This is a genomic window from Aeromonas dhakensis (assembly GCF_002285935.1).
Lineage (GTDB): Bacteria > Pseudomonadota > Gammaproteobacteria > Enterobacterales > Aeromonadaceae > Aeromonas > Aeromonas dhakensis.
In genome coordinates this window covers 1,902,616-2,133,301 of the sequence record NZ_CP023141.1, presented here as the reverse complement: position 1 = coordinate 2,133,301, position 230,686 = coordinate 1,902,616, and the positions used below count along the sequence as shown (strand labels likewise).

The 230,686-nt window shown below is 62.6% G+C and carries 203 protein-coding genes, 11 tRNA genes and 1 pseudogene (2 of these 215 running past the window's edge); 122 read left to right on the top strand and 93 right to left on the bottom strand.

The window, feature by feature from the left end; all coding sequences use genetic code 11:
- A protein-coding gene (locus CK627_RS10410; RefSeq protein WP_095592278.1) for a sensor histidine kinase crosses the window boundary here: on the bottom strand, window positions 1-277 show its beginning. The gene continues 1,817 nt to the left of window position 1, outside the view; only the first 277 of its 2,094 coding nucleotides appear in the window; it begins with the start codon at window positions 275-277; its stop codon lies off the left edge, out of view.
- Window positions 278-308: 31 nt separating this feature from the next.
- Window positions 309-1,664, bottom strand: a complete 1,356-nt coding sequence (locus tag CK627_RS10405; protein ID WP_017785189.1) for a sigma-54-dependent transcriptional regulator — start codon at window positions 1,662-1,664, stop codon at window positions 309-311.
- A 248-nt stretch (window positions 1,665-1,912) separates the two neighbouring features.
- On the opposite strand from CK627_RS10405, the gene CK627_RS10400 reads away from it, so the two are divergent.
- The 6 genes from CK627_RS10400 (at window position 1,913) to CK627_RS10375 (ending at window position 7,719) form a co-directional block, all read left to right on the top strand.
- Complete coding sequence (locus CK627_RS10400) at window positions 1,913-2,755, top strand: ABC transporter substrate-binding protein (RefSeq protein ID WP_095592277.1); 843 nt, start codon at window positions 1,913-1,915, stop codon at window positions 2,753-2,755.
- A gap of 58 nt (window positions 2,756-2,813) precedes the next feature.
- Entirely contained in the window at window positions 2,814-3,515 is a 702-nt protein-coding gene (locus CK627_RS10395; RefSeq protein ID WP_016351543.1) for an ABC transporter permease, read from the top strand.
- Between the two features lie 34 nt (window positions 3,516-3,549).
- Window positions 3,550-4,245, top strand: coding sequence for an energy-coupling factor ABC transporter ATP-binding protein (locus CK627_RS10390; protein ID WP_017786399.1), 696 nt, complete (start codon window positions 3,550-3,552; stop codon window positions 4,243-4,245).
- Window positions 4,217-4,855: a molybdenum cofactor guanylyltransferase MobA gene (gene mobA / locus CK627_RS10385; RefSeq protein ID WP_095592276.1), complete on the top strand. Its 639-nt coding sequence runs from the start codon at window positions 4,217-4,219 to the stop codon at window positions 4,853-4,855. Before CK627_RS10390 ends, mobA begins: the two co-directional genes overlap by 29 nt.
- A complete protein-coding gene (locus CK627_RS10380) occupies window positions 4,852-6,597 on the top strand; it encodes a bifunctional molybdopterin-guanine dinucleotide biosynthesis adaptor protein MobB/molybdopterin molybdotransferase MoeA (RefSeq protein ID WP_095592275.1) in 1,746 nt (581 codons plus the stop codon). Before mobA ends, CK627_RS10380 begins: the two co-directional genes overlap by 4 nt.
- Before the next feature lie 63 nt (window positions 6,598-6,660).
- On the top strand, window positions 6,661-7,719 hold the full coding sequence (locus CK627_RS10375; protein WP_095592274.1) for an FUSC family protein: 1,059 nt from the start codon (window positions 6,661-6,663) through the stop codon (window positions 7,717-7,719).
- A gap of 75 nt (window positions 7,720-7,794) precedes the next feature.
- On the opposite strand, the gene CK627_RS10370 is transcribed toward CK627_RS10375, so the two are convergent.
- From CK627_RS10370 to CK627_RS10320, 11 genes are all read right to left on the bottom strand, one after another.
- Complete coding sequence (locus CK627_RS10370) at window positions 7,795-9,168, bottom strand: HD-GYP domain-containing protein (RefSeq protein ID WP_095592273.1); 1,374 nt, start codon at window positions 9,166-9,168, stop codon at window positions 7,795-7,797.
- Window positions 9,169-9,255: 87 nt separating this feature from the next.
- On the bottom strand, window positions 9,256-9,876 hold the full coding sequence (locus CK627_RS10365) for a DUF3332 domain-containing protein (protein WP_095592272.1): 621 nt from the start codon (window positions 9,874-9,876) through the stop codon (window positions 9,256-9,258).
- 120 nt (window positions 9,877-9,996) lie between these two features.
- A complete protein-coding gene (locus tag CK627_RS10360) occupies window positions 9,997-11,292 on the bottom strand; it encodes a methyl-accepting chemotaxis protein (protein WP_017781952.1) in 1,296 nt (431 codons plus the stop codon).
- 209 nt (window positions 11,293-11,501) lie between these two features.
- The gene (locus CK627_RS10355; RefSeq protein ID WP_017781951.1) at window positions 11,502-11,963 is read right to left on the bottom strand and encodes a GNAT family N-acetyltransferase; all 462 of its coding nucleotides are present in this window, start codon (window positions 11,961-11,963) and stop codon (window positions 11,502-11,504) included.
- 72 nt (window positions 11,964-12,035) lie between these two features.
- On the bottom strand, window positions 12,036-12,479 hold the full coding sequence (locus CK627_RS10350; RefSeq protein WP_017781950.1) for a DoxX family protein: 444 nt from the start codon (window positions 12,477-12,479) through the stop codon (window positions 12,036-12,038).
- Window positions 12,480-12,484: 5 nt separating this feature from the next.
- Window positions 12,485-13,240, bottom strand: coding sequence for an HvfC/BufC N-terminal domain-containing protein (locus CK627_RS10345; protein WP_095592271.1), 756 nt, complete (start codon window positions 13,238-13,240; stop codon window positions 12,485-12,487).
- A complete protein-coding gene (gene bufB, locus CK627_RS10340) occupies window positions 13,233-14,081 on the bottom strand; it encodes an MNIO family bufferin maturase (protein ID WP_095592270.1) in 849 nt (282 codons plus the stop codon). The genes CK627_RS10345 and bufB overlap by 8 nt, the downstream gene beginning before the upstream one ends.
- 63 nt (window positions 14,082-14,144) lie before the next feature.
- On the bottom strand, window positions 14,145-14,408 hold the full coding sequence (locus CK627_RS10335) for a BufA1 family periplasmic bufferin-type metallophore (protein WP_005303242.1): 264 nt from the start codon (window positions 14,406-14,408) through the stop codon (window positions 14,145-14,147).
- Between the two features lie 342 nt (window positions 14,409-14,750).
- Entirely contained in the window at window positions 14,751-15,566 is an 816-nt protein-coding gene (locus tag CK627_RS10330) for a helix-turn-helix domain-containing protein (RefSeq protein ID WP_095592269.1), read from the bottom strand.
- A gap of 18 nt (window positions 15,567-15,584) precedes the next feature.
- The gene (locus tag CK627_RS10325) at window positions 15,585-15,917 is read right to left on the bottom strand and encodes a DUF6506 family protein (RefSeq protein WP_043171796.1); all 333 of its coding nucleotides are present in this window, start codon (window positions 15,915-15,917) and stop codon (window positions 15,585-15,587) included.
- A 219-nt stretch (window positions 15,918-16,136) separates the two neighbouring features.
- Entirely contained in the window at window positions 16,137-16,337 is a 201-nt protein-coding gene (locus CK627_RS10320) for a YbfA family protein (RefSeq protein WP_005303249.1), read from the bottom strand.
- A gap of 214 nt (window positions 16,338-16,551) precedes the next feature.
- Between CK627_RS10320 and CK627_RS10315 the strand changes: the two genes are divergently transcribed.
- On the top strand, window positions 16,552-16,845 hold the full coding sequence (locus tag CK627_RS10315; RefSeq protein WP_010633270.1) for a hypothetical protein: 294 nt from the start codon (window positions 16,552-16,554) through the stop codon (window positions 16,843-16,845).
- Between the two features lie 56 nt (window positions 16,846-16,901).
- Here the strand turns inward: CK627_RS10315 and CK627_RS10310 are convergent.
- Both CK627_RS10310 and CK627_RS10305 read right to left on the bottom strand, forming a co-directional pair.
- Window positions 16,902-16,975, bottom strand: a tRNA-Cys gene (locus CK627_RS10310).
- Window positions 16,976-17,031: 56 nt separating this feature from the next.
- Window positions 17,032-17,107, bottom strand: a tRNA-Gly gene (locus CK627_RS10305).
- A 249-nt stretch (window positions 17,108-17,356) separates the two neighbouring features.
- Between CK627_RS10305 and CK627_RS10300 the strand changes: the two genes are divergently transcribed.
- The 11 genes from CK627_RS10300 (at window position 17,357) to CK627_RS10250 (ending at window position 33,936) form a co-directional block, all read left to right on the top strand.
- Window positions 17,357-20,794 (top strand): ATP-binding protein, encoded by a 3,438-nt coding sequence (locus tag CK627_RS10300; protein WP_167385313.1) that lies wholly within the window; start codon window positions 17,357-17,359, stop codon window positions 20,792-20,794.
- Window positions 20,795-21,210: 416 nt separating this feature from the next.
- Window positions 21,211-22,896 carry an ABC transporter substrate-binding protein gene (locus CK627_RS10295; protein ID WP_095592267.1) on the top strand — a complete coding sequence of 562 codons (1,686 nt, stop codon included), beginning with the start codon at window positions 21,211-21,213 and terminating at the stop codon, window positions 22,894-22,896.
- 119 nt (window positions 22,897-23,015) lie between these two features.
- The gene (locus tag CK627_RS10290; RefSeq protein WP_095592266.1) at window positions 23,016-23,999 is read left to right on the top strand and encodes an ABC transporter permease; all 984 of its coding nucleotides are present in this window, start codon (window positions 23,016-23,018) and stop codon (window positions 23,997-23,999) included.
- Window position 24,000: 1 nt separating this feature from the next.
- The gene (locus CK627_RS10285) at window positions 24,001-24,921 is read left to right on the top strand and encodes an ABC transporter permease (protein WP_095592265.1); all 921 of its coding nucleotides are present in this window, start codon (window positions 24,001-24,003) and stop codon (window positions 24,919-24,921) included.
- Complete coding sequence (locus CK627_RS10280) at window positions 24,918-25,940, top strand: ABC transporter ATP-binding protein (RefSeq protein ID WP_095592264.1); 1,023 nt, start codon at window positions 24,918-24,920, stop codon at window positions 25,938-25,940. The genes CK627_RS10285 and CK627_RS10280 overlap by 4 nt, the downstream gene beginning before the upstream one ends.
- An 11-nt stretch (window positions 25,941-25,951) precedes the next feature.
- Window positions 25,952-26,944 (top strand): ABC transporter ATP-binding protein, encoded by a 993-nt coding sequence (locus tag CK627_RS10275; RefSeq protein ID WP_010633266.1) that lies wholly within the window; start codon window positions 25,952-25,954, stop codon window positions 26,942-26,944.
- 114 nt (window positions 26,945-27,058) lie between these two features.
- Window positions 27,059-28,774 (top strand): glycoside hydrolase family 9 protein, encoded by a 1,716-nt coding sequence (locus CK627_RS10270; RefSeq protein ID WP_095592263.1) that lies wholly within the window; start codon window positions 27,059-27,061, stop codon window positions 28,772-28,774.
- A 122-nt stretch (window positions 28,775-28,896) separates the two neighbouring features.
- Window positions 28,897-29,769, top strand: coding sequence for a glucosamine kinase nucleotide-binding domain-containing protein (locus CK627_RS10265; protein WP_095592262.1), 873 nt, complete (start codon window positions 28,897-28,899; stop codon window positions 29,767-29,769).
- Between the two features lie 103 nt (window positions 29,770-29,872).
- A complete protein-coding gene (locus CK627_RS10260) occupies window positions 29,873-31,741 on the top strand; it encodes a beta-N-acetylhexosaminidase (RefSeq protein ID WP_095592261.1) in 1,869 nt (622 codons plus the stop codon).
- 217 nt (window positions 31,742-31,958) lie between these two features.
- On the top strand, window positions 31,959-33,512 hold the full coding sequence (locus CK627_RS10255; RefSeq protein ID WP_095592260.1) for a methyl-accepting chemotaxis protein: 1,554 nt from the start codon (window positions 31,959-31,961) through the stop codon (window positions 33,510-33,512).
- 67 nt (window positions 33,513-33,579) lie between these two features.
- On the top strand, window positions 33,580-33,936 hold the full coding sequence (locus CK627_RS10250; RefSeq protein WP_005303274.1) for an MGMT family protein: 357 nt from the start codon (window positions 33,580-33,582) through the stop codon (window positions 33,934-33,936).
- Window positions 33,937-33,951: 15 nt separating this feature from the next.
- Here CK627_RS10250 and CK627_RS22830 read toward each other — a convergent pair whose 3' ends face one another.
- The gene (locus CK627_RS22830) at window positions 33,952-34,119 is read right to left on the bottom strand and encodes a hypothetical protein (protein WP_005303277.1); all 168 of its coding nucleotides are present in this window, start codon (window positions 34,117-34,119) and stop codon (window positions 33,952-33,954) included.
- A 114-nt stretch (window positions 34,120-34,233) separates the two neighbouring features.
- On the bottom strand, window positions 34,234-36,855 hold the full coding sequence (gene topA / locus CK627_RS10240) for a type I DNA topoisomerase (protein WP_010633259.1): 2,622 nt from the start codon (window positions 36,853-36,855) through the stop codon (window positions 34,234-34,236).
- A gap of 361 nt (window positions 36,856-37,216) precedes the next feature.
- On the opposite strand from topA, the gene astB reads away from it, so the two are divergent.
- Window positions 37,217-38,554, top strand: a complete 1,338-nt coding sequence (astB, locus tag CK627_RS10235) for an N-succinylarginine dihydrolase (RefSeq protein ID WP_017765058.1) — start codon at window positions 37,217-37,219, stop codon at window positions 38,552-38,554.
- Window positions 38,555-38,638: 84 nt separating this feature from the next.
- On the opposite strand, the gene sohB is transcribed toward astB, so the two are convergent.
- Entirely contained in the window at window positions 38,639-39,646 is a 1,008-nt protein-coding gene (sohB, locus tag CK627_RS10230) for a protease SohB (protein WP_043171803.1), read from the bottom strand.
- 233 nt (window positions 39,647-39,879) lie between these two features.
- Between sohB and CK627_RS10225 the strand changes: the two genes are divergently transcribed.
- Together CK627_RS10225 and CK627_RS10220 are read left to right on the top strand one after the other, a co-directional pair.
- Window positions 39,880-40,635, top strand: coding sequence for a YciK family oxidoreductase (locus CK627_RS10225; protein WP_010633256.1), 756 nt, complete (start codon window positions 39,880-39,882; stop codon window positions 40,633-40,635).
- A gap of 117 nt (window positions 40,636-40,752) precedes the next feature.
- Window positions 40,753-41,637 (top strand): LysR family transcriptional regulator, encoded by an 885-nt coding sequence (locus CK627_RS10220; protein WP_017765055.1) that lies wholly within the window; start codon window positions 40,753-40,755, stop codon window positions 41,635-41,637.
- Window positions 41,638-41,696: 59 nt separating this feature from the next.
- Here the strand turns inward: CK627_RS10220 and CK627_RS10215 are convergent, their stop codons facing one another.
- Entirely contained in the window at window positions 41,697-42,869 is a 1,173-nt protein-coding gene (locus tag CK627_RS10215; protein ID WP_010633254.1) for an MFS transporter, read from the bottom strand.
- Window positions 42,870-43,030: 161 nt separating this feature from the next.
- Here CK627_RS10215 and CK627_RS10210 point away from each other — a divergent pair, with 161 nt between their 5' ends.
- Complete coding sequence (locus tag CK627_RS10210; RefSeq protein WP_010633253.1) at window positions 43,031-44,170, top strand: MalY/PatB family protein; 1,140 nt, start codon at window positions 43,031-43,033, stop codon at window positions 44,168-44,170.
- Between the two features lie 221 nt (window positions 44,171-44,391).
- On the top strand, window positions 44,392-45,774 hold the full coding sequence (locus tag CK627_RS10205; protein ID WP_095592259.1) for a TAXI family TRAP transporter solute-binding subunit: 1,383 nt from the start codon (window positions 44,392-44,394) through the stop codon (window positions 45,772-45,774).
- 69 nt (window positions 45,775-45,843) lie between these two features.
- Here the strand turns inward: CK627_RS10205 and CK627_RS10200 are convergent, their stop codons facing one another.
- Entirely contained in the window at window positions 45,844-46,752 is a 909-nt protein-coding gene (locus CK627_RS10200; protein ID WP_095592258.1) for a LysR family transcriptional regulator, read from the bottom strand.
- Between the two features lie 187 nt (window positions 46,753-46,939).
- Between CK627_RS10200 and CK627_RS10195 the strand changes: the two genes are divergently transcribed.
- From CK627_RS10195 to ygjK, 4 genes are all read left to right on the top strand, one after another.
- Window positions 46,940-48,196: an adenylosuccinate synthetase gene (locus tag CK627_RS10195; protein WP_005303296.1), complete on the top strand. Its 1,257-nt coding sequence runs from the start codon at window positions 46,940-46,942 to the stop codon at window positions 48,194-48,196.
- 214 nt (window positions 48,197-48,410) lie between these two features.
- Window positions 48,411-48,947, top strand: a complete 537-nt coding sequence (locus CK627_RS10190; protein ID WP_095592257.1) for a YbhB/YbcL family Raf kinase inhibitor-like protein — start codon at window positions 48,411-48,413, stop codon at window positions 48,945-48,947.
- Between the two features lie 11 nt (window positions 48,948-48,958).
- Window positions 48,959-49,771, top strand: coding sequence for a helix-turn-helix transcriptional regulator (locus CK627_RS10185; protein WP_095592256.1), 813 nt, complete (start codon window positions 48,959-48,961; stop codon window positions 49,769-49,771).
- A gap of 184 nt (window positions 49,772-49,955) precedes the next feature.
- Window positions 49,956-52,436 carry an alpha-glucosidase gene (gene ygjK, locus CK627_RS10180; protein ID WP_095592255.1) on the top strand — a complete coding sequence of 827 codons (2,481 nt, stop codon included), beginning with the start codon at window positions 49,956-49,958 and terminating at the stop codon, window positions 52,434-52,436.
- 78 nt (window positions 52,437-52,514) lie between these two features.
- Here the strand turns inward: ygjK and tyrS are convergent, their stop codons facing one another.
- Window positions 52,515-53,714, bottom strand: a complete 1,200-nt coding sequence (gene tyrS / locus CK627_RS10175; protein WP_005303305.1) for a tyrosine--tRNA ligase — start codon at window positions 53,712-53,714, stop codon at window positions 52,515-52,517.
- Between the two features lie 114 nt (window positions 53,715-53,828).
- Here tyrS and CK627_RS10170 point away from each other — a divergent pair, with 114 nt between their 5' ends.
- Together CK627_RS10170 and CK627_RS10165 are read left to right on the top strand one after the other, a co-directional pair.
- Complete coding sequence (locus CK627_RS10170; RefSeq protein ID WP_095592254.1) at window positions 53,829-55,139, top strand: peptidoglycan DD-metalloendopeptidase family protein; 1,311 nt, start codon at window positions 53,829-53,831, stop codon at window positions 55,137-55,139.
- 140 nt (window positions 55,140-55,279) lie between these two features.
- The gene (locus tag CK627_RS10165; protein ID WP_095592253.1) at window positions 55,280-56,383 is read left to right on the top strand and encodes an anhydro-N-acetylmuramic acid kinase; all 1,104 of its coding nucleotides are present in this window, start codon (window positions 55,280-55,282) and stop codon (window positions 56,381-56,383) included.
- Window positions 56,384-56,473: 90 nt separating this feature from the next.
- Here the strand turns inward: CK627_RS10165 and hchA are convergent, their stop codons facing one another.
- Window positions 56,474-57,337 (bottom strand): glyoxalase III HchA, encoded by an 864-nt coding sequence (gene hchA / locus CK627_RS10160; RefSeq protein ID WP_095592252.1) that lies wholly within the window; start codon window positions 57,335-57,337, stop codon window positions 56,474-56,476.
- An 834-nt stretch (window positions 57,338-58,171) separates the two neighbouring features.
- Here hchA and CK627_RS10155 point away from each other — a divergent pair.
- Complete coding sequence (locus CK627_RS10155) at window positions 58,172-59,437, top strand: RidA family protein (protein ID WP_095592251.1); 1,266 nt, start codon at window positions 58,172-58,174, stop codon at window positions 59,435-59,437.
- A gap of 144 nt (window positions 59,438-59,581) precedes the next feature.
- On the opposite strand, the gene CK627_RS10150 is transcribed toward CK627_RS10155, so the two are convergent.
- The gene (locus CK627_RS10150) at window positions 59,582-59,980 is read right to left on the bottom strand and encodes a hypothetical protein (RefSeq protein WP_017778453.1); all 399 of its coding nucleotides are present in this window, start codon (window positions 59,978-59,980) and stop codon (window positions 59,582-59,584) included.
- Window positions 59,981-60,386: 406 nt separating this feature from the next.
- Window positions 60,387-62,378, bottom strand: coding sequence for a transketolase (tkt, locus tag CK627_RS10145; protein WP_054544334.1), 1,992 nt, complete (start codon window positions 62,376-62,378; stop codon window positions 60,387-60,389).
- Between the two features lie 342 nt (window positions 62,379-62,720).
- Here tkt and metK point away from each other — a divergent pair, with 342 nt between their 5' ends.
- From metK to gshB, 5 genes are all read left to right on the top strand, one after another.
- Window positions 62,721-63,872, top strand: coding sequence for a methionine adenosyltransferase (gene metK, locus CK627_RS10140; protein ID WP_005303314.1), 1,152 nt, complete (start codon window positions 62,721-62,723; stop codon window positions 63,870-63,872).
- Window positions 63,873-63,941: 69 nt separating this feature from the next.
- A complete protein-coding gene (locus tag CK627_RS10135; protein WP_095592250.1) occupies window positions 63,942-64,475 on the top strand; it encodes a SprT family zinc-dependent metalloprotease in 534 nt (177 codons plus the stop codon).
- Window positions 64,476-64,548: 73 nt separating this feature from the next.
- Complete coding sequence (locus tag CK627_RS10130) at window positions 64,549-65,250, top strand: endonuclease (protein WP_010633240.1); 702 nt, start codon at window positions 64,549-64,551, stop codon at window positions 65,248-65,250.
- Between the two features lie 130 nt (window positions 65,251-65,380).
- Complete coding sequence (rsmE, locus tag CK627_RS10125; RefSeq protein ID WP_010633239.1) at window positions 65,381-66,112, top strand: 16S rRNA (uracil(1498)-N(3))-methyltransferase; 732 nt, start codon at window positions 65,381-65,383, stop codon at window positions 66,110-66,112.
- A 46-nt stretch (window positions 66,113-66,158) separates the two neighbouring features.
- Entirely contained in the window at window positions 66,159-67,112 is a 954-nt protein-coding gene (gshB, locus tag CK627_RS10120; RefSeq protein ID WP_005303321.1) for a glutathione synthase, read from the top strand.
- A 93-nt stretch (window positions 67,113-67,205) separates the two neighbouring features.
- Here gshB and CK627_RS10115 read toward each other — a convergent pair whose 3' ends face one another.
- Complete coding sequence (locus tag CK627_RS10115; protein ID WP_095592249.1) at window positions 67,206-68,831, bottom strand: methyl-accepting chemotaxis protein; 1,626 nt, start codon at window positions 68,829-68,831, stop codon at window positions 67,206-67,208.
- 118 nt (window positions 68,832-68,949) lie between these two features.
- Here CK627_RS10115 and CK627_RS10110 point away from each other — a divergent pair, with 118 nt between their 5' ends.
- Window positions 68,950-69,504 carry a YqgE/AlgH family protein gene (locus CK627_RS10110; protein WP_005303325.1) on the top strand — a complete coding sequence of 185 codons (555 nt, stop codon included), beginning with the start codon at window positions 68,950-68,952 and terminating at the stop codon, window positions 69,502-69,504.
- Window positions 69,505-69,550: 46 nt separating this feature from the next.
- Window positions 69,551-69,973, top strand: a complete 423-nt coding sequence (gene ruvX / locus CK627_RS10105) for a Holliday junction resolvase RuvX (RefSeq protein ID WP_005303327.1) — start codon at window positions 69,551-69,553, stop codon at window positions 69,971-69,973.
- A 45-nt stretch (window positions 69,974-70,018) separates the two neighbouring features.
- Here the strand turns inward: ruvX and dtpB are convergent, their stop codons facing one another.
- The gene (dtpB, locus tag CK627_RS10100; protein ID WP_005303329.1) at window positions 70,019-71,521 is read right to left on the bottom strand and encodes a dipeptide/tripeptide permease DtpB; all 1,503 of its coding nucleotides are present in this window, start codon (window positions 71,519-71,521) and stop codon (window positions 70,019-70,021) included.
- A gap of 554 nt (window positions 71,522-72,075) precedes the next feature.
- Entirely contained in the window at window positions 72,076-73,218 is a 1,143-nt protein-coding gene (gene blaAQU / locus CK627_RS10095; protein WP_095592248.1) for an AQU family class C beta-lactamase, read from the bottom strand.
- A gap of 192 nt (window positions 73,219-73,410) precedes the next feature.
- Between blaAQU and CK627_RS10090 the strand changes: the two genes are divergently transcribed.
- From CK627_RS10090 to CK627_RS10080, 3 genes are read left to right on the top strand one after another with little or no spacing between them, the layout of a single operon-like run.
- Entirely contained in the window at window positions 73,411-74,331 is a 921-nt protein-coding gene (locus CK627_RS10090; protein WP_095592247.1) for an AAA family ATPase, read from the top strand.
- Window positions 74,331-75,317 carry a DUF58 domain-containing protein gene (locus tag CK627_RS10085; RefSeq protein ID WP_095592246.1) on the top strand — a complete coding sequence of 329 codons (987 nt, stop codon included), beginning with the start codon at window positions 74,331-74,333 and terminating at the stop codon, window positions 75,315-75,317. Before CK627_RS10090 ends, CK627_RS10085 begins: the two co-directional genes overlap by 1 nt.
- The gene (locus tag CK627_RS10080; protein ID WP_095592245.1) at window positions 75,304-77,271 is read left to right on the top strand and encodes a transglutaminase TgpA family protein; all 1,968 of its coding nucleotides are present in this window, start codon (window positions 75,304-75,306) and stop codon (window positions 77,269-77,271) included. The genes CK627_RS10085 and CK627_RS10080 overlap by 14 nt, the downstream gene beginning before the upstream one ends.
- A gap of 247 nt (window positions 77,272-77,518) precedes the next feature.
- Here the strand turns inward: CK627_RS10080 and CK627_RS10075 are convergent, their stop codons facing one another.
- Window positions 77,519-78,961, bottom strand: a complete 1,443-nt coding sequence (locus CK627_RS10075) for an alanine/glycine:cation symporter family protein (RefSeq protein WP_005298492.1) — start codon at window positions 78,959-78,961, stop codon at window positions 77,519-77,521.
- 742 nt (window positions 78,962-79,703) lie between these two features.
- Between CK627_RS10075 and tal the strand changes: the two genes are divergently transcribed.
- Together tal and CK627_RS10065 are read left to right on the top strand one after the other, a co-directional pair.
- Entirely contained in the window at window positions 79,704-80,654 is a 951-nt protein-coding gene (gene tal / locus CK627_RS10070) for a transaldolase (protein WP_010633233.1), read from the top strand.
- A gap of 160 nt (window positions 80,655-80,814) precedes the next feature.
- Window positions 80,815-80,997: a DUF3545 family protein gene (locus tag CK627_RS10065; RefSeq protein ID WP_005298488.1), complete on the top strand. Its 183-nt coding sequence runs from the start codon at window positions 80,815-80,817 to the stop codon at window positions 80,995-80,997.
- Between the two features lie 51 nt (window positions 80,998-81,048).
- Here CK627_RS10065 and CK627_RS10060 read toward each other — a convergent pair whose 3' ends face one another.
- Window positions 81,049-81,597: a hemerythrin domain-containing protein gene (locus CK627_RS10060; protein WP_042049975.1), complete on the bottom strand. Its 549-nt coding sequence runs from the start codon at window positions 81,595-81,597 to the stop codon at window positions 81,049-81,051.
- A 159-nt stretch (window positions 81,598-81,756) separates the two neighbouring features.
- Window positions 81,757-82,425, bottom strand: a complete 669-nt coding sequence (gene ung / locus CK627_RS10055; RefSeq protein WP_017765029.1) for a uracil-DNA glycosylase — start codon at window positions 82,423-82,425, stop codon at window positions 81,757-81,759.
- Window positions 82,426-83,291: 866 nt separating this feature from the next.
- Between ung and grcA the strand changes: the two genes are divergently transcribed.
- On the top strand, window positions 83,292-83,672 hold the full coding sequence (gene grcA, locus CK627_RS10050) for an autonomous glycyl radical cofactor GrcA (RefSeq protein ID WP_005298483.1): 381 nt from the start codon (window positions 83,292-83,294) through the stop codon (window positions 83,670-83,672).
- A gap of 130 nt (window positions 83,673-83,802) precedes the next feature.
- Here the strand turns inward: grcA and CK627_RS10045 are convergent, their stop codons facing one another.
- From CK627_RS10045 to hemA, 7 genes are all read right to left on the bottom strand, one after another.
- A complete protein-coding gene (locus CK627_RS10045; RefSeq protein ID WP_017787920.1) occupies window positions 83,803-85,083 on the bottom strand; it encodes a dicarboxylate/amino acid:cation symporter in 1,281 nt (426 codons plus the stop codon).
- 308 nt (window positions 85,084-85,391) lie between these two features.
- Window positions 85,392-86,246 (bottom strand): 3-deoxy-8-phosphooctulonate synthase, encoded by an 855-nt coding sequence (gene kdsA / locus CK627_RS10040; RefSeq protein WP_005298479.1) that lies wholly within the window; start codon window positions 86,244-86,246, stop codon window positions 85,392-85,394.
- Window positions 86,247-86,416: 170 nt separating this feature from the next.
- Window positions 86,417-87,217: a SirB1 family protein gene (locus CK627_RS10035; protein WP_005298477.1), complete on the bottom strand. Its 801-nt coding sequence runs from the start codon at window positions 87,215-87,217 to the stop codon at window positions 86,417-86,419.
- Between the two features lie 11 nt (window positions 87,218-87,228).
- Window positions 87,229-87,612 carry a SirB2 family protein gene (locus tag CK627_RS10030; protein WP_010633227.1) on the bottom strand — a complete coding sequence of 128 codons (384 nt, stop codon included), beginning with the start codon at window positions 87,610-87,612 and terminating at the stop codon, window positions 87,229-87,231.
- A 43-nt stretch (window positions 87,613-87,655) separates the two neighbouring features.
- Window positions 87,656-88,504 (bottom strand): peptide chain release factor N(5)-glutamine methyltransferase, encoded by an 849-nt coding sequence (gene prmC / locus CK627_RS10025; RefSeq protein WP_095592244.1) that lies wholly within the window; start codon window positions 88,502-88,504, stop codon window positions 87,656-87,658.
- Window positions 88,504-89,592 (bottom strand): peptide chain release factor 1, encoded by a 1,089-nt coding sequence (gene prfA / locus CK627_RS10020; protein ID WP_010633225.1) that lies wholly within the window; start codon window positions 89,590-89,592, stop codon window positions 88,504-88,506. Before prfA ends, prmC begins: the two co-directional genes overlap by 1 nt.
- 51 nt (window positions 89,593-89,643) lie before the next feature.
- Window positions 89,644-90,903, bottom strand: a complete 1,260-nt coding sequence (hemA, locus tag CK627_RS10015; RefSeq protein ID WP_017765025.1) for a glutamyl-tRNA reductase — start codon at window positions 90,901-90,903, stop codon at window positions 89,644-89,646.
- 121 nt (window positions 90,904-91,024) lie between these two features.
- Here hemA and lolB point away from each other — a divergent pair, with 121 nt between their 5' ends.
- The 15 genes from lolB (at window position 91,025) to CK627_RS09940 (ending at window position 99,055) form a co-directional block, all read left to right on the top strand.
- On the top strand, window positions 91,025-91,609 hold the full coding sequence (lolB, locus tag CK627_RS10010) for a lipoprotein insertase outer membrane protein LolB (protein WP_095592243.1): 585 nt from the start codon (window positions 91,025-91,027) through the stop codon (window positions 91,607-91,609).
- A 26-nt stretch (window positions 91,610-91,635) separates the two neighbouring features.
- On the top strand, window positions 91,636-92,505 hold the full coding sequence (gene ispE / locus CK627_RS10005) for a 4-(cytidine 5'-diphospho)-2-C-methyl-D-erythritol kinase (RefSeq protein ID WP_082038453.1): 870 nt from the start codon (window positions 91,636-91,638) through the stop codon (window positions 92,503-92,505).
- A tRNA-Gln gene (locus CK627_RS10000) sits at window positions 92,485-92,559 on the top strand. The genes ispE and CK627_RS10000 overlap by 21 nt, the downstream gene beginning before the upstream one ends.
- A 308-nt stretch (window positions 92,560-92,867) precedes the next feature.
- Entirely contained in the window at window positions 92,868-93,815 is a 948-nt protein-coding gene (locus tag CK627_RS09995; protein ID WP_005298464.1) for a ribose-phosphate pyrophosphokinase, read from the top strand.
- A gap of 102 nt (window positions 93,816-93,917) precedes the next feature.
- Entirely contained in the window at window positions 93,918-95,909 is a 1,992-nt protein-coding gene (locus CK627_RS09990; RefSeq protein ID WP_095592242.1) for a bifunctional metallophosphatase/5'-nucleotidase, read from the top strand.
- 194 nt (window positions 95,910-96,103) lie between these two features.
- On the top strand, window positions 96,104-96,700 hold the full coding sequence (pth, locus tag CK627_RS09985; protein WP_017765021.1) for an aminoacyl-tRNA hydrolase: 597 nt from the start codon (window positions 96,104-96,106) through the stop codon (window positions 96,698-96,700).
- 92 nt (window positions 96,701-96,792) lie between these two features.
- Window positions 96,793-97,884, top strand: a complete 1,092-nt coding sequence (ychF, locus tag CK627_RS09980) for a redox-regulated ATPase YchF (RefSeq protein ID WP_005298458.1) — start codon at window positions 96,793-96,795, stop codon at window positions 97,882-97,884.
- A gap of 235 nt (window positions 97,885-98,119) precedes the next feature.
- Window positions 98,120-98,196, top strand: a tRNA-Met gene (locus CK627_RS09975).
- 8 nt (window positions 98,197-98,204) lie between these two features.
- Window positions 98,205-98,279: transfer RNA gene (locus tag CK627_RS09970), tRNA-Gln, on the top strand.
- A gap of 146 nt (window positions 98,280-98,425) precedes the next feature.
- Window positions 98,426-98,500 (top strand) — tRNA-Gln (locus CK627_RS09965).
- Between the two features lie 42 nt (window positions 98,501-98,542).
- A tRNA-Gln gene (locus CK627_RS09960) sits at window positions 98,543-98,617 on the top strand.
- Between the two features lie 36 nt (window positions 98,618-98,653).
- Window positions 98,654-98,730: transfer RNA gene (locus CK627_RS09955), tRNA-Met, on the top strand.
- A 45-nt stretch (window positions 98,731-98,775) separates the two neighbouring features.
- Window positions 98,776-98,850, top strand: a tRNA-Gln gene (locus CK627_RS09950).
- A gap of 36 nt (window positions 98,851-98,886) precedes the next feature.
- Window positions 98,887-98,963, top strand: a tRNA-Met gene (locus CK627_RS09945).
- 8 nt (window positions 98,964-98,971) lie between these two features.
- A tRNA-Leu gene (locus CK627_RS09940) sits at window positions 98,972-99,055 on the top strand.
- A 241-nt stretch (window positions 99,056-99,296) separates the two neighbouring features.
- Here CK627_RS09940 and CK627_RS09935 read toward each other — a convergent pair.
- Window positions 99,297-101,129, bottom strand: a complete 1,833-nt coding sequence (locus CK627_RS09935) for an SLC13 family permease (RefSeq protein ID WP_095592241.1) — start codon at window positions 101,127-101,129, stop codon at window positions 99,297-99,299.
- A gap of 264 nt (window positions 101,130-101,393) precedes the next feature.
- On the opposite strand from CK627_RS09935, the gene pnuC reads away from it, so the two are divergent.
- The 9 genes from pnuC to CK627_RS09885 all read left to right on the top strand — a co-directional run bounded on the left by pnuC (window position 101,394) and on the right by CK627_RS09885 (window position 111,573).
- Window positions 101,394-102,116, top strand: a complete 723-nt coding sequence (gene pnuC, locus CK627_RS09930) for a nicotinamide riboside transporter PnuC (protein ID WP_010633219.1) — start codon at window positions 101,394-101,396, stop codon at window positions 102,114-102,116.
- Window positions 102,113-102,838, top strand: coding sequence for a nucleoside phosphorylase (locus CK627_RS09925; RefSeq protein ID WP_095592240.1), 726 nt, complete (start codon window positions 102,113-102,115; stop codon window positions 102,836-102,838). Before pnuC ends, CK627_RS09925 begins: the two co-directional genes overlap by 4 nt.
- A 127-nt stretch (window positions 102,839-102,965) precedes the next feature.
- On the top strand, window positions 102,966-103,637 hold the full coding sequence (locus tag CK627_RS09920) for a Crp/Fnr family transcriptional regulator (protein WP_167385312.1): 672 nt from the start codon (window positions 102,966-102,968) through the stop codon (window positions 103,635-103,637).
- A gap of 39 nt (window positions 103,638-103,676) precedes the next feature.
- Window positions 103,677-104,000 carry a N(4)-acetylcytidine aminohydrolase gene (gene yqfB, locus CK627_RS09915; protein WP_095592238.1) on the top strand — a complete coding sequence of 108 codons (324 nt, stop codon included), beginning with the start codon at window positions 103,677-103,679 and terminating at the stop codon, window positions 103,998-104,000.
- Between the two features lie 67 nt (window positions 104,001-104,067).
- Window positions 104,068-104,469: a DUF1622 domain-containing protein gene (locus CK627_RS09910; RefSeq protein ID WP_025201315.1), complete on the top strand. Its 402-nt coding sequence runs from the start codon at window positions 104,068-104,070 to the stop codon at window positions 104,467-104,469.
- 198 nt (window positions 104,470-104,667) lie between these two features.
- The gene (locus CK627_RS09905; protein WP_095592237.1) at window positions 104,668-106,308 is read left to right on the top strand and encodes an alpha-glucosidase; all 1,641 of its coding nucleotides are present in this window, start codon (window positions 104,668-104,670) and stop codon (window positions 106,306-106,308) included.
- A 418-nt stretch (window positions 106,309-106,726) separates the two neighbouring features.
- The gene (locus CK627_RS09900) at window positions 106,727-108,517 is read left to right on the top strand and encodes a hypothetical protein (RefSeq protein ID WP_095592236.1); all 1,791 of its coding nucleotides are present in this window, start codon (window positions 106,727-106,729) and stop codon (window positions 108,515-108,517) included.
- Between the two features lie 356 nt (window positions 108,518-108,873).
- The gene (locus tag CK627_RS09890) at window positions 108,874-110,421 is read left to right on the top strand and encodes an ABC-F family ATP-binding cassette domain-containing protein (RefSeq protein ID WP_095592235.1); all 1,548 of its coding nucleotides are present in this window, start codon (window positions 108,874-108,876) and stop codon (window positions 110,419-110,421) included.
- A 12-nt stretch (window positions 110,422-110,433) separates the two neighbouring features.
- On the top strand, window positions 110,434-111,573 hold the full coding sequence (locus tag CK627_RS09885) for an MFS transporter (protein WP_017787937.1): 1,140 nt from the start codon (window positions 110,434-110,436) through the stop codon (window positions 111,571-111,573).
- 127 nt (window positions 111,574-111,700) lie between these two features.
- Here the strand turns inward: CK627_RS09885 and pdxR are convergent, their stop codons facing one another.
- Complete coding sequence (gene pdxR, locus CK627_RS09880; RefSeq protein WP_095592234.1) at window positions 111,701-113,110, bottom strand: MocR-like pyridoxine biosynthesis transcription factor PdxR; 1,410 nt, start codon at window positions 113,108-113,110, stop codon at window positions 111,701-111,703.
- A 170-nt stretch (window positions 113,111-113,280) separates the two neighbouring features.
- The gene (locus CK627_RS09875) at window positions 113,281-113,607 is read right to left on the bottom strand and encodes a hypothetical protein (protein WP_017781621.1); all 327 of its coding nucleotides are present in this window, start codon (window positions 113,605-113,607) and stop codon (window positions 113,281-113,283) included.
- A gap of 509 nt (window positions 113,608-114,116) precedes the next feature.
- On the opposite strand from CK627_RS09875, the gene CK627_RS09870 reads away from it, so the two are divergent.
- The 3 genes from CK627_RS09870 (at window position 114,117) to nifJ (ending at window position 120,012) form a co-directional block, all read left to right on the top strand.
- Window positions 114,117-115,142: a hypothetical protein gene (locus tag CK627_RS09870; RefSeq protein WP_095592233.1), complete on the top strand. Its 1,026-nt coding sequence runs from the start codon at window positions 114,117-114,119 to the stop codon at window positions 115,140-115,142.
- A 152-nt stretch (window positions 115,143-115,294) separates the two neighbouring features.
- A complete protein-coding gene (locus tag CK627_RS09865) occupies window positions 115,295-116,065 on the top strand; it encodes a substrate-binding domain-containing protein (RefSeq protein WP_095592232.1) in 771 nt (256 codons plus the stop codon).
- A gap of 413 nt (window positions 116,066-116,478) precedes the next feature.
- Window positions 116,479-120,012: a pyruvate:ferredoxin (flavodoxin) oxidoreductase gene (gene nifJ / locus CK627_RS09860; RefSeq protein WP_095593475.1), complete on the top strand. Its 3,534-nt coding sequence runs from the start codon at window positions 116,479-116,481 to the stop codon at window positions 120,010-120,012.
- Between the two features lie 66 nt (window positions 120,013-120,078).
- Here the strand turns inward: nifJ and CK627_RS09855 are convergent, their stop codons facing one another.
- The gene (locus CK627_RS09855; RefSeq protein WP_005298417.1) at window positions 120,079-121,443 is read right to left on the bottom strand and encodes an MDR family MFS transporter; all 1,365 of its coding nucleotides are present in this window, start codon (window positions 121,441-121,443) and stop codon (window positions 120,079-120,081) included.
- Window positions 121,444-121,621: 178 nt separating this feature from the next.
- Here CK627_RS09855 and CK627_RS09850 point away from each other — a divergent pair, with 178 nt between their 5' ends.
- Entirely contained in the window at window positions 121,622-122,218 is a 597-nt protein-coding gene (locus tag CK627_RS09850; protein ID WP_095592231.1) for an HAD family hydrolase, read from the top strand.
- Window positions 122,219-122,306: 88 nt separating this feature from the next.
- Here the strand turns inward: CK627_RS09850 and CK627_RS09845 are convergent, their stop codons facing one another.
- The 18 genes from CK627_RS09845 to tapM all read right to left on the bottom strand — a co-directional run bounded on the left by CK627_RS09845 (window position 122,307) and on the right by tapM (window position 140,203).
- Window positions 122,307-123,104, bottom strand: a complete 798-nt coding sequence (locus CK627_RS09845) for a DUF1338 domain-containing protein (RefSeq protein WP_095592230.1) — start codon at window positions 123,102-123,104, stop codon at window positions 122,307-122,309.
- Window positions 123,105-123,167: 63 nt separating this feature from the next.
- Window positions 123,168-124,637: a succinylglutamate-semialdehyde dehydrogenase gene (gene astD / locus CK627_RS09840; RefSeq protein ID WP_095592229.1), complete on the bottom strand. Its 1,470-nt coding sequence runs from the start codon at window positions 124,635-124,637 to the stop codon at window positions 123,168-123,170.
- A gap of 70 nt (window positions 124,638-124,707) precedes the next feature.
- Window positions 124,708-125,727 carry an arginine N-succinyltransferase gene (gene astA, locus CK627_RS09835; RefSeq protein WP_005298408.1) on the bottom strand — a complete coding sequence of 340 codons (1,020 nt, stop codon included), beginning with the start codon at window positions 125,725-125,727 and terminating at the stop codon, window positions 124,708-124,710.
- A 75-nt stretch (window positions 125,728-125,802) separates the two neighbouring features.
- Window positions 125,803-127,020: an aspartate aminotransferase family protein gene (locus tag CK627_RS09830; protein ID WP_095592228.1), complete on the bottom strand. Its 1,218-nt coding sequence runs from the start codon at window positions 127,018-127,020 to the stop codon at window positions 125,803-125,805.
- A gap of 277 nt (window positions 127,021-127,297) precedes the next feature.
- Complete coding sequence (locus tag CK627_RS09825) at window positions 127,298-127,879, bottom strand: aminodeoxychorismate synthase component II (RefSeq protein WP_017785076.1); 582 nt, start codon at window positions 127,877-127,879, stop codon at window positions 127,298-127,300.
- A gap of 20 nt (window positions 127,880-127,899) precedes the next feature.
- Window positions 127,900-128,115 (bottom strand): hypothetical protein, encoded by a 216-nt coding sequence (locus CK627_RS09820; protein WP_005298403.1) that lies wholly within the window; start codon window positions 128,113-128,115, stop codon window positions 127,900-127,902.
- A 124-nt stretch (window positions 128,116-128,239) separates the two neighbouring features.
- Window positions 128,240-129,244 carry a tryptophan--tRNA ligase gene (gene trpS, locus CK627_RS09815; RefSeq protein ID WP_005298400.1) on the bottom strand — a complete coding sequence of 335 codons (1,005 nt, stop codon included), beginning with the start codon at window positions 129,242-129,244 and terminating at the stop codon, window positions 128,240-128,242.
- Between the two features lie 39 nt (window positions 129,245-129,283).
- Complete coding sequence (locus CK627_RS09810; protein ID WP_005298398.1) at window positions 129,284-129,952, bottom strand: phosphoglycolate phosphatase; 669 nt, start codon at window positions 129,950-129,952, stop codon at window positions 129,284-129,286.
- Complete coding sequence (gene rpe / locus CK627_RS09805; protein ID WP_010633199.1) at window positions 129,939-130,613, bottom strand: ribulose-phosphate 3-epimerase; 675 nt, start codon at window positions 130,611-130,613, stop codon at window positions 129,939-129,941. Before rpe ends, CK627_RS09810 begins: the two co-directional genes overlap by 14 nt.
- Before the next feature lie 274 nt (window positions 130,614-130,887).
- The gene (locus tag CK627_RS09800) at window positions 130,888-131,760 is read right to left on the bottom strand and encodes a Dam family site-specific DNA-(adenine-N6)-methyltransferase (protein WP_017765003.1); all 873 of its coding nucleotides are present in this window, start codon (window positions 131,758-131,760) and stop codon (window positions 130,888-130,890) included.
- Between the two features lie 70 nt (window positions 131,761-131,830).
- The gene (locus CK627_RS09795; protein WP_095592226.1) at window positions 131,831-133,429 is read right to left on the bottom strand and encodes an SPOR domain-containing protein; all 1,599 of its coding nucleotides are present in this window, start codon (window positions 133,427-133,429) and stop codon (window positions 131,831-131,833) included.
- A complete protein-coding gene (aroB, locus tag CK627_RS09790; RefSeq protein WP_095592225.1) occupies window positions 133,419-134,501 on the bottom strand; it encodes a 3-dehydroquinate synthase in 1,083 nt (360 codons plus the stop codon). The genes CK627_RS09795 and aroB overlap by 11 nt, the downstream gene beginning before the upstream one ends.
- 14 nt (window positions 134,502-134,515) lie before the next feature.
- Window positions 134,516-135,034, bottom strand: a complete 519-nt coding sequence (gene aroK / locus CK627_RS09785; protein ID WP_005298388.1) for a shikimate kinase AroK — start codon at window positions 135,032-135,034, stop codon at window positions 134,516-134,518.
- Window positions 135,035-135,225: 191 nt separating this feature from the next.
- The gene (locus tag CK627_RS09780; RefSeq protein WP_095592224.1) at window positions 135,226-137,427 is read right to left on the bottom strand and encodes a type IV pilus secretin PilQ; all 2,202 of its coding nucleotides are present in this window, start codon (window positions 137,425-137,427) and stop codon (window positions 135,226-135,228) included.
- Window positions 137,428-137,443: 16 nt separating this feature from the next.
- Window positions 137,444-137,974: a pilus assembly protein PilP gene (locus CK627_RS09775; protein ID WP_005298376.1), complete on the bottom strand. Its 531-nt coding sequence runs from the start codon at window positions 137,972-137,974 to the stop codon at window positions 137,444-137,446.
- A complete protein-coding gene (gene tapO / locus CK627_RS09770; RefSeq protein WP_005298374.1) occupies window positions 137,971-138,570 on the bottom strand; it encodes a PilO family type IV pilus biogenesis protein TapO in 600 nt (199 codons plus the stop codon). The genes CK627_RS09775 and tapO overlap by 4 nt, the downstream gene beginning before the upstream one ends.
- The gene (gene tapN, locus CK627_RS09765) at window positions 138,567-139,145 is read right to left on the bottom strand and encodes a PilN family type IV pilus biogenesis protein TapN (protein ID WP_017781609.1); all 579 of its coding nucleotides are present in this window, start codon (window positions 139,143-139,145) and stop codon (window positions 138,567-138,569) included. The genes tapO and tapN overlap by 4 nt, the downstream gene beginning before the upstream one ends.
- Entirely contained in the window at window positions 139,133-140,203 is a 1,071-nt protein-coding gene (tapM, locus tag CK627_RS09760; protein ID WP_017787953.1) for a PilM family type IVa pilus assembly protein TapM, read from the bottom strand. The genes tapN and tapM overlap by 13 nt, the downstream gene beginning before the upstream one ends.
- A gap of 287 nt (window positions 140,204-140,490) precedes the next feature.
- Here tapM and CK627_RS09755 point away from each other — a divergent pair, with 287 nt between their 5' ends.
- Window positions 140,491-142,980: a penicillin-binding protein 1A gene (locus CK627_RS09755; RefSeq protein ID WP_010633193.1), complete on the top strand. Its 2,490-nt coding sequence runs from the start codon at window positions 140,491-140,493 to the stop codon at window positions 142,978-142,980.
- A 69-nt stretch (window positions 142,981-143,049) separates the two neighbouring features.
- Here the strand turns inward: CK627_RS09755 and oxyR are convergent, their stop codons facing one another.
- The 4 genes from oxyR to CK627_RS09735 form a co-directional block, all read right to left on the bottom strand.
- The gene (gene oxyR / locus CK627_RS09750; protein WP_010633192.1) at window positions 143,050-143,946 is read right to left on the bottom strand and encodes a DNA-binding transcriptional regulator OxyR; all 897 of its coding nucleotides are present in this window, start codon (window positions 143,944-143,946) and stop codon (window positions 143,050-143,052) included.
- A gap of 152 nt (window positions 143,947-144,098) precedes the next feature.
- Window positions 144,099-145,739 carry a methyl-accepting chemotaxis protein gene (locus CK627_RS09745; RefSeq protein ID WP_017764994.1) on the bottom strand — a complete coding sequence of 547 codons (1,641 nt, stop codon included), beginning with the start codon at window positions 145,737-145,739 and terminating at the stop codon, window positions 144,099-144,101.
- Window positions 145,740-145,957: 218 nt separating this feature from the next.
- A complete protein-coding gene (locus tag CK627_RS09740; RefSeq protein WP_095592223.1) occupies window positions 145,958-146,593 on the bottom strand; it encodes a DsbA family protein in 636 nt (211 codons plus the stop codon).
- Between the two features lie 79 nt (window positions 146,594-146,672).
- Entirely contained in the window at window positions 146,673-147,533 is an 861-nt protein-coding gene (locus tag CK627_RS09735) for a Vmh family MBL fold metallo-hydrolase (protein WP_095592222.1), read from the bottom strand.
- Between the two features lie 127 nt (window positions 147,534-147,660).
- Here CK627_RS09735 and CK627_RS09730 point away from each other — a divergent pair, with 127 nt between their 5' ends.
- The gene (locus tag CK627_RS09730) at window positions 147,661-148,560 is read left to right on the top strand and encodes a LysR family transcriptional regulator (RefSeq protein WP_095592221.1); all 900 of its coding nucleotides are present in this window, start codon (window positions 147,661-147,663) and stop codon (window positions 148,558-148,560) included.
- A 63-nt stretch (window positions 148,561-148,623) separates the two neighbouring features.
- Here CK627_RS09730 and CK627_RS09725 read toward each other — a convergent pair whose 3' ends face one another.
- Window positions 148,624-149,400: a BPSS1780 family membrane protein gene (locus CK627_RS09725; RefSeq protein WP_095592220.1), complete on the bottom strand. Its 777-nt coding sequence runs from the start codon at window positions 149,398-149,400 to the stop codon at window positions 148,624-148,626.
- A 176-nt stretch (window positions 149,401-149,576) separates the two neighbouring features.
- On the opposite strand from CK627_RS09725, the gene CK627_RS09720 reads away from it, so the two are divergent.
- Window positions 149,577-150,428: a hypothetical protein gene (locus CK627_RS09720; RefSeq protein WP_010633186.1), complete on the top strand. Its 852-nt coding sequence runs from the start codon at window positions 149,577-149,579 to the stop codon at window positions 150,426-150,428.
- 43 nt (window positions 150,429-150,471) lie between these two features.
- Window positions 150,472-151,296: a M23 family metallopeptidase gene (locus CK627_RS09715; protein WP_095592219.1), complete on the top strand. Its 825-nt coding sequence runs from the start codon at window positions 150,472-150,474 to the stop codon at window positions 151,294-151,296.
- A gap of 87 nt (window positions 151,297-151,383) precedes the next feature.
- On the opposite strand, the gene CK627_RS09710 is transcribed toward CK627_RS09715, so the two are convergent.
- On the bottom strand, window positions 151,384-152,718 hold the full coding sequence (locus CK627_RS09710; protein WP_041203103.1) for an MATE family efflux transporter: 1,335 nt from the start codon (window positions 152,716-152,718) through the stop codon (window positions 151,384-151,386).
- A gap of 155 nt (window positions 152,719-152,873) precedes the next feature.
- Between CK627_RS09710 and mscM the strand changes: the two genes are divergently transcribed.
- The 7 genes from mscM to frdD all read left to right on the top strand — a co-directional run bounded on the left by mscM (window position 152,874) and on the right by frdD (window position 162,808).
- On the top strand, window positions 152,874-156,152 hold the full coding sequence (mscM, locus tag CK627_RS09705; RefSeq protein ID WP_095592217.1) for a miniconductance mechanosensitive channel MscM: 3,279 nt from the start codon (window positions 152,874-152,876) through the stop codon (window positions 156,150-156,152).
- 22 nt (window positions 156,153-156,174) lie between these two features.
- Window positions 156,175-156,885 (top strand): glycerophosphodiester phosphodiesterase, encoded by a 711-nt coding sequence (locus CK627_RS09700; RefSeq protein ID WP_095592216.1) that lies wholly within the window; start codon window positions 156,175-156,177, stop codon window positions 156,883-156,885.
- Between the two features lie 132 nt (window positions 156,886-157,017).
- Window positions 157,018-158,895, top strand: a complete 1,878-nt coding sequence (locus CK627_RS09695; protein WP_017764984.1) for a methyl-accepting chemotaxis protein — start codon at window positions 157,018-157,020, stop codon at window positions 158,893-158,895.
- A gap of 517 nt (window positions 158,896-159,412) precedes the next feature.
- Window positions 159,413-161,197 carry a fumarate reductase (quinol) flavoprotein subunit gene (gene frdA, locus CK627_RS09685; protein WP_005298339.1) on the top strand — a complete coding sequence of 595 codons (1,785 nt, stop codon included), beginning with the start codon at window positions 159,413-159,415 and terminating at the stop codon, window positions 161,195-161,197.
- Window positions 161,190-161,924 (top strand): succinate dehydrogenase/fumarate reductase iron-sulfur subunit, encoded by a 735-nt coding sequence (locus tag CK627_RS09680; protein WP_005298338.1) that lies wholly within the window; start codon window positions 161,190-161,192, stop codon window positions 161,922-161,924. The genes frdA and CK627_RS09680 overlap by 8 nt, the downstream gene beginning before the upstream one ends.
- A gap of 16 nt (window positions 161,925-161,940) precedes the next feature.
- Window positions 161,941-162,339: a fumarate reductase subunit C gene (locus tag CK627_RS09675; protein WP_005298336.1), complete on the top strand. Its 399-nt coding sequence runs from the start codon at window positions 161,941-161,943 to the stop codon at window positions 162,337-162,339.
- Between the two features lie 112 nt (window positions 162,340-162,451).
- Window positions 162,452-162,808: a fumarate reductase subunit FrdD gene (gene frdD / locus CK627_RS09670; RefSeq protein WP_005298330.1), complete on the top strand. Its 357-nt coding sequence runs from the start codon at window positions 162,452-162,454 to the stop codon at window positions 162,806-162,808.
- Window positions 162,809-162,917: 109 nt separating this feature from the next.
- On the opposite strand, the gene CK627_RS09665 is transcribed toward frdD, so the two are convergent.
- Complete coding sequence (locus CK627_RS09665) at window positions 162,918-163,616, bottom strand: DAPG hydrolase family protein (protein WP_095592214.1); 699 nt, start codon at window positions 163,614-163,616, stop codon at window positions 162,918-162,920.
- Window positions 163,617-163,710: 94 nt separating this feature from the next.
- On the opposite strand from CK627_RS09665, the gene CK627_RS09660 reads away from it, so the two are divergent.
- The gene (locus CK627_RS09660) at window positions 163,711-164,352 is read left to right on the top strand and encodes a TetR/AcrR family transcriptional regulator (RefSeq protein ID WP_095592213.1); all 642 of its coding nucleotides are present in this window, start codon (window positions 163,711-163,713) and stop codon (window positions 164,350-164,352) included.
- Window positions 164,353-164,491: 139 nt separating this feature from the next.
- Here CK627_RS09660 and CK627_RS09655 read toward each other — a convergent pair whose 3' ends face one another.
- The 3 genes from CK627_RS09655 to CK627_RS09645 form a co-directional block, all read right to left on the bottom strand.
- Window positions 164,492-165,268 (bottom strand): substrate-binding periplasmic protein, encoded by a 777-nt coding sequence (locus CK627_RS09655; RefSeq protein ID WP_017787967.1) that lies wholly within the window; start codon window positions 165,266-165,268, stop codon window positions 164,492-164,494.
- 56 nt (window positions 165,269-165,324) lie between these two features.
- Window positions 165,325-166,545: a winged helix-turn-helix domain-containing protein gene (locus tag CK627_RS09650; protein ID WP_095592212.1), complete on the bottom strand. Its 1,221-nt coding sequence runs from the start codon at window positions 166,543-166,545 to the stop codon at window positions 165,325-165,327.
- A 74-nt stretch (window positions 166,546-166,619) separates the two neighbouring features.
- Window positions 166,620-167,258, bottom strand: a complete 639-nt coding sequence (locus CK627_RS09645) for a class I SAM-dependent methyltransferase (RefSeq protein ID WP_095592211.1) — start codon at window positions 167,256-167,258, stop codon at window positions 166,620-166,622.
- A gap of 217 nt (window positions 167,259-167,475) precedes the next feature.
- On the opposite strand from CK627_RS09645, the gene CK627_RS09640 reads away from it, so the two are divergent.
- From CK627_RS09640 to CK627_RS09610, 7 genes are all read left to right on the top strand, one after another.
- Complete coding sequence (locus CK627_RS09640; RefSeq protein WP_095592210.1) at window positions 167,476-168,120, top strand: thermostable hemolysin; 645 nt, start codon at window positions 167,476-167,478, stop codon at window positions 168,118-168,120.
- Window positions 168,117-169,583 (top strand): AMP-dependent synthetase/ligase, encoded by a 1,467-nt coding sequence (locus tag CK627_RS09635; RefSeq protein WP_095592209.1) that lies wholly within the window; start codon window positions 168,117-168,119, stop codon window positions 169,581-169,583. Before CK627_RS09640 ends, CK627_RS09635 begins: the two co-directional genes overlap by 4 nt.
- Window positions 169,580-170,239 (top strand): iron-containing redox enzyme family protein, encoded by a 660-nt coding sequence (locus CK627_RS09630; RefSeq protein WP_017764976.1) that lies wholly within the window; start codon window positions 169,580-169,582, stop codon window positions 170,237-170,239. The genes CK627_RS09635 and CK627_RS09630 overlap by 4 nt, the downstream gene beginning before the upstream one ends.
- Window positions 170,236-171,081, top strand: a complete 846-nt coding sequence (locus CK627_RS09625) for an SDR family oxidoreductase (protein ID WP_005298312.1) — start codon at window positions 170,236-170,238, stop codon at window positions 171,079-171,081. Before CK627_RS09630 ends, CK627_RS09625 begins: the two co-directional genes overlap by 4 nt.
- Window position 171,082: 1 nt before the next feature.
- The gene (locus tag CK627_RS09620) at window positions 171,083-171,721 is read left to right on the top strand and encodes a tetratricopeptide repeat protein (protein WP_017787972.1); all 639 of its coding nucleotides are present in this window, start codon (window positions 171,083-171,085) and stop codon (window positions 171,719-171,721) included.
- Between the two features lie 82 nt (window positions 171,722-171,803).
- Window positions 171,804-172,493, top strand: a complete 690-nt coding sequence (locus tag CK627_RS09615; protein ID WP_005298307.1) for a response regulator — start codon at window positions 171,804-171,806, stop codon at window positions 172,491-172,493.
- A complete protein-coding gene (locus CK627_RS09610) occupies window positions 172,490-173,941 on the top strand; it encodes an ATP-binding protein (protein WP_095592208.1) in 1,452 nt (483 codons plus the stop codon). The genes CK627_RS09615 and CK627_RS09610 overlap by 4 nt, the downstream gene beginning before the upstream one ends.
- A gap of 42 nt (window positions 173,942-173,983) precedes the next feature.
- Here CK627_RS09610 and rloA3 read toward each other — a convergent pair whose 3' ends face one another.
- On the bottom strand, window positions 173,984-174,481 hold the full coding sequence (gene rloA3 / locus CK627_RS09605) for a retropepsin-like aspartic peptidase RloA3 (RefSeq protein WP_095592207.1): 498 nt from the start codon (window positions 174,479-174,481) through the stop codon (window positions 173,984-173,986).
- Window positions 174,482-174,887: 406 nt separating this feature from the next.
- On the opposite strand from rloA3, the gene CK627_RS09600 reads away from it, so the two are divergent.
- From CK627_RS09600 to CK627_RS09575, 6 genes are all read left to right on the top strand, one after another.
- Window positions 174,888-175,931, top strand: coding sequence for a GMP reductase (locus CK627_RS09600; protein ID WP_095592206.1), 1,044 nt, complete (start codon window positions 174,888-174,890; stop codon window positions 175,929-175,931).
- A 94-nt stretch (window positions 175,932-176,025) separates the two neighbouring features.
- Window positions 176,026-177,237 (top strand): elongation factor P maturation arginine rhamnosyltransferase EarP, encoded by a 1,212-nt coding sequence (earP, locus tag CK627_RS09595; protein ID WP_095592205.1) that lies wholly within the window; start codon window positions 176,026-176,028, stop codon window positions 177,235-177,237.
- Window positions 177,238-177,282: 45 nt separating this feature from the next.
- Window positions 177,283-177,849 (top strand): elongation factor P, encoded by a 567-nt coding sequence (efp, locus tag CK627_RS09590; protein ID WP_005298294.1) that lies wholly within the window; start codon window positions 177,283-177,285, stop codon window positions 177,847-177,849.
- Window positions 177,850-177,989: 140 nt separating this feature from the next.
- Window positions 177,990-178,616 (top strand): DUF2238 domain-containing protein, encoded by a 627-nt coding sequence (locus CK627_RS09585; protein ID WP_095592204.1) that lies wholly within the window; start codon window positions 177,990-177,992, stop codon window positions 178,614-178,616.
- A 67-nt stretch (window positions 178,617-178,683) separates the two neighbouring features.
- Window positions 178,684-179,436 carry a DUF3530 family protein gene (locus tag CK627_RS09580; protein WP_019839552.1) on the top strand — a complete coding sequence of 251 codons (753 nt, stop codon included), beginning with the start codon at window positions 178,684-178,686 and terminating at the stop codon, window positions 179,434-179,436.
- A gap of 117 nt (window positions 179,437-179,553) precedes the next feature.
- A complete protein-coding gene (locus CK627_RS09575; protein WP_017780553.1) occupies window positions 179,554-180,510 on the top strand; it encodes a D-2-hydroxyacid dehydrogenase in 957 nt (318 codons plus the stop codon).
- 62 nt (window positions 180,511-180,572) lie between these two features.
- On the opposite strand, the gene CK627_RS09570 is transcribed toward CK627_RS09575, so the two are convergent.
- Both CK627_RS09570 and CK627_RS09565 read right to left on the bottom strand, forming a co-directional pair.
- On the bottom strand, window positions 180,573-181,040 hold the full coding sequence (locus tag CK627_RS09570; protein WP_005298287.1) for a YMGG-like glycine zipper-containing protein: 468 nt from the start codon (window positions 181,038-181,040) through the stop codon (window positions 180,573-180,575).
- Window positions 181,041-181,249: 209 nt separating this feature from the next.
- Window positions 181,250-182,809 carry a diguanylate cyclase domain-containing protein gene (locus tag CK627_RS09565; RefSeq protein WP_095593474.1) on the bottom strand — a complete coding sequence of 520 codons (1,560 nt, stop codon included), beginning with the start codon at window positions 182,807-182,809 and terminating at the stop codon, window positions 181,250-181,252.
- 288 nt (window positions 182,810-183,097) lie between these two features.
- Here CK627_RS09565 and CK627_RS09560 point away from each other — a divergent pair, with 288 nt between their 5' ends.
- Window positions 183,098-183,700: a nitroreductase family protein gene (locus CK627_RS09560; RefSeq protein ID WP_017780555.1), complete on the top strand. Its 603-nt coding sequence runs from the start codon at window positions 183,098-183,100 to the stop codon at window positions 183,698-183,700.
- A 46-nt stretch (window positions 183,701-183,746) separates the two neighbouring features.
- On the opposite strand, the gene CK627_RS09555 is transcribed toward CK627_RS09560, so the two are convergent.
- Both CK627_RS09555 and CK627_RS09550 read right to left on the bottom strand, forming a co-directional pair.
- On the bottom strand, window positions 183,747-184,397 hold the full coding sequence (locus tag CK627_RS09555; protein WP_095592203.1) for an HAD-IA family hydrolase: 651 nt from the start codon (window positions 184,395-184,397) through the stop codon (window positions 183,747-183,749).
- Window positions 184,394-184,639, bottom strand: a complete 246-nt coding sequence (locus CK627_RS09550; protein WP_095592202.1) for a hypothetical protein — start codon at window positions 184,637-184,639, stop codon at window positions 184,394-184,396. The genes CK627_RS09555 and CK627_RS09550 overlap by 4 nt, the downstream gene beginning before the upstream one ends.
- A gap of 116 nt (window positions 184,640-184,755) precedes the next feature.
- Between CK627_RS09550 and CK627_RS09545 the strand changes: the two genes are divergently transcribed.
- Window positions 184,756-185,664: a LysR family transcriptional regulator gene (locus CK627_RS09545; protein ID WP_005298273.1), complete on the top strand. Its 909-nt coding sequence runs from the start codon at window positions 184,756-184,758 to the stop codon at window positions 185,662-185,664.
- Between the two features lie 57 nt (window positions 185,665-185,721).
- On the opposite strand, the gene CK627_RS09540 is transcribed toward CK627_RS09545, so the two are convergent.
- The 4 genes from CK627_RS09540 to CK627_RS09525 all read right to left on the bottom strand — a co-directional run bounded on the left by CK627_RS09540 (window position 185,722) and on the right by CK627_RS09525 (window position 189,383).
- The gene (locus CK627_RS09540; RefSeq protein WP_010633159.1) at window positions 185,722-186,678 is read right to left on the bottom strand and encodes a sensor domain-containing diguanylate cyclase; all 957 of its coding nucleotides are present in this window, start codon (window positions 186,676-186,678) and stop codon (window positions 185,722-185,724) included.
- Between the two features lie 162 nt (window positions 186,679-186,840).
- Window positions 186,841-187,503: an excalibur calcium-binding domain-containing protein gene (locus CK627_RS09535; protein ID WP_095592201.1), complete on the bottom strand. Its 663-nt coding sequence runs from the start codon at window positions 187,501-187,503 to the stop codon at window positions 186,841-186,843.
- A 116-nt stretch (window positions 187,504-187,619) separates the two neighbouring features.
- Window positions 187,620-188,186 (bottom strand): cysteine hydrolase family protein, encoded by a 567-nt coding sequence (locus CK627_RS09530; RefSeq protein WP_095592200.1) that lies wholly within the window; start codon window positions 188,184-188,186, stop codon window positions 187,620-187,622.
- A 33-nt stretch (window positions 188,187-188,219) separates the two neighbouring features.
- The gene (locus CK627_RS09525) at window positions 188,220-189,383 is read right to left on the bottom strand and encodes an FAD-dependent monooxygenase (protein ID WP_095592199.1); all 1,164 of its coding nucleotides are present in this window, start codon (window positions 189,381-189,383) and stop codon (window positions 188,220-188,222) included.
- A gap of 267 nt (window positions 189,384-189,650) precedes the next feature.
- Between CK627_RS09525 and miaB the strand changes: the two genes are divergently transcribed.
- The 5 genes from miaB (at window position 189,651) to lnt (ending at window position 195,377) form a co-directional block, all read left to right on the top strand.
- Window positions 189,651-191,084, top strand: a complete 1,434-nt coding sequence (gene miaB, locus CK627_RS09520; RefSeq protein WP_005298264.1) for a tRNA (N6-isopentenyl adenosine(37)-C2)-methylthiotransferase MiaB — start codon at window positions 189,651-189,653, stop codon at window positions 191,082-191,084.
- A 55-nt stretch (window positions 191,085-191,139) separates the two neighbouring features.
- Complete coding sequence (locus tag CK627_RS09515; protein ID WP_010633155.1) at window positions 191,140-192,183, top strand: PhoH family protein; 1,044 nt, start codon at window positions 191,140-191,142, stop codon at window positions 192,181-192,183.
- The gene (gene ybeY, locus CK627_RS09510) at window positions 192,180-192,644 is read left to right on the top strand and encodes an rRNA maturation RNase YbeY (protein WP_005298260.1); all 465 of its coding nucleotides are present in this window, start codon (window positions 192,180-192,182) and stop codon (window positions 192,642-192,644) included. Before CK627_RS09515 ends, ybeY begins: the two co-directional genes overlap by 4 nt.
- Window positions 192,645-192,739: 95 nt before the next feature.
- Window positions 192,740-193,624 (top strand): CNNM family magnesium/cobalt transport protein CorC, encoded by an 885-nt coding sequence (gene corC / locus CK627_RS09505; protein WP_005298259.1) that lies wholly within the window; start codon window positions 192,740-192,742, stop codon window positions 193,622-193,624.
- A 256-nt stretch (window positions 193,625-193,880) separates the two neighbouring features.
- Entirely contained in the window at window positions 193,881-195,377 is a 1,497-nt protein-coding gene (gene lnt, locus CK627_RS09500; protein WP_437339685.1) for an apolipoprotein N-acyltransferase, read from the top strand.
- 87 nt (window positions 195,378-195,464) lie between these two features.
- On the opposite strand, the gene CK627_RS09495 is transcribed toward lnt, so the two are convergent.
- Window positions 195,465-195,953, bottom strand: a complete 489-nt coding sequence (locus CK627_RS09495; RefSeq protein WP_095592197.1) for a zinc ribbon-containing protein — start codon at window positions 195,951-195,953, stop codon at window positions 195,465-195,467.
- 145 nt (window positions 195,954-196,098) lie between these two features.
- On the opposite strand from CK627_RS09495, the gene leuS reads away from it, so the two are divergent.
- The 16 genes from leuS to CK627_RS09420 all read left to right on the top strand — a co-directional run bounded on the left by leuS (window position 196,099) and on the right by CK627_RS09420 (window position 214,882).
- Complete coding sequence (gene leuS, locus CK627_RS09490; RefSeq protein WP_095592196.1) at window positions 196,099-198,678, top strand: leucine--tRNA ligase; 2,580 nt, start codon at window positions 196,099-196,101, stop codon at window positions 198,676-198,678.
- 148 nt (window positions 198,679-198,826) lie between these two features.
- Window positions 198,827-199,309 carry an LPS-assembly lipoprotein LptE gene (locus CK627_RS09485; RefSeq protein WP_005298250.1) on the top strand — a complete coding sequence of 161 codons (483 nt, stop codon included), beginning with the start codon at window positions 198,827-198,829 and terminating at the stop codon, window positions 199,307-199,309.
- Between the two features lie 27 nt (window positions 199,310-199,336).
- Window positions 199,337-200,368, top strand: coding sequence for a DNA polymerase III subunit delta (gene holA / locus CK627_RS09480; protein WP_095592195.1), 1,032 nt, complete (start codon window positions 199,337-199,339; stop codon window positions 200,366-200,368).
- Between the two features lie 41 nt (window positions 200,369-200,409).
- Window positions 200,410-201,054 (top strand): nicotinate-nucleotide adenylyltransferase, encoded by a 645-nt coding sequence (gene nadD, locus CK627_RS09475; protein WP_095593473.1) that lies wholly within the window; start codon window positions 200,410-200,412, stop codon window positions 201,052-201,054.
- Window positions 201,055-201,238: 184 nt separating this feature from the next.
- Complete coding sequence (gene rsfS / locus CK627_RS09470; RefSeq protein ID WP_005298244.1) at window positions 201,239-201,580, top strand: ribosome silencing factor; 342 nt, start codon at window positions 201,239-201,241, stop codon at window positions 201,578-201,580.
- Between the two features lie 22 nt (window positions 201,581-201,602).
- Complete coding sequence (gene rlmH / locus CK627_RS09465; protein WP_005298242.1) at window positions 201,603-202,070, top strand: 23S rRNA (pseudouridine(1915)-N(3))-methyltransferase RlmH; 468 nt, start codon at window positions 201,603-201,605, stop codon at window positions 202,068-202,070.
- Between the two features lie 156 nt (window positions 202,071-202,226).
- Window positions 202,227-204,143 carry a penicillin-binding protein 2 gene (mrdA, locus tag CK627_RS09460; RefSeq protein WP_095592194.1) on the top strand — a complete coding sequence of 639 codons (1,917 nt, stop codon included), beginning with the start codon at window positions 202,227-202,229 and terminating at the stop codon, window positions 204,141-204,143.
- The gene (gene rodA / locus CK627_RS09455; protein WP_005298235.1) at window positions 204,136-205,239 is read left to right on the top strand and encodes a rod shape-determining protein RodA; all 1,104 of its coding nucleotides are present in this window, start codon (window positions 204,136-204,138) and stop codon (window positions 205,237-205,239) included. The genes mrdA and rodA overlap by 8 nt, the downstream gene beginning before the upstream one ends.
- A complete protein-coding gene (gene mltB / locus CK627_RS09450) occupies window positions 205,239-206,237 on the top strand; it encodes a lytic murein transglycosylase B (RefSeq protein WP_095592192.1) in 999 nt (332 codons plus the stop codon). Before rodA ends, mltB begins: the two co-directional genes overlap by 1 nt.
- Window positions 206,179-207,144, top strand: a complete 966-nt coding sequence (locus CK627_RS09445; protein WP_095592191.1) for a septal ring lytic transglycosylase RlpA family protein — start codon at window positions 206,179-206,181, stop codon at window positions 207,142-207,144. Before mltB ends, CK627_RS09445 begins: the two co-directional genes overlap by 59 nt.
- Before the next feature lie 194 nt (window positions 207,145-207,338).
- On the top strand, window positions 207,339-208,535 hold the full coding sequence (locus tag CK627_RS09440) for a D-alanyl-D-alanine carboxypeptidase family protein (RefSeq protein WP_005298230.1): 1,197 nt from the start codon (window positions 207,339-207,341) through the stop codon (window positions 208,533-208,535).
- 294 nt (window positions 208,536-208,829) lie between these two features.
- On the top strand, window positions 208,830-209,093 hold the full coding sequence (ybeD, locus tag CK627_RS09435; RefSeq protein WP_005298227.1) for a DUF493 family protein YbeD: 264 nt from the start codon (window positions 208,830-208,832) through the stop codon (window positions 209,091-209,093).
- Between the two features lie 95 nt (window positions 209,094-209,188).
- Window positions 209,189-209,881 carry a lipoyl(octanoyl) transferase LipB gene (gene lipB, locus CK627_RS09430; RefSeq protein ID WP_095592190.1) on the top strand — a complete coding sequence of 231 codons (693 nt, stop codon included), beginning with the start codon at window positions 209,189-209,191 and terminating at the stop codon, window positions 209,879-209,881.
- A complete protein-coding gene (lipA, locus tag CK627_RS09425) occupies window positions 209,878-210,864 on the top strand; it encodes a lipoyl synthase (protein WP_095592189.1) in 987 nt (328 codons plus the stop codon). The genes lipB and lipA overlap by 4 nt, the downstream gene beginning before the upstream one ends.
- Before the next feature lie 264 nt (window positions 210,865-211,128).
- Window positions 211,129-212,667 carry a hypothetical protein gene (locus CK627_RS22540; protein ID WP_157737166.1) on the top strand — a complete coding sequence of 513 codons (1,539 nt, stop codon included), beginning with the start codon at window positions 211,129-211,131 and terminating at the stop codon, window positions 212,665-212,667.
- Window positions 212,668-212,779: 112 nt separating this feature from the next.
- On the top strand, window positions 212,780-214,882 hold the full coding sequence (locus CK627_RS09420; protein WP_157737165.1) for an ATP-binding protein: 2,103 nt from the start codon (window positions 212,780-212,782) through the stop codon (window positions 214,880-214,882).
- Window positions 214,883-214,922: 40 nt separating this feature from the next.
- On the opposite strand, the gene CK627_RS09415 is transcribed toward CK627_RS09420, so the two are convergent.
- The 7 genes and pseudogenes from CK627_RS09415 to CK627_RS09390 form a co-directional block, all read right to left on the bottom strand.
- Window positions 214,923-215,906 (bottom strand): DNA cytosine methyltransferase, encoded by a 984-nt coding sequence (locus CK627_RS09415; RefSeq protein WP_095592187.1) that lies wholly within the window; start codon window positions 215,904-215,906, stop codon window positions 214,923-214,925.
- A complete protein-coding gene (locus tag CK627_RS22535) occupies window positions 215,903-216,295 on the bottom strand; it encodes a hypothetical protein (protein WP_157737164.1) in 393 nt (130 codons plus the stop codon). Before CK627_RS22535 ends, CK627_RS09415 begins: the two co-directional genes overlap by 4 nt.
- 68 nt (window positions 216,296-216,363) lie before the next feature.
- Window positions 216,364-216,786: a very short patch repair endonuclease gene (locus CK627_RS09410; RefSeq protein ID WP_302476481.1), complete on the bottom strand. Its 423-nt coding sequence runs from the start codon at window positions 216,784-216,786 to the stop codon at window positions 216,364-216,366.
- Between the two features lie 118 nt (window positions 216,787-216,904).
- Window positions 216,905-217,786 (bottom strand): TniQ family protein, encoded by an 882-nt coding sequence (locus CK627_RS09405; RefSeq protein ID WP_095592186.1) that lies wholly within the window; start codon window positions 217,784-217,786, stop codon window positions 216,905-216,907.
- A gap of 1 nt (window position 217,787) precedes the next feature.
- Window positions 217,788-218,664: pseudogene (locus tag CK627_RS09400) on the bottom strand (TniB family NTP-binding protein).
- The gene (locus CK627_RS09395; RefSeq protein WP_095592185.1) at window positions 218,661-220,520 is read right to left on the bottom strand and encodes a TnsB C-terminal domain-containing protein; all 1,860 of its coding nucleotides are present in this window, start codon (window positions 220,518-220,520) and stop codon (window positions 218,661-218,663) included. The pseudogene CK627_RS09400 and the gene CK627_RS09395 overlap by 4 nt, the downstream one beginning before the upstream one ends.
- Complete coding sequence (locus tag CK627_RS09390) at window positions 220,517-221,167, bottom strand: TnsA endonuclease N-terminal domain-containing protein (protein ID WP_095592184.1); 651 nt, start codon at window positions 221,165-221,167, stop codon at window positions 220,517-220,519. Before CK627_RS09390 ends, CK627_RS09395 begins: the two co-directional genes overlap by 4 nt.
- Before the next feature lie 437 nt (window positions 221,168-221,604).
- Between CK627_RS09390 and CK627_RS09385 the strand changes: the two genes are divergently transcribed.
- Window positions 221,605-222,174: an RBBP9/YdeN family alpha/beta hydrolase gene (locus tag CK627_RS09385; RefSeq protein ID WP_095592183.1), complete on the top strand. Its 570-nt coding sequence runs from the start codon at window positions 221,605-221,607 to the stop codon at window positions 222,172-222,174.
- Between the two features lie 48 nt (window positions 222,175-222,222).
- On the opposite strand, the gene nqrE is transcribed toward CK627_RS09385, so the two are convergent.
- From nqrE to CK627_RS09355, 6 genes are all read right to left on the bottom strand, one after another.
- Window positions 222,223-222,822 (bottom strand): NADH:ubiquinone reductase (Na(+)-transporting) subunit E, encoded by a 600-nt coding sequence (gene nqrE / locus CK627_RS09380; RefSeq protein ID WP_010633144.1) that lies wholly within the window; start codon window positions 222,820-222,822, stop codon window positions 222,223-222,225.
- 160 nt (window positions 222,823-222,982) lie between these two features.
- Window positions 222,983-223,276: a hypothetical protein gene (locus CK627_RS09375; protein WP_095592182.1), complete on the bottom strand. Its 294-nt coding sequence runs from the start codon at window positions 223,274-223,276 to the stop codon at window positions 222,983-222,985.
- 318 nt (window positions 223,277-223,594) lie between these two features.
- Window positions 223,595-224,098, bottom strand: a complete 504-nt coding sequence (locus CK627_RS09370) for a GNAT family N-acetyltransferase (RefSeq protein WP_017788440.1) — start codon at window positions 224,096-224,098, stop codon at window positions 223,595-223,597.
- Between the two features lie 40 nt (window positions 224,099-224,138).
- Window positions 224,139-225,320, bottom strand: coding sequence for a MerR family transcriptional regulator (locus tag CK627_RS09365; RefSeq protein WP_095592181.1), 1,182 nt, complete (start codon window positions 225,318-225,320; stop codon window positions 224,139-224,141).
- 149 nt (window positions 225,321-225,469) lie between these two features.
- A complete protein-coding gene (recJ, locus tag CK627_RS09360) occupies window positions 225,470-227,200 on the bottom strand; it encodes a single-stranded-DNA-specific exonuclease RecJ (RefSeq protein ID WP_042006918.1) in 1,731 nt (576 codons plus the stop codon).
- Window positions 227,163-227,882 (bottom strand): disulfide isomerase DsbC N-terminal domain-containing protein, encoded by a 720-nt coding sequence (locus tag CK627_RS09355; RefSeq protein WP_095592180.1) that lies wholly within the window; start codon window positions 227,880-227,882, stop codon window positions 227,163-227,165. The genes recJ and CK627_RS09355 overlap by 38 nt, the downstream gene beginning before the upstream one ends.
- A gap of 257 nt (window positions 227,883-228,139) precedes the next feature.
- Between CK627_RS09355 and mscL the strand changes: the two genes are divergently transcribed.
- Window positions 228,140-228,550: a large-conductance mechanosensitive channel protein MscL gene (gene mscL, locus CK627_RS09350; protein WP_005298202.1), complete on the top strand. Its 411-nt coding sequence runs from the start codon at window positions 228,140-228,142 to the stop codon at window positions 228,548-228,550.
- A gap of 167 nt (window positions 228,551-228,717) precedes the next feature.
- Window positions 228,718-230,256: a sensor domain-containing diguanylate cyclase gene (locus tag CK627_RS09345; protein ID WP_167385311.1), complete on the top strand. Its 1,539-nt coding sequence runs from the start codon at window positions 228,718-228,720 to the stop codon at window positions 230,254-230,256.
- On the opposite strand, the gene xerD is transcribed toward CK627_RS09345, so the two are convergent.
- On the bottom strand, window positions 230,253-230,686 hold the 3' end of the coding sequence (gene xerD / locus CK627_RS09340) for a site-specific tyrosine recombinase XerD (protein ID WP_017780681.1). The gene runs 466 nt beyond the window's last position; 434 of the gene's 900 nt are visible here — the last part of the coding sequence; its start codon lies off the right edge, out of view; its stop codon occupies window positions 230,253-230,255. The two genes, CK627_RS09345 and xerD, sit on opposite strands and share 4 nt — an antisense overlap.

The following is a 230,686-nucleotide window of genomic DNA, read 5'->3' as shown; positions in this document are numbered from 1 at the left end:
CGGGGGATTCGCGCAGCTGCAGCTGGAAGGCCCAGGCATCGCGCAGGTGCTCTAGGTGTTCGGCCTGGCGCTGCTGCTGCACGCTCACCGCGTGGTGGGCCACGCCAAGGTCGCTGCGCACCGTGGTGAGCAGGTTCTGCCAGCTGTAGGTGAGGGTCCAGTAGAGGGTGAGCCCTATCATGCCGGCCAGGGTCAGCATGATGGGCACCGAGGTGAGCAGCAGCAGACGCCAGCGTACCTTGGTTCTGAGCAACCCCGGGATCTGCGTCAGCCTCACGGCTCACTCCGGCGACAACGGGCGAGCCGGCTCATTCGATGGCCCACTCCTTGAACTTGCGCTCCAGGGTCTTGCGCGCCACCCCGAGCACCCGGGAGGCGGCCGACTTGTTGCCGTCAAAGCTCGCCACTACCTGCAGGATGTGAGCCTTCTCCACCTCGGCCAGCGCCCACTCCAGCGGATAGCCCTCCTCCCCCCGCGCCGACTCGGCCGGCTTGGCGCTCTGCCAATATTCGGCGGGCGGCTTGCCCAGCAGCAGGCAGCGCTCGATGAGGTTGCGCAGCTCGCGCACGTTGCCAGGCCAGGGGTAAGCCTGCATGGCAACTACGTCTTCATGGGTCCAGTGCAGGGCGCCCATACCCATCTCGGCGGTGAGCTGGCGGGTAAAGTGGTGCACCAGAGCGGGGATGTCGTCGATGCGCTCGCGCAGGGGAGCCACCGGCAGCGCCACCACGTTGAGGCGATAGAAGAGGTCTTCGCGAAACCGGCCCGCCTCCACCTCCGCCTTCAGGTTGCGGTTGGTGGCGGCGACGATGCGCACATCCACCGAAAGCTCCCGCTCGGCCCCCACCGGGCGGATGGCCTTTTGCTCCAGCGCCCGCAACAGGGAGGCCTGCATGGCAAGCGGCATCTCGCCGATCTCGTCCAGAAACAGGGTGCCCTGATGGGCGACCCGGAACAGGCCGTCGCGCCCCTTGCGGGCCCCGGTAAAGGCCCCCTGCACGTGGCCAAACAGCTCGCTTTCGAGCAGCTCGGGGGCGATGGAGGCGCAGTTGAGCGGCACGAAGGCCCCCATCCGGCCGGAGAGCTGGTGCAGGGCACGGGCCACCAGCTCCTTGCCGGTGCCGGACTCCCCTTCCACCAGCACGGCGGCGTTGGAGGGGGCGACCCGGGCGATCAGCGTCTTGAGCTCGCGGGTCCTGGCGCTGTCGCCGATCAGGGTGGGCGGGAACAGCTTGCTCACCTCCCGGCGCAGCAGCAGGTTTTCCCGCTCCATCTGGCGGCGCTCGATGACCCGGTCCACCGCCTGCACCATCTGATCCAGGTTGAAGGGCTTGAGAATGAAGTCGCTGGCGCCGAGCCGCAGCGCCTTGAGGGCGGTCTCCATGTCGCCGAAACCTGTCATGAAGATGATGTCGCTGCGCCGGGTGGCGGGATCGATGGCCTCGTGCCACTCGATGCCGGAGCGCCCCGGCAGGCGGATGTCGGCGATGATGAGATCAAAATGCAGACGGCAGCGCAGGGCTTCGGCCTCCTCCACGCTGGCGGCGGTTTCTATCTGGGCGAAGCGGCGGGCCAGCGCCTTGGCGAGAAAGCTGCGCATGCCGGGTTCGTCGTCGACGATGAGCAAGGAGAGGGCGGACCAGCGGCTGGCGGGTGCAGTCATGAAAAAAGTACCTCAGATTCGACAAGGTTCCGGGATTGTCCCACCGACCTTATAAACTGTGGGACATTTTGTCGCTAACCGGCCCCAAGTGCCAACTCCGTTTATTAAAAGCGACGCCGCCATCACGCAATTAGGATGCTTAACCGACTGTTTTCACATTAAAAACCGGGTCGAACAGGGCATGTGGCCAGCTTGGCACCCTGCTTGCTTAGTCCTGCCCTCTCTCCATCACCGGGTACCCTGACATCATGATCACAGCCACAGTGCGCAAACGCCTCGCTCTTGCCCTCTCCTCCGCCCTGCTGCTCAGCCTGCCGCTCTGGAGCGCCGCCAGCCATGCCGAGACCAGGGCGCCCATCCGCCTCGCCACCACCACCAGCACCGAACAGTCCGGCCTGCTGGGCTGGCTGCTGCCCCAGTTCACCAAGGAGACCGGTTATCCGGTGCAGGTGATGGCGGCCGGTACCGGCCAGAGCCTGAAGATGGGCGAGAACGGCGACGCGGATCTGGTGATGACCCACGCCCCCTCTGCCGAGAAGGCCTTCGTCGAGGCGGGCTTTGGCATCGAGCCTGAGCACCTGATGTACAACGACTTCGTCATCGTCGGCCCGGCGAAAGACCCGGCCGGTCTTGGCAAGCTGCACGACGCCGCCAAGGCGCTGGAGACCATCAAGGACAAGGGGCAGACCTTCATCTCCCGCGGGGACGAGTCCGGCACCCACATCAAGGAGAAGACCCTGTGGCAGGCGGCCGACGTCAAGCCCGAGTTCGCCGGCTACAAGTCCATCGGCCAGGGCATGGGGCCGACCCTGACCATGGCCTCGGAGCTGGGTGCCTACACCCTGACCGACCGTGGCACCTGGCTTGCCTACCAGAGCAAGCTGGATCTCGCCGTGCTGCTGGAGGGGGACAAGCGGTTGTTCAACCCCTATCAGGTGATCCTGGTCAACCCCAAGCGCTACCCGGATCTCAACACCGAAGGGGCCCGCACCCTGAAGAACTGGCTGGTCTCAAAGCACGGCCAGCAGCTTATCGGTGACTTCAAGGTGGCCGGCCAGCCGCTGTTCGTGGCCGACGCCAAGCCGCAGTGATGCCACGGCCGAGACTGCTCGAGATGCCCCTCGCCACCTTGGTTGACGGAGGCGCCCGGTGCCGACCCTGATCGAGACCACACTGGCGGCCCTGGCGCTGCTGTTCAGCGGTGACGCCGAACTGTGGCAGGTGGTGGGGGTCTCCTTCTCGGTATCGGGCCTCGCGCTCGGGCTGGTGCTGCTGCCGGCCCTGCTGCTCGGCTTCGCGCTGGCCTATCTGCCGATCCCGGCGCGCTGGCTCTGGCTCTCCTGCATCAATACCCTGCAATCGGTACCGACCGTGGTGATTGGCCTGTTGCTCTACATGCTGCTGTCGCGGGCCGGCCCCTTCGGCGACTGGAAGATGCTGTTCACCCAGCAGGCCATGGTGGTGGGGCAGATGCTGATCGCCTTTCCGGTGATCGCCACCATGGCCCACGCCGCGTTCGTGCAGAGCGACCGGCGCGCCTGGGAGACCGCCCGCACCCTGGGGCTCTCCTGGCCCAGGGCGCTGCTCGGGCTGATGCGCGAGTGCCGCTTCGGCCTGCTGGCGGCGGTGATCGGCGCCTTCAGCCGCATCGTCACCGAGGTGGGCTGCTCCATGATGGTGGGGGGCAACATTTTGCACTTCACCCGCAACATCCCCACCGCCATCGCGCTGGAGACCCAGAAAGGGGCCTTCACCCAGGGGGTGGCGCTCGGCATAGTGCTGCTCGCCCTGGCCCTGCTGCTCAACCTGTTGCTGACCGCATGCCGTGGTCACAGCTATCTGAAGAACTGACCATGCCCCCACCGTCCCTCCACCGGAGTACGCCATGGCCCTGACCGCCCACCAGCTGATGATGCGCTTTGGCGAGCGCGACCTGTTCCAGATTGAGCAGCTCTCCATCGCGGCCGGCGACGCCATCTGGCTGCGCGGCGCGAACGGGGTGGGCAAGACCACATTGCTCAAGATCCTGGCCGGCCTGCTCACCCCGACCCGGGGCCACACCAACCTCCCCTCTGGCTGGCGCGGCAAGCTCGGCCAGTGGCTCAAGCGCGATCCGGGGCCGGGCCGGGTCACCTACCTGCACCAGACCCCCTACCTGTTTGATCGCAGCGTGCACGACAACGTGGCTTGGGCCCTCGGCCATCGCGCCGCCGACGAGGTGCGGGTGTTCGAGGCGCTGCGCCGGGTCGAACTGGAGAGCCTGGCGCGCGAGCACATCAGCATTTTGTCTGGCGGCGAGCGCCAGCGGCTGGCCATGGCCCGCGCCTGGGCGCTGCAGCCCGCCTTTCTGCTGATGGACGAACCCACCGCCAATCTGGATGCACATTCGGTTGCCCTGATGGCCGCCATGGCGCAAGATCTGCGGGAACAGGGCAGCGGCCTGGTCATCATCAGCCACCAGAGCAACGATCTGACCGACCTGTGCGAGCGGCAATGGACCCTCGCCCGGGGCCGGCTGCACGAACCCACTCCTTTGAAAATCATCGAGCGACATGACCTCACACAGCGAACCTCGTACTGACCGTTTTCCCGTCTCCGCCGTGGTGCTGGCCGGCGGCCGCGCCACCCGCATGGGAGGCGCCGACAAGGGCTGGGTCGAGTTGGCGGGCCGCCCGCTCATCGACCACGTGCTTGACCGACTGAGGCCCCAGGTGGACGAGATCCTTATCAACGCCAACCGCAGCCAGGCCCGCTACCAGGCACTGGCCCCGGTCATCGGCGACGACAACCCCGACTATCTCGGCCCGCTGGCGGGCATGCAGGCGGGCCTTGCCGCCGCCCGCCACGACTGGGTGCTGTTCGTGCCCTGCGACGGCCCCGCCCTGCCCCGCGATCTGATGGCGCGCTTTCGCGCCGCCCTCACCCCGCAGACCGAGCTGGTGGTGGCCCACGACGGCGACTGGCTGCAACCCGTGGTGGCTCTGCTGCACAAGTCCCTGCTCCCCTCCCTCTGCGCCGCGCTGGCCGGGGGGGAGCGCAAAATCGATATCTGGTTTGCCCGCCACAATATGGCGGTGGTGAGCTTTGCCGACCAACCGGATGCCTTCATCAATCTCAACAGCCCGGACGAGCTGGCCGCCTACGAGGCGCGCCTGCCAGACGCCTCGACCGGACAAGGAGCCACCTCATGACCCCGGCCCCCACCCTGCCCCTGCTCGGCTTTGCCGCCTGGAGCGGCACCGGCAAGACCACCCTGCTCGAGCAGCTCATCCCCCTGCTGGTGAGCCGCGGTCTGCGCCTCGGGGTGCTCAAGCACGCCCACCACGACTTTGACATCGACCAGCCGGGCAAAGACAGCCACCGCCTGCGCCAAGCCGGCGCCAGCCAGATGATGGTGGCCTCCCGCCGCCGTCACGCCCGCATCGTTGAGACCGATCTGGGTGAGGCCGATTTTCGCGAGCTGCTGGCCAGCTTCGATCAGCGCAGCCTCGACCTGCTGCTGGTGGAGGGATTCAAGCACGAGCACTTCCCGAAAATCGAGCTGCACCGCGCCGCCATCGGCAAGCCGCTGCTGTTCCCGATTGATCGCGACATCATCGCTCTGGCCAGCGATCAGCCCGCAGAGACCACCCTGCCCCGGCTCGATATCAATGATCTGGAGGCCATCGCCGACTTCGTCTGCGCCTACCTGGCGCAGAGCCGGCAGCAGGAGCAGGCGCCGGGGGCCGGTTTCCTGTCGGTCGAGGGGGCGCGCCAGGCCATTCTTGACGCACTCGTCCCCTCTACCCGCAGCATCGACCTGCCGCTCGCCCGCTGCCACGGCGCCGTGCTGGCGGGGGATCTCGTCAGCCCCATCAATGTGCCGCCCCATGCCAACTCGGCGATGGACGGCATTGGCCTGCGCAGCGACGATCTCGCCGCCGGCCGCTGGCAACTGGTAGGGGAAGTGCTGGCGGGCCAGCCGCGCAGCGAGCCGGTACTGGCCGGACAGGCGGTGCAGATCATGACCGGCGCCCCGCTGCCCCCCGGTGTCGATACCGTGGTGATGCGCGAAGAGACCCGGCTTGACGGTGAATGGGTCAGCGTCAGCGCCCCTGTCAAGGCGGGGCAGAACGTGCGTCAGGCCGGCGAAGATCTGGCGCTGGGCGCAGTCGCCATCCCGGCCGGCACCCGCCTCGGCGCCCCTCAGCTCGGGCTGGCGGCTTCTCTGGGGCAGGCAACCCTGACGGTACGCACGCCACTCAAGGTAGCGCTGTTCAGCACCGGCGACGAGGTGCAGGCACCTGGCGAGACGCTCGCCCCCGGCCACATCTTCGACAGCAACCGCTTCACCCTGATGGCGCTCATCGCCGGGGCCGGCTGCGAGGTGATGGACCTTGGCATCATCCCCGATGATCCCGTCATCCTGCGCCAGCAGCTGGCACAGGCCGCGGCCGACGCCGACCTGGTGCTGAGCTCGGGCGGGGTGTCGGTGGGCAATGCCGACTTCATCAAGCAGGTGCTCGCCGAGCTTGGCCAGATCGCCTTCTGGCGCATCCAGATGCGGCCGGGCCGCCCGCTCGCCTTCGGCAAGCTGGGGCAGACCCCCTTCTTCGGCCTGCCCGGCAACCCGGTGGCCGCCATGATCTGCTTCCTGCAATTCGTCGAGCCCGCCATCGCCCGCCTGCAGGGCCGGGTGTGGCAGCCGCTGCGCCTCTCGGCGCTGGCCGAGCAGCAGATGAAGAGCCGACCCGGGCGTACCGAGTTCCTGCGCGGCATCTTCCATCAGGACGCCAGCGGCGTGCTGCGGGTACGCACCACAGGGCCGCAGGGCTCCGGCATCCTCAGCTCCATGAGCGATGCCAACTGCCTGATTGAAATCGTCCCCGCCCAGCCGGCCATCGCGGTCGGCGAGCGGGTCTGGATCCACCCACTCCAGGGACGAGTGGCCTGATACCGGTCTCCACCCCGCCGGGCGTGGCGGGGTGGCTGCCCCCATGAATCCGAGGCTTGTCCCTTGCGCCTGAATGCCCCCCTCTCCCGACTCGATCTGCTGATCTACGGTCACTACCGCATCGTCCACGGCCTGCGCATCGCGCTCGCCTTCATGCTCACCTTTCTGCTGACCCGCGAGCTGAAACTGCCGGAAAGCACCTGGCCCCTCATCACCCTGGTGGTGGTGATGGGCCCCATCTCGTTCTGGGGCAATGTGCTGTCGCGCGCCCTGCAGCGGGTGGTCGGCACCATCTTCGGCGCCAGCTGTGGGGTGGTGGCGCTCTATCTCGAGCTCTACTCCCTGCCGCTGATGCTGCTGTGGTGCGGCTGCATCATGTTCCTGTGCGGCTATCTGGCGCTCGGCAAGCGTCCCTACGTGGGGCTGCTCATCGGCATCACCCTCGGCGTCACCATGGGGGCCATGCCCGGCGACATCGAGACCGCCCTGTGGCGCAGTGCCGACGTGATCCTGGGCTCATTGCTGGCGCTGCTGTTTTGCAGCATCTATCCCCAGCGCGCCTACAGCCACTGGCGGCTGCAGATGCACGACACCCTGCAGCAGGCCCAGCGGCTCTATCACACCCACCTCTCCCCCAACGTGCTGGAGCGACCGCGCCTCGCCCACAGCCACGCCAGACTGCTCTCCAAGATGGTGAGCCTGCGCCCCCTGCTGACCCCGGCGGTCAAGGAGACCCGCCTTGGCAGCGCCCTGTTCGAGGCGATCCAGACCACCATGCGCAACACCCTCTGCACCCTGGAGATGCTGGCCAACACCTACTGGCGCGATCGCCAGAGCCACTTTCTGATGCAGAGCACCCCTGAGCTGCGCGCCTGCCAGCAGGCGACCGAGGCGCTGATGAGCGAGCTGGCGCTGATGCTCAAAAGCGGCGAGCTGCAGGGCTCGGAGCTGGCCATCGCTCGCCTGCAGGAGGCGGCCGGTAGAGTGCGGATCGACGCCGGCGGCGAGGCCGCCATCAGCGGCTATCTGTGGCTCAACCTGCAGCTCACCGAACAGCTCACCCACCTGCGCCGGCTGCTGGGCCTGGTGATGCACCCGCCCCGCAGCCAGGACCACCCATAGCAAAACGCCCCGCAAAGCGGGGCGTTTTCGCCTCAGGCCAATGACAAATGACTGCAGCCCGATATGGCGTAAATATTAACTGGCGTTGGCCAGCGGTTGCTCGAGCGGGAGATAGAGGGAAAAATCCTGGATCCCCGCCTGCAGAGCGGCAAAGCAATCCGGATCAATGGCCGTCCCCAGATTCTCGGCCATCATCTCCAGCGCCTGGGGCACCGGAATGGCTCCACGATAGGGCCGTTTGGCAGTGATGGCATCAAAAATGTCGGCCGTGGTGATGATGCGGGTTTCCAAGGCTATCTCGTCCCCTTTCAATCCTTTAGGGTAACCCTTGCCATCGAGGCGCTCATGGTGGGCACCCGCCACTTGCGCCAGCTCTTCAAACGCACCTATGCGACTCAGGATCTCCTCGGTATAGGCGGCATGCATCTGCACGGCGGCCCACTCCTGCGCATCAAGTTTGCCCGGTTTGTCGAGAATGGCATTGCTCACCCCCAGCTTGCCCACGTCATGGAGCAGAGCACCGCGCTTGAGCCAGCGTCGTCTCTGCTCAGACAACCCCATCTGAGTGGCAAGAATGTCGGTATAGAGTGCCACTCGGCCGCTATGACCGGCGGTATAGGGACTTTTGGAGTCCACCACCTGACCGAATGCCGCGGCGATCTCGTCCAGATAATCTTCATCAAGAGCGACCTCACCCTGCCCGGCCGGGTGGACGAACACCCACTCAGCCAGCTTGGGATCCGCCAGTCCTTGCCAAAAATCACCATCCGCCAAGGCTTCAAACTCGCTAACCAATTGAGGGTCAAACCAGCTGCCGCTGCGCTCGCGCAGCTCTTTGAGCACCGCATCAGGGCCTGCGGCGGCATGAAACACATCCACCACCTGGCAGAGCAGCGCTATGCGAGAGAAGAGCGGAATCGCGTCACCGACCAGTTGCAACGGCCGACCTTTGCCGTTCCAGTGTTCGTCCAGAGAGAGGATGCCGGCGGCGACCTCTTCACTGAAACGCAGTTGACGAGCGATGTCCGCCCCCCGATGGCAACGGGTCTGGATCAGTTCGTTGGCTATCTGATCGCCGTTGCGAAAGATGTGAAACAGGCTGCGAAAACGCCCAAGCAGATCCGCCTGCAGGCCGGTGTGGCCCAGCACGAAGTTGACCACCTCGGAGAGAGAGCCATCCACCAGCTTGAAGTCGCGTTTGAAGTGAAGATCGTCGGTGAGATAGAGTTCGCAGATACGGGCCGCATTGCTGCTGCACCCCAGATCCTTGAGCAGCAGCATGTAATAGAGGTCATGACGCTGTCGAGCATCCAGCGCCAACCGTTCGGCCAGACGGGAACCTATCCAGCAACAGCGAATACAGTGCCCTCTTGGTTGACCCTCAGTCATATCGAGCGCATGACTGAGGGAACCAATCAACTCTGCCAACCGCAATCCATTCACCGTCATAGCCTGTATCCCTGGTCATCTTGGCGATCTTGCCTGCTGACTAGGTATACCTTATCCAGAGAGGAATAGATCTGGATTCAGATGAATTTATACCTCGGCGCTACCAGTCCGTGCTTTTTCCTCCAGCTGGGCCGGCGTCAGGGTCGACACCAGTCGGCCGTCGAAGTAGATGTCCAGCAGCTCGCCGCGCTTCTCGCCGCGCATCATGCTGCTGCGCCCGTCCAGGTAGTGCACCTCCATCTGGGCGGTGCGCCCGTCCGGGTAGCTCACCTCCACCTCGCGTACCCCTTGTGGCAGCAGGGCCAGCGGCACCTTGTTGAGGGAGGGATCCAGGTGCTGGTTGACCTTGATCAGGGCGTCGAGCTTCTGATCCACCAGCGCCGGCGACTTGCCGGTGATGGGGTTCTTGCCCGACCAGAATTCGATGGTATTGAACACGAAGAGATCCGCGGTGGCCGCCAGACCGTAGACCGGCGAGAGCAGGATGAAGACCCCGGCCCGGCCGTAACGGTTGTCCACCACGCTGAGGTTGCCCTTGGTCACCATGGAGGAGAGCCCCATCTGCCCCATGCAGCCGCTCAGTCCCACGCTTGCCACCACACCTGCCAGCAGCGCCAGCGCCCTGCCCTCTCTTCTCGTTGCCATCGTCTTTATCTGCTCCAGAAATAATGAGGCGGCAAGCCTAAACAGGCTGCCGCCGACGGGCAATTCACAAGCAGGGAGCGATACAGCAGGGGTTCAGATTGGGATTTCGACTGCTCACATTGCGTGCAGGTCGTTGAAATAGTGGTCAAGGCGGCCCGCATCCCAAGAGGGGCCGCCAGCTGACTAGATGGAGAGGCTGGAGACGGTTGCCGAGACGTTGTTGGCCTCCTGCCGGATCTCCACCATCACCTCGTTGACCTTGTCGATCTGCTGCTTGCCGAGCTCGGCGCTGCCGGCCACCCTGGCCATGTCGTCGGTCACCCTGGCGGTCAGCTCGCGGTTCTTCTGCACCACCTTGGCTATCTCGTCGGTGGAGAGCGACGTGCGGGCCGCCAGCTGGCGCACCTCGTCGGCCACCACTGCAAAACCGCGCCCCTGATCGCCGGCGCGGGCCGCCTCGATGGCCGCATTGAGAGCCAGCAGATTGGTCTGATCGGCGATGCTGCTGATGGTGGAGACGATGGCCTCTATGCTTCTGGACTGCTCGTTGAGCTGGTTGATGAGCAGGATGGTCTTGTCCACCTGCTCGCTGATGAGCGACGAGGTCTCCACCACGGAGCGCAGCAACTCTGCCCCCTGTTCGGCACAGCGCAGGGTCTCCTGCGCCGTGGCGTGAGCCACCTGGGTGGCATCGCGCACCGCATGGCTCTTGGTGACACGATCAGTAATGTCGCTGGCAAACTTGATGACCCGGCTCACCTTGCCGCTCTCGTCGCGAATGGGGTTGTAGGTGGCCTCCAGCCAGATCGCATCGCCATGGCTGTTGCGCCGCAGGAAGAGCCCGGACTTGAACTGTCCCTGGGCCAGCTCTTCCCAGAAGCGGGGGTTCTCCTCATAGAAGGCGTCATCGCACAGGATGCGGTGATTGCGCCCCTTGAGCTCGTTCAGGGTGTAACCGACGCAACTCAGGAAGTTGGCGTTGGCCGAGAGGATGTCGCCGCTCGGGGTGAACTCGATCATCGCCAGCGACCGTTCGAGCGCCTTGGAGACCGCCTCCTGGTTAAGCAGCTGCTGATGCTCGGCGGTGACGTCGCTGGCGATCTTGATCACCTGGGTCACCCTGCCCTGCGACTTTACCGGGAAGTAGCTGGCCTCCAGCCAGACCACCTCGCCCCGCTTGTTGCGGCGCGAGAAGATGCCGGACTTGACCCTGCCCTGCTTGAGCTGGGCCCAGAACTGCTGGTACTCGGCGGAGCGAGCCAGCTCCTGGCTGCAAAACATCCGGTGGTGCTGACCCTGCAGCTCCATGGCGCTGTAACCCATCAGGCTCAGAAATGGCTGATTGGCCTCCAGGATCTCGCCATCCGGGGTGAAGATGATGGTCGCGATCCCGGCCTTGACCGCCTCCACGAAGCCCTGTGATTCGGCGAGCTGTGCCTGGCAGGCCTGCAGTTGCGCCTTCAGCTTGTTGTTGAACATGGGTGTCATACCTCTGTAATGACCTGACAAGGTGGGAACGGGCACAAGACTCGGCGTCAAGGTGAACCGGCACGAGCCTGTTGAGGCTGATCATAGTTGAGCATGGTGACTCGATCAGAATTTGGCCGAGATTTTGCCACAGCCAGGGAGAGGTTCGCAGCGCCCGTATCCCGTTGGCAGGCGTGATACGGGCAGGGCGGCAAGCGGGATCACCCGGGTTGCCACTCCAGATAGGCGGGGTTGCTCACAAACCCCATCCGCTCGTAGAGGGGCCGCCCCTCTTCGCTGGCATGGAGCCAGACCCGGCCCAGCTGCTGCCCCCTCGCATAGTCCGCCATCTGGTCCAGCAGGGCACCGGCCAGTCCCTGCCGGCGATGGGCAGGCAGGGTATACATGTTGAGCAGATAGCCCTCCCTCCCCGTCAGATTGCCGGGATAGGGCGGGCGCACGAAGAGCGCCAGGGTTGCGCTCGCCACCACCTCGCCATCCACCTCCGCCACCCAGGAGCGGGCACTCTCCTCGGCCTGCGCCGTGCTGAAATAGGTGGTGGTGGCCTGCCACAGCGGCAGATCGGCCAACGGCTCGCTCAGCTCCCCCACCTCGCAAAACAGCGCCATGCGCAGGGTCACCAGCGCGGGAATGTCTGCCTGCGTTGCCTGCCGGATGATCATCGCCTCTCCTCCTTGTGATGAAATGAACAGGCACCCCGCAGGGTGCCTGATGAGAGTGCCAGTGTGGCGGCTTCATCCCCGCCTGACAAGGCGCCACTGATCCAGGGCCAGCGGCCCCGCCCCCCACACCGCCAGGGTCAGCAGCATCCAGCCCCACAACTGGTGATCGTAAAAGCCGCCGGCCCAGAGGGCGGGATAGGAGAGCACCGCCATGATGTTGAAGGCAAACAGCAGGGCGGCGACCGGTCGGGTGAAGAGCCCAAGCAGCAGCAGCACCGGCAGCAGCAACTCGGTGGCCGTCCCCAGCCAGGCTGCCCACTGCCAGGGCAGCAGGGGCACCCGATACTCGAACTCGAACAGGTAGAGGGTGCTGTCCCAGGCGCTCAGCTTGAGCCAGCCGGAGCGCAAGAAGACCGCCGCCACCCAGCATCTGGCCAGCAGCAAGAGAGCGCCGCTCAGCCACCAGGGGGCGGCCGGTCCCCGTTGCTGCATCAGGGGGAACTTGTGGTTTGTCATCGAATTTACTCCAGCGTTGAGGTCACATCGACCAGCAGGCCCAGGGTGACGAGGCGGGTCAGATACTCTGCAGCCTGCGGATCTTGCGCCAGCAGGGTCGACAGGGCGATGCCCTGGCGGCAGCCATCCAGCAGGCGCCACTCCCCCTCGCTCAGGCGCAGCGGCAATACCCGGCAATCGGGCTGTTTCTTGAGGGCAAGCCAGGCGGGGGCCGCCAGATCGTGCACCGCCTCTCCCTGGTGCAGAGCCATCTGCCAGAGGGCCTCCACCGGGCGAAGGCTGTCGAACAGAAGCAGATCACAGGCCGGGATCAGCACCAGCGTCTGCCAGGCCGCTGGCGGCAGGGCCGCCACCCGCTCGGCCGGCCAGTGGCGCACCTCGGGGGCCAGCAGGCTGGTGCGCTCCAGTGCCCACTCGAAACGGGCAAGCTCCCCCAGCCAGGGCAGTTCGGATGTGGTGGGCAGCCCGGCAAGCCAGTCGCCAAAACCGGCGCCGTAGTGCATCACGCTCCCTTCGCAGAGGGGCTCCGCCAGCACGAAGCCGCGCGCCGCGGCGTCGAAAAACGCCTCCCCCACCATGGCCTTGACCGCCGGGTAGCTCCCCGCCAGCACCTCGCCAAGGCTCAGGATGAAGTGGTTGCGATAGACCTGCAGTACGGCATCGGCCGGGAAGAGGCGGGAATGGACGTGGGGCAGGATGGCCTCGCTCTGGCCAAGCAGCCCCTCGGCAAACTGCTGCTGCCGGTGGGCCAGCTCAGACATGGGCGGCCTCCGACGCAAGATGGGCGGCCATGGCGGCATCCAGCAGGGTGCTCGCACGCTCAGCCTCCGCCAACAGCACGGGGAGCGGCGGTATTTCGAGATCCCACTCGATCAGGGTGGGGATGGCGCGCTGGCGGCAGATCTCGGCATAGAGGGCCCAGACCGGCTCGCTCACCGGCGCGCTGTGGGTATCGATATAGAGGTGCCCATACGGCAGGGACTTGTCGGTAAAACCGGCCAGGTGAATTTCGCCCACGGTGGCGATGTCGATGGCAGCCAGATAGTCACGGCACGCAAAGCCGTGGTTGAAGGCACTGACGTAGAGGTTGTTGAGATCGAGCAGGATGCCGCACTCGCTGCGCCGTTGCAGCTCGGCCAGAAACTCCCACTCCGGCATCTCTCCCGCCAGTTGCAGGTAAGAAGAGGGGTTCTCGATCAGCAGCCGGCAACCGAGTGCATCCTGCACCTGCATGATCTTGTCGCTCATGGTGAGCAGAGCCTCCCGGGTATAGGGGACCGGCAGCAGATCGTTGAAGTGACGCCCCCCGATGCTGCCCCAGCTGAGGTGCTCCGAGATACGCACCGGCTTGATGGCGCCGGCCAGGGCCGAGAGGCTGGCAAGGTGAGCAAGGTCGAGTCCATCGGCCGACCCCAGGGACATGCCGACCCCGTGCAGGCTGACCGGATAGTGCCGGGCCAGCTCGCTCAATACCTGAAAACCCCGGCTGTGCCGTTCGAAGTAATTCTCGCTGTGCACCTCCAGCCAGCCGACGGCCGGCAGGGTACGCATCATCTCGTCGTAATGGGGGGTTCGCAATCCAATACCAATCAAGGGGTTCATCGCAAAGACTCGCGGTTGGCCATCAAAAGAGGGCCACGGTGCACAACACCGTGGCGCCCAGCCTTACTTGGGTTGCAGCGAACCGCCAGCCAGCTTCTCGCACAGCCCCTTGGGCACCACCACGAAGGCGTCGCCCTGGGCATCCATCTTGGCGGTGCCGGCGCAGGAGTTGGTCTTGGTCGCACAGTCGTTCTTGCTCGCCTTCACCACGCCGTAGCACTTCTCCTTCTCGTCGGCAGCCATGGCCGGGGCGGCAATGAACTGGGCGCCGAGGGCCAGCAGACCGGTCATGGCGGAGGCGATGGCAGTGCTCTTTTTAACGTTCATTCTCTGTTCCTTCTGATTGTGTGTGGTGTGCCCGATCATTCGCGACCGGATGCCTTCCATAGAACCGGCGCTGCGACGAAATGATTTCAAAAAAAATGCAAAATCGGCACATCTATAAAAAACACAATTAGTAGAATACTGTTTTAAAAGGAGTTTTTAGGATGCTCTCGGCCCCTGGGCATTGACATCAAGACGGCGACAGAGACGATGGCATGACGGTGACGGGGTAACCGGTTCGCCTCCCCTACCATCCCGACGCGGGTCTGCCGGCACATTTTCACCAGCGCGCACGAGCGGGTCGCAAGACAAGATGCATGGAAAAGCGCCGAGCGGGCGGGGGCGTCAGAGCGATCCGGCCGGCCGGTTTATCTGCGGGCTGTAGTGGTTGAGGCGCCGGTGCTCAGGGGTGAGCAGTTGCCCGGGCGAGCGCCCGGTAAAGAAGTGACAGCTCTTGATGAAATGGGGCTGATCGCAATAGCCCTGTTCCAGCAGGGCATCGAGCGACGGGGCGCCCGACAGCAGCTGGCGCAGCGCCCTTTGAAAGCGGGCGGTACGCAGAAAATAGCGGGCATCTACCCCGAGATGGTTGCGCAATCGCCGCTGAAAGGTGCGTGCGCTCATCCCCAGTTGCGGCTGCAACTCAATCGCCGGCGTGCCGTAATAGAGTCGCTCTATCGCCCGCACCAGCGCAAGATCCCGCGGCGGGCGCCTCGCCACCTGCTGGCGCAACCAGGCCCCCAGCGCCCCTGCCCCCTCCTGCATCAACCACTGCGGGTCGGGGCAGACAATCCCCAGCTCATCGAGGGACAGCACCCGATCGCTCAACTGCTCGAGCGGCACGCCAAACAGATCGAAACAGGCCGAAGAGCGCAGCCGCAGCCCCAGCAGATGAGTCTGGCCATGGGCGGCAAAGCGCAGGCGGGCATGGCGCGGGCAGAGCAACACGGCAACCCCCGTGGCCACGGTGACGGTGCGGTGCAAATCTGCTGACGAGAGGATCGTGATGGTGAGGGAAGCCCCCAGATTGAACAGGATCTCGGCCCCGGTGCCGGGGAAGATCTCAGGCATCGGCTGGGAGTGACAAAGGCGCCACTCCCAACCTTGCGCCAGCCAGGGCGCCAGATCGGGAGCGGGCTGAAATTTACGGCACTGCATCATGATGGGAGGCGATATTGCTCACTGGCTCGGTTCGGAGGCGGACAGGAAGAGGGTATCACCGCTGACATGGTCGAGACAGGGATGGCGATCGAAGCGTACCACGCCTATCTCCATGCGCCCCGCGGCCACCTCCACCATGGCGGCGACCCCCAGGTGACCAAATCCGGCACACAGCTCCACCGCCCGGATCCCCTCCCGATATAGCTCGTCGAGCAGTTCACGGCCTTCCTGGTAGTCGGGCACGGCGATCATCTTCACATGGACTTTCTCCGTCTTGACCCAGCTGGCGTGGCGGGCGGGATCCGCCCCCGGGGCGACGAAGATGAAGGCGGCCTTGAAAATATCGGACATATAAAAAGCTCCTCGGATCAATGAGTCGCCACTCTACCCGGGATCCCGCGGGCCGGATTGTACCGCGGCGCCACCCGCCCTCATCATGCAGGACAAAGCCTGGCGCAAAGGGCGCCATACAGACCTCATTTCTCCCTGTTGAATGCAATTTGCGCGGCCAGGGGCCATAAATGCAAAAGAGACAGCCGAAGCTGTCTCTTTTGTCATCAAGCCGGGACCTCAGTAGAAGATCCGCTCGCCGCGCTCGCTCATCTTGAGCCATACCGGTTTGGTGCTGGTTTTGCTCCAGATCCGGTGCAGATAGCTGTAGAAACGGGCCCGGTCGCTGCGAAACAGCATCACGGGGAAGGCCAGCATACCCACCAGCAGCACATAGAGGCGACGAAGAATTATCTGAGTAAGGGAATAGGGATGAAACACGATAGCACTCCTCACTGGTAAGACCACTGAGCAAAGATTACTCCACAATTTGTAGGATTACTACACCAGGAATCCCATTTTTTTGCAAAAAACGCCCTGAAAAGCCACAAAGTGAAATTGGGTTACATCCATTAACTTACAGGCAACAAAAGCTGGCAAAGCGGCCGTGTTTGACCAGATTTAATGAGTTGGTAGTCAACATGGAGTCAAGGCGATGAAACCCGCAGAAATGGCGATCATAGGGATCCTGGGCCTGCTGATCTGGTCAGAATGGCAGGACTGGCAGCTCAACCGGGACGACAGCATCACCCTGGCCTACAAGGGAGCCCCCACCGTCAGCCTGTGGCAGTGCGGTCAGTTGAAACAGAAGATGATGGATGTGACCGAACACTCGGCCGAAGTGCAGTTTCAGTACCGGGGACAGGACCTGACACAGGTAAACCGCTATCTGGAGCGGGAGTGGCAACAGCAGGGTTGCGAACAGCTGTTGCTGCAGCAGGGATATTAATAAGACAAAGCGCCGCACGAAACGGTCGATATCGGAAAATTCAGACAGGGAGAAGATGGAGGCACGTTCCGGAGTCGAACCGGACTAAACGGATTTGCAATCCGCTGCATAACCGCTTTGCTAACGCGCCATGCTGACAAGGCATTGCCTTGAAAGTGATATCCATGATTGGTGCCATGGAGAAATTGGAGCGGGAAACGAGACTCGAACTCGCGACCCCGACCTTGGCAAGGTCGTGCTCTACCAACTGAGCTATTCCCGCATTACTGCTTGTGTGCCAGTTGCCTGACAACGAGGCGCATTATACGTACCCCGAGCAGAGGCACAACCCTTTTTTCTCACTTTTAGCCCTTTCTCGTGCTGTTTGCTCAGGGTTTAGACGGCTTGCCCAAAAAAAACGCGCCAGGCTGTGACCCAGCAGGCGAATTCAAGATAAAGTCATTGAAATGATTAGCCTTTAATCAGAGACTTGCGGCGGTTAGTAACCGGATTCTCAATTGAAAATCTCCCGATGAAATGGATCTTCAAGCCTCGTGGACTCAGGCCGCAGCTGATGCTGGCATTTTTTATGCTGGCCATGGTGCCCTTCCTGGTTGTCACCCTGTTTTTCCTCTATAGCCACGGCAAGGATCTCACCACCCAGACCTCCAACCATCTGGTTTCCGTTCGCAACATCAAGAAGAGCCAGCTGGAAGATTACTTCGGCAACCTCAAACAGCAGATCATCAACTTTTCCCAGCAGGATTTTGCCGGCAACAGTATCGGTCGCTTCTACGGCTTCACCGGCGCCTTCGAGAAACTCGGCACCACGCCGCAGGAGGCCCGCGCCCGCGCCCAGGCCCGCTATGTGCCGGGCTCCTGGGATCAGCTGCAAAAGCCCGACAACACCCCCGACATCGAACCCTCCATCAGTGCCCTGATCCTGGCGGACGAGATGTATGGCCGGGTGCATCAGCGCTTTCACCGCGGCTACGCCGACATGGTGCGCAAGTCCAACTACAGCGACATCTTCCTGATCGATCTCAACGGCGACGTGGTCTATTCGGTCACCAAGCGTGCCAACTTCGCCACCAACCTGCTCTCCGGCCCCTACCAATCGAGTGGCCTGGGCCAGACCTTCGCCAAGATCAAGCGGCGCCTCGACGGCGGCCAGAAGCCGCAACAGATCTTCGAGTTCACCGATTTTGGCCGCAACGAACTGACCGGCCAGGTGGTCGCCTACATGGCCGCCCCCGTGATGCAGTACGACTATGTGCGCGGCGTGGTGATCTTCGAGCTGCTGCCGGACAAGCTCAACCAGATCATGGCGGAGCGGGAGGGGCTTGGTGCAACCGGCGAGACCATCCTCATCGGCCCGGACAAGCGGATGCGCGCCAACGCCTGGCTGGCGCCCGAGTTCAGCGTGGAGAACAGCTTCAGCCCCAACTTCCGGCCGCTGCAGACGCCGCTGGTGGTCAAGGCGCTCTCCGGCGAGCAGGGGGTCGGGCTGTTTCGCTCCTACCACGAGGACGAGGTGCTGGCCGCCTACACCCAGGTGAAGGTGTTCGACACCGAGTGGGCCTTCATCGCCGAGATCTCCACCAGCGAGGCCTATCGCCCCATCCGCCAGCTGGAAACCCTGGTGATCCTGCTGGGGGCCGGCTCATTGCTGCTGCTGATCCTCTTCTCCCGCTGGCTCTCCCACTCCATCACGGCGCCGCTGCGCTCCCTCACCGCCGCCGCCGAGCAGGTGGCCGACGGCGCCCTGGATCACCCCATCGCCATCGCCCGCACCGATGACGACATCGACCGGCTCGCCCAGGCGTTTCGCCACATGCAGCGCTCGGTGAAGGACAAGATCGAGCTCATCGAGCGGCAGACCCAGGAGCTGCAGCAGCAGGTCAAGCTGACCCACAAGCAGAACCTCAGCCTGCAGCAGGCGGACAAGCTCAAGGATGAGCTGCTGGCCAACACCTCCCACGAGCTGCGCACCCCCATCCACGGCATCAAGGGGATGGCCGAGTCCATGCTCGCCAGCCAGCAGGATCTGACCGAAGGGCAGCAGAAACAGCTCGGGCTCATCATCAAGAGTGCCGACGGCCTGGCGCGGCTGGTGGACGATCTGCTCGACTACCACCAGATGCGCTACGGCCAGCTGGAGATCCACCCCCAGCCTGTCTCCTCCAAGGGGGTCATCCGGCTGGTGCTGGATCTCTGCCAGCACCTGGTGCAGGCCAAACCGCTCACCCTGGTGGACAAAACCCCGGCCGAGCTGCCGCCTGTGCTGGCGGACGAGCAGCGGCTCGAACAGGTGCTCTACAACCTGGTGGGCAACGCCATCAAGTACACGCCACAGGGCAAGGTGGTGCTGAGCGCCCTGGTGGAGGGCAACTTCCTGCACATTCGGGTGACCGACACCGGCATCGGCATCGCCAGGGATCACCTGGAGCACATCTTCGAGCCGCTGGTGCAGATGAGCCCGGAGGTGAGCAAGCAGGGGGCCGGCCTCGGCCTCTCCATCACTCGCCAGCTGGTGCACCTGATGGGGGGCGAGCTGTTCGTGGAGAGCGAGCCGAGCGTCGGCTCCACCTTCGCCTTCACCCTGCCGCTCGCCAGCGGCAAGGCCGGCAGTCTGACCCTAGACAGCCGCCAGATAGAGCATCAGCTGGTGCGCCAGCAGCCGCTCGCCCTGCCGGAGTGGGAGAGCGATGACCTCCCCCCACCGCCCGAGGATGCGCCCCTCATTCTGGTGGTGGACGACGAGCCCATCAATTTGCACATACTGCGCCACCTGCTTCAGCCCTGCGGTTATCGCATCCTGCCCAGCAGCGACGGCCACGACGCGCTGGCCAAGCTGGCCCAGGAGCCGGTCGACCTCATCCTGCTGGACGTCATGATGCCGACCCTCTCCGGCTTCGACGTCTGCCGCCGGCTGCGCCAGCAGCACCCCAAGGAGAAGCTGCCGGTGCTGCTGCTCACCGCCCTCAACCAGCCCAAGGATATCGAGGAGGGTTTCAACGCCGGCGCCAACGACTATCTGGTGAAACCCTTCTGCAAGGAGGAGCTGTTCGCCCGGGTCAGGGCCCTGCTGGAGGCGAGCGCCGGGCGCGCCTCTCTGGTGGAGAACCGCTTGCTCAAACAGGAGATAGAGCACCGGCTGGTGCTGCAGGATCAGCTGCATCAGGATCAGCAGCGGCTGCTGGCCCTGCTCGGCGAGGGGGCCGACCCCATGGTGTTCATCGATAGTCAGGGCACGGTGCTGTTCGCCTCCCGGGTGCTGGCCCGCCTGCTGGGCCAGGAGCCGGAAGCCATGGAGGGGCAGCCGCTGGACGACTGGCTGGCCAGCCCGCTGGCCAGCCAGTGGCCCGGGCTGCAGGCCGGCCAGGAGCAGTCGCTGGCGTTTCTGGTGGCGGGTCAGAGAGACGAGTTCAACGCCCGCGCCCTGCCCATCAGTCTGGGGGGGCAGGCCGCCTATGCGCTGGCCCTCAGCACAGAGTCGCGGCCCGACGAAAACCGGGTGATGGCGCTGGAGAACGCCCTCAAGAGCCTGTCACGCCAGGCCATCATCGAGGATGGCCAGCTGCTGGGCGAGCTGAGCCGGCTGGGCGGGGAGTTCCGCTCGCTCGCCGACGATCTCATCCGCCAGCAGGATGACGAGCCATTGCGCCGCGCCCTGGTGGACACCATGCGGCTCACCCTGGATGCCTGGCAGCAGAGCACCGGCAAGGGCAAGATAGTGCTGGCCGAGAAGAGCAAGCTGTGGCGGGTCTACATGGACCGCTCCAGCCCGCAGACCCGCACCCTCGACAAGTACCTGAGCCTGGACACCCTGCCCAAGTCGCCGCGCTGGAAGACGGTGGTCGCCACCGCCGAATACGTGCTCAACCACAGCCCGCTCAACGAGGCCCAGCGCCAGCAACTGCACCACAGCGCCCAGACCCTGCGCCAGCTCGCCACCCGCAAGAGCTAGCGTATCCCCACCCCGCCCCCATCTCCAATCTGGGCCCTGGCTCACACTTGGCGGGGCGGTTTTTTTTTGTGCAGAATTAAGCCCGCTCACCACGTCAAAACGAGAGCCGATCCAATTCACACAATTGTCATGAGGGGCAGACTGACGGGGACTTATTACGTCAGAGCAATTAACATAACTTCATGATTTAAATTGAGTTAAAAGCCATTTTGACGAAATTGACGTGATGGCGCCGATTTTTACGATATCGACGATCTGAACAGTTGTTGTTTTCCTGTTAACTCTGCTTTGCTAGGGACGTTGGATGACACAACTACAAGGGTGAAAAACCTGACCAACATTGAGGGCCGACCTCCCCAGCATGCGAAGTCGGTGCTCAAATCCAAACAAGGAATATAAATAAGAAAGGAAATAATATGCTTGCCAAAGTATCCAAAATCTCTACTGCTGTAATGCTGGGCACCATGATGCTTGCCGGCGCTGCCGGCAACGCCATGGCGGCGGACAACAAGACGGTGCTGACTCTGGTCGCACAACAGGAAACCGCGTGGGTCAAGAACTTCAACCCCTTCCTGCAGGCGGGCCTGCTGCACACCACCCGTCACTTTATCTATGAACCCCTGGTGATCTTCAACGATATGCAGGGCGGCAAGCCCGTCTATCGTCTGGCCACCCACTTCGAGTTCAGCAAGGACCTCAAGTCCGTCACCTTCGATCTGCGTGACGGAGTGAAGTGGTCGGACGGTCAGCCCTTTACCGCCGATGACGTCCTCTTCTCCTTCAATCTGGTCAAGGCCAACAAGGCGCTGGACGAGCGCTCAATCTGGACCCAGATCAAGAGCGTCGAGAAGCTGGCTCCCAACAAGATCAAGTTCGACCTGACCGACGTCAACACCAACGTGGTGAACGACCTGGTGCTGGTGCCCATCGTGCCTGAGCATCAGTGGAAATCGGTGAAAGACCCGGTCGCCTTCACCAACGACAAGCCGGTCGGCACCGGTCCCTTCACCGAAGTGGACAACTTCTCCGCCCAGCTCTACACCCAGTGCCGCAACCCACACTACTGGGACAACGCCAACCTCTCCATCGACTGCCTGCGCATGCCGCAGATGGCCACCAACGACCAGGTACTGGCCGCGGTGATGAAGGGTGACGTGGACTGGTTCGGATCCTTCGTGCCGGACATCGAGCGCCTCTACGTCGGCAACGATCCGAAGAACAACAAATACTGGTTCCCGGCCTCCGGTACCGTGGCGTTCAACGTCAACTTCCAGGCCAAGAAACCGGGCAACCACGAAGCCTTCAACGACGTCAACTTCCGCCGCGCCTTCTCCATGGCGATGGACCGCCAGTCCATGGTGGACATCGCGGGCTACGGTTACCCGACCGTCAACGAGTACCCGTCAGGTCTGGGCAAGGCGTTCGACTCCTGGAACAACCCGGAAGTGGACAAGAAGTACGGCAAGTACAACAAGTTCGATCTGGAAGGGGCCAAGGCCCTGCTGAAACAGGCCGGCTACAAGGACTGTGACGGCGACAAGTTCCTCGACACCCCCACCTGCCAGAAGATCGAGTTCAAGGTACTGGTACCAAACGGCTGGACCGACTGGGTCAACACCGCCCAGATCGGCGTGGAAGGGCTGCAGGCACTGGGCCTGAACGCCAAGACCGCCACCCCGGAAGCCACCGTCTGGACCGAAAACCTGATCACCGGTGACTTCGACGTCGCCCTGCAGGGTTACTTTGCCGGTGCCAACCCGCACAAGTACTTCGAGACCGCCTTCCACTCCCGCAACATGGGTGAGCGCGGCAACCGCTTCGCGGCGCCCCGCTACAAGGACCCGTCGCTGGACAAGTTGATCGACGACTTCACCCAGACCGCCGATGCCGCCAAGCAGAAGGAGATCATGTTCGAGATCCAGGACAGGGTCGGTGCCAACCAGACCATCATCCCGGTATTCAACAACCCGACCTGGTACGAATACAGCACCAAGCGTTTCCACGGCTGGTTCAGTGCCGACAACCCGGTCGCCAAGCCGCAGGTTCACCCGGACACCCCGGAGCGTCTGCTGCACGTGTTGTCACTCAAGCCGAACAGCTAATCAATCCCGGCCCCCTGCGGGGGGCCCTCTTCCCCGCCCATTCCCCTTATCTCCCGGCTCTGCCGGGGTTGGGGTAACTATGCCCGGCGCGGGGCGGACCAGCAGTAAAAGGTATCATCATGGGATTCATACTGAGACGCTTTTCCTTCTATCTGGTCGCCTTTCTGGTGGCCACCACCATCAACTTCCTGCTGCCCAGAGCCATGCCGGGGGACCCCGTCTCCGTCATGTTTGCCCGGGCCGGCGCCATGATGGAACCCGCCGCGCTGGAGGCCCTCAAGGCCACCTTCGGTTTCGTGGACGGCCCCATCGGCACCCAGTTTCTCACCTATGTGAAGAGCGTCTTCACCTGGGATCTCGGCACCTCGGTGCGCTACTACCCCCAACCGGTCGCCGACGTGCTCGGCCGCGCCATCGGCTGGACCCTGTTCCTGGTGGGCACCTCCACCATTCTGAGCTTCTCCATCGGTTCCATCGTCGGCATCTTCGCCGCCTGGCACCGGGGCGGTCGCCTCGACAGCATCCTCTCCCCGCTCACTCTGGTGATGCAGGCCATTCCGCCTGTGGTCATCTCGCTGCTGGCGCTCTTCCTGTTCGGGGTGAGCCTGGAGTGGCTGCCCATCGGCTACGCCTACAGCCCGGAGATCACCCCCGACTGGGGCTGGGAGCACATCAAGAGCATCCTGACCCACGCCATCATGCCGGTGGGCACCCTGGCCATGGTGCAGGTGGGGGGCTTTCTCATCACCATGCGCAACAACATGATCAACCTGCTGGGCGAGGACTACATCACCATGGCCAAGGCCAAGGGGCTCTCCAGCAACCGGGTGATCTTCAACTACGGCGCCCGCAACGCCATCCTGCCGAGCGTCACCGCCCTCTCCATGGCGCTCGGTTTCGTCATCGGCGGATCCCTCATCACCGAGGTGATCTTCAATTATCCCGGCCTGGGCCTGACCCTCTATCAGGGCATTCTGGCCCGCGACTACCCGCTCATTCAGGGGCAGCTGCTCATCATGACCATCACCATGCTCAGCTTCAACTTCCTGGCCGACGTGCTCTACGTCTTCCTGGATCCCCGTCTGCGTACCGGAGGCAAATAAGATGCGCATGCCGACTATTCTGAAAATCCTGCTGGGCAACAAGAAGGCCGCCTGCGGCCTCTTCATCGTGGTCAGCTTCGTGCTGATGGCCCTGTTCGCCCCCATTCTGGCCGGCAACGAACCGACCAAGCGGGTGGCGCGCCCCCACCAGCCCCCCAGCACCGAGTTCGTGATGGGCACCACCCGCATGGGCCACGACATCTGGGCCCAGTTCACCCACGGCGCCCGCATCTCCCTGATGGTGGGCTTCAGCGCGGGCCTGCTGGTGTGCGCCCTCGCCGTCGCCATCGGCATCACCGCCGGCTACTTCGGCGGCCTGGTGGACGAGTGCCTCACCTTCCTGATGAACGTGGTGCTGGTGATCCCCAACCTCCCTCTATTGCTGGTGCTGGCCAGCTTCATCGGGGAGGCGTCACCGGCGGTCATCGCCCTCATCATAGGCTTTACCTCCTGGGCCTATGGCGCGCGGGTCATCCGCGCCCAGACCCTGGCGCTGCGGGAGAAAGAGTTCGTCATCGCCGCCGAGGTGCTGGGCGAGCCGGCCTGGCGCATCATCCTGGTGGAGATATTGCCGAACCTCATCTCCATCATCGGCGTGAGCTTCATCGGCTCCATCATCTACGCCATCGTCACCGAGGCGACCCTGGAGTTCCTGGGCCTTGGCGACCCCACCGTCGTGAGCTGGGGCATCATGCTCTACAACGCCCAGACCTCGAGCGCCATCCTGGTCGGCGCCTGGTGGGAGATCCTGGCCCCCTGCTTCGCCATCGCAACGCTCGGTGCCGGTCTGGCCCTGCTCAACTTTGCCATCGACGAAATCGCCAACCCGCAGCTGCGCTCCCACAAGGGGCTCAATCGCTGGAAGAAACTCGCCGCCCCCGTCACCACGCCGGTACCGGCCGTACAGGAGAAGACAGCATGAGATCGCAACAACCCCTGCTGTCGATACGCAACCTCTGCGTCGACTACATCACCGAGAACGGCGACGTGCGCGCCGTCAACTCGGTCAGCTTCGACATCGCCCCCGGTGAAGTGTTCGGCCTGGCCGGCGAGTCGGGCTGCGGCAAGTCCACCGTCGCCTTCTCGGTGGCGCGGCTGCACAAGCCGCCCGCCTACATCAGCGGCGGCGAGATCCTGTTCAAGGGGGAGAACATCCTCCACTACGGCGATGAGCGGCTGCGCAGCTACCGCTGGCAGCAGGTGTCGGTGGTGTTCCAGTCCGCCATGAACGCGCTCAACCCCGTGCTGCGCATGGAGGAGCAGTTCTGCGACGTGCTGCTGGCCCACAACCCGGGGCTCACCCGCTATGAGGCGATCAAGCGCGCCCAGGAGCTGCTCGCCATCGTCGACATCCACCCGAGCCGGCTCAAGGATTACCCGCACCAGTTCTCTGGCGGCATGCGCCAGCGGCTGGTGATCGCCATCGCCATGGCGCTCAACCCCGAACTCCTGATCATGGACGAGCCGACCACGGCGCTCGACGTGGTGGTGCAGCGGGAGATCCTGCAGAAGGTCTATGCGCTCAAAGAGAAGTTCAACTTCTCCATCCTCTTCATCACCCACGACCTCTCCTTGATGGTGGAGTTCTGCGATCGCATCGGCATCATGTACGCCGGTGAACTGGTGGAGGTGGCGCCGGCCAAGGCGATCCTGACCGCGCCGCTGCACCCCTATACCAGGGGGCTCGGCAACTCATTCCCGCCTCTGCACGGGCCGAAGAAGGTGCTGGAGGGGATCCCGGGCACCCCGCTCAACCTGCTGGAGGTGCCGGTGGGCTGCCGCTTTCAGGCCCGCTGCAACCGGGTGCACGAGCGCTGCCGCCAGCAGTACACCAAGCTCGCCGAGATCCGCCCCGGCCAACAAACCGCCTGCCACCTCTATGAGGCGCAGGATGAGCAACAAGATCCCCTGATCTATCTGGACAAGGCCGCTGGCTGTTAAGGATGTCTGTCATGCAAATCGCCCAAACCGACGCCCCCATCATCGAAGTCCAGCACCTCTACAAGGACTTCCCCGTCAACTCCAACGCCATCAAGAGCGGCAAGATGCGGGCGCTGTCCGACATCACCTTCAACCTGCACCGGGGCCGCGCCCTGGCGGTGGTGGGGGAGTCCGGCTCCGGCAAGAGCACCATCGCCAAGATCATCGCCAAGATGTACAAGCTCTCTGGTGGTCGCATCCTCTATCGCGGCCGCGACCTGGAGGAGTTCAACAAGGGCACCGCCCTGCTCGACTACCGTCAGAGCGTGCAAATGGTGTGGCAAGATCCGTTCGGTTCGCTGAACCCGACCCACACCATCTACCACCACATCGCCCGCCCCCTGCTGCTGCACAGCAAGGTGATCGACAAGCGTGACCTGCCCGACATGGTCTATGGCCTGCTGGAGAAGGTGGGGCTCACCCCCGCCAAGGCCACCGCGGCCAAGTACCCGCACCAGCTCTCCGGCGGCCAGCGCCAGCGGGTCAACATCGCCCGCAACCTGGCGGTGGAGGCCGAAGTGGTGCTGGCGGACGAGCCCACCTCCATGCTCGACGTCTCCATTCGCATCGGCATCCTCAACCTGATGGAGCAGATGAAGGACGAACTCGGGGTCTCCATGCTCTACATCACCCACGACATCGCCACCGCCCGCTACGTGGCCGAAGATCTGGCGGTGATGTACGTCGGGCACATGGTGGAGTGGGGCGAGGTGGACGAGATCCTGCATCACCCCCAGCACCCCTACACCCAGCTGCTCATCTCGGCGGTGCCCGACCCCGAGAAGAGCATCCACGCCGAACTGGAAGGCGGCCGCAAGGGGGAGATCCCGCTCTGGACACCGGAATCCTGCGGTTGCCCCTTCGCCGGGCGCTGCAATCAGGCGATGCCGCGCTGCAAGGAGACCCTGCCCCCCGTCAGCAAGCTTGCCGACAACCACTTCGTGCGCTGCTACCTCTACGAGTGAGGGTGAGCCTTGAACCGGCCGGACAGCAGTGTCCGGCCATGCCTCGATACGGGGCGGCCATAGCCCCGTGATGTGCCTCACCGTCTGTCGGTGAACCACAGGAGTAATACCTCGATGGAACTCTTGATCAATCAGGTGGGTTACCCGTGCGACGGGGAGAAGATCGCCCTGCTGCAAGCCCCCCCCGCCCATGATCTCGGCGGCTATGTCAGGCTGCAACGCCAGGATGATGGCCAGATCCTGTTTGAAACCCCGCTGCAAGCGGCCGGCAGCGTCCCCGGCTGGCAGGGCCGCGCTTACTGGCGCGCCGACTTCTCGGCATTCCAAGAGCCCGGCCACTATCGGCTGGAGGCGATCACCGCCCAAGGCATTGTCCGCTCTACCCGCTTTGCCATCGGCCCCGATCTGCTGGCCAGACGCTGCCTCTCCGACGTCATCCACTACTTCAAGGGACAGCGCGCCAGCGGCGCCTTCGATCGGGCCGACCGCAGCGCCCGTCTGTTTGGCACCGACCTGCGCCGGGACGTGCACGGCGGCTGGTTCGATGCCAGCGGCGACATGAGCAAATACCTGAGCCACCTATCCTACGCCAACTACCTCAACCCCCAGCAGACCCCCATGGTGGTCTGGGCCCTGCTCAAGTGCCGCGAGCTCTTGGCCCCGCGCCGCGACATCGACGGGGTCAACCTCTGCAAGCGGCTCAACGACGAGGCGCTGCACGGCGCCGATTTTCTCTGCCGGATGCAGGATGAGTCGGGCTTCTTCTACATGACCCTGTTCGACAAGTGGAGCAAGGATCCCAAGCAGCGCGAGCTGTGCGCCTACGCCACCCAGCAGGGGCTCAAGTCCGCCAACTGGCAGGCCGGTTTTCGGCAAGGGGGCGGCATGGCCATCGCCGCCCTGGCCCGCGCCGCCCGCGAGAGCATCGGCGGCGACTTTGATGCCAGCCTCTACGCCGAGGCGGCCCGCCGCGGCTACCTGCACCTGCGTGAGCACAACCTGGCCTATCTGGACGACGGGGTCGAAAACATCATCGACGACTACTGCGCCCTGCTGGCGGCGGTCGAGCTGACCCGCACCCTGGGCCCAGAGTGGCTGGCAGAGGCCAGAGTGCGGGCCGACAAGCTCTGCGCCCGCCAGCGCCCTCACCCTGAGCTCGGCCACTATTGGGCCGCCAACGACGATGGCGCGCGCCCCTACTACCACGCCGCCGAGGCGGGCCTGCCGGTGCTGGCCCTGCTGGAATACGTGGAAATCGAGCCGGACTGGGAGCGCAAGAGCGCGGTGCAGCGGGTGATCGAGCAGGCGCTGGCCGCCGAGCTGACGCTCTGCGCCCGGCCCGGCAACCCGTTTGCCCTCGCCCGCCAGTATGTGAAAGGGGTTGGCGAAGCGCCCCGCGTCAGCTTCTTTATGCCCCATCACAACGAGTCGGGCTACTGGTGGCAGGGGGAGAACGCTCGCCTCGCCTCGCTGGCGGCCATGGCGTTTGCCGCCGCGGCCCAGCTGCCGCACCAGAGCCACTTGCTGCGCACCTTCGGCCAACACCAGCTCGACTGGATCCTGGGGCAAAACCCCTTCAACGCCTGCATGCTGGCGGGTCACGGCAGCAACAATCCCGCCTACACTGCCGGTTATCCCAACGCGCTGGGGGGGATCTGCAACGGCATCACCGCCGGCTTCGATGACGAGGCGGAGATCGCATTCATTCCAGTGGCGTACAAGGATCGGCTGGATCAGAACTGGCGCTGGGGGGAGCAGTGGATCCCGCACGCCGCCTGGTTTGCCCTGGCCATCAGCTGGCAGAGCGCCCTCGGAGGCTCCCATGATTGAAAGAGACTCGAACATCATTGGCAGTGGGGAGAGCCGTGGATCCTCCATACATTCCGCCTGGTTTGCCCCGGCCATCAGCTGGCAAAATGCCCTGAGTGCTCCAAATGACCAGGGAGGCCGTCATGATTGAGTACTGGGTCGGGGTGGATGGCGGCGGCACCCACACCCGTGCCCGCATTCGGGATCGGGCCGGCAAGCTGCTCGGCGAGGGGCGCGCCGCCGGCTCCAATCTGGAGCTCGGCATCGAGATCGCCCACGGCAACGTGCTGGCCGCCATCGAGCAGGCCCGTCTCGAGGCCGGACTGGCTGAGGATGCCCAGCAACGGATGGGGGTCGGGCTGGCGCTCGCCTCCGCCGAGCTGGCCGACTGCTATCACGCCATGCTGACCATGCCCTTCCCCTTTGCGAGCGTGCGGCTCACCTCCGACGCCTTCGGTGCCTGCCTGGGCGCCTTTGGCGGCGAGGAGGGGGCCATCCTCATCGCCGGCACCGGCTCGGCCGGGCTCATCTATCGCCACGGCCAGCTGCACACCTGCTCCGGCCGCGGCTTTCCCATCTCGGATCTGGGCAGCGGCGCCTGGCTGGGGCTGCGCGCCATCCAGCAATCCCTGCTCTGCCACGACGGCATCCTGCCCCCCAGCACCCTGGCCATCCGCTTGCTCGATCACTTCAAGCGGGATCAGGCCGAGGTGGTACGCTGGGCCGCCCGCGCCATCCCCGCCGACTACGGCCGCTTCGCCCCCTGGGTGTTCGATGCCGCCAGCGACGGCGACGAGCTCGCCTGCCAGCTGCTGGAGGAGACCTGCCAGCAGCTGGTCACCCTGCTGGAAGGGATGCGCCAGCTGGGCGCCGACCGGATTGCCCTGCTCGGCGGCATCGGCATGCGCCTCGCCCCCCGTCTGGCGCACCTGCCGCTGGTCAGCCCCGCTGCCGACGCGCTGGAAGGGGCCATCCTGTTTGCCAAGACGGAGGCGCTGCCATGCCTGCACTCCTGAACCGGGCGTACCGGGCCAGCACCGGCACGCCCTCCCCTCAACCATCGCCAGCCGCCTTCACCAGGGCGGCCGGCCCCCTGCTCGTGCAACCGAAGGAGTTTTCATGTCCGCACCCCTGATCCACACCCAGGTCGACCGACGCGATGGTGACGACGTCTGGTTTCGTTTCAGCCTGAGCCAGCTGCCAGATGCCCCCTGGAAGCTCCACTTCTGCCTGGCCCGTCACATCGACCCCGGCTCGGTAGAGGGAGGGGAGCTGGAGCGCCAGAGCGGCAGCTACAAGGTCTTGATCCCGCAAACGGGGGCCAGCGAGCTGCGCTTCTGCTGTCGCAGCACCCCCATCAAGCGCCTCTCCGACATGCCGCGCGGCTTCTTCCTGAGCCTGCCCCGGGCCAGCAGCGGCCCCCAGCTGATGCCGGTGGAGCTGACCGGCGAGGAGCTGGGCCTGCCACAATCCGCCACTGCGGCGCCGGATCTGCCCGAGGTGGAGCCCCTCGCCGGCATCGTGCCCCAGCCGGATCGCTTGTTGCTGCTGGAAGGCAACTTCCGGCTGGCGGAGCGCGCCCACGTCAGCGGCCCGAGCCCCCTGCTCGGCCCGCTGCTGGCCCACTTCAACGAGCTGACCGGGCTCGCGCTGGCGCAGGATCACGACGCCGAGATCCGGCTGGTTGAAAGCGGTCTGGGCCAGGAGGCCTACCGGCTCACCATCACCCCGGAGGAGATAGTGATTGCCGCCGGCGGCGAGGCAGGTTGGCGCCATGGCCTCGTCAGCCTGGCCCAGTGGTATCTGCAGCACGGCGAGAGCCTGCCCTGCATCGAACTCAGCGACGCGCCGCGCTTCGGATTTCGCGGCATCTTTCTCGACTGTGCCCGCCACTTTCACTCCCTCGCCACCCTCAAGCGCCTGCTCAGGCTGATGAGCCTCTACAAGTTCAATCGCTTCCACTGGCACCTGACCGATGACGAGGGGTGGCGGCTCGAGATCAAGGCCTTCCCCCAGCTGACCGAGCTGGCCGCCTGGCGCGGCCACGGCCTGGCCGTCGGGCCCCAGCTGAGCGGCGGCCCGGAGCCCTACGGCGGTTACTACACCCAGAGCGAGGTGCGCGAGCTGGTGGCCTATGCCAGCGGGCTCGGCATCACCATCATTCCGGAAATTGACATTCCCGGTCACTGCCACGCCGCCATCAAGGCGCTGCCCGAACTGCTGGTGGAGGAGGCCGACCGCTCCCGCTACCTGTCGGTGCAATATTTTGACGACAACGTGCTCAACCCGGCGCTGCCCGGCACCTATCAATTCCTGGAAGCCGTGATGGACGAGGTGTGCGAGCTGTTCCCGGGGCCGCTGGTGCACATGGGGGGGGACGAGGTGCCCAGCGGGGTCTGGACCGACAGCCCCGCCTGCCAGCAACTGATGAAGCAGCAGGGCTATCAGGATTGTCGCGAGCTGCAGGGCCACCTGCTGCGCCACTGCCAGCAGTACCTGACCGGCAAGGGCAAGCGGATGCTGGGCTGGGAGGAGATTTTGCACGGTGACAAGGTGAGCCGGGACGCCACCATCTTCGCCTGGACCAGTTTCCAGGCCGGGCTAGACGCGGCCGCTGCGGGTTATCCGGTGGTGATGGCGCCGGCCCAGCACCTCTATCTGGATCTCGCCTGGAGTCAGGACATCCAGGAACCCGGCCTCTACTGGGCGGGCACCCTCAATCTGGCGCAGGTCTACGCGTGCGACCCGGCCCCAGCCGATTTCCATGCCAACGATAACATCCTGGGGGTGCTGAGCCCCTTATGGTCGGAACTGATCACCTCTCGCGATCGTCTCGACTATATGTTGTTCCCGCGCATGCTGGCGACCGCCGAGGTGGCCTGGAGTGCCCCCGCCCGCAAGGGGTGGGAGCACTTCGCCGCCCGTCTGCCGGGCCAGCTGCAGATCCTCGACCAGCTCCAGGTGCGTTACCGGGTACCGCAGAGGTAGTGTTATCTTTTTTCCTTGGCGGCCTGATGGCCGCCTTTTTTTTTACGATTAACCAACAAAACATCAACTTGCCCCTACCATTCATCCGCCATTGTTGGCAAAATTCAGCCCCCTATGAAGCCGGTCTGCCGCCTGCTGGCACGAGCCTGCGGCCATCTCCAGATCTGCCACAATAACAACGACAAAGTTATCAACAAGAACATCGGAGCGTATTCCTATGGCCCGCAGAGACGTCCATACCCTGGACAGCGAAGTGGAGTTTCCTGCCGACGAACAACTGGTCTCCACCACGGATCTGCGCGGGGTGATCACCTACGCCAACCCCGCCTTCTGCCGCATCGCCGGCTACTCGGTCGACGAGCTGGTCGGCCACAACCACAACCTGGTGCGCCACCCAGACATGCCCAAGGCGGCCTTCGCCGATCTCTGGGCCCGCCTCAAGGAGGGCAAGCCCTGGCGTGGCATGGTGAAGAACCGCTGCAAGGATGGCCGCTACTACTGGGTCGACGCCTATGTGACCCCCATCTACGAGGGCAACCGGATCAGCGGCTATCAGTCGGTGCGCTGCAAGCCGGATCCCCAGCTCAAGCGCATCGCCGGCCAGGCCTACCAGGCCCTGCTCAAGGCCGAGCGCGGTACCGGCAGCCGCCTCCCCTCCCTCGCCCGGGTGCGCGCACCGGCCATCGCCCTGCTGCTGCTCGGCCTGGTGGGCTGGGCCGCCAGCAGCCAGGGTCCGACGACAGCCCTGCTGATGCTGTTGCCCCTGCTGCTCATCGGCGGCGCCTACTGGCGCGAGCTCTTCGCCCTGCCGCTCTATCTGCAGCAGCTGGGCCGCGAATACGACAGCCTGACCCGACTGGTCTACTCAGGTGACGGCCCCGGCGCCATCGCCGATTTTCACATCAAGATGCTGCAGGCCCGCATCCGCACCGTGCTGGGCCGGGTCAACGATGCGACCAACCCGCTGCAGGCCCTGGCCAGCAACCTGAAACAGGCCTCCCATCAGGCCTGCCTCGACATCAACGAGCAGGATGCCCAGACCCAGCAGATGGCCGCTGCCATGACCCAGATGGCCAGCACGGCCCACGAGATTGCCCGCAACATCCAGGACTCCAACGGCCAGGTGAGCGAAGCCCGCAGCCGCTGCCAGCACACGGACAAGCAGCTGGCCCAGACCGAGCAGCGCATCGAGCAGCTCGCCAGACAGGCGGAGCTCGCCTTCAACTCGGCGGTGGAGCTCGCCAGCGAGTCGGAGCGGATCGGCAGCGTGATGGGAGAGATCCAGGGCATCGCCGACCAGACCAACCTGCTGGCGCTCAACGCCGCCATCGAGGCGGCCCGGGCTGGCGAGCAGGGGCGCGGCTTTGCGGTGGTGGCGGACGAGGTGCGCACTCTATCGACCCGCACCCACAAGGCGACCGAGCAGATCCAGGGCAGCATCCAGCAGATCCAGCACACCCTGGGCCGCTGGAAGGGGATGATGCAGGAGAACCTGCAGCAGACCCGCGAGTGCGCCGAGATGACCCGTCAGGGCTCCAGCAGCCTGCATACCGTGCTGCAGGAGATCGAGCTGGTGACCGAGTTCTCCACCCAGATCGCCGCCGCCGCCGAGCAGCAGCAGACGGTGGTGGAGGATATCAGCCGCAGCATCCACCAGATCTCCGAGTACTCCCACGCCAACAGCCAGAAGATGCAGGAGGTCGACGACTCCAGTCAGGAGCTGCTGGAGCGGGCCAGGCAGCTCAAGGGGCTCAGCCAGACCTTCGGCTGACACATTTGCCAGTCACCCGACAGAAGCGCCACAATGGCGCTTCTGTTGTTTTTGACGAGTCAACTTCATGAGAACGGAATCGACCCCTGCCCCGCTGAACAAGGTGGCCCGCATCGAGGCGATCCTGGCCCTGATCCCGGCCGGTCGCGTGGTGAGCTATGGCCAGGTGGCGGATCTGGCGGGGCTGCCCGGCCGGGCCAGGCTGGTAGGCAAGGTGCTGCGGGAGACCGACAAGGTGCTGCCCTGGCACAGGGTGCTGGGCGCGGCGGGCACCATATCGCTGCCCAAGGGGTCGGCAGGCTTTGACAGACAGGCGGGATTGCTGCAGGAGGAGGGGGTGCCCGTGATTGGCGGGCGGGTCAGGATGAAGGAGTGGCAGTGGCAGCCCGACCTCGCCGAGCTGCTGTTTCTCCTGCCCTTCTGACGATGGCGGCCCGCCTCACCGGGTGATGGGGGCCAGGATCTCGTCGCTGCGCACCTGCACCGGGATGGTTTCGTACTCCCGTTGCAACAGCACCAGCAGACTCTGCTTGTCCACTTCCAGCACATAGGCGGTTCCTTCCCGGGTCAGACAGGTCATTCCCGGCCGGATCTCGTTAATCTCCATCACAACCTCCGTGTCCAGCGCTGCCATCCTTGCAGCGGTTTCAGTATACCGCCATCTGAAAACAAAAAGGCCCCTGCGAGGGGCCTCTTTCATCAGAGTGTGCGCGCTGCGCAATCACGCCTTCTTCGACTTGGCCAGGCTCTCCTGCCACTTGCCGTTGTCGTAGTGCGCCGTCCAGCCGGTCGCCTTGCCGTTGACCTCGGTCATCACGTACTGCTCCTTGGTCTTGCGACTGAAGCGCACGATGGAGGCGTTACCGTCAGGATCTGACGCCGGGGCATCGGCCAGGTACTGGTGCTTGGGCGACAGGCGCTCCTTGAAGCGCTTGAGCTCTTCCACCAGCGGCGCACGAGTCTCGCGGGATTTGGGGAAGTTGCTGGCAGCCAGGAACAGACCGGCGGCCCCGTCACGCAGCACGAAGTGGGCGTCGGACTGGGTGCATTTCAGCTCCGGCAGCGGTACCGGATCTTCCTTCGGCGGCGCGATATCACCATTTTTCAGGATCTTGCGGGTGTTCTTGCAGGTGTCGTTGGTGCAACCCATGTACTTGCCGAAGCGGCCGTTCTTGAGCTGCATCTCGCTGCCACAGCGGTCACACTCGATGCTCGGCCCTTCGTAGCCCTTGAGCTTGAACTGGCCTTTCTCGATCTCGTAGCCGTCGCAATCCGGGTTGCGACCGCAGACGTGCAGCTTGCGGCTGTCGTCGATGATGTAGGCATCCATGGCGGTACCGCACACGCCGCAGCGGTGCTTGGCGCGCAGCGCCTCGGTTTCGGCCTCGTCACCGTCGGTGGCGGAGACGAACTCGTCGGCGGAGACCAGGTTGATGGTCTTCTTGCAGCGCTCTTTGGGCGGCAAGGCGTAACCGGAGCAGCCGAGGAAGACCCCGGTGGTGGCGGTGCGGATGCCCATCTTGCGGCCGCAATCCGGGCAGTCGATGTCGGTCAGCACCATCTGGTTGGCACGCATGCCCCCCTCTTCCACCGGCAGATCCGCTTTTTCCAGCTCCTGGGTGAACTCGGCGTAGAAGGCGTCCAGCACCTTCTTCCACTCCAGGCTCCCCTCGGCGATGCCGTCGAGCTTGTCTTCCATCTTGGCGGTGAACTCGTAGTTCATCAGCTCGACGAAGTTCTCCACCAGCCGGTCGGTGACGATCTCACCCATCTTCTCGGCGAAGAAACGGCGGCTCTCGACCCGCACATAACCACGGTCGACGATGGTGGAGATGATGGAGGCGTAGGTGGACGGGCGGCCGATGCCGCGCTTTTCCAGCTCGCGCACCAGCGCCGCTTCGGTGAAACGGGCGGGCGGCTTGGTGAAGTGCTGGCGCGGATCCAGTTTGACCAGTTTGAGCACTTCGCCGACGGTCACCGCCGGCAGCTGGCTGTCTTCACCCTTGCGGCCCATCGGCGGCAGCGCCTTGGTCCAACCGGCGAAGCGCAGGGTGCGGCCGCGCGCCTTGAGCTCGAACTCACCCGCCTTGACGGTCAGGGTGGAGGAGTCGTACTGGGCCGGGGTCATCTGACAGGCGACAAACTGACGCCAGATGAGGTCATAGAGCCGCATGGCGTCCGGCTCCATCCCTTCCAGCATCTCGGCCGTCACCAGCACGCTGGAGGGGCGGATCGCCTCGTGGGCCTCCTGGGCATTGGCCTTGGCACCGTACAGGTTCGGATCGCTCGGCAGATAGGCGGCGCCATACTGCTCGCCGATGTATTCCCGCACCGCCTCGACCGCCTCTTTGCTGAGGTTGGTGGAGTCGGTACGCATATAGGTGATGTAACCCGCTTCATAGAGGCGCTGGGCCATCATCATGGTCTTCTTGACCCCGAAGCTCAGCCGGGTGGAGGCCGCCTGCTGCAGGGTGGAGGTGATGAAGGGAGCGGACGGTTTGGAGCCGGTCGGCTTGTCTTCCCGGTTCACCACCTTGTAGTCGACCCCTTCCAGGGCGGCCACGGCGGCGAAGGTCTCGGCCTGGGTCACCGGCTTGAAGTCGGCGCCGTTGCGGCTGACCACCTCCATCCGCAGATCGGCGTTATCACCGGTCAGCAGGTCGGCGTTGAGATCCCAGAACTCCACCGGCACGAACGCCTTGATTTCACGCTCTTTGTCGACGATGAGGCGCACCGCGACGGACTGTACCCGGCCGGCGGAGAGGCCGCGGGCCAGCTTCTTCCACAAGAGCGGGGAGACCATGTAACCCACCACCCGGTCGAGGAAACGACGGGCCTGCTGGGCATTGACGCGGTGAATGTTCAGCTCGGACGGCTGGGCGAACGCCTCCTGGATGGCGGTCTTGGTGATCTCGTTGAACACCACGCGCTTGTAGCGGCTGTCGTCGCCGCCGATGATCTCGCGCAGGTGCCAGGCGATCGCTTCCCCCTCTCTATCCAAGTCGGTTGCGAGATAGATGGTGTCGGCCTTCTCGGCCAGACTCTGCAACTCGCTGACCACTTTTTCCTTGCCGGGCAAAATCTGGTAGTTGGCCTGCCAGCCTGCGGTCGGATTGATCCCCATCCGTGAGAACAGGGCATTGCGCTCCTTGGCAGCCTTTTCTGATTCGCTCAGCTTGATGCCGCGAATGACAGGTTTTTTGGGCTCGTTGCTGGCGCTGCCGCTGGTCGGCAGATCGCGCACGTGACCAACGCTGGATTTCACCACGTAGTCCTTGCCCAAATATTTGTTGATGGTCTTGGCCTTGGCCGGAGACTCCACTATGACCAGTGATTTGCCCATGCTGTAACTATTATCCTCATTGCACCCGACGGGGTTGGTGTGCGGTTTTGTGGGGCTGTATAAGAGATTTGACGGGAAAAAGCAATCTTGTGAGCAAATTTGCCCAGCAGCCCGAACCACCTTGCTTCTTTATTTATTAATGCGAAGCCGAGCCGCGGGAAGCAACCGCTTTTTTATTTTTATGCTATATCCACCCTCTTTTTATATTGGAAACGACATAACCAACCGCTCTTGTAACATAACAAACCAGTTTCGTTATCAGCTTGTTACAAAAGACAAAATCTCCTTATAATGGCTGCATCCCGCAGCATTGTGCGCGGAAGGAACCGCTACCCATATAAAAATCGAAAGGATGTACTCAATGAAGCACTTCGAGGTCAACTTCGACGGCCTGGTCGGCCCGACCCACAACTATGCCGGCTTGTCCTATGGCAACGTCGCCTCCCAGAACAATGCCAAGGAAGCGTCCAATCCGAAGGAGGCCGCCAAGCAGGGTCTGCGCAAGATGAAGGCCTTGACCGACCTCGGCATGGTGCAGGGGGTACTGGCCCCGCAGGAGCGACCGGATCTCGCCACCCTGCGTCGCCTCGGCTTCACCGGCAACGATGCAAGCGTCTTGGCCCAGGCCGCCAAACAGGCGCCCGCCGTGCTGGCCGCCTGCTACTCGGCCTCCAGCATGTGGACCGCCAACGCCGCCACCGTCTCCCCCAGTGCCGATACCCAGGATGGCCGCATCCACTTCACCCCCGCCAACCTGACCAACAAGTTTCACCGCTCCCTCGAGCCCGAGGTGACCGGTCGCATCCTGCGCGCCGTGTTCAACAACGACCGCCACTTCTACCACCATCAGCACCTGCCGGAGAACGACCACTTCGGTGACGAAGGTGCCGCCAACCACACCCGGCTGTGCCGCGCCTATGGCGAGTCCGGGGTCGAACTGTTCGTCTACGGCCGCAGCGCCTTCGACGTCTCCCAGCCCGCCCCCAAACGCTACCCGGCCCGCCAGACCCTGGAAGCGAGCCAGGCCATCGCCCGCCTGCACGGCCTGGGGGACGAGAGCGCAGTCTTCATCCAGCAGAACCCGGACGTGATCGATCAGGGGGTCTTCCACAACGACGTGATCGCGGTGGGCAACCAGAACGTGCTGTTCTTCCACCAGCAGGCGTTCCTCAACACCGCCTCGGCGCTGGCCGAGGTGCGCACCAAGTTCGGTGACGGCGAGCTGCACTTTATCGAGGTGCCCACTGCCGAGGTGTCGGTGCAGGATGCGGTGAAGTCCTATCTGTTCAACACCCAGATCCTGACCCTGCCGTCCGGTGAGATGGCGATCATCGCCCCCACCGAGTGCCGCGACAACCCGGCGGTGTCGGCCTATCTGGCCAGGCTGGTGACCCTGGGGACCCCGATCAAGGGGGTGCACTACATGGACGTGAAGCAGAGCATGAAAAACGGCGGCGGCCCCGCCTGTCTGCGGCTGCGGGTCGCCATGAACGACACCGAGCTCGCCGCGGTCAACCCGGCCTGCCTCATCACCGACAGCCAGTTTGCCCGCCTGGACGCCTGGGTGGATAAACACTACCGCGACAGCCTGGCGCTGGACGATCTGCGCGACCCGGCGCTGGTCATGGAGTCCCGCACCGCGCTGGACGAGCTGACCCAGATCCTGAAACTGGGCTCCGTCTACCCGTTCCAGCGCTGAGACGCGCCATCGGCTTGCAGCGCCGACCCCATGAAAAAGCCGGGCAAGTGCCCGGCTCTCTTTTTTCCGTCCTTGAACTGTACCTCAGCGCCAGGGGCCCTGCTGCCACAGGCGACCCAGACCGGATTCCAGCGCCACGGCAGCCTGCTGGCCGAGCTTCTGGGTCAGGCTTTTCGGCTTGCTGTAGCGAATGCCGACCACCTTGTGCTGGCTGGCCTGGGCCAGCAGATAGTCATCGCTGGTGCAGAGGCTGTCCACCAGCCCGAGCTGCTTGGCCTGGCTCGCCAGCCAGTGCTCGCCTGTGGTGACCTTGTCGATGTCGAGGCTGGGTCTGTGCTCGGCCACGAATGCCTTGAAGCGCTCGTGAATGGCGCCCAGCTCCTCACGAAACTTCTCGCGCCCCAGGTCGTCGTTCTCGCCGAACATGGTGATGGTGCGCTTGTACTGGCCGGCGGTGTGCATCTCGAACTCGATGTCGTGCTTTTTGAGCAGCTTGTTGAAGTTCGGCAGCTGGGCGATCACCCCGATGGAGCCGACGATGGCGAACGGCGCCGCCAGGATCTGATCGGCCACGCAGGCCATCATGTAGCCGCCGCTCGCCGCCACCTTGTCGATGGCCACGGTCAGCTTGATGTCACGATCCCGCAGCCGCTGCAGCTGGGAGGCCGCCAGACCGTAGCCGTGCACCACGCCGCCGCCGGATTCGAGCCGCAGCAGCACTTCGTCGCCCGGCTGGGCCACGCCTATCACGGCGCTCACCTCTTCGCGCAGGGAGGCCACCTCCCTGGCATCCATGCTGCCGTGAAAATCGATGACGAACAGCCGGCTGCGGGCATCTTCGCTCTTGGCTCGCGCCTTCTGCTCGGCCTTGCGCGCCTTCTCCAGCTGCTTGCGCTCCGCCTTGCCGGCCAATGCAGCCTGCAACTGGTGACGCCCCTGCTCCAGCTCGCTGGATAGATCGGTGACCACCAGCTCCCCCTTGCGGGATTTGGGCTGACGGCTGCTCACCACCATCAGGATGACGGCGCCGATGGCGAGCAGTAGGGTAATGGTCTTGGCCAGGAACAGGCCATATTCGGTCAAAAATGCCACTTGATGCTCCACTGGTGTGCCCCCGGGGGGACGATTTTTTCACATTCTAGGGAGTTTGCCCGGTGCGCGCAAAAACTCTGCGTCAACCCGTCAGAAATGCCAATCGACAATCACAACCCCTCTGATTTATTCACATTTTTGCCATCTCATACTGGTCAAACGCCGTGCGGGATCAGTACACTTGCCCCTCTATTGCCGGGCGCATCAGCCACGAATTGTTAACAGGAGTTGTCATGTTCGATTATCAGGCCCCCCAGGATCTGCTCAAGGACAAGGTCATTCTGGTCACGGGTGCCGGTGACGGCATCGGCCGCGAAGCGGCACTCACCTATGCGGCCCACGGCGCCACCGTGATCCTGCTCGGACGCACCAGCGCCAAGCTGGAGGCGGTCTACGACCAGATCGAGGCGGCCGGCCACCCGCTGCCCGCCATCGTGCCGGTGGATCTGAAGGGGGCGACCGCCGCCCACTATCGCGGCATGGCCGAGACCTTCGCCCAGCAGTTCGGCCGCCTCGACGGCGTGCTGTTCAACGCCGGCCTGCTCGGCACCCTGTCACCGTTCGAACACATCCAGGAGCAGGAGTGGGACGAGGTGATGCAGGTCAACGTCAAATCCGAATTCCTGCTGACCCAGGCGCTGCTGCCGCTCATCCGCCAGACCGCCAAGGAGCACGGCGATGCCTCCATCGTCTACACCTCCTCCAGCGTGGGTCGCAAGGGCCGCGCCTACTGGGGCACCTATGCCATCTCCAAGTTCGCCATCGAAGGCATGATGGAGGTGCTGGCGGACGAGCTGGAGAACACCTCGGTGCGGGTCAACACCCTCAACCCGGGCGGTACCCGCACCAAGATGCGGGCCAGCGCCTTCCCGGCCGAAGATCCGCAAACCCTCAAGACCCCGGCCGACCTGATGCCGCTCTATCTCTATCTGATGGGAGTGGACAGCAAGGGCAAAACCGGCCAGACCTTTGTGGCCCAGCCCAAATAAATCAACAAAATAACCCCAACCCTGCGCGGCATGGGGTTAAATTCAATAGGGTGCCATCGGCACCCTGTTGCGAATATGGCAAGGCCCGTTCCATCCAGTCCCTTATCAGGTTGAGATATGTTTCGTCCCAAGAGCACGTTTGAGCAATGGCGGATCTTTCAGGCCGTGGTGGATTGTGGCGGCTACGCCCAGGCCGCCGAGGCGCTGAACAAGAGCCAGTCCTCCCTCAATCATGCGGTAGCCAAACTGCAGCAGAGTCTGGGGGTGGCCCTGCTGGAGGTGAGAGGGCGCAAAGCGGTGCTGACGCCGGCGGGGGAGATCTTCCTCAAGCGTGCCCGTCAGCTCAGCCAGCAGGTGGAAGAGCTGGAGAACCTGGCCAACAACCTGGAGCGGCAGTGGGAGCCGCAGATCAACCTCTATGTGTCGGTGATGCAGCCGCGCGAGCGGCTCTATCGGGCGCTGGCCCACTTCTACCCCCGCAGCCGGGGCTGCCGGGTCAATCTGCACGAACGCATCCACTGCCACTTCAACGCCCTGCAGGTGGGGGATCTGATGCTCTCCGAACACCTGCCCCATGATCGCACCGGTCTGCCGCTGGACGAGGTGTGTCTGCTGCCGCTCTGCGCGGCCGATCACCCGCTCGCCACTCAGGGCGGCGCCATCGCCGCCGAGGCGCTGGCCGGCCACAACCAGATCAGCCTGCACCCCCCCATTCACCGCTCGGTGGACTGGAACGATGCGGACGACACCGGCTGGAAGGCGACCCACTACCACGAGGTGATCGCCATGCTCAGGCTCGGCCTCGGCTACGCCTGGCTGCCCCGCCACCTGGTGCAGGAGGAGCTGGCGAGCGGCGAGCTGGTGGCGCTGGATCTGGCCGGTGGCAACGAGCGCCACCTCTATACCTATCTGCTGACGCCGTCGGCCGACGCCCTGGGCCCGGCCACCGAGCTGCTGCTGCGCTGCCTGCGCAACGAATATCAGGACGACAGCGACCGCTAACCCGCTCCCCCGCCGCCATCAGGCAGTGAGGCGGGGCAGACCCGCCCACCCCTTTGGCTTCAGACGTTCGGCACCCGCCAGCAGGCGGCCAGTGCCAGCAGCGCCAGCCCCATGGCCACCATGAAGACCCCGTGAAAGCTCCAGATCTCCGCCACAGTCCCCGCTATCGCCCCCGCCATGATGGAGCCGGTGCGGATGCTGTTGGCGAACAGGGTGGTCGCCACCCCGGCGCGGCCCGGCATCAGATCCTGGAAGTAGGACATGCCGATACCGGCGACGATGCCGATGAAGATGGCGTTGAGCAGTTGCAGCGCAATGAGGGCATGCTGGCTTGACAGGGTCACCAGCCCCACGTAGAAGCCCACCCCGGCCAACACCGCCAGCAGCATCATGGGGCGCTTGCCAAAACGCTGGGTGTAGTGACCCGCCAGCAGCATGAAGGGGATCTCGAGAGCCGCCGCCGTGCCCATCAGTACCCCGGCCAGCTTCTCCTCCAGCCCCAGCTCGCGAGTGATGTAGAGCGGCATGTTGATGAGGTACATGCTGTTGCAGGTCCACATCAGGGTGGAGGCGATAAAGAGCGCGCGCACCGACGGATCCCGCCAGCTGCTGACCCGTTCCACCTCGCTGTCCATCACCGGCAGCGGCAGCGAGGGCAGCCAGCGCCACACCACGAAGGCGCAGAGCAGATAGGCCAGTGCGGAGGCGAGGTACATCACCTCGAAGCCGTAACCGATGGCCAGCGCGAAGGCGATGGGGGGCCCTATCACCCAGGCCAGCGAGAACTGGGCCCGCAGCACCGAGCTGAACATGTCGGCCCGCTTGTTGCGGCTGTCGGCGTATTCCCGCGCCAGTGCGAACAGCTGGGGGCTGGCGGTAGCGGCCAGGCTTGCCAGCAGCACCCCCAGGCTCACCAGCAGCCAGTATTGACGGTTCCAGGCAAACAGCAGGGAGAGCACCACGCCGGCGAAGCAGCAGCGCAGGATCAGTCGCTTGCGATCCCCCTTGTTGTCGGAGCGATGGCCAAGCCATTGGCTGATGAGGATGCCGATCACCGCGTTGACGGTATAGAAGAGCCCCACTAGGAAGGGGCGCACCTGCACCTCCTCGGCCAGAAACAGGCTCAGGGTGGGCACCTGCAGCGCCACCGCCACCCCGGTCATGAAGGTCACGGCCAGAAAAGAGAGAGAGACGGGATCCGTCCTGTTGCGGGCAGCAGTCAACAAGCGCATAGAATTACCACTGATTGGAGGGAAGAAAACTGGCCAAAATTCGGCAAGTGCATGAAATGGCGCCGCTTATTTTATGTCATTATCAAGAGCCACCTCAAGGCTTGCGACCCCGTCCCCGACCCCGTACAGTGAAAGCCCACTGGCCAGCATAAGGATTTCACATGTTTGATTTTGACCGGGAAATAGATCGCAGCGGCACCATGAGCCTGAAATGGGACAAGTACAAGGGACAGGACGTGCTGCCCATGTGGGTCGCCGACACCGACTTCGTCTCCCCCCCTGCCGTCGTCGAGGCCCTCACGGCACGGGTCGCCCACGGCATCTTCGGCTACTCCCGCCCCTCTCCCCGGCTGATCGAACTCATCATCACGCGGCTGGCCAGCCGCTATGGCTGGACCATCCAGCCCGAGTGGCTCGTCTTCCTGCCCGGGGTGGTACCCGGTCTTAACCTGGCCTGCAAGGCCTGGAGCCAGCACGGCCGTGGCATCATCACCCCCAAGCCGGTCTACTACCCCTTCCTGCAGGCGCCGGGCTTCAACGACCGGCCGCTGCTCACCGTGCCCATGGTGGAAGAGGCCGGCCGCTGGGTGCTGGATATCGAGGAGCTGGAACGCCAGGCGCCGGCGGCGGATCTGCTGCTGCTGTGCAACCCGCAAAACCCGGGCGGCACCGTCTTCACCCGCGAGGAGCTGCTGGCCATCGACGCCATCGCCGAGCGCCACAACCTGGTGATCTGCTCCGATGAAATTCACTGCGACCTGTTGCTGGACAAGGACGCCCGCCACATCCCCTACGGCGCCATCAGCCCGGCGGCGGCCGAGCGTTCGGCGGTGATGATGGCCCCGAGCAAGACCTTCAACATCGCCGGGCTCTGCTGCGCCTTCGCAGTGGTGCCCAATGCCCGTCTGCGCCTCAAGCTGCAGCAGGCGATGCGCGGCATCAGTGCCGACGTCAACCTGCTGGGTTTCGTGGCCGCCGAGGCGGCCTATGAAGGGGGCGAACAGTGGCTCAGCGAACAGCTCGACTACCTGGCCGCCAACCTGGCGCTGATCGAGCAGGCGGTCGCCCGCTGGCCCGGCATCAAGCTGGCGCGCCATCAGGCCACCTACCTCGCCTGGATCGACGTGAGCGCGTTGGGGCTGGACGATCCCATCGCCTTCTTCGAGCAGGCCGGGGTGGGGCTCTCCCCCGGTGCCCAGTTTGGCGACGGCCAGTTCGTGCGGCTCAACTTCGGCTGCACCCGGGCCCGCCTCGTCGAGGCACTGGCCCGCATGGAGAAGGCCATCCTGGCTCGCCGCTGAGCCCCTGCGGGGCGGCGCCGGCCGACCCCGCAATATAATCTGTCCGACCCGATCCGTATCCGCACGCAATAGGGTATATTTTGGCGACGCCCCACCCCGGCCATCCCGGGGCGCCAGGGGCCACCCAACACGGCACCGGCCGCCCTCTTGCGGGCAACGGCCCGATGCCAACCGGGATGGGGCTGACCCATCCTTTTTATCAGCCAATGATCCGGTTCACTATGTTCCAACGCGTCTTGCACCTTCTGCCCATCCGGCTTCGCCGAGCCCTGCCCTGGCTGGCAGCGACCCTGGCCCTGCCCCTGCAGGCCGCCACCTATCTCACCATCGGTACGGGGCCGCTGAACGGCGTCTACTACCCGACCGGCGGCGCCATCTGCCGGCTGCTCAATGAAGAGAGCGGCAGCCACGGCCTGCACTGCTCGGTGCAGAGTACCTCGGGTTCCCTCGCCAACCTGAAGGCACTGGCGCAGGGCAACATCCAGCTGGCGCTGGTGCAGTCGGACGTGCTGCATCACGCCGCTCACGGCACGGGCCCCTTCCAGGGCCAGCCCCCCGCCGATCAGCTGCGCAGCCTCTACCGCCTCCATCAGGAGTCGCTGACCCTGCTTGCCAGCGCCAACAGCAACATCAACACCCTGGCCGACATCGAAGGCAAGCGGGTCGATCTCGGCAACCCGGGCTCCGGGGAACGGGTCACCAGCCAGGCGCTGCTCGACGCCATGGGCTGGCAGGCCAAGAGCTTTGCCCCCCTCATCCCCGCCGCGGCCAACAACCGGCTGGAGGGGCTCTGTGACGGTACCCTGGACGCCGCCTTCGTGGTGGCGGGCCACCCCAATCAGGCCATCGGCGATCTCACCGGCCGCTGCAAGGCGCGCCTCATCCCCATCGAAGGGGAGCAGGTCGACGCGCTGCTCAAACAGCATCCCTACTATCAGCGCGGCCGCATCGGCGCCAACCTCTATCCGGGCCAGACCAGCGGGATCAACACCTTCGCCGTCACCGCCGAGCTGGTGGCGCTGGCCAGCCTGCCGGATAGCGAGGTGCGCACCGTGCGCGACGTGTTGAGCGGCCGGCTCAAGCAGTTCACCCGCCTCCACCCGGCACTGACCCAGCTCACCCTGGAAGGGATGCTGGGTGAGGCGGAAGTGCCGCGCCACGCCGGCATGACGGATGCTCCGCCCACCCTGCTGCCCGAGAGCCTGAGCCCGGCTCCGGCGACCTCGGAGGCCCTGGCTACTTCAGCGGCGCAGCCCACCGAGATGGCACGCCCCGCCGGTGAGGATGCGAAACAAGCCGCCGGCGAGACAGGCGCCCCCTCCCCGGAAGGCACGCCCGCCACTTCATCCGGGCAGACCCCTGGCGCCCTGCTGCCGACCCCCTCTGCAGCCGCGGCCACCGAGCCGAGCGCGAGTAACGTGCTCGAAGGGGCCGCCGTGGAGCAGGGCGGCAAGCTGACCGGCACGGCTGCGCCAAGCCCCTCTGCCGTGGTGAGCGGGACACAACCCGCCTCACCGGCGCCCGCCGAACCGGCATCGACAGCACCGGCACCGGCCGCACCAAGCGGCGCCTCACCAACCGGGGACGGCACGCCTGCCCAGTAAGAACGCCAAACAGCCACAACGAAAGAGGCCACCCAAGGGTGGCCTCTTTTTGTTTCGATATTGGTGGGCTCAAGCCCCAGTGTCCGGCAACGGTACCGGGCGCTGGATCTCCTGCTCCACCCAGTGCAGCAGTTGCTTGATGGCGCGCGACAGCACCTGGTTCTGGCGCACCACGTACCCCAAGCTGGTGCCGGGAAAGTCGGTGAGCCGGGTCACCGGAGCGGTCAGCTTGAGCCGCGGGTGAATGGAGAAGTCCGGCACTATGGCCACCCCGAACCCCGCCTCGGCCCAGTCGAGCTGGGCGTCCACGCTGCCTACTTCCATGATGCGACAGCTGGGCAGACCGAGCAGCGGCAAAGAGGGGTCGATGAGCGCCCGGGTACGGGTGTCGTGGCCCAGCAGGATCAGGGTAGGCTCGTCGAGGGGATCGCTCTCCCCCGCCTTCGCCCGCGCCTGCCAGCGGGCGAGGCCGTGCCCCAGTGCGCACCAGGTCACCTGCTGCAACTCGGTGTAGAAGAGCGGCTCGCTGCGCTTTTGCGCCATCACGAAGCCAAGGTCCGCCTTGCCCGCCTTGACCAGCTCAGCTGCCTGATCCGAGGTGGTGTTGAACAGGGTGAGGTCGATGCCGGGGAACTCCTGCTTGAAGCGCTGAAAGGGCTGAATGAGCAGCAGGCGCGAGATGATGTCGCTGGCGGCGATGGCCAGCGTCCCCTGGCTCAGCTGGTTGAGGGCGTTGAGATCGGACTGGCAGAGCTGCAGCTCGGCGATGGCACGCTCGGCACTTTGCAGCAGCCGCTCGCCCGCCTGGGTCAGCCGAAACGGGCTGCGCTCGATGAGTTTGACCCGGGTGGCCTGCTCCAAATTCTTGAGGTGCAGGCTCACATTCGGCTGGGTCATGTGCAGTTCGGTGGCGGTCTGGCCGAAGTGCTGCAGCCGGGCCAGGGTGACGAAGGTGTGCAGCCAGTGGATGTCCAGCATGAGGGTCCTCGTGTGCCGCCACGGCCGCACGGGCCCCTGAGGGGGACGTCGGCACGGCAGCGGGGCGGTTTGCCGATAAATTCGCCGCAATTATATGACTCTCTTATCGGAATTATAAAGATAATTAATTTTTCTAATCCGCCCCGGCCTCCTAGGATGATCGCCTAACGTCTTAGGAGAAAGAGTCATGTCGTCTATCGTAGTCGTAGGTGCCAACTGGGGTGATGAAGGCAAAGGCCGCATCGTGGATTATCTGGCAGGCCAAGCCGGCGCCAGCATTCGCTTCCAGGGCGGCAACAACGCCGGCCATACCGTCGTCAACGACCTTGGCACCTTCAAGCTGCACCAGGTTCCGAGCGGTGTGTTCAACCCGGATTGCCTGGTCGTGCTGGGCCCGGGCATGGTGATCAGCCCCGAGAAACTGACCGTCGAGCTGGACGAAGTGAAAGCCTCCGGCGTCACTCCCAAGCTGGCCATCTCTGATCGCGCCACCCTCTGCCTGCCGCTGCACGCCATGGAAGACACCCTGGAAGAGCAGCGCCTGGGCGATGGCGCCTACGGCTCCACCCGTCAGGGCATCGCTCCCGCCTATGGCGATCGCGTCATGAAGAAAGCGATCCTGGTGGGCTGGCTGAAGCAGCCGGAAGTGCTGGTCGAGCGCATTCAATTCTTCCTCGACTGGAAACTGCCGCAGCTCAAAGCGCTCTACCCGACCTTCGAATTCAACCAGACCGCCCAGGAGATGGCCGACTGGCTGTTGGAAGTGTCCGCACCCTGGATCGACTCAGTCTGCAACGTCAGCATGCCGCTCAAAGCGCTGCAGGCCGAAGGCAAGACCCTGCTGTTCGAAGCCCAGCTGGGCGCCGGCCGTGACCTGATCTACGGCGAATACCCCTGGGTGACCTCCTCCCACGTTTCCGGCGCCTATGCCGGCATCGGTGGCGGCCTGCCGGGTCTGCGTCCCGAGCGCGTCATCGCCGTCGCCAAGGCGTTCAGCACCTCCGTCGGTACCGGCACCCTGCTGACCGCCATGGAGAACCAGGACGAGTTCCGCAAGATCGCCAACGAGTTCGGCGCCACCACCGGCCGTCCCCGCGACGTCGGCTACTTCGACGCCGTCGCCACCAAGAACGGTGTCGAGCTGCAGGCAGCCAACGAAGTGGCGCTGACCAAGCTGGACTGCCTGACCGGTCTGCCGGATCTGAAGATCTGCGTCGCCTACGAAGGTGCCCACACCGAGAACCCGATCTGGCCGCAAACTGCCGGTCTGAAGCCGGTTTACGAAGTGATGGAAAGCTGGAGCGAAGACATCACCGGCTGTCGTACCTTCGCCGAGCTGCCCAAAGCGGCTCAGCAGTACGTACTGCGCATCGAAGAGCTGCTGGGCGTACCGGTTCCGATGGTCTCCGTCGGCCCGGGCCGTGACGAGATGATCCTGCGCTAAGTCGCGCGACCAGCTGTCAGCACAGTAAAAAACCGGCATCCATGATGCCGGTTTTTTTATGCCCGAGGGCACCACCGCGCTTTCGCAGCGCTCACCAGCAATCAACACAACAACTCATATCATGGCGGCAAGACGACCGCTTTGAGCGGTTTGGTCACTCACCTTCTCCCCCTCTTCGCTAGACTGATCCCATCATCCACCGAGGAGCCTCACCATGAAGATTGCCAAGCGTACCACCCTGCTCTCCCTGCTGTGCGTGGCGGCTCTGCCCGCCAGTGCCATGACCCTAAAGAGCAGCGACATCCACGAAGGCCAGCTGATGGACAAGGCCTTCAGCTTCAACGGCTTTGGCTGCAGCGGCGACAACCGCTCGCCCCAGCTGAGCTGGCAGGACCTGCCCGCCGGCACCAAGAGCGTCGCCATCACCGCCTATGATCCAGATGCCCCCACCGGCAGCGGCTGGTGGCACTGGCTGGTGGTGAATCTGCCGGCCAGTCAGAGCGAGCTGCCGAGCAACGCCTCGGGCAAGCTCAAGCAGGGACTGGAGCTTCAGACCGACTTCGGCAGCCAGGGTTACGGCGGCCCCTGCCCGCCCGCCGGCCACGGCATGCACCGCTACCAGTTCACCGCCTGGGCTCTGCCCCAGCCCCTGGAGGTGAAGGCAGACACCCCGCCCGCCATGGTAGGCTACATGCTCAACAGCATGGCTCTTGGCAAGGCCACCCTGACCGCCACCTTCGTCACCCCCTAGGAGCCAGCCGGATGAGCACGCCGCTGCTGCAACTGCACCACTATCTCGGGATCCGCCAGCAGCCGCTGCACCGGGTGCTCATCTACGCCCCCACCATCATCTGGGTGGATCAGGGTCACAAGCAGTTGTGGTGGCAGGAAAAGCGCCTGGCGTTCGATCAGGCGAGCTGGCTGCTGATCCCGGCCGGTCACCAGCTCACCTTCGTCAACCAGCCGGAGCAGGGCAAGTTTCGCTCCCGCGCGCTGACCCTGCTGACCCCGCCCCCCGTCGAATGGCTTAGCGCCGCCCAGGCCGGCCCGCTCAGGGAGCCGCGCCTCGCGGTCAGTCCGGCGCTGGCTTTCTGTTTCGAGCTGGTCTGCTCCATGGCGGATCGGCGACTCCATGAGGCCACCCAGGCTCAGCTGCTGCAGGGCTTCTACGCCGAGCTGCAGGCCGCCGGCGGGCTCGACCTGCTGTTTCCTGCCCATACCATGACCCTCGGCGAGCGGCTGGCCAGCTACCTCGGGGTGGAGCCGGGCGCCGACCACACTCTGGAGGGGGTGGCACCGCACTTCGCGATGAGTCGCGCCTCCATGGCACGCAAGCTGGCCGCCGAGGGGCGCAGCTTTCGCCAGCTGCTGACCCAGGTGCGCATGAGCCACGCCCTCACCCTGCTGCAGCAGGGGCTGGCACCGCTGGAGACGGCCCTCGCCTGTGGCTACGACTCCCCCAGCCGCTTTGCCGCCCGCTTCAAGCAGGAGTTCGGCCTGACCCCCTATCAATACCTGCGCACCTGCCCCTCCTCTCTCTCGCTGGCTGCCGCCAGACAAGTAAATAGTTACTAAAACATCAAACTATGTAACCTCGTGTAACCGGGTGATCCGGCTCACACCTGCCCCTCCGGCACTGTGACACAGCGCCAATAATCCCCTCAAAATCGCCCTATAATGGCTCTCGCAAACGGTTTCACTAAAACAAGCACTAAAAAACACCTTCCTTAACCTACAAAAACTGTCATTGGAGCGAGAGATGTTTCGTAAAAGTTTACTATCCGTCACCCTGAGCGTCGCCCTGTTCGGCCTCACAGCCTGCAACGGCAATGACTCCAGCAGCCCGGCCGCCCCCAGCGCCACCCTGGCGAACCAGTATCAGAACGTGATCGACCGCAGCGGCACCCCGCTCCAGTTCCGTGACTTTGACAGCTACTCCAACCTCAAATACAACCCGCTGCTCGATCTCGGCGCCTGGCACGGCTTCCTGCTGCCCGCCAGCGACAGCGAATGGGGTGGCTTTACCGGCCCCATGGTCATCGCCGAGGAGTACAGCCTGTTCTTCGCAAGCGAATTGGACAAGCTGACCCTGAGCGACGAGAACGGCCGCGCCTTCCCGCTCACCAGCGCCAGCAAGCAGGCGCTGTACGCCATCCCGGGGGCGCTGGTGCAGCGCTTCGAATTCGAACCCTTCACCCTTGAGCTGGAGCTGCGCTATGGCGATGCCCGCACTGCGCTGGTTCGCACCCGCCTCATCAACCACACTGACGCCCCCCTCCCCCTCAAGCTCAACTGGCAGGGGGAGTTGCTCAACCAGTGGGATGCCAACAAGACGGTCGCCGAGCAGTACCCCGCCTGGACCCGCACCATCAGCCAGACCGAGCGCGGCGTGGCATTCCAGTTCGGCAAGCTGCGCAGCACCTGGAACATCATGCAAAGCGGCAGCGCCAGCTACCGCATCGATCGCACCCTGCCCAGCCGTACCACCCTCGACGAGCAGGGGCTCGGCTACGTGAGCGAGGCCAGCCTCACCCTGGCCGCCAAGGGGCAGCAGGATATCTACACCCTGCAGAGCTATGTGCACTCCAGCGATGAGGCGAGTCGCTTCGAGCAGAGCCGCCAAGCGCTGCTGGCCGACCCCGCCAGCCATTTCGACGACTCCATCCGCCGCTGGGAGGATTACCTGGCGCGCGGCCTCTCCAATCAGGGGATCCCGGAATCGGAGCGGCGCATCGCGGTCAAGGCGATGGAGACCCTCAACGGCAACTGGCGTTCCCCGGCCGGTGCCATCCTGCACGACGGGGTGACCCCCTCCAACACCGCCCGCTGGTTCGACGGGGTCTGGGCCTGGGACAGCTGGAAGCACGCCTATGCCATGGCCCACTTCAACCCCGAGGTAGCCAAGAACAACGTGCGCGCCATGTATGACTACCAGATCCAGGCCGATGACCCGGTCCGGCCACAGGATGCCGGCATGGTGATCGACGCCGTCTTCTACAACAAGCTCGCCGATCGCGGTGGCGACGGCGGCAACTGGAACGAGCGCGACACCAAGCCGCCTCTCTCCGCCTGGGCCATCTGGGAGATCTACAGCGCCACCAAGGACAAGGCCTTCATCGCCGAGATGTATCCGAAGATCCAGGCCTATCACGACTGGTGGTACCGGGCCCGGGACAACAACCGCAACGGCATCATCGAATACGGTGCCACCCGCCACGTCGAGCACAACGACGAGTTTGGCAACATCACCTTCAAGGTGCAGTACCCGACGGGGGCACCGGTCGGGCTGGATCTGTCGAGCTGTACCGATGAGGGAGATGGCTGGTATGGCTGCGCCGGCATGGCACTCTATCAGCAGGTATTGAGCGTTGGCGGCTACGCCGACATGGATATCGGCGCCCAGCACGGCGCGGGCTGGGAGTCCGGCATGGACAACGCCGCCCGCTTCGGCTTTATCGAGCCGGATCAGCTCAAGCGCTATGCCGACAAGACCTATGGCGGCGACCTGGCCAGGGCGCGCCAGGACTGGAACGTCTTCTTCTTCGAAAACCATCAGGATGACGGCGAACTCATCGGCTTCTCCATCGATCAGGAGTCGGTGGAGCTCAACGCCTTCCTCGCCAAGGAGAAGCGCATCCTGGCCGACATGGCCGAGCTGCTCGGCAAGCCGGACGAGGCGAGCCGCTACCGCGAAGGGGCGATCCAGCTGGCGGGCTACATCAACAGCTGCCTGTTCGATGAGGCCTCCGGCTTCTATTACGACCGCCAGATAGCCCAGGGGGATCTGCCCGACGCCAACGGCTGCGTCGGCAAGCTGTTGACCGCCCGCGGCCGCGGCCCGGAAGGGTGGAGTCCGCTCTGGGCCGAGGTGGCGGACAAGGAGAAGGCGGCGCGGGTACGCGAGGTGATGCTCAATGCCCAGGAGTTCAACACCAGGGTGCCGCTCGGCACGGCGGCGCTGACCAACCCGGCCTACGACCCCGACATCTACTGGCGCGGCCGGGTCTGGCTGGACCAGTTCTACTTCGGGGTGAAGGGGCTGGAGAACTACGGCTATCGCAGCGATGCCCAACAGCTCGTCAACAAGCTGTTTGCCAACGCCGAGGGGCTGGCGGGCAGCGGCCCCATCCGCGAGAACTACAACCCGGAGACCGGCGCCATGCAGGGGGCCAGCAACTTTAGCTGGAGCTCGGCCCATCTCTACATGCTCTATCGCAACTTCCTGAAAACAGAGGGCTGATCCCTCTGAGCAGCCATAAGCCAACAAAAAGGCCTCCGCAAGGGAGGCCTTTCTTATGGCGGCGCCGGTGGTGGCGACTTACTTGACGGTCACCCTGGCAAACTTGCGCTTGCCGACCTGGTAGACGGCGGTACCGGCACCGATGAGTGCCTTGCCATCGTCCAGCTTCTCGCCGTCAACCTTGACCGCGCCCTGCTTGATCATCCGCAGCGCTTCGGAGGTGGTGGCCACCAGATCGGCATCTTTCAGCAGGTTGGCGATGGCCAGCCCTTCGCCTTCCAAAGCCAGCTCGACTTCCGGCATCTCGTCCGGAATGGCGTTCTTGGAGAAGCGCTGGGTGAAGTCTTCGTGGGCCGCTTCGGCTGCCGCTTCGTCGTGATAACGGGCGATGATCTCCTTGGCCAGCCAGATCTTCACGTCACGCGGGTTGAGGGTACCGGCAGCGATACCTGCCTTGAACTCTTCGATTTCAGCCAGCGGACGGAAGGAGAGTAGCTCGTAGTAGTTCCACATCAGATCGTCGGTGATGGACATGATCTTGCCGAACATCTCGCCCGGGGCATCGTGTACGCCGATGTAGTTGGCAGCGGACTTGGACATCTTCTTGACGCCGTCCAGGCCCACCAAGAGCGGCATCATCAGCACGCACTGGGTCGCCATGCCGGCATCTTTTTGCAGCTCGCGGCCCATCAGCAGGTTGAACTTCTGATCGGTACCGCCGAGCTCGACGTCCGCCTTCAGCGCGACCGAGTCATAGCCTTGCAGCAGCGGATAGAGGAATTCGTGAATGGCGATGGACTGGCCGTTGCTGTAGCGCTTCTTGAAGTCGTCGCGCTCCATCATGCGGGCCACGGTCTGCTTGGCCGCCAGCTTGATCATGCCGGTCGCGCCCAGCTCGCTCAGCCAGGTCGAGTTGTACTCGATGCGGGTCTTGGCGGGATCGAGGATCTTGAACGCCTGCTCGGCATAGGTGAGGGCGTTGTGCTTGATCGCCTCTTCGGAGAGCGGCGGACGGGTGGCGTTCTTGCCGGAGGGGTCACCCACCATGGCGGTGAAGTCACCGATCAGCAGGATCACTTCATGGCCCAGATCCTGGAAGGTCTTCAGCTTGTTGAGGATCACGGTATGACCCAGATGAATGTCGGGAGCCGTCGGGTCCATCCCCAACTTGATGCGCAGCGGGCGCCCTTCCTTCAACTTGGCGACCAGTTCTTCTTCCACCAGAATTTCTTCCGCTCCGCGCTTGATCTCGGCTAGCGCCACCTCGAGCTGGGACATTTTTTGACTCTCCAATCACGATTCCACAGGGCCAGACATATTACTGGAATGGCGGGCCAATTGGAAAGGCGGTAAACTCCGACATTCTTCCCGGCTCAACTTCGTCTGCTTCTCATGGTCATTTGGCACGCCTTCAACTCTCTCCCTCACTGGCACCGCAAGATGGTGCTGATCCTGAGCATCATGGTGATGATGCTGGCGGCCTGGCCCAGCGAACAGGCGGTCGCTACCCGGGTCGATGACAACGGCAACGAGCTGGCCATGGAGCAGCAGGTCGACGAGGAGGCGCTGCTGGCCGAAGCCAAGCCCGTCGCCCCGCCCAAGCCGAGCTACATCACCAAGCAGGTGAAGGTACGCAGCGGTGACAACATGGGGGTGATCTTCCAGCGCCTCGGCCTCAGCACCACGGATCTGCACCTCATCGACCAGCTCGAGGGCACGGATACCCTGCGCCTGCTCAAGCCGGGCCAGGAGCTCACCTTCAAGCTCACCAAGGGCGGCGAGCTGCACAGCCTCTACTACCCCCACAGCCTGGAGCAGGCGCTCAAGGTGAGCCGCAAGGCCGACAGCTTCGTGGCCAGACCGGTCAAGCTCGAACTCGACACTCGCGAACAGGTGGCCAAGGGCGAGATCCGCTCCAGCTTCTGGGGCGCCGCCGTCGACGCCGGCATGACCGAGGATCAGATCATGGACTTGGCCGCCATCTTCGGCTGGGACATCGACTTCGCCCAGGACCTGCAACCAGGGGACAGCTTCCGGGTGGTGTACGAGGAGAAATTCCAGGATGACGAGCGGGTTGCCTCCGGCGACATCCTGGCCGCCGAGTTCGTCAACCAGGGTGCCACCTATCGCGCCGTGCTGAACGAGGACGGCAACTACTACACCCCGGATGGCAAGGCGATGCGCAAGAGCTTCCTGCGCGCGCCGGTCAACTTCAAATACATCAGCTCCAACTTCAATCCGCGCCGGCTGCACCCGGTCACCGGCAAGGTGCGTCCCCACAACGGCATCGACTACGTGGCGCCGGTGGGCACTCCCATCATGGCGGCGGGCTCAGGCAGCGTGGTAGCCGCCGGCTACAACCAGTTCAACGGCAACTACGTCTTCATCAAGCACGCCGGCAACTACGTGACCAAGTACCTGCACCTCTCCAAGCGCACCGTCAACAAGGGGCAGCGGGTGAAACAGGGCCAGACCATCGGCAATCTGGGGGGGACCGGACGGGTCACCGGGCCGCACCTGCACTATGAATTCGTGGTGGGCGGCGTGCACAAGAACCCGCGCACTCTCAACCTGCCACAGGCAGAGACGCTGAGCGGGCGGGCGCTGGCCAGCTTCAAGGCCCAAGCCATGCCCCAGCTGGCCAAGCTGGACAGCCCGGAGCTGCAGCTGGCCCAGAACAAGCGGGCCAACGGCGGCAGCTGAGCCACCATGCCAGAGACCCACAAGGAGCAGTCATGAGCGAGCGCTGTAAAGGCTTGATGTCCGGTACCAGAATACGGCATGGGATTGAGGCCGCTCCCTCTGTCACGTACTTTTTCCCGCTCTGCAAGTAAGGAAGCCCCATGACTGAACGCTATATAGGCTTGATGTCCGGTACCAGCATGGATGGTATCGACGCCGTGCTGGTACTGATCGAGGGGGATCAACTGCGGGTCGAGGCGGCCGTCAGCCACCCCTGGCCCACCGCCCACGAGCTGCACGCTCTCAGCACCCCGGGCGACAACGAGATCGATCGCATGGGGGTGGCCGACAACCTGGTCGCCCGCGAGTTTGCCGCCGCCACCCACGCCCTGCTGGCCAAGGCGGGGCTGACTCCCAGGGATATTCGCGCCATCGGCAGCCACGGCCAGACCATCCGCCACCGTCCCCAGCTCGGCTTTACCCTGCAGATCGGCAACGCGGCCCTGCTGGCGGCGCTGACCGGTATCGACGTGGTGGCCGATTTTCGCACCATGGACATGGCCCTCGGCGGCCAGGGGGCGCCGCTGGTGCCCGCCTTCCATCAGGCCTTCTTTGCCCGCCCCGGCGCCCTGCGGGTGGTGCTCAACCTCGGCGGCATCGCCAATATCTCGGTGCTGCCGGGCCAGGCCGACGGAGTCTATGGCTTTGATACCGGCCCGGCCAACACCCTGCTCGACGGCTGGTATCGCCGCCATCACCCCCAGGGGGCCGGTTACGATGCCGGCGGCCAGTGGGCGGCCAGCGGCCAGCTTATCCCTGCACTGCTGGAGCAGCTGCTGGCCCACCCCTACTTTGCCGCCCCTCACCCCAAGAGCACCGGGCGGGAGATGTTTACCCTCGACTGGCTCGATGGCGAGCTGGCCGGCCGCGCCCATGCCCCGGCGGATGTGCAGCGCACCCTGCAGGCGCTTACCTGCCACAGCATCGCCCGCCAGCTGCCCGCACTGACGGATGCGCAGAGCCGGCCCGAGCTGTTTGTCTGCGGCGGCGGCGCCCATAACGCCCCGCTGCTGGCGGAGCTGGCCAGCCTGCTGCCCGGCTGGCGCATCGCCAACACGGCCGAGCTGGGGATAGCTCCCGACTGGATGGAAGGCGCGGCGTTTGCCTGGCTGGCGCAGCGCTTTATCCACCGCCAACCCGGCAACCTGCCCGCTGTCACCGGCGCCAGCCGCCCCGCTGTACTGGGTGCCCTCTATCCTGCCTGACCCAATAGAGCAGGGCCGTCACTCGACGGCCCTGCTGTTTCATTTCCTGCCTGTTCAGCGCTGCTAGCCCCTCTTGCGAGGGACGTGACACTATCGGCGGCTCACTGCCTCCAGCAGGGTAGTGGCAGCCAGCTTGCCGAGCGGATTGCCAGCCAGCGGGCTGTCACCAGTCAGCAGATTGCGATCCCGGCACACCTCCCCCGAGATACCGCGGTTGACGATCTCAAAGCCCATCCCCTTGAGCCGCTCGCCAAACTTCCAGGTGAGCCGGCCCGGCATGTAGCCGATCGCCGGCGTCTGCTCATCCAGCGCATCGGGGAAGGCACAGATCCGGTAGCCGGCGAAGGTGTGCGGATTGGCCACCGCCAGCAAGGCCGCCGGCCCGTGGCAGAGGGTGATGATGAAACGCTCGTGTGCCATCGCCCACACCAGCAGCGCCTTGACCTCGGCGCTCTCGGGCAACCCCATCAGGGCGCCGTGCCCGCCGGGAATGAACACGCCGAGGTAGTCCGAATCAGGGGCCTGCACCTGGGCCAGCAGATCCGCCAGTTTGGCGGGCTGGCGGAACTGCCCCTGGTATTTGCCATAGAGCCCCACCACCGCCTCATCCTCCGTCGGCATGGCCCACCACTCGAACTTGACTGGATTCCCCGACAGGGTGGCTACCTCAAAGGCAAAGCCCGCCTTGTCGAGGTGATACATGGGCAGCAGGGTTTCCACCGGGTGGTTGCCAGTAGAGAACAGGGTGCCGTTGTCGGTGGGCAGATAGCGCTCATCGGCCCCGATCAACAAGATCTTCCAGCGGCCGCCGCGATAGGGGGCGGGATAGTCGGCCCCCGCCAGATCCGACTTGCGCGAAGTGAACTGGCTCAATGAATAGAGGGAAGGGAAAAAGGCATTCTGCTCCGCCGGATCCGGAGTCGGTTGCTTGTCGTCAATCAGCTTCTCGGTCATGGGACTCTCTCCATCATGGGTTGACTCGCTCTCACAGTATTGGCTGCCAGGGGCCGGGTAAATGCGCAGTGCCCTTCCCTCTGACAGGGCGCTGACGCACGGCGCCCGCGCAGCCAGGTCCTGTTCGCGCCGCTGAAAATATATGGCATATGCAGGGTTCCATCCTGCCCGTCTGGTTGCCGCATCCGGCAGTGAACGGCGCCCCTCATTTCCATCCGCTCTTGCCACCTCAGCTTATTGCCATGCAGATGGGCTGAATGTTATTTCAATGGCTCTCTTTCGGCTCACTTCAGGCATATTTTTGGCCTTATGAAAAGCCCTTCACCAGGCCGAAAAATAAATAGCTATGCAAAACCGGGATAATATCCTGCAAGTTGGTCAGATTTATTAACCTGGGATTTACAGCTGGTAACCAAAATCGGCGCTAATAAAGACGCCATCAGCCACCTGCATGGCAAAAAATGGGATCCCCATCACCTTTATTGCTCTTTCTGGTCATGCATTGAATAGCAAAGTGAATATATTTCACTCTGTTGAGCCACCTCATAGAAACCGGATCCCGGTTTGCATCCGCTGGCGAACGCCCCCTAGAATCCTCCCGTCTGAATCATCAAGCCGATTTATTTCTCCCTTATCCGTTTGTACGCGCCGGCGGCACCGGCGGCACCGGCACAAGGCTTTACACAGTGATGACCATGGTCCCTTGCCCCGTCGCCCTGCGGCGGGAACGGGCAACTGTTGCCGCCATCATGGGTATCGCCCTGCGTGACGCATTCGGCCAGGGAAGAGCAACGCGGCCTGACCCTACATCAAAAACGAAAAAGGAGTATCGCCATGAGTGGTACCATCATCAAGTCAGCCAGAAATACCGCCAATGCACCGCAGGATCTGAGCCCCAGCACCCAGAGCGTGGCGTTCTCCCACTACAACAATATCTCCGCCCAGCTGCCGGTCGACCCGAAAACGGGCGCGCTGGTCGTAGGGGATATCAAGGCGCAGGCCAGACAGTGCCTCACCAATATCAAGGCCATCGTCGAGAGCATCGATCATGTGATGGATGACGTGGTCAAAATCACGGTGTTTCTCAAAGAGATTGCCGATCTCGACGCGGTCAACGCAGTCTATGGCGAGTTCTTCCCGCGCCTGCTGCCGACCCACACCGTGCTGGCGGTGGCCGGTCTGCCGCTCGGCGCCGCCGTGCAGATGGACGCGCTCATCTCCAACGGTGAAGGCACCTTCCCGCAGGCACCCTGCCCGCTGCTGAAGCTCTCCCGCAACAGCGACAAGGCGCCGCAGGATCCGCTCTCGACCCATACCGTCGCCTTCTCCCACTACAACAACATAGGCGCGCAACTGCCGGTCGATGCGGCCTCAGGCCAGCTGGTCGCCGGTGGTATCCAGCAGCAGGCTGGCCAGTGCCTGCGCAACATCAAGCACGTGCTGGAGAGCATCGATGTGCCGTTTGACGATATCGTCAAGGTCACCGTCTATCTGACCAGCCTGGCCGATCTGGACGCCGTCAACGAGGTCTACACCACCTTCTTCCCGGACTCCGCCATTGCTCGCGCCGTCGCCTACCTGCCGGCCCGCAGCGTGATCGTGGCCTCCGCCCTGCCGCTCGGCGCCCGGGTGCAGATGGATGCGGTCATCTCCCACGGTGACGGCACCCCGCCACAACTGGTGGAAGACAGACACAATCTGGTGATCAGCGCCCGCAATACCGACAAGGCACCGCGCAGCCCCCTGCACACCCAGACCGTCGCCTTCTCCCACTACAACCATATCGCCGGCCAGCTGCCGGTTGATCTGGCCACCGGCAAGATCCTGACCGGTTGTGTCAAGGAGCAGACCGCCCAGTGCCTCGGCCATATCAAGACCATCGTCGAGAGCATCGGCCACGTGATGGACGATATCGTCAAGGTCAATATCCAGCTGAAGAACATCGCGGATCTGGCGGACGTGGATGCCATCTACACCAAATACTTCCCGGCCTATCTGCCCGCCCGCACCGTGATTGGCGTGAGCGAGCTGCCCGCCGGCGCCCTGGTGCAGATTGATGCGGTGATGTCCAACGCGGAAAGCACCCCGCCGCAGGCGTAAGGTTTGTTGAAATAAAAAGAGACCGGCTATATGCCGGTCTCTTTTTTGGTAACACGAGGGAATATTCTTCTTATGGCATCGACACAGATGCGCGAACGTCCGATGACGCTACGCTAATCGAACCTGTGGGCCAATAACACGCTATCAAATATGGCGTTTCAATTCAGCTTCCCACTGCTTGAACAATTTAAAATCGCTCTCTGCCCTGCTCTTGGCCGCTGTGAACCACTGCACTCCGACCTCATCAGAATGTCTGAACTCCAACCTGAACTCATACTTGGTGCTAATCACCAGTGCCAGACATGCTCCAATCAGAAATGCAATGGCAGGAAGAATCCATGTAATAGCCTGACCTTGTGCATCCGTTGGCACAAATATGAACAGTAGACTGGAAGCGATGGCCCCCAACATAATCATATTGAGTATTTTGTCTTTCCAGGAAAGGACCCGAACCTGTACGTTCGATATTTTACCGAGATCATAACTATCTTTATTGACTTGTAGCTTTTTTGCCGACTGATTGATGACAATGGAACAAGACATGGGAAAACTCCATTTCAGATATACGTCACATGACATTTTTATAATTAACAACGGCACATACAGAATTGACCAGGCCCCGGAAAGCTTGCCGCTTGATGCCATCACCAGGCAGCGACACATAGCTTACGTCACGTTGGCTGAATGAAAACGGCCGAATATCCATGGAGCGCTGATAATGACGGGGATGGTCGGCAGGAATGGTATCGTATGGCGCTACTTTTGGAAGTAACTTGCAAAGAAAAAGCGAGATGGATCAAGTAATCGATCCGGCCAATCTTCACATCGACAGACTCACGCTCGCCATGCCAAATTCGCCAATAAAACGCCCCCCATCTTGCGATGGAGGGCGTTTTATTTTCCGGCTATTGGGCCTGCGCGGCCCAACGTTCAGGAATTACAGGAGCTGTTACAGGGACTCAGCGGTCGCAACCACGTTTTCCACGGTAAAGCCGAATTCCTTGAACAGCAGCTCGGCCGGCGCAGACTCACCGAAGGAGCGCATGCCGATGATCTTGCCGCCAAAGCCAACATACTTGTACCAGTAGTCGGCGATGCCCGCTTCGATGGCCACACGCTTGGTGACGGAGGACGGCAGCACGGACTCCTTGTACTCGGCGGATTGAGCGTCGAATACGTCGGTAGACGGCAGAGAGACCACACGCACGGCACGACCCTTGGCAGTCAGCTGCTCATAGGCGGCAACGGCCAGTTCCACTTCGGAACCGGTGGCGATCAGGATCAGCTCCGGAGTACCGGCGCAATCCTTCAGCACGTAGCCACCCTTGGCGGTATCGGCCAGCTGCTGGGCGGTGCGGTCCATCTGGGCCAGGTTCTGACGAGAGAAGATCAGAGAGGTCGGGCCGTCGGTACGCTCGATGGCGTGTTTCCAGGCGATGGCAGATTCAACCTGGTCACACGGACGCCAGGTGCTCATGTTCGGAGTCAGACGCAGGGAGGCGATCTGCTCGACCGGCTGGTGAGTCGGACCATCTTCACCCAGACCGATGGAGTCGTGGGTGTAAACGAAGATGGAACGCTGCTTCATCAGGGCAGCCATGCGCAGGGCGTTGCGGGCGTACTCCATGAACATCAGGAAGGTGGCGCCGTAGGGGATGAAACCACCGTGCAGGGCGATACCGTTCATGATGGCGGACATGCCGAACTCGCGTACACCGTAGTGGATGTAGTTGCCGGAGGCATCGTCGTTGGTCAGGGACTTGGAACCGGACCACATGGTCAGGTTGGACGGCGCGAGATCCGCGGAGCCACCCATGAACTCCGGCAGCAGCTTGCCGAAGGCTTCCAGTGCGTTCTGGGACGCTTTACGGGTGGCGATCTTGGCCGGGTTGGCCTGCAGGGTTTCGATGATCTTGGCAGAGTCGGCAGCCCAGTTGGCCGGCAAGTCGCCTGCGGTGCGGCGCTTGAACTCGGCAGCCAGTGCCGGGTGAGCGGCTTCATAGGCGGCGAACTTGGCAGCCCAGTCGGATTCCAGCTTGGCGCCCTTCTCCTGACCGTTCCACTCGGCAGCGATGTCGGCCGGGATAACGAACGGTGCGTGGTCCCACTTCAGGAAGGCACGAGCGGCGGCGATCTCGTCGTTGCCCAGCGGTGAGCCGTGGCAGTCGTGAGAGCCGGACTTGTTCGGGGAACCGTAACCGATGATGGTGCGGCAGCAGATCAGGGTCGGCTTGCCGGTCTCGGCCTTGGCGGCTTCGATGGCAGCGTTGATCGCTTCCGGGCTGTGACCGTCAACGGCCGGGATGACGTGCCAGCCGTAGGCTTCGAAGCGCTTGACGGTGTCGTCGGTGAACCAGCCTTCCACGTGACCGTCGATGGAGATGCCGTTGTCATCCCAGAACGCGATCAGTTTGCCCAGTTGCAGGGTACCGGCCAGGGAGCAAGCCTCGTGGGAGATACCTTCCATCAGGCAGCCGTCGCCCATGAAGGCGTAGGTATAGTGGTCAACGATGTCGTGACCCGGCTGGTTGAACTGCTCGGCCATGGCCTTCTCGGCGATCGCCATGCCCACGGCGTTGGTGATGCCCTGACCCAGCGGACCGGTAGTGGTCTCGACGCCAGGCGCATAACCGTACTCCGGGTGACCCGGGGTGCGAGAGTGCAGCTGGCGGAAGTTTTTCAGATCGTCGATGGAGAGGTCATAACCGGAGAGGTGCAGCAGGGAGTACAGCAGCATGGAGCCGTGGCCGTTGGAGAGGATGAAACGGTCGCGGTCGGCCCACTTGGGGTTGTTCGGGTTATGTTTCAGGTGGCTGCGCCACAATACTTCGGCGATATCCGCCATTCCCATGGGGGCGCCCGGGTGACCGGAGTTGGCTTTTTGAACGGCATCCATACTCAATGCGCGAATGGCATTGGCAAGCTCTTTACGAGAAGGCATCTGTATCTCCTGCGATTGCTTCATTTGATGGCCAAGATTAAGGCGCGTCATTGTCCCAGCAGGGGGCGCGGCGTGCAAATATTATCTGGGCGAATAAAGCCGCTTTGGGAGCTCAATCGCTTTTCTTGACGGGGCAAACGATTGAGTCGTAACCACTATCTACCCCAAATGGGGTGAAGAACGGATCTTGTTCGGCCAGGGGGCGGCAAAACCAAAATAGTGCTGGCAATCGAGGGGGTCGCTAACTAAAATGGACGTCCAGATGTAGATACCTCTACAATCATCCTATCATCACCCGGTTATTGCTGCGGCGATAACCCCAGACAAGCTGAGAATCCCATCATGGCAAAGCTGTTTACTTCCGAGTCGGTCTCCGAAGGCCATCCCGACAAGATTGCGGATCAGATCTCCGATGCGGTCCTGGACGCCATCCTCAAGCAAGACACCAAGGCACGCGTTGCCTGCGAGACCCTGGTCAAGACCGGCATGGTCATGGTGGCCGGTGAAGTAACCACCACCGCCTGGGTAGACATCGAGCAGATCGTGCGCGACACCGTGCGCGAGATCGGCTACACCCACTCCGACATGGGCTTCGACGCCGACTCCTGCGCCGTGCTGAACGCCATCGGCAAGCAGTCCCCGGACATCAACCAGGGCGTTGACCGCAGCGATCCGCTGGAACAGGGCGCGGGCGACCAGGGCCTGATGTTCGGCTACGCCACCAACGAAACCGACGTGCTGATGCCGGCCCCCATCACCTACTCCCACCTGCTGGTGAAGCGTCAGGCCGAAGTGCGCAAGAACGGCACCCTGCCGTGGCTGCGTCCGGATGCCAAGAGCCAGCTGACCTTCGCCTACGACGACGCCGGCAAGATCATCGGTGTGGATGCCGTGGTGCTCTCTACCCAGCACGCCGAATCCATCAGCCACAAAGACCTGGTTGAAGCGGTGCGCGAAGAGATCATCAAGCCGGTGCTGCCGGCCGAGTGGATCAACAAGGACACCAAATACTTCATCAACCCGACCGGCCGTTTCGTTATCGGCGGCCCGATGGGTGACTGCGGTCTGACCGGTCGCAAGATCATCGTCGACACCTACGGCGGCATGGCCCGTCACGGTGGTGGCGCCTTCTCCGGCAAGGATCCGTCCAAGGTTGACCGCTCCGCTGCCTACGCCGCCCGCTACGTGGCCAAGAACATCGTCGCCGCCGGTCTGGCCGATCGCTGCGAAGTACAGGTCTCCTACGCCATCGGCGTGGCCGAGCCGACCTCCATCAGCGTCGAAACCTTCGGCACTGCCAAGGTGGCCGAGGATCTGCTGGTCAAGCTGGTGCGCGAGCACTTCGAACTGCGTCCGTACGGCCTGATCCAGATGCTGGATCTCAAGCGCCCGATCTACCAGGCCACTGCCGCCTACGGTCACTTCGGTCGCAACGAGTTCCCGTGGGAGCAGACCGACAAGGCCGAACTGCTGCGTTCCGCCGCCGGCCTGTAAGCGTCGCGCTTGTGGTATAAAGGGGAGCCTGGCTCCCCTTTTGCTTGTCCGCCATTTGCCGAGAACCCGATGTCCGCCACCGCTACCCGCCTCGATCCCGCCCTGCACGAGCAGCTGCTCACCCGCGTCGACGCCTGTTTTGTGCAGGCCGAAGCACGCCTTGGCCGCTCCTTTCCCCGCCCACAGGTGCACTGCAACATGCGCGGTCGGGCGGCGGGTTCGGCGCGGCTGCAGACCTGGGAGCTGCGCTTCAACCCGGCCCTCTATCAGGCCAACCAGCAGGCGTTTCTGGCCGAGGTGGTGCCCCACGAGGTGGCCCATCTGCTGGTCTATGCCCTGTGGGGAGAAGGGCGTGGCAGATCGCGGGTGCTGCCCCACGGCCGCCAGTGGCAATCTGTGATGCGGGAGCTGTTCGGCCTTGAGCCCAGAACCACCCACAGCTTCGATCTGGCGGTACTGGCGCAGCCGACCATCCCCTATCGCTGCCTCTGCCAGCAGCATCAGCTGTCGGTGCGCCGCCACAACAAGGTGGTACGCGGCGAGGCCCGCTACCACTGCCGTCGCTGTCGGCAGCCGCTGGAACAGCTCGTAACCTCGCAGTAAGCCAGCCGGTGTCGCGCCCTTGTGGTAGGGTGCCCGCCATCGTTCGTCAATCATCCCGTTTGCAAGGAATCCCATGCGTCTCATCTCTTCCCTCGCCCTGACCCTGCTGGCCGGTTTGCCGCTGCTCAGCGCGCCCCTGCATGCCCAGACCTTTCGCGAAGCCAAGCAGGATCTGGTCAAGCTCTACCAGAGCCAGCCCGCTGTCACCACCATCTACTGCGGCTGCAACATCGACTATCAGGGCAAGAAAATGAGCCCGGATCTCGCCAGCTGCGGCTATGAGCCGCGCAAGCAGCCCAAGCGCGCCGCCCGCATCGAGTGGGAACACGTGGTACCGGCCTGGGAGTTCGGCCACCAGCTCAAGTGCTGGCAGCAGGGGGGCCGCAAGAACTGCGGCAAGAGCGACGAGTTCAACCAGATGGAGGGGGACATGCACAACCTCTTCCCCGCCGTTGGCGAAGTGAACGGCGATCGGGCCAACTTCCGCTTCTCCGACTGGAACGGCACTCCGGATCAGTACGGCCAGTGCCGGATGCTGGTGGATTTCAAGGAGCGCCGGGTGCAGCCACCCAAGGGGCCGGTACGGGGCCAGATCGCCCGCGCCTACCTCTACATGAGCCAGCAGTATGGGCTGCGTCTGGCGGCGCAACAGCGTAAACTGTTCGAAGCCTGGGACAGGCAGTACCCGGCCGACGGCTGGGAGTGCGAGCGCAACCGCCGCATCGGCAAGCTGCAGGGCAATACCAACCCCTTTATTGAAAAGCAGTGCCAGTAACCCCATTTGACCTGGGAGGGGGATCGCCCCCTCTTATCATGAAACCCTTCACCCTCGGTCTCGTGAGCCTTGCTCGCCGCCGTGCAGTAGGATATTGAAGGGTTTCCAAGCAAGAGACTGACTATCAGCCATGCGCATTCCACGTATCTATGAACCGGCCGCCCTGCAGGTGGGCCAGACCCTCGCCCTGTCGGAAGATGGCGCCAACCACATCGGCCGGGTACTGCGCATGCAGCCGGGTCAGCAGCTCGAGCTGTTCAACGGCGACGGCAACCAGTACCCCGCCACCATCGCCAATGTGGGCAAGAAGTCCGTTGAGGTGACCATCGACAGCTGCGAGCAACGCTCGGTGGAGTCACCGCTGGCCATCCACCTGGGTCAGGTGATCAGCCGCGGCGACAAGATGGACTTCACCATCCAGAAATCGGTGGAGCTGGGCGTCACCTGCATCACCCCGCTCTTCTCCGAGCGCTGCGGCGTCAAGCTGCCGGCCGATCGGCTGGAGAAAAAACGCGAACAGTGGCAGAAGGTGGTGATCAGCGCCTGCGAGCAGTGTGGCCGCAATACCGTGCCCGAGGTGCGCATGCCGATGGAGCTGGACGCCTGGCTGGCGGAAGAGACCAAGGAGCTCAAGCTCAACCTGCACCCGCGCGCCCCTTACAGCATCAACACCCTGCCGGTTCCTGAGCACGGCGTGCGGCTGCTGATCGGCCCGGAAGGGGGCTTGTCGAGCGACGAGATCGCCCGTACCGTGCAGGAAGATTTCAAAGAGATGCTGCTGGGGCCGCGGGTGCTGCGCACCGAAACCGCAGCCCTGACCGCGATTACTGCGCTGCAGTGTCGCTTCGGCGATCTGGCCTAACTCCCGGAGCCTGCCAAGGCGGGCTCCTCTACAGAAGGAACAGCGGATGACCATTAAACTCGGCATCGTGATGGACCCCATCTCGGCCATCAACATCAAGAAGGACTCCAGCTTCGCCATGCTCGAAGAGGCGCAAAAGCGCGGCTACGAGCTGTTCTATCTGGAGATGAAGGATCTCTACATGGAGGCCGGTCGCGCCTTCGGCACCATGCGTCCGCTCACCGTCAAATATGACTATGCCGACTGGTATAGCCTCGGCGAGGTGGTGGATCAGCCGCTCTCCAGCCTGGACGTGATCCTGATGCGCAAGGATCCCCCCTTCGACACCGAGTTCATCTACGCCACCTACATGCTGGAGCGGGCCGAGGACGAGGGTTGCCTCATCGTCAACAAGCCCCAGAGCTTGCGCGACGCCAACGAGAAGCTCTACACCGCCTGGTTTGCCGAGCACACCCCGACCACGCTGGTGACCCGCCGCGCCGACAAGCTGCGCGCCTTCCACGCCCAGCACAAGGACGTGATCCTCAAGCCCCTGGACGGCATGGGCGGCGCCTCCATCTTCCGCATGAAGGAGGATGACGCCAACGTCGGCGTCATCATCGAGACCCTCACCGCTCACGGCAGCCAGTACTGCATGGCGCAGACCTATCTGCCCGCCATCAAGGATGGCGACAAGCGGGTGCTGGTGGTGGACGGTGAGCCGGTTCCCTACTGTCTGGCCCGCATCCCGGCCCAGGGGGAGACCCGTGGCAACCTGGCTGCCGGCGGCCGTGGCGAGGCGCGCCCCCTGAGCGAGGCGGACTGGGCCATCGCCCGCGCGGTGGGCCCGACGTTGAAAGAGAAGGGGCTCATCTTCGTCGGCCTCGACATCATCGGCGATCGGCTGACCGAGATTAACGTCACCAGCCCGACCTGCATCCGCGAGATTGAAGCGGCCTTCGACGTGCACATCACCGGCATGCTGATGGACGCCATCGAGCGTCGGCTGGCCAAGGCTTAAGCCGTCCCAGCCCAGCAGTGACGACAGACTATAAACAACAGAGGCGGCCCCTGGGCCGCCTCTTTTACATCCATCTATCCAGCGTCAGTCCCCTCAGCAGCGGAACTGCCCCACCTTCTCCTTGAGATCCCCCGACAACTGCTCCAGCTCGTGACAGTTCTGGTTGAGCTGGGTGGCCGCCCCGGTCGACTCGGTCGCGATATGGGCGATGTTGACCACGTTGCGGGTGATCTCCTCGGCCACCTTGCTCTGCTCCTCCGCCGCCGTGGCAATCTGGGTATTCATCTCGTTGATCACGTTGACCGAGCTGACGATCTCGCCGAGCGCCTGACCACAGGCCAGCACGGTACGGTTGGACTCTTCCACCTGCTCCAGCCCCTGCTCCATGCTGCTGGCCGCCTGATTGGCCCCCTGCTGCAACTTGACGATGGTCTTGCCGATCTCTTCGGTGGAGCGCTGGGTACGCTGGGCCAGGGTGCGCACCTCGTCGGCCACCACCGCAAAGCCACGCCCCTGATCCCCTGCCCGCGCCGCCTCGATGGCGGCATTGAGGGCCAGCAGGTTGGTCTGCTCGGCGATGCCGCGAATGGCGTCCATCACGCTGCCGATGTCCCGGCTGTCATCCGCCAGCTGGGTGATCATGGCCGCCGTGTTCTGGATCTGGGAGGAGAGGTGTGACATGCGCACAATGGCATCCTCCACGATCTGGTGGCCGTGCCGTGCGCTGTCGTCGGCATGACGGGCCGCATCGGCCGCCTGGTTGGAGCTGTTGGCCACCTCGGCCACCGTGCTGCTCATCTGGTTCATGGCGGTCGCGGTCTGATCCGTCTCCGCCTGCTGCTGGGCAAACCGCTGGCGGCTCTCGACCCCGATATGAGCCAGCTGGGCCGATGCCCTGGCAAGCTGCTCGGCAGTCTCGTTGATCTGGGCGATGAGGCCGCGGAAATGGCGGATCACCTCGTTGAGGGAGTGCGCCAGGCTGCCCATCTCATCCTTGCGCAGCACGGGAGCCAGCCGGCTCAAGTCGAGATCCGTCTGCATGCCGCGCAGGATCTGCCCCATGGCCGCCAGCGGCTGACTGACGCTGCGCCCGGCCCAGATCCCGATGAACAGGACGCAGCCCCCCACCACCACAAACAGCGCGACAAACAGCTGGGTCAGCTGCTGCCTGAGCTGGTTGAGCTCGATCACCTTCTTCTCCGCCTCCTGCAGCTGGAACGCCACCTGCTCGCTCACCGCATCGCTGACCGGGTCGATCACCTGATAGAGCGGCATGATGGCGGCGGCGAGCGCCGCGTTGTGCTCGCCCGGCGAGCCGTCCAGCAGCCCCATCACCTTTTCTATCTCCCGGTTGGCGGCGGCAAACAGCGCCTCCACCTTGTCCGCCCGTCTGCGCTCCTCGTCACTCATGTCGTGACTGCGATACTGGCGCCAGATGGTGGCGATCTCCTGCTGGGCGGCGCTCATGTCGGCCTTGGAGCGGGCCGGCTCGAAGCCCCCGACGTTGGCCTTGTTGGCGGCATCGATCACCTTGACCGCATAGAGATCGGCGATCTGCTTGAGCTCCTTGAGCTGGACCACCTCCCCCTGATACATGGCGTTGATGCCGGTCATCAGCCGGGACATCGCCTGGGTCGCTCCTATGACCAGCAGCAACAGCGCCAGCAGGGGAACAACACAGCCCAGGATCAACTTCTGCCTGATTGAAATACCTTCCATGGCTTTCTCTCCACTGAAACAGATTGACTGGTCTGAGCCAGCCGCCCAAAAAGCGGTTTTGCCAGACGAAGCGAGCTGCCATAATTGACTGCAAATACCTTTGCAATATTTGGCCCATATGCAAACACTGCAAAATCACTTCCTGCTCGCCATGCCGAGCCTCACCGACCCCTATTTCGAGCGCTCGCTGGTCTATCTGTGCGAACACAACGAAGAGGGCGCCATGGGGCTGGTGGTCAATATTCCGGTGGACATGTCGCTGGAGACCATGCTGGATCAGCTCAAGCTGGCACCGCCCGCCAACCCGGAACTCAAGCAGCCGGTGCTGCAGGGGGGGCCGGTTCACGCCGATCGCGGCTTCGTGCTGCACAGCTTCCGCCCCGGTTTCAACTCCACCCTGCAGGTGGGGGACGAGCTGATGGTCACCACCTCCAAGGACATACTGGAGACCCTGGGTACCGAGGAGGCACCGGCGCACTGGCTGGTGGCGCTCGGTTACGCCGGCTGGAGCGCGGGGCAACTGGAACAGGAGCTGGTGGACGGCGCCTGGCTGGTGATCCCCCCCAATCCGGATCTGGTGTTCAAGACCCCCATCCACCAGCGCTGGCAACGCGCCGCCGCCAGCATCGGGGTCAATCCCGTTCACCTATCCAGCGACATCGGCCACGGCTGATGCAATCTGCTGTGCAATTTGCGACGCATTCTGAGGAAATTACCCAATGTCATCACGCAGTATCATGGGCTTTGACTACGGCACCAAGAGCATAGGGGTCGCCATCGGTCAGGAGCTCACCGGCACGGCCCGCCCGCTGCGCGCCCTCAAGGCCAACGACGGCATCCCCAACTGGGACGAGATAGACAAGCTGCTCAAGGAGTGGCAACCGGACCTGCTGGTGGTGGGTCTGCCGCTCAACATGGACGGCACCGAGCAGGAGATCACGGTGCGCGCCCGCAAGTTCGGCAACCGCCTGCACGGCCGCTTTGGCAAGCAGGTGGAGTTCAAGGACGAGCGGCTCACCACTACCGATGCCCGCGCCCGCCTGTTCGAACAGGGTGGCTATAGGGCGCTGGAGAAGGGGAGCGTGGATGGCGTCTCCGCCCAGCTCATCCTGGAAGCCTGGATGGAAGAGCAATACGACTGATCTGCCGGGGTGAGGCGCTCGTGCTCCTCACCCCTTCTGCCCCTCTCAGGCCTTGGCCTGCGACAGTTCCTCCTCCTCGCCATGGCGCTCACCGGCCTGCATCATGCGGTTGAGCCAGGGCACCATCAGCCCCATCACCCCCGCCACCAGCAGAGTCACCAGACCAATCTTGCCAAACACGTCCGTGTAGATGGGCAGGGTCTGCAGCGGATCCGTCACCCCTTGCGGCACCGCGGTAAAGGTCGCCACATAGCCCCCGAGCAGGGAGGCCATCGCCTGGGTCAGGAACCACATACCAAGGATGAAGCCCATCAGCCGCTGCGGCACCAGCGCCGCCACCATGGCCAGCCCCAGGGCGCTGATCATCAGCTCCCCCAGACTCTGGAACAGATAGATGAGCACCATGAACCAGGGTGAGGTGAGCCCCTGCGCATCGGCAAACCAGATGCCGGACGCCGCCGCGGTGAGAAAACCGAGGGAGCAGAACAGCATGCCCAGGGTGAACTTGAGCGGCATGGTGAGATCCCGCCCCTGGCTGCCCAGCCGGGTATAGATCATCGCCAGCACCGGGCTGCCCAACACCACCCAGAAGGGGTTGAGCGCCTGGAAGCTGACCGGGTTGACGGTCACCCCCAGCATTTCATGGTGCATGTTGTTGATGGCAAAGAAGTTGAGCGAGGTCGGCATCTGGGCATAGAGCACGTAGAACACCACCGCCTCCAGCATCAGCACGAAGGCCACGTACATCTTGTTGCGCCCGACGCTGTCGAGCTTGAACGCCTCGCGAAAGAAGAAGACCACCACGGCCAGGGTCACCGTCATCAGCACCATGTTGGCGATCACCACGTGGTGCATCAGCCAGGCGCAGAAGAAGACCAGGGCGACCGAGCCCAACAGCACCAGCAGCAGCTTGCCGTAGTCGAGCGGCAGGTGGTCGGGGGCCGAGCCTATTCCCTTGACCATGCGGCGGCAGGCGAAGAAGGTGAGCAGGGCGATCACCAGGCCGACCCCGCACAGGTTGTAGGTCACTGTGTAGCCGTAGTGATCGGCCACCACGGGAGCCAGCGACAGGGAGATGAGCGAGCCGACGTTGATCGACATGTAGAACAGGGTGAAGGCGCCATCCAGTCGGGGATCACCGGGCTCGTAGCACTTGGCGAGCAGGCTGGCGGGGTTGGCCTTGAACAGGCAGTTGCCGACGGCGATGGTGCCCAGTGCATAGAAGATGAGGTCAGGGTTGTAGATGGACATGCCGGTCATGAAGTAGCCGATGACCAGTACGATGGCCCCCAGCACCATGGTGCGCTTGGTCCCCAGAATATGGTCACCCACGTAACCGCCCACCGAGATGAGGCCGTACACCAGCGCCGAGAAGGCACCGAAGGTGATGAAGGACTGCTCCTGGGAAAAGCCCAGCTGCTGGACGAAGAACACTGCCAGCAGGCCCTGGACGCCGTAATAGCCGAAGCGCTCCCAGAGCTCGACGAAGAAGATCATGAAAAAGGGTTTGGGTTGTTGCAACAACCCGGTCGGGGTGGATGGACGCATGCTAACCTACCTGTCTGTATGTATTTTCTTATTCATGTGAGCGGCCCCGCAGCCTGGTTGGCCAGGGGTCGCAAGCTTGCTGCCGCGATGCAGACGAAAGGGGGAACAGGCCGGCTGGCCCGGATAGGATGATGTTGAGGGGCGATAGTTTTCGCCATGCCATGAACCTCCCTGCTCGGGTCATCGACCCCTTGCTGGCGGCAGACCGAATATCGGCGGGCAACCAAAAATGGGGATCGAACGGGCCTTCCTCTCCTGCCGCGACTCGCTTCCAGTCAAGATGGCCCGGCATTCACCGCATAACGTTAAAACATCGAGCAATCATCACTATTTATGATAATTAACTACATATGAAGCAAGTAAGCCGTAGATCACACTTGTAACTACACTATCAGTGAAGTTTTCTAATGCAGCGGAATTAGTTTTGTTAATCTCAAACGGGTCTTTGTTTTGCTGCTGCCCCCAGACCAGATGACAACGCCGGGCAAAGCCCGGCGTTTTTCAGAACAGGTGGGTCGCGGCAAATGGCGCCGTGACCCGCGGCCAGTGCCGACTCAGGGAGCCAGCTTGCTCAGGATGGCGTGGGCCGCCTTTACCCTCTCCTGGATGGGGTAGTTGCGGTTGGCCAGCATGACGATGCCCACTCCCTTGGCCGGCACGAAGGCCACATAGGCGCCAAAGCCGTTGGTCGAGCCGGTCTTGTTGAAGAGCCGCTGGCTCCCCATCTCCTTCGGCGCGGCCGTCGTCGGATTGGCCTTCATGATCACCTGGGCCGAGTTGCCCGCCAGCAGCGTCTGCTCGCTGACCGGATAGGGGTAACTCTCCCAGCCCAGCCCCTGGGTCATCTCGCCTACCGAGTAGCGTCCCTGGTGGGTCAAAGCGATGGCCTGCTGCAATCCCTTGTCATCCACCCCCTTGACGTTGGCCTTCACGAAGGCGAGCAGATCCGCCGAGCTGGTCTTGATGCCGTAGGCCTCGTCCGCCAGCACCCCTGGCGTGACCCTGATGGGCTTGTCCTCTTTCGAATAGCCATAGGCGTAGTTCGCCATCGCCTGCTTCGGCACATTGATATAGGTGTGATGCAGGCCGAGCCCTGGCAGCAGGGTCTGCTCCATCAACTGGGCAAACGGCTGCTGCAGACTGCTCGCCGCCAGATAGCCGAACAGGCCGATACTGGGGTTGGAGTACTGGCGATGGCTGCCTGGTTGATAGGCCGGCGTCCACTGGCGATAGTAAGCCTGCATCTGCTCGAGCGATTCCACCTCGTCGGGGAATTGCAGCGGCAGACCCCCGGCACTGTAAGTGGCAAGCTCGGCCATGGTAATGCCATCAAAGGCGGAGCCCTTGAGCCAGGGAGCGTGCCGGCTCACCTTGTCATCCAGCCCAATGCTCCCCTTGACCACGGCGTAGGCCCCCAGGGTCGCGGTCAGGGTCTTGCTGACCGAGCCAATCTCGAACAGGGTCTGCTCGCTGACCTTCTTCCCCGTCGCCAGCTCGGCAACCCCGTAGTTGAAGTAGTGGGGCTGCCCCTCTTTGAACACGGCTACCGCCATGCCCGGGATCCTGTGCTCTTTCACCAGCGGACGAATGACGTCATCCACTACCCCGACCAGCGGATCGGCGGGAGCGGCCTGGGTGAGGGGCGACAGCAGCAGGGCGCTCAGCGCCAGCAACGACAAGGGTGAGGTTTGCTTCATGACGATAGATCTCGTGAGGTTGGAAAGCCGCCAGCATAGCGGGCCAATATGTGGCGAACATGAGCACAGGTGAAGTCTGTGTGAAGTCGCGCCTCAAATCATCCGGATTCAATGGGTTATCTGCAACTTATCCTCTTGCCACCGAACTGGCGTATTAAGCTGTAGGGGCAACGACACCGAGGGGAGGCACCCGTGCAGACACAACCACAGATAACCCGGCTGCTGACGGCGCTGGAGCAGGTGATCCTGGGCAAGCCGCTGCAGCTCAAGATAGCCCTGGTGACCCTGCTGGCTCGCGGCCACCTGCTGATCGAGGATCTGCCCGGCATGGGCAAGACCACCCTGGCCCACGCCCTGGCGCAAGTGCTGGGGCTCGACTGCCGGCGGGTGCAGTTCACCGCCGATCTGCTGCCGGCCGACCTGCTGGGGCTGCAGATCTTTGACCCCCAGCAGCAGCAGTTTCGCTTTCACCCCGGCCCCGTCTTTGCCCAGGTGTTGCTGGCGGACGAGATCAACCGCGCCAGCCCCAAGGTGCAGAGCGCCCTGCTGGAGGCCATGGCCGAGGGCAAGGTGAGCATCGAGGGGCAGAGCCACCCGCTCCCCTCCCCCTTCTTCGTCATCGCTACCCAGAACCCGGCGGATCAATCGGGCACCTACCCCTTGCCGGAATCCCAGCTCGATCGCTTCGCGGTGCGCCTCTCTCTGGGCTTTCCGACCCCGGAGGCGGAGCGGCGGCTGCTGCGTGGGGCCAGTCAGAGCGCTCCCCTCGAACGCCAGCTCGATGCCGCAGATCTTGCCGCCCTGCAGGCCGAGGCGGCGCAGATCCACCTCGCCGATGCCACCCTCGACTACCTGCTGGCACTGGTGCAGCAGAGCCGCTTCGACGCCGAGCTGCCGCAGCCGCTCTCACCCCGCGCCGCCCAGACTCTGCTGGCGGTGAGCCGGGCCTGGGCGCTGGTGGCGGGCCACCGCTTCGTCAGCGTGGAGGATGTGCAGGCGGTCTTCCCCTATGTGGCCGAGCACAGGCTAAGGGGGAGCTTTGGTGTGCAGCGCGGTGAAGCCTGCCCGCTCAGCCAGCGCCTGTTGGCCCGGGTCGATCCGGATCGACCCTGATGAACTGGCGCCAGCGCAGAGCCAGGTGGCAGCAAGGCTGGCTGGCCAGGCGCATCCCGCCGGCGCGCCAGCTCACCCTGCAGGGGCGCTGCCTGTTCATTCTGCCCACCCGGCTCGGCCTCTGCTATCTACTGGTGATGCTGGCCATCTATCTGCTCGGCACCAACTACCAGAACAACCTGGTATTGCTGCTGGCCTACGGCCTCGGCAGCCTGTTCATGGTCACCATGTGGCTCACCCACCGCAACCTGCTGGGGTTGGCCCTGCTGGGGGGGCCTGCCGTGCTGGGAGAGGTGGGCAGCCCCTTGCCCATGCGCATTACGGTGCGCAGCGAACGGCCGCTGCAGGCACTGCAGTTTTCCCTCAATGAAGGGCGGCTCTGGCTGGCACAGGTGGATGCGGTGCCCCAACCTCTGCTCCTGCCGGTGCTGGGTAGCCGGCGCGGGCGACTGCCGCTGGAGAGGCTGCGGGTGGAGAGCCGCTACCCCCTCGGCCTGTTTCGCTGCTGGTCGCAGCTGGATTTGCAACTGGAGGGCTGGCTCGCCCCGGCCCCTGCGTACGGCCCATTGCGCGGGGAGGCCGCGACCGACGCGGCGGGCAACCGGGGACAACCCACCCCGGCCTCGATGGGAGATTTCGACATGCTGCGGGCCCACCAGAGCGGGGAGCCGCTCAGCCGGGTTGCCTGGAAACAGCTCGCCCAGGGGCGCGGCCTGCTGGTGAAGCAGTTCTGCGAGCCGGGACAGGATGATACCCACCTCTCCCTCTCCCGGGTTGGCGAGCAGGATCTCGAAGCGAGGCTGGCGGTGCTCGCCTGGTGGTGTGGCGACTATGCCAAGCGGGGCATTCCCTTCAGCCTGACCCTGGCGGGCCGAACGCTCGGGCCGGACAGCGGCCCCGCCTTTTTGCAGCGCTGCCAACTGGCACTGGCCCGCCTCGACGCCCGGGAGCCGATGCCGGAGACAGACCTCGATGCTGCTCGATAACCGGCGCCTGCTGCCGCTGCTCGCCCTGCTGCAACTGCTGCTGATCCCGGCACTCTGGCCCCAGCTGCAGCTCTGGGTGATGGCCGTCTCGCTGCTTGCCCTGGGCGTGCGGACCATGATGCTGTGGCGGGGCTGGCGCCCGCCGCCCGCCGCCGTGCTGGCACTGCTGGCCATACTGGGCGTGGCGCTGCTGGGCTGGCAGTGGCGCCAGCTCGGCACCCTGCCGGCCCTCATCAACCTGCTCTGGCTCGGTTACGGTCTCAAGCTCATCGAGGTACGGCGGGAGCGGGATGTGGAGCAGGTGCTGCTGCTCGCCTTCTTTCTGGTCGCGCTGGCACTGGTGCAGCGCCAAAGCATGGGCTGGGCCCTGGCGATGGCGGGGGCACTCTGGCTGGCAGTCACCACCCTGCTGGCGGCGGTGCAACCTCTCGGCCGACGGCTGTGGCTGCGCGCCGGCGTCACCCTGCTGCTGGCCGCCCCCCTGCTGCTCACTTTGTTTCTGCTGCTGCCAAGGCTACCGCCGCTCTGGCAGATGCCAAGCAGCAACCGCGCCCTCTCCGGCCTCTCGGAGGAGGTAGCCCCCGGCGACATCAGCGAGCTGGTCAACTCCTCCGAGCTGGCTTTTCGCATCAGCTTCGCCTCAGCGCCCCCCCTGCCCCAGGAGCGCTACTTCCCGCTGATGCGCCAGGAGCTGTTCGATGGCCGCCGCTGGTTGTTAAGCGATGAGGTGCGCCGCTGGCAACAGTCCCAATCCGTGCAGACGCAGCCGGCGGCCAACCCGGCGACACCGCTGCCTGCCGGCGGCTATCAGGTGATCGCCGAGCCCCAGCGCCACCGCTGGACCCTGGCCCTGGCCGGCCCCGAAATATTAAGCGGCCCGGTCACCTTGAGCCCCCTCGCCACCCTCTATCGTCGCGATCGGGGGGATGGCCGCGTCAGCTACCGGGTCAGCACGGCCGCCACGGCGCCACCAGCCAGCCAGGCGACCCACCAGCTCAACCTGCAGTTGCCTGCCGGCGGCAACCCCAAGGCGCGGGCCCACGCCCTGATGCTCAAGGCCCGCCATCCGGCGCCAGAGAAGTTCGCCGCCGCCCTGCTGGGCGAGTTTCGTCAGGGCGACTTCTACTACACCCTACAGCCACCACGGCTGGGGCAGGACGGGGTGGATGATTTTCTGTTCGAGAGCCGGCGCGGCTTTTGCGGCCACTACGCCATGGCCACCGCCTTCGTGCTGCGGGCGGCCGGCATCCCGGCCCGGCTGGTGACCGGCTACCTTGGCGGCGAGTGGAATCCGAGGGGCAACTATCTGGAGGTGCACCAGTTCGATGCCCACGCCTGGGTGGAGTATCTGGATGAACAGAACCGCTGGCAGCGGCTCGACCCCACCGCCGCGGTGGCGCCCCAGCGCATCGAGGGGGGCGTGCCGGCGGCCCTGGCTGGCGAGTTCGCCGCCGCTGACCCGCTCTCTTTGCAACGCTATCGCAACTGGGCCCTGCTCAACCAGCTGCGCTGGTGGGGGGCCAACCTTGATTACCAATGGACCCGCTGGGTACTCAACTATGATGCGGCCAGCCTGTGGCAACAGCTGGGGCAACGCTGGCCGGCGCTCTCAGGCCATACCCACTGGCTTATTCTGGCCGCCCTGTCGGGGGTGGCGACTCTGGTGGGCGGGCTGCTGCTCTGGCGTGGCCCGACCCCGGCGAGACTGCGGCTATGGCAGCCCCTGCGCCGGCGCGCCGCCCGCCACGGCTGGCAACCGCTGGCAGGAGAGAGCCTGGCCAGCTGGTGCGAGCGCCTCGCCGATCTCAGACCCTCGCTGGCGCGGCCGCTGCGACAGGGGGCCTGGCTCTACCGGCGCTGGCGTTATGCCCCGCTGTCACCCATTCAGCGCCAACGCACCCTGCGCCAGTTGCGGCGCCGGCTGCGCCAAATCTGCCGGCGCTGGGATGCATAAAGCTGACGGCCAGACAGCATCAACACACCTTGCACAAGGTACGGTGACGACTGCGCCAGATCTGCCGGCGCTGGGATGCCCACAGGTGACGGCCAGGCAGCGTCAACACACCTTGCACAAGGTACGGCGACGACTGCGCCAGCTCTACCGGCGCTGGGATGCCCACAGCTGACGGCGATGAAACGGCGCCCAAACAAAAGGGGAGCCCATGGCTCCCCTTGTTATCAGACAACGGCGACTGCGAGGCTTATGCCTGCTTGCTGTTTTGCGCCGGATTGTCCCAGATCCCCTCTTCCAGCTGGCTGCGGATCTCGGGGTACTTGTTGGCGTCGAAGGTGGGCAGCTTGCCCAGCTTGAGCTGGTCGTTGTAATCCTTGGCCAGCTTGATGGCCACCCCGGAGAGCAGCAGGATGGCCACCAGGTTGACGATGGCCATCAGTCCCATGGAGACATCCGCCATGGCCCACACGGTCGGCAGCTCGCCCACCGAACCGAACATCACCATGCCCAGCACGAACAAGCGGAACAGCATCAGGCCGCCCTTGTGGTTGTGCTCGAGGAACACCAGGTTGGTCTCGGCGTAGGAGTAGTTCGCCACGATGGAGGTGAAGGCGAAGAAGAAGATGGCCGCCGCGATGAAGATGTTGCCACCGCCACCGATCTGGGAAGAGAGCGCCCGCTGGGTCAGCTCAACACCTGTGATGCCTGAGCCAGGCTCAAACTGGCCGGACATCAGGATGATGGCGGCAGTACAGGTACAGATGACGATGGTGTCGAGGAACACCCCCAGCATCTGCACATAGCCCTGGGAGGCCGGGTGCGGCGGATAGGGGGTCGCAGTTGCGGCGGCGTTGGGGGCGGAGCCCATGCCCGCTTCGTTGGAGAAGAGGCCGCGCTTGATGCCGTTGATCATCGCCTGGGAGATGGCGTAACCCAGCGCACCCGAGCCTGCCTGCTCAAGGCCGAGGGCGGACTTGATGATGAGGCTGAACACACCCGGCAGCTCGTGAATGTTGACCAGCACCACGAACAGCGCCATCAGGATGTAGGCCAGTGCCATGAAGGGCACCACCAGCTCGGCGAAGCGGGCGATGCCGCGGATGCCGCCGAAGATGATGAGGCCGGAGAGCACCACCAGAGCCAGACCGCTGACCCAGTCGGGGATGCCGAAGGCCACGTTCATCGCCAGGCTGATGGAGTTGGCTTGCACCGCGTTGAACACCAGACCGAACGCCAGGATCAGGCAGAGCGAGAACAGCACCCCCATCCAGCGCATGCCGAGCCCCTTCTCCATGTAGTAGGCGGGGCCGCCACGGTAGTTGCCATCCTCATCCTTGACCTTGTAGAGCTGGGCCAGGGTGCTTTCGACGAAGGCGGTCGCCATGCCGATGAAAGCGATCAGCCACATCCAGAAGATGGCGCCCGGGCCACCCAGATAGATGGCCACCGCCACACCGGCCAGGTTGCCGGTGCCGACGCGGGCGGCAAGGCTGGTACAGAGGGCCTGGAAGGAGGAGATACCGGCCTTGTCTGATTTGCGGCTGTTGCGCAAAACGGAAAACATGTGGCCGAAGTGGCGGACCTGGATAAAACCCAGACGGAAGGTAAAGAAGATGCCGACGCCGATGAGCAGGTAGATGAGCACGGCTCCCCACATCAGGTCGTTAATCATTGCGATCAAGGTGTCCATATTTCTCTCGTTGTTATCACATCCATGGTCAGTCTGCGCTGACCCCTTGCTGTCGATTTCTGAATTTGCGGTTCACTAAAGGGGCGGAATCTAGCATAGCGAAGGAGTTCAGAATAGTGATCGGGATCACTACGGAAACAAAAAACGAGCGTTTTAGCGCAATAAAGCTTCATTTAACTCGCAAAATTTCAACAAAACTGAGAATCCAATCAATCGGCCAACAAATTAGACCCATAAGAAAACCTTTTGGCAATTATCTACATAGAGGTATAACCGGCAAAAAGGAGGCAAACCATTACGCAAGCGTTTACCCATCCGGGCAGCCAAAACGGCCCGCTTTCGCCAAACGTTTTACACGTAATAAAATTTCAAGTGGCTGACCACACAATTTATGTGATCGAGGGCACAAAACAGATAATCAACCAAAAAAGTTGTTTTTGACTAAGGATAATTTCAGCGACTAAAAACAGATAAAAGTCGTTTTTTATCAAACACTTTTATCCACTCCTTCCCGCCTGCGCCAGGGAGTGGCTGATAAGCATACAGCCCCCCCTATTGCAGGATGAGCCACATCCGTATTAATTAGGCAGGCAATGACGATGGGGCCCGCCCATCGCGCTTTTCTGAGCCTGAGTCGCCGGGATTTTGTAATTTTATTTCAGAACTGTCGTCTCACGCCCGCCACCCCCGAGCCTGCGTCCTCACCAAGAGAGTGCGCCCTCATAAAGAGATGATATTTGCCATGGCCGATAAATTAACCCAGCTGAAAGCCCTGACCACAGTTGTCGCCGACACCGGCGATATCGAAGCCATCAAGCGCTACCAGCCCATCGATGCCACCACCAACCCCTCTCTGGTGTTGAAGGCATCCGAGATCCCCGAGTACGCGGCGCTGATCGAAGACGCCGTCACCTGGGCCAAGGCCCAGAGCCAGGACAAGGCACAGCAAATCATCGACGCGGGCGACAAGCTGGCGGTCAACATCGGTCTGGAAGTGCTGAAGATCGTCCCGGGCCGCATCTCCACCGAAGTGGACGCCCGTCTCTCCTTCGACACCGAGGCCAGCATCGCCAAGGCCCGCAAACTGATCCGTCTCTACAACGACGCCGGTATCAGCAACGATCGCATCCTGATCAAGCTGGCCTCCACCTGGGAGGGGATCCGTGCCGCCGAGGTACTGGAGAAAGAGGGTATCCAGTGCAACCTGACCCTGCTGTTCTCCTTCGCCCAGGCTCGTGCCTGTGCCGAAGCCGGCGCCTTCCTGATCTCCCCGTTCGTGGGCCGCATCCTCGACTGGTACAAGGCCAAGAACGGCCGTGACTACACCGCCAGCGAAGATCCGGGCGTGGTCTCCGTCACCTCCATCTACAACTACTACAAACAGCACGACTACCCGACCGTGGTCATGGGTGCCAGCTTCCGCAATACCGGCGAGATCCTGGAACTGGCCGGCTGCGACCGTCTGACCATTGGCCCGGCCCTGCTGGAAGAGCTGAGCAAGGCGGAAGGTGCCGTGGTTCGCAAGCTGGACTACACCGGCGAGCGCAAGGCCAAACCGACCCCGATGACCGAGGCCGAATTCCGCTGGGAACTGAACCAGGACGCCATGGCTCACGAGAAGCTGGGCGAAGGCATCCGCATGTTTGCCATCGACCAGGGCAAGCTGGAAACCATGCTGGCCAGCCGCCTCTGATCGCTGCGCCATCTGCCGACAAAAACCGGGTTCCCGCAAGGGCACCCGGTTTTTTTATGGGCGCAGGATCCGCTGTCATGGGTTCGTCACGAAAACGTTTTATTTTCAATGCCGGTATGTTATACGGATGGTGAAAACGAGAATAACCAAGGAGGGAGCCATGGAAATGTTCAACTTCGATTATGAAGATGTAGTTGAGCTCGGTTCACGTAGCCGCGGGACAACGGGAAAAAAACGTAAATGGCGTGAGATAGAGGCGTTGAAAGACAAGCATCGCCTGCAGAAGGAGCTGCAATCCATCGACATCGCCTACGAAGGTCTCTCAGACGAGATCGAACTGTAAAAACAAGGCCCCGGTTAACCGGGGCCTTGTTTTTCAAGAGAGTGTCGATCCTCAGGAAGAGATCGGCAGCGACAGGCGCCTGGCCAGATCCTGAAAGTGCTGGCTGATCTCGGGCCCGAACAGGGGATCCCCGATGGCGCGGTTCTGCCAGACCTGCTCGAGGTGACGCCAGTCATCCTCGGTCAGCGAGTCGCGCAGATGGGGGAAGATGACCCCCTCTTCGTAGTTCATGTGCGCCTCCTGCAGCGCCACGAACTGCTCCAGCTTGGCGGTGAACTGATCGAGCGGAATGACCGCATCCATCAGGATCATCTCCACCATCTCCCTGAGCTCGGCACCGGCCTCCACCAGCTTGGCATGCTCCTGTTGCAGCCGGTTGGCCACATCCCCTTCCACTACCCGGTACTTGAGGTAATAGTCATAAATGATGTCTTCCTTCGGATGGTGATACTTGTCCGATACCTCCCGCAGGTAATCCACCACATCGCGGATCAGGAAATAGCTGACCCTTTCTTCGCTGCGAATGGCCGCCAGCTTCTGCTTGAGCAGACCCAGCAGCCGGGCGATGTTGAGATGATCCTTGTGCAGACTCGCTAACATGGGCACTCCTTGCGCTGAAATGAAACGATTCTGATCCGAGTATACGGCCATTTATCGCGCCGACTTTGCACTCAATCAAGTCAGCTGCAGAGAAAACGGCCAATGGCGCATGCTGCCCAGCCCTCCCGACGGAGCAAATCACGGCTGTCTGCCCCCGCGTTATTCGCAGACCGAGTGCCAGTTGATGGGGCTCATCCCCTGCTGGCTCAGCAAGCGGTTGGTCTCGGAGAAGTGGCCGCAGCCGATGAAGCCGCGATGGGCCGAGAGCGGGCTGGGATGGGGGGCACTCAGCACGTGGTGGCGGCTCCGGTCGATGAAACGCCCCTTCTTCTGGGCGTGGGCGCCCCACAGCAGGAAGACCACCCCCTGACAGCTGGCGTTGATCTGCTCGATGACCCGGTCGGTGAAGGTCTCCCAACCCAGATGGGCATGGGAATGGGCCTGGCCCGCCTGCACCGTCAGCACGGTATTGAGCAGCAATACCCCCTGGGTGGCCCAGGACTCCAGAAAACCGTGATTGGGTGTGACAAAACCCGGCAGATCCCGCTGCATCTCCTTGTAAATGTTCACCAGCGAGGGGGGCGTGCGCACGCCGGGCAGAACGGAGAAGCAGAGGCCATGGGCCTGGTTCGGGCCGTGATAGGGATCCTGGCCCAGGATCACCACCTTGACCTGATCCAGCTCGGTCAGCTTGAAGGCGTTGAACACGTCGGTGGCCGGCGGGTAGATCACCTTGCCCGCCTCCCGCTCGCTCCTGACGGTCGCCAGGGTTGCCTTGAAATAGTCCTGCTCCTTCTCGGAGCCAATCACATCAGTCCAGGTCAGCACCCCAATCTCCTCATTGAATCTGTCGGGGGAGGCGCTTATTTCGACCCGGCCGCTCATGCGTGCAGGTCGGTGCGCCTCTCTCCTCGATATACAGGGCCGGATGGATGGCCTGCGCCCTGTCCACCCACACGGGCACAGCGCAGCACGCCACCATCCTCGATGAATACGGCAGGCCCGGGGTCACCTTGCTTTTTACGCAGGCCAATCGGCCAGCACGCGCCCCCTGCCCCCATTAATGCAGCAAGGGGCTCAGGATAGGGGGCCAGCCCCCAAGACGCAACCAGGATGCCCCTGCGGATTCCTTCTCCCGGCCAAGCCGTGGCCACCGCGCTCACCTTTCGGTCGCCGCTGGCCATCTTCGGGTGAGCAAGAGGTCGGCACTGAACTCCCACGCAACTCCCCATGGCCTGGTCTGGCGATGGCTGGGCCACTCTCCCGCTTACCTGCCGACCCCCATCGCCCTCTCTTGCCTTGGTTAAGCCTCTCCTTCACCTTTTTGGCGTACCCCCATCATTGGCTTATCCCCTTCGCCTACTGTATGGCGAATCCAGCTTCGAGCGGGCTGGAACACGAAAAGATGTAGTTAAATTACTAGATTTAATTAATGAAAGATGCATAATTTGGATATCTTTCATAATCAGAAAAATGACCTATTTTTGATTAATCTCAATAATTTAATCCCTTCACATCCGCACAAATCGCGTATTTTTTGATTTAGATCAATTTTCGTAATATTACCATCGTGGTATATATGACCCAACAAAGTAAAGGTGTAAGGCAAGGGCCCTTTAAATCATCCCGGTGGTTTAAATACATCAGGGTAATGTCCTTACAGTTGAATCCGCTTTCCTATGAGGAGTCATACCATGATCAAGGGCATCCAAATCACCCAGTCTGCCAACGCCGCTCTGCTGAACTCGTTCTGGCTGCTGGACGAAGAGAAGCAACAGGCTCGCTGCATCTGCGCCAAGGGTGATGCCTTTGCCGCCGATCAGGAAGTCAGCCTCTCCGACCTGGGCCAGTTCGAATACCGTGAACTGCCGGTACAAGCCGAGCCGGCCGTCGAAGGTGGCCAGCACCTGAACGTCAACGTCCTGCGTCGCGAGACTCTGGAAGACGCCATCGCCAACCCGGAGAAGTACCCGCAGCTGACCATCCGCGTCTCCGGCTACGCCGTGCGCTTCAACGCACTGACCCCGGAACAGCAGCGTGACGTGGTGACCCGCACCTTCACCCAGAGCCTGTAAGTCGCTCTGCACCAACCGGTATCATGAAAAACGGCCCAAACGGGCCGTTTTTTTATGGCTTGAATTCACCCACCCCCGTTGGCTACCCGTGCTCGACAGGCTGGCAGCGCACGGCGCAGGTATCGGTGGTTCAATGCTGATCCACCTTGACGGCTTGCGGCGGGTTGCTCAGCGCCTCGTGCATCTGCTGCTCGTCAAGCTGATCGCAGTAACGGGCCACCACCAGGGTTGCCACCCCGTTGCCGATGAGGTTGGTCAGGGCGCGGGCTTCCGACATGAAGCGATCGATGCCGAGGATCAACGCCAGCCCGGCCAGCGGCAGGTGGCCCACCGCCGAGATGGTGGCCGCCAGCACGATGAAGCCGCTGCCGGTCACCCCGGCCGCCCCCTTCGAGGAGATGAGCAGCACCACCAGCAGGGTGATCTGCTGGAACAGATCGAGCGGGGTGTTGGTGGCCTGGGCGATGAAGATGGCCGCCATGGTCAGATAGATGGAGGTACCGTCCAGGTTGAAGGAGTAACCGGTCGGGATCACCAGCCCCACCACCGACTTCTTGCAACCGAGCGCCTCCATCTTGACCAGCATGCGCGGCAATACAGATTCAGAAGAGGATGTACCAAGCACGATCAGCAGCTCTTCCCGAATATAGGAAATAAAACGCAGGATGCTGAAACCATTCGCTCTGGCAATAGAGCCCAGTACCAGGAAAATAAACAACAGGCAGGTCATGTAGAAGCAGGCGATTAATTGCCCGAGCTGAACCAGCGAGCCGATACCATATTTACCGATGGTAAATGCCATGGCACCAAATGCACCCACCGGTGCCAGCCGCATGATCATATTGATGATCCCGAAAATAACCTGGGAGAAGCTGTCGATGACATTGAATATCACCTTTCCCTTCTCGCCGATATGGTGCAGGGAGAAGCCGAACAGCACTGCAAATAACAGCACCTGCAGAATGTTGCCGCTGGCGAAGGCACCGATCACGCTACCCGGGATCACGTCCAGCAGGAAGGGGATGATGCCCTGAGCCTTGGCCTGCTCGGCGTAGGCAGAGATGGCGCTGGCGTCCAGCGTGGCGGGGTCGACGTTCATGCCCGCCCCCGGTTGCAGCAGGTTGACCACGCACAGCCCGATGATGAGGGCGATGGTGCTGACCACTTCAAAATAGAGCAGCGCGATGGCGCCGGTTTTGCCCACCGCTTTCATGCTCTCCATGCCGGCAATGCCGGTCACCACGGTGCAGAATATAACCGGGGCGATGATCATTTTGATTAATTTGACGAAGCCATCTCCGAGCGGTTTCATGTCCGCTCCGAGGTCGGGATATATATGTCCCAGGATGACTCCGAGGGTGATCGCTAACAACACCTGAAAATACAGGCTGCTGACTATTTTTTTCTGCATTCTTAACGTCCTGTCAGTTTAATGAGATGTGTCATGGCAGAAATACGCATGCAGCAAGCCGTGACGAAATATGAATTATCTCGCCCGGTTCGTGCCGTTCCCTCATCACAACAGGGGCTACTTTCACATGCTGAAAGAAGCAATTAATAGACATCAATCACACAACAGATTTAACAACATTAACACCATGGCAACCCGAATGTATTTATTCCGTGATTGATTTATGCTGGCCCAGGAAATAAAAACAGCGCGAAAACAAAAATGCCCCGCAGTGCGGGGCATTTTTATGGGGCCAGCGTGGGCCAGGTTCAGATGGAAGTATCGAGCGGCTCGAAGCCCTTGACCAGATCGTCGATGGCCTTCATCTGCTTGAGGAAGCCTTCCAGCTTCTCCAGCGGCAACGCGCTCGGGCCGTCGCAACGGGCCACCTTGGGGTCCGGGTGGGATTCGATGAACAGACCCGCCAGACCGACCGCCATGCCGGCACGGGCCAGCTCGGCCACCTGCTCGCGACGACCGCCGGAGGCGGCGCCCATGGGGTCACGGCACTGCAGGGAGTGGGTCACGTCGAAGATGACCGGGTAGCCGCCGGTGCTCTTCTTCATCACGCCCAGCCCCAGCATGTCCACCACCAGGTTGTCATAACCGAAGTTGACGCCGCGCTCGCACAGGATCAGACGGTCGTTGCCGCACTCCTCGAACTTGTCGGTGATGTTCTTCATCTGGCTTGGGCTCAGGAACTGCGGCTTCTTGATGTTGATGACGTTGCCGGTGCGGGCCATGGCCTCCACCAGGTCGGTCTGGCGCGCCAGGAAGGCGGGCAGCTGGATCACGTCCACCACCTCGGCCACCGGTTTGGCCTGATGGGGCTCGTGCAGATCGGAGATGACCGGCATGCCGAAGGTCGCTTTCAGCTCCTGGAAGATCTTCATCCCCTCCTCCAGACCCGGACCGCGGTAGGAGTGGATGGAGGAGCGGTTGGCCTTGTCCCAGCTCGCCTTGAACACGAACGGGATACCCAGCTTGGAGGTCACTTCCACGTACTTCTCGCACACGGCCATCGCCATGTCGCGCGATTCCAGCACGTTCATGCCACCGAACAACACGAACGGTTTGTCGTTGGCGACGTCGATGCCATTGACCTTGATATTCTTCTGTTCCATCTCAGGCTTCCTTAGGTAAAAGGGCTTGCAGGGCTTGAATCCACATCCGGCCGCACAGCCCAGGGCTGCGCGGCCTCGATACTCGTCTGTTGCATCTCCCAGGCCTTGCATGCAGCGGCATGGGACTCTTCATTCGGCCAGGGCCTCGCATGCAGCGGGGCCGTCAGCCCTCAGTGGAGGGGCTTGGGGCTCAGATCCAGGGCGGCCAGCTGGGCTTTCAGCACGTCGGCCACCGGATCGTCCGGGCACTGTTCAATAAAGTACTCAAAATCGTCGGCAGCAAAGCGCGGGCAGTCGAGCTGCTCGTAGATGAAACCGCGATCCCGCGTCTCCAGTGGGTCGCCGGGCTTCATCCGCAGCAGCAGTTCGCTGCAGCGCAGCGCCTCGGTCATCCGGTCTTCCCGCAGCAGGGCGCCCTTGCTCACGTTGAGCAGCCGCTCGATGATCTCCCACTGGCCGGCAGGCTGCAGGTGATCCGAGGTGAGGGTGGCCAGATTGCCGAGGGCCCCGCGCAGCAGCAGCTCGATGTGGTGCAGGCTCAGCTCATCGCCGGTGAAGGGGTCCACATAGACCTCTCCCTCGCTGCCGGCGAAGCTCACCAGGAAGTGGCCGGGGAAGCAGATCCCCTCCACGTCCAGCCCGAGCTTGCGCCCCAGCTGGATGATGAGGATGCCAAGGCTGACCGGAATGCCCTGCTTGCGGGCCAGGACCTGGGCCAGATCGCAGTTGGCCACCGAGAAGTAGTCCTGCCAGTCGCCGTGAAACCCTAAGGTCTGGTAGAAGCCCTGTAGCAGCTGACGGCGCACCTGGTCGCAATCCCCTTCCTCGATGGCCTCGTCCAGCCAGGCGTCGAGCCGGGCCAGCTCCGCCGTCCCGCGGCCGCTGATGCCATGGATCTCGTCGCTCACCGACAGCGCCAGCTCGGCGATGTCATGGGCTTCGAAATCGGTCCATTCGTCTACGCGTATCATCGTCATCATCCTTAACCGAACAGGCTGGCCTGCTTGTAGACGGCCAGCTTGGCGATGAAGAAGAGCCAGCCGAGGGCTCCCAGAAACGCAAACCAGCGGATGCCGTTACTGCGGGCCAGGCGCAGTGCCATCATGGCCAGAAAGGCCACCACCAGAATGGCGGTCAGCTTCTCGCTGAGCCAGGGGGTGGCGTTGTTGAGCGGATTGAGATCCAGCACCATGCACAGCAGCACGCCGGAGAGCACCACCAGGCCGTTGAGCCAGCCGCTCAACCGAAGGGTACGGGCGCTGGCGGCGCGGCTCGAGCCGGTCTGCAGCCAATAGAAGCGCAACATGAACATCAGCACGGCCAGGCCAATCAGCAGCAGGTGCAGATGTTTGATAGCAAAATACATAACGTGTCCTTGAACAGAGGCAGGCCAGGCCCGCCCGTCATCATCACTGAGCCAGCCGCCCCAGGGTCACCCGCTCGTTATCGCCGTAATCGCGCACGGTTTCCACCTGCACGTAGCCCTGTTGCAGCAGGAGTTGACGCACCGCCTCCCCCTGCTGCCAGCCATGCTCCAGCAACAGCCAGCCGCCCGGCAGCAGATGAGCCGGCGCGCCCGCCACGATGATGCGGATATCCGCCAGCCCCTGCTCGTCCGCCACCAGGGCGGAGCGGGGCTCGAAGCGCACATCCCCCTCGTCGAGGTGCGGATCGGCACCATCGATGTAGGGCGGGTTGGAGACGATCATCGCAAAGCGCGGTGCCTTGTTTGACGAGGGCGCGACCAGCGGCTCAAACCAGCTGCCGTCGCGCACCTCGATGGGCAGACCCAGCGCGGCGCTGTTGGCACGGGCCAGGGCTGCCGCCGCCGGCATCCTGTCCACCGCCCATACATCGGCATCCGGTCGCTCCGACTTGAGCGCCAGTGCAATGGCGCCGGTGCCGGTGCCAAGATCCAGCACGGCGCAGGGGCCTGCTGGCAGCCGCGCCAGCGCCTGCTCGACCAGCACCTCGGTGTCGGGGCGCGGGATCAGGGTGGCGGGGCTCACCTTCAGCGGCAGCGACCAGAACTCCCGCTCGCCAATCAGGTGGGCGATGGGTTCGCCGTTCAGACGGCGTTCGAGCCAGCCCTGCAGGGTCGCCTGCTGGGCGGCATTTAGCTCGCGCTCCGGCCAGGTCATCAGATAGCTGCGCCGGCACTCCAGCAGATGGCAGAGCAGCGCATCGGCATCGGCGCGGGGGGATTCCCCCCCTGCCAGGGTCGCCATGATGTGGGCGCGAGCCTGCTGGATCTGCATCAGTTGCTCTCGGCCAGGGAGGCAAGCTGATCGGCCTGGTACTCCTGGATCATCGGGTTGATGACGCAGTCCAGGTCCCCTTCCATGATCTCGCCGAGGCGGTAGAGGGTGAGGTTGATGCGGTGCTCGGAGAGGCGCCCCTGCGGGTAGTTGTAGGTGCGAATGCGCTCGGAGCGATCCCCCGATCCCACCAGGTTGCGGCGAGTGCTCTGCTCGGCGGCGCGGTGGCGCTCATCCTCGGCCGCCTGCAGACGGGCGGAGAGTACCGACATCGCCTTGGCGCGGTTCTTGTGCTGGGAACGCTCGTCCTGGCACTCCACCACCAGGCCGGTGGGCAGGTGGGTGATGCGGATGGCGGAGTCGGTCTTGTTGACATGCTGGCCACCGGCCCCGGAAGCGCGGAAGGTGTCGATCTTCAGATCCGAGGGATTGATCTCGATCTGCTCGGCTTCCGGTACTTCCGGCAGCACGGCGACGGTACAGGCGGAGGTGTGCACCCGGCCCTGGGATTCGGTTTCCGGCACCCGCTGTACCCGGTGACCACCGGATTCAAACTTGAGGCGGCCGTAGACGTGCTCGCCCTCTACCTTGGCGATCACCTCCTTGTAGCCGCCATGCTCGCCGTCGTTGCAGCTGACGATGGAGACGCGCCAGCCCTGGCGCTCAGCATAGCGCGAATACATGCGGAACAAGTCGCCCGCAAAGATCGCCGCTTCGTCACCACCGGCGCCGGCGCGGATCTCCAGGTAGCAGTTGTTGTCATCCTTGGGGTCGCGCGGCAGCAGCATCACCTGCAGCGCCTGCTCCTGCTCCTCGAAGGTCGCCTTGGCCAGCGGCAGCTCCTCCTGCGCCATCTCGCGCAGGTCGGCATCCTCCTCTTCCAGCATCTGGCGGGTGGCCTCCAGGTTCTCTTCGGCCTGGCGGAATTGCTGGAAAGCGTGAACGATATCTTCCAGCTGGGCATATTCCCGGGTCAGGGCGCGGTAGCGATCCTGATCCGCGGCCACGTCCGGCTCGCCGAGCATGGCCTGTACTTCTTCGTGGCGTTCGATGAGGCCTTCCAGCTTTCTGATCAGTGACGGGTTCATAAATCTTGTGTTCTCGATGGAGGACGGGACGACCGGGTGATCGCCCCCAAACTATGACTCTTGTGACAACCCCAGCACCTGGCGCAACTGGGCCAGCTGATGGTGATCCCCCTGGGCGGCGGCCTGGCGCAGGGCCTGGGTCGGTGCGTGGATCAACTTGTTGGTGAGGCGGTGGGCCAGCGCCTTGAGCGCCTGCTCGGCAGGCTCGCCCTGTTGCAGGGCCAGCAGGGCGCGCTGCAGCTCTTCGTCAGCCACCTGTTGGGACTGGTGACGGTAATCGCGGATGAGATCCACCGAGTGGAGGCTGCGATACCAGCCCATGAAGTCATCGCGCTCTTCCTGCACGATGAGCTCGGCCTCGGCGGCGGCCCGTTTGCGGGTCTCGAGATTCTGCTCGATGATGCCCTGCAGGTCGTCCACCGTGTAGAGATAGGCGTCCGAGAGCTCGTCCACCTCCGCCTCGATGTCGCGGGGCACGGCGATGTCCACCAGAAACATGGGCTTGAAGCGGCGGGCCTTGAGCGCCCGCTCCACCATGCCTTTGCCGATGATGGGCAAGGGGCTCGCGGTGGAGCTGATGACGATGTCCGCCTCGTGCAGGTAGTCCGGGATCTCTTCGAGCGTCATCACCTGGGCGCCGAACTCCTCGGCCAGCAACTGAGCCCGCTGCAGGGTGCGGTTGGCCACCATCATCTGGGTGACGTTCTGCTCGCGCAGGTGGCGGGCCACCAGTTCGATGGTCTCGCCGGCGCCGACCAGCAGCACCTTGGTCTGGGAGAGATCGGAGAAGATCCGCCGCCCTAGGCTCACCGCGGCAAAGGCCACCGACACGGCGCTGGCGCCGATCTCGGTATCGGTGCGCACCCGCTTGGCCACCGAGAAGGATTTCTGGAACAAACGCTCCAGCGCCCCCTTCACCGCCTCGGATTGCTGGGCATGGGCATAGGATTGCTTGATCTGCCCCAGGATCTGCGGCTCTCCCAACACCAGGGAGTCGAGCCCGCAGGCCACCCGCATCAGGTGGCGGACCGCCTCCTCGTCCTGATGCCGGTAGATGGCGGAGACCACCTCGGCCGCATCCAGGTCGTGAAACCGCTGCAGCCACTGCAACACCTGCTCGCCCTGCCCCTGCTCCAGGCTGCAGTAAAGCTCGGTGCGGTTGCAGGTCGAGACGATCACCGCCTCGCTTACACCGGGTTGGGCGACCAGCTCACGCAAGGCGCGATCGATGCAGTCCGGGCCGAAGGCGACCCGCTCCCGCAAGGCGACACTGGCGGTGTTGTGGTTGATTCCGAGGGCAAGCAAACTCATGAGTGGGCGTGGATCGTATCTGTGCGCAGGGAGTAAAGGCTGCCAATTGTACGAGAAAGGGTAAGTCTTTAAAAGCAATACGACCCCCCCGTATACTGTGCCAAATCACCTTTTCCGGAGCATGACCTTGTTGTTGCGTCTTTTCACCCTTGGCTGCCTGCTGTTGCTGGCCGGTTGCGCCACTACCCAACCCCAACGCGATCAGGTCAACTGGCAGCAGGAGCGTACCCGGCTCGAGCAACTGACCCACTGGCAGCTGTCTGGCAAGATGGCCATCATCACCGCCCAGCAGAAGGGCAGCGCCCGAGTCAACTGGCAGCAGGATGGCGACGACTATCGCCTCAACCTCACCAGCCTGATCGGCACCCACATCCTGGAGCTCTCCCGCAGCAAGGGCGAGATCACCCTGATCGACAACGAGGGCAACCCGCACCAGAGCCAGGATGCCGAGGCGCTCGTCTATCAGCTCACCGGCTGGAACATTCCGGTGGCCGGGCTGCCGGCGTGGATCAAGGGCTTGCCGGGCGAGGCCGAGTTCGAGCTCAACCCCGACCGCAGTCTGGCCAGCGTGCGTGACGGTCAGTGGCAGATCGTCTATGGCGACTACCGGGATCAGGACGGCTATCGCCTGCCGCACCTGCTCACCATGACCGGCCAGGACAGCCGCCTCAAGCTGCAGATCAACCAGTGGACCATCACCCGCTGATGGCGGCCATCGACAAGGACTCCCCCATGAGCGCCATGCGCTGGCCGGCTCCGGCCAAACTCAATCTCTTTTTGCACGTCAACGGCCGTCGCCCGGACGGCTACCACGAGCTGCAGACCCTGTTCATCTTCCTCAACCACGGCGACTGGCTCGAGTTCGAGCCGCTCACCGATACCGACTTGCTCACCCTGAGCCCCGCCATTCCCGGCGTGCCCGATGAACAGAACCTCATCATCCGCGCCGCCCGTCTGCTGCAGGCCAGGCTGCCGAGCCCGCAGGGGGCCCATATCAGGCTGGAGAAGGTGCTGCCCATGGGCGGTGGCATCGGCGGTGGTTCGTCGGACGCCGCCACCACGTTAGTGGCCCTCAACTACCTCTGGCAGGCCGGTTTGAGCGAAGACGCGCTGGCGGAGCTTGGCGTGCAGCTGGGGGCCGACGTGCCGGTGTTCGTGCGCGGCAAGGCCGCCTTTGCCGAGGGGGTCGGTGAGCGGCTGCAGCCGGTCGAGTTGCCGAGCGCCTGGTATCTGGTGCTCAAGCCTGATTGCCATGTGGCGACCGCCGCCGTGTTCCAGGATCCGGACCTGCCCAGAGATACCCCGAAAATGGCATTGCACAATCTGCTGGAAGGGGAGTGGAAAAACGATTGCGAATTGCTGGTGAAAAAGCGCCACCCCGAGGTTGCCAATGCGCTCGGCTGGTTGCTAGAATACGCGCCGTCAAGAATGACGGGCACAGGAGCCTGCGTCTTTGCTCAGTTTGAAGACGAAGTGGCTGCTCGGGAAGTGTTGGCAAAAGTGCCGAGAGAGTGGGATGGATTTGTCGCCAAGGGCGAGAACATATCACCACTCTTCGCTACATTGCAACAAGTCAGTGATTGGGGTATCGCCAAGCGGTAAGGCAGCGGGTTTTGATCTCGCCATTCCTAGGTTCGAATCCTAGTACCCCAGCCATCTCCTGAACATCGAACAGGGTATATCGATTCACCTGCCGCAGCAGTCTTGCCGGGAGTGCACACTCCCCCTCGCCGGTTGCAGCACCCATCGTTACCCTCTCGTTGTCGGAAGGTCACTGGTCATCATGGATGACGGGGCGTCGACCAGCACGACGCTCAACCGGCTTGCCGCATGTAACGTGGGCACCTGACCTGAAAGCAGCCTATAGTGGTCTGACCCGTCAACTTGATAAATCGTTTGCCCCCAAACGATAAGGGTCTAATCAGACTCCCCACATACTGGATGCAACCCCGAGGTTTCAAACCGTGCCTGACATGAAGCTGTTTGCTGGTAACGCAACGCCGGAACTAGCCCAGAAGATCGCAGATCGCCTGTTTATCAAACTCGGCAATGCTGCCGTAGGTCGCTTTAGCGACGGCGAGATCAGCGTACAGATCAACGAGAATGTACGTGGTGGCGATATCTTCATCATTCAATCCACCTGTGCCCCGACCAACGACAATTTGATGGAATTGATCGTGATGGTGGATGCTCTGCGTCGTGCTTCAGCTGGCCGTATCACTGCCGTAATTCCCTACTTTGGCTATGCCCGTCAGGACCGCCGCGTCCGCTCCGCCCGTGTTCCCATCACCGCCAAGGTCGTCGCCGACTTCCTCTCCAGCGTCGGTGTGGATCGCGTGCTGACCGTTGACCTGCATGCCGAGCAAATCCAGGGCTTCTTCGACGTCCCGGTCGACAACGTGTTCGGCAGCCCGGTGCTGCTGGAAGACATGAAGTCCAAGAACCTCGAATCCCCCGTGGTCGTGTCGCCGGACATCGGCGGCGTGGTACGTGCCCGTGCCATCGCCAAGCTGCTGGACGATACCGACATCGCCATCATCGACAAGCGTCGTCCCCGCCCGAACGTCTCCCAGGTCATGCACCTGATCGGTGACGTGGCCGGCCGCGACTGCATCATCGTCGACGACATGATCGACACCGGCGGCACCCTGTGCAAAGCCGCAGAAGCACTGAAAGAGCGCGGCGCCAAGCGTGTATTCGCCTACGCCACTCACCCGGTCTTCTCCGGTTCCGCCGTGGAGAACATCAAGAACTCCGTGATCGACGAACTGATCATCACCGACTCCATCCCGCTCACCGCGGAGATGAAGGCGGTCGACAAGGTCAAGCAGCTGACGCTCTCTTCCGTGCTGGCCGAAGCCATTCGCCGCATCAGCAACGAAGAGTCCATCTCTGCCATGTTTGAGCATTGATAGACCCTGTTGTGACAAAAACCGCCAGCTGGCGGTTTTTGTCTTTCTAGTCCCAGTTACACCCGGTACTGCCCTGCCCCGTCGCAGGTTAAGGATTGTTCCATGAATCGCTTGCGCCCGCTGCTGCTCCTCGCCTTCTGCAGCTTCCTGTTCGCCTGTCAGCCCAACAATGAAAACCAGCCTTTCGTGCTGACTCTTGCTCACATGAACGACACCCACTCCCAGTTTGACCCGGTCAACGCCGAGCTGAAGGGGCCTCTCTTTGGCAAGCAGGGGGAAACCGACACCCTCTACACCCGCTTCGGCGGCTATCCGCGCCTGCTCACCATGGCGAAATCCTTCCAGGCCGACGCGCTGGCCAAGAACCAGCCGCTCCTGCTGCTGCACGGCGGTGATGCCTGGCAGGGCAGCGGCTACTTCAAGCTCAACGAGGGGATGGCCAACGCCGAGCTGCTGAGCCAGTTCGGCCTCGACGCCATGGCGCTGGGCAACCACGAATTCGATCTCGACAACCAGAAACTGGCCCGCTTCATCAAGGGGGTCAACTTCCCGGTGCTGGCCGCCAACCTGGATACCCGCGACGACCCGGATCTGCGCCACGCCGCCAACCTCAAGCCGTTCGTCATCTACGCCTTCGACGGCAACCAGAAGAGCCCGGTCACCGACATCAACAACCTGCCCCAGGGCAAGCAGCTGGTCGCCGTGATGGGACTGGTGCTGGAGGACATGGCCAACATCTCCCCCAACGTCGGCAAGCTGCGGTTCGGCAATGAAGTCACCTCGGCCCAGGCCACGGTGGATCTGCTGCGCCAGCACGGCATCGACCACATAGTGGCGCTCACCCACATCGGCAACCAGCGGGATCTGGCGCTGGCGGCCAAGGTGAACGGCATCGACGCCATCGTCGGTGGCCACTCCCACAGCCTGCTCGGCGATTTTCGCAACATCGGCTGGGGCAACACCGGCGAGTATGCACAGCTGGTCACCAACCCGGACGGGGTCGGCATGACCTGCGTGGTACAGGCCGGCTCCTATGCCCAGGCCATCGGGCTGGCCCGGGTCAGTTTCGACGCCCAGGGCCGGGTCATCTCTTGTCAGGGTCAGAACCAGCTGCTGGCCAGTCGCGATTTCTTCGCCGACCCCGCCCGCAAGCAGACACTGGATGAGGCCCGCAGCAAGCAGGCCGGCAAGTTCATCGACGCTCAGCCCAACCTGGTGACCGTGGATGAAGATCCGCGCCTGCGCGGCATCATCGACAGCCACTACAAGCCCGCTCTGGAGCAGGCGTTCGGCCCCGTCATCGCCACCGTGCCGGCCGCCCTGCAAAATGCCCGCCGCCCCGGCGACAATGGCAGCGACAGCCACGGCTCCGACGTCGCCCCGCTAGTGGCCGAAGGGCAGTACTACTGGGCCAATACCCCGGCGGTGCAGGCGCTGACCGGCGGTCCGGTCCACTTCGCCTTGCTGGCGGTGGGCGGCGTGCGCGCCGATCTGCCGGCCGGCGAGCTGCGCGAAGGGGATGCCGCGCTCACCCTGCTGCCGTTCAAGAACCAGCTTTCGGTGCTCACCCTGAGCGGCGCCGAGGTGCGCGCCCTCTTGACCGAGACCATCACCGCCACCCTGCCCGCCAGCGCCCACGCCGGCAAGTTCCCCTACGGCGGCCACCTGCGCTACACCTTCACCGAGACCACCCCGGGCAAGGGCGGCGCCCTGACCCAGCTGCAGTGGCAGGACGCTGACGGCCAGTGGCTGGATCTGGTGGATGCGACGCGCTACCGGGTGGTAATGAACGCCTACAGCGCCAACGGCAACGATGGCTGGCAGGCGCTGGCCCGCGCCCAGGCGCAGCAAGCCGAGCGGCTGGATCTCGCCTGGCAGGATGGCAAATTGACCGGCTTCCCGGTCGAGCGGGTGGAGCAGAGCGGCGATCAGCTGAGCGCCCGCTATGCCGCCGGCCATCAGCTTGACTGCAAGGCAAGCGGCGTGGATTGCGGCACCGACGCTACCTCCTTCGTGCAGTATGTGCGCGAACAGCGCCCGACCCTGACGGCGCTGGCAGAAGAGACAGTCACCCTGGTGCGTGCCGAGCAGTAACCCGGCCCCCGCAGGCAAGACACAAAACGGGCCCCGCACTGGGGCCCGTTTTGCTGCCGTTGGCCACCGGTTCCCCGCTTTTCCCCGGCACTGGCCGAGCTTTGGTTGAGTGATCGCCAGTCGGCGGCTAGAATATTGCGTCCCATTGCCCTGGGCAGTCGGCCCATTGCAAGCAGCGAGTGAAGAAATCAAGCGTGACAAGCCAAATCAAACTGATCGTGGGGCTGGGCAATCCCGGCCCGGAATATGCCAAGACTCGCCACAACGCGGGCGCCTGGTATGTGGAGCAACTGGCACGCTGGCACAATGTCAGCCTGCGCGAAGAGCCCAAGTTCTTCGGCCACACCGCCCGCATCCAGGTGGATGGCCAGGATGTGCGTCTGCTCATCCCGAACACCTACATGAATCTCTCCGGCAAGGCGGTGGCCGCGCTGGCCCGCTTCTACCAGATCGAACCGGAAGCCATGCTGGTGGCCCACGATGAGCTGGATCTGCCCCCCGGCATCGCCAAATTCAAGCAGGGCGGCGGACACGGCGGCCACAACGGCCTCAAGGACATCATTGCCAAGATGGGCAACAACAACAATTTCTTCCGGCTGCGGCTGGGGATAGGTCACCCGGGCGCCAAGGAGCTGGTTGCCGGTTTCGTGCTGACCAAGGCGCCCAGCAGCGAGCAGAGCCTGATCGACGCCGCGCTCGACGAATCCCTGCGCGCCACCGACATTCTGTTCAAGCAGGACATGACCAAGGCCATGAACCGGCTGCACAGCTTCAAGGCCGAGAAAGTCTGAATAGAGATGCCTGACACGCGTCAGGCTCGCACAATATGACAGGGCTGCCCGCGCGGCCCTCACACAGCATCCATCACGTAAGGTAACAATCCATGGGTTTTAAATGCGGTATCGTGGGCCTGCCCAATGTAGGCAAATCCACCCTGTTCAACGCGCTGACCAAGGCCGGCATCGAAGCCGCCAACTTCCCGTTCTGCACCATCGAGCCGAACACCGGCGTGGTACCGATGCCGGATCCCCGCCTCGACCAGCTGGCGGCCATCATCAATCCGCAACGCGTTGTGCCGACCACCATGGAATTCGTGGACATCGCCGGCCTGGTGGCCGGTGCCTCCAAGGGCGAGGGCCTCGGCAACCAGTTCCTGGCCAACATCCGTGAAACCGAGGCCATCGGTCACGTGGTGCGCTGCTTCGAGGACGAGAACATCGTTCACGTGGCGGGCAAGGTCTCCCCGGCTGACGACATCGAGGTGATCAACACCGAGCTGGCTCTCTCCGATCTGGATGCCTGCGAGCGCGCCATCAACCGCCAGTCCAAGCGCGCCAAGGGCGGCGACAAGGATGCCAAGCTGGAAGTGGAAGTGCTGGAGAAGATCAAGGTGGCACTGGAAGACGGCCAGATGATCCGCGGCATGAAGCTGGACAAGGACGAACTGGCCGCCGTCAGCCACCTCAACTTCCTGACCCTCAAGCCCACCATGTACATCGCCAACGTGGCGGAAGATGGCTTCGAGAACAACCCCTACCTGGATCAGGTGCGTGAAATCGCCGCCGCCGAGAACGCCGTCGTGGTGGTGGTCTGCTGCGCCATCGAAGCGGACATCGCCGAGCTGGACGACGAAGATCGCGCCGAGTTCATGGCGGATCTGGGCATTGAAGAGCCGGGCCTGAACCGGGTGATCCGCTCCGGTTACGAGCTGCTCAAGCTGCAGACCTACTTCACCGCCGGCGTGAAGGAAGTGCGTGCCTGGACCATTCCGGTGGGCGCCACCGCCCCGCAGGCCGCGGGCAAGATCCACACCGACTTCGAAAAAGGCTTTATTCGTGCCCAAACCATCGCCTTCGAAGACTTTATCGCCTACAAGGGTGAGCAAGGCGCCAAGGAAGCGGGCAAGATGCGCGCCGAAGGGAAGGATTACATCGTCAAGGATGGCGATATCATGAACTTCCTGTTCAACGTCTAATCCCATGAGAGGCCAGCATTTGCTGGCCTCTTTTTTTATCTGGCCCAAGTCCCTATCTGCTGGATATGTCGTAAAAAAAACCAGATTGTTGGGCTTTTGCGCGACAGCGACCAATAACTCGCCAAACGCACTCAAATTCGTTTTTTCAAACAAAAAAAGGGTTGACGCCCCAGAGCCAGATACGCATAATTCGGCCCGCACAGTGACGAGGCAACGAGGCACTGGAAGCAAGGTTGGCTATGTAGCTCAGTTGGTTAGAGCATCGCACTCATAATGCGGGGGTCACAGGTTCGAATCCCGTCATAGCCACCATTTCTAGTTGGGGTATCGCCAAGCGGTAAGGCAGCGGGTTTTGATCTCGCCATCCCTAGGTTCGAATCCTAGTACCCCAGCCATTATTTCAGTTGTCGGCATTAAAGTGCCGGTGACAGGTCAAGGGAAGCAGTGATGGGTGTTGAACTCGTCGATGTGTCCAGGTTCAAATCCTGGCATCCCGGCCATTGTTAAAAGATGTTTGATAGACTCTGTCAGGCATCACTGTTGGGGTATCGCCAAGCGGTAAGGCAGCGGGTTTTGATCTCGCCATCCCTAGGTTCGAATCCTAGTACCCCAGCCATTTTTAAAAAGATGTTTGATAGTCTCTGTTAGACATTGCTGTTGGGGTATCGCCAAGCGGTAAGGCAGCGGGTTTTGATCTCGCCATCCCTAGGTTCGAATCCTAGTACCCCAGCCATTTTTACTTGTATTCGACGCGAGTCGTACACAAGACGGCTATGTAGCTCAGTTGGTTAGAGCATCGCACTCATAATGCGGGGGTCACAGGTTCGAATCCCGTCATAGCCACCATTTTGAAAAACGTTCCTTCAATCATCTGATTGCAAAGAACACTGTTGGGGTATCGCCAAGCGGTAAGGCAGCGGGTTTTGATCTCGCCATCCCTAGGTTCGAATCCTAGTACCCCAGCCATTTTTACTTGTATTCGACACGAGTCGTGCACAAGACGGCTATGTAGCTCAGTTGGTTAGAGCATCGCACTCATAATGCGGGGGTCACAGGTTCGAATCCCGTCATAGCCACCATTACTCTTGCGGAAGTGGCGAAATTGGTAGACGCACCAGATTTAGGTTCTGGCGCCCTAGGCGTGAGAGTTCGAGTCTCTCCTTCCGCACCATCGAAAGCAGTACCAAACAGACCAGCTCAGGCTGGTTTTTTTGTATCCGGCGTTTGCCACTCTTCTTCCCCTCTCCATGCCATCGCACCTCTGCAACCCCTCCCATGTATCAACGGCTGGGCCTTGTGCTCTCCTCTGCGACGGCGCTCATGCCCGGCTTTCGCTTTATGCCGTCCTTTTCATGTCAGATTACTGCGGGCAATAAAAAGGCGGCCCGCAGGCCGCCATGTCGCGTGTGTCGTCAGAACGGGAAGAACCAGGGGATGGCGATGACGCTCACCACCATCACCAGCGCCGTAAAGGGCACGCCGATGCGCACGAAGTCCACGAACTTGTAGTTGCCAGGGCCCAGCACCAGGGTGTTGACCGGCGAGGAGACCGGCGTCATGAAGGCCGCCGAGGCGGCGATGGCGATGGTCATGGCAAACGGATAGGGGGAGACCCCCATCTGCTGGGCCGTGCCGAGCGCGATCGGGGCCATCAGTACCGCCGTCGCGGTGTTGGAGATGAACAGCCCGATGATGGCGCACAGGGCGAACAGACTGGCCAGCATCACCCGCGGCCCCATCTCCCCCACCGCCGAGATCAGCGCACCGACGATGAGATCCACCCCGCCGGTCTGTTGCAGCGCGAGCGCGAAGGGCAGCATGCCGACGATGAGGATCAGGGTCGGCCAGTGGATGGACTTGTAGGCGCTCTCCATGTCGATGCAGCGAAACTTGCCCATCAGCAGGCAGGCGATCAGCGCCGCTATCACGTTGGGCACGGGAGCGGTCACCATCAGCACTATCATGACCCCGAGCGCGATCAGGGCGTGAATGGCCTGACTGCGGGCTGGCGCCATCTCGTCCACTTCGGCCGGCAGCCCCAGCAAGAGGAAGTCGCGGCTGTGGGTCTGCAGCAGGCGGATCAGGCTCCAGTTGCCCACCACCAGCAGGGTATCCCCCATCTGCAGCGCCTCGTCCACCAGCTTGCCACCAAGCGCCTCGCCGGCGCGGCGGATCCCCACCACGTTGAGGCCGTAGTGGGAGCGAAACGCCACCTCGCGGATGCTCTTGCCGAGCAGACGGGATTCGGGGATGAGCGACACCTCCGCCATGCCCACCTCCCGCGCCTGATCGGAAAAATACTCCCCGCGCAGGATCATGGGTTCGAGCCGCGCCTCGCTGCAGAACTCCCGCACGTCCGCATCGGGGTCGGACATGTCGATGAGCAGCACGTCCTTGGCCTGGAACTCGGTGACGCCGGAGACGGTCACCATCACCCGCCGGAACTTGCGCCAGCGCTCCACCCCGATGACATTGGCCCCGTAGCGGGCCCGCAGTTGCAGCTCGTCCAGGGTCTGGCCGATCAGAGGGGAGTCGGGCCGCAGAGCCAGCCGGCGCGCACGCCCGGCCAGCCGGTAGTCGCGAATGAGATCGCGCATGGTACTGCGCCCGCTCTGCTTTTGCTTGCCCTCCTCCTCGCTACGTACCAGAGAGGTGCGCATCAGCAGCATGTAGAGGATCCCCATCCCCAGGATGATGACCCCCATGGGGGTGAAGCCGAAGAAACCGAAGCCGTGGATGTCGTGGCGCATCAGCTCGCTGTTGACCACCATGTTGGGCGGCGTCGCCACCAGGGTCATCATGCCGCTGATGAGGCCGGCAAAGCCGAGCGGCATCATCAGCCGGCCGGCCGGGATCCCCATCCGGTTCGCCACGCTCAGCACCACAGGGATGAAGATGGCCACCACCCCTGTGCTGCTCATCACGGCCCCCAGCAGGGCGACCGCCACCATCAGCAGCACCAGCAATCGGGTCTCGCTGCTGCCGGCTACCTTCACCAGTGCGTCCCCCACCTGATAGGCGATGCCGGTGCGCACCAGCCCCTCCCCCACCACGAACAGGGCGGCGATCAGGATGACGTTGGGATCGCTGAACCCCGCCAGCGCCTGTGGCAGGGTCAGGGTGCCGCTCAGCACGAACAGTATGATGATCAGCAAGGCAACCACGTCCATGCGGACCCTGTTGCTCACAAACAGATAAATGGCGCCCACCAGCATGCAGAGGACCCAGACCAGCTCGGAATTCACGCTCGCTCCTTTCGTTCAACACCACCCCGACCGCAGCGGGGGGATTCCATCAGACCACAGCCCATTCATCCCCATTTTGTGACATGTCAATAAAGGGCAGGGCATCATCGCATATCAGGGTGTCATCGGGGGCCTAAAGTTGCTTGCGGTTTGTCCATTCTTTGAGGTGGCTCGGCCCTGCACGGACAAAAGTCCTGCAAAGACCCCCATGCCGCCCCTAGAATAGGCCCGGTTCACGCCCCCCTATTTTCCAAGGAAATGAAAATGAGCATATTCGAGTGGTTCAGCATCAATCACACCCTGGTGACCATACCGCTGGGCGGTGGCTACGCCATGTCGTGGATCGAAGCCGTCGGCACCCTGTTCGGACTGGCCTGCATCTGGTGCGCCAGCCAGGAGAAGACCATCAACTACCTGTTCGGGCTCATCAACGTCAGCCTGTTTGCCATCATCTTCTTCCAGATCCAGCTCTACGGTCTGTTGCTGCTGCAGCTGTTCTTCTTCTGCGCCAACCTCTATGGCTGGTACGCCTGGACCCGGCCGGCCAATGCCCAGGGGGACACCCTGCAGATCCGCTGGCTCAGCAAGTCCAAGCTCGTCGCCACCGCCGCCGTGAGCGTGCTGGCCATCGCCCTGCTGACCCTCTATATCGACCCGGTCTTCGCCGCCCTGGCGCGCACCTCGGTCGCCCTGCTCAACCTGTTTGGCGCCAACCTCGCCACCCCTGAGCCCTCCCCCGATGCCTTCCCCTTCTGGGATGCCAGCATGACGGTGCTCTCCGTGGTGGCCCAGATCCTGATGACCCGCAAGTACGTGGAGAACTGGATCCTCTGGGTGGTCATCAACATCATCAGCATCGGCGTCTATGCCGCCCAGGGGGTCTATGCCATGTCCCTTGAGTACCTGATCCTGCTGTTCATCGCCGCCAACGGCACTCGCCTGTGGATGGTCAGCGCCAAACGTCCGCAACAGGAAGTGATCGCATGAGCCTGCTGCCCCATCTGCAATGCCGCCCGGATCAGATCGCCGAGCGGGTGGTGCTGTGCGGCGACCCGGCCCGGGTCGATCGCATCGCCAGCCAGCTCGATGAGTGTGACGTGCTGGGCCAGCACCGGGAGTTTCGCCTGATCAACGGCCGCTACCAAGGGCTGCCCATTACGGTGTGCAGCACCGGTATCGGTGGCGCCTCCGCCGTCATCGCGCTGGAGGAGCTGGTGCAGGCGGGCGCCAGCGCCCTCATCCGGGTCGGCTCCGCCGGCGCCCTGCAGCATGAGATCGCGCTGGGGGACCTTATCGTGGTGGAGGGGGCGGTGCGCAGCGAAGGCGCCTCGCAGGCCTACCTGCCGTCCGAGTACCCCGCCTGCGCCGACATCCGCCTGCAGGCCGCCCTGCTCGCCCATCTCGACGCCAGCGGCCAGCCTCACTGGCACGGTCTGGTGCGCTCCCACGACAGCTTCTACCGGGATGACGAGCAGGAGGTGTGTCGCTACTGGCACGCCCGCGGGGTGCTCGGGGCGGACATGGAGAGCGCCTCCCTGCTTGCCGTGGGACGCCTGCGCAAGGTGCGGGTGGCCGCCGTGCTCTGCAACGTGGTGGCTTTCGAGCAGGATGTGCAGGAGGGGGTGAGCGACTACGCGGCCAGCGAGGCCGCCATGATGACCGGCGAGCGACTGGCCATCGCCGCCGCCCTCCACGCCCTGACCCAATAGAGCGGGTCTGCCGGGGCCGCAACGGCCCTGGCAAAACGTTAAGCCCGGCACATTCGGGGGCACCAGCGCTGGCATCCTGCCCCCGCCCTTGCTAGCCTCATGGCCCTCGTCAAGCCGGGCCTTCTCCATGCAGCAACAACCCTATCCGCTCGGTCGCTTTCACACCGAGCTTGCCGCACTCGAACCGCGCTTTGCCGCGGCGCTGACGGCCTGCACCCTCTATTCTCGCCGCTACCTGCCGGGCGAGCCCATCATGCGCCAGGGGGAGCAGTGTGAGCACCTCTATCTGGTGGCCCAGGGTCGCATCTCCCTCAACAGTGCGGTGCACTCGGGACGGCTGTTTCAACTCGGCGAAATCGAGTGCCACCAGCAGATCTTCGGCGAGATGGAGTTCTTCAGCGCCACCCCGGTGCAGTGGAGCGTGGTGGCCGAGACCGAGCTGGACGCTGCCGTCATCTGCGCAGGCAAGCTGGCCAAACGGCTGCTGGCCGAGCCCGAGCTGACCCTCTTCTTCGCCGCGGCGCTCGCCAGCGATTATCTGGATACCCTGGACATCACCACCAGCCGGCTGCTGCATCCCATCGCCTACAACATCGCCTTCGAGCTGTGGCGCGAGCGCCAGCGCACCCCCATGCTGGGTTCACGCAAGCGGGCCCACGAGGCGGCGCGCTTCGGCACCACCGAGCGGGTCTATCGGCGCGCCCTCAAGGAGCTGATCGAACAGGGCATCGTCGCCGATGGCCCCGACGGCCCCGTCATCGCCGATCTGGCCAGGCTGCGCGCCTATCTCGAACTTTGACCTTCATTTACCATCGGAGTCCCCATGCCTGTTTCAAACATGTCTGCTTCAAACTACCCCGAGTTCACCTTCTTCAGCCGCTTCGTCGCCGACATCCAGGCCGGCCGCAAGACCATCACCATCCGCGACGAGAGCGAGGCAAACTGGCAGCCCGGCCAGCGCCTGACCCTGTTCACCAACCCGGAGCACCAGCCCTTTGGCACCATAGAGGTGCTGTCGGTCAAGGCGGTCGCCTTCGATGAACTGAACGACGAGCACGCCCGCCAGGAGAACATGACCCTGCCTGAGCTCAAACAGGTGATCCGTGACATCTACCCCACCCTGCCGCCGTTCTATGTCATTGAATTCAAACTGCTTACCTGAGCCAGATTTGGCCTTTGCCGAGCGATGTGTTAATAGTGTCCTCTTTTGAATCAGAGAGGTGACCCGAGTGTTTGAGATAGCGAGCCTGCGAGAGGGCATGATGCACGGGGTCGAGCTGTTCCAGCTGCTGCTGGAGATCATCTCCATCGCCTGCGTGGTGATAGGGCTGGGCAAGACCCTCTGGCTGGCGGCGCGGGTGCGGGATCACGAGCCCGGCTTTCCCCATATCCGGCTCTGTTTCGGCAGCTGGCTCATTCTGGCGCTGGAGTTCCAGCTCGCCGCCGACATCCTGGCCACCACGGTGGCGCCGAGCAAGGAGGAGCTCATTCGTCTCGCCATCATCGCGGTGATCCGCACCTTCCTGAACTACTTCCTCGGCAAGGAGCTGGAAGCCCAAGCGGAACGCCAGCAAGACAAGGCAGAGCGCCAGCAGGCGCCGCGCAGCGAGCAGGCCAAGGCCGCCCAATAGCCTGCTTTCCTTGCCCGGCATCCCCGCTGGGTACCGGGCCATCCCCACCCCCGTGGGTCGGGATGGCCCAGTTGTGATCCTCCCCTCACTTCTGACAACCAGCCACCAATGGAACCCTTTTCAAGTTTTTCCCTGCCCTGTTGACTTCCCGCTCATCTGCGTAAGATAAACCATCGTTTCCCCCAACCGGCCCGGCTGATGAACCCGCGACCTCTCCACACACCCGACATCGATCTCGATAGTTGCGTTATCTACCAGATCTATCCCATGAGCTTTCAGGACAGCGATGGCGACGGCATGGGCGACATCAACGGCATTCGTCAGCGGCTCGGTTATCTGGCCACTCTGGGGGTCGACATGCTGTGGCTCACCCCCCTCTATCGCTCCCCCAAGCGGGACAACGGCTACGACGTGGCGGATTACCGCGCCATCGACCCCGCCTTCGGCACCCTGGCCGAGATGGAGCAGCTGATAGTCGAGGCAGCCGCCCACGGTATCGGCATCATGATGGATATCGTCGCCAACCACACCTCCACCGAGCACGTGTGGTTTGTGCAGGCGCTGGCCGGCGATCCCCGCTATCAGGCCTACTACGTGTTTCGCGATCAGGCCTTCATCGACGCCCATCCCGTCACCTCGATTTTTGGCGGTAGCGGCTGGCAATACGTGCCGGCGCTGGATCGCTACTACCTGCACAACTTCGACGTGAGCCAGGCCGATCTGGACTGGGACAATCCGGCGGTGCGCGCCGAAATGGCGGAGGTGATCCACTTCTGGCTGGACAAAGGAGTAAAGGGATTTCGCTTCGATGTGATCGACATGGTGAGCAAGGATTGGGACCGGCTTGCCATGAGCAACGGCCCCCGTCTGCACGACTATATCCGCGATCTCAATGCCGAGAGCTTCGGCGGCCAGGGGATCATCACGGTGGGGGAGACCTGGGGGGCCGACCTCGCCCATATGCAGAACTATTCGAACCCCGACGGCAGCGAGTTCAGCATGGTGTTCAACTTCGAGCATCTGGGGCTCGGCAGTGACAAGTGGACCTCCCGCTTCGACCCCCTCGCCTTCAAGCGGGCCATGGCCCGCCACCAGCAGGGGCTCCATGGCCGAGGCTGGAACAGCCTGTTTCTCGGCAACCATGACCTGCCCCGCGCCGTCTCCCGCTTTGGCGATGACAGGCCCGAGTGGCGCGAAGTGAGCGCCAAGCTGTGGGCCATGGTGCTGCACCTGATGCAGGGCACCCCCTTCATCTATCAGGGGGAGGAGCTCGCCATGACCAACCCTCACTGGCAGCCGGACGAGCTGCGCGATGTGGAAGCCATCAACTACCGCGCCAGCCAGTCAGGGCTGGATCCTGCCGAGCTAGCCCGCCGCCTCGATGCCATCGGCCGCGACAACGCCCGTACCCCGATGCAGTGGGACGCCGGCCCCCACGCGGGATTCAGCACAGCCACCCCCTGGATTGCCCTCAACGCCAATCACCTCGAGATCAACGCCGCCGAGCAGCTGGCCCGCCCCGACTCGCCGTTTCACTGCTATCGCCAGCTCATTGCCCTGCGCAAGGCCCATCCGGTCATTCGCCACGGTGACTTCGAGCTACTGGATGAGGATGACCCAGAGCGCATCGGCTATCGCCGCTGCTGGCAGGACTCGGCGAGTGGAGAGCGGCACACCCTGCTGCTGCTCGCCAACCTCACAGCGCGCCCCCAGGTCATGCCGCACCTTGATCAGGTGGAGGCCGGTGCCCCCCTGCTGATGAGCAACTACCCGGGGCAGCCCACCGCCACCTTTGCCCCCTATCAGGCAGCGGCCTGGCTGCTGAAAGCAAGGGGATAACGGCACTCCCTGGCTCGGCGCCAGCCTTCGTCACGGGGGCTGGCCCCTGTGCCTCTCCCTGGTTATTCCTCTCCCGCTGACCTTGCCGACCCGCACCGGCGATTTACTCACTTAAAAACTTCGCATTTAACGGCTCGTACGACACCGATTTGAAATATCCGAACCGGCCTCGCTATCGACAATTGAAATAGTGCAACACCCTGTTTTTGCTGGAAATAAACACTTTTAAAAACAACTTGTTTGTCATCAAGTGAATATATTCAACGCGGTTTAGTCTGGGTTAAAAGTCAATTCAGATTTGCGCCCTTGTGGTTCTCAGCTCTCTCCTTATGGTTTCCATCCGAAGCATGCGGCACGGCGCCGTACGCCGACGTTCAGGCTTGCGGGCACCAGCCCGCCATAACAACAGGACATCATCATGCGCAAAACCGGCGTGGCACTCGCCATCTCCACCCTCTTCTGGTTCCACTCGGCCATGGCGGCCCCTCTGATCTTCCCGGACGATCCCGCCCTCAGCAACGGCCAGCACTCCCCCGCCCTCGAGCGCAGCTTCCAGCTGGCCCAGGACGATCTGGGCAACCGGATCCACCAGCTCCACCTGCCCCTCCAGACCGAGCCGGAACTGGTGGCAGAGCTGGAGCAGATCGGCAGGGAACAGGGATTCTCGGTCAGCACCCACACTGACATGTACGCCTGGACCGAGGACAACATGTGGTTGTCGCGCGATGGCGCCCTCGTCTTCCGTCCCCAGGCACCGCTGGCCGACAAGGGGCGCTACCACGCCTTCGTCACCGCCCTCACCGAGCAGAGCCCGGAGGCCGAGCAGGAGGGGCACCACAGCCTCGGCAGCCAGGATTCCCAGGGGCTGGATGATTACATGCTCTCCCAGGCCAACAGCTTCGCCGAGGCGCAGGGACGCGAGCTCATCCCCACCTTCTCCATCATCGATGGCGGCAACATGCTGACCGGCCAGCGCCCAGACGGTACCCCCTATGCCCTCATTGGTCGCGACGCCCTGCTGCAAACCACCCTGCACCACAGCCGGCTGGATAGCGAGCGTATCGCCACCCGCCAGCAGAAGATGGAGCGCGACGGCGAGTTTCGGCTGCAACTCAGCGAAGAGGAGTGGCTGGGCAGCCCCCATACCTTCCAGAAGGGCCATGACACCGAGGTGGACCTCATCCTCCTGGAGGCGGCCAACCTGCTGCCACAGGGGCTCGATGAGCCGCAGCGCCACGCCTTTGCCAGAACCGCGCGCGCCAAGGCCGAGCTGGCTCAGTCCGAGGTGAACTGGGCGACCCGCCAGGCGGCGGAGCAGCGCATGTTTCTGAGCACGCAACAGGGGGAGCGCATCGCCGAGCGCTATCGCGCCATCCACGGCCAGCCGCTGCCGGCCTCCTTCGACCTGCTGGCCCAGCTCAAACGGGAGTACGCAGGCCTGGTGGTAACCACCGGGCTGCACGCCGACTTCGGCGATGAGCAGATAACCGATGCGCTGCAGACGCTGACGGCCGATGCCGCCACCCTGACCCGGCTTGGCCGCATGCTGCAGGCCGGCGGCTATCAGCGAACCGGGCTGGCTGGCACCGAGCAAGATCATCAGACCCGTCGCTTCCTCGCCATGATGGCCATCAGCCAGCGCCTGATGGCGCAGGAGCTCAAGGTGGCCGAGCGGGATCTGGTGATCCTGGCCCAGCCCGGCTTCCACCTCGACATGGCCATGCGCCCGCTGGCCGACGGCCGCATCCTCTTCAACGATCACGCCGCCAGCGCGGCACTGATCGAACAGGTGCTGGCCAGCGATGCCACCCTGAGCGACAGCGAGCGGCAGGAACTGGCCAAGAGCGTGACCGACCTGCGCCAGCAAGGCGAGCGCTGGCACAAGATCCACGCCCTCATCCATCAGCAACTGCGCGATGCCGGCCTGACCCCCATCGCTACCCCGGGCGCCTTCAGCGTGGGCAAACGGCAGGTGAACTGGATGAACGGCATCATGGGCACCCGCCAGCAGCCCTTCTACATCACCAATGCCGCCAGCATAGCCCCCCTCAATGAGGCGTTCGCCGCCTGGTTGCAACACGAGGTGGCCGGGATCACCCCCTATTTCGTGGGTCAAGCTGCCAGCAACCGACGGGACGGCTTGAACCAGGCGGAGGCCCTGCTGCGCGGCAGCGGCGGGCTGGACTGCATCACCCTGCACCACGAGTAGTGCCAGGGTCGCAGATTTGACTCACCGGCAAATTCTGGGTATTTTGCGACCAGAATTTTTGTAGGACCGCTTTTCAATGTTGTACATCCTGTTCAAATGCTCGGTCAGGAGGCTGTGCTCCGTGCACTAACACGATGAAGTGTTGCCCGGAGCCCATCGACTGAATCTTCATCAGCTGCGCGAATGCCCTCTCTTTGGGAGGTTGCCCCGCATCTGATGAAAACAGGAGACACAGGCCGGCGAGATGCTTCATCGCCGGCCTTTTTGTCTCTGCCATTTGGCAGCGTTTCACCTTGCTGAGACGGGGGGCCGGTACGTCGCGTACCTGCCCCCCGTTTTTTATGGATGTTACAACCATGAGTGTGCTCACTATCCACAACCTGACCTATCACATCGGCGACAAGACCCTGTACCAGCAGGCGAGCTTTCGTCTCCACGCCGGCGAGCATGTCTGCCTCACCGGCCACAACGGCGCCGGCAAGAGCACCCTGCTCCAGCTGATCCAGGGGGAGCGTCTGCCAGACGGCGGCGACATCCTCTGGCAGCCCGGCATCAAGGCGGGCTATCTCGACCAGCACGCCGTGCGGGATGGCCACCTCACCCTGCGGGGCTACCTGCAGTCGGTGTTCGCCGACCTCTATGAGGCGGAAGCCGAGATGCTGGCCCTCTACGCCGACCCCGAACTGGGGCCGCGGCAGCTGGCCCGGGCGGCCGATCTGCAGGCGCACCTGGAGAGTCAGGGTTTTTACCAGTTAGATCCGCGCATCGACGAGGTGGCGGCCGGCCTCGGCCTGACCCAGCTCGGCATGCAGACCCTGCTCGCCAATTTAAGCGGCGGCCAGCGCCACAAGGTGATGCTGGCCGGCCTGCTGCTGCGCACGCCGGAGGTGCTGCTGCTCGACGAGCCGACCAACTACCTGGACACGGCCCACGTCGACTGGCTGGCGGGCTACCTGGAGCGCTTCCCCGGCGCCTTCCTGGTGGTCTCCCACGACCGCGCCTTCGTCAACCGCATCGCCACCGCCATCGCCGACATCGACCGCCAGCAGATCCACACCTATCGCGGCAACCTAGACCAGGCGCTGGCCCAGAAGGGCGCCGCCGAGGCGCTGCACGCCCGTCAATACCAGGCCCAGCAGCGGCAGATCGACAGGCTCGAGCAGTTCATCGCCAAGAATGGGGCCGGGGTCAACGCCAGTATCGCCAACGGCCGCAAGAAGCAGTTGGCGCGCATCGAGCGCCTGGCCGCCCCCGAGCAGGCCAAACCGGTCACCCTCAGCTTTCGCGCCGCCCAGGGGGGCCACCCGCAACTACTGGCCGCGAGCGAGCTGGAGATCGGCTACCACCAGCCCCTGCTGGCGCCGCTCAGCCTGCAGCTGCGCCGCGGCGAGAAGGTGGTGATCGCCGGCTTCAACGGCATCGGCAAGTCGACCCTGCTCAACACCCTGACCGGTCGCCTCGCCCCGCTCGCCGGTGAACTGGCCCTGGCCCCCGGCCTCAAGTCGGGTTACTTCGAGCAGGCGCTGCACTGGCCCGATCCCGCGGCCACCCCGCTGGCTCTGGTCAAGGCCGCCGCCCACGGGCTGGATGACAAGGGTGCCCGCCAGCAACTGGCACGCCTTGGCATCGGCGGCAAGCTGGCCATCCAGCCCATCAGTGCCCTGAGCGGCGGTGAGCAGACCCGGGTCAAGCTGTGCCGACTGGCGCTGCAGCCCACTCATCTGCTGATATTGGATGAGCCGACCACCCACCTGGATGCCGGCACCAAGGCCGCCCTGCGCCAGGCCCTGTGCGACTACCCGGGCAGCGTGCTCGCCGTCTGCCACGAACCGGCCTTTGTGGCCGACTGGCCGGATCGGGTGGTGGACATCCAGCAGTTCGCCGCCGTGTCGACCCAAGCTTAAGGAATAAAAATTATGTTATTGAAAGTACTGCTGTTTTTGATTGCGTTTCTGGTCGGGGCAGATGAGCTGATGCTGGGCCCCCTGCTCGCCCCCATCGGCGCCGAGCTGGGCGTCCCCCCGGAACGGGTGACCCTGTTCATCACCGCCTACAGCGTGGCGCTGGCCCTCATCGCCCCCCTGCTCGGCGGCCTGTCGGATCGCCACGGCCGGCTGCGGGTGATGCTGCCGGCCTCCCTGCTGTTTGGCGCCGCCTCGGTGGCCACCGGCCTGGTGGCGAACTTCGAGGTTGGGCTGGCGACCCGGGTGATCACCGGGCTGGCCAGCGCCGGCATGCTCCCCATCGCCTTCGCCATGGCGGCGGACGGCGCGCCGGCCGACGCCATGAAGCGCATCGCCTGGGTGCAGTCGGGACTCACCCTCGGCATGATCTCGAGCCCGGCGGTGGGCGCCCTGCTGGCCCAGCTCAGCAGCTGGCGCACCCCCTTCATCGTGCTCGGCCTCTGCGCCTGGGCCGTGGCGGCGGCCCTGGCCTGGCTCACGGCGCGCACGCCGCAGGTTCATGCCAGCGACACGCCCCCCGCGGTGCAGGGCTCGGTACTGGCCATTCCGGGGGCGCTCGGCGCCCTGCTCGCCATGGGGTTGGGACTGGGGGGCGGCATCGGCCTGTTCAACCTGGTTGGCCAGCACCTGCACGACAGCCAGGGACTGCCCGTCTGGTCGGTGGGACTGCTCTACGGCGCCCTTGGCGTGATCAGCGTGGTCGGCAACGTGCTGATGCCGCGCCTGGCCGGCTATGTGGAGAGCGGCCGCCCCCTGATGCGCGGCGCCCTGGTGGTGTGCGCCCTGGTCAGCGCCTTCTTCTACCTCTATCCGGCTGGCAACCTGGCCAGCCTCTCCCTGCCGCTGGGCCTGTGGGCGCTGGCCGGCGGTATCGGCTCGCCGGCGCTGCAGGGTTACATCGCCCAGCTCGCCCCGGCCCAGCGCGGCATGCTGATGTCGCTGGCCATGACCCTGATGCACCTCGGGGTGGCGCTCTGGTCCGCCGTCGCCGGCTTTGCCTACAGCGCCGGCCCCATGGCCATGGCCCTGCTGGCCCTGTTGCTGTTTGGCGGGGCCATCCTCGCCCTGCGCCCGGTGCGGCTGCCGGGCTGAGTACAACAGGCACAATGACAAGAGGGCTCCCGCGGGAGCCCTCTTCATGACCTCTGCCATGTGGCAGACGACGCCTGGTAACCAGCCCCTTCACAAACCGGGGAAGTGCATCATCCAGGGATGGCGCTCACTCTGCCGGCCACAGGGACAACAGCTGCTGCACGGCCCGATCGGCCTGCTCTGCGCTGGCAAAGTTGGCAAACCCCATCATCACCCCCCTTTGCTGAGCCGGGTTCATGTACCAGCTACTCAGGGCGTGCAACGCCAGCCCATTGGCTTGGGCGATCTTAACCAGCTTCTGATCCGTCACGCCCCCGGCAACCTGCGCCAGTAGCTGGATCCCGCCAGCCTGCGGCTGCACCCGCAACCGGTCGCCCAGGTGGGTGGCCAAGGCATCGACCAGATAACCATGCCGCTCGGCATAGACTCTGCGCATCTTGCTCAGGTGGCGGGTGAAATGCCCCTGATCCATGAAGTCTGCCAGGGTGGCCTGCAGCACCGGATTACCCGCGCCGGGCAGCTGCGCCACCAGCTCGCGAAAACGGACGACCTGCGCCTCGGGCACCACCAGATAGGCCAGCCTAAGGCCGGGGTAGAGCACCTTGCTGAAGGTCCCCGTGTAGAGCACGCGCCCCTGATGATCCAGGCTCTTGAGAGGGGGCAAGGGCCGGCCGTGGTAGCGAAACTCGCTGTCGTAGTCATCTTCGATGATCCAGGCGTGGCGCCGCTCTGCCCACTCCAGCAGCGCCAGGCGACGCGGCAGGCTGAGGGCCACCCCCATCGGGCTCTGGTGGGTGGGGGTGACCACCGCAAACCGGGCCTCGTCGGCGGCTTGCTCACCCTGGCTGACATCCATGCCGTGCATGTCGACGGGCACCGGGTGCAACCGCAGGCCCGCCTGCTGCAAAAACTGGCGCGCATGAAAATAGCCAGGCTCTTCAAACCAGCCCAGATCTCCCGCTCGCAGCAGGGCGCGGCACACCAGATCCAGCGCCCCCCGATAACCAACCGTGATGAATACCTGTTCGTGGCTGCAGCGGATCCCCCGTGAAATGCCCAGATAGGTGGCGATGGCGCGGCGCAGGGCCGGGTGCCCGGCCGGATCCGGCGTCACCATCTCCATATTGCGCAGATGCCGGGTGGCAAGCCGGGCCCAGCTCTTGCGCGGGAACAGATCCAGCGCGGGCACGCCCAGCTGGAACGGCAGGATGTCGCTGTGAGGGATCCCCTGGGTCGGCGCAAGCGCGGCGGCGGGTCGGGGAGAGGGTGGCGCCTCGACGAGCCTGTTCAGCCCGGCGGCGACCACAGTGCCCGCGGCACCGCGGGATATCAGATACCCTTCACCGATCAGCATCTGATAGGCCATTTCAACCGTGCCGCGCGCAAGGTTGAGTTCGCTTGCCAGACTGCGCACCGAGGGCACACGGTCGCCAGCGTTCAAGGCTCCGCTCGCGATGGCATGGCAATAGCGCTGGTATATCTGCAGATAGAGCGGGGTTGCCTGCTCCCGGCTGAGGTTCAGATCCTGAATGTCCATGAGAGGGGTCCATGAAATATGGCTCTGTATTCTATCACTTCCGTTGTTTATCCATTATCCACTCCTGTTGGCATCACGATAGAAGAGCAGCATGACAATATTGGCTGATAACACCCTGTACCATGAAAACATGGTATATGGCGCCATCACGGGCGTGCATTGGCTGACCGCTATTTGCTGATCAGCGTCAGCTTGTCAGTGGTAAAGGTGGTCGTACCGTGGCCATCTGTCGTCGATTTTATTTCATCAGCTTCAGCATTAAATTTTTCGGCAGACAAGGTGACCTTGCCAGAATACTCCATGCCATCCTGGCTTTTTCTGACCGAATCGGCAGAGACAGTCACAGACTCATTATCATTTACCTTCAACATGACATTGCCGGTAAATTCCTGAACAGTTCTGGTTTTATCTGCAGATATTTCCATGGCCATGGCCGAGGAGGTAAATAATAGTGAAAGAGACAGCAGCGCCGCCTTATTAACAGTGAACTCGAACACGACACACTCTCCTTGGTATAGCGCTATCAGTTGGCGTATTTTTTATACAAGCCTGCTCAATACGTCAAGATTAAAATCCGTCGCCTCCCGCCCGTCTTTATATCACGCTGTGGCCGAATTATCTCTGCCAGCCTGCCGGTCGTCGGCAATCAATAAAAGGGAGTCAAAAGAGATCTCATTACTCCCTGTTATCTGTATGGACTACTCCATATGACCATTCTTGTCCCTGTTACCCCTTGGCCGCTTTTTTTATCCTCACATTATCAACCTGGCACTCAGTTAAAGGGGAAATAAAACATATGCAGTACCTGACCTCCTTGCTGAGATATTCCCTGGAATAGATTGGCCCACCTCTCGCCGGCCCCGATTGCTGGGAGCCGACTCTCGGTCACTGCGGCCGCTCGCTCATGGCGGCATGACGGGTTGCCCCGCGCAGGATATCGCGCCGCGGTTATCTGAATAGACCCGAATCAAGGTGGTTTTCCGCCCTATCAAGCAGGAATATCAGTATGTCCCTACCTTCCAGGATCGCGGACGAGAGCCGCGAGCACATCATGGTGCAGCGCCCTCACACACTCTGTCTGCTCCCCCCGCTGGCCGCGCTCGGCTATCCGTTTCTGTTAGTGATCTTCAACAAATGGATCGACCAGAACGGCGCAGCCAGTCTGCTCGGCGCCCTGCTCTCGCTGCTGCTGGCCTTGGCCGTTCCCCTGGCGGGGCTGATCGTCGCCAATCGGCCCGGCATCACCACAGGCATGCGTCGACTGGCTTACCTGAGCGTGGCGGCCCCCAGCCTCTATGTCCTGCTCGGAGTGGTGCAGACGCTGGTCGGCAGCCCGCTGCCCGATGTGCTGGTGTGGTCTCTGTTCTGGGTTGGCGCCATGCTGCTGGGGTGGGAGTCACACCAGACAGTGGCAGCGCAGGCCCGTCCCGTGGGTGGACTGGGACGCTGGCGCATCGCCCATGGCATCAGCGCACTGGTGCTCTGTTGCTATGTGATCTTTCATCTGGCCAATCACCTGACCGGGCTGGTCGGCCCCGAGCTTCACGCCCGGGTCATGGAGGCGGGTCGCACCGTCTACCGGGCCGGCGTTGTCGAACCCCTGCTGGTGGCGGCGTTTCTCTTCCAGGTCGGCTCAGGTCTCTATCTTGCCTGGCGCTGGAGCAGTACCCGACATAACTGGCTGACAACCTTCCAGATCGCCTCTGGCGTTTATCTGTCGGTGTTCGTGCTGGGGCACATGAACTCGGTATTCATCTATGCCCGCAGCTTCCTCGGCATACCGACCGACTGGAGTTTTGCCACCGGTGGCGAGGCGGGCCTGCTAATGGATCCCTGGAATATTCGCCTGGTGCCCCACTACACCCTCGGCGTCTTCTTCGTACTGGCGCATCTGCTGGCCGGGTTGCGGGTGGTGCTCGCGGCCCACGGCGTGGCAACGAGCCGCATCAGGCTGCTGTGGTACACCGGACTGGCCGGCTCGGCAGCCCTCGCGCTGGCCATCATTGCCGGTATGGTGGGCGTCAGAATATAAGAAAGAAGAGATGTCAAATCATGGCTTGTGCCGCTTTAAATAGTATTGATGCCTGACCATGAAATATTTCACCGTTCATATTTCGTTGAAATAAATTCGATAAACGACCGGTCCTTTTCGCTTGAACCATCAGTCCCAAAGGAGTGTAGATAATGAAAAAGCATATATTTATGACGGCTTCCGCATTGGTAACCATGCTGACCAGTTATGCCACATTGGCGGACGTCAACTTATATGGCCCCGGCGGGCCGCACACCGCCTTGATCAAGGTGGGCAGCGCCTTTGAAAAGGAGACGGGGATCAAGGTCAACGTCCATTTCGGGCCGCAGGCGACCTGGAATGACGATGCCAGCAAAAACGCCGACATGCTGTTCGGCGCCTCCGAGCAATCGGCCCTGGCGATCGCCACCGACCATCAGCAGCAGTTCGACATCAACAAGATTACCCCGCTCTACCTGCGCCCGGCCATCATTCTGGTCAAGAAGGGCAACCCCAAGAATATCAAGGGGCTGGCCGATCTGGCCAAACCGGGCATCGGCATAGTCGTGCCGGAGGGGGCCGGGGTCAGCAACACCTCGGGAACCGGAGTGTGGGAAGACATGATAGGTCGCACCGGTGACATCAAGCTGGTGGCCGATTTTCGAAACAACATAGTGCAATACACCCCCAACAGCGGCAGCGCCCGCAAGGCGTTCCAGGAAGATCCCCGCGTCGATGCCTGGATAACCTGGATTGACTGGGCCAGGAGCAACCCGGACGTGGGCGACGTGGTGGCGATTGAAGAGCAGCTGGTGGTTTATCGGGATGTGAACATAGTCCTTAACAAGAGCCCGAGCCAGGATGCGGTACGTTTCGCCGAATATTTGAAAGGGGAAAAATCAAAGCAGATTTTTCAGCAGCTGGGCTGGTCCGATAAATTTTAATGACAAGAGAATGATGACCTTCTGATGACTATTATTGCATGCCAGTGCAGGGACGCATTGGCATCTATTTCCCCATAAATAGGATGGTCTGATTCACCAGATATTTATTTTGGCAATGCCGACTCTTGCTTAATAAATATGAAGCCTTAATTCATCGAGCGGATAAATTTGAAGATTGACAATCACAACCGCGAGACATTACTCATATTAACGTTCCATCACATATTTTCTTGCCGCAACATTGATTCACCCCAGCGCAGGATCAGCGAATTCACCGTCACAGGCCAGTGACACAGATTGCCACAAGGAAGGGCACAGCACGCTTTCGCTCCCCCCGGGGCAAGGCCCGGTCTCTTTTGTCGTTTGCGTACCCACGCCGACTGTGCAACCAAGGTTTGAGAATGAAACACGACATGCTAACGACGGACGCCAACAGCGCCGTTGCCTCCGTGGTTTATCGCACCAGCGAAGTGATCGCCATCTATCCCATCACCCCCAGCTCCGCCATGGCCGAGCAGTCGTCGGCCTGGGCGAGCCAGGGCAGTGCCAACCTGTGGGGGGATGTGCCGCGAGTGGTGGAGATGCAGTCGGAGGGGGGCGCCATCGCCACCGTCCACGGTGCCCTGCAGACCGGAGCGCTGGCGACCTCGTTCACCTCGTCCCAGGGGCTGCTGCTGATGATCCCCAACCTCTACAAGCTGGCGGGCCAGCTCATTCCCTTCGTGCTGCACGTGGCGGCGCGCACCGTGGCGACCCACGCCCTGTCGATCTTCGGTGACCACTCGGACGTGATGGCGGTGCGCCAGACCGGCTGCGCCCTGCTCTGCGCCAGCAATGTGCAGGAGGCGCAGGACTTCGCCCTCATCTCCCAGGTGGCCAGCCTCAACAGCCGGCTCCCCTTCATCCACTTCTTCGACGGTTTTCGCACCTCCCACGAGATAGCCAAGATAGTGCCGCTCGATGACGACACCCTGCGCGCCCTGCTGCCCGCCGAGGCGATCCAGGCCCATCGGGAGCGGGCGCTGACCCCCGACAAGCCGGTCATTCGCGGCACCGCCGCCAACCCGGACACCTACTTCCAGTGCCGGGAGGCGAGCAACCCCTGGTATGACGAGGGCTATCGCCACGTGAGCGAGGCGATGGACGCCTTCGGCGCGCAGACCGGTCGCCACTACCGGCCGTTCGAATACCTGGGTCACCCAGAGGCCGAGCGGGTGCTGGTGCTGATGGGGTCCGCCATCGGCACCTGTGAGGAGGTGATCGAACACCTGCTGGCCCGAGGGGAGAAGGTGGGGCTGGTGAAGGTGCGCCTCTACCGCCCCTTCTCGGCCAAGCATCTGCTGGCCGCCCTTCCCGCAAGCGCCCGCAAGATAGCGGTGCTGGATCGCACCAAGGAGCCGGGCGCCCTGGCCGAGCCCCTCTATCTGGACGTGATGACGGCACTGGCCGAGGCGGTCAGCCGGGGTGAGCGGGTCAGCTTGCCTCGGGTCATCGGCGGGCGCTACGGCCTCTCTTCCAAGGAGTTCGGCCCGGCCTGCGTGCAGGCGGTGTTTGACGAGCTGGCGCTGGCTAACCCGCGCCCGCGCTTTACCGTCGGCATCTTTGACGACATCACCGGCCTCTCCTTGCCGCTGCCGACCTCAGTGCCCCCGGCCAGCCACCTCAAGCTGGAGGCGCTCTTCTACGGCCTTGGCAGCGACGGTACCGTCTCGGCGGCCAAGAACAGCATCAAGATCCTCGGCAACCACACCGAGCTCTATCCCCAGGGCTACTTCGTCTACGACTCCAAGAAGGCGGGTGGACTCACCGTCTCCCACCTGCGGGTGGGAACGCGGCCGTTGCAGTCGGCCTATCTGGTGGAAGAGGCGGACTTCGTCGGCTGCCACCAGTGGCAATTCATCGATCTCTACCGGATGGCGGAGCGGCTCAAGGCGGGGGGCATCTTCCTGCTCAACAGCCCCTATGGTGCGGCCGAGCTCTGGGGCCGCCTCCCCCTCGAGGTGCAACATGCCCTGCGCGAGAAGGGGGCCCGTCTCTACACCATCAACGCCGCCAAGATTGCCCGCGACTGCCAGCTCGGCCAGCGCATCAACACCGTCATGCAGATGGCCTTCTTCCAGCTCACCGCCATCCTGCCGCTGGATGAGGCCATCCGGCTGCTAAAACAGGCCATCGCCAACAGCTACGGCAGCAAAGGGCAGGCGCTGGTGGAGCGCAACTGGCAGGCCCTCGCTGCCACCTGCGCAGCCCTGACCCAGGTGCCCCTCGGCGAGATGGAGGCCGACAGCCGGCCCCGCCCGCCGGTGGTCTCCCCCAAGGCGCCGGACTTCGTGCAGACCGTCACCGCCGCCATGCTGGCAGGGCTTGGCGACAGCCTGCCGGTCTCCGCCTTCCCGCCGGACGGCACCTGGCCGGTGGGCACCACCCGCTGGGAGAAGCGCAACATCGCCAAGGAGGTGCCCATCTGGCAGGCAGACCTTTGCACCCAGTGCAACTACTGCGTCGCCGCCTGCCCCCACTCCGCCATCCGCGCCAAAGTGGTGGATAAAGAAACGCTAGAGGATGCCCCCGCCACCCTGGATGCACTGGATGTGAAGGCCCGCGACATGCGCGGCCAGCAGTACGTGCTGCAGGTGGCGCCGGAGGATTGCACCGGCTGCAACCTCTGCGTCGAGGTGTGCCCGGCCAAGGATCGTGCCGATCCGAACCGCAAGGCGATCAACATGGAATCGCGGCTGGATCACCTCGAGGCCCAGAAGGCCAACTACGACTTCTTCCTGGACTTGCCCGAGCGCAGCGCCGAGCAGCTGGAGCGCATCGACATCCGCACCTCCCAGCTCATCTCGCCGCTGTTTGAATACTCGGGTGCCTGTTCCGGCTGCGGCGAGACCCCCTACATCAAGCTGCTGACCCAGCTCTACGGGGACAGGTTGCTCATCGCCAACGCCACCGGCTGCTCGTCGATTTATGGCGGCAACCTGCCCAGCACCCCCTACACCACCAATGCCGACGGGCGCGGCCCAGCCTGGGCCAACTCCCTGTTCGAGGACAACGCCGAATTTGGCTTGGGCTTTCGGCTCACCGTGGATCAGCATCGCGAGCGGGTACGCCGCCTGCTGGCTGAGTTGGGCGATGTGGTCCCGACCGGGCTGCAGCAGGGGCTGCAGGACGCCAGCCTGCCGGTCGCCGAGCAGCGGGCCCATATCGCGCAGCTGCGCGCACTGCTGCAGAGGCGCACCGACACAGCGGCCCGGGAGCTGGCCCGTGATGCGGACTACCTGGTGGAGAAATCGGTCTGGCTCATCGGCGGTGACGGCTGGGCCTACGACATCGGCTACGGCGGGCTGGATCACGTGCTGAGCCTGGGGGAGAACATCAATGTGCTGGTGCTCGACACCCAGTGCTACTCCAACACCGGCGGTCAGCAGTCCAAGGCCACTCCCCTCGGCGCCATCACCAAGTTTGGCGAGCAGGGCAAGCGCAAGGGACGCAAGGATCTTGGCGCCAACGTGATGATGTACGGTCACGTCTACGTGGCGCAGATCTCCCTCGGCGCCCAGATGAACCAGACTGTGAAGGCGATCCAGGAGGCGGAGGCCTACCCGGGCCCCTCCCTCATCATCGCCTACAGCCCCTGCGAGGAGCACGGCTACGATCTGGCCCAGAGCCACGAGCAGATGAAGCAGCTGACCGCCACCGGCTTCTGGCCACTCTACCGCTACGATCCGCGCCGCAAGGAAGAAGGCAAGGCGCCGCTGGCACTGGACTCCCGCACCCCCAGCGCGTCGCTGGCCGACACCCTGCAGCAGGAGCCCCGCTTCGAGCGCCTCACCCGCCAGCTGCCGGAGGTGGCCAGCCGGCTCTATGAAGAGGCGCAGGAGGATGCCCACCGCCGCTTCGCCTGGCTGAGCCAGCTGGCCGGCAAGGAGGCGCCGGCGCAGGAGTAAGCGCGCAAGTTACCACCAATAAAGAGGGCTCCCCGCGGGGAGCCCTCTTTTATCGGCTGGCGGCCATCAGGCGGGCATGTCGGCCAGCTCGTGGCGCTTCAACGCCAGCAGGGTGACCAGCAGGGCGGCACTGGCGATCAGCGCCATGCCGATGTAGGTGGCGCTGAAGCCGGGCGCCAGCTCGACCGGGCTCAGGCTGGCCAGGTTGTGGCTGCTGCCCGCCGGCAGGGCGGAGTGGAACAGCACGGCGCAGATGGCCACCCCGACCGCCCCGCCCAGCTCGCGGCCAAAGTTGAACAGCGACATGCCGATGCCACGATCCTCCCGCGGCAGGGCGTTTTGCACCACCACCGAGAGCGCGGGCAGCACCAGGCCAAGGCCGATGCCGGCAAACGCCAGCCCCAGCCTGATCCAGACGTCGAAGTGGATCTGCCACAGGGCCAGCGCCGCCAGGGCGAACCCCACCACCACGAAACGCTTGTAGTAGCCGGTGTGACCGATCAGCTTGCCGCCGACGAAGGCCCCCGCCGTGATGCAGACCATGAAGATCACCATGATCTCGCCGCTGTCGCTGGCGCTCATCCCCTTCTGCCACTGCATCTGCAGCGGCAGGTAGACCAGCACGGCGAACATCAGCAGTTGCGAGGCCAGCGCCAGCAGCACGCTCACCAGATAACCGGGCTGACGCGCCAGGTGGGCCGGCAAGATGGGGTCGTGGGCCCGCCGCTCGATCAGCACCAGCAACAACAGGGCCACCACTAGCGCGGCCGCAAGCCAGATGGCGGGCAGCGCCGCCTCCGGCGAGAGCAGCAACAGGGTGAGAGTGGTGACAGTGATGAGCAGCGCCGCCCCCTTCCAGTCGAAGCGGCTGTGACGACGCACATTGAGGTGGCCCAGGTTGCGGTTCACCAGCCAGAGGGCGATGGCCCCGAGCGGCAGGTTGATCCAGAAGATCCAGCGCCAGCTGAGCTGCTCGGTAAAATAACCGCCGAGCAAGGGGCCGGCAATGCTGGAAACCGCGTAGACCGCCGAGATATAGCCCTGATACTTGCCCACCTCCCGCGGCGGTATGCTGTCGGCGATGACGGTGAAGGCGAGCGCGATCAGGCCGCCGCCTCCCAGCCCCTGCAGCACCCGGGCGGCCAGCAGGGTCGGCAGATCCTGGGCCAGGCCGCAGGCCACCGAGCCGGCCAGAAACAGGCCTATACCGATGTTGAGCATGCGCACGCGACCGAACATGTCGCTCAGTTTGCCGTAGATGGGCAGGGCGGCGGTGGCCGCCAGCAGGTAGGCGGTGACCACCCAGGTGAGGGCGGCGCCGGCATTGAGCTCGGCCCCTATGATGGGCAGCGGGGTGGTGACTATGCTCTTTTCCAGTGAACCTAGCGCGATCACCAGGGCCACGCTCGAGAAGATGGTTTTGGGGGACATAAGACGGGCTCGCTCCTTTGTTGCTCCAGCGTCTGCGGCGCAGAACTTGTTATTGTCTCATACATCACCGGCGGATGACCAAAACCAGGGCATCCATGCCGGCAAGCATGACCCCGGTCGCGGCATTGTGCCCCCCGCTCTGGTAGGCTGCCCTTTTACCCCGAGAGGAAGCAGCCCCATGTCCGAGCAGTTCCGGTTTGAGCAGTACGACGCCCTGATTTTCGATATGGATGGCACCCTGGTGGACTCCATGCCGCGCCACCTGGATGCCTGGGAAATCACCAGCGCCGAGTTCGGCCTGCCCTTCGATCGCGCCCAGCTCAACGAGTACGGCGGCATTCCCACCCGCAAGATCGTCGCCATTCTAGCCGAACAGCATGGGCTGGATATCGATGCGGAGGCCTTCACCCGCCGCAAGGTGGCCCTCTACATGGAGCATATCCAGCAAGTGAGCGTCTTTCCTGCCATGTGGGAGCTGGTCAGGCGCTGCCACGGCAAGGTCCCCATGGGTATCGGCACAGGCTCGCCGCGCAATCAGGCGGAGTCGATCCTCAAAAGCACCGGGCTCGATGCCTATATCCAGGTGGTAGTGAGCGCCGACGATGTGGTCAACCACAAGCCCCACCCCGACACCTTCCTGCAAGTGGCCGAGCAGCTGGGGGCCAACCCCGCCAACTGCCTGGTGTTCGAAGACACCCAGATCGGCCTGCAGGCCGGCCGCGCTGCTGGAATGGAGACGGTACTGGTGCTGGAGGGGGAGCTCTACCAGCGCTAGGCCCAACACTCTGTGTCAGCCAGGACAAAAACGCCTCCACAAGGGAGGCGTTTTGCATGTATCCGTACCGGCATGAGCCGGCCCCGCCTTACATGGCGTTGGTGGATTCGAAGATCTTGTCGGCCGAGGCCTCGACGAAGCCCGGGTAGAGCACGCCGTCCGCCTGCGGGTAGCGCAGGGCGAATTCGTAGAAGCAGCTCGGGATGGTACGCACGCTGTCGCTGAAGGCCACGTCCGCCTTGTCGGCCATGGTGGAGGATTGCTCCAGCATCACCTGCGGGTCCCCTTTCACCTCGCCGCCCACGCTGTTGAGCACGAAGCCGGCCGCTTTCAGGGCAGCGTTGACCTGCTCTATGGTGTCGAAATCCCGCAGGCGGTTGATGTTGACGGTGAAGTGGTTGGCGCGATAACCCCAGGCCGCCATCCAGGCCGCATACTCGCTCTCGGCCAGCAGAGTCTGGTAGTCGGCATAGGAGACCTGCCAGGGGGCACCGGCATATAGGAAGGCGGCGGTATCGGTCAGATGATCGGGCACCTGATCCACCAGCTTGTGGATGATGGCCTGAGCGCCTTCGGAGAGCTCCTCTACCTTCAGCTCGCTGATGAACACCTTGGGAGCGTCCGGATCCTTGTGCTCGAAGTGCTTGGCGTAGAGCTTCTTGGCCTTGAACACGTACTCGCCCTTCTGCTCGTAGCCGAGCGCCAGGAAGTGGGCCGCCAGCTTCTCCAGCCCCAGCTTGGGCAGGTTGTAGGTACGAAACGCCACGTGATCGTTGACGATGGGTTCACCGCCCCCCAGCAGGGTGTGCACCTTGTGGGCACTCGGGGTCACCTTGATGTAGTTGTCCCACAGATGACTGAACAGGGTGTCGATATCCTTTTGCATCTCTCTTTCCTTTGATTGCGGGTACAGACAGGGGCACCCTGAGGTGCCCCCTTTTCGTTGTTGTCAGAAGCTCAGGCCGGGAGACAGCTGATCCGGCATGGCAGCCTTGCTGTCTTCGACGGAAGCCACCGGATACGCACAGTAGTCGGCGGCGTAGTAGGCGCTCGCTCTGTGGTTGCCGGAGGCGCCGATGCCGCCGAACGGGGCGGCACTGGAGGCGCCGGTGATGGGCTTGTTCCAGTTGACGATGCCGGCGCGAATGCGCTTGAAGAAGTGGTTCCAGTCCGCCTCGCTGTCGCCGAGCAGGCCGGCCGAGAGGCCGAAGCTGGTGGCGTTGCCCTGGTCGATGGCGGCATCGAAGTCGTCGTAGCGAATGAGCTGCAGCAGCGGGCCGAAGTACTCTTCATCCGGCAGCGCGCTGACCGCGGTCACGTCTATGATGCCTGGAGAGACGAAGCCGGTGCCCGCTTCCAGGTGCTTGAGGGTAAGCAGGCTCTCGCCACCGAGGCGCTGCAGGCTGGCTTGCGCCTCGACCATGCCAAGCGCAGCCTTCTCGCTGATCATGGCGCCCATGAACGGCTGCTCGGCGGCGTCATAGAGGCCGACCTTGATCTGGCCGACCACCTCCACCAGGCGCTTGACCAGAGCATCGCCCCGCACACCGCGCTCGACAAACAGGCGGCGCGAGCAGGTGCAGCGCTGGCCCGAGGTGATGAAGGCGGACTGCACGATGGCATGGACGGCGCCATCGATGTCGCTCACGTCTTTCACGAGCAGCGGGTTGTTGCCACCCATCTCCAGGGCCAGGATCTTGCCCGGCTGGCCGGCAAACTGCTGGTGCAGGAAGTGGCCGGTGCGGGACGAACCGGTGAAGAAGAGGCCGTCGATGTCCGGATTGCCGGCCAGCGCCTTGCCGGTGTCGACCTCGCCCTGCACCAGGTTGAGCACGCCCTTGGGCAGTCCCGCCTCCTGCCACACCTTCAGCATGGCTTCAGCCACCATGGGGGTCAGCTCGGACGGCTTGAACACCACGGTATTGCCGGCGATCAGCGCCGGCACGATATGACCGTTGGGCAGGTGGCCCGGGAAGTTGTAGGGGCCGAAGACCGCCACCACCCCGTGGGGTTTGTGGCGCACGAATGCCTTGGCGCCCGGCATGGGGTTCTCCACCGTGCCGGTGCGCTCGTCATGGGCGCGGATGGAGATGGCAATCTTGCCCTGCATGGCGGCGACCTCGGTACGGGTCTCCCACAGCGGCTTGCCGGTCTCGCGGGCGATGGTCAGGGCCAGCGCCTCCTTGTGCTCGCCAAGCAGGTCGGCGTAGCGGCGCACGATGGCCAGACGATCGTCGAGGGCCAGATCGGACCAATGATAGAAGGCTTGGCGGGCGGCCTTGACGGCGGCATCAACCTGGGCGGCGCTGGCGGCCTCCCCTTGCCAGATCACCTGATTCTTGGCCGGATCCTTTGATTCGAACGGCTTGCCTTCACCGGCCAGCCACTGACCGTCGATAAACTGCACTAAATGAGTCATCCAATCACTCCCTGTGGTATGCAGGCAGCCGAGGCTGCCTGTTTCATATTCGGTTTCGTCGCCAGCCGGATCAGTCGAGATCGACGGCACGCACCATGTCGCCATCCTGCACCTTGAGCGCCGCCGCCATCTTGGGCGGAATGATGGCCTCGTGCTTGTCGAGATCGACCCGGATGTTGCCGTAGCAGGCGCGGTAGTGCTCGTAGCGGGTGTTGCAGATCAGGTGGGTCTTGCCGCCGATGGGCTCGCCCACCAGTACCCGCAGCTTCTGGCTGCGGCGCACGCTGCGAATGTTCTTCACGTCGCACTCGACAGTGGGGCCGGCATCGAAGATGTCGACATAGCCGCGATTCACGAATCCTTCGTCCTGCAGCATCTTGATGGCCGGGCGGGTCTTCTCGTGGGTCTGACCGATGACGGCGCGCGCCTCGTTGCTCAGCAGATTGACGTAGATGGGGTACTTGGGCATCAGCTCGGCGATGAAGCGCTTCTTGCCGATGCCGGTGAGATAGTCGACGGTGGGAAAATCCATCGAGAAGAAATGCTTTTGCAGCCACTCGTAGAAGGGGCTGTGACCATCGCCATCGGAGACGCCGCGCATCTCGGCGAAGACGGTTTCATCAAACAGCTCGGGGTGTTCGGCCATGAACAGAAAGCGGTGCTTGGAGAGCAGACGGCCGTTGAGCCCCTCGCGGGCGCATTCGCGCAGAAACAGGGTGCAGAGCTCGGAATTGCCGGTGTAGTCGTTGGAGAGGGTGAGCGTCTCCACCACGTTGTAGATGCCGAGCTTGGGGGAAGAGTGCACCACCTTGCCGATGTGATAGTTGTAGAACGGCTGGGACAGGCCCACGGCCGCATCGATGGCGCAGGTACCGACCATTTCGCCGGTCTCCAGATCCTCGGCGACGAAGAAATAGAGGCAGTCACCCTTGCCCGCTGGCTTGTCCGAGAAGGTCTGGGTGGAGGCGTCTATCTTGCGCTGCAGCAGTTCATCGTTGACGGGCAACGAGGTCATGCCGGTGCCGGATTCGATGGCACAGGTCTTGAGACCGGCAAAATCTTTTTGCTCGATGGGACGGATAACCAACATAAATGACAACTCCCTTTCATTGACGACAGGTGGGGGCCCGGCTCCTGCCGGGCGGGTTCCCCACCTCAATTTGGATCAGGCGTTAACCACCTGGGCAACCGCTTTCTCGAACCGGGCCAGACCTTCCTTGATGTCCGCTTCCGGAATCACCAGGGACGGCGCGAAGCGCACCACGTTGGTGCCGGCAACCAGCGCCATCAGGCCCTGATCGATGGAGGCCAGCAGGAAATCGCGGGAACGACCCTTGTAGTCGTCGTTCAGCACGGCGCCCAGCAGCAGACCCTTGCCGCGCACTTCGCTGAAGCAGTGGTACTTGGCGTTGATGGCTTCCAGCCCTTCGCGGAACAGTTGCTCGCGCTGCTTGATGCCGCTCAGCACTTCCGGAGTGTTGATCACGTCGATTACCGCCTCGGCCACCGCACAGGCCAGCGGGTTGCCGCCGTAGGTGGAGCCGTGAGTACCCACTTTCAGGTGGGAGGCTATCTCGGTGGTGGTCAGCATGGCGCCGATGGGGAAGCCGCCGCCCAGCGCCTTGGCGCTGGTGAGGATGTCCGGCGTGACGCCCAGACCCATGTAGGCAAACAGATCGCCGGTACGGCCGACGCCAGATTGCACTTCGTCATAGATCAGCAGGGCGTTGTGCTGGTCGCACAGCTCGCGCACCCCTTTGGCAAACTCGTCGGTGGGACGAATGATGCCGCCCTCGCCCTGCAGCGGCTCCATCACCACGGCGCAGGTATTGTCGGAGATGACCTCGGCCAGTGCGGCCAGATCGTTGTAAGCCACGTGGGTGATGTCAGCGGGCTTGGGACCGAAACCATCGGAGTAGGCAGCCTGGCCGCCGACGCTGACGGTAAAGAAGGTACGACCGTGGAAACCCTGATGGAAGGCGATGATCTGGGTCTTGTGGGCGCCAAACTTCTCGATGGCGTAGCGACGGGCCAGCTTGAGGGCGGCTTCGTTGGCTTCGGCACCCGAGTTGCAGAAATAGACCTTGTCGGCGAAGGTGGTGGCGACCAGCTTCTTGGCCAGACGCAGGGCCGGCTCGTTGGTCATCACGTTGGAGAGGTGCCACAGCTTCTCGCCCTGGGTTTTCAGGGCCTCGACCAGCTTGGGATGGCAATGGCCCAGGCCATTGACGGCGATCCCGCCGGCGAAGTCCACATACTCACGGCCTTCCTGATCCCAGACACGTGACCCTTCACCACGCACCGGGATGATCTTGGCGGGCGCATAGTTGGGAACCATCACTTCATCAAACACTTCACGTGTCACTGCCAACAACTCTGACATATTGCTCTCCTTCGATCTGGCGACAGAATAATCCACCGCCCAAAAGTTAAATCCATGTAAACACATCGGCATTGTCACAGAAAAAAAGCTAAAAGTCTGCAACAAAGCGCGTTACAGGGAACAATGTTCGATTGCCCGTGAGATTTTAGGCAACCGCATTGCATAACGGCTCAGGGGGTGTTGGCAAGAGATAATTTGGACAGGGAGGCAGGTGAATAAAGTGTCAGGGAAAATATTTTTGGCCTCATCACGATTTTGAGAGGCCGATCACGACTTGTCAGGAATTTGCCAGAAAATTGGCCAGCAATTGATGGCCCTGATCGCTCAAAATGCTCTCCGGATGGAACTGAACCCCCTCTATATTCAACTGCTTATGGCGCAGGCCCATGATCTCGTCCGGGCTGCCGTCGGCATGTTCGCTCCAGGCGGTGATCTCGAGACAATCGGGCAGGGTGTCGCGCTCCACGATGAGCGAATGGTAGCGGGTGACCCGCAGCGGGTCGTTGAGCCCCTTGAAGACTCCCTCCCCCCGATGGCGGATGAGCGAGGTCTTGCCGTGCATCACCTGACGGGCACGCACCACCCTGGCACCAAAGGCTTGCGCCAGCGACTGGTGGCCGAGACAGACGCCGAGAATGGGAAGCTGGCCGGCAAAACGGGAGATGGCCGCCAGAGAGATGCCCGCCTCGTTTGGCGTGCAGGGGCCGGGAGAGATCACCAGATAGCGGGGAGAGAGCCGGGCGATGGCATCCAGCGTCAGCTCGTCATTGCGCTTCACCACCACCTCCTGTCCCAGGGCGCCAAAATATTGCACCAGATTCCAGGTAAAGGAGTCGTAGTTATCGATCAACAACAGCATGGGTCAACCAGGGCAGAGAATTAACGATCCAGATAGCGGCCCTGCTCCATCTCGCGCTCGCGCTGGCACTCGGCCAGGTAGATGGCGGCGGCGATGGCGGGGATTTTGTGGTGCTTGTCGATGGCGTTGGAGACCATCAGTTGCAGGGTATGCAGGTTCTTGGCCTTGCGGAACTTGCGCAGCCAGTGACCCTTGTCACCCAACTCTTCAATCGTGGTATTTGATTCGACAGACATGCTAACTCTTGGGGCAGACGCCCGCGTTTGAAATTGGAAGATGAAAACAACGAATAGCAGGTCGGGTAAAACAAAGAAAGCCAGGCAAATACCCAGCTCTCTTCTACTACACCTTCCCAGTATGTCAGGCTCGAGGAACGAAGCCGACTACATCATATACGCTGGCCAGGGTTTTTTCAGCCCTTTCCCGCGCCTTTTGTGCACCTGCCGCCAAAATGGCCTGCAGATGAGCCTCATCCTGACGCAGCTCGTGGAAGCGCGCCTGGATCGGCTCCAGCAAGGCAACCACGGCCTCGGCGGTTTCGGTCTTGAGGTGACCGTACATCTTGCCTTCGAAATGCTGCTCCAGCTCGGGGATGGAGCGACCGGTCACCCCGGACATCAGGGTCAGCAGGTTGGAAACCCCCGGCTTGTTCTCCGGATCGAAACGCACCACCGCCGGCTCGTCGGAGTCGGTCACCGCGCGCTTGATCTTCTTGACGATCTGCTTGGGATCTTCCAGCAAACCGATGAAGTTGGCCTCGTTGTCATCCGACTTGGACATCTTCTTGGTCGGATCCTGCAGGCTCATCACCCGGGCGCCTTCGGTCGGAATGAAGGGTTCAGGCAGGGTGAACACCTCGCCGTAGAGGTTGTTGAAGCGGGTACAGATGTCGCGGGTCAGCTCCAGGTGCTGCTTCTGGTCGTTGCCCACCGGCACCTGATTGGCCTGATAGAGCAGGATGTCGGCCGCCATCAGCACCGGATAACCGAACAGGCCGACGTTGACGTTGTTCTCGAAACGGGCAGACTTGTCCTTGAACTGGGTCATGCGCGACAGCTCGCCCATCTGGGTGTAGCAGTTCAGGATCCAGCCAAGCTCGGCATGCTGCGGCACGTGGGACTGGATGAAGACGGTGCTCTTGGCCGGATCGATCCCCACCGCCAGATAGAGGGCGGCGGCGTCCAGGCAGGCCTTGCGCAGGGCGGCCGGATCCTGGCGGGTGGTGATGGCGTGCAGATCGACGATGCAGTAGAGGCAGTCGAAGTCATCCTGCATGTTGACCCACTGACGCAGGGCCCCCATGTAGTTGCCGATGGTCAGCTGGCCCGACGGTTGGGCCCCGCTCAATACGATAGGTTTAGTCATCAGAGTGTTGATCCTTGTTATTCGGCCTGCCCGGCCAGCTTATTCGGCCAGCAGCGCGTCGAGCTGGGCAAACTGTTCGCATACCCAGTCCGGGCGGGAATCTGCGATGGGACGACCGTAGTTGTAGCCGTAGGTCAGCCCCACCACCTTCATGCCGGCGGCCTGAGCGGCCAGCACGTCATTTTCGGAGTCGCCCACCATCAGGGTGCGCGACGGGCTGACGCCCAGCTCGTGACAGGCCAGCAGCAGCGGTTCCGGGCTCGGTTTCTTGACGGGCACGCAGTTGCCCCCCAGCCAGAGCGCGAAGCAATCGGCGATGCCGAGGGCATCGAGGATCGGCTGCACGAAGTGGCTCGGCTTGTTGGTCACGATCCCCTGCCGGTAGCCCAGCGCCTGCAGGCGGCGCAGGCTCTGCTCGACCCCGTCATACATGGCCAGCCCTTCCAGCAGGCAGGCCTGATAGTGACGGTCAAACAGCGGACGGGCGCTGGCAAACAGCTCGGGCGCCGCGCGATAGTCCAGCGCACGCTGGATCAGCTTGTCGGCACCGTTGCCGACCCAGGTCCGTACCACGGCCTCGTCGGCCTCGGCCAGCCCGAGTTCGGTCAGCGTACGGTTGACCGCCAACGCCAGTTGCGGGGCGCTGTCGATAAGGGTGCCGTCCAGATCGAACAGCACCAGGTCAAAATCACGTTCAGCGTTTGACATGAGAGAGCTCCGCCCGCATCTCGTCGATCACCGCCTTGTAGTCCGGGCGGCTGAAGATGGCAGAGCCGGCCACGAACATGTCGGCACCCGCCTGGGCAATTTCACGGATGTTCTCCACCTTGACCCCGCCGTCGATCTCGAGACGGATGTCGCGGCCGCTCTCGTCGATCAGGCGGCGCACCTGGCGCAGCTTGTCGAGGGTGCCAGGAATGAAGCTCTGGCCACCGAAGCCCGGGTTGACCGACATCAGCAGGATCACGTCCAGCTTGTCCATCACGTACTCCAGGCAGGTGAGCGGGGTGGCCGGGTTCAGCACCAGACCTGCCTGGCAGCCCTGCTCCTTGATGAGCCCCAAGGAGCGGTCGACGTGATCGGACGCTTCCGGGTGGAAGGTGATGAGGGAGGCACCGGCCTTGGCAAAGTCGGGAATGATGCGATCCACCGGCTTGACCATCAGGTGCACGTCGATGGGCGCCTCGATGCCGTAGTCACGCAGGGCCTGACAGACCATGGGGCCTATGGTCAGGTTGGGCACATAATGGTTGTCCATCACGTCGAAATGGACCACGTCGGCACCGGCGGCCAGCACCTTGGCGACATCGTCCCCCAGACGGGCAAAGTCGGCGGAGAGGATCGAGGGGGCAATAAGAAAGTCTTTCATCAGCGTCATCCATTGGCAGCGTGGCAGAAAAAGCGGCGCAATTTTACCGCAAACGAGCGCCGAAAACGACCCGCACACGGTACGGAAAAAGCGAACGCCATCATCACCACAAATGGATGCTGAAAACGACCTGCACACGGTATGGAATACGCAGGCTCCATCATGACCGTACATCTGCACACAATACAGGCCCAAAAAATATCCCGCAGGATCTGCCTATCCCCCTCATCGACTGCGGGAGACATAAAAAACGGCACCCAAGGTGCCGTCTGTCTCAGCCGAGTGGCGCCAGTTCGGCGTCGCTCGGGTAGTAGCCCTGCTCCGGCTCGATGCCGGGCGGATAGAGCGCCAGCAACTCGGCCACCTTGTTGCGGGTGCCACCGTTGCGGCTGATGGTGCGCTTGACCAGGATCTCGTCGAGGCGGGCACCGCGATAGAGTTCGCGGGTCAGCTCGATGTCGTGGTTGCTGATGAGCACGGGCACCCCTTTGCGGGCCGCGGTGTGGCGGGCCAGTCTGGCCAGCACGGCCTGATCGTCCAGGGTAAAGCCGCCGGCCGAATAGGTGGTGAAGCTCGCCGTGGTGGAGAGCGGCGCATAGGGCGGATCGCAATAGATGACCCAATCCTCTTCGGCGCGCTGGATGGCGTCGGCATAACTTTCACAGATGAAGGTCGCCTTCTGCGCCTTCTCGGCGAAGGCCCACAGCTCTTTTTCCGGGAAATAGGGTTTCTTGTAAGAACCGAACGGGACGTTGAAGCCCCCTTTCTTGTTGTAACGGCACAGGCCGTTGAAACCGTGCCGATTCAGAAACAGGAACAACAGGGCACGCTCGAAACTGGTATCGGCCTGATTGAACTGGGTACGCAGCCGGTAGTAGGCGGCCTTGTGGTTGTGCTCGGCCACGAACAGCTTGCGCGCCTCGGCGATGAAGCTGTCCGGCGTCTGCTTGAGGTGGTTGTAAAGCCCAATCAGATCCGGATTGATGTCGTTGAGCACATAGGCGTCGTAGTCGGTGTTGAGAAACACGGACCCGGCCCCGACGAAGGGCTCCAGCAACACACGCCCGGCCGGCAAACGCTCGGCAATCTCTTCAACCAGGGAGTATTTTCCCCCGGCCCATTTTAAAAAAGCGCGTGTTTTTTTCATGGAAATCCGGTGTTAAGAAGGCATCGACCAAAAAAGGGGGACGATTCTACCCCCTTCCCGGCCAAAATGGCTATTGCTTCAACTCTTTTTGTACCTGCGCAAACGACTTAGGCCAGGGTTGACCCTTCAGCAAGGCGGGCGACAGCTTGCGAATGGCGGCCTTGGCCTGGTTGCTGCTGGCGTAGTCCCCCTGCAACACCACGTACCAGGGGCTGCCGCGGAACTGGGTCTGATAGACCCAGATCTTGCCGGCAAGGCCATTTTCGGCCACGAACTTGTCAACCGCCTTGGTGTTGCTCGCCCCCATCAGCTGGATGCTGTAGTGGCTGCGCGGCTTCTTGTTCAGGGTGGCGGCGGGAGTCAGCGCCACCTTGGGTGCAGGAGTCGCCACCGGCTCGGCGGCGGCCGGTTTGACCACCGGCTTGCTGGTAGCCTGCACGGGCTGGGCCTTGGCGGCTGTTGCCGGCTGGGCGGTGGCATTGGGTGTGGCCGCCTGCCTGGCAGGCTCATCCTGGGTGGCTGCCGCCCGGGAATCGGCACCGGTCAGCTCATCCACCACCGCCGTGGGCAGGGCTCCGCTGACGTTGGGCTGCTTCATCAGCTTCTCGACCACCTCGTCGGAGATCACCACCCGGCGCCCCTCGTAGTTGGTCGATTCGGTGGTAACCGTGTCGCTCTCCACCGCCTTGGGCAAGGCCTTGGCATCAGGCTGCCAGTCGCGTACCACACCCCCCTGATTGGTGGCGGCACCATCATTGTTCACACTCTGATTGCCGTTCTGGCTGCTGTTGCTGCCACCGACGGTGAGCGGGTCGCCACCCGACACGGGGATCGGCAGCGCCGTGCTCTGGACGGGTTCAGGTACGGCCCCTTTGTCGTCACTGCTGAACAGGGCCGGCAGCAGATAACTCAGCGCCAGCAGGCCGCCGGCAACCAGTGCCAGCAGGGTCGCAATCTTCTTGACAGGCAACTCGGCCTGACGTTTCTTGGGCCTTCTGTCGGTCATGATATCCTCCAGTAACTGCATGATGGTGGACGGATGTCCATTCGCCACTTTCAGGATCTCTTCCACTTTCGGCTTGGGCAAGAGGGCTGTCGGGATCTTGAGCTCTTTGGCCTTCTCATACAAGAAGATACGTTGTTCGGGGGCGCTCAGCGGCGCGACTTCCAGCTCCAGTGCCGGCATGGCACGCCCTTTGAGCAACGCCTTCTGGGTGCGACACCAGACGTCACTGCCGGACACCATGATCGCCAGCTGATGGGGCACAGCCAGGGTGTCGTTGTGGCGGCACAGGCTCCACAGCTCGCCAACCAGTTCGGCAGGCAGCTCGTCTGCCCGTTCGATCAGCAGCAGCAATGTGGCCGGTTTGCCCTCCAGCATGCGAAAGAAGCTGTCTGCCAGCGCATCCTGTGGATTGAACAGCGGGCGGGCCACCACCTGGGGCAGCAACAACTGGCGCACGTCCACCATCTTCATGGCCGGACTGCCGATCAGGCTGGCGACGCGGACTTTTTCAGGCAGGCTATCGAGCATGGCCTGACACAAGGTGCCGCGACCACTGCCGGGTTTGCCGGAAAGAAAAATGAAAGGATGATTGAATTCAATCAGATGCAGCAGCCGGTCAACCAGCTGCCGCTGGGAAGGAAGCTTCAGCAGTTTATTTGTCACGACCAGACTCAATCACCGCCAGCAGTTCAGCATCGGAGACATCGGCCACTACCTGGGCATGACCGATGCCAACCGGCAGCACCAGACGCAGTTTGCCTTCCAGCACCTTCTTGTCGCGATGCATGTGACGAATGAAGGCGGCAAAATCCATCTCGGGCGGTGCCTGTACCGGCAGATTGGCCGCCAGCAGCAGTGCCCGGATACGGGCTACGTCCTGCTCGGTCACATCGCCACGGGCCTGTGCGGTCCAGGCTGCCAGCATGGTGCCCGCCGCCACGGCCTCGCCGTGCAGCCAGTTGCCGTAGCCCTTTTCGGCTTCGATGGCATGGCCGAAGGTATGACCCAGGTTGAGCAGGGCACGCACGCCATGCTCGGTTTCGTCCTGACCGACCACATCGGCCTTGATTTCGCAGCAGCGACGGATGGCATAGGCCAGCGCGGCCGGCTCCTGCGCCTGCAGACGGAACATGTTGGCTTCGAGCCAGCAGAAGAATTCGACATCCCAGATGATGCCGTACTTGATCACCTCGGCCATGCCGGCGGCGAATTCACGGGCAGGCAGGGTCTGAAGGCACTCGGTGTCGATGACCACGTGTCTGGGCTGATAGAAGGCCCCGATCATGTTCTTGCCGAGAGGATGGTTGACGGCGGTCTTGCCGCCGACGGAGGAGTCAACCTGGGAGAGCAGTGTGGTAGGCACTTGAATGAAAGGAATGCCACGCTGGTAGCTTGCCGCAGCAAAGCCGACCACGTCGCCTATCACACCGCCCCCCAGGGCGATCAGAGTGGTATCACGGCCATGGTTGGTTTCCAGCAGAGCGGACATGATCCGCTCGAAGGTTGCCAGGTTCTTGTAGGCCTCGCCATCCGGCAGGATCAGGTGTTCAACCTGATAACCGGACAGCAGCTGGGTAATGCGCTCAAGATACAAGGGGGCGACAACGATGTTGGTCACTATCATGACCCGCTTGCCCTTGATGGTTTGCGTCAGCACCTCTGCATGCTGCAACAGACCTGCCGCTATCTCGATGGGATAGCTGCGTTCACCCAGTTCGACCTTCAACCTTTCCATGGACGTCCTCTTGATTACATGCCGATCAACTTGACGATTTGATTGGCAACAACTTTTGCGCTCTGGTCATCAGTCTGGATGACAAAGTCAGCCACTTCTTCGTACAGGGCGTTGCGCTCTTGCGCCAGACGCTCGAGTACTTCGCGCGGCGGCTCTTCGGTTTGCAGCAGCGGGCGACGTTTGTCACGTTGCGTCCGGGCCAGCTGCTTCTCAATGGTGGTCTCGAGGTACACCACGATGCCGCGAGCAGAGAGTTTGTTGCGTGTTTCACGGCTCTTGATGGCACCGCCACCCGTTGCCAGCACGATACCCTGCTGTTCGGAAAGGTCACCAATGACCTTCTCTTCGCGGATCCGGAAACCCTCTTCGCCTTCAACATCGAACACCCAGCCGATATCGGCACCACTGCGGCGCTCAATCTCATGATCTGAGTCGAAAAACTCCATATGCAGTTGTTCTGCCAGATGTCTACCTATGGTGCTCTTGCCCGCACCCATGGGACCTATCAGGAAAATATTGCGTTTCTCAGCCATGTCTTTTCGTTAGTAATTACAAACTGTACGACCCCGACAAACTCTCGATCGGGGTACCTATGAACCTTATCTTGCGATGGATCAGGAGGGGGATTATCTCAATAGAAATCAGGACTGGCAACCGCAGCCCTTACGCCCCAGCCTCATTGGGGCGTAAGGTTATATGTGTTTTACCTTCACATGTAAAGTCTTCAGAAAGTCTCGGTGACTATCTTCGGTGTCACGAAAATCAGCAGCTCCCGCTTTTTGTTCGCGCTGGTCGTCTTGCGAAACAGTACCCCCAGACCCGGGATATCACCCAGCAGGGGGACCTTGGTCACATCGTTTGTAATAGTCTGCTGATAGATACCGCCCAGCACCAGTGTCTCGCCATTGTTGACCAGCACCTGGGTGGTGATCGACTGGGCGTTGATGGAGACGGCATCGCCGGTACCGGTAGGTACGGTTTCACCCTTGGTGTCCTGGGTCACGGTCAGATCCAGGATCACCCTGTTGTCGGGAGTGATCTGCGGCGTCACCTTGAGACTCAGCACTGCCTTCTTGAAGGTGACCGAGGTAGCCCCGCTGGAGGAGGACTCCACATAGGGTATCTCGGTCCCTTGTTCGATCAGCGCCGGCTTCTGGTTAGCGGTAGTCACCCGGGGGCTGGCAATGATCTCGGCCTTGCTCTCCTTCTCCAGTGCCGACAACTCGAGATCCAACAAGGTGCCGTTCGCCAGCCGCGCCACCTGGAAGGCCAGGGTACCGGCGGCGTTGGTCACCGGCAGATTGACGTTCAACCGATCGTCCACCCCGGGACGGGTAATGGTCGAGCCACCGTTGTTGTTGCCGGAACCATCATTGCCCTCGATGGAGCCCGAGGTACTGTTGCCGTGACCATCGTTCTTGGTCACCCCCCAGCGTACCCCGAGTGCCTCGTCGAAGCCGTCGTCTATGGTCACCATGCGCGCTTCGATCACCACCTGCTTGACCGGGATATCCAGAATATCCAGCATGCGCTTGATGTTGCTGATGACGTCGGCGGTGTCCTTGACTACCAGCACGTTGGTCCGCTCATCCACGCTCACCGCCCCCTTGGCAGAGAGCAGCTTGGTGCTTTCAGACGAAAGCAGCGCCGCCACCTCGGATGCCTTGGCATAGTTTATCTGCAGGTATTCGGTGTAGAGCGGAGCCAGATCGGCAACCTGATTGCGGCTCTCCAGCTGCTGTTTCTCGCGGGCGGCTATCTCTTCCGCCGGAGCAACCAGCAGAATGTTGTTGTCGAGCCGCTTGTCGAGTCCACGCACCTTCAAGATGATGTCGAGGGCCTGCTCCCAGGGCACCCCATCCAGCCGCAGGGTGATGTTGCCCGACACCGAGTCCGTGGTCACCAGGTTGAGATTGTTGAAATCCGCGATGAGCTGCAACACGGTTCTGACCGGAATATCCTGGAAATTGAGGGAGATGGGTTTGCCCTGATACTGCTTGCCGGCACTCGCCGCGGTGCGCTTTTTCACCTCGACGATGAACATCTTGTCCGCCTGGTCGTAGCGATAATCAAACTGGCCGTTGACCGACAGCTCGAACAGGGTGTCATTGCCCTGGCGAAACACCTCAACCTGAGAAACAGGGGTGGCAAAATCCTGCACATTGATCAGATTGAGCAGGTCGTCCGGAACCCGGGTGCCGTGAAACTTGGCCAGCACAGTCTGACCGCGGCTGCTAACGTCCACGGCGGCAGAACTGTTATCCAGCGTCACCAGAAATTCCCCCTGTCCGTCCTTGCCACGTCGAAAATCCACGCCTTTGACGGAGTTGAAATAAGCGCCACTGGCCGAAGTTTGCGGGGTTGGCAACACAGGTTTGCTGGCAACCGGCGCCGCCACCGGAGCACTCTGGCGGGCAAGCTGCTGGCTGTTGATTAATGCCGACGAGGTTGCCGGCTGGGTATTGATAAGGGCGGACGAATTCGGCTGGGGAGCCACCAGCCCCGAGGAAGAGGCCGTGGTTGGCAGCGGCATAGCCGCCTTGTCCCCCAACGCAACCAACAGCTTGTTGCCCTGCTGGTGCACCTGATAGGGAGTCAGTTGATCGAGCGCAATCTTGATATCGAGACCCGCCCCCTTGCCCTCTACCTTGATGTTATCCACCCCCTGCTGCTTGATGGGCAGGGGATTCACGTTGAGTGCCCCCACAGCCCCCGGCACATGCAGCAGCAACTGGTTGGGTTCATAGGAGAGCCGATCGGTAAACCCGCTGACCGGTTCACTGAAACTCAGCTCCAGCAGCAGTTGATCGGCCATCAGCGGATTGACTTTGACCTCCTGCAGGGTGGCCACCGCCCAGGCCTGGCCCCATGCACCGACGCAAAACAGCAGGGCCACTCTGGTTGCCTTACCTATTGTTGTTCTCATCGCAGTTCATCCCTGATTATCGTTTTGCTTCAAGATTGGCCATGCCCAGCTGGGTTTCTCGAGTCACCCAGCATCCTTTGCCGTCCGGTATAGTCTCAATCAAATCCACGTAAGTGTCAGTGATCCTGATCACCCGCCCCTGATCCAGCCCCATATGCTGGTTGAGGCCCACCCGGATGGACTGACCATCCGGCGTTCTGATCAGAGCCCACAGCTGCCCCTGCTTGCCAAGGGAACCCTGCATGCTCAGGCTGGCCAGTGAATAGTTCTCCAGCACCTCTTTCTCTCTGTTGGCGACGATCTGGGCGCAATCCGGTTTCACCTTGGCATCCGTCTTGGCACTGCTGGCCTCGGGCTGGGGAGCGATGAAGGGACTGCGCTGATCACTGAGATGATAAGCCATGGGAGAGAAGGGCTTTATTTCGGGAAGCGGTTCAATGGGAACCGGCTTTCTGGCCTTCACCTCGGCCACGTAATTATCCATGTCATCCTGACCGCCGCAGGCCGTCAGCAACAATGCCGGCAACAGAACGCAGAGTATCCTCATTTTTTCTGCTCCACCGTCTTGCCGTTGTATTTATAGGTCTTGGCCAGCATCGACATGGCGATCATGTCATCCTGCTCCTTGCCCTGACCCAGTGTGAACGACTCCAGAATGACGATCCTTGGCAAGGCCGCCATGTCAGCCGTGAACTTGCCGATCTCATGATAGGTGCCCACCACTTCTATTCGCATGGGCAGCTCGGTGGAAAACTCGTGCTTGATCTCCGGCTCCCAGTTGATGCGATTCAACTTGAGGCCGTTGTCGGTGGCGATGAAGCTGATGTCATCCAGCAGCCCGGCCACTTCATGGGTATTGGGCAGCTGTTTTAGCTGGGTATCGACCAGTTGTTCAAGCTGCACCATCTGCGCCTTGTAGGCACCGAGATTGGCGGCCAGCATCGCCTTGCTCTCAAACTGTGACTTGAGCTCCGCCTCCTTGTCGGTTTCCTGGGTCAACAGAGTCAGCGACTTGGCAATCACGTAGTAATAGATGGCGCCCCCAAGCAGGGCGCAGAAGAACAGGATGAAGATCCCCTTGGCCAGTTTGGGCCAGCTGGCGATGTTGTTGAAATCCAGTTCGTTGAGCTGTTGCAGGTTCATTTCTGCCCCTTAGCCATGTCGAGGCTGGCTCCAGCCGCCACGGCGACCTGGAACATCATGGAAAACTGGCTCAGGGAGACGGGTGCCACGTCAGCCGCAAAGATGGTGCTGATCTGCGACTGCCCCAGCCAGCCGGAACCATCGATGCGACGCATCATGCTGGCCACCCTGCCATAGGCTTCGGTCTTGCCGTTCACGTCGATCCGGTTGTCCTGCAGAGCCAACGTGTTGAGATACACCCCATTGGGTACCAACGAAGGCAGCTGGTTGAACAGACGAACCGGCAGGTTGCGACGCATCTGCAGATGCTCGATCAGCTGCATGCGGTCAATCAGCTCCTTGCGCCGCTCCTTGAGCAGGCGGATCTCGCCAAGCTGGGCATCGAGTATGGTCATCTCCTGCTGCAGACGCTGGTTGCGCTGCTGCTGATGGCCGATCTGCTGTTCCACCAGCCAGTCGGCGGCAAAACCGAGGGACGCCGTGATGGCCATGAAGATACCGAGCATGACGCCGAACTGCTTCTTCTGACGCAGCGCCCTGGCTTCACGCCAGGGAAGGAGGTTTATATTTGACATGGCGTGAAGCTCCTCAATGCCAGACCCAGCGCCGTCATGTACTTGGCACCATGGGCAGCGACCTCTCCCTTGGGTTTGCCAAACAGGGTAAAGGGATCGGGATGCAACACCTCGCAGCTGAGCTCGTTACCAATCTGAGCCGCCAGCCCGGGCAGCAAGCTGCCCCCTCCGCTCAACACCAGTTTGGAGAGCTCCCGGTGGCCGGAAGAGCTGCAAAATAGCTGGACGTTGCGCCGCACCTGCTGCAGCAACGCATTCATGTGGGGCAGCAACACATCCAGCTCGTGATCGATCGGCAACTTGCCCTGCAGCTTGGCCTGCTCGGCATCATCCAGAGAGAGGCTGTAGAAAGAGGCCAGTGCCTGGCTGTATTGGTCGCCACCGAAGTTCTGCAAGCGGGAGTAGATCACCTCCCCCTTCACCAGCGCGGCAAATGTCATGGCGCTGGCGCCGATGTCGATGACACCGACCGGTTTGTCCCACTCCTGCAGCTCAGGCAGACAGGCGAGTACCGCCCGCCCCAAGGCGTGTGCCCCGACATCCACCACCTTGGTGGTCATGTCGGCTTCCGCCAGCGCGGTGACCCGACCATTCACGCTCTCGGTGCGGGCCGCGCTCAGCAGCACCTCCTGGCGCTCCTGATCGGCGACCTTGCCCAGGATCTCGAAATCCAGGCTCACTTCATCGAGGGGGAAAGGAATGAGTTGTTCAGCCTCAAGCTGGACCTGATTTTCCAGCTCGCTTTCACTCAGGCTGGCATCCACCTGAATGACCTTGGTGATCACGTTGGAGCCGGTGACGGCAGTAGCCACATACTGGCTGCTGCCCGAGATGAGGCGCTTGAGGCCCTTGAGAGACTGGCCGACCCGCTCGATATCCTGCAGCTGATAATCGACCAGAGTGCCTTTGGGAGTGGCAACCTCCGCCACGGATTCGAGGTGCAGCTTGCCGGGACGGCCGGTGATGGTCACGGCCTTGATGGTCTGACTTCCAAAATCAATGCCTGCCAGTGGAAGCAGAGAACCCTTGTTGAATAGCCCAAACATATACACATCCATGCGTTATATGGGTTTTAGGATTGATTGTAGGACAGCTAATCAGAAGATGATGGCTTAACTCATCCTAAATGCTCTATCTATCAATGTCATAAAGTTTATGCCGAAAAGTGATGCAACTCGCTTTCCGAGCCGCGCCCTCCTCCCCTTGGTTATTGAGTCGCAGAGTGCTAACCTCCCGCCTCTTCTCGAGGAGCCGGACCGTCGTCAGGAAAACCTCGAATTCACGAAGGCAAAAGGGCTATACTCTGCGCCCGTTGGCTAATTTTAAGACGATTGGTAGTTCTTCCATGCTGAAATGGCTCGTACGCCTGTTTATTGTCATGATGCTGGGTGCTGTGCTGGGTGTTGCCAGCCTCATCGGTATCTACTTCTACATCAAGCCCCAGTTGCCGGATGTGACCGCACTGCGCGACGTCAAGCTGGCCACCCCGATGAAGGTGTACAGCCGGGATGGGGAATTGATCTCCCAATTTGGCGAAATTCGTCGCATCCCCCTGCATCTGGATGAAATTCCCCAGTCCATGATCGATGCGGTGCTCGCCACCGAAGATGCCCGCTTCTACGAGCACCCCGGCATCGACCCCATCGGCATCCTGCGGGCTGCCACCGTCTGGGCCGTCTCCGGCCAGGCACGCCAGGGCGCCAGTACCATCACCCAGCAGGTTGCCCGCAACTTCTTCCTGAGCAACGAGAAGACCCTGGTGCGCAAGATCAAGGAGGTCTTCCTGGCCTGGCGCATCGAGCAGAATCTCTCCAAGGACGAGATACTACAGCTCTACCTCAACAAGATACCGCTCGGCTATCGGGCCTTCGGGGTCGGCGCCGCCGCCCAGGTCTACTTTGGCAAAGAGGTGAAAGAGCTCACTCTGGATGAGATCGCCATCATTGCCGGTCTGCCCAAAGCCCCCTCCATGCTGAACCCGATCCGTTCGCCGGAACGGGCCTTCGCCCGCCGCAACGTGGTGCTGGGCCGCATGCTGGAAACCGGCAAGATCACCCAGGCCCAGTATGACGAAGCCTCCAAGATGCCGATCAAGGCCCGTTATCACGGAGCAGAGACCACCCTCAACGCCCCCTATCTCGGCGAGATGGTTCGCCAGAAGATGGTGGAGCAGTTTGGGGAAGACGCCTACACCATGGGCCTGCACGTCTACACCACAGTCACCGCCAAGCGCCAGCGGGCTGCCCGTCAGGCTCTGCTCGACGGCGTGTTCGACTATGACACCCGCCATGGCTACAAGGGGGTGACCGCCCAGCTGTGGAAGAGCGGCGAGGCCGACTGGGATTACGACAAGATCATGGCCCATCTGGCCAAGCAGCCGACCTATCAGCCGCTGATGGCCGCCGTGGTCACCAAGCTGGGTGACAAGAGCGCGACCATAGTGCTGAAAAACGGCAAACAGGCCGAGCTTGGCTGGAACGGCATCAAGTGGGCTCGTTCTTTCATCACCGACGATCGTCAGAGTTTTGCCCCGAAATCGGCACGGGACGTACTCAAGGTCGGCGCCCAGATCTGGGTACGGGAGAAGGGTGAAGAGCTGCTGCTCTCCCAGATCCCCGAGGTCAACGCCGCCCTGGTGGCCATGAATCCGCAGGATGGCGCCATCGAGGCGCTGGTCGGCGGCTTCAGCTTCGAGCTGTCCAAGTTCAACCGGGTCGATCAGGCACGTCGCCAGATAGGCTCCAACATCAAACCTTTCCTTTATGCCACCGCACTGGAGCAGGGCTATACCCTGGCCTCGCTCATCAACGATGCGCCGATCAACCAGTGGGATCCCTCCAAGGGCCCCATGTGGCAGCCCAAGAACTCCCCGGCCATCTATGACGGTCCCACACCGCTGCGCCTTGGTCTTGCCAAGTCGAAGAACGTGATGTCGGTGCGGCTGATGCGCGCCATCGGGCTGGATACCTATATCGACGGCCTCACCCGCTTCGGCTTTGCCCGCGACACCATCTCGCCCAACGAATCGCTGGCGCTGGGCGCGGCCGAGTTCACCCCGCTGGAAGTGGTGCGCGGCTATTCGGTGCTGGCCAACGGCGGCTTCCAGGTCACCCCCTACTTCATTACCGAGGTGACCGACAGCTTCGGCGCGCCTCTCTATCAGGCCAACCCGGCCGCCGCCTGCCGTGATTGCGGCGTACTGGCCGCCGCCGGTCTGGACAGCGCGGATGCCTATGCCAATACGGCCCCCGACTGGAAGGCCCAGTGCCCCATCGATCCCGTCGTGCCCAACAACATGGCGCCGCAGACCATCAGCGCCCAGAGCGCCTTCCTGGTCACCGATACCCTGACCACCGCCATCTGGGGCGGCAATGGCTGGCGCGGCACCGGCTGGCGGGCGGCTCGCGATCTCAAGCGCCACGATATTTCGGGCAAGACCGGGACCACCAACGAGTCACGCGATGCCTGGTTCTCCGGCTATACCCCGAACCTGGTCGCCACCTCCTGGATCGGTTTTGACAACCACCAGCGTGGCCTGGGCCGGGCCGAGTTTGGCGGCGGCGCCGCACAGCCCATCTGGATCGACTTCATGAAGACGGCGCTCAAGCAGATCCCCGAGCGCAAGATGCCGGTGCCGGAAGGGATCATCACGGTGCGCATCGACCGTGAAACCGGCCTGCTAACCAACCGCACCGATGGCAGCAGCACGGACGAGTTCTTCAAGGAAGGCACCGAACCGACCCGCTTCGCCACCCAGAGCTCGGATGGCAATCAGGTCTATGGCGGCGACGGCTCGGACACTGACGGCCCTGTCTCCACCGACGATATCTTCTAAGCAACCGCAGCAGACAAAAACCGGCGCCCTGGCGCCGGTTTTCTTTTGGTGAACACGAATGCGTTGTCGTCAGCCGAGCAGGCTTTTCATCAGGCTCGAGATGCGGGCCGCCAGCTCGTTGAAGCAGGGCCGGCGCACCGAGTAGTGGCGGTAGAGCAGCGCTATGGTACGCCCCGGTACCGGATCGATCACCGGCCGGTAGCTCACGCCGCCCTCTTCGGTATTGGCAGGCACCGCGAGCCTGGGTACCAGCGTCATGCCGCTGCCGGCCGCTACCATGTTGCGCAGCGTCTCCAGGCTGGTGCCCTTGAAACGCTGATCCTCGCCGATGCCGGCTGCAAAACAGAAGCCCATCGCCTGATCCCGCAGACAGTGGCCATCGGCCAGCATCAGCAGCTTCTTGCCCTTCAGATTGCTGAGCGGCACCGCCTTGGCCTTCGCCTCCGGATGCTGCTGGGGCACCGCCAGCCACATGGGCTCCTGATAGAGAGGGATGGAGCCAAACCCTTCCATCCCCTCCAGTTCAGCCAGGATCAGGCAGTCCAGCTCCCCCTCTTCCAGCCGTTTGAGCAGCACCTGGGTCTGCTCTTCATAGAGGTAGAACTCCAGCTTGGGAAAATGTTCGCGCAGATCCTGGATGATGTGGGGCAACAGATAGGGGCCGACGGTGGGAATGAAGCCGATGTGGATCTCGCCGGACATTGGTTCGGCAAAGTGCTGGCCTATGCTCTTGAGTTCGCGCACCTCTTTGAGCACCTTGCGAGCCTGCTGGGCCATGGCATCGCCAGCCGGGGTAAACAGCACCTTGCGGGAGGTGCGCTCGATCAGGATCACCCCCAGCTCATCCTCCAGCTTGCGCAGCTGGCCGCTCAGGGTCGGCTGACTGACGAAACAGCGCTCCGCCGCCTTGCGAAAGTGCTTCTCCTCTTCCAGCGCCACCAAATACTCGAGATCGCGAAGGTTCATACATCCAGAATCCTGCCAACCAATGGGGCCATTAGCATGCCCAAGAACGGCGGGAGGGACAAGGGATGGTGAGATTGGACAGACCATGCGCAGGGGATAAATAAAACGGGCCCGGATCCTGGATCCGGGCCCGTCGGGTCAGCGTCGCCTCATCACACCCGGAAGCGACGTACCAGCTCCTGCAGCTGGGTGGCCAGATGGTTCAGGTCGTTGCAGGCCTGCGCCATCTGGGTCGCCCCGGCCGCCACCTCTTCCGAGGCATGGCTGATATTGACCACGTTGCGGTTGAGCTCTTCACTCACCGCCCCCTGCTCTTCGGTGGCGGTCGCAATCTGGATGTTCATGTGGGAAATGCTCTCCACCGAGCCGCTGATCTCGGAGATGGACGCCCCCGCCTCGCGCGCCGTACTGACGGTGGAGTTCATCATGTCCTGACTTTGCTGCATGGTGGTGCCGGCCTGCTCGGCCCGCTGCTGCAGCTCGGCAATGATGGTGTTGATCTGGGAAGTGGAGTCCTGGGTCCGTTTCGCCAGGGTGCGCACCTCATCGGCCACCACCGCAAAACCGCGCCCCTGTTCCCCGGCCCGGGCCGCCTCGATGGCGGCGTTAAGTGCCAGCAGGTTGGTCTGCTCGGCGATCCCGCGAATGACCTCCAGCACCATGCCTATGTTGCGGCTGTCGTCACCTAACTGATGAATCACCACGGCGGTGCTCTCGATGGCACCGGCCACCTGCTCAATGCGCTTGATGGAGTCGTTGACGGTGCGGGCCCCCAGCTCGGCGGTGCTGCTGGCGGCACTGGCGGCACTGGCGGCATCGCTGGTGTTGCGGGACACCTCCTGCACCGTCGCCTGCATCTCGTTCATGGCGGTGGCCAGCTGGTTCAGCTCGTGCTGCTGGCTGTTCATGTTGTTGGCGGACTGACGGGCAACCGCACTGATCTCTTCGGCCGCAGAGCTCAGTTGCACCACGGAGCCGGAGACTTCACTGACCAGATTGCGCAAGTTTTTCTGCATCTCGCCAAAGCCCTTGGCCAGTTGACCCAGTTCGTCATTGTTGAACTGGCTGGTGTCAAGATGGGTCGCCAGATCACCTCCCGACACTTTACCAACCACCTCCAGCAACGCGTTGACCGGGCGCTTGATCTGTTGAGTCAGATACCAAGCCACCAACACCACGAAAAGCAGCGTCACGAGTCCAATCGCTATGCTGAGCAGTTTGGCTGACTCATATGATTGCTCACTGCTGGTATGCATGGCACTACCAATGCGGTCGTTAATCTCGCGCAACGTCATTGTGAGCTGAGTGGTCTGGTCCAACGTAGTGCGGGTAATGCCATCCCGATACTCGCCAATCTTGGCGCCTTCGTTGTTCATGACCGCTTGATACAGCTGATCATGGGCGCTGAAGTAGGCCTCTCCTGCTGGTTGCAAGGCACGATAGGTCTGCTCTTCTTCTGCGTCGTTGAAAGCCAAACGGCCATAATCCGACAACGCTTTTAGAAAGCGAGCCTTGGCATCCGAGAAACTGTCGTTCCGTTTGGCGATATCCGCCTGGTCATTGTTGGTCAACGCAATGACCATGGCCAGTTCGGCTCGACGCGCATCCAGCAGCGCAACGTGCATTTGGCTGGCATAGCGAATGGAAGGCACCAGGTTATTGACAATAAGCTGAGTGTTCGCATTCAGGTAGGAGAGCCTGGAGATCCCAAATCCGGCGATGACCAGCACCAATAATGCCAACACCGCAAAACCGGCGCTCAACTTCTGACCTATAGACATATTTTTGAACATGATTGGTATCCTTGGCGGCTAGACGCAAGCCCCTGACATTGAACGTCCGGGCTATCCCCATAGAGCATAGCGCGATGATTGCAAGCGGATGATTTTCATACTATCCGCGGCTCAATATATCGCCCTTCACGGGGATAGCATGAGGGTCGCCCAGGCAGGAAAATCCACTCAGGACTCATCCGGCCAAGATTATCTTCGGCAGGATACCAATTCCCCTCTCAGCGCCCCATCAGCTGCTGGATATGGCGGGCAAATGCCTGGGGCTCGCCCAGGAAAGAGGACGCTGACAAGGGCGTTACCTTGTCCCCCTGCACCAGCCCCAGAGTCGGGTAACCCTGCCCGCCGAGACGACGCATCCAGACCTGGCTGTCCGCCAGATGGCTTGCCATCTCAACCGCCTGATACGCCTGCCCAAAGGCCTCCTGCGCAATGCCCTGCTCCGCCGCCAGGCTGGTCAGATGCTCGAGAGAACCGATCCAGATGCCATCGCGATAGTGGGATTGCTGGATGCGGTGCAGCATCACCAACCCATTGCCCCCCAGGGATGTCACCGCCAGGATGGCGCGGATCGGTTGCTCCGAATCCAGCAGCAGCCCATCGCGCAGCAGCAGCTCGTTGAAATAGCGCTCGCCGAAAGCCTGGCCGGTCAGCGCCTGGATCCGCTCGTCATGGGGACGGACGTAATCACGCAGGGCCTGGCCCATCGCCTGCCTGCGCCCGCCAAGCCAGAGACCACCGGCGTGCAGCTCGATGCGCAGTTCCGGGATGGCAGCCGCAGCCTTCAACAGCGGGGCGGCGCCGTAGCACCAGCCACAGAGGGGGTCGTATACATAATGCAGAGTCGTTTCGTTCATATCATTCACTCGTTCATTCGGCTAAAAAAACCGGGCCCTCGGGCCCGGTAAAAAACACAGGGAAGTAGGCGTCAGGGGGTTACCACTTCATCTCGCCGGTGTTGACCTTGGCACCGATGGCCAGACCGTCGTCGACCGGCAGGGACGGGTAAGCCTTCTTCAGAGCTTCAATCAGCTGGCCGGAGTTCTTGGCTTTGACCAGCTCCTGCTCAAAGCGCTCTACGTAGTCACGGGTAAAGGTCACGGCGGCGCTGCCCTTGGGCGCAGTCCCCAGGAAGTGACCCGGCACCACGCGCTCAGGCTTCAGCGCCAGCAGATTGTTCAGCGCCTTGACCCAGTTGCTGCGAGCGGCCTTGGTCTGACTGTCCGCCATCCACACATGTACGCCGCTGTAGACCGGCACACCACCAAAGGCAGTCTTGATGGACGGCGCCCACAGGTAGGCATTCGGGGTGTTCATCTCCTTGATCTCGATCTGCTCGCCATCCAGGGTCAGGTGGCTGGCCGTCATCACTTGCGGCACGGTCAGGCTCTTGGGTGCACCCTTGCCCAGAATGGGGCTCCAGTAGCTCAGCTTGGCATCCTTGGTCTGGTTGATGTGGTCAACCACATGCTGGTCGGCCAGCACCTTGACGTCGGGGAACGCGGCCATGACAGGTTCCAGACCGAAGTAGAAGTCGGGGTCACCGGCACTGATATAGACGGTGGTCAGTTTCTTGCCGCTCTTCTTGATCATGTCGACCAGTGCCTGACCGTTTTGCACGTCGAACTGGGCATCGATCAGGATCGCCTCCTTGTCACCGGCCACCAGGGAAGAGGAGACCGGGAAGATGGCCTTCTCGCCAGGGTTGTAGACAGTTACGGTCAGCGGGGCGGCCATGGCGGCACCGCTCAGCAGGGTGGTAGCCAGGGTCAGATTGCGGATCAGGGTATTGTTCATCGGGTATTCCTCATCAAGTCATCAGGGGTTCATCAGATGGACACAGTTTATTGGATCACTTTCGGTACAAATACAGCATAATGAGCGCATCACTGTTGCATTAATCGAGCATATAGAGAGCCTGAACATGGATCGACTGACCGCATTGCGGGTCTTTGTCAGCGTAGTCGAACAGGGCAGCCTGAGCGGCGCCGGGGAGAAACTGGAGATGTCGCGCGCCATGGTGACCCGCTATCTGGCGGAGCTGGAGCAGTGGATGGGGGCGCGGCTGCTGCACCGCACCACCCGCCGGCTCAGTCTGACCGGCCCGGGAGAAGAGGCGTTGAACCGGGCCCGGGCCATGCTGGCGCTGGGGGAAGAGATGGAGCAGATCGCCGTGCGCGGCGACGAGGCGCCCAAGGGGCAGTTGCGCATCACCAGCAGCTATTCGCTCTCGGAAGCCCTGCTGGTGGGGGCCGCCAACGACTACCTGGCGCGCTATGCGGGCACCGCCATCGATATCCTGCTACTGGACCGGACCGTCAACCTGGTGGAGGAGCGGATCGATCTCGCCATCCGCATCACCAATGATCTCGATCCCAACCTGGTGGCCCGCCGGCTCGGCACCTGCCACTCCGTGGTCTGTGCCAGCCCGGCCTATCTGGCCAAACACCCGACGCCGCACAAGGTGCAGGATCTCGCCCTGCACAACTGCCTCACCTACACCTATTTCGGCAAGAGCCTGTGGGAATTTCAGGGGCCGGACGGGCCCGAATCTGTGCCGGTCAGCGGCAACCTCAGCGCCAACATCTCCAACCTGTTGCTGGAGGCGACCCTGGAAGGTGCCGGCATCAGCCTGCAGCCTCGCTATTCCGCCCAGCCCCATCTCGAGACCGGCACCCTGGTGCCGCTGCTGGAGCAGTGGCAGCCCAAGCGACTCGGCGTCTACGCCGTCTATGGCACCCGCAAACAGATGTCACCGCTGCTGCGCAGCTTCCTCGACTTTATGGTGGAACGCATGGCCGCCGACCCCATGTGGCGCGATTAAACCGGCATGAAAAAGGGGCCGTCAGGCCCCTTTCGTTCAATATGCCAGACTCGCTGGCCGCACTCAGGCTTCGAAACCGCTCAGCGGGGCATCGGCCGGCGTCTCCTGCGCCACATCCAGGAAGATCTCCCGATATGCCACATAGATGGAGTAGTTGAGGGCCGGGATCACCACCAGCAGCCCCACCAGCATCAGCGCCGCACCAAACAGCATCAGGATGGCGGCGACTATGCCCCACCAGAGGAAGGGCCACATGTTGGTCAGGCAGCCTTTGAAGCTGAGCTTGGCCGCCTGCAGGATCCCCACGTCGTGGAAATAGATGAGCGCGGGGGCGAAGGTGATGGCCATCAGCACCGGGATCAGCAGCGCCAGCCCCAGCAGCAGGCAGAGCAGCAGCCCCTGGGCCTGGGCCGCCGTGACCACCAGGGACTCGGGATCCTGGGTCAGCAGGGAGGTGAGCCCCCACATGGAGAGCAGCCCCAGGCAGATGAGACCGATCAGGCTGAACAGGGCCAGCACCAGCAGCCCCCCCAGCATCAGCGGCGTCAGCTTGTGCCGAAAGCCGGAGAAGAAGTCGGCGAAGCGCAGCGGGTTGCCTTCATAACCGTGGTGGGCCACCGCCACCCAGCCGGCGCCCCACACCATGTAGAGCAGCTGGGAGATGAGGCTGCCCGCCGGCAGGCGCTCCAGCAGCAGACCGACCGCAAACCAGACGAGAACCATGCCGACGCTGGCCCCCATCCCCTTGTTGAAGATATCGAAGCCGGACCGCACCCAGACCCAGCCACGCCCTATGGGGTGACGGGCGGGTGCTGTGCGCAGGGGGGACAATCCATTCATAACAGTTCCTCGGATGAAAACGGCTGGTTGCCGATTCTAGAGCCATGGGGCCCCCGACTCAATGGCGGGCCGCCGTCGACACCGCAGGTGCACGTCATGGCTGCTTGTATCAGACGTTACGGTTATCATAAGAGACCCCTCTGCAAGGGGCGTTCACTTATTCAAGAGAATCCAAAATGCGTACATCTCACCTGGCGCCGCTGCTGCTGGCCTCCCTGTTGCTCAACCTCTGGCAGTGGCAAGCCAACCACACCGCCGCCCAGCCGGAATCAGACGCCGCCGGCACCGCCCGCGCAGCCCAGTGCGATGCGTCAGCTTCCCAGAGCAGCAGCCAGAACCCGGGGCAGAGCCTGCTGGCCAAGCTGCCCGGCAAGGGCTCCCAGAGCGAGCCTGCGCCCGCCCAGGAGGCGCTCCCCCCCAACCCCGAGCTGGAAGCCGCCATCAGCCAGTGGAGCCAGTCGAGCGAAGGGTCCGTGCTGATCGAACGGCTCTATGACGCCGAGCAGGGCAGCCAGCTCACCACCGTCTTCGATCGGCTCGACATCGTGGAGGACGTGCGCGGCCAGGTGCAGGAGCAGCTGCGCGAGCTCTATCGCCTTGGTTTCGATCATCCCGACGCCTACGAGCAGGAGAGCCAGCGCATCTGGAGCAACCTCAGCAACCTGCTGGGGGAGGATACCCGCACCCGGCTCGAGCAGGAGATCTACTCGGGCGACACCAACCGCCTGCTGGAGATCCAGGGCCGCCTGGCGGAGCGCGGCGAGCTGCTGGCACCGGCCCAGCGCCAATCCCTGACGCGCCTGTTGAGCGAGGCGAACCAGCAGCTGGCCCAGCAGGAGAGCGGCGATGCCGGCACCTATCTGGAGAACCAGCGCGCCTATACCCAGCGGGTGCTGGAGAGCAGCCGCGGCTTCCTGAGCCCGGATCAGCTCAAGGTGCTGCAAGACATGCTGGAACTGGATCTGGTGCGCCAGGAAGTCTCGGTTCAGATGGAAGCCATCTACCAGCGCTTCCAGCCAGCCTCCTGATTTCGTTACCTTTTCGTCTTAGTCAACCCAGCCTGGAATCATCATGAGAGTCGTTTGTTGTCTATTGTTGCTGCTGGCCAGCCAGTCCGCCCTCGCCGAGGGCTTCATCAGTCGCCTGCTCAACCACCCGGTGCCGGGTGGCGTCGCCGTGGTGCCCCTTGGCAGCGAGGCGCAGGCCCCGACCGCCCGCTATCAGGACAAGCCGGTGCTGGTGGTGCGTGAAGAGGGCAAGCGCTGGATTGCCATCGTCGGCATCCCCCTCAAGAGCCAGCCCGGCCCCCACCAGTTGCAGGTGAGCGATGGCCGCACCCTCGGCTTCACGGTCGGCAGCAAGCACTATCGCGAGCAGCACATCAAGCTCAAGAACGGCCGTCAGGTCAACCCGCTGGCCGAGGACATGGCCCGCATCAACCGGGAGCTGGCGGAGCAGACCCGCGCCTACCAGACCTTCAGCCCGGCCCAGCCCAGCAACCTGCTGTTCGACAAACCGGTGGAGGGTCCGCTCTCCAGCCCGTTCGGGCTGCGCCGCTTCTTCAACGGCGAGGAGCGCAACCCCCACTCCGGCCTCGACTTCGCGGTCGGTGCCGGCACCCCCATCAAGGCACCAGCCGCTGGCAAGGTGATCCTGATCGGCAACTACTTCTTCAACGGCAACACGGTGTTCGTCGATCACGGCCAGGGGCTCATCAGCATGTTCTGCCACATGTCGAGGGTCGACGTGAAGCTGGGCCAAAGCCTGCCCCGCGGCGGCATCGTCGGCCGGGTCGGCGCCACCGGCCGCGCCACCGGTCCCCACATGCACTGGAACGTCAGTCTCAACGACGCCCGCGTCGACCCCGCCATCTTCATCGGCGCCTTCAAGCCCTGAGGCCGGAGACCTGTCGCGCGCAGGCAGGGGCGTTCAAAACGAAAAAGGCAGCCGAGGCTGCCTTTTTCATGGACGAATGACCACCTGTCAGGCAGCGCTGTGCTGGCGCGCCTCCCTGTTCATCGCCCGCCACATCACCAGTACCAGCAGGGTGCTGCAGGTGGGCAGCGCCAGCCAGACGCCGGATACCCCCCACAGGGAAGAGAAGCCCCACAGAAAGCCGCCGATCAGCACCAGTTTGCCGCCGGTGAGCAGGGAGGCGATACGGGCCCGGTTGATGGCCTGGAAGTAGGTGGCCCCCACCAGCAGCAGGCCTTCCATCGGCAAGCCCCAGAAGTAGAGCCAGATGCCCAGGCTGGCCACCGGCAACAGGGCCGCGTTGTCACCGGCAAACAGGTAGACCACCCCTTCCGGCCAGAGATAGAGCGGCAGCATGCCGCACAGGGCCACCAGCAGCGTCACCCCGAGCGCCAGGTTTCGCACCCGCAGCACCCGTGCCCAGTTGCCCGCCCCGGCGTTGAAGCTGGCGATGGGCTGGATGCCCATGGCGATCCCCTCGAAGATGAGATAGAAGAAGGCCTCGCTGTAGCTGATGACCCCATAGGCGGCCACGTGCAACGAGGTGCCGACCGAGAGCAGCGCCTTGTTGTGCAGCGCCAGCACCACCGACAGGTAGAGGTACATCAGAAAGCTCGACACCCCGAGTCGCAATGTCTCTCCCATCAGCCGCCAGTCGGGCCGCAGGGTATCCCAGCGAATGCGCAGCTGGCTGCGCGGGGTGAAGAAGTGCCACAGGCACAGCCCCCCGGTCACCGCCTGGGAGAGCATGGTGGCGATGGCGGCCCCCGCCAGCCCCCAGGGGATCACCGCCATCAGCAGGTAGTCGAGCAGCACGTTGAGCACGCCGCCCCCCACCAGGATCCAGGTGGTGAGGCCGGGTCGCCCGTCGTTGCGCAGCAGGGCGGTAAAGGCCATGGAGAGCACCGCGAACACCCCGAGCCAGGAGTACCACTGCAGATAGGCGTATCCGGCGTCGAAGATGGCCCCCTCCGCCCCCATCCACACCAGCATCTCGTCACCGTAGTGGATGCCGATGAAGGCGAGCAGCGCCGAGGCGATGAGCACCATCACCAGCGCGTTGCCGACGATGTGACGTGCCCTGGCCTGCTCCCCCTTGCCCAGATAAAACGAGGCGAGCGCCGAGGAGCCCATGCCGATCAGCGCCCCCACCGCATAGAGCACGGCGCAGATGGGGTAGGCCAGCATCATGCCGGCCAGGCCGTCCTGGCCCAGAATATGGCCGACGAAGATGCCGTCTATGGTGACATAGATGCCGGTGACCAGCATGGCGGCCACGGTCGGAGTGACGTAGCGCCAGAACAGGCGGGAAAGGGGGGCCGTGCCCAGATCGACTGCGGACATAAGATGCTCAATGGAGGGGAAAACGGCCGGAATGATAGCCAAAGCGGGCCGGGATCGCCCGTTATTTATGTTACAAATCATTAATATGGAAAACTTTACCCGCCCAGGCCCCTGCTTTAGGCTAGGGCGACTCCACCTGAACGGAAACGTGCGCCATGTTGCAACGCCTGCTCTCCCTGCTGCTCTGCCTTACTCTTCTCTCTCCCCTTGCCCAGGCCGATGACGCCATCACCCAGGTGGAAGAGCTGCTGCAGAGCGTGCCCAAGACGGACACCCCGGAGAACCAGAAGCTGCGGGAGAGCTACCAGCAGGCGCTGCAATTTGCCCGGGAAGCCCAGCGCTACCGCGAGCAGGGCAAGGCCTATCAGCAGGTGCTCATCGACTATCCCAAGGAGTCGGCCCGCCTCAAGGAGAGCCTGCACAACTACCAGCCCCAGCCTCGCCCTGCCCTCTCTTCCCTGAAGGAGGAGGCGCTGCGCCAGGCCATCGGCCTGAGCAGCAACCGCCAGCTCAACCTGCGCAAGGAGCGCCAGGGGGTGATGGACAGCCTCAACCAGCTGGAGAGCACCGGCCAAGAGTATCACCTGCGGGTCGACGAGCTGCGCAAGCAGTTGCAGCAGACCCGTGCCCTGCTCGATCGGCTCAGCTTCAGCAGCGAGTCTGACCGCCAGCAGGATGCCCAGCAGCTGGTGACCCGCCTCAAGGAGCAGAGCCTCTCCGACCGGATCCAGATGCTGGAGCTGGAGCAGCTCTCCGCCCAGCAGCGCAACGATCTGGGCAAGCTCAGGCTGCAGGAGCTCAACCTCGCCATCACCGACGAGGACGAGTGGCAGACCAGCCTGCTCAACCAGCAGAACCAGCTGCGCCGCGACAAGACAGAACAGGCACTGGCGGAGAGCGAGCGGCTGCGCAAACAGCTCACCTCCGACATGCCGCTGCTGCTGGAGCAGCAACAGCAGAACCAGGCGCTCTCCATCCAGCTCGGCGCGCTCGAAGATCAGATTGAACGGGTGCAGGACGAGCAGCGGGTGATCGACACGAACCTCTCGACCCTGAACGACCTGGTCAACTCGGTGCGCGAGCAACTGGAGTGGCTGCAGATCAGCAACGCCTACGGCGAGAACCTGCGCAGCAAACTCTCGGATCTGCCCGCCTACTTCCCCCTCGACAAGCTGGAGTCGGCCATCGTCAACGCCCGCATGGCCAAATACCAGTACGAGACCGAGCAGGATGCCCTCAAGGATCCGCGTCAGCTGCGCGATCAGCTGCTGACCACCGACGGCATCACCCTGGATCGCGCCCAGCTGGCGGTGCTCGACAACCTGCTCAAGGCCAGGCGGCAGCTGCTGACCCGACTCAACGACGCCGCCGACAGCCTCATTCAGGAGCAGACCCGGCTCAAGCTGCTCTACAGCCGCCAGAACAGCAAGATCGACGAGATCCGCGAGCTCAGCGCCAGCCACCTGTTCTGGATGCCGGACGTGCGCCCGCTCACCCCGGCCGTGCTGCTCGGGGTACCGGCCGCCCTCGGCCTCGCCCTCAACCCGGTCAACTGGCTGCAGCTGCCCCGGGCCATCGCCGAGAACAACCCCATCACCCTCACCTTCGCCGGTATCGGCATCCTGGTGCTGGCCTGGTGCTGGTTCAAGCTGGCTCGCCACCTGACCCACTACAGCCAGTACATAGCGCCCCGCATCGGCAAGGTGACCCAGGACAAGTTCAGCCTCACCAGCCGGCTGCTGATGCGCTCTCTGCTGGCCTCCCTGCCGCTGCCCGCCATGGTGCTGATGGTGCGCGGCCTGCTCGACGGCGCCTGGCAATACCCGTTCGCGGTGGCGGTGGCCCGCGGCCTCGGCGAGATCTGGTTCCTGCTGCTGGCGCTCTTGATGGCGCGTCACCTGACGCTGGAGAAGGGGATCCTGATCCTCCATTTTCGTTGGCAGAAGGAGCGGGTGCAGAAGGTGTGGAGTCAGTTTCGCACCCTGCTGCTGGTGATCATCCCGAGCTTCTTCGTGCAGGGCATGGCCAACAGCTATCAGGAGCACGCCTTCTACGACTCCCTCGGCCGGCTGGCCTTCATCGTCGGCGCCCTCTGGCTGCTGCTGTTCTTCGCCCGCCTCAACCGGGAGCGGCTGCCGCTCACCTGGGGCCAGGCCGACATGAGCAAGCCCCACCTGCTGCACCACTTCATCTGGAACAGCCTGATGCTGGCGCCGTTGCTGGCGGTGATCGGCTCTCTGCTCGGCTACTTCTATACCTCCCGCATCCTGCTGCGCCAGCTGGAGCTGAGCCTGCTGATGGGGCTGGGTTGCCTGCTCGTCTACTATCTGGCGCACCGCTGGATGCTGATCCAGCGTCGTCGCCTCGCCTTCGAGCGGGCCAAGAGCAAGCGCGCCGAGATCCTGGCCCAGCGCGGCCGAGAAGAGGGACACGACGAGCTCAGCTCCGAGATCCCGGACGTGGTGGAGGACACAGAGCTGGATCTGGATACCATCAGCGCCCAGTCCCTCGGGCTGGTGCGCACCCTGTTGATGCTGGGCTTCACCATGCTGGTGGTGGTGCAGTGGTCCGAACTCAACTCGGCGTTCAGCTTTCTGCGCAGCATCGAGGTGTGGCAGGTGAGCAGCAAGATCGGCGGCATCGAGCAGGTCGTCGCCATCACATTGCAGGATCTGATGCTGACGGCCTTCACCTTCATCCTGACCGTGGTCACCGCCCGCAACCTGCCGGGTCTGATGGAGCTGACCCTGCTCCAGCACCTGAGCCTCTCTCCCGGTACCGGTTTTGCCATCACCACAGTGACCAAGTACATAGTACTGGTGGTGGGGGCTCTGACCGGCTTCTCCATTCTCGGCATCGACTGGTCCAAGGCGCAGTGGATGGTGGCGGCCCTCTCCCTGGGCCTGGGTTTCGGGCTGCAGGAGATCTTCGCCAACTTCGTCTCCGGCCTCATCATACTGTTCGAGAAACCGATCCGGCTCGGCGACACTGTCACCATCCGCGAGCTGACCGGCACCGTCACCAAGATCAAGACCCGCGCCACCACCATAGTGGATTGGGACAGGAAGGAGATCATCGTCCCCAACAAGGCCTTCATCACCGAGCAGTTCATCAACTGGTCGCTGTCCGACGCCATCACCCGGGTACGGCTGCGCATCCGCATCGGCCTGACCCAGGAGCCGAGAAAGATACAGACCATTCTGGAAGAGTCGATCAAGGCCTCCACCCTGGTGCTGGAGACCCCCTCCCCCGAGGTGTTCCTGATCGAATTCACCGACTCGGCCCTGATCTACGAGATCCGGCTCTACGTGAACAGCATGGATCACCGCATGCCCATCACCCACGAGGTCCACTCGCTGGTGCTGGAGAAACTGCAGCAACAGGGGCTGGGGCTGCCGCACCAGCAGATCGACATTCGTCTGAGCCGGGCCTGAGTCGCCCTCACAGGAGCACAACATGCAGATCATCGCCCATCGCGGCGCCAGCGGACTGGCACCGGAGAACACCCTCAAGGCCATCAGGCTAGCGCTGACGCTGGGGGCTGAAGCCATCGAGATCGACGTGCAGCAGGCCGACGGCGAGCTGTGGGTCTTCCATGACCGCAGATTGGAGCGCTGCACCGACGGCCGCGGCGTGCTGATGGCCCAGTCACGCACCTATCTGGAAAGCCTGAATGCCGGCGAGGGAGAGGGGATCCCGACCCTGTGGCAGGTGATGGAGGCCATCGCCGGACAGAGCGAGCTGCATATCGAGCTGAAAGGAGCACAAACAGCCGACGAGGTGGCCCGACTGACCCGGCGTGCCGAGGCCGAGCTTGGCTTCACGACCGCCCAGTGGGTCGTCTCCTCCTTCCACCATCCCGAGCTTGCCCGCTTCGCCGCCCTGCGCCCCGAGATCCGGCTGGGGGCGCTCACCTCCACCATTCCCCTCACCCAGGCGGCCTTTGCGGCCGAGCTGGGTGCCTGGTCACTCAACTGCGACGTGGATTTTGTCGATCAACAGCTGGTGCAGGATGCCCACGATCGCGGGCTCAGGGTGCTGGTCTACACGGTCGATGATCCCGGAGATCAGGCGATGCTGGCCGCCATCGGCGTCGACGGCATCTTCACCAACCGGCCGGATCGCTTTCTGCCATCCGCCAAATTGGACTCATTGTGTCGGAGGTGATCGATAACCGCTGATTTAAGCTATAAATTTAATGGCGCACCGGGATACAAAAAGTTCGACTTTGGCCGATACAGTGTTGGCCCATAACAATAAAACCACACATCGCAGACTGAAGCTCACAAGGATGTAAACATGAACTTATCCATCAAGAACAAGCTTGTCCTCGCCATCGGGGTCATTATCCTGGTCATCACAGGCCTGCAGGTCTGGTACAACACAAGTCAACTGAAAAGCGAGACCCGGCGTCTGATCTGGAGCTTCATCGACGACAGCTCGGTCTCGAATGTCAAAGGCATCTCCCGCTGGCTGGACGCCCGCATCGGCATGGTCACCGCCACCAAGGAGGCCTTCGCCAAGGAAGACGAACCCATCAGCCATCTGGCCCAGACCATGAACGCAGGCAACTTCGACCTGGTCTACGTGGGCACCAAGGATGGCAAGATGATCCAGAGCAAGCCGACCGACCTGCCGGCCGGCTATGACCCCCGTCAACGTCCCTGGTACAAGGACGCCATGGCCGCCGGCAAGCTGGCCATCACCTCGCCCTATGCCGACATCACCACGGGTCAGCTGATCATCACCATCGCCGAGCCCTTCACCCGGGGCAACACCCAGGGGGTCATCGCCGGTGACGTCTCCATCGATGCCCTGGTACGCGATGTGCTGGCCCTCAATTCGGAAGGCACCTACGCCATCCTGGTTGACGGTAATGGCACCATCATCGCCCACCCGGACAAGGAGCTGGCGCTCAAGCCGGCCACCGCCCTCTCCCCCGATCTGACAGCCGCCAAGGTCAACGAACTGGCCCATGACAACACCATCTCCGAGATGGAGATCAGCGGCAAACCCAGCGTATTCGACCTGACCGAGATCCCGAACACCAACTGGTATTTCGGCATCGTGGTGGACGAAGCGGTCGCCTACCAGTCCGTCTCGCGCATGGTCACCTCCGCCCTGCTGCAAGGCCTGCTGACCATCCTCATCGTGGCCGGTTTCTCCTACGTCGCCATCAGCGGCTCCCTGGCACCGCTGAAGACTCTAGGTGAGGCGATTGCCGATCTCTCCCGCGGCAACGGGGATCTGACCCGCCGCGTCAAGATCGAGCGGGAAGACGAAGTGGGCATAGTCGCCAAACACGTCAACACCTTCATCGACCGCATCCACGTGATGGTGCAGGACATCTCCAACTCCTCCGGGCAACTGAACCAGCAGGCCAAGTCGTCCCACAACATGGCGGAGAAATCGAGCCAGGGTCTGGCCCGCCAGCAAAACGAGATCTCCCAGATCGCGACTGCGGTGCACGAGATGTCCGCCACCGCGGTGGAAGTGGCCAGCAACGCCGAGCAGACCGCCGATGCGGCCCGCAGCTCCTCCAGCAGCTGTGAGCACGGCAAGCAGGTGATCGCCCGCAACCAGCGCTCCATCACGGATCTCGCCACCCAGGTCAAACAGGCTTCCGGCATCATCCAGGAGCTGGAGAAGAACGCTCAGGAGATCAACACCATCCTCTCCACCATTCAGGGCATCGCCGAGCAGACCAACCTGCTGGCACTGAACGCCGCCATCGAGGCAGCCCGTGCCGGCGAGCAGGGCCGCGGCTTCGCGGTGGTGGCCGACGAGGTGCGGGTGCTGTCACAGCGCACCCACAGCTCCACCGTCGAGATCCGCAACATGATCGAGACCCTGCAGCGCAACACCCAGGGCGCCGTCAGCACCATGCACGAAGGCCAGCTGCTGGCCCAGAACAGCGTGGAAGATGCCAACGATGCCACCCAGGCACTGGAGCAGATCACCGCCTCCATCAACCAGATCTCCGACATGGCGACCCAGATCTCCAGCGCCGCCGAGGAGCAGCGTGCCGTTACCGACGAGGTGAGCCGCAACATCCAGGCGGTCAAGGACGTCTCGGACGAGCTGGCGGTCGATGCCGACAGCTCGCGTCATCTCTCTGAACAACTTAAAAATATTTCAGGTGAACTGAGCAATCAGGTCGGCATGTTCCGCATCTGATGCTGATCGACAAAAGGGGCCATGCAGGCCCCTTTTTTTATGAGAAAATGCTTTGGTTTCAATAGTTATTACCACATCAACCCGCAGGGATTACCGACTCTCCTGTACGACGCCGGTCAGCCATCGACTTTGCAACAGCTGACCCATCACAATCTTCGGATTAGTTTTTTGAACTCAACCACCACATTATTCCATCCGTGAATAATTCTTATTAAATATTTTTGATAAAAAACTTAAAAACTTTGGGGGTAATACCTAAAAAGAGAGGTGTTTCTCATTTTTTTGAAAGAAAACTACGTATAATCCTGAGCTTAAAATAACCATAGTAATGACAGCGGCTGATACCGATAACTGCAGGATGGCGATAATTACGGCGTTTTCATCCAAGGAATGGGGTGATTTTGATAAAGATCACCATTGCCAAGCACTAAAACAGACCAGTTTGACTTGCATCAAGCCTGAATTTTTTTCATAGAGCAAAATCGTGCCCAGCAAATCTATCCCTAAGGAGGCAGATGTGGATATTATCAAGACCGATGTCGCCATCATCGGTGCTGGTGGTGGTGGCCTGCGTGCCGCAATCGCCATAGCGGAAGCTCACCCGGAGCTGGAGATCGCCCTGATCTCCAAGGTCTACCCGATGCGCAGCCACACAGTGGCCGCAGAGGGCGGCGCCGCCGGTGTCGTCCGTGATGATGACTCCCTCGAAAACCACTTCAACGACACCGTCTCCGGTGGCGACTGGTTGTGTGAGCAGGACGTGGTCGACTACTTCGTCAACAACGCCACCAACGAGATGATCCAGCTGGAGCACTGGGGTTGCCCCTGGAGCCGCAAGCCGGACGGCAAGGCCAACGTGCGCCGTTTCGGCGGGATGAAGATCCCCCGCACCTGGTTCGCGGCAGACAAATCCGGTTTCCACATTCTGCACACCCTGTTCCAGACCTCCATCAAGTACCCGAGCATCAAGCGCTTCGACGAGCACTTCTGCATGGATCTCATCGTGGAAGATGGTCGCGTCCAGGGCGTACTGACCTTTGACATCCAGAACGGCATCACCCGCTTCATCCAGGCCAAATCCGTCATTCTGGCCACCGGTGGCGCCGGCCGTGTCTATCGCTACAACACCAACGGCGGCATCGTCACCGGTGACGGCATGGCGCTGGCCTACCGCCACGGCGTACCGCTGCGCGACATGGAGTTCGTCCAGTACCACCCGACCGGTCTGCCGGGCACCGGCATCCTGATGACCGAAGGTTGTCGTGGTGAGGGCGGCATCCTGCTCAACAAGGATGGCTACCGCTACCTGCAAGACTACGGCTTGGGCCCGGAAACCCCGGTCGGCCAGCCGAAGAACAAGCACATGGAGCTGGGTCCCCGTGACCGTCTCTCCCAGGCCTTCTGGCAGGAGCAGCAGAAAGGCCGCGTGATCCAGGGCCCGATGGGCGACGTGGTTCACCTCGACCTGCGCCACCTCGGCGAGAAGTACCTGAAGGAGCGTCTGCCCTTCATCTGCGAACTGGCCAAGGCCTACGTGGGTGTGGATCCGGTCAAGGAGCCGATCCCGGTACGTCCGACTGCCCACTACACCATGGGCGGCATCGAGACCAACGGCGCATGCGCCACCCGTCTGCCGGGCCTCTATGCCCTGGGCGAGTGTGCCTCCGTCGGTCTGCACGGCGCCAACCGTCTGGGTTCCAACTCCCTGTCCGAGATCGTGGTGTTCGGCAAGGTGGCCGGTGAGCACGCCGGTGAATTTGCCAAGACCCAGTCTCACGGCAACACCCAGGCGCTGGCCGCCAAGGCCGAGGCGCTGATCAAGCAGCACCTCTCCCTGCTCGACATCGACGGCACCGAAAACCCGGCGGATATCCGCAACGAACTGGGCATGTCCATGGAAGCCGGGGTCGGTATCTACCGTACCGAAGAGCTGATGCAGGGCACCATCGACAAGATCAACGAGCTGAAAGCCCGTTACAAGAAGATCAAGATCAACGACAAGTCCTCCGTCTTCAACACCGATCTGCTGTACGCCATCGAACTGGGCTACATGCTGGACGTGGCCGAAGCCATGGCGCACTCCGCCATCAACCGGAAAGAGTCCCGCGGTTCCCACCAGCGTCTGGACGGTTACGAGGAGCGCGATGACGTCAACTTCCTCAAGCACACTCTCTCCTTCTACAACGGCGAAGGGGCCCCGACCATCGACTATTCCGATGTGAAGATCACTAAATCCCAACCGGCCAAGCGCGTGTACGGTTCCGAGGGTGAGAAACAAGACGAGGCTAAGAAGAATGGCTGAGATGATCGAAATTGAAATCCTGCGCTACCGTCCCGAGCAGGATAACGAGCCCTGGATGCAGACCTTCCAGGTGCCCTACCTCAAAGAGATGTCCCTGCTGGATGCGCTGCAATACATCAAGGATCATCTGGACTCTACCCTGAGCTTCCGCTGGTCCTGCCGGATGGCGATCTGCGGCTCCTGCGGCATGATGGTCAACGGCATTCCGAAACTCGGTTGCAAGACCTTCCTGCGGGACTACCTGCCGGGCAAGATGACTATCGAGCCGCTCAACAACTTCCCGATCGAGCGCGATCTGGTGGTCGACATGTCCGACTTCATCGAGAAGCTGGAGAGCATCAAGCCCTACATCATCCCGTCTGAGCCGCGCAACCTGTGCGATGGCGAGTACACCCAGACCCCGGCTGACATGGCGAAGTATCACCAGTTCTCCATGTGCATCAACTGCGGTCTGTGCTACGCGGCTTGCCCGCAGTACGGCATCAACAAGAAGTTCACCGGTCCGGCGGCCTTGGCACTGGCCTACCGCTACAACGCCGACAACCGCGACAGCGCGTCCAAAGAGCGGATGAAGATCATCAGCCAGGACGAGGGCGTCTGGGGTTGCACCTTCGTGGGCTACTGCTCCGAAGTGTGCCCGAAAGGCGTGGATCCGGCGGCGGCCATCCAGCTTGGCAAGGTCGAGAGCGCCAAGGACTACATGATCGCCATGTTCAAGCCAGATTGAGAGCAGGAATGAGACCATGAACAACACCAATAGCAAACGTAAGCCTTACGTCCGCGAAATGAAGAAAGACTGGTGGCTGAAGAATGCCTTCTACACCGGCTACATGATCCGCGAAGGCACCAGCATCTTCGTCTCCATCTACGCCGTCGTGCTGATGTGGGGTCTGCTGCGGCTGGTACAGGGTCAGGAGGCGTTCAACGGCTGGCTGGAATCCCTGCAGAGCCCGATCGCCATCCTGTTCCATGTCATCGCCCTGGCAGCCTGCCTGTTCCACGCCAAGACCTGGTTCGCACTGGCGCCGAAAGCCATGCGCATCTTCCGTGGCGAAGACCTGGTGCCGGAGAAGCCGATCGTCATCGCCCAGTATGTGGCGCTGGCGGTGGTATCCCTGCTTGTCCTGATCATCGTGGCCTGAGGAGAAAACAATGAGACGTTCTGACGAGCCTGGTTATTGGTGTCTGTTTGGTACCGGGCTCTCATTCAGAAACGTTGGCCACGATCACTCAATCATGATTTGAGGAAAAAATATGAGACGTTCTGACGAGCCTATATACTGGGGTCTGTTTGGTGCCGGCGGCATGGTCGTTGCCATGCTGCTGCCGGTCATTGTCCTCATCACAGGTCTGCTGGTGCCCATGGGCATCATGGACGTGGAGACCATGAGCTACGAGCGCGTGCTGGAATTCGCCAGCTCCTGGTGGGGTGCCTGCATCCTGCTGGCCATCATCGCCCTGCCCATCTGGCACGGCATGCACCGCATCTACCACGGCCTGCATGACTTGGGGATCCACACCACCAAGCTGCACCACTATGTGTTCTATGGCTTCGCCTTCCTGGTGTCCGCCATCACCCTGGGTTTGCTGATGGTGCTGGTGTTCCAGTAAGCACATCCAGACTGCATGACAAACCGGGCCAAGTGCCCGGTTTTTTTATGACCATCTTCCGCGGCTCATCTCCATCCGGCAGCTGGCCTGCGCACTCGTTCGGCATCCTTCACCAGAGCCTCGGTGCCGGCTCACGGCCGTTTTCCGCGTAGTAGAGCGACGGCAGAAACTGCGCCAGATAGCTGAATTCGCTGTAGCAGTGGCGCATCAAATTGAAGCCTATCTCGTCCGGCACCTCGTCAAGCGGATTGGTGCAGGCCTTGCCCAGCAGGAAGCGGCTGCGCAGCACACAGCCGTATGGGGTATCGCGCGCCAGGTGCAACATCTCGCCATCCAGCGGCGCCCCGTTCTCATCCAGCACTACCTCATCGCCAAAGCCGATACGGGCGCAGATGGCGGCAGAGAGAGCCTGTGTCTCCCGCGCCTCCTGCAGCGGCTGCGGGGCGAACACCTCTTCGGCGCCGTGGAACTTGAGGCGAGCCGCCACCGGCGGCAGCTCGGCAAGCCACTCCACCGCCTCTATGCTGGCTCCCACATAACGCTCACCTCTCTTCCAGTGATGATCCCAGCCCCGGTGTTCGACGTGGTCGTGGGGGTGCCACCACCGGATGTGCTGGGTCGTCTCGAAGAAGGTGAACCACCAATCCAGCATGCGCCCCTTGCAGCCGTGCAGATCGGTGCGGATGGCGACCGTCAGCAGGCCCTCGGTGCTGCGGGTCAGGCCCATTTCCAGGCGCAGCGGCTGCGGTCTGAGCAACTCATTGATGTCATTGACGCCCCAGGGGGCAAGCAAGGCGGAAGTATTCATGATGAGACTCCGATAAATTTAGGAAACGAAAGCCGTTTCCTAAATTACGCTATGCCTGTATGCTGAGTCTGTCAATGCTTTCCAGGAGCCCATCATGTCACAGCAAACCGATGAAGAGACACGCTCACGAGGCCGTCCGGTCACCCCGGAAGCGGATCTGCGTGGCGCCCTCGCCGAGGCAACGCTGACCTTGCTGCTCAAGGGAGGATACGGCGCCGCGACCGTGGATGCGGTGGCCAAACAGGCGGGGGTCGCCAAGAAGACCCTCTACCGCTTTGCCGCCAACCGCGACGAACTGGTGGCGCAGGCGGTGCGCAGCTGGACCGATGCCTTTCAACCCGCATTCGAGCAGGATGCCACTCACCCAGGCGCCCTGGGGGAGATGCTGGAGCAGGGCTTGCAGGCGATTGCAGATCAGGTGCTGAGTGCTCAGGCGGTCGGCATGTTCCGGCTGCTGCAACATGAGTTCACGGGGCGCGATGCCCTGTTGATGGCCTATCAGGAGAACGGTATTGCGCGCGGCAGGGCGACGCTGGCGGCGTGGTTGCAGCGCCAGCAGCAACTGGGCTGGCTGCGCGAGCTTGATTCAGCCCAGACCAGCGATCTGCTGCTGGCGATGACCATGGCGGAGCCGCTGCGCCAGATGGCGCTCGGCTTGCTGGCGCCGGGCAGCGACATCCGCGCGCGCATCGCCGCCGCCGTTGCTCTGGTCCTGCCCGGCCTAGTGCGAGGGTAAAGCCCCCTCGGCCAGGAGGCTGCGTCGCGGCAAAGGGCGAGATGACATTAGCACGCGAAACCTGCTGATAAGTTGCCACCCCAGTCAGCGCCATCACAGCCATAAAAAACCGGGCATCAGGCCCGGTTTTTTATGGTCATCACTCCATCGGCGGCAAGAAGCGGCGCATCACCTCGTCGCTGTAACCGCTGTCCTGAAACTCGATAAGCAACTGGTTGAGGCGGGTCACCAGCTCATAGGAGCGCGGCGAGCCCTTGCTCACCAGCAGATAGAAGCCCTTGCGGCTGGGCAGGGCGAGGTGGAGCAGCCCGCTCTCGCTCTGATAGATGCCAAGGCCGATACCGCTCATCAGGGGTTCAATCTCGCTGGGCAAAAAGTCACAGCGATCGCGCCCCAGCATGTCCAGCGCCTGCTGCAACTGCTTGAGCCGGCGCGGCTCCTGCGCCAGCCCGTAGGGGGCATAGTTGTAGCCGAGCACCCCGCATACCCGGGAACGATTGACCGTCTGCAGATCGGGCGCCTCGGGAAAGCGCCGCTTGAGGTAGAAGAATCCGAGGTGGGTGTAGTAGAGCGGCACGCTGTAGAAGGCATATTCTGCCCGCTCCGGCTTGTAGCTGGCATCCCAGGTCAGCTCGCACAAGCGGTTCTGGCGATAGTCGGCCAGCTCCTGCTGCACCCGTGCCCAGGGCAGATAGCGGATCTTGTAGGACAAACCGAGCCGCTTCAGGGCCTCGAGCACCTGGGTCGTGGCAGAGCCGGTGAGACGGCCGGTATCGGGCACGCCATCCTTGCGCTCCCAGTAGGTGAAGGGGGCCCACTCGTTGCCCTCCCCCAGGCAGATCTGCACCTCGGGCTGGGCCGCCTCCACCAGCCCGGTCAGGCCCCATCCCAGCAGCAACAACATGGCTCGCGTCATCGTCTCCCTCCTTCGCCTCCCTTGCAGCTTAGTGCAGGCGAGTGTGACGATCCCCGTTATAGTGCCCCCTCCTGCCACAGGGCCAGCAGGGGCGCGGGGATGGCGCCGTAGCGCAAGGTCGGAGTCTGGTGCCAGTCGGCCAGCCGCTGCAGCGCCTTGGCCAGCTCCTGCGCCAGGGTCCGGGTCACCCTGACCCCCGCCTCCAGATAGAGGTTCTTTATCTCGAAGATCCCCTGCTGGCGATGGGCCTTGGCGTCCATCCTGCCCACCAGCTTGCCGCGATGCAGCAGCGGCAGCACGAAGTAGCCGTACTGGCGCTTGGGCGCCGGGGTGTAGCACTCGATGCGATAGTCGAACTGGAACAGCTCGCTGGCCCGCTTGCGATCCCAGACCAGCGGATCAAACGGTGACAGCGCCGTGGTGTGACTGGCCTTGAGGGTGCCGGACTGGGCCTGGGCCAGCTCGTCCGCCAGCGAGGCGTGCACGAAGGCGCCGTGCTGCCACCCCTCCACCCGCACCGGCAGCAGCTCCCCTTCGTCCGCCAGTTGATGGAGCAGGGCGTCGTATTTGCCGCGCCGCAGCCGATAGTAGTCGGCCACCCAGCCGGTCTTGACCAGCCCCAGCGCCCGGCAACTGGCTCGCACCATGTCCCTTTGCGCCTGTTCCGGGCTCGGCAGATCCCGCGCGTCGCGCCACTCGGGCATCACCCGCTCGGCCAGATCGTAAACCCGCTGGAAGTTGCGCCGCTCGCGCACCATCAGCTGGCCTGCGGTGAACAGCACCTCCAGATGGCGCTTCTCCGGCTTCCAGTCCCACCAGCCGTTGCCCTTGCCCCCCTTTCGTTCAAAATCGGCCGCCCGCACCGGGCCGTGCTGGCGAATGTGCTCGATGATCTCGCCGATCTCCTGCTGATGGGTGGCGAGCCAGTTGGCCGAAAACTTCCAGCCCATGGCAGCGGGATCCAGCATGCGGTGGCGCAGCAGGCGGTAATCCTCCCGCGGCACGAAGCAGGCCTCGTGGGCCCAGTATTCGAATAGATCGCCATCGGCCAGCAGTTGCTCCAGCCAGCGTGGATCGTACTGCCCCAGCCGGCTGAACAGCACCAGATAGGGGCTGCGGGCCACCACCGAGATGGTGTCTATCTGCAGCAGCGCCATGCGGCGGATGGTGGCCAGCAGATCGGCCGGTTTCGCCTTGCCGCGGCGCGGCGTCAGCAGCCCTTGGGCCGCCAGTTGCAGATGACGGGCGTCTTGCAATGAGAGGTGGGGGATCGACATGGAAATAGGGGCATCCGTTCCTGGGTATCGGGCCACCAGCATGCCCAACTCATGGCCAAATGAAAACGCCCGGCTCAGGGTTTGGTGATGACCGCCACATCCGCGTGAGGAAACTCGACCTGTGCCTGCCAGCGGGTCGCCAGGGTGCGAAAGGAGGCCTCGGCAAAGAAGACGATGTGGGTCGGATCGTGGCGATAGCGCCACTGCCGAAAGCGCTCGTCCCCCAGCACCCGCTGGGTCTGCAGCACCAGCAGGCCGCCGGGCTTGAGGCAGCCCCACAGCGTCTCCAGCACGGCGCGCGGCTCGGCGATGTGCTCGATCACCTCGGTGCTGGTGATGAAGTCATACTGCCGCGTCAGCAACTCGGGCTCGTCGGCATAGAACTTGTCGTAGCCCGCCATCTGGTAGCCCGCCTCCCGCCCCATGGCGATGAGCGCCGGGCCCGGGCCGCAGCCAAAATCGAGGCCGCTGGCCGGCGGAGGGAGGCGGCGCAGCACCTCGCCGAAGGCACGCAGCAAAAAGGCGCGATAGCGGGGGTCATCCACCTGGTTGTCGTGGCCGTCATAGACCGCTTTCTCGCGCTCGGGATCCAGGTGCTCGGCCGCATCCAGCCAGACCAGCTCGCAGGCCCGGCAGCGATGGTACAGCTTGCCGGCCACCGGCAGCTCATAGGCATCGGCGGCGCAGCAGAGCGGGCAGGATAAGGGGGTCATGGCATCTCCTCTCGAAAGCGGGGCGGTCAAACGTGGCCGCAGCTTGCCTGCCAGGCTGGCGGCTGACAAGGTTTTTGTCCGCACGCCCCGTGTTCGGGTCGCAGCTTTACCTCTTTTTTCAACCAGTTGCATCTGTGTGAAACAGATTTTTTACCTCTTAAGGGTTTCTTAAGTTTGCCCCTTTAGTCTGATGACAATCGACAAGAAGGAGCCATCCATGACCACCGACATTCAAGCCCCCTATCGGCTGACGCTGGCCGATACCCCACAACAGGTCATGGCACTGCAGGGCTACATCCAGGCGGCCTACAGCCAGGAGTTCAACGCCCGTATTCCCCATTTTCTGCCCTGCCTGCTCGGCCTCTACCGGGCCGACGGCCTGCTGGTCGGCGCCTGCGGTCTCAAGCTGGCCGGCAGCGATCGCCTCTATCTGGAACAGTATCTGGATCAGCCCATCGAGGCCGCCATCGAAACCCGGCTCGGCGCCCCCGCTCGGCGGGATCGCATCGTCGAGGTGGGCAACCTCGCCTGCAGCGAGCCCGGCAACGCCCGCCTGATGTTTGCGGCGCTCTGCCGTCTGCTGTGCGACAACGATCTCGACTACGTGGTGTTCACCGGCACCGCCAAGCTGCGCAACAGCTTTCACCGCCTCCACCTCACCCCGGTGGAGCTGGCCCCCGCCCAGGCCGACAAGGTGGGTGACGACGCCAGCGCATGGGGCGCCTATTACCACTGCCAGCCCAAGGTGATGGTCGGCGATCTCGGCCTCGGACGGCAGGCGCTGGCCCGGGGCAGCCTGCTGCTCTCCCTGCTGGCCCCCATGCCCTCCCTGTTCAACTGCCCGCACCGGAACGCCCTATGATGCTGTTTGACCAGATAGCCCATTTCGCCCGCCATGCCCCCCACAGCCCGGCCCTGAGTGGCGGCGAGCATAGGATCAGCTACCAACAGTTGTGGCTGCAGGTGTCCGCCCTGGCCGAGCGCCTGCAACAGGCCGGCATTGCCCGGCTGGCGCTGCAACTGGACAACGGCCTGCCCTGGGCGCTCATCGATCTCGCCAGCGCCATGGCCGGTATCGTGGTGATCCCGATCCCCCACTTCTTCAGCCTGGAGCAGCAGGAGTGGCTCTTGGAGAGCAGCGGCGCCGACGCCCTGATCGGCCCCCACCATCCGGGCTGGCAGGCCAGCGATCCGCTGACGCTCGCGGTCGGCGAGCTGCCGCTGTGGCGCCGTACTCCTGCCCGGCTGCCGCCCCTGCCGGCCGGCACTGCCAAGATCACCTATACCTCCGGCACCACAGGCCAGCCCAAGGGGGTCTGCCTGTCGCTGGCCCAGATGATGGCGGTCTGCAGCTCGCTGGCCGAACGGGTCGCCCCGGCCAAGGTTGAGAAGCACCTGACCCTGTTGCCGCTCACCACCCTGCTGGAAAACCTGACCGGCCTCTACGTGCCGCTGCTCACCGGAGCCTGCAGCCGCATCCCTTCGCTGGCAGAGCTCGGCTTTGCCGGCTCCAGCAAGCTGGATCCGGCCACCCTGGCCCAGGCCCTGCTGCGCTGGCCCACCCACAGCCTGGTGCTGGTGCCCGAGCTGCTGCGCCTGCTGCTGGCCCTGTGCAGCGCCAACCCGGCGCTGGCCGAACAGCTGGCCGCCCTGCGCTTCGTCGCGGTGGGCGGCGGCAAGGTCTCGCCCGAGCTCATCAGCCGGGCCCGCAAGCTGGGGCTGCCGGTCTACGAGGGGTACGGGCTGTCGGAGTGTGGCTCCGTGGTGGCCCTCAACGGCCCCGACGGCCACAGCCTGGGCAGCGTCGGCCAACCACTGCCCCACTGCCGGGTATCGATCGCCGCCGACGGCGAGATCCTGGTGGAGGGAGCCGCCATGCTCGGCTATCTGGGCAGCGATGAGGCGGTACCAGCGCTGGTCGCCACCGGCGATCTGGGTCATCTGGATGCGGAGGGTTACCTGCACATCACCGGGCGCAAGAAGAACGTCCAGATCACCGCCTTCGGTCGCAACTTCTCCCCCGAGTGGGTCGAGGCGGAAGCCCAGCTCTGCCCGGCCATCGCCCGCATCGTGATCTTCGGCGACGGCCAGCCGGCCAATGTCGCCCTGATCCAGCCGCAGCCCGGCACCGACGCCCTGCTGGCCCAGCAGATCGAGCAGCTCAACCATCGCCTGCCCGACTACGCCCGCATCCATCACTGGCTGCCGGTGGCGCTGGATCAACATCCGGAACTGCTGACCGCCAACGGTCGCCCCCGTCGCGAACGGATTTATCAGCACTTTTCCCGGCAGATCAGCCAATGCCTTACAGGAGAGACCCCATGAGCTTCTATCAGACTCTGCAACAAGCCACTGCCAGTGAGCGCGAGCATCTGTTCAACGCCCCCATCATAGAGGCGTGCCGCAAGGGGGAGATCTCCCGCGACATCTACCTGCGCTTCCTCTCCCAGGCTTTCTATCACGTGCGCCACACTGTGCCGCTCTTGATGGCCACCGGCGGCAAGCTGGGCCAGGAGTATGAGTGGGTGCGCGGCGCCATCAAGGAGTACATCGACGAGGAGTACGGCCATCAGGAGTGGATCCTGAGCGACATCCGCGCCTGCGGCGGCGATGCCGAGGCGGTGCGCCACGGCCAGCCCGAGTTGCCCATCGAGCTGATGGTGGCCTTTCTCTATGACCAGGTGCAACGCGGCAACCCCATGGGCTTCTTCGGCATGGTGCAGGTGCTGGAAGGCACCAGTGTCGCCATCGCCCTGACCGTGGCCGACCAGCTCAAGGCGGGCCTCGGTCTGCCGCCCCAGGCCATGAGCTACCTGAGCTCCCACGGCGCGCTGGATCAGGATCACCTCAAGTTTTTCGAATCCCTGATGAACCGGGTGGAGAGCCCGGCCGATCAGGCGGCCATCATTCACTCGGCCAGGGTGGTCTACCGCCTCTACGCCGACATGCTCTATCAACTGACGGAAAACCAGACATCATGAAGCTTGAAGGAAAACTCGTGCTGCTCACGGGCGCCAGCGGCGGGATCGGCGAGGCGCTGGCCCAGGAGCTGGCGGCCCAGGGAGCGCACCTGTTGCTGCACGGACGCAGGGCCGGTGCACTGGAGCGGCTGTGCAAGGAGCTGCCGCACCCGGAGCGCCACCAGACGGTGATCGCCGATCTGGGCTCGCCCCAGGAGCGGGCCAGACTGCTGCAGCACCCGGCGCTGGACGAGGGGCTGGACGTGCTGATCAACAACGCCGGCTGCAACCAGTTTGCCTGGCTGGAGGATCAGAGCAGCGAGCAGGTCGAGCGCCAGCTGCTGCTCAACGTCGAGGCGCCGATCCAGCTCACCCGCATGCTGCTGCCCCGCCTGCGCAAGCCGGCGGTGATCATGAACATCGGCTCCAGCTTCGGTGCCATCGGCTACGCCGGCTACAGCGTCTATTGCGCCAGCAAGTTCGCCCTGCGCGGCTTCAGCGAGGCACTCGGCCGCGAGCTGGAGGGAACCGGCATCCAGGTGCTGCACTTTGCCCCCCGAGCCACCCGTACCCGCCTCAACTCGGAGGCGGCCTACGAGATGAATGCAGAGCTCGGCACCCACACCGACAGCCCGCAGGACGTGGCCGAGGAGGCCGTCATCGCCCTGTGTAACGAAACCCGCCGCAGCTGGCTCGGCTGGCCGGAGAAGCTGTTCGTGCGCCTCAACGGCCTGCTGCCCGGCCTGGTCGACCGGGCGCTGGCCAGGCAAAAACCCATCATAGAGCGCTATGCCCGCCACCCGGCACCCGCTGCCGGCACGTCGGGGCACGCCACCTCCGTCATGACAGAGAAGGAACGTTAAGATGAAGCACGCCACTTTCCGCCCCCGTTTCACCCACGGCGCCCTCCTGCTGCTCATGCTGGGCTCGGGGATGGCCCAGGCCGCCGACGCCCTGCCCGTCATCCAGCAGCAGTGGGCGGTCTGTCAGTATCAACAGACCGGCAAGGCCAAGGAGAGCTGCCTCGAACAGCTGAGCAGCGAGGCCGATCAGGCCAGCGCCAAGGAGGCTTTTCGCACCGATCTGCTGATCTGGTCGGCCATCGTCAAGAGCACCTGGGCCGGCGCCAAGGGCGGGCTGGGTGCGCTCGGTCTGGTCAAGGAGGCCAAGGCCAAGCTGGAGATCGCCCTCCGGCAGGACCCCAAGGCACTGGACGGCTCCGCCTACACCAGCCTGGGCTCGCTCTACTACCAGGTGCCGGGCTGGCCGGTGGGCTTTGGCGATGACGAGAAGGCCGAGCAGCTGCTCAAGCAGGCGCTGGCCATCAACCCGACCGGCATAGACCCCAACTTCTTCTACGGCGACTTCCTGCTGGATCAGGGCCGCAAGGCCGAGGCCAAAGGCTATCTGGAGAAGGCGCTGGCAGCCCCGCCCCGGCCGGGTCGCGAGCTGGCGGATCAGGGTCGGCGCATCGAGATCCGCGATCGCCTCGACAAGCTGTAAATCCGTTTGGGATCAGCGGGCTATTTAAACTCTGCCCACCAGCTTGCATACTGGTGGGCAGCGTCTTTTGAGGGGAATAACAATGCGGATCCTGTTGGTGGAAGATGATGTGATGCTGGGCGACGGCATGGTGGATGCCCTGCGCAGCAGCGGCTACACGGTGGACTGGCTGCAGCAGGGGCTGCCTGCCCTGTCGGTGCTCAAGAGCGAGGAGTTTGCCGCGCTCATTCTGGATCTCAACCTGCCGGACATCGACGGCATCAGCCTGCTGCGCAAGCTGCGCCGGGAAGGCCAGACGCTGCCGGTGCTGATCCTCACCGCCCGCGACGCCCTCGACGATCGGGTGCTGGGGCTGGATGCGGGCTCCGACGACTACATGGTCAAGCCGTTCGCCCTGCAGGAGCTCAACGCCCGCCTGCGCGCCCTGGTGCGCCGCAGCAAGGGCCAGGCCCAGGCGGTGCTCGAATACGGCGAGCTGCAGCTCTATCCCGAGTCCCAGCAGGTCACCTATCGCGGCGAGCCGGTCAAGCTCACCCCCCACGAATACAAGCTGCTGCAGGAGCTCATCACCCAGAGCGGGCGGGTGCTGAGCAAGGATCAGCTGCAGCAGAGCCTCTACGGCTGGGACGAGGGGGCCGAGAGCAACGCGGTAGAGGTGCACATTCACCACCTGCGCAAGAAGTTCTACAGCGACCTCATCCGCAATATCCGCGGGGTCGGCTACATCATTCCCCAGCTTGAGCAGGCCCAGCGCCGGGACGGCCGGGCATGACGCGTCCCCGCTCCATCCGCCGCTTTCTGCTCTCCGGCATCCTGGCGCTGGTCAGCGCCAGCCTGGCCGTCAGCGCCCTCATCGGCTATCTGGAAGCGAGCCACGAAATGGAGGAGCTGTTCGATGCAAGGCTCGCCCAGTCGGCCCGCATCACCAACCAGCTGCTCGGCCGCTATCTGGAACAAAACGGCGAGCTGCCCGCCAACGGCACCGTCTATCAGGAGTGGGAGCAGAGCAACCCGGAGCCGTGGCAGAAAGACAAGAGCTTCAACCTGCGGGGGGAAGACAGAGAGATCACCCCCTTCGGCCACGAGTTCGAGCGCAACCTCTACTTCCAGCTGCTGAGCGAGCAGGGCGGCATACTGCTGCGCTCCCCCAGCGCCCCCAGCCAGCCCCTCGGCGCGCTGGCCCCCGGCTTCAACAGCGTCACCAAGGACAACCACGAGTGGCGCACCTTCACCCTCTACAACCAGGACGAGCACACCTGGCTCATCGTGGCGGAGCGGGACGACGAGCGCAGCGAGCTGGCCAGCAAGATGGCCACCCTGACCATGCTGCCGCTGCTCATCACCCTGCCCTTCCTGCTCGGCCTGTTGTGGTGGCTCATCTCCCGCGGGCTGGCGCCGCTGCGCCAGCTGGCCCAGGCCATCGGTGAGCGCCACCCGGCCAACCTGAGCCCGCTCACCCTGAAGATCCGGGCCCAGGAGCTGACCCCGCTCACCAACGAGATCAACCGGCTGATGCACGCCCTTGCCGATACCATAGAGCGGGAGAAGCAGTTCACCAACGAGGCGGCCCACGAGCTGCGCACCCCGCTGGCGGTGCTGCGCATCCACAGCGAGAACGCGCTGGCCGCCGAGGATGCCGAGAGCCGTCAGCACTCCCTGCAGAAGATGCTGCTGGCGCTCGATCGCAGCGATCGGCTGCTGCGCCAGCTGCTGACCCAGGCCCGCATCGACAACCAGCAGGGGCTGGAGCTGAGCGAGCTCAACCTGAACCAGCTGCTGCAGGGCACCCTGGCCACCCTGGCCCCCATCGCCCTGAAAAAGGATCAACAGCTGTCGCTGGAGGGCACCGAGCAACTGGCGGTGATGGGGCAGGCCACCCTGCTGGAGCTGATGTTCAGCAACCTCATCGACAACGCCCTGCGCTACACCCAGGCCCAGGGCGAGATCGTGGTCGAGGCGTGCCAGGAGGGGCACAGGGTCAGGGTCGACATCCGCGACAACGGCCCCGGCATCCCCACCGCCGCCCTGTCGCGCCTGTGCGAGCGTTTCTTTCGGGTCAATCCCCAGCAGGGGGACGGGGTCGGCCTCGGCATGGCCATCGTCTCGCGTATCGCCCAGCTGCACGGCGCCGATCTCGACATCCACAACCGGCCGCAAGGGGGGCTGGAAGTCAGCGTGCTGCTGCCCGCCCCAGCCCGCCAGGCCCAACCAGCGCAATGAGAAACGGGGGCCTGGCCCCCGTTTCTCATGCTGCTATTCGCCTCAGCGACAGCTCGGCTGCACCGTGAAGGTGCGGCTCGAATCCACCGCGCCGAGATCCGCCAGCAGACGGCGCCCCAGCAGTACCGGATAGATCATCTTGCTGCGATCCCGCAGGGTGAACCACTCCTCATAGACCTTGTCGCCCAGGCAGATGGACATGGTGACCGTGGGGCGCTGCTCCATGCCGCCGGCGCCACGCACCGTCACCATGTGCTCCACCGGCCGCACCAGGGTCTGGCTCACCTGCCGGTCGGTATTGGCATCGGTCACCTGCAGGGTAAAGCGCACCCAGGGCTTGCCGTCACGCTTGAAGTGGCGCAGATCCCGCGCATCGAGCGAGGAGGTGAGCGCCCCGGTATCCAGCTTCATCTTCACCGCCACCCCGCTCGGCATGATGAGCCCCTTCTCAATCCAGCCATAGATGGCGGGCGCCGGCGCGGCGAGGGCCGGCAGGGCGAACCCGGCCAGCAGCAGCGGTATCATTCGCAATCGGATCATCTCTACTCCTTGTCAGGACGGGGCCGACACAGGCCCGAGCCGCCCAGAGTGGGGATGGAAGGCGCCGCTGTCAACCGCTGAAAAGCACGGCAGACCAGCGAGTAACGAGTGGCCGGATGCGGTGCGTCAGCAGCCTGCGGTGACGGAGCAGAACAGAGTCATCAGAAGCCGACCTGGCAGCCAAGGAGGGAGGCAAGATTGGCGTTGGATGAAACCCGAGGCTGTGCTCAGGTTGTGACGCCAAAGGCTACCACAAGGCTTCGCGAATTATCAGTCTTGTTCCGGAGGGATTTTTGCCTACACTGTTGTAAACCGGAGGCCCTGAAAACCACCGGTTTTTTTGTGCCTGCCGAAAAGTTGCCACTGCAAAGTGACCTATCAAACAAGGCTCAATAAGGAATTCGTAATGCGTATCGAAGAAGACTTGAAGCTCGGTTTCAAGGATGTCCTGTTCCGCCCCAAGCGCTCCACTCTCAAGAGCCGTTCCCAAGTCAGCCTGACCCGCCAGTTCACCTTCAAGCACACCCAGACCCAATGGCAGGGCGTGCCAGTCATCGCCGCCAACATGGATACCGTCGGCAGCTTCGCCATGGCGCGTACCCTGGCCGGCTTCGAGATGATGACCGCAGTACACAAGCACTACAGCCTTGCGCAGTGGCAAACCTTCGTGAGCGAAACCGACCCGGCGCTGCTGGGCCATGTGATGGTCTCCACCGGCACCTCCGAGGATGACTTCAACAAGACCCGCCAGATCCTGGCCATGTCCAGCGCGCTGCGCTTCATCTGCGTCGACGTGGCCAACGGCTACTCCCAGCACTTCGTCAAATTCGTGCGCAAGATCCGCGAGGCCTGCCCCAACCACGTCATCCTGGCGGGCAACGTGGTGACCGGCGAGATGGTGGAGGAGCTGATCCTCTCCGGCGCCGACATCGTCAAGGTGGGCATAGGCCCGGGTTCGGTCTGTACCACCCGGGTCAAGACCGGCGTCGGCTACCCGCAGCTCTCCGCCATCATCGAGTGTGCCGATGCGGCCCACGGCCTGGGCGGCCAGATCGTCGGTGACGGCGGCTGCACCTGCCCGGGGGATGTGGCGAAAGCCTTTGGCGGCGGCGCCGACTTCGTGATGCTGGGCGGCATGCTGGCAGCCCACGAGGAGTGCGGTGGCGAGATCGTCGATGTAGATGGCGAACCCTTCATGAAGTTCTACGGCATGAGCTCATCGAGCGCCATGGACAAGCACGCCGGCGGCGTCGCCGAATACCGCGCCTCCGAGGGCAAGACGGTGCTGCTGCCCTACCGCGGCCCGGTGGAGAACACGGTGCGCGACATCCTGGGCGGGGTGCGTTCCACCTGCACGTATGTGGGTGCCAGCCAGCTGAAGGAACTGACCAAGCGCACCACCTTTATCCGGGTGCGCGAGCAAGAGAACAACGTCTACGGCAAGGAGTAACCTGCCGCAGCCACCGTCACGCGCTGACGGTTAGAAGCCAGCCAACCGGTGTGCTACCCTGCGCACCGGTTTTTTGCATCTGGAACCCCACGACATGACAAGCCCCCTCCCCCCGTTTGACTGGGACATCTTCTGCTGCGTAGTGGACAACTTCGGTGACATCGGTGTCACCTGGCGGCTGGCCCGCCAGTTGAAACAGGAAGGAGCGCTGCCGGCGCAGGAGAGTGAGGTTCAGGTGCGGCTCTGGGTGGACGATCTGGCGAGCTTCGCCCGCATCTGCCCTGGGCTCGACCCGGCGCAGGAGAGCCAGTGGGTCGACGGCATCCATATCCAGCACTGGCACGAGACCCTGCCGGCGGACACCATCCCGGCCCGGGTGGTGATCGAGGCGTTCGCCTGTGAACTGCCCGCCCCCTTCGTCGCGCAGATGGTGAGCCAGCCAAGCCCCCCCTGCTGGCTCAACCTCGAATACCTCTCGGCCGAGAGCTGGGTCGAGGATTGCCACGGCCTCGCCTCACCCCAGCGTCTCGAGAGCCAGAGTCTCGGCAGCCTGAGTCTCAACAAATACTTCTTCTTCCCGGGCTTCACCGCCAGAACCGGCGGCCTCTTGTGCGAGCGCGGTCTCATCGTCGAGCGCGAGCGCTGGCAACAGGATGAAGCGGGACTGAACGCCTACTGGGCGAGCCTGGGCCTGCCCCCCAAACAGGAGCACGAGCTGCGGATCAGCCTCTTTACCTACGAGAGCGCCGCCCTGACCAGCCTGGTCGAGTGCTGGTGCCAGAGCGCCACGCCCGTCACCCTGCTGCTGCCGCTCGGGCGCTCCCTCAACGACGTGCTCACCGGCGCCGGGCTGGCAGACGCCATCCCCACGGCCCGGGCGGGGGATCTGCTGCACTCGGGCAACCTCGCCATCAAGCTGCTGCCGATGACCGATCAAGCCGGCTACGATCGGCTGCTGTGGAGCTGCGATCTCAACCTGGTGCGCGGCGAAGACTCCTTCGTGCGGGCCCAGTGGGCTGCCCGCCCCTTCCTCTGGCATATCTACCCGCAGGAAGAGCAGGCGCACATGGTCAAGCTGAACGGCTTTCTCGACCACTATCTGGCGCAGCTGCCCACCGCCACCGGCCAGTGGCTGCGCGGTTTCAGCCACGCCCTCAATCAGGGGGAAAACACCCGTGAATGGTGGGCCCAATGGCCGGATCACGCCGCGATATGGCAGCAACATGGGCGACACTGGTCACATAAGCTGCTCCAGGACGGGGATCTCGTCACGAGGTTGGTGAAATTTTTAGAAAGCCGTATATAATCTGGCAGTTTTTATCCGTCCGTTTCACGAACAGGAATTTTTTACATGAAAACCGCACAGGAAATCCGCGCTGGTAACGTAGTCATGATCGGCACCGAGCCGATGGTGGTCCAGAAGGCTGAATTCAACAAATCCGGCCGTAACTCCGCCGTGGTCAAAATGAAGCTGAAAGGCCTGCTGAACGGCAGCGCCACCGAGACCGTCTTCAAGGCCGACGACAAGCTGGACGTTGTTCAGCTGGAACGTAAAGAGTGCACCTACTCCTACTACTCCGACCCGCTGTACGTATTCATGGATACCGAATACAACCAGTACGACGTCGAGAAAGACAACCTGGGTGACGCGCTGAACTACCTGGTAGACGGCATGGAAGATCTGTGTGAAGTGACTTTCTACAACGAGAAAGCCATCTCCGTAGAGCTGCCGACCACCATCGTGCGCGAAGTTGAGTACACCGAGCCGGCTGCCCGTGGCGACACCTCCGGTAAAGTGACCAAGCCTGCCCGTCTGAAGGGCACCACCTACGAGCTGGCCGTTGCCGCCTTCGTAGAGATCGGTGACAAGATCGAAATCGATACCCGCACCGGTGAGTTCAAGCGTCGCGTCAACTAAGTTGACCCCTTGGATCAGTGGTAAAAAAGCGAGCCGTCGGCTCGCTTTTTTTTATGGGCGCATCGGCCCCCTGGCTGTATTCGCGGCGCAAACATGGCTAAATGGGGCATGCTGGTTTGTGCCATCCCCCGGAGCGCCCCATGACATCCCTGCACAAAGCGCTGTTGTTGCTGTTGACCCTGCTACTGCTGCTCCTCTCCGGCTGGCAACCCTATGACAGGGCGACCTGGCTGATGGAGGTCGCGCCCGTGCTCATCGCCATGCCGCTGCTTGTCCTGACGCACCGCTCTTTTCCCCTCACCAGCCTGCTCTATCTGTGCATCACCCTGCACGCCATGGTGCTGATGCTGGGCGGTGCCTACACCTATGCCCGCGTCCCGCTCGGGTTCGAACTGCAGCAGTGGCTCGAGCTCGGTCGCAACCCCTATGACAAGATTGGCCACTTCTTCCAGGGCTTCGTGCCCGCCCTGGTGTGCCGGGAAATCCTGCTGCGCGGAGGCTATGTGCAGGGCCGGCGCATGCTGGCGTTTCTGGTGGTCTGCGTGGTGCTCGCCATCAGCGCCACCTACGAGTTCATCGAGTGGGGAGCCGCCCTTGCGCTTGGCCAGGGGGCGGATGAGTTTCTCGGCACCCAGGGCGATCCCTGGGATACCCAGTCCGACATGTTCTTCGCCCTGATTGGCGCCGTCACTGCCCTGCTGCTGCTCTCCCCCCTGCACGACCGCCAGCTGGCCGGGCTCGCCAGCACCGACCGGCCGTCACCCTAGCGCTGCCACTTACCCCTTCAGAAAACCGGCCTGGTGCCGCTAACCCGAATAACCGGGGGAGCGCACTATGACCAGACTGTTCTTATCACTGCTGTTACTGACCCTGCTGGCAGGCAACCCCTTGCAGGCCAGCGAGGGCACACCGCTCACGCCCCTCGACTACTGGCAGAACAGCGACTGGCAGGGGCTGCCCAACAGCACCCAGATCGACAAGCAGACGGTGCTGTTTGCCAAGCACGACAGCGACAGCTACGTGGGGCTCGCCATCCTCTTGCCCGACTGGCAGCGCAGCGGCCAGCTGTGGCAGCTGACCCGGGCCCTCGGCCGGCTCGGCTTCGACACCCTGCTGCTGCTCCCCTCACCGCAGCAGACCGAATTTGACCCCGCCGCCGAGAAGAAACAGCAGGCCATCGACGACTTTCGCAAGCAGTTCGCCACCCGCATCAGCAAGCTGGGGGACGCCAAGCTGCAGGAGGGGGGCTTCAAGCTGATACTGGCGCAAGGCACCGGCGCCGCCTGGGCCACCAACCTCATCGCCAGCGAACAGCTGCCCGCCCCCGATGCGCTGGTGCTGCTCGACGGCTTCTTCCCCGACCAGCAGAGCAACCAGATCTTCGCCAAGGAGATCGCCCAGGCCACCATGCCGACCCTCGACCTCTATCAGGAGGATGGTGGACGCTGGCCGTTGCTGGCCGCCGAGGCACGTAGAAGCGAGAGCCGCCGCAGCCACAAGCTCAACTACCGCCCCTACGCCCTGCTGGAGCTGGATGAAACGCCGACCCGGATCCAAGGCTGGCTCACCCACCTCGGCTGGCTCTGACGCCAAAAATGCAGCCTGTCTCACATCCGGCGCGATTGCCAAGGCATTGATGCGCAGCAAACTGGCCCTCGGCCGCCGATGTTTGGCATCATGAACGCCTCAACGGCAGGAGGCTTCATGCAGCAAATTGTGTTTCTCGACAGCGATACCCTGGATACCGGCATCACCCTGCGCCACCCCGACTTTCCCCATCACTGGCAGAGCTACCCGAGCACGGCCCCCGAACAGGTAGTGGCGCGGCTCAAAGACGCCAGCATCGCCATCATCAACAAGGTGCGCATCGGCGCAGCCGAGCTGGCCCAGCTGCCGGAGCTCAGACTCATCGCGCTGGCCGCCACCGGCAGCGACAACGTGGATCTGGAGGCGTGCCGCGCCGCCAACGTCGGCGTCTGCAACATCCGCAACTACTCGGGCCCCTCGGTGCCGGAGCACGCCATGGCGCTGATGCTGGCCCTGGCGCGCAACCTCTTCTGCTGGCGCCAGTCGCTGCTGGAGGGGCGCTGGCAGCAAAGCGGCCAGTTCTGCTTCTTCGATCACCACATCACGGATCTGCACGGCAAGCGGCTCGGCATCATCGGCAAGGGGACGCTCGGCCAGGCCCTCGGCGAGCGGGCCAGGGGGATCGGCATGGAGGTGCGTTACGCCCAGAGCCAGGTCGGCGCCAGCCACGACGAGGATCGACTGCCGCTGGACGAGCTGCTGCAAAGCGCGGACGTCATCAGCCTGCACTGCCCGCTCACCCCCTATACCCGCAACCTCATCGGCGAGCGGGAGCTGGGGCTGATGAAGCCGGGAGCCCTGCTGATCAACGTCGGCCGCGGCGGTCTGGTGGACGAGGAGGCCCTGCTGCGAGCGTTGGCCAACGGTCGCCTCGGCGGCGCCGGTTTCGACGTGGCGAGCGTCGAGCCGCCGCCCCCCGACCACCCCTTGATGAAGGCGCTGCAGTACCCCCACTTCATCCTCACCCCTCACGTGGCCTGGGCCAGCGAGGAGTCGATGCAGCGCCTTGCCGATCAGCTCATCGACAACATCAACGCCTTCGCCGAGGGGCGCCGCCAGCACCGGCTGGTGTGACCTCTCTGGTGACCAAAACGAGAGAGGGGCCCGTCGGCCCCTCTCTCAATTGCTGGCTGCGATCAATCATCGTCGTGCCATCTGTGTTTCTTGTGCTTCTTGTGTTTCTTGTAGTGCCTGTGGTCATCGTCGTAGTAGCGATCGTTGCTCTTGTGGCCATCCCCGGTCTTGGCCCCGATGGCAGAGCCGCTGGCCCCGCCGACGCCGGCCCCGATCAGTTGACCCGTGCTGCCACCCACGCTCTTGCCGATGGCGGCCCCGCCCAGTGCCCCGACGGCCCCGCCGAGGGCAGCTTCATTCTTGTTGCCCTTGTTGGCCGTGGCCGCGCCACCGGCCGCTCCGCCCAGTGCAGCACCCACCAAGGCGCCGGTGTCACCGCCCAGCTCCTTGCCGATCATAGTGCCGGCCACGCCGCCCGCACCGCCGCCCAGGATGGTGTTGAGGGTCTCCGACGCCTGCGCCGCACCGCTGGCCAGCAGCAGTGAGCCCAACAGGGCCAGGGCGCGCATGCCGTGCTTGTTCATCTCCATGGGGTACTCCTGTCAAACCTGATTAATTTCCCCGAACTATACGATTCCCGGCAAAGGGCGCCACTGTCGCAGCAGAGCGACACCCGGCCAGGCACGACCTGCCGCGCTGACCAAATCAGGATTAACCTTTTGAATTTGCTTACTAAAAAACAGATGTTGTGAAATAGCAGCAGAGGCAGTCGCCAACCCCCCGGGCAGAGCGCCCTCGCTCACCCATGATCGATATGACAGGATCTGTCAGCATCTCCGTCAGGCCGGGGCCACTGCGTCAGCGACCAGCCGTCGCGCCCCAGCCGTTTGCTCCGGTAGAGGCACTCGTCGGCCCGCTCGAACAGCAGGGCCCCGTCCTCCGGGCAGTGGGCGCCGCCCACGCTCAGGGTCACCGCCTCGTGAAACTCGCGCCAGCGCTGGTTGCGCACCCTGGTCAGCAACCGGGTCAGCCCCGCCTCCAGCTCGCTGCGCGGCCAGGGCAGCAGGGCGGCAAATTCGTCCCCCCCGATCCGGAAGACACCGCCGCTGCCAAGCTCGCTCACCAGCAGCTCGGACACCCGGCAGAGCACGCCATCCCCCACCGCATGCCCCCAGCTGTCGTTGATGCGCTTGAAGTGATCCACGTCGAACAGCAGCAGCCAGTGGGGTGTCGCGCGCTCTTCCAGCTCGGCGCGACGCTGGGTGAAGGCCCGCCGGTTCATGATGCCGGTGAGGGGATCGTGCAGCAGCGCATCCTGCCCCTGCAGAAAACTCGCCCGCACCTGATCTATCTCGCTGAGGCTGTCGTGTACGAACCAGGTCTTCAGCCGGCCGGGTCTCCTGGCCTGGGTCGGATCCCGCACTATGCCGGTCAGCGAGCCCGCCACCAGCGCCTGCTCCTGATTGAACACCCGCACCAGAAAGTTGATGCTGCAAAACCAGATGGCAAACAGCAGGAGCAGCGGCAGCGCCACCATCAGCAGGGCTTCTTCAAGGTCGTCATGAAACAGCCTTGGCGGCAGATAGATGTTGAGATCCCAGTCGATATCCTCCAGCTCACGGCGCAGATGGCTGCCGTGCCAGATCACCGCCAGCCCCTTGTCCGCACCGCCCGGCTCGGCCGCTGACGGCTGATAGAGCCCCATGTTGCTGCCCACCACCAGCTTTCCGTCCTCCCGCGCACTGATGTAGATGGCCGCCCGGTTGCTGCCCATGGCCCGCTGCAACGCCTGTTCGATGGTGTTGAAGGACATGTCGACCATCAGCAGGCCGAGCAGTTGATCGTCCAGCCCCTTTACCCGCTTGATGAGGGTCAGGATCGGCTTTTGGGTGTCGAACGCCGGATAGGGGCCGAGCCAGACGAGATCCGCCCCCGGCATCGACAACGCCCGATACCAGGGCCGGCTGGCGGCACGATACTCGACCGGCTGCTGCCAGGCAGGGTAGCTGCTGAGGCGATCCGTCTGCGGGTGATAGAAGTAGATGTAGTGGCTGTCGCGCTTGATCTGGTGGGCAATGGCCCAGAGCGGGTTGTCGGCCGGCTCGCCGCGGGCGATGGCGGCCTTGTCCAGCGACGCCTCCAGCACGGCGATCTGACGCTGGTTGGCCAGCACCAGCTCGTGGATCAGGGCTGCTTCGAGGGAGGAGAGCATGTGACCGTAGCCGGTCACCGTCTTGTCGATGCTGCGCAGATAGCTGGCCATCGCCAGGGTGAGGGTGACCACCAGCACCAGGCCCCCCAGCAAGAGGGTAAACGAGGTCAACAGATAATAACGCCGACTAACCAACCACTGGATCATCAACACCCCGCAACAAAAACTGGAATGCGAGAATTTTATGGTGCTCAAACGGAATTATTCATTGATTGATATCAGCCGGATTTCGGCTAACTGACAAAAAACACATAAACGTGACGCCGCTCTCCCGCGTCACGAAGAGGCATATCAACAAAAAGTAAAAACAGTGACCACTGTGCGTTGACGGCTAATCCGCAAGAGGGTGTTATAGTCTACAACTCGAGCAATCGGAGCCGGATGGCCTTGCCAAGGATCACCGAAGACGATTCCCCGTCAAACAAAGGAGATGTTATGAGCAGTCCGTTTATCGAACAGATCAAAGTACGTCGTACCATCTATGCCCTGGGTGACCAGGTTTCCCATACGCCGGAGCAGCTGACCGCCCTCATCCAGGACGCCATCAAGCACAGTCCCTCCTCGTTCAACTCCCAGAGCTCCCGCGCCGTCATCCTGTTTGGTGCCCAGCATCACAAGCTGTGGGATATCGTCAAGGCAGAGCTGAAGAAGATAGTGCCGCCGGAAGCCTACGCCCAGAGCGAAGCCAAGGTGAATGGCAGCTTCCGCGCAGGTGTCGGCACAGTGCTGTTTTTCGAAGACACCGACGTCATCAAGGATCTGCAGCAAAAATTCGCCCTCTACGCCGACAACTTCCCCATCTGGTCGGAACATGCTACCGGCATCGCCCAGTTTGCGGTCTGGACCACTCTGGCCCAGGAGAAGATCGGCGCCTCCCTGCAGCACTACAACCCGCTCATCGACGAGGCGGTGCGCAAGGAGTGGAACCTGCCCGCCAGCTGGCTGCTGCGCGCCCAGATGCCCTTTGGCAGCATCCAGCAACCGGCCGGTGACAAGACCTTCATGGACGACGCCGTGCGTTTTCGCGTGTTCAAGTAATAGTCACATCGCCACTCAGGCCCCCGCTCGCGGGGGCTTTTTGTTGTCAGGTGAGCAGCGTCAGCTGCAGACCCTCAGCCTCCACCACCACACTCACCTGGCGCCAGTCCTGGATCAGGGCGCTGATGCCGGGACTGAGCCGCTGCCTGCCCCCCACCTGTACCACCCGGCAACCCGCCCGCAGGGCGCTGCTGATGCCGGCGGGCGCATCTTCAAACACCAGGCAATCGGCGGCAGCCAGCCCCAGACGCTCGGCCGCCAGCAGATAGGGGTCGGGATCCGGCTTGCCGTACTCCACATCCTCGGCCCCCACCAGCAGGGCGGGCAGCGGCAGACCGGCGCTGCGCAGCCTATGCCTGGCCACCCGCTGACTGGCGGAGGTCACCAGCGCCCAACGCTCGACGGGCAGACTTGCCAGCAGGGTCCGGGCGCCGGCGAGGGCCTCGGCCTGGCCGGTGTGATGGATCTCGAGATCGTCGAGCAGGGCCACCTCCTGCGCCAGGTCGAGCTGCGGAGCTAGGGTGCGGATCACCTCCCGCGAGCGCACCCCGTGGCACATGGCCAGCACGGGCTCGGGATCCAGCCGGTGGCGGCGACACCAGAGCCGCCACACCGTCTCCACCTCGCCGGTGGAGTGCACCAGGGTGCCATCCATGTCCAGCAGCAGGGCGCGGGCCCGCAGCGTGAGTATGCTCATGAAACGGCTCCGGCCACGGCGGGTTCGGCCCCGGCCAGGATCTCGCCGAAGGCCCGCCGCTGGGCTGCCTGCTCATAACAGGCCAGCGCCTGCTCGGCATTGCTCGCCCAGACTTGCAGCGGACCCACCGCAAAGCCCTGCTGCAACAGGCTGGTCAGCAGCTCCCCCGTCTCCGGTGCAGCCAGCGGCTGGGCCAGCACCAGACCTCCCTTGATCAAAAACAGATAGCGTTCGGCAGGCATGAATGACTCCTTGTTAGCAAGCTGACGGGGCCGACAGGGCCCGCTTCAGGTCTATTAGAACAAGGCAGTTAGATAATTTATAATCACAAAATGGCCACTTTCGATAACCAAACAGAATGAAATTCGATTTGAGACAGCTGCAGGCCTTCGTGACCCTGGCGGAGACCGCCAACTACCGGGAGGCCGCCAACCGCCTGTTCATCACCCAGCCGGCGCTCACCAAGCAGATCCAGGGGCTGGAGCAGACCCTCGGCAGCACCCTGTTCAACCGGGGGCGCCACGGCGCCGAGCTGACCGCCATCGGCACCCAGCTGCTCACCCAGGCCAGGGCGCTGGTCGAGCATGGCAAGGGCTTTGAGCGCCACGCCCTGGCGCTGGCCAGCGGCATTGCCGGACGACTCAAGATTGGTTTCGGACTGTCGAGCTTTGCGCTGGCGCCGGCGCTGGTGGCCCGCTTCAAACAGCAGGCCCCCGATGTGATGGTGCATCTGCAGGACATGACCTCCGCCATCCAGCAGGAGCGGCTGCTGTCGGGTCAGCTGCAGCTCGGCTTCATGCGCCGGCCCCAGGCCCCGCAGCTTAGGGAGCACAGGTTGCTGACCGACCGGCTGGTGCTGGCGGTGCCGACCCAGATGACGCAGCCGGATCCGGCCGCCTTCGACATCGAGCAAGCCTTGGCCAGCCAGCCATTGCTGCAGATGGTGGGACACCGCTGCCCCGGCCTCAGCCAGCAGATCGCCAGCTTCCTCGGCGCCAACCGGCTGACCGGCATGGTGCAGGAGGCAGAAGATATCCAGACCCTGGTGGCGCTGGTGGCCGCCGGCATCGGCAACGCCATCCTGCCGCGCAGCGTCAGCTTCATCGCGGGCCGGGACGTCACCCTCTATCCCCTCTCCGGCCCCTGCTCCGAGTGGGAGATAAGCCTGGTGTGGAACCCCGACTTTGCCGACCCGATCCGCGACCGTTTCTTGCAACTGGTCGTCGACGCCCATCCCGAACCGCAGCCGGCCGGGCAACAGCGTTAACAGCAAGCAGAGTCGTTCATAGAGAGCAGGGTCACAGACAGGATAAAACGAGGAATATCAGGGGGATGGCAGGGCACTGCAGCTGACGCTGTGGCAGCGATTCTTGCCCCCCTGCTTGGCCAGATAGAGCGCCATGTCGGCGGCGCTCAGCAGCTCCTCCTCCGAGGCGCGGGCCTGCTGCGGCAGCAGGGTGGCGATGCCGACGCTGGCGCTGAGCCTAAGGGTGTCCGCCCCCTGGATCAGCAGCTCGCCGATGCCGAGGCGAATGGCCTCCCCCATGCGGGCGGCGGCCTCGGCCCCGGTGTTGCCGAGGATCAGGGCAAATTCGTCGCCGCCGAAACGGCTCGGCAGATCGGTGGCTCGCTGGCAAAAGGTGCTCAGCAACCGGCCCACCTGCTGCAAGAAGTCATCCCCCACCTGATGGCCGAAATGGTCGTTGCACAGCTTGAAGTTGTCCAGATCCAGCATGATGAAGGAGAGCGGGGTCTGTTCGCGCATGCTGCGCCGCCACTCGTTGTGCAAAAAGCTGTTGAACAGTCGTCGGTTGGCCAGCCCGGTCAGCGGATCGTGCAGGGAGAGGTAGGCCATATCCAGCTCCTGCAGCTTGCGCTCGGTGACGTTGATGTGGCTGATGGTGTAGAACTCGACCTCGATACCCGGGATGGCGGAGACCCGCATCATGAACCAGCGCTGGGTGTCCGGGCTGTGACAGGGGTACTCCAGATGAAAGTGCTGCTGTTCATGGCGCAGCACCCGCCGGATCCCCTCCGCCGCCATCAGGGCCAGCGGCTCCACCGAGTTGTCGCACACCCGCAAGTAGTTGACCCCCAGCCAGTCATAGCCTGCCGGCATGCCGTTCTGCTCGGCAAAGCGATTCCAGGCGAGGTTGGTGTAGTGGATGACGCCGTCCCGGTCGATCACCGAGATCTGCTCCTCCAGCGAATTGAGCAGCGCGGCCAGGTATTGCGCCCGATCGGAGAAGTGAAACAGTGAGCCCTGAAAATAGTCCGCCATGACCGCACTCCTCACCCAAAAACGACGTCCCCGGCATGGCCGCGACAACCGGAGCCATCCCGGCCCGTCCGCGTGTTGCCAATGACCGGGGCCACACCTGCCATGACCCGACCAGCAAGATAATGATAGATGATCAACGACTTGAGTCAGCCCCCGGGTCCGCTAGTGGCCACACCACTGCCGCTCGCAGGGGATGCCGTCGCCCTCGCCGTCCATCCTGGTATTGGGGCAGTTTCGCAAAAACCAGGTCGCCTCCTCGCAGGAGGTCATCTGGGAGCAGTACTGCCGACCGTCGCACTGGTGGACGAAGGTGGCGGCCTGCTGCGGGCGGTCCGAACTGTCGGCCTCTGCCTGGCTGAACGCGGAAGTGGAGGTAGGTGAGACCGACTCGACCGAAAAACGGGAGTAGAGGGAGAAGATCCCGACCAGCACCAGCAGCGGGATGAGCTTGCCGCGCCAGTGGCTGCGGCGCCGGTTGGCGGGGCGAGGACCCGTGTGCTGCGGGGTAGGCCCGCGGCCCGCCGGGATGCGATTGCCCTCCGACATGCGGCGACCCGCCGGCGTGGGTCGACTCTCATTGCCGTCTGCCAGCGACAGGGGACGCTCGGGGAAAAACACCTGCTCGGCCCTGGGCTTGCCATCCTGGCCGGCTCCCACCAGGTAGGAGACCCGCTCCCCCGCCATGGGCGGCAGGCCGTCGCACCTCAGTGCCGAGATGTGCACGAACAGTTCGGCCCCTTTCGGGGTACCCTCGCCCTGCTCGGGCGCGATAAAACCAAAGCCGCGCGCCTCGTTCCAGCGCACGATCCGTCCCTGATAACGCATGTCCCCATCCTTGTGGCCATCGATGCTCGCTTCATGTTGCCCAAAATGGCTGCGGCCCGACAGGGGGCCGCAGACAAAATGTCAAAACAGTGAGCAAGCTCCGCCTGCCGCCGGGCTCAGGCCAGCTGGGCCACCTTGATGATCTCGGCGATGCGGCCGAGCAGGCGCAGCGAGGCATGGTGCTCGTTGGCATCCGCCGCTGCGCAGGCATCTTCCAGGATGGTGATGGCGTAATCCCGATCGTGACCCTCCCGCGTCGCCGCCTGAATGGCCCAGCCGGTGCTCACCCCGCACAGATAGAGGTGCTCGATGCGATTGGCCCGCAGCGCCGGCTCCAGCGCCGTGCCGTAGAAGGGGCTGACCCTGGGCTTGGTCAGCACCAGATCGCCGGGTTGCACGTCCAGGTCAGGGTGAAAGTCGGTGCCGGAGTCGGCCAGCGACAGTGCCCCGAACTGGTGGGCCCGACCAAACATGGGGGAGCCCTTGGGCTGCAGCAGATAGTGCGGGTCAAAGCCCACCTTGATCTGCACCACCAGCCAGCCGTGGGCGCGGGCATGGGCCAGCGCCTGGTTGGCGTGCGCGATGGCGTCCTGCTCCAGCACATGGGCCGCCGAGGCGGCGATGCGCCCGTCCGGGTGGGCGATGTCGTTGATGAAATCGATCACCAGCAATGCCTTGTTCATGGGCTCTCCTCCCTCATGATGGCGCCACGCGCCTTAAACCAGCCCCAGCGCATAGCGTAGCGCCATCTCCTTGAGCGGGCCCGCCTTGTCCGCCAGATTGAGAGCCAGGTTGCGGGCCAGCTTGAGCGGGCCTATCTCGTTGCTGAACACGCCGTAGAAGAGATCCATCCCCGACTGCATCAGCAGGTTGTCCGGGCGGCGCCGCCGTTCATAGCGGGTCGCCAGTTCGGGCTTGTGCCACTCGGCACCGGCACTGTGCAACAGATCCGCCCAGCAGGCCACATCCTTGAAGCCGAGATTGACCCCCTGCCCCGCCAGCGGGTTGATGGTGTGGGCGGCATCGCCCAGCAGCACCACCCGGCCGGCGTGGTAGTCGTTGGCGTGGCGGCGCACCAGCGGGAAGCTCCCCTTGCCGGTCACGGAAAAACCACCGAGGCGAGCCGGGAAGTGGCGGCGCACCTCGGCGGCCAGCCCCTCGTTGCTCATGGCCGCCAGCGCCCGGATCCGGGCCGGACTGTCATACCAGACCAGGGAACCGTGCCGGCCCGGCAACGGCAGGAAGGCGCGCGGGCCGCTCGGGGTAAACTGCTGCCAGGTGATGTCTTCCTGCTCGAAGTCGGTGTCGATGTTGATCAGCATGCAGTGCTGGCGGTATTCAAAACGCGACACCCCGATGCCGGCCAGCTGGCGGGTTCGGGATTCGGCGCCATCGCAGGCCAGCACCCAACGGGCGGCCAGCTCGCTGCCATCATCCAGGGTCAGCACCGCCTCGTCCGCGCCCTGGCGCAGGCTGGTCACCGCCGCCGGGGTATGGGTCTGGATGTTGGGGAAGTCTTCCATGCGCCTGAGCAGCGCCAGCTGCACCAGCCGGTTCTCGATGATGTAGCCGAGCTGGGGCAGGCCGAGGTCGGCGGCGTTGAAGCGGGTGGCGAAGCCGTCCAGCTCCCAGGTCTCCAGCCGGCGATAGGGGCACAGCCGCATCTGTTGCAGGTGCTGCCAGGCACCGGTCTGCTCCAGCAGGGCCACCGAGGCCTGACTGATGGCGGAGACCCGCAGATCCAGCGGCTGCTCGGGGGCGTACTGCTCCGGCAACCGGGTCTCGATGACCCGGATGGAGAGGCCCTGCGCCGCCAGCAGACAGGCGGTGGCGGCGCCGACCATGCCGGCCCCGACGATGGCGATATCACACTGTTCCATAACTTGATTCCTGCAAGGGGTGGGCCCGGGCAAGGGGAGAGCGCAGCCGGACCGAATGGTCACATGATAACGCAAGGGGCGCCGAGAAACAGTGAAGGCCGTGGAGAATTAGTGCGCCAAATCAAGGAGAAAGCCGATGCCTCTCGGGGCGGCTACGGCTGCGTTCCGGCCATGGCGGGCTGGATATTTGCTAGGCAGTCTCCGGATTGCGGAGTAAAATGCCCGGTCCTTTGACCATGCCGCATTCAAAACAAGTCAAGAGAAGCAATGAGCAAGAAACTTCACATTAAAACCTGGGGCTGCCAGATGAACGAGTACGACTCGTCCAAGATGGCCGACCTGTTGGATGCCAGCAATGGCTACACGCTGACCGAAGAGCCCGAAGAGGCAGACGTCTTGCTGCTCAACACCTGCTCCATCCGCGAAAAGGCGCAGGAGAAGGTGTTCCACCAGCTGGGACGCTGGAAAAAACTGAAAGCGAACAAGCCCGGTCTGGTGATCGGCGTGGGCGGCTGTGTCGCCTCCCAGGAGGGAGACAACATTCGCACCCGCGCCCCCTATGTGGACATCGTGTTCGGTCCGCAGACCCTGCATCGCCTGCCCACCATGATCAAGCAGGTACAGGAGGGGCGTGGCGCCCAGGTGGACGTCGCCTTCCCCGAAATCGAGAAGTTCGACAGCCTGCCCGAGCCGCGCGCCGAAGGGGCGACCGCCTTCGTCTCCATCATGGAAGGCTGCTCCAAATACTGCTCCTTCTGCGTGGTGCCCTACACCCGCGGCGAGGAGGTGAGCCGTCCGCTCGACGACGTGCTCTATGAGATCGCCCAGCTCGCCCAGCAGGGCGTGCGCGAAGTGAACCTGCTCGGCCAGAACGTCAACGCCTACCGGGGCCCGACCTTCGACGGCGGCATCTGCACCTTCGCCGAGCTGCTGCGACTGGTGGCCGCCATCGACGGCATCGACCGCATTCGCTACACCACCAGCCACCCCATCGAGTTCACCGACGACATCATCGAAGTCTACAAGGACACTCCGGAAGTGGTCAGCTTCCTGCACCTGCCGGTGCAGAGCGGCTCCGACCGCATCCTGACCATGATGAAGCGCCCGCACACCGTGCTGGAGTACAAGTCCAAGATCCGCCGCCTGCGCGCCGCCCGTCCCGACATCACCATCAGTTCCGACTTCATCGTCGGCTTCCCGAACGAGACGGACGAGGATTTCGAGGCCACCATGAAACTCATCGAGGATATCAACTTCGACATGAGCTTCAGCTTCATCTACAGCCCGCGCCCCGGTACCCCGGCCGCCGACCTGCCCGATGACGTCGACATGGAGGTGAAGAAAGCCCGCCTGAGCCGCCTGCAGCACGTCATCAACAACCAGGCGATGCAGATTGGCCGCGCCATGCTGGGCTCCACCCAGCGCATCCTGGTGGAAGGGCCCTCCAAGCTCGACCCCATGCAGCTGTGCGGCCGTACCGAGAACAACCGGGTGGTCAACTTCGAAGGCCCGCACACCCTGATCGGCGGCTTTGCCGACGTGGAGATCACCGAGGTGCGCCCCAACTCCCTGCGCGGCAAATTCCTGCGCGGCGAGAACGAGATGAACCTGCGCATCGCCACCGCCCCGAGCGAAATCCTGGCCCGCCGCCCGGACAACGTACCGGACCAGCTGGGCGTGGCCGCCTTCACTCCCCACTAATCTGTTCACCCCATCCGGCCCCGGCCGGATGGGGTCGCGTCAAGACGAGGACACTTTGAGCCGACACCTCTCGACCCTGAATCTGCATCTGGAACCCGCCGACAACCAACGTCTCGCCAGTCTGTGCGGCCCGTTCGATGACAACATCAAACAGCTGGAGCGCCGCCTCGGCGTCGAGATCAGCTACCGCGACAACCACTTCCAGCTGCTGGGCAAGCAAGCCCAGGTGGACGCGGCCGCCGTCATCATCAAGCACCTCTATGTGGAAACCCAGCCGCTCAAGGGCGGCAAGGTGACCGACATCACCCCCGACATGGTCCATCTGGCCATTCAGGAGTCGCGGGTGCTGGAGCAGGATGACGAGCCGGCGCCGAGCATCCCCTACGGCAAGGAGGTGACGGTCAAGACCAAGCGTGGCCTCATCAAGCCGCGCAGCCCCAACCAGGCCCAGTACATCGCCAATATCGTGCGCCACGACATCTGCTTCGGCATCGGCCCCGCCGGCACCGGCAAGACCTATCTGGCGGTGGCGGCGGCGGTGGATGCGCTGGAGCGCCAGGAGATCCGTCGCATCCTGCTGACCCGGCCAGCGGTGGAAGCGGGCGAGAAGCTCGGCTTCCTGCCCGGCGATCTCTCCCAGAAGGTGGATCCCTACCTGCGCCCGCTCTACGACGCCCTGTTCGAGATGCTGGGCTTTGAGCGGGTGGAGAAGCTGATGGAACGCAACATCATCGAAGTGGCGCCGCTCGCCTACATGCGCGGCAGAACCTTGAATGACGCCTTCATCATCCTGGACGAGGCCCAGAACACCACTACCGAGCAGATGAAGATGTTCCTGACCCGCATCGGCTTCAACTCCAAGGCGGTGGTCACCGGCGACATCACCCAGATAGACCTGCCCCGCAACCAGAAGTCGGGCCTGCGCCACGCGCTGGAAGTGCTGCAGAATGTCGACGGCCTGTCATTCAACTTCTTCCAGTCCGCCGACGTGGTGCGCCACCCGGTGGTGGCCCGCATCGTGCAGGCCTACGAGGCGTTCGATGCCAAACAGGCGGCCGACAAAGTCGCCACCCACACCAGCAAAGAGAGTGCCCAATGAGCGTGACCCTGGATCTGCAACTGGCCAGTGCCAGCACCGACGGTCTGCCGAGCGAGGCCCAGCTGCAGGGCTGGCTCGACGGCACCATTCTCGGCTTCCAGCAGGAGGCCGAAGTGACGGTGCGCATCGTCGACGAGGCGGAGAGCAACGAGCTCAACCTCACCTATCGCGGCAAGGACAAGCCCACCAACGTGCTCTCCTTCCCGTTCGAGGCACCACCCGGTCTGGAGCTGCCGCTGCTCGGCGATCTGGTGATCTGCCGCCAGGTGGTGGAGCACGAAGCCATCGAGCAGGGCAAGCCGCTGATGGCCCACTGGGCCCATATGGTTGTGCACGGCAGTCTCCATCTGCTAGGTTATGACCATATCGAGGATGACGAGGCCGAAGAGATGGAAGCGCTCGAGCGCGACATCATGCAGGAGCTCGGTTTCGCCGATCCTTATCTGAACGACGAAGAGTAAAGAACCGGATGGCCATCGTCTTGAAACAGCCGATGCCCATCCTCATATAGCCACAACGATTTCAAGTGTGTTCATACGAGTAACCAAGAGAGAAAATGACCGACGATCACCCTAGTACCGGCTCGCCGAAGAAAACCTGGCTCGACAAACTCAGCCAACTCTTCCAGGGCGAGCCAAAAGACCGCAACGATTTGGTGGAAGTGATAGCCGACGCCGAAGAGCGCGATCTCATCGATCAGGACACCAAGGACATGATCGAGGGGGTGCTCGAAATTGCCGAGCTGCGCGTGCGCGACATCATGATCCCCCGCTCCCAGATGGTGACCATCGAGAAATCCCAGCCGGTGGACGAGATCCTGCCGGTGATCATCGAGTCGGGCCACTCCCGCTTCCCGGTGATCAACGAGGACAAGGATCACGTGGAGGGCATCTTGCTCGCCAAGGATCTGCTGCCGTTCGGGTTCGGCGGCCACCACGCCAGCGAACCGCTGCAACTGGAGAATATCCTGCGCCCCACGGTGATCGTGCCCGAGAGCAAACGGGTCGACCGGCTGCTCAAGGAGTTTCGCGAAGAGCGCTACCACATGGCCATCGTGGTGGACGAGTTCGGCGGCGTCTCCGGTCTGGTGACCATCGAGGACATCCTTGAGCTCATCGTCGGCGAGATCGACGACGAATTCGACGACATCGAAGACGAGCCGGACGAGATCCGCCGCATCAGCAAACGGGTCTTCTCGGTGAGCGCCCTCACCGAGATCGAGGATTTCAACGACTTCTTCGGCACCCAGTTCAGCGATGAAGAGGTGGATACCGTCGGCGGTCTGGTGATGCACGCCTTCAGCCACCTGCCCAAGAAGGGCGAGGAGATCGAGCTGGACGGCTACCTGTTCAAGGTGATGCATGCCGACAAGCGTCGTCTGCAGCAGCTGCAGGTGAAGATCCCCGACAACCATGTCGCGGCCCAGTCCGAGGCACAATAAGCCCTGGTTCGAATCAACAGCGCCCCGCCCGTCGAGGCGCTGTTCGTTTGGTCACATGCCCCCAGTTTCCCACCGGCTACCGGGCCCGTCATCACCCTTTTATCCCCTCGCTTCTGGCCGTCGGCCGGGAGGCTCGCCGTTGACCGCCTTTACGGGTTAAGATACCGGCCATTCAACCCATAGCAGTCCAATCCGAGCCTCATCGCCCGTGAAATTACAGCCCGCAAAATCGAAACTTCTGACCAGCCTGTTTGCCATGGCCTCTGGCGCCATCGCCGTGCTGGCCTTCTCCCCCTTCAACTACTGGCCGCTGGTGATCCCGTCCCTGCTCGGCCTCTACGCCCTGCTGGACAAGGCCACCCCCAAGCAGGCGGCCTGGCGCGGCTTTGGCTACGCCATGGGGCTGTTTTTGCCGGGGCTGTGGTGGATCCACGTCAGCATGACCATGTTCGGCGGCATCGCCCTGCCGGTCGCCTTCGTGCTGCTGGCCGGTCTGTCGGCCTATCTGGCGCTCTATCCGACCCTGGCCTGCTGGCTGTTTGCCCGTTTCTTCCGCGAACGTCACTGGAGCCGCTGGCTGTTCGCCTTCCCGGCGCTCTGGCTGATGGCCGACTGGCTGCGCGGCTGGGTGATGACCGGCTTCCCCTGGCTCTGGTTTGGCTACAGCCAGATCGACGGCCCGCTCAAGGGCTTTGCCCCCATCCTCGGCGTACAGGGCATCACCCTCGCGCTGTTGCTGACCGCCTCCGCCCTCTGGCTGCTGTGGCAGAGCCGCAAACCGGCCTGGCTGCTGGTGCCGGTGGCCCTGGTGGGCGCCGCCCAGGGGCTGATGCAGCTCAACTGGGTGACCCGCGGTGAACCGGTCAAGGTGGCGCTGGTGCAGGGCAACATCGAGCAGTCCCTCAAGTGGGATCCGGAGGCCCTGGTGCCGACGGTGCGCAAGTATCAGGATCTCAGCCGCGAGAATCAGGATGCCGACATCATCGTCTGGCCGGAATCCGCCATCCCGGCCATCGAGAAGGAGATGGGCAACTACCTGGAGAGCCTGGACAAGGCGATGAAGGTGAACGATACCGGCCTGCTGGCGGGGATCATCCACTACGATCTCGAGCAGCAGCGCTTCTTCAACACCGTGCTCGGCATGGGGGTGCAGGATGCGGAGGGCAAGGAGTCCTACTACTACCAGCACAAAAACCGCTACTACAAATATCACCTGCTGCCCATCGGCGAGTTCGTGCCGTTTGAAGATCTGCTGCGCCCCATCGCTCCCTTCTTCAACCTGCCCATGTCCTCCTTCAGCCGCGGGGACGAGGTACAGCCGAACCTGATCGCCAAGGGGCTCAAGTTTGCCGCCGCCATCTGCTACGAGATCATCTTCCCGGACGAGGTGCGCCGCAACGTGCAGCCGGACACCGACTTCCTGCTGACCGTCTCCAACGACGCCTGGTTCGGCACCAGCATCGGCCCCTGGCAGCACATGGAGATCGCCCGCATGCGCGCCCTCGAGCTGGCCCGCCCGCTGCTGCGCGACACCAACACCGGCATCACCATAGTCACCGAGATCGACGGCAGCATCATCGCCCAGATCCCGCAGTTCGAGGCCGGCGTGCTGCGCACCGAGGTGCGTCCCGCCCACGGCGAGACCCCCTATCTGCGCTTTGGCAGCTGGCCCATGTACGGTCTGGCCGCCGCCCTGCTGGCACTGGCCCTGTGGCTGCGTCCCCGCGCCCACCCCTGGGCGCGCAAGGGCTGACCCAGTCGTACAACCCGGTAAATGAGAGAGGCGCCCTTGGGCGCCTCTTTTTATGGCTTGGCTTATGGCTTGGTACTGTCTGGCTGCTCAGGGAGAGAGCGGCTCACGGTGATATTCATCGGCCCCGCACTCGGGGCAGGTGCCTAGCTGTTCCGGGTGCAGCACGGTATGGCGCCACTCGCAGTGATCGCACACCAATACCCCGAGCCCCACCCAGTCGCCGGCCCGGTAGACCCCCTTGTGCTCCAGCTCGTCCGTCAGCTCCTGCCACTCCACCTGGGTACGGTCGGTCACGTCCGCCAGCCAGGACCAGGCGGTGTCCTTGAGCGCCAGCATGAAGGCGGACTCCTCCACCTGCTCATCCTTGCGCCCCTCGTCATAGTTGCCCAGATCCCGCTTCACATACTCGGCGATCAGCGCCAGCTCGTCCTGGGTCAGATCCCCGGCCGCCTCCAGATAGGCCTGTACCTTGGCGATCATCCGGTTGAGGCGCTCCCCCTGGAACTGTTCTGTCTCTTGCCACTGCTTCTGCAGTTCGGCAATGAAGGCTTCGTACCCTTTTTGACGTTTGTCCATGGCCGTTACTCCTCTACTGAACCCTGATCGAGCCCGGCTTAAGGCCCGAGGGACGCTGGCGGTTGTTGCCGCCGCAGGATATGGGTATTCTATTGCGATTTCCCAGCTGATTTATCTATCCATTTCACAGATCCGGATGTCACCAATGCAAGAGCAATACGTTCCCCAATCCATAGAACCAGCAGTGCAAAAGCACTGGGATGCCAAGAAAACCTTCAAGGCGGTGGAGAAAGTAGACAAGGAAAAGTTCTACTGCCTCTCCATGTTCCCCTATCCGTCTGGTCGTCTACACATGGGGCACGTTCGCAACTACACCATAGGTGATGTGATCTCCCGTTATCAACGCCTCAATGGCAAGAACGTGCTGCAACCCATCGGTTGGGACGCCTTCGGCCTGCCGGCGGAAAACGCCGCCATCAAGAACAACACGGCGCCGGCCCCCTGGACCTACGAAAACATCGAATACATGAAGAACCAGCTGAAGATGCTGGGTCTGGGTTATGACTGGGATCGCGAGCTGGCTACCTGCAAGCCGGACTACTACCGCTGGGAGCAGTGGTTCTTCACCAAGCTCTACGAGAAGGGTCTGGTCTACAAGAAGACCTCCTCCGTCAACTGGTGCCCGAACGACATGACGGTGCTGGCCAACGAGCAGGTTGTCGACAACTGCTGCTGGCGCTGTGACACCCCGGTGGAGCAGAAAGAGATCCCCCAGTGGTTCATCAAGATCACCGACTACGCCGAAGAGCTGCTCAACGACATCGACAACCTCGAAGGCTGGCCTGAGATGGTCAAGACCATGCAGCGCAACTGGATTGGCCGCTCCGAAGGGGTCAACATCAGCTTCGCCATCGAGGATCAAACTGAGCATCTCGAGGTCTACACCACCCGTCCGGACACCTTCATGGGCGTGACCTATGTGGGCATCGCCGCCGGTCACCCGCTGGCGCTGCAGGCTGCCGAAAGCAATCCGGAGCTGGCCGCCTTTATCGAAGAGTGCAAGAACACCAAGGTGGCCGAAGCCGAGCTCGCCACCATGGAGAAGAAGGGCATGGCCACCGGCCTCTACGCCATTCACCCGCTGGATGGCCGCAAGGTGCCGGTCTGGGTCGCCAACTTCGTGCTGATGAACTACGGCACCGGCGCCGTGATGGCAGTACCGGGTCACGACCTGCGTGACCACGAATTCGCCACCAAGTACGGCCTCGAGATCAAGCCGGTCATCAAGCAGGCCGACGGTGAAGCACCGAACGTGATCGAAGCCGCCTACGCCGAGAAGGGCGTGCTGTTCAACTCTGGCGAGTTCGACGGCCTCGACTTCCAGGGTGCTTTCGATGCCATCGCCAACAAGCTGGAAGCCCTGGGCCACGGCAAGCGCACCGTCAACTACCGTCTGCGCGACTGGGGTGTCTCCCGTCAGCGCTACTGGGGCGCCCCCATCCCGATGCTGACCCTGGCTGACGGCACCGTGGTGCCGACCCCGGAAGATCAGCTGCCGGTACTGCTGCCGGAAGACGTGGTGATGGATGGCATCCAGAGCCCGATCAAGGCCGACGCCGAGTGGGCCAAGACCACCTACAACGGTCAGGAAGCGTTCCGCGAGACCGATACCTTCGACACCTTTATGGAGTCCTCCTGGTACTACGCCCGCTACTGCTCCCCGGACTACGACAAGGGCATGCTGGATCCGGCTGCTGCCAACCACTGGCTGCCGGTGGACCAGTACATCGGCGGCATCGAACACGCCTGTATGCACCTGCTCTACGCCCGCTTCTTCCACAAGCTGCTGCGTGACGCGGGCCTGGTGAACAGCGACGAACCGTTCAAGCGCCTGCTCTGCCAGGGCATGGTGCTGGCTGACGCCTTCTACTACAAGGACGAGAAGGGCGGCAACGTCTGGGTCAGCCCGCTCGACGTCAAGGTTGAGCGCGACGACAAGGGTCGCATCACCAAGGCGGTCGACCTCGAAGGCCGTGAAGTGATGCACTCCGGCATGACCAAGATGTCCAAGTCCAAGAACAACGGCATCGACCCGCAGCTGATGGTGGAGCGTTACGGCGCCGATACCGTCCGTCTGTTCATGATGTTCGCCTCCCCGGCCGAGATGACCCTGGAGTGGTCCGACTCCGGCGTGGAGGGTGCCCAGCGCTTCCTGCGCCGCCTGTGGCGCATCACCTTCGAGCACGTCTCCGGTGGCGCCGTTGCCGCTCTGGATCTGGCCGCCCTCACCAGCGACCAGAAAGCCGTGCGCCGCGAGCTGCACAAGACCATCGCCAAGGTGAGCGACGACGTGGGTCGCCGTCAGACCTTCAACACCGCCATCGCCGCCATCATGGAGCTGATGAACAACCTGGCCAAGCTGGGCAGCGACGCTCAGGATCGCGCCCTGATGCAGGAAGCGCTGGAAGCGGTGGTGGTCATGCTCTACCCCATCACCCCGCACATCGGCTTCGAGCTGTGGAAGATGCTGGGCAAGGGCGACGACATCGATCACGCGGCCTGGCCGGTGGCCGACGAGGCCGCCATGGTCGAGACCGAGAAGCTGGTAGTGGTGCAGATCAACGGCAAGATGCGCGGCAAGTTGACCGTGCCGGCCGAGATAAGCCAGGCCGACGTCGAGAAGCTGGCCATGGCCGATGCCTCGGTCCAGAAGTTCACCGACGGTCTGACCGTGCGCAAGGTGATCTACGTGCCGGGCAAGCTGCTCAACATCGTAGCCAACTGATGCCATATCGCTTACTGGCAACCGGGGACCGGTTCGGGTCGACGCAACTGCGTCGCCAACGGAGCGGTTGCCAAGCGGTCACAGCAAACGGATGATAACGGCGGGCCCTGCGCCCGCCGCTCTTCACTTCATGCAAAGAGGATTTTCTATGGGCACCACCCTCACCCGCTGGATGGCCATCCTGCTGACCGGTCTGCTGCTGCAGGCCTGCGGCTTCCAGATGCGCGGCACCGCCATCCCGCCCGAGTTGATGACCATGAAGGTGGTCGGTGACAACAAGAGCGACTTCTACCGGCTGGTCACCACCCGCCTCAAGGCCGCTGGCGTCGAACTCGCCGACAAGGAGGGCATTCCGGTGCTGACCCTGTCCGGCGTCGGCAGCACCAGTCAGGTCGCCTCCGTCGACTCCATCGGCCAGGCCCGTGAGTACGTGCTGGGCTACAACACCCAGTTCACCGTCTCCATGCCGGGCAAACCGACCCAGGTCTTCCCCATCGCCTTCAACCGCAGCTTCCTGAACAAGCCGGACGCGGCGCTCGCCTCCTCCCGCGAGCAGGAGCAGCTCGGCAAGGAGATGCAGGAGCAGGCCGCCAACCTGGTGATCCGCCAGCTCAGTCAGGTCAAATTCTGATGCGCCCATCCTGATGAGAGTGTGTTGATGAGAGTCTATCCCGAGCAGTTTGCGGATCATCTCAAGGCAGGGCTCAAGCCCTGCTATCTCATTTTTGGGGACGAGCCTTTGCTCAAGCTCGAGGCCATCGACGCCGTGCGCCAGGTGGCGCGCAAACAGGGCTTCGATGAGCGCCACAGCTTCGTGGTGGAACAGGGGCTGGACTGGAATCAGGTCTACGATGCCTGCCAGGCCATGAGCCTGTTCTCGGCCCGCCAGATCATCGAGCTGGAGCTGCCGGCCAAGGTCGACAAGGAGTTGGCCGCCCGCATCAGCGAGATCGGCAAGCAGCTCCACCCCGACCTGCTGCTGGTACTGAGCGGCAATCGTCTCAACCAGACCCAGATGAAGGCAGCCTGGTTCGACAAGCTGAGCCAGAGCGGCACCTATGTGCCGGTCAACCACCCCGAGCCCCGCTTCTTCCCGCGCTGGATGAGCGCCCGCTTTCAGCGCTTCGGCCTCAAGGCGCTGCCGGATGCGGTCAACTTCATGTGCCACTCCTACGAGGGCAACCTGCTGGCCGCCAGCCAGGAGATAGAGAAGCTGACCCTGCTCTCGCCGCCCCAGCCCATCAGCGTCGCCTATCTGCAGGAGACCATCATCCGCCACGCCCACTTCACCCCGTTCCAGCTCATCGACACCCTGCTGGAAGGGAAGGTGAACCGGGCCCAGCGCATCCTGCTGGCCCTGCGCGCCGAGGGCACCGAGCCAGGCATGCTGGCCTGGACCCTGTGCCGCGAGCTGGAGCAGCTCACCGAGCTGGCACTGGCGGCCAGGGCCGGTCAGCCCCTGGTGGAGCATTTCAGCCGCCTGCGCATCTGGCAGAGCCGCCAGCAGCTTATTCAGCAGGCGCTGACCCGGCTCCCCTTCGCCAAACTGCAGCAGTTGTGGCAGCTGATGGCCCGCCTCGACGACGCCCAGCGTCGCTTCGATACCGAGCAGGCCTGGCTGATGCTGCAAACCATCGCCCTCGGTTTTCGCGATGGCACCCCCTTGCCGCTGGCGGGATCTGACGCATGATCCAGCCCGTCGACATCCCGGCCATCCCCGGCGGGGAGCCCATGCTGCAGCCGCCCATCGGCATCCTGGGGGGAACCTTCGATCCCATCCACATCGGCCATCTGCGCCCGGCCATCGAGGCCCGCGACGCCATTGGTCTGGCCGAAGTACGTCTGTTGCCGAACCATATCCCGCCCCACCGCGCCAGCCCCTTCTGCTCGAGCGAGCAGCGTCTGGCCATGGTTGCCCTGGCGGCGGCGGAAAACCCGGGCTTCGTGGTGGATGAGCGGGAGCTCAAGCGCGAGACCCCCTCCTGGACCATCGACACGCTGATCGAGCTGAGGAGCGAGCTGCCGGACACCCCGCTCTGCTTTCTGATGGGGATGGACTCCCTGCTGAGCCTGCCAAACTGGCACCGCTGGCAGGAGCTGCTCGACTACGCCCACCTGGTGGTGAGCACCCGTCCCGGCTGGCAGCCGGATTACCCGGCCGCAGTGGCCGCGCTGCTGGCCCGCCACCAGACCCGCGAAGTGGCGGAGCTGCACCGGCTGCGCCACGGCCGCATCTGGCTGGCGGACAACCTGCCCGTCGAGCTGTCGGCCACCCGGCTCAGAGAGCGCTTGGCGGCGGGAGCGGATCCCCGCTATCTGCTGCCGCCATCGGTGGCGGAGTACATCCGCCAGCAGGGGCTCTATCGACCGGCCTGAACCCGGTTTGCCGGGGTGGTTGTCCGGCGCGGATCGCGCACTATAGTGATCAACAGGGGGCCGTTTTCCGAGCGGGCACGGCCCCTGTTCCACTCCCCTTCACCGGACTGGGAAACGGGAGTGACCATGATATAATCCGCCGCCCTCACGCCGTGAAAGCGCGCCGGAATACAGGAGAGACTCATTGCAAGGCCAAGAACTGCATGCCTTTATCGTCGACAAGATCGATGACATGAAAGGCCGCGACATCATCACCCTCGATGTGCGCGGCAAATCCAGCATCACCGACACCATGATCATCTGCTCCGGCAACTCCAGCCGTCACGTCAGCGCCATCGCCCACCATCTGGCCAGCGAAGCTCGCCATGCCGGGCTCGATCTGCTGAGCGTGGAAGGCCAGCTCACCGGCGAGTGGGTGCTGGTGGATCTGGGCTCCGTCATCGTGCATGTGATGCAGGATGAGCATCGCGATTTCTATCAGCTGGAAAAACTCTGGAGCAACACCGCTCAGGTGAATGCGCAATAAACGAGCACAAGTGTAACGACCGATGAAAATCCAGTTGATTGCGGTGGGCACCAAGATGCCCGCCTGGGTAGAGCATGGCTTCGAAGAGTATCGCCGCCGTTTCCCCAAAGACATGCCATTCGAACTTGTCGAGATCGGCGCCGGAAAACGTGGTAAAAATGCCGACATTCCCCGCATTCTGCAAAAAGAGGGGGAAGCCATGCTGGCTGCCGCCGGCCGCTCGCGCATCGTGACCCTGGACATCCCCGGCAAACCCTGGACTACCGAGCAGCTGGCCGTGCAACTGGAAGCCTGGAAGCTCGATGGCCGCGACGTGGCCCTGCTGGTGGGTGGCCCGGAAGGGCTCTCCCCCGAATGCAAGGCTGCCGCCGAGCAGAGCTGGTCGCTGTCGCCGCTGACTCTGCCCCATCCGCTGGTGCGGGTGCTGGTGGCCGAGAGCCTCTATCGCGCCTGGAGCATCACAACCAATCATCCGTATCACAGAGAGTGAACCATGCGCTATTCCAGCATCACCCTCACATACCCGTATCACAGAGAGTGAGCCATGCACCATCCAAGCATTCCCCTCTCAAACCCGAATCACAGAGCGTGAGCATGCACATCTGCACCCCGTTTCTCACCTGCTCGACAGTCATAAGGTAGCGGCATGCTGAAGACTCGCATCGAAATGCGCGACCACAGCGCCGAGGGTCGCCTCTTCTTCCGACGAACCCTGGTCGCCTACGTTGGCATGATAGTGCTGATGCTGGTGCTGCTGGGCAATCTCTACTACCTGCAAGTAGAGTCTTACGACACCTACCAGACCCGTTCCAACGACAACCGCATCCGCGTCGTGCCGGTGGCACCGCCGCGCGGCCTCATCTATGACACCAACGGCGTGCTGCTGGCGGAAAACCGCCCTGTCTACAGCCTCGAGATCGTGCCGGAAGAGACCAAGGATCTGGAGAAGACCGCCGACGAGCTGATCGCCCTGCTGAAGCTGCCGGAGGGGACAAAGGAGAAGTTCCTGGCCGAGGTGAAACGCCAGCGCCGCTTCAAGCCGGTCGCCCTGTACGAGAAGCTGACCGAGTATCAGGTCGCCCTCTTCTCGGTGAACCAGCACAACTACCCGGGTGCCAGCATCGAGGCCTACCTCAAGCGCTACTACCCGTTTGGCGACACCCTGACCCATGCGCTGGGTTACGTGGCCAAGATCAACACCCGCGACGTGGAGCGCCTCGACAAGGAGGACAAGCTCGCCAACTATGCCGCCACCAAGGACATCGGCAAGCAGGGGGTGGAGAAGTACTACGAGGATCAGCTGCACGGCGTGGCGGGCTACCAGGAGGTCGAGGTGAACAACCGCGGCCGGGTGGTGCGCACCCTGAAATTCCAGCCGCCCGAGCCCGGCAAGGACATCTACCTCAACATCGACATCCGCCTGCAGCTCAAGGCCCAGCAGCTGCTGGCCGGCCGCCGCGGCGCCATCGTGATGATGGATCCCAATACCGGTGCCCTCCTGGCCATGGAGTCGAGCCCGAGCTATGACCCCAACCTGTTCGTGACCGGCATCTCCAGCGCCAACTACTCGGCGCTACTCAACGATCCGGCCCGGCCGCTGGTGAACCGCACCACCCAGGGCATCTATGCCCCCGCCTCCACCGTCAAGCCCATGATGGCGGTGATGGGGCTCAACGAGGGGGCCATCACCCCCAACTACCGCTACTTCGGCGGCCCCAGCTTCTCCATCCCGGGCACCACCAAGAAGTTTCGCGACTGGCGCCGCTGGGGCCACGGCTGGCTCGACGTCTATCGCGCCATCGAGGTGTCGGCGGATACCTACTTCTACGATCTCGCCTACCGGGTCGGCATCGACAAGATCAACAGCTACATGACCAGGTTCGGCTTCGGTCAGTACAGCGGTGTCGACATCTACGAAGAGACCAAGGGGGTCATGCCGTCCCGCGACTGGAAGATGGCCCGCTGGCGCCAGCCCTGGTATCAGGGTGACACCATCTCCATCGGTATCGGCCAGGGCTACTGGAGCGCCACCCCAATCCAGCTGGCCAAGGCCATCAGCATCCTGACCCAGAACGGCCACGACGTGACGCCGCACCTGCTCAAGAGCACCGCCTCCATCGATGGCGTGGTCAACGCCCCCATCAACCCCAACATGGCCATCCAGACCAAGAGCGACAGCTACTGGCAGGTGGCCAAGGACGGCATGTGGCGGGTCATCAACGGCCACGAAGGGACCGGCCGGCGTGCCTTTGCCAACACCCCCTACAAGGCGGCAGGCAAGTCCGGTACCGCCCAGGTGGTGGGCCTCAAGGAGAACCAGGTCTACAACGCGGCCACCACCAAGGTGGAGCATCGCGACAACGCCCTGTTCGTCTCGTTCGCCCCGTTCGAAGCACCCAAGGCGGTGGTCGCCCTGGTGCTGGAGAACGCCGGGGGCGGCAGCGCCATGGCGGCGCCGGTCGCCCGCAACATGCTGGATGCCTATCTGCTGCCGCCGGAGCCCCAGCTGCCGCCGGCACCGGCCAAGAAGCCCCAATCTGAAGAGGTCGCTCCTCATGAGTAACTCCGCTCGCCAGCAGAGCATCTGGTACAAGCTGCACATCGACTTGCCGCTGCTGCTCGGCCTGCTGACCCTGATGTCCCTCTCCATGGTGGTGCTCTACTCCGCCTCCGGTCAGGACGTCGACTCCATCGTGCGCCAGCTGGTGCGTGGCGGACTGGCGTTCGCCCTGATGATCGGCATGGCCCAGCTGCCACCCTCCCTCTATGCCCGCTGGTCGGTGCCCCTGTTCGCAGTGGTGGTGCTGCTGCTCATCGCGGTGGACGTGTTCGGCCACATCGGCAAGGGGGCTCAGCGCTGGCTGGACCTCGGTTTCATGAAGTTCCAGCCCTCCGAGGTGATGAAGCTCTCCATGCCCATCATGGTGGCCGCCTGGCTCAGCCGCCATTCGCTGCCGCCCAAGTTCAGCCACCTGGTGCTGAGCCTCATCATGGTGCTGCTGCCCACCCTGCTGATCGCGGCCCAGCCCGACCTTGGCACCTCCATCCTGGTAGCCGCCTCCGGCTTCTTCGTCATCTTCCTGGCGGGGATCAGCTGGTGGCTGATCGGCCTCGCGGTGCTGCTCATCTGCGCCTTCATGCCGGTGCTCTGGTTCTTCCTGATGCACGACTACCAGCGCCAGCGGGTATTGATGTTGCTGGACCCGGAGAAGGACCCGCTCGGCCGCGGCTACCACATCATCCAGTCCAAGATCGCCATCGGCTCCGGCGGCGTGTTCGGCAAGGGCTGGCTGCAGGGCACCCAGTCCCAGCTGGAGTTTTTACCAGAACGGCATACCGACTTTATCTTCGCGGTGTTCAGCGAGGAGTTCGGTCTGGTGGGGGTCGCCCTCCTGCTGGTGATCTACCTCTATATCATCAGCCGCTGCCTGTTTATCTCCATGCAGGCCCAGAACAGCTTCGAACGTCTGCTGGGCGGTGCCCTGACCCTGACCTTCTTCGTCTACGTGTTCGTCAACATGGGGATGGTGAGCGGCATCCTTCCGGTGGTCGGCGTGCCCCTGCCGCTGGTGAGCTACGGCGGCACCTCCATGGTGACCCTGATGGCCGGCTTCGGCATCCTGATGTCCATCCAGACTCACAGAAGGCTGCTGGCCTGATGCGACTGGCCGGTGTGCTGCTCTCGCTCGTTGCCCAGGCCGCAGCGGCGGCCGTCGAGCCCCCCGGGCTCGCCCGGCTCGCCGAGCAGCAGCAGGTGCCGCTGGCCGAGTTGCAGGCCGCCACCGCCCAGGCCAGCCTGCGCCAGGAGGTGCTCGACACCATCAGCCGCCCCTGGGAGGCCAAACCCTGGCATCGCTACCGGCCGCTGTTCATCACCCCGGAGCGGATCCGGGACGGGGTCGGCTTCTGGCAACGCCACGCCGCCACCCTGGAGCGGGCCGAGCAGACCTATCAGGTGCCGGCCTCCCTCATCGTCGCCATCATCGGCATCGAGACCTTCTACGGCCGCCAGATGGGCCGTCATCCGGTACTCGACAGCCTCTACACCCTGGGCTTCCACTACCCCGAGCGGGCCGACTTCTTCGCCAAGGAGTTTGCCCAGCTGGTGCTGCTTGCCCGGGAAGAGAAGTGGCCGCTCACCCTTCTCAAGGGCTCCTATGCCGGTGCCATGGGGATGGGTCAGTTCATGCCCTCCAGCTATCGCCACTACGCGGTCGACTTCGACGGCGACGGCAAGCGCGATCTGTTCGCCAATCCGGTGGATGCCATCGGCAGCGTCGCCAACTATTTTGCCGAGCATCAGTGGCGCTGGGGGGAGTCGGCGGTCGAACCCGCCTTGATCGGACTGGCGCCAGTGGGTACCCTGCTGGGGCCTGCCCCCGAGCTGACCCAGACCTGGGCCGAGCTGGCCGCCGCGGGCATTGAACTCGCCACCCCGCTGGCACCCGACACGCCGGTGAAACTGCTGGCATTGGAACAGGCCGATGGACCGGAATACTGGGTCGCGCGCCACAATTTTTACGTGATCACCCGCTATAACCGCAGCCCGCTCTATGCGATGGCGGTGCATCAACTCAGTCAAGCAATCCAGGACGCGTATGCATTACAGCCACAAACTTCTCCCGCTCAGCCTGACCTTGTTGCTGGCCGCCTGTAGCAGCCAGCCGGAACAGCTTCCCCCGCCTCCCGAACCGGTCCAGCCGGAAAAACCCCAGGTCATCGAGATCCCGCAGGCCACCGGCGCCATCCCGCGTCCCGAGCCCCTGAGCGCCAGCGGCAACCGTGACTACTGGATTGGCAAGCAGAAGAACGAGGTGTGGCGCGACATCAAGCATTACAGCGAAGAGGGGACCGCCAGCTGGCTCTCCCAGGATCTGGACGGCCAGAAGACCGCCAACGGCGACGTGCAGGACAGCAAGCTGTTCAGCGCCGCCCACCGCAACCTGCCGCTGCCAAGCTATGTGCGGGTCACCAACCTGGACAACGGGCAGGAGACCATAGTGCGGGTCAACGATCGCGGCCCCTTCGGCAGCGATCGGCTGATCGACCTCTCCCATGCCGCCGCCACGCAGCTGGGGATGGTGGAAGGGGGTGAGGCGCGGGTACGGCTCGAGCTCATCAACGACACTCCGGATCAGATGGTGCTCATGGCCCCCATGAAGCCCATCGAGATGACGCCGACCACACCGGCCGCCGCGGCCCCCGTCGCTCAGGACGGCTTCGTCGACCAGCCCACCGAGCTGGCCATGGCCACGCCGGCCGCCGCCGAACAGGCCCCCGTCAAGGCGCCGGTCACCAAACCCGCCAAACCGGCAGCGGCCAAGACGGCGGCGCCCGCCAGCAGCGGCGAGGGCAAGATGATCCAGGTGCTGGCCAGCGGCTCGCAGGCACGGGCGGAGGCGATGGGCAAGGTGATGACCCAGCGTCACGGCCTGCCCTATCGGGTGGACGCCCATGGTGCCATCTTCCGGGTGCTGATCGGCCCCGTGCCTGCCGACCAGCAGGCCGCCACCCTGGAGAAAGTACGCCAGGGGGGGCTGGAGCAAGCCTTCATCGTCCCCTGAGCGTCTCAGGCTCAAGCTGACCGAACCGCCCTCTGTGGCCCGCCATCACGTCGTTTCCCGGCGTGATGGCGGCAACGGACGGAGAAAAAACCAGACCAGATGGCACGTCGGGCTTTGACCGACGGTCGCTTCTGGTATAGTGAAGCCCGCATTTTTAACTTGGGTTACCCCAACCAGGCACCAGGAATTTCAAGATGTCCAAATTTGCCCGTTCAGTTATTCTGGCCTCCCTGATAAGCGCCACCGCCCAGGCCAACACGCCTGTACCGACCCCGACGCCGAACGCCAACCCCGTGGTGGTTCCCGCCGCGCCGGAGATCTCCGCCAAGGCCCACATCCTGATCGACTACTACTCCGGTCAGGTACTGGCCGAGCAGAACGCCGAAGAGCGTCTGCCGCCCGCCAGTCTGACCAAGATGATGACCTCCTACATCATCGGCCAGGAGCTGCTGAAGGGGAACATCAAGCGCACCGACATGGTGACCATCAGCCAGAACGCCTGGTCCAAAAACTACTCCGACTCCTCCAAGATGTTCATCGAGGTGGGCAAGCAGGTCTCCGTCGATGATCTCAACAAGGGCATCATCATCCAGTCCGGCAACGACGCCTGCGTCGCCATGGCCGAATTCCTGGCGGGCAGCACCGACTCCTTCGCCAGTCTGATGAACAGCTGGGCCGCCAAGCTCGGCATGAACGACAGCCACTTCATGAACCCGCACGGTCTGGATGCGGAAGGTCACTACAGTACCGCTCACGACATGGCGCGCCTGGGCCAGGCCCTGATCCGCGACCTGCCGGAGGAGTACAAGATCTACGCCCAGAAATCCTTCGTGTTCAACGGCATCACCCAGCACAACCGCAACCGCCTGCTGTGGGACCAGTCCCTGCAGGTTGATGGCATCAAGACCGGCCACGTCAGCCAGGTCGGCTACAACCTGGTCTCCTCCGCCACCAACAACGAAGGCATGCGCCTGATCGCCGTGGTACTGGGCGCCAGCAGCGAAGCCTCCCGCGCCGCCGAGAGCAAGAAGCTGCTCACCTACGGTTTCCGCTTCTTCCAGAGCCTGACCCCCTACAAGGCCGGCACCGAGCTGGTGACCCAGAAGATCTGGATGGGCGACAAGCCGGAAGTGAAGCTGGGCGTCGACAAGGACGTCTCCGTGCTGGTCACCCGTGGCCAGGGCAACAACCTCAAGGCGGACTTCCAGCTGGAGAGCGAGCTGAAGGCACCGCTGGCCAAGGGTCAACGGGTCGGCACCGTGTTCCTCAAGCAAGGGGACAAGGAGATCAAGCAGGTACCGCTGGTCGCCCTGGAAGAGGTGCAAGAGGGTGGCCTGATGAGCCGTCTGTGGGACTACCTGGTGATGCTGGTCTCCAGCTGGTTCAAGTAATCCACACGCAGGATCCCGACCAAACAGCGGCGCCAACAGGCGCCGCTGCTGTCTTTTTGGGGTCGGGCCAGTCAATAACCCTGTAAACTGCAGGTTCCGCCGACTGACGATTTGTGGTAAAAAGCAGCACCTCCATCCCTTGTCTGCCGGTCCGGCCTTGATCCCGGCCCGGGCAATGCCCATATACACTTGAGCAGTGCCCCGCACAGACGGGGGCATGGCGGCCCCGAGGGGCCAACGGCCATTAGCCACAAGCAAGAAAGTCGTCTCGCGACGACCGCAAAAGGTGAGTAAATGAATACCAAGTTTGATGAACTGCTGGAGTTCCCCTGCAAGTTCCCGTTCAAGGTGCTCGGCGTTGCCGACCCGGCCCTGCCGGACATGGTGGTGGAAGTGCTGCAGCAGCACGCCCCCGGCACCTACAGCCCGACCGTCCAGCCCAGCTCCAAGGGCAACTACCACTCGGTCCGGGTCACTGTGACTGCCCAGAGCAAGGAACATATCGAAGCCATGTATACCGCCCTCGGCAACATAGAACTGGTTCGCTACGTCCTGTAAGTCGCCTCTTTCGCCCCGCCACCGGGGCGACTGATTATTTGCCGCCGGCGACCAGCGCCGTGCCGGCCGACCCAAGCGCCTGTCAGTGAGGAAAGATGTCACCCCAAACTCCCGCCGAGTCATTACAGTCCGCCAGCCAGCTGCTGGTGAGACAGCTGGGCCGTCGTCCCTACCAGCCGGTATGGGATGCCATGAAGGCCTTCACCGACAGCCGCACCCCCGACACCCCGGACGAGTTCTGGGTGGTGGAGCATGACCCCGTCTACACCCAGGGGCAGGCCGGCAAGGCCGAACATCTGCTCGCCCCCGGCGACATCCCGGTGGTGCAGAGCGATCGCGGCGGTCAGGTGACCTATCACGGCCCGGGCCAGCTGGTGCTCTACGTGCTGGTGGACGTGCGCCGCAGCAAGCTGACGGTACGTGAGCTGGTGACCTGCCTGGAGACCGCCATCATCAATACCCTGGCCCACAGCGACATCAGCGCCTATGCCAAGGCCGATGCCCCCGGGGTCTACGTGAAGAACGAGCTCGGCATGGAGGCCAAACTGGCCTCCCTTGGCCTGCGCATTCGCAAGGGGTGCTCGTTCCACGGGCTGGCCCTCAACATCAACATGGACATGACCCCCTTTCTGCGCATCAACCCGTGCGGCTATGCGGGCATGGCCATGACCCAGACCAGCGCCCTGGGCGGCCCGCAGAGCGTGGCCGAGGCGCAATCCATCCTGGTGGCCGAACTGGCCCGCCTGATTGGTTATCAAACAATAACAAACACCGAGAGTGAATCATGAGCAAACCCGTTCGTATGGAGCCGGGCGTCAAGCTGCGCGATGGCGACAAGATGGCCCTGATCCCGGTGAAATTCATGCCGGATCCCAACGAGGAAGTGCTGCGCAAGCCTGACTGGATGCGGATCAAGCTGCCACCGTCGAGCCAGAAGATCGAGCACATCAAGAGCACCCTGCGCAAGAACAAGCTGCACTCGGTGTGTGAGGAAGCCTCCTGCCCCAACCTGGCGGAGTGCTTCAACCACGGCACCGCCACCTTCATGATCATGGGCGCCATCTGCACCCGTCGTTGCCCCTTCTGCGACGTGGCCCACGGCCGCCCGCTGGCGCTCGACCCGGAAGAGCCGAAGAAGCTGGCGCTGACCATCAAGGAGATGGGGCTGAAATACGTGGTGATCACCTCGGTGGACCGCGACGATCTGCGCGACGGCGGTGCCCAGCACTTCGCCGACTGCATCAAGCAGATCCGCGAGCACAGCCCGCAGACCCGCATCGAGATCCTGACCCCGGACTTCCGCGGCCGGATGGAGCAGGCCCTCGAGGTGTTCCGCGAGACCCCGCCTGACGTCTTCAACCACAACCTGGAAACCGCCCCGCGCATGTACCGGGTCGCCCGCCCGGGTGCCGACTACAAGTGGTCGCTGGAGCTGCTGCGCCGTATCAAGGAGATGCACCCCCATGTGCCGACCAAATCCGGCGTCATGATGGGTCTGGGCGAAACCAATGAAGAGATAGTCCAGGTGCTCAAGGACCTGCGCGAGCACGGCGTCAACATGCTGACCCTGGGTCAGTACCTGCAGCCGAGCCGCCACCACCTGCCGGTGAAGCGCTACGTGCCGCCCGCAGAGTTCGACGAGCTCAAGGACGTGGCCATGGAGCTCGGCTTCAGCCACGCCGCCTGCGGCCCCTTCGTGCGATCCTCCTACCACGCGGATCTGCAAGCCAAGGGGGAAGAGGTTGTGGGTTACAAAATTAAAAAGGACTGAACATAACTATTTTGTACCCGACAACGCATTAATGTACCGCCAGGACTGACGACCATGGCCATCACGAGGATTCCAAGGATCAGGGAGTTCCCCTCGGATGGCCGTTTCTGGCGCATAGACTGGTTCGGAGGCGTAGAAAGAAATCCCTACGTTCCCTCCGAACCGGCCATCCAGGTCCTGCTCAGTCCGCTTAGGACTTCCTCCTCCCTCTCCGATACCGATCCCGCCTCGGTCCGGGCGATAAACGCCCAGGAGCAGACGACCGTGCTGGTCGGCACCGGTCAGCTGCCGCTGCTGTGCATCGGCTCACTCTGGAAGGATGGCATCTGCCAATCTCATTACGCCGGCCGGGAGGAGACGTTCAAGGATTTGCTTGTCAGTCCCGGCACAACCCGGCTCGTCACCGCCAACCACCGGGTCGGCGGCGGCTGGCTCATCAGCCCCCGGTTTTACAGGTTTGGCGTCGGCAACGGCAAAACCCGGCTGATGGCCGTCACCTGGAATGACGATCCCCTGGGGCTGCTGATCCCCATGACCGAACTGCTCCGTTTTTACTATCTGGTTTCGACCGATCTTGCCCATACCGTGTTTTCCGGCGCCCTGAAACATGACATAGCTTCGGTTATCAGCCTCAAAAGAACCGGAACGCTTCCCGGGCAAAGCAAGTTCGTTATAGGATTGAGGCAACATTTCACGGACGACGACGCCTGGGTGCTCGCCAGGATACTCGCCTCCAAGGAGGCCTGGACCGGGGCAACCCTGCCGCACGACAGCATGATGCGCCATTCCCTCAACCACGAACCCCTGCAGCTGGAGACGCAGTTCCCGTTCTCCGGCCGCACCACACTGCAGGCCAGGTGCAAGCGCATCCAGTCCGACGACGGCAGCTGGCGGCATCTGGCGCTGTCCCTGACCCACTGCAGCGCCCCCTTCCCGTTCGACGATCTGGTGATAGACAGGGACAACGACAACACCCGCTCCCCTGCCGGAACCGATCTTCCCGACGCAGAGAAAAAGCCGGCGTTCGGACCCGGAAAGATCCGCTCAGAGGAATACCAGGGAAAGGATCTGCAAAACCGAAGCGAGCCGAACAAGCAGTGCTCCACCGAAATCATTCCCCTGCCGTCCTCCCGCTTTGACGCCATCGCCGGCAGGAAAGCCGAGAAACCGCCCAAAAGCGAATGCCGCTACGCCAGCCGGCTGATACCGGTGCAGACAGCCGTGTCCGGAGAGCTGGGGACCGGGACCGGCGAGAACAACGGTTCAGTCGTCGGAACCGGCAAGGTGGTCACGCAACATCAACGCCGCAAGGCCCTGCCGGCCAGCTTCCAGACCTTTGCCGCAGCCATCGAGGAGCTGGACAGACAGCCGGAATTCTCCGCCAGGATCCGGGAGCCGGATCCGCTGATCGAGTTTATCCCCCTGACCAAGCCGGCCGGTAAAAGGCAGTGGTCCTATCTGGATTCGGATATCCGTACCCGCCGGCGGGTGATCATCGCGGATATCTGTTACCAGGAAAGATGGTATTCGCTGATTGAGTTTGAACAACGTCAAAATGAACACTGTACGCTGGCATTGTTGTTCAACCAAACCCATGTGTTGTCTTCCAACATATCAATCCATCAGCTTCTAAGTGGATTGGCGATAAAGAATGGTACTTGGGCCAACGTTAGTATGCTTTATCCACAGGGAATACATGTTATATCACTTAAACATACATGGCCTAACCCAATACATTGTTCTAACGCTATATCAAGAAGAGTCACTGGCTTATATAGGGACAAGTTTCATGACTACGAATAACGATCTTATCTCGCCACAGAGTACAGCTCATATCTCAGTAATAAGTACAGCACCTGAGTCATCGACTAACCTAGATAGACAAGCCCATTCTGAAAGGCCAGAGGATTTTCACATGAAAATACACTCTGGCATGCTTGAGACCATGGGCCACAACATGTATTCATCCGTTGCAAAATGCATAGCTGAGTTCGTGGCAAATGCATATGACGCAGATGCAAAAAATGTCTATATAGAAATGGACTTTGACAAAATTGATTCTGCAAAAAGAATCATACGAAGTAAAGCTAAAGAAGACAAGAAGGCAGGTATACGGTCAGATATTTCGGCTATTTACGATCCTTTACCTTCAGACATTACGATAAAAATAAGAGACGATGGACATGGAATGTCTGCAAAACAAATACAGGATTTTTTTCTTTCGGTCACAAGAAATCGTCGCGAAGATGATGATGGAAAACCAACAAAAATATTTACTGAATCTGGCCTGCGAAGAGTAATGGGTAGAAAGGGAGTTGGTAAATTAGCCGGATTTGGTGCAGCAGAACATATCAAAGTGACTAGCAAAAGAGCTGGTGAATATTATTCCACAACCTTCGAAATGGACTACATCAACATAAAACAACATGATGATTTGGGAAATGCAAGATTTAAGGCCTCGTACGAAAACGACTTATCCTCAGATGATCAATTTACTGAAATCACACTCAGTCAACTTCGCTGCGACTCAATGAAAGCAAGTCAAGACAGGATAAATAACATCTTAGCGAGAACGTTTTGCATTCTAGATAAAGATTTTCATATATATCTAAACAATACCGTTGTAAAAGAAGAAGAGATTGACTGGGAGTTTTCTTATCCTGCTGGCAACTCCATGGACAAAATGGCATCTGAAATAGTACAAATAGATGAAGACGATACATTTTCCTTCCAATACCTCATAAGGTTTAGAGCGCGACCAGATGATTATGGTGCCACCGATGAAAAGAAGAAAAAAAGAGCTAGCCTCCCTGCAGAAAGAAGAGGTGCAAGAATATACTCCCATGGCCGTCTGACACATGGCCCAAGTCTTCTAAAACTACATTCTGGCGTCCATAATTTTCATGGCCAAGATTACATGGAGTGTATTGTAATAGCGGACGCGATAGATGAGTTTGAGAATGACTTCATTGTTACAAGCCGAGAGGGCTTGAACAAAGACAATCCTGTTGTCGACCATCTTTTTGATTCAGTGACTGCTCTGATGAAAACAGCATTAGCCGAACACTATAAATTCAGAGATAAAGAAATTGATAATAATTTGGATAATGATGATTTCAGCAAAGGAATATTAAGCCCACTTCAACAAGTAAACAAAAAGTCCCAAAAGGCTGCCAGACAAATCCTTAAGGTCATTGGGCGTGAGCATGGAATTAATAGTAGCACGTACAGAGAAATGGCACCTATCATGCTTCAGGCAGTCAACGCCAGTGAAGTTTTGACAAGGCTTATCGAGCTTGAAACCGATCCTAAGAGCATACCTGTCCTAGCTCACTCCTTAGTAGAATTAACGAGAATGGAAACCAGCGATCTTCTAAAACTCTACAGAGGACGATCCAAAGCTATAGGTGCGTTATATAAGCTACACACAGAATCAATATCAACACGAAAGGGTAAAGGCTACGAAAAGGAACTCCATGGTTTATTTAAGGACTCACCATGGTTAATACAACCTGAGTTTGCATCATATCTAACTAGCGACAAGCCGATGGGTGAGCTATGCAAAACATTAAATAGCATTTTAAATATTGATGATGCACTGACAGAAGAGGATTCTCTTGAAGATGACATGACAAGGCCTGACCTTGTCTTTGTTGCCGCGAATCAACCAAATCCAGATGACATTATTATTGTTGAATTAAAATCTCCAGGTATCGAGCTAGAGGTTAATCACTTAATACAGCTAGAAGAATACATGTTCAAAACCAGCGAGTATTTGACCACAAAACTGGGGAAGAGCGTAAGGGTCAGAGGCTATCTGATTGGCACAAAGCCCAATGCTGATACTAAAGCAACTGGAAAAAGACATCTTCTTCAAAAGATAACCGAGATTGGGCCCAACACGAAATATTCAATATTTGACATATTGGACTTGCTTACTAGAGCCCAGCAAGTTCACAAAAATGGCATCGAGATTTTTGAAGCGGAAGAAAAAAGACTAAACGAAGAACTGAATTAATAATTCAGCCCACTAAATTTAGTTTTAGTGGGCATTTATTTTATTTTTTATGAATCGCATCCAACAGATCAAATATTGAGCTAGCCACTGCATTGGCAAGAGGCACTGGAACACCATTTCCGATTTGCCTCGCAATTGAGCTTCTATCCCCAACGAACTCCCAAGAATCAGGGATACCTTGTATTCTTGCCCCTTCTCGCAGGGAAATAACTCTGTTTTCTGTTGGATGAATATATCTGCCTTTAGACGCTGACTGAAAAGAGCACCTTAATGTATTGGCTGGTTTTTCCCAATCCATTCTCCCCCACACATCGACGGCTTGGTTTCCCATTTTTATCCAACTAGGAGGGCAAAGGTGCGGAGCTTTTGACATCACATCTCTTTTATCACCCATGGGAGGAATGATTTTCATCCTCTCGAGCGCAATTCCTTTTGGCTCCGGCGCAATGTGGTAGTTGTCTCCTGTCGGTTTATTACTTAGCCCTTTGAAAGCGTCTCTTACGGTAAGACGATCCATTTTTTCTTCTGGCTTAATTGGGATACCAATAGATGAAAATATGGTGAAGCTTCTTAACCTTCTCTGCGCAACGCCATAAAACTCTGAGTTTAAAATCCAAGTGGTACACGAGTACCCAATTTTTTTAAATTTTCTTTTTAAAGTTGTAAAATACTTAGACTCAAGGAACTGTGGCACGTTTTCAATGAGGACAACCTTTGGTCTGTGCTGTTCAGCCCAATGATATACCGACAGAGACAGCGAATTCCTTTTGTCCTTAGGGTCTCGCCTTCCCAATGTACTGAACCCTTGGCAGGGTGGGCCGGCAACTAAGACATCATAACAAAGTCCATCTTTAACTTCTGTCACATCCCAAACTTGAGCAACGGGATCAATATTTTTGTTGTACGTAGCAACTGCCCGACCATCTAGCTCTGCCGCAAAGATACTCTGGAATCCGGCGTCCTTGAAACCACACCCCATCAGTCCAGCCCCTGAAAAAAGCTCCACTATCTTATAGGAATTCACTTTTTTGCACTCCTTGCGTCAGTAGCTATATCAGCAATCCCGTTAAGAATAGAGCTGAGCTGCCTTTTTAGATTCGGATGTTCTTCCAGCAACGCTTCGACTCTGTCGAACTCTTCACGTAGCTCTGATTTTATAGGATTTCTTTTTGAAACTTCTATCCCAAGAAATTGGCAAAGTTTCGCCACCCTCTCGTTAGCAACTTCGAACTTGTTGTTTTTTATCCTTAGAAGAAAATCCTTATTTAACTCAGGATGTTCCATGTAAAAAGGATCACGCTTTCTTTTGTGGTTGTACTGAGCAACGCAGCTACGAATGCTCCAACATCTGCGACTCAACTCCTTAGAGACAAGGAGACTTATCTCTTTGTTACTAAAAGCAAAATCGCCCATTTAACCGTCTCACCTATAAACTACAATTGATAAAATTGTATCATAAAAATGAGACAGTGCAAGTAAAATTAAACTGATAACAGTTGTTCAAAAAGCTTCTCCAACGTTGCGTCGTCTATTTCACACTCCCATATAATTATTACACTCCAACCCATTTCATTAAGTTTTCCCTTGACACTAACATCCCTTTCTTTTGTTTTTTTAAACTTAGTTATCCAGAACTCGGAATTCGATTTAGGAATCGTAGCTTTTCGACAACCAAGATGCTGATGCCAGAAGCATCCATGAACAAAAATTGCCATTTTCTTTTTTGAAAACACAATATCAGGAGAACCTGGAAGGTCCTTACGGCAGACTTGATATCTTAACCCTTTGCTGAAGAGATATTTTCTGACACGCAACTCCGGCCCAGTTCCTTCTCTGCGGACCTTTTTCATGATGTCACTTCTTTTTTCTTTCGAAATTTTTTCCAAAATCTTATACCAGTGCACAGTTCGACATGACTGATATAAATTTTAGAACGCATGATGGTTCAAAATAGTCCAACGGTAATTTTTTCTAATCTATGCGATAAAAGTTATATCGCTCCCGAAGTTTAATCGCTCCTTGCTATCGTCTCTGCATGAACCACCACGCCAGCCCCAGCACGTAGTGCCGCTCCTGTAACTCCCTATGCTCAAACGGTCGCCGGCTGACAGTCAGCGGCAGTACGGGCCTGCCACTGCGCAGGCAGAGATTGCGCTGCAGCGAGGGGAACTTGTGCTCCGATACTATCCGACGGCAGATCTCGTGCAGACGCGCCATGCAGCCGTAGTCGATACGCCCCGAGTTTACGAACTGGCGGTCTACCGCACTCAACCAGCGCTCCCAGCGCTGGAACACCCCCTGATGCCATCTCTCCAGCTCAAACGGCTGAGCGTCACTCAATCTGGCCTGGCATTGCCAGCACTCGTTCAGGCTCGGCGTGTCATACCGCCCAGGCCGGCCCTGCTCGATACGGTGAAAGGCGACCGGGGCGCCGCAGGCGTGACAGCGATCCAGCAGCAGGGTCTGGTGTCGGGGGCAGAAGGTGTAAAAAGCCAGCCGCCAAGAAAGGCGGTAATACGGCTCACTGTCCTCCCCCAGACACAGCGGGCAATACTGCATGCCGAACCCCTGGTGCAGGCGGTGGTATTGCCCAAGCAGCAGCACCCAGCGCAGTTGTCCTCCCCGGTTTCGATGCTCGAACAGCCTGCCCTCGAACAGCTTCATGGTGGCGTTGTCTGCCAAGTGGTGGGAGACGCCGGTTCCCGCCGTGATGGCCTGCAGGAGCCAGGGCGGTGCCAGGCGGTCGACGTCCCGGTTCCAGACCTGGTGCTCCTTGCCGAACACCCGGTCACAGAAGGTCTGGACCTTGAGGCCATTGTGATGGGCGCATCTCACCAGCCAGGAGGAGAGGCACTCCCCGGGCAGGGGCTTGGGATGGGCCGGCCACAGGGCTCCTGAAAGCACGTCAGTAGACCCTGTCGATACGGCGCTTGCGCTCGGACGGAGGTGTCCAGCCGATGCCGTCCAGGGTTTTGAGGTCGATCCGCTCCCGGCCGCTCAGCACGGCGTGGGCCGCGGCCTCGGTCAGCACCCGAGAGAGCTCGCCGATGTAACCCTCGCTCATGGCAAACAGCCGTGCAGAGAGGTCTGCGCCGTGCAGACGGGAAGGGTTGCGCAGGGGAAGCATCCGCTCGAAACTCACCAGCAGCCGCAGGAAGTCGTTGTCCGGCCCCCATCTCGACAGCACGACGGGCTCAAACCGGTTGGCGAGCTGGGGATCCGTCTGTATGGCCCGGAAGGCGTCCCTGGTGCCGACGCCGACGATGCTTATCTGCAGTTCGTTGCCCAGATACTTCAGGACGTTCAGAAAGGCCCTCTGCCGATTGAGGTTGCCGGCGAGGATGTGGTGTATCTCGTCGATGACCAACACCTTGAGCTCCACGTAGCGCAGCAGCTTCATCACCTGGAACTGCTTCTTGTCCACCCTTTCGCCCGGCCGGTAGGGGGCGAAAAGCAGCTCCAGTATGGCGTTGTAGAAACGCCCCTCGTCGGGCACCGGCGGAGCCTGGACCAGGATCACCGGCGGGATTGTCCCGGGCCGGATGGGCCTGTACGAAACGCCTTGCCAGCATGGTCTTGCCATTGTTGGTGTCGCCGACCAGCAGCAGGTTGGGCATGCGGTGGGTGCGGGGATGGGCGACCAGCTCCTCCAGTCTGGCCAGAATGGACTTGGCCCTGGGATAGCCGATCCAGCGTTCTGAGCGGATCTTCAGGATCCGCTCCTCGTCCGGCAACGCAAGCAGGGCTCTGGCCGAGTCGTTGAGGTGTTCGAGGTCGCTCATGACATGTCGTCCATCTCGTCGAACGGCTGGATCTCCGGCTCGTTCACAAAGCCTGTCAGGGCCGGCATATCCCGAACGCCTGCCGTCGGTTTCTCGGCTGAGCCGTGCAGCCGCCGTCGCTGGGCTGCCCTGCGGGCCGATTTGGTTTTCTCCACTGCCTTCTGCTCAATCTCCCGCATCCGCTCGTAGGCGCCGAAGATCGCCCTCTCGTTTATCTCCCCGCCACCCTGGGCCTGGGCGCTCTTTCTGGCCTCACGCAGTTCCCAGATGCTGATCGCCGGATGGGAGGTGTCACGATAGGGTATGGGGTAGTAACTCTGCAGTTCGGGATCGTAAAACCAGATGACGCTGATGTCCCTCGGGTCACTCCGGAACATGAACTTGCGCTTGCGCCTAGACTCCAACGCATCCCTGGCGTTGATCCACCTTCGCAAAACGTCGTGATAGTAGTGGACCTCGTCGATGACGACGCCGTAATCTTGCACGGTGCGCAGCTCGAACGGCATCAAGTCCAGCCTAAGCCGGTCCTCGTCCGCCACCTTGGCCGGCAGCCCACACCCGGGATTGTCGTCGTCGCCGAAGATGCCCTTTTGATAGACGGCCATGGGGCTGGCTCCCAGCGAGGAGTGTACCTTCTGGTGGTAGACGTCGACGATATAGGTAGTCAGCCAGGTCTCGAATTCCGACAAGGTCAGGGATGCCTTGCCTTCCGAGTCGTAGTCGCCCCTCTCCCTGGTGTTGGAGAAGGTGGTGCCGGGCAGCTCGTGGATCTCCTTAGAGAACGTGCCCAGGGCCCTTTCAATGTGGGCGCCGAACTGGGGGCGCCCCACGGGCCGCCATTCGAGATCGATACCATACTCCTCGCAGGCCCGCTGTAGCATCTCCCCCCTGAACTCCTTGGCATTGTCGGCATGGATCTTCGCCGGCAGCCCCCACACGGGCCAGCCGCTCCTGACATCGTGCCCTGACAGCCAGCGTTCCTTGGACAGGAAGGCGTGCACCAGGCAGAGCCCCGTCGACATGGCACCCGGCGGATCGAAGGATACGTAGAAGCCAGTCACCACCCGGCTGAACACGTCAAACGCCAGGGTGATCCAGGGCCGCCCGACCGGCCTTCGGTAATGATCGTCCACCAGTATGATGTCGATCTTGGTGTGGTCTATCTGCACCACGGACAGTGGCCAGTCGGCCCCGGGGAACTTGCCCTCGTGGGGCCGGAAGTCGAGATCTGCGGTCTTGCGCCCCAGACGTCTGGCGGTCACCAGTTCCCCCGACAGGGCCCTGATGCGGTTTCTGACGGTGTTGTCGTGCGGCGGCGGCTCGCCCGCCTCCAGGCAGCGGCGCCTGACCTCCTCACACACCTTGCGCTGGGACTTGCGCTGCTTGGTGAGATACACTGCCGCAATGGCCTCCCGGATCAGCTCTTCAACCGCTTCGTTTATCCGTCCCTGTCCCTTGTCACTGCGGCCTTTGGGCAGCAGGGAAGAAAGCAGACCGCTACCTTCGTAGGCTCTGAGCCAGACATAGAGGGTGTTGACGTGCAGCGAGTGCTGCGCGGCCACAGCGGCCACCTCGGCACGGGTCCGGGCAGGTTTGTTGAGCAGCGGTTTGAGTATCGCCAACCTGGACTTGGCCAGCGCCCAGGAGCACTCGTCCACCGTACTGATATCCGGCCTTATCTGCCCGGTTTTCTCCGGCACCGCAAGTTCGGACACTGGCGCGGTCAGGATCTCCCTGGTCGTCTCGTCCACCAATTGCACCTCGGTGAACGAGAGCACCTCCACGATGCGGTAGGGGTGGTCTTTGAAGGCGACCGCCTTGCCCGGCCGCAGATCCAACAGCTTGGTCCCGCTCATGTGCCAGCACTCCATATCCTGTTCGCCATGGTCAGCTTTTTTCCGAGATCCGTCTCCACCCGTCCGGTCGCCACCAGATACCAAAGCACCGGCAGCAGACGGGCTCTTTCCGTCGTGTCCGGACTGAGCGAAGCCAGCAGGAGGGCCGGGGTGGAACTGCCCGATACCCGCAAACCATCCAGGACGGAAGAGACGTCGCCGGCGTCAGGACAACCGCGTCTCAGGACTGGCAACAGAAACCTAGCGTTGACCAGCCTAACCCCGCGGATCTCCCGCTCCGTCGCCAGCCGGAACCGCCATCCCCGCTCCCTGGCGTACCTCACCGCGGCTCTGAACTTGGATCTGTACTCCTGCCAGTTTGCGCGGAGGTCGTCGCGGTACTTCACCTCCCAGAGCACCGGACGCCGGCTTCCGTTCCGATAACACACCAGCACGTCCGGCGTGTAGGATCTGACCCTTCCCCTGCCATCCTGCCAGTTCAGCCTCACCGGCTGCACCTCGAAGCTCTCGACCTCCCGGTCGAACTCCAGCAGGGAAAGAAAATCCCGCTCCAGCGTAGACTCGAACATCACCTTTCCAACGGCCTTGCTGTGGGCGGCCACCCCGGTGACGTTTCTGTAATTCTTGGGAATGCTCCGTACCGGCATGGATCGTCCTTAACCAAACAGGCTTTTAAAATCAATGAGGTGACAGATCTAGGCATAACATATGGAGGGCCCTGGCGAAACATCGGGCAGGGCCCGCCGGGTGTGTGGCAGCACCGCCAAACTGACTCCATCCCGTTTCAAACCAGTACCGTATAACGTTGTATTGTTGCGCTCCACCTTCCCATATTAGCCATATAGTCGCGGATAATTGTGTGAATTTCGTCAGAAATGGCCGTACCAGTACATAGGAATTTTGGAATTCACAGAGGTCAAATAAGCCTCTGCCCGCCGACAGCAAAAGAGCGCCTTCTGGCGCTCTTTTTTATGCAAGTCGCAAAGCACATCCTGCTGGTTGGCGCCCCCGAAACGGGCATGTCGAGGGGCCTTGGTCGCTGTTATGATGTGGCGCCGTTATCGTCAACCGCCCAGGATATGCCATGTCTCAAACCCGCCTCTTCATCGTGCACGGTTATACCGCCTCCCCCGACGCTCACTGGTTTCCCTGGCTCAAGGCCGAACTCGAGGCCCGGGATGTCCGGGTCGAGGTGCTGGCCATGCCTGACCCCCACCACCCAAAGCCCGCCACCTGGGACGCGGCCATGGACAGCCTAGTGCGGGATCACGACGAGCGCACCTTCCTGCTCGGCCACAGCCTCGGCTGCATCACCATACTGCGTCAGCTCGACCGGCTGCCCGCCGGCAGCCAGGTGGGGGGGATCCTGCTGGTCTCCGGTTTCGATCAGCCGCTGCACACCCTGCCGGAGCTGGATCCCTTCATGACCCCGGATTATGACCCGGCCCGCATCATGGCGCTGGCCCCCCGCCGGGTGGTGGTCGCCTCCCGGGATGATGCCATCGTGCCCTATCCCTACAGCCAGCACCTGAGCGAGCGACTGTCCGCGCCGCTCTACAGCCTGGAGCATGGCGGCCACTTCCTCGACCGGGACGGCTTTCTGACCCTGCCGCTGGTGCACGACCGGCTGCTCGCCATGCTGGCGGAGGGCTGAGGCAGACAACAACGGCCACCAGGGTGGCCGTTGTTGTTTTCGACCCGGCTAGAACGACATGCCGGAGAAGGACATGAAGCCGAGCGACATCAGCCCGGCCACGATGAAGGTGATGCCAATCCCCCTCAACCCCTCGGGCACATCCGCATACTTCATCTTCTGGCGCAGGCCGGCGATGGCCACGATGGCCAGCAGCCAGCCCAGGCCTGAGCCCGCTCCATACACCACAGATTCGATGAAGTCGTAGTCCCGCTGCGCCATGAACATCACCCCGCCGAAGATGGCGCAGTGCACCGTCAGCAGCGGCAGATAGATGCCCAGCGCGTGATGGAGCGCCGGAAAGTGCTTGTCGAGCACCATCTCCATCACCTGCACCAGCGCCGCCAGCACCCCGATGTAGACGATGAAATCGAGAAAGCTCAGATCAAACTCGCCGAGAAAGGTGCTCTCCGGGCGCAGGATATGGCGGTAGATCAGGTTGTTGAGGGGGATGGCGATCACCATGACCACCAGCACCGTCAGGCCAAGGCCGAAGGCGGTGTTGATGTTCTTGGAAACGGCCAGGAAGGTGCACATGCCAAGGAAGAAGGCCAGCGCCAAGTTTTCCACAAAGATCGATTGAATGAAGAGGTTTACGTAATAGTCCATCGGGTCGGCTCACAACGGGTACGAACGGGAGCCGCCTCCCTGCGCACAAGCGGGCACGAAGGCGGTGCAAGAGGCGCCGGATCGGAGCCTGACCCACAGGTCGCACTTTGTGGCTGGGATCAGGCTCGGATCGAACGGGCGCGTGGCGTGCAGCCGGCCTCTAGTCGCTGTGGCAGAACCGAAATTGCAGATGGTGGCAGTATCGCAGCCGCCGATGCAGATAGCCGAAGTGGTCGGCCAGCTGCCTGAGGTAGATGAGGGGCAGGAAGAAAAGCAGGCCGCAGAGCAGGCCGAGGATCTCGTGCTGGAACCAGGCCAGCAGCATCTGGTAGAGCTCGGCATGAGCGGCCCCTTCCAGACGTCGCCCCTGCTCGAAGCCGAGCCGCCACTGGGAGGCTGGCGGCAGGCTGACGCTGTCGAGCAGCCCTCTCTGGGCCGGCTCGTGCAGCTGCATCGAGCCCTCCTGCCCTCCCGTTGCCGGCCCCGGGGTTGCAACGACCCCTGCCGCGGCATAGGCGGCAAGCCAGAGAAGGCAGGCGATGGCGAGGGCCATCGACCAGGTCGACAGTCGGCCAGGGGGCAACAAGGGATGCATCCGGTTCAAACAAAGAGGAACAAGAAGGGCGAATTTATCACAATTCCTCGATTTATTGAATTTACCATATGGGAAATCAGCTTTAATCGATGCTAAAAACCCTGATTATCAAAAAATCCAGCAATTAAAAACCACCATGAGAGCAAGCGCCATGACGCCTGCTCTCATGGTGAGGACTCACCCCTGCTCAAAGGCCTGATGGTAGCGCACTTCACCACTGGGCATGGCGGCGCCGAACGAGCGGGCCATGAAGTACTCGGCCGGCACGCCGGGCAGCGTCAACCCCGGCTCGGACACGAAGCCGAAACGGCCGTAGAAGCCGGGATCCCCCAGCACCACGCAACCTGCCGCCCCCATCCCCTTGAGCTCGGCCAGACCCGCCTCCATCAGCCGTGAACCCAGTCCCTTGCCGTGCAGCTCGGGGGAGACGGAAATGGGGCCAAGGCCATACCAGTGCGGGCTGCCATCGCTGATGGTCACCGGCGAGAAGCAGAGGTGGCCGACCACTCGCCCCTCCTGCTCCGCCACCAGCGACAGACTGAGTGCCCCGGCCTGGCGCAATGCGCGCACGATCAGCTGCTCGTTGTGATCGGTATGGGGGGCCTTCAGGAATGCGGCCACGGTCACCGCTTCAATGGCGTCGTGATCGGCGCCCGTTTCGGGTCGAATGAGGATGTTCATAAGGGTTTCTCCGTTTGCTCTCTTTCAATGGATGGCCTGATCAGACTGCCTGCAGGCAGCAGATCACATAGCCATAGCTGCCCAGGTATTGGCGGTGGATGGCCACTTCCCGGCTCAGATCCTGCCAGGCTGGGCTATCCCCCAGCTCGGCGCGATGGCGCGCCAGATTGCGCTCGATGGGATCCAGATAGTTGTGCCAGGCCCTTTGCGGTAACTCGGTGTGCCACAGGCAGCGATACCCCGCCTCCTGCACCGTCTTCAGCAGGCCAGCCAGGGTCTGCATGGCAGGATAATCCCGCTGCCAGAACGCCAGCGCCTCCTCTGGCGGCGTGTCCGTCAGCCACACCAGGTCGCTCAGCACGATGCAGGCATCAGGGCCGGCAAGGTGCGCCCGCCAGGCTTTGAGCGCATTGGCCACCCCTATGGTGTAGGCGCTCCCTTCGGCCCAGATAAGGTCGGCGGGGGCCAGCTCTGCCGGTAGCGCCGCCATGTTGGCGCACAGGGTGGTGACCTGCTCAAAGCCAGCCGCGCTGGCCGATCTGGCCACGGCGGCCAGCGCCTCCTCGTCGAGATCAATGGCCACGATGGCGGCATCCGTCACCTGTGCCAGCGCCATTGTGGCGGCGCCGCGCCCGCAGCCCATGTCGAGGATCCGGCGAGGCGCCATGGACAGCGCGGCAAACTGCTGCTGGGTGAAGGTGCGATCTCCCGGTCCCCAATAGCTCATGCCATCCAGCAACTGTTTAAAATCCTGGATGTAGCGATCATGCTCGTTCATGTCTTTGCTCAGCCACTGCAAGTGGTAGCGCTCCTTTTCACTGAATCCCTGCTTCATCACCCAGTCGAAGTAGGCCTGCGGGGCTTGATGCTGCAGTTGCCGCTGCCAGGCCTTGAACTCGTCGCCGGAGTGCGCACGCAAACCGGCGAGATCCGCCAGCAGATCCCGGGCACGTTGCATCCGCGCCAGCTCCTCATCCAGCTCCCTGACCCGGGTCTGCAGCGTTGCCTGCTCCAGCTCCCCCGCCAGACAGGCGAGGCACTGCTTGAGGCTGAGCCCGCCGGCCTGCAGGGCCTGTACCATCCGCAACCGCTGCAGATCTTCATCGTCGTAGTGGCGATAACCGTTGGCGCCCCTCGTTCCCGCAATCACCCCCAGCTTTTCGTAATAGAGCAGGGTGGAGCGGGCCAGGCCGCAGCGCCTGGCCAGTTCGGATATTTTCATGACAGCGACTCGCAGTGGGATCCATGACCCGATGAAGGGAAGCTTAAACTGTGAAGCAATAGACGGGTCAACGGCAAAATCCGGGTTAACACCATAAAAAAACGGCCACCCTGAGGTGGCCGTCATCGGCAGCAAGAGAGACTCACGGATCAGAGGCCGGCGGCCTCCAGATGCTCCACCAGCAGTTGCACGCTGCGGTTGCCACGCCACTCGTTGACGTCGAGCCGGTAGACCAGCCGCACCCGTTTGACCGAGGCATCGGGCCAGCGCTGCAAGTCGACCCCGAAGGCGATGGCATCCACCGCGTGGCCGGAATCCGTGGTCAGCATCATCTTGAGGTGCTTCTCCCCCACCAGCCGCTGCTGCACCAGCACGAACTCGCCATCGAAGAGCGGCTCGGGGAAGGCCTGACCCCAGGGGCCGGAGGCACGGATCAGCTCCGCCAGCTCGAGGGTTAGCTCGTCCGGCAGCAGTTCGCCGTCGGTGAGCAGCACCCCGGTCAAGAGCTCAGGGGTCACCAGCTCGCCGATGACCGCCTCGAACGCCCGCCCGAAGGCCTCGATATTTGCCTTGGGCAGGGTCAGCCCGGCCGCCATGGCGTGGCCGCCAAACTTGCCCATCAGGCCGGGGTGACGGGTATCGAGCAGTTCCAGCGCATCGCGCAGGTGCACCCCGGGGATGGAGCGCCCGGAGCCCTTGAGCTCGGTCTCGCTGCTCTCGGCAAACGCGATGACCGGGCGGTAGTACTTCTCCTTCACCTTGGAGGCCACCAGCCCCACCACCCCCTGATGCCACTCGTCCCGGTGCAGCACGATACCGGAGGGCACCTCGCCATCACGAAACCGGATCTGCTCCAGGGTGGCCAGCGCCTCCTGCTGCATCCCCTGCTCTATTTCCTTGCGCTCCTGGTTGAGGCTGTCCATTTCGGAGGCGAGCTGGCGCGCCAGGTTGATGTCCTCGCTCAGCAGGCAGGCGACCCCGAGGGACATGTCGTCGAGCCGGCCCACCGCGTTGAGGCGCGGCCCCAGCGCAAAGCCGAGATCGGCGGCGCACAGGCGACGACCATCGCGGCCCGACACGTCCACCAGCGCCTGGATGCCGGGGCGGCAGCGGCCGGCCCGGATCCGCTGCAGGCCCTGATGGACCAGGATGCGGTTGTTGCCATCGAGCGCCACCACGTCGGCCACCGTGCCAAGGGCTACCAGATCCAGGTAATCCGCCACGTTGGGGGCGCGCAGCCCCTGGCGCTCATACCAGCCACTCTGGCGCAGATGGGTGTTGAGCGCCGCCATCAGATAGAAGGCGACCCCGACCCCGGCCAGAGACTTGGAGGGAAAATCGCAGCCATGCTGGTTGGGGTTCACTATCGCGTCGGCATCAGGCAGCTCCTGGCCCGGCAAATGGTGATCGGTAACCAGTACCTGCATGCCGGCCGCCTTGGCTGCCGCCACCCCGGCGATGCTGGAGATGCCGTTGTCCACCGTGATGAGGAATTCGGCGCCGCGGGCCACCGCCAGCTCGACGATCTCGGGGGTGAGGCCATACCCGAACTCGAAGCGGTTGGGCACCAGAAAATCGATGTGGCGCCCCCCCATGGCGCGCAGGGCCAGCACGCACAGGGCCGAGCTGGTGGCGCCGTCACAATCGAAGTCACCGACGATGAGAATGCGCTTTTGCGCCGTCAGCGCCTCGGCCAGCAGGGGCACTGCCTGCGCCATGCCGAACAGGCGCTGGGGTGGCAGCAGCTGATTGGCGCTGCGCTCCAGCAGGGCAGGGTCTTCGACCCCACGGCTGGCGAAGATTTGCCGCAGCAAGGGATGAAGGGTGGCGGGCAGATGGGAATCATCCACGCGCGGACGACGACGGATTAGCAGGGGCATCGATGTGATCCAGTATCTTGAGCAGTTGTTCAGGGCTCTGATAACCGCGCAGCAGGTCGCCATTTGGCAGGACCCAGCTCGGCAGTGCCTTGATCCCGAGCCACTGGCTCAGGCCGATATGATGGGCAAGGATCTCATTACAGCCGCTCTCAGGCAAACGATCACTGAGGTCGAGTTCGCGCAGCAGCCCGGGATCACACCAGCGCGCCTGCGCCTCGGCCAGATCGGCAAAGGGGCCAAGCACCGGCAGCAGCTGCACGCTCACCCCCCTCGCCTGCAAGGCGGACAGCTCATCCAAGGTGGTGCGACAGCCGCGGCAGGCGAGATCGGTAAACAGGGTGAGGCGGTGGCGCTCGGGCACGGCCTTGAGCTGCATGCGCCGCTCGCCGATCTGGGCCAGGGCCAGCTGCCGTTGTTGACGCTGGCCCAGCATGGTGAGGTTCTTCATGTCGTGGGCCAGATCCAGCATGGTGCCCAGCAGCACATGGTCGCCCTTGGCATCGGTATAGAGGGGCCCCTGCGCCGTGCCCAGCAGATAGAGGCCAGAGACCGGGGTCTCGTCCACCAGATAGACCTGCACCCCGAGCCGCCGCTCTATGGTCTGTTTCAACAGTTGGGGATCCATCCCCGCGCTGACGGCAAAAGAGCCCAGCAGCATCATTCCCAGCAGTAAATAGTGCACTTTTTTACTCACTTGGCATGAACGAATGGACTCACAAGGTTACTCAGCAAATATGCTCGCCTCAACTGCTTGATTACTGATTAGTTAATAGAAGGGTCGCAAAAAATCCCGATCTGACAGGTTGCCAATCGGGCAAAGCCCCAGCAAGCTAACCGGGACGACAGGAAACACGACGGTCATCCTCTGTTTTCCTGATGCTTTATTATTCAAACACCAGGGCGGCCCAGGCCGCTACTAGCCCATTTTTGGAGGGGAAAATGAGTCTGATTCAAGAGTTCAAGGCCTTTGCATCCAGAGGCAACGTCATCGACATGGCGGTCGGTATCATCATCGGGGCCGCCTTCGGCAAGATCGTCTCCTCCTTCGTCGGTGACGTGATCATGCCGCCCATCGGCCTGATCCTGGGGGGCGTGGACTTCAGCGACCTCGCCGTGACCCTGAAGGCCGCCGAGGGCAGTGCACCGGCCGTGGTCATCGCCTACGGCAAGTTCATCCAGACCATCATCGACTTCCTGATCATCTCCTTCGCCATCTTCATGGGGCTCAAAGCCATCAACACCCTGAAGAAGAAGCAGGAAGAGGAAGCCGCGGCACCGGCCGGCCCCACCAAGGATCAGGAGCTGCTGACCGAGATCCGCGATCTGCTCAAATCCCAACAGGGAAAATAAGCGCCAGCTCCTGTCGTGTACTGGAAAAAAACCGCCTTCGGGCGGTTTTTTAGCTACATCAGCAACGGAACACTTTACACTTGGCATCACCCAGACCTTGATCTGCATCCGCCCCCATCCCACGCACATCATGCTTGAATGAATGTAAACCTACAGGAATCATCGCCATGACATCCCCGACAGTGAAGACCAGAGCGAAACATGGTTTCATTCTGCGGTATTTGCTGTTGCTCTCCCTGCCCCTACTATTGATGACAGCCAGCAACCTCTATCTGTTTTTCATCAAACAACAGAACGTAGTACGCGAGCGCATGGAATTTTTCAGCAGCAGTACGGCCCAGCAATGGGACAACGCGCTGAGCTCGGTCGAAGAGCAACTCAATATTCTGGCAGTGGATCTCGCCGACCATGACGGCGTGCTCCCGCCGGAAATGCGGGCGCGGCACTACTCGGTATGGCAGCAGCTCAGCCGCTCGGGCAGCCTGCTGAAGGGGCTCTACTATGTGCAGCGGGACAATACCCTGGTCAACTTCAACCACCAGCTCCCCCCTTCCCCCCAGGCAATGGCCAAACAGGCATGGTATCTGGATGCCATCCATACGCCGGGGATCAATATCTGGAGTGCCCCCTATCTCGACACCGTCCAGCACATTCCGGTGGTGACCCTGTCGCGGGCGGTCTTGAACCACAGCGGCAAGATAGTGGCCGTGATTGGCCTGGACGTCGAGCTGTCGCGAGTCTCGGACCGGATCGGGCGCATGCTGCAGGGCGGCAAGCAGATGACCTACCAGCTCTACGATCGCAGGTATCAACGCATCGTGGCGCACAGCAACCCGCAGCTGAACGCCACCCCGCTCGACGAGCCCTGGTTATCCCGGCTCCAGGGAAAAAATGGCGCGATCCAGAGCCAGGATGACGAACTCATCGCCTACTACACCCTGGCCAACAACCCCGGCTGGCAGGTCATCATCATCTACCCCTTCAGCAACTCTTTCGTCATCAGGGAGCTGCTGCCCAACATGATGATGGGGCTGTTGCTGTCGCTGGTCATGTTCATCCTGGTGGCCGTCATCTTCCATCAGCGGCTGGAGAACACCATCGGCATGCTGGTGCAGGTGGTGCGCCAGCTGCGGGTCACCCCGCCGGGACAGCCCCTCATCATCCCCCGCATTCCGGGCATCGAGGAGCTGGAGGACGAGATCACCCTGATTTCGGACCAGATGCAGGCGGAGAGCGAGAAGGCCCAGCGCGATGCCCTGACCGGGCTCTACAACCGCCGCTACATGGACACCCTGCTGAGCGAGCTGCACCAGCAACATACCCCCTATGTGCTGGCCATCATCGACATCGACAACTTCAAGCAGATCAACGACCGCCATGGCCACCCCGCCGGCGACAGCGTGCTCAGACGCACCGCCTCTCTGGGCAGCCAGTTGCTGGAGGGCAAGGCCACCCTCTGCCGCTTTGGCGGCGAGGAGCTGGTCGCCATCTTCGAGCAGGGGCGGCTTAAGGAGGCACAGCAGCAGATGGATCAGTGGCGCCGCGCCATGACCACGCAGAACTGGCGCGAACCGGGCTTGACCGTCACCTTCAGCGGCGGGCTGGCCGAGGCGCTGGATGCCCCGACCGCCGAGGTGCTGGCCCGGGCGGATGCCGCCCTCTATCGCGCCAAGCAGGAGGGGAAAGATCGCCTCTGTCTGGCCTAGGCGCGCGGGTGGTGCTGGCCGTGCAGCGCCTTGAGCCGCTCGTTGGCCACGTGGGTGTAGATCTGGGTGGTGGAGAGATCCGCGTGACCCAGCAGCATCTGCACCACCCGCAAGTCGGCGCCGTGGTTGAGCAGGTGGGTGGCGAAGGCGTGGCGCAGGGTGTGGGGAGATAGCTCCCCGCTGATGCCGGCCCGCAGGGCATAGAGCTTGATGCGGTGCCAGAAGGTCTGGCGGGTCATCATCTGGGCCCGCTTGGAGGGGAACACCACGTCCGAGCTGGTGCCCCCCAGCAGCAGGCCGCGCCCCTCACGGTAGTAACGCTCCAACCAGTACACCGCCTCCTCCCCCATGGGGACCAGCCGCTCCTTGTTGCCCTTGCCCACCACCCGCACCAGCCCCTGGCGCAGGCTGACATGCTCGGCGGTGAGCC

Coding starts and splice junctions, on each gene's coding strand:
- CK627_RS09645 (WP_095592211.1), bottom strand. CDS start 167,258: ATGACCCCCTTATCCTGCCCGCTCTGCTGCGCCGCCGATGCCTATGAG.
- astD (WP_095592229.1), bottom strand. CDS start 124,637: ATGACTCATTTAGTGCAGTTTATCGACGGTCAGTGGCTGGCCGGTGAA.
- CK627_RS10215 (WP_010633254.1), bottom strand. CDS start 42,869: ATGCGCTTGTTGACTGCTGCCCGCAACAGGACGGATCCCGTCTCTCTC.
- CK627_RS09800 (WP_017765003.1), bottom strand. CDS start 131,760: ATGAAAAAAACACGCGCTTTTTTAAAATGGGCCGGGGGAAAATACTCC.
- frdD (WP_005298330.1), top strand. CDS start 162,452: ATGAGACGTTCTGACGAGCCTATATACTGGGGTCTGTTTGGTGCCGGC.
- CK627_RS10110 (WP_005303325.1), top strand. CDS start 68,950: ATGCAAACACTGCAAAATCACTTCCTGCTCGCCATGCCGAGCCTCACC.
- astA (WP_005298408.1), bottom strand. CDS start 125,727: ATGTTGGTTATCCGTCCCATCGAGCAAAAAGATTTTGCCGGTCTCAAG.
- CK627_RS09560 (WP_017780555.1), top strand. CDS start 183,098: ATGAGCAGTCCGTTTATCGAACAGATCAAAGTACGTCGTACCATCTAT.
- ispE (WP_082038453.1), top strand. CDS start 91,636: ATGAGCGCCATGCGCTGGCCGGCTCCGGCCAAACTCAATCTCTTTTTG.
- CK627_RS10295 (WP_095592267.1), top strand. CDS start 21,211: ATGCTTGCCAAAGTATCCAAAATCTCTACTGCTGTAATGCTGGGCACC.
- CK627_RS09570 (WP_005298287.1), bottom strand. CDS start 181,040: ATGGAGATGAACAAGCACGGCATGCGCGCCCTGGCCCTGTTGGGCTCA.
- CK627_RS10030 (WP_010633227.1), bottom strand. CDS start 87,612: ATGTATTTTGCTATCAAACATCTGCACCTGCTGCTGATTGGCCTGGCC.
- CK627_RS09855 (WP_005298417.1), bottom strand. CDS start 121,443: ATGTCCCCCAAAACCATCTTCTCGAGCGTGGCCCTGGTGATCGCGCTA.
- CK627_RS09385 (WP_095592183.1), top strand. CDS start 221,605: ATGTCTCAAACCCGCCTCTTCATCGTGCACGGTTATACCGCCTCCCCC.
- CK627_RS10080 (WP_095592245.1), top strand. CDS start 75,304: ATGCTGCTCGATAACCGGCGCCTGCTGCCGCTGCTCGCCCTGCTGCAA.
- CK627_RS10405 (WP_017785189.1), bottom strand. CDS start 1,664: ATGACTGCACCCGCCAGCCGCTGGTCCGCCCTCTCCTTGCTCATCGTC.
- CK627_RS09890 (WP_095592235.1), top strand. CDS start 108,874: ATGAGTGTGCTCACTATCCACAACCTGACCTATCACATCGGCGACAAG.
- tapM (WP_017787953.1), bottom strand. CDS start 140,203: ATGGATGTGTATATGTTTGGGCTATTCAACAAGGGTTCTCTGCTTCCA.
- CK627_RS09585 (WP_095592204.1), top strand. CDS start 177,990: ATGACATCCCTGCACAAAGCGCTGTTGTTGCTGTTGACCCTGCTACTG.
- CK627_RS09700 (WP_095592216.1), top strand. CDS start 156,175: ATGCAGATCATCGCCCATCGCGGCGCCAGCGGACTGGCACCGGAGAAC.
- CK627_RS09630 (WP_017764976.1), top strand. CDS start 169,580: ATGAGCTTCTATCAGACTCTGCAACAAGCCACTGCCAGTGAGCGCGAG.
- CK627_RS10260 (WP_095592261.1), top strand. CDS start 29,873: ATGTCCGCACCCCTGATCCACACCCAGGTCGACCGACGCGATGGTGAC.
- prfA (WP_010633225.1), bottom strand. CDS start 89,592: ATGAACCCGTCACTGATCAGAAAGCTGGAAGGCCTCATCGAACGCCAC.
- blaAQU (WP_095592248.1), bottom strand. CDS start 73,218: ATGAAGCAAACCTCACCCTTGTCGTTGCTGGCGCTGAGCGCCCTGCTG.
- CK627_RS09370 (WP_017788440.1), bottom strand. CDS start 224,098: ATGAACATCCTCATTCGACCCGAAACGGGCGCCGATCACGACGCCATT.
- CK627_RS09830 (WP_095592228.1), bottom strand. CDS start 127,020: ATGTCAGAGTTGTTGGCAGTGACACGTGAAGTGTTTGATGAAGTGATG.
- CK627_RS10360 (WP_017781952.1), bottom strand. CDS start 11,292: ATGTTCAACAACAAGCTGAAGGCGCAACTGCAGGCCTGCCAGGCACAG.
- CK627_RS09885 (WP_017787937.1), top strand. CDS start 110,434: ATGTTATTGAAAGTACTGCTGTTTTTGATTGCGTTTCTGGTCGGGGCA.
- CK627_RS10035 (WP_005298477.1), bottom strand. CDS start 87,217: ATGATACGCGTAGACGAATGGACCGATTTCGAAGCCCATGACATCGCC.
- CK627_RS09390 (WP_095592184.1), bottom strand. CDS start 221,167: ATGCCGGTACGGAGCATTCCCAAGAATTACAGAAACGTCACCGGGGTG.
- CK627_RS09695 (WP_017764984.1), top strand. CDS start 157,018: ATGAACTTATCCATCAAGAACAAGCTTGTCCTCGCCATCGGGGTCATT.
- hchA (WP_095592252.1), bottom strand. CDS start 57,337: ATGACCGAGAAGCTGATTGACGACAAGCAACCGACTCCGGATCCGGCG.
- CK627_RS10045 (WP_017787920.1), bottom strand. CDS start 85,083: ATGCAGAAAAAAATAGTCAGCAGCCTGTATTTTCAGGTGTTGTTAGCG.
- CK627_RS09665 (WP_095592214.1), bottom strand. CDS start 163,616: ATGAATACTTCCGCCTTGCTTGCCCCCTGGGGCGTCAATGACATCAAT.
- prmC (WP_095592244.1), bottom strand. CDS start 88,504: ATGCAGATCCAGCAGGCTCGCGCCCACATCATGGCGACCCTGGCAGGG.
- CK627_RS10075 (WP_005298492.1), bottom strand. CDS start 78,961: ATGGACACCTTGATCGCAATGATTAACGACCTGATGTGGGGAGCCGTG.
- lipB (WP_095592190.1), top strand. CDS start 209,189: ATGTCACCCCAAACTCCCGCCGAGTCATTACAGTCCGCCAGCCAGCTG.
- CK627_RS10325 (WP_043171796.1), bottom strand. CDS start 15,917: ATGTCCGATATTTTCAAGGCCGCCTTCATCTTCGTCGCCCCGGGGGCG.
- aroB (WP_095592225.1), bottom strand. CDS start 134,501: ATGGAAAGGTTGAAGGTCGAACTGGGTGAACGCAGCTATCCCATCGAG.
- mltB (WP_095592192.1), top strand. CDS start 205,239: ATGCGACTGGCCGGTGTGCTGCTCTCGCTCGTTGCCCAGGCCGCAGCG.
- CK627_RS09900 (WP_095592236.1), top strand. CDS start 106,727: ATGCGCAAAACCGGCGTGGCACTCGCCATCTCCACCCTCTTCTGGTTC.
- CK627_RS09525 (WP_095592199.1), bottom strand. CDS start 189,383: ATGGAACAGTGTGATATCGCCATCGTCGGGGCCGGCATGGTCGGCGCC.
- CK627_RS10390 (WP_017786399.1), top strand. CDS start 3,550: ATGGCCCTGACCGCCCACCAGCTGATGATGCGCTTTGGCGAGCGCGAC.
- rsmE (WP_010633239.1), top strand. CDS start 65,381: ATGCGCATTCCACGTATCTATGAACCGGCCGCCCTGCAGGTGGGCCAG.
- CK627_RS10155 (WP_095592251.1), top strand. CDS start 58,172: ATGAGTGGTACCATCATCAAGTCAGCCAGAAATACCGCCAATGCACCG.
- CK627_RS10210 (WP_010633253.1), top strand. CDS start 43,031: ATGTTTGATTTTGACCGGGAAATAGATCGCAGCGGCACCATGAGCCTG.
- CK627_RS09660 (WP_095592213.1), top strand. CDS start 163,711: ATGTCACAGCAAACCGATGAAGAGACACGCTCACGAGGCCGTCCGGTC.
- CK627_RS10290 (WP_095592266.1), top strand. CDS start 23,016: ATGGGATTCATACTGAGACGCTTTTCCTTCTATCTGGTCGCCTTTCTG.
- CK627_RS09680 (WP_005298338.1), top strand. CDS start 161,190: ATGGCTGAGATGATCGAAATTGAAATCCTGCGCTACCGTCCCGAGCAG.
- CK627_RS09820 (WP_005298403.1), bottom strand. CDS start 128,115: ATGTCTGTCGAATCAAATACCACGATTGAAGAGTTGGGTGACAAGGGT.
- CK627_RS10185 (WP_095592256.1), top strand. CDS start 48,959: ATGAGCACGCCGCTGCTGCAACTGCACCACTATCTCGGGATCCGCCAG.
- CK627_RS10065 (WP_005298488.1), top strand. CDS start 80,815: ATGGAAATGTTCAACTTCGATTATGAAGATGTAGTTGAGCTCGGTTCA.
- tal (WP_010633233.1), top strand. CDS start 79,704: ATGGCCGATAAATTAACCCAGCTGAAAGCCCTGACCACAGTTGTCGCC.
- CK627_RS10170 (WP_095592254.1), top strand. CDS start 53,829: ATGGTCATTTGGCACGCCTTCAACTCTCTCCCTCACTGGCACCGCAAG.
- CK627_RS09925 (WP_095592240.1), top strand. CDS start 102,113: ATGAGCCTGCTGCCCCATCTGCAATGCCGCCCGGATCAGATCGCCGAG.
- CK627_RS09825 (WP_017785076.1), bottom strand. CDS start 127,879: ATGCTGTTGTTGATCGATAACTACGACTCCTTTACCTGGAATCTGGTG.
- trpS (WP_005298400.1), bottom strand. CDS start 129,244: ATGACTAAACCTATCGTATTGAGCGGGGCCCAACCGTCGGGCCAGCTG.
- CK627_RS10330 (WP_095592269.1), bottom strand. CDS start 15,566: ATGATGCAGTGCCGTAAATTTCAGCCCGCTCCCGATCTGGCGCCCTGG.
- ybeY (WP_005298260.1), top strand. CDS start 192,180: ATGAGCGTGACCCTGGATCTGCAACTGGCCAGTGCCAGCACCGACGGT.
- astB (WP_017765058.1), top strand. CDS start 37,217: ATGAAGCACTTCGAGGTCAACTTCGACGGCCTGGTCGGCCCGACCCAC.
- CK627_RS09650 (WP_095592212.1), bottom strand. CDS start 166,545: ATGTCGATCCCCCACCTCTCATTGCAAGACGCCCGTCATCTGCAACTG.
- CK627_RS10165 (WP_095592253.1), top strand. CDS start 55,280: ATGACTGAACGCTATATAGGCTTGATGTCCGGTACCAGCATGGATGGT.
- CK627_RS10085 (WP_095592246.1), top strand. CDS start 74,331: ATGAACTGGCGCCAGCGCAGAGCCAGGTGGCAGCAAGGCTGGCTGGCC.
- miaB (WP_005298264.1), top strand. CDS start 189,651: ATGAGCAAGAAACTTCACATTAAAACCTGGGGCTGCCAGATGAACGAG.
- CK627_RS10190 (WP_095592257.1), top strand. CDS start 48,411: ATGAAGATTGCCAAGCGTACCACCCTGCTCTCCCTGCTGTGCGTGGCG.
- CK627_RS09420 (WP_157737165.1), top strand. CDS start 212,780: ATGAAAATACACTCTGGCATGCTTGAGACCATGGGCCACAACATGTAT.
- earP (WP_095592205.1), top strand. CDS start 176,026: ATGACAAGCCCCCTCCCCCCGTTTGACTGGGACATCTTCTGCTGCGTA.
- CK627_RS10265 (WP_095592262.1), top strand. CDS start 28,897: ATGATTGAGTACTGGGTCGGGGTGGATGGCGGCGGCACCCACACCCGT.
- CK627_RS09870 (WP_095592233.1), top strand. CDS start 114,117: ATGTCCCTACCTTCCAGGATCGCGGACGAGAGCCGCGAGCACATCATG.
- CK627_RS09395 (WP_095592185.1), bottom strand. CDS start 220,520: ATGAGCGGGACCAAGCTGTTGGATCTGCGGCCGGGCAAGGCGGTCGCC.
- rpe (WP_010633199.1), bottom strand. CDS start 130,613: ATGAAAGACTTTCTTATTGCCCCCTCGATCCTCTCCGCCGACTTTGCC.
- lolB (WP_095592243.1), top strand. CDS start 91,025: ATGACCTTGTTGTTGCGTCTTTTCACCCTTGGCTGCCTGCTGTTGCTG.
- CK627_RS09545 (WP_005298273.1), top strand. CDS start 184,756: ATGAAATTCGATTTGAGACAGCTGCAGGCCTTCGTGACCCTGGCGGAG.
- CK627_RS09485 (WP_005298250.1), top strand. CDS start 198,827: ATGGGCACCACCCTCACCCGCTGGATGGCCATCCTGCTGACCGGTCTG.
- CK627_RS09710 (WP_041203103.1), bottom strand. CDS start 152,718: ATGTCCGCAGTCGATCTGGGCACGGCCCCCCTTTCCCGCCTGTTCTGG.
- CK627_RS10115 (WP_095592249.1), bottom strand. CDS start 68,831: ATGGAAGGTATTTCAATCAGGCAGAAGTTGATCCTGGGCTGTGTTGTT.
- oxyR (WP_010633192.1), bottom strand. CDS start 143,946: ATGAACCTTCGCGATCTCGAGTATTTGGTGGCGCTGGAAGAGGAGAAG.
- ruvX (WP_005303327.1), top strand. CDS start 69,551: ATGTCATCACGCAGTATCATGGGCTTTGACTACGGCACCAAGAGCATA.
- CK627_RS09845 (WP_095592230.1), bottom strand. CDS start 123,104: ATGCAAAAGGATATCGACACCCTGTTCAGTCATCTGTGGGACAACTAC.
- CK627_RS09555 (WP_095592203.1), bottom strand. CDS start 184,397: ATGAGCATACTCACGCTGCGGGCCCGCGCCCTGCTGCTGGACATGGAT.
- CK627_RS10350 (WP_017781950.1), bottom strand. CDS start 12,479: ATGACAAACCACAAGTTCCCCCTGATGCAGCAACGGGGACCGGCCGCC.
- corC (WP_005298259.1), top strand. CDS start 192,740: ATGACCGACGATCACCCTAGTACCGGCTCGCCGAAGAAAACCTGGCTC.
- CK627_RS10255 (WP_095592260.1), top strand. CDS start 31,959: ATGGCCCGCAGAGACGTCCATACCCTGGACAGCGAAGTGGAGTTTCCT.
- CK627_RS09565 (WP_095593474.1), bottom strand. CDS start 182,809: ATGATCCAGTGGTTGGTTAGTCGGCGTTATTATCTGTTGACCTCGTTT.
- CK627_RS10200 (WP_095592258.1), bottom strand. CDS start 46,752: ATGCTGGACATCCACTGGCTGCACACCTTCGTCACCCTGGCCCGGCTG.
- nifJ (WP_095593475.1), top strand. CDS start 116,479: ATGCTAACGACGGACGCCAACAGCGCCGTTGCCTCCGTGGTTTATCGC.
- CK627_RS22535 (WP_157737164.1), bottom strand. CDS start 216,295: ATGGGCGATTTTGCTTTTAGTAACAAAGAGATAAGTCTCCTTGTCTCT.
- CK627_RS09575 (WP_017780553.1), top strand. CDS start 179,554: ATGCAGCAAATTGTGTTTCTCGACAGCGATACCCTGGATACCGGCATC.
- CK627_RS09850 (WP_095592231.1), top strand. CDS start 121,622: ATGTCCGAGCAGTTCCGGTTTGAGCAGTACGACGCCCTGATTTTCGAT.
- CK627_RS09920 (WP_167385312.1), top strand. CDS start 102,966: ATGCAGCAACAACCCTATCCGCTCGGTCGCTTTCACACCGAGCTTGCC.
- CK627_RS09540 (WP_010633159.1), bottom strand. CDS start 186,678: ATGGCGGACTATTTTCAGGGCTCACTGTTTCACTTCTCCGATCGGGCG.
- CK627_RS10225 (WP_010633256.1), top strand. CDS start 39,880: ATGTTCGATTATCAGGCCCCCCAGGATCTGCTCAAGGACAAGGTCATT.
- CK627_RS09740 (WP_095592223.1), bottom strand. CDS start 146,593: ATGAACGAAACGACTCTGCATTATGTATACGACCCCCTCTGTGGCTGG.
- CK627_RS09725 (WP_095592220.1), bottom strand. CDS start 149,400: ATGAATGGATTGTCCCCCCTGCGCACAGCACCCGCCCGTCACCCCATA.
- CK627_RS09865 (WP_095592232.1), top strand. CDS start 115,295: ATGAAAAAGCATATATTTATGACGGCTTCCGCATTGGTAACCATGCTG.
- CK627_RS09615 (WP_005298307.1), top strand. CDS start 171,804: ATGCGGATCCTGTTGGTGGAAGATGATGTGATGCTGGGCGACGGCATG.
- tapN (WP_017781609.1), bottom strand. CDS start 139,145: ATGTCAAATATAAACCTCCTTCCCTGGCGTGAAGCCAGGGCGCTGCGT.
- CK627_RS09810 (WP_005298398.1), bottom strand. CDS start 129,952: ATGTCAAACGCTGAACGTGATTTTGACCTGGTGCTGTTCGATCTGGAC.
- CK627_RS10335 (WP_005303242.1), bottom strand. CDS start 14,408: ATGAACGTTAAAAAGAGCACTGCCATCGCCTCCGCCATGACCGGTCTG.
- CK627_RS09755 (WP_010633193.1), top strand. CDS start 140,491: ATGCTGAAATGGCTCGTACGCCTGTTTATTGTCATGATGCTGGGTGCT.
- rlmH (WP_005298242.1), top strand. CDS start 201,603: ATGAAAATCCAGTTGATTGCGGTGGGCACCAAGATGCCCGCCTGGGTA.
- CK627_RS10220 (WP_017765055.1), top strand. CDS start 40,753: ATGTTTCGTCCCAAGAGCACGTTTGAGCAATGGCGGATCTTTCAGGCC.
- CK627_RS09745 (WP_017764994.1), bottom strand. CDS start 145,739: ATGTTCAAAAATATGTCTATAGGTCAGAAGTTGAGCGCCGGTTTTGCG.
- hemA (WP_017765025.1), bottom strand. CDS start 90,903: ATGAGTTTGCTTGCCCTCGGAATCAACCACAACACCGCCAGTGTCGCC.
- nadD (WP_095593473.1), top strand. CDS start 200,410: ATGCTGCAGCCGCCCATCGGCATCCTGGGGGGAACCTTCGATCCCATC.
- mscL (WP_005298202.1), top strand. CDS start 228,140: ATGAGTCTGATTCAAGAGTTCAAGGCCTTTGCATCCAGAGGCAACGTC.
- ychF (WP_005298458.1), top strand. CDS start 96,793: ATGGGTTTTAAATGCGGTATCGTGGGCCTGCCCAATGTAGGCAAATCC.
- CK627_RS09640 (WP_095592210.1), top strand. CDS start 167,476: ATGACCACCGACATTCAAGCCCCCTATCGGCTGACGCTGGCCGATACC.
- CK627_RS09780 (WP_095592224.1), bottom strand. CDS start 137,427: ATGAGAACAACAATAGGTAAGGCAACCAGAGTGGCCCTGCTGTTTTGC.
- CK627_RS09675 (WP_005298336.1), top strand. CDS start 161,941: ATGAACAACACCAATAGCAAACGTAAGCCTTACGTCCGCGAAATGAAG.
- CK627_RS09635 (WP_095592209.1), top strand. CDS start 168,117: ATGATGCTGTTTGACCAGATAGCCCATTTCGCCCGCCATGCCCCCCAC.
- CK627_RS09580 (WP_019839552.1), top strand. CDS start 178,684: ATGACCAGACTGTTCTTATCACTGCTGTTACTGACCCTGCTGGCAGGC.
- bufB (WP_095592270.1), bottom strand. CDS start 14,081: ATGAACCCCTTGATTGGTATTGGATTGCGAACCCCCCATTACGACGAG.
- CK627_RS09715 (WP_095592219.1), top strand. CDS start 150,472: ATGAGAGTCGTTTGTTGTCTATTGTTGCTGCTGGCCAGCCAGTCCGCC.
- tapO (WP_005298374.1), bottom strand. CDS start 138,570: ATGAACCTGCAACAGCTCAACGAACTGGATTTCAACAACATCGCCAGC.
- gshB (WP_005303321.1), top strand. CDS start 66,159: ATGACCATTAAACTCGGCATCGTGATGGACCCCATCTCGGCCATCAAC.
- lnt (WP_437339685.1), top strand. CDS start 193,881: ATGGCCTCTGGCGCCATCGCCGTGCTGGCCTTCTCCCCCTTCAACTAC.
- leuS (WP_095592196.1), top strand. CDS start 196,099: ATGCAAGAGCAATACGTTCCCCAATCCATAGAACCAGCAGTGCAAAAG.
- CK627_RS09620 (WP_017787972.1), top strand. CDS start 171,083: ATGAAGCACGCCACTTTCCGCCCCCGTTTCACCCACGGCGCCCTCCTG.
- CK627_RS10400 (WP_095592277.1), top strand. CDS start 1,913: ATGATCACAGCCACAGTGCGCAAACGCCTCGCTCTTGCCCTCTCCTCC.
- CK627_RS09375 (WP_095592182.1), bottom strand. CDS start 223,276: ATGCAGCTGCACGAGCCGGCCCAGAGAGGGCTGCTCGACAGCGTCAGC.
- rloA3 (WP_095592207.1), bottom strand. CDS start 174,481: ATGATCCGATTGCGAATGATACCGCTGCTGCTGGCCGGGTTCGCCCTG.
- CK627_RS10060 (WP_042049975.1), bottom strand. CDS start 81,597: ATGTTAGCGAGTCTGCACAAGGATCATCTCAACATCGCCCGGCTGCTG.
- lipA (WP_095592189.1), top strand. CDS start 209,878: ATGAGCAAACCCGTTCGTATGGAGCCGGGCGTCAAGCTGCGCGATGGC.
- CK627_RS09345 (WP_167385311.1), top strand. CDS start 228,718: ATGACATCCCCGACAGTGAAGACCAGAGCGAAACATGGTTTCATTCTG.
- CK627_RS10270 (WP_095592263.1), top strand. CDS start 27,059: ATGGAACTCTTGATCAATCAGGTGGGTTACCCGTGCGACGGGGAGAAG.
- metK (WP_005303314.1), top strand. CDS start 62,721: ATGGCAAAGCTGTTTACTTCCGAGTCGGTCTCCGAAGGCCATCCCGAC.
- CK627_RS10300 (WP_167385313.1), top strand. CDS start 17,357: ATGAAATGGATCTTCAAGCCTCGTGGACTCAGGCCGCAGCTGATGCTG.
- rodA (WP_005298235.1), top strand. CDS start 204,136: ATGAGTAACTCCGCTCGCCAGCAGAGCATCTGGTACAAGCTGCACATC.
- CK627_RS10130 (WP_010633240.1), top strand. CDS start 64,549: ATGCGTCTCATCTCTTCCCTCGCCCTGACCCTGCTGGCCGGTTTGCCG.
- ybeD (WP_005298227.1), top strand. CDS start 208,830: ATGAATACCAAGTTTGATGAACTGCTGGAGTTCCCCTGCAAGTTCCCG.
- CK627_RS10280 (WP_095592264.1), top strand. CDS start 24,918: ATGAGATCGCAACAACCCCTGCTGTCGATACGCAACCTCTGCGTCGAC.
- CK627_RS09730 (WP_095592221.1), top strand. CDS start 147,661: ATGGATCGACTGACCGCATTGCGGGTCTTTGTCAGCGTAGTCGAACAG.
- kdsA (WP_005298479.1), bottom strand. CDS start 86,246: ATGGAACAGAAGAATATCAAGGTCAATGGCATCGACGTCGCCAACGAC.
- tyrS (WP_005303305.1), bottom strand. CDS start 53,714: ATGTCCCAGCTCGAGGTGGCGCTAGCCGAGATCAAGCGCGGAGCGGAA.
- mrdA (WP_095592194.1), top strand. CDS start 202,227: ATGCTGAAGACTCGCATCGAAATGCGCGACCACAGCGCCGAGGGTCGC.
- CK627_RS10315 (WP_010633270.1), top strand. CDS start 16,552: ATGAAACCCGCAGAAATGGCGATCATAGGGATCCTGGGCCTGCTGATC.
- mscM (WP_095592217.1), top strand. CDS start 152,874: ATGTTGCAACGCCTGCTCTCCCTGCTGCTCTGCCTTACTCTTCTCTCT.
- CK627_RS09720 (WP_010633186.1), top strand. CDS start 149,577: ATGCGTACATCTCACCTGGCGCCGCTGCTGCTGGCCTCCCTGTTGCTC.
- CK627_RS09625 (WP_005298312.1), top strand. CDS start 170,236: ATGAAGCTTGAAGGAAAACTCGTGCTGCTCACGGGCGCCAGCGGCGGG.
- CK627_RS09365 (WP_095592181.1), bottom strand. CDS start 225,320: ATGAAAATATCCGAACTGGCCAGGCGCTGCGGCCTGGCCCGCTCCACC.
- pnuC (WP_010633219.1), top strand. CDS start 101,394: ATGAGCATATTCGAGTGGTTCAGCATCAATCACACCCTGGTGACCATA.
- CK627_RS09735 (WP_095592222.1), bottom strand. CDS start 147,533: ATGAACAATACCCTGATCCGCAATCTGACCCTGGCTACCACCCTGCTG.
- CK627_RS10345 (WP_095592271.1), bottom strand. CDS start 13,240: ATGTCTGAGCTGGCCCACCGGCAGCAGCAGTTTGCCGAGGGGCTGCTT.
- CK627_RS10355 (WP_017781951.1), bottom strand. CDS start 11,963: ATGATCATCCGGCAGGCAACGCAGGCAGACATTCCCGCGCTGGTGACC.
- aroK (WP_005298388.1), bottom strand. CDS start 135,034: ATGGCTGAGAAACGCAATATTTTCCTGATAGGTCCCATGGGTGCGGGC.
- CK627_RS10205 (WP_095592259.1), top strand. CDS start 44,392: ATGTTCCAACGCGTCTTGCACCTTCTGCCCATCCGGCTTCGCCGAGCC.
- CK627_RS09535 (WP_095592201.1), bottom strand. CDS start 187,503: ATGCGTTATCAGGGACGGATCGTGCGCTGGAACGAGGCGCGCGGCTTT.
- CK627_RS09775 (WP_005298376.1), bottom strand. CDS start 137,974: ATGAGGATACTCTGCGTTCTGTTGCCGGCATTGTTGCTGACGGCCTGC.
- CK627_RS09905 (WP_095592237.1), top strand. CDS start 104,668: ATGAACCCGCGACCTCTCCACACACCCGACATCGATCTCGATAGTTGC.
- recJ (WP_042006918.1), bottom strand. CDS start 227,200: ATGCCCCTGCTAATCCGTCGTCGTCCGCGCGTGGATGATTCCCATCTG.
- yqfB (WP_095592238.1), top strand. CDS start 103,677: ATGTCTGCTTCAAACTACCCCGAGTTCACCTTCTTCAGCCGCTTCGTC.
- CK627_RS09495 (WP_095592197.1), bottom strand. CDS start 195,953: ATGGACAAACGTCAAAAAGGGTACGAAGCCTTCATTGCCGAACTGCAG.
- CK627_RS10380 (WP_095592275.1), top strand. CDS start 4,852: ATGACCCCGGCCCCCACCCTGCCCCTGCTCGGCTTTGCCGCCTGGAGC.
- grcA (WP_005298483.1), top strand. CDS start 83,292: ATGATCAAGGGCATCCAAATCACCCAGTCTGCCAACGCCGCTCTGCTG.
- CK627_RS22830 (WP_005303277.1), bottom strand. CDS start 34,119: ATGGAGATTAACGAGATCCGGCCGGGAATGACCTGTCTGACCCGGGAA.
- CK627_RS09445 (WP_095592191.1), top strand. CDS start 206,179: ATGCATTACAGCCACAAACTTCTCCCGCTCAGCCTGACCTTGTTGCTG.
- topA (WP_010633259.1), bottom strand. CDS start 36,855: ATGGGCAAATCACTGGTCATAGTGGAGTCTCCGGCCAAGGCCAAGACC.
- CK627_RS09655 (WP_017787967.1), bottom strand. CDS start 165,268: ATGACGCGAGCCATGTTGTTGCTGCTGGGATGGGGCCTGACCGGGCTG.
- efp (WP_005298294.1), top strand. CDS start 177,283: ATGAAAACCGCACAGGAAATCCGCGCTGGTAACGTAGTCATGATCGGC.
- pdxR (WP_095592234.1), bottom strand. CDS start 113,110: ATGGACATTCAGGATCTGAACCTCAGCCGGGAGCAGGCAACCCCGCTC.
- CK627_RS09610 (WP_095592208.1), top strand. CDS start 172,490: ATGACGCGTCCCCGCTCCATCCGCCGCTTTCTGCTCTCCGGCATCCTG.
- CK627_RS10370 (WP_095592273.1), bottom strand. CDS start 9,168: ATGACGGTGAATGGATTGCGGTTGGCAGAGTTGATTGGTTCCCTCAGT.
- CK627_RS09990 (WP_095592242.1), top strand. CDS start 93,918: ATGAATCGCTTGCGCCCGCTGCTGCTCCTCGCCTTCTGCAGCTTCCTG.
- mobA (WP_095592276.1), top strand. CDS start 4,217: ATGACCTCACACAGCGAACCTCGTACTGACCGTTTTCCCGTCTCCGCC.
- CK627_RS10250 (WP_005303274.1), top strand. CDS start 33,580: ATGAGAACGGAATCGACCCCTGCCCCGCTGAACAAGGTGGCCCGCATC.
- CK627_RS10285 (WP_095592265.1), top strand. CDS start 24,001: ATGCGCATGCCGACTATTCTGAAAATCCTGCTGGGCAACAAGAAGGCC.
- CK627_RS10150 (WP_017778453.1), bottom strand. CDS start 59,980: ATGTCTTGTTCCATTGTCATCAATCAGTCGGCAAAAAAGCTACAAGTC.
- CK627_RS09440 (WP_005298230.1), top strand. CDS start 207,339: ATGTCCAAATTTGCCCGTTCAGTTATTCTGGCCTCCCTGATAAGCGCC.
- nqrE (WP_010633144.1), bottom strand. CDS start 222,822: ATGGACTATTACGTAAACCTCTTCATTCAATCGATCTTTGTGGAAAAC.
- dtpB (WP_005303329.1), bottom strand. CDS start 71,521: ATGCGTCCATCCACCCCGACCGGGTTGTTGCAACAACCCAAACCCTTT.
- ygjK (WP_095592255.1), top strand. CDS start 49,956: ATGTTTCGTAAAAGTTTACTATCCGTCACCCTGAGCGTCGCCCTGTTC.
- CK627_RS10195 (WP_005303296.1), top strand. CDS start 46,940: ATGTCGTCTATCGTAGTCGTAGGTGCCAACTGGGGTGATGAAGGCAAA.
- CK627_RS09530 (WP_095592200.1), bottom strand. CDS start 188,186: ATGAACAAGGCATTGCTGGTGATCGATTTCATCAACGACATCGCCCAC.
- CK627_RS10275 (WP_010633266.1), top strand. CDS start 25,952: ATGCAAATCGCCCAAACCGACGCCCCCATCATCGAAGTCCAGCACCTC.
- CK627_RS09600 (WP_095592206.1), top strand. CDS start 174,888: ATGCGTATCGAAGAAGACTTGAAGCTCGGTTTCAAGGATGTCCTGTTC.
- holA (WP_095592195.1), top strand. CDS start 199,337: ATGAGAGTCTATCCCGAGCAGTTTGCGGATCATCTCAAGGCAGGGCTC.
- tkt (WP_054544334.1), bottom strand. CDS start 62,378: ATGCCTTCTCGTAAAGAGCTTGCCAATGCCATTCGCGCATTGAGTATG.
- CK627_RS09550 (WP_095592202.1), bottom strand. CDS start 184,639: ATGCCTGCCGAACGCTATCTGTTTTTGATCAAGGGAGGTCTGGTGCTG.
- CK627_RS10135 (WP_095592250.1), top strand. CDS start 63,942: ATGTCCGCCACCGCTACCCGCCTCGATCCCGCCCTGCACGAGCAGCTG.